Origin of the sequence: Shewanella sp. SM71, assembly GCF_025653905.1 — a bacterium.
Taxonomy (GTDB): domain Bacteria; phylum Pseudomonadota; class Gammaproteobacteria; order Enterobacterales; family Shewanellaceae; genus Shewanella; species Shewanella oncorhynchi.
The window spans coordinates 1-173,032 of sequence record NZ_JAKKRW010000010.1; the positions used below are offsets into that span (position 1 = coordinate 1).

The 173,032-nt window shown below is 47.1% G+C and carries 145 protein-coding genes, 1 rRNA gene and 6 pseudogenes; 72 read left to right on the forward strand and 80 right to left on the reverse strand.

Translation table 11 applies throughout. From position 1 onward, the window contains the following. The 3 genes and pseudogenes from L5L97_RS11300 to L5L97_RS11310 all read right to left on the reverse strand — a co-directional run. Positions 1-345: ribosomal RNA gene (locus L5L97_RS11300) — 16S ribosomal RNA — on the reverse strand; the annotation flags it as partial. Between the two features lie 751 nt (positions 346-1,096). After that, a pseudogene (gene secA / locus L5L97_RS11305) lies at positions 1,097-3,753 on the reverse strand (preprotein translocase subunit SecA). A 60-nt stretch (positions 3,754-3,813) separates the two neighbouring features. Beyond that, positions 3,814-4,713 carry a M23 family metallopeptidase gene (locus L5L97_RS11310; RefSeq protein WP_105251201.1) on the reverse strand — a complete coding sequence of 300 codons (900 nt, stop codon included), beginning with the start codon at positions 4,711-4,713 and terminating at the stop codon, positions 3,814-3,816. Positions 4,714-4,740: 27 nt separating this feature from the next. On the opposite strand from L5L97_RS11310, the gene L5L97_RS11315 reads away from it, so the two are divergent. Further along, positions 4,741-5,187, forward strand: coding sequence for a DUF721 domain-containing protein (locus L5L97_RS11315; protein WP_106648311.1), 447 nt, complete (start codon positions 4,741-4,743; stop codon positions 5,185-5,187). A gap of 12 nt (positions 5,188-5,199) precedes the next feature. On the opposite strand, the gene lpxC is transcribed toward L5L97_RS11315, so the two are convergent. From lpxC to mraZ, 15 genes are all read right to left on the reverse strand, one after another. Beyond that, on the reverse strand, positions 5,200-6,120 hold the full coding sequence (gene lpxC, locus L5L97_RS11320) for a UDP-3-O-acyl-N-acetylglucosamine deacetylase (RefSeq protein ID WP_198572582.1): 921 nt from the start codon (positions 6,118-6,120) through the stop codon (positions 5,200-5,202). Positions 6,121-6,302: 182 nt separating this feature from the next. After that, positions 6,303-7,490 carry a cell division protein FtsZ gene (gene ftsZ, locus L5L97_RS11325; RefSeq protein ID WP_106648312.1) on the reverse strand — a complete coding sequence of 396 codons (1,188 nt, stop codon included), beginning with the start codon at positions 7,488-7,490 and terminating at the stop codon, positions 6,303-6,305. A gap of 33 nt (positions 7,491-7,523) precedes the next feature. Next, on the reverse strand, positions 7,524-8,759 hold the full coding sequence (ftsA, locus tag L5L97_RS11330) for a cell division protein FtsA (RefSeq protein ID WP_006079897.1): 1,236 nt from the start codon (positions 8,757-8,759) through the stop codon (positions 7,524-7,526). Continuing rightward, complete coding sequence (locus L5L97_RS11335; protein ID WP_168826587.1) at positions 8,740-9,489, reverse strand: cell division protein FtsQ/DivIB; 750 nt, start codon at positions 9,487-9,489, stop codon at positions 8,740-8,742. Before L5L97_RS11335 ends, ftsA begins: the two co-directional genes overlap by 20 nt. A 151-nt stretch (positions 9,490-9,640) precedes the next feature. Further along, positions 9,641-11,107, reverse strand: a complete 1,467-nt coding sequence (gene murC, locus L5L97_RS11340; RefSeq protein WP_173247341.1) for a UDP-N-acetylmuramate--L-alanine ligase — start codon at positions 11,105-11,107, stop codon at positions 9,641-9,643. Positions 11,108-11,109: 2 nt separating this feature from the next. After that, positions 11,110-12,198 carry an undecaprenyldiphospho-muramoylpentapeptide beta-N-acetylglucosaminyltransferase gene (murG, locus tag L5L97_RS11345; RefSeq protein ID WP_263182142.1) on the reverse strand — a complete coding sequence of 363 codons (1,089 nt, stop codon included), beginning with the start codon at positions 12,196-12,198 and terminating at the stop codon, positions 11,110-11,112. Further along, positions 12,198-13,409 (reverse strand): cell division protein FtsW, encoded by a 1,212-nt coding sequence (gene ftsW / locus L5L97_RS11350; protein ID WP_113941076.1) that lies wholly within the window; start codon positions 13,407-13,409, stop codon positions 12,198-12,200. The genes murG and ftsW overlap by 1 nt, the downstream gene beginning before the upstream one ends. After that, entirely contained in the window at positions 13,399-14,718 is a 1,320-nt protein-coding gene (gene murD, locus L5L97_RS11355; protein ID WP_131525724.1) for a UDP-N-acetylmuramoyl-L-alanine--D-glutamate ligase, read from the reverse strand. The genes ftsW and murD overlap by 11 nt, the downstream gene beginning before the upstream one ends. A 6-nt stretch (positions 14,719-14,724) precedes the next feature. After that, positions 14,725-15,807, reverse strand: coding sequence for a phospho-N-acetylmuramoyl-pentapeptide-transferase (mraY, locus tag L5L97_RS11360; RefSeq protein WP_006079891.1), 1,083 nt, complete (start codon positions 15,805-15,807; stop codon positions 14,725-14,727). Beyond that, entirely contained in the window at positions 15,808-17,190 is a 1,383-nt protein-coding gene (locus L5L97_RS11365) for a UDP-N-acetylmuramoyl-tripeptide--D-alanyl-D-alanine ligase (RefSeq protein WP_263182011.1), read from the reverse strand. A 156-nt stretch (positions 17,191-17,346) separates the two neighbouring features. Then, on the reverse strand, positions 17,347-18,849 hold the full coding sequence (murE, locus tag L5L97_RS11370; RefSeq protein ID WP_263182013.1) for a UDP-N-acetylmuramoyl-L-alanyl-D-glutamate--2,6-diaminopimelate ligase: 1,503 nt from the start codon (positions 18,847-18,849) through the stop codon (positions 17,347-17,349). Beyond that, positions 18,846-20,600 carry a penicillin-binding transpeptidase domain-containing protein gene (locus tag L5L97_RS11375; protein WP_105251191.1) on the reverse strand — a complete coding sequence of 585 codons (1,755 nt, stop codon included), beginning with the start codon at positions 20,598-20,600 and terminating at the stop codon, positions 18,846-18,848. Before L5L97_RS11375 ends, murE begins: the two co-directional genes overlap by 4 nt. Before the next feature lie 13 nt (positions 20,601-20,613). Continuing rightward, positions 20,614-20,928 (reverse strand): cell division protein FtsL, encoded by a 315-nt coding sequence (gene ftsL, locus L5L97_RS11380; protein WP_105251190.1) that lies wholly within the window; start codon positions 20,926-20,928, stop codon positions 20,614-20,616. Between the two features lie 10 nt (positions 20,929-20,938). Beyond that, a complete protein-coding gene (rsmH, locus tag L5L97_RS11385) occupies positions 20,939-21,880 on the reverse strand; it encodes a 16S rRNA (cytosine(1402)-N(4))-methyltransferase RsmH (RefSeq protein WP_263182015.1) in 942 nt (313 codons plus the stop codon). Positions 21,881-21,911: 31 nt separating this feature from the next. After that, the gene (mraZ, locus tag L5L97_RS11390; protein ID WP_105251188.1) at positions 21,912-22,370 is read right to left on the reverse strand and encodes a division/cell wall cluster transcriptional repressor MraZ; all 459 of its coding nucleotides are present in this window, start codon (positions 22,368-22,370) and stop codon (positions 21,912-21,914) included. A 664-nt stretch (positions 22,371-23,034) separates the two neighbouring features. Here mraZ and L5L97_RS11395 point away from each other — a divergent pair. Further along, entirely contained in the window at positions 23,035-23,370 is a 336-nt protein-coding gene (locus tag L5L97_RS11395) for a hypothetical protein (protein ID WP_263182016.1), read from the forward strand. Between the two features lie 171 nt (positions 23,371-23,541). On the opposite strand, the gene glpK is transcribed toward L5L97_RS11395, so the two are convergent. From glpK to leuA, 6 genes are all read right to left on the reverse strand, one after another. Beyond that, complete coding sequence (glpK, locus tag L5L97_RS11400) at positions 23,542-25,026, reverse strand: glycerol kinase GlpK (protein WP_263182018.1); 1,485 nt, start codon at positions 25,024-25,026, stop codon at positions 23,542-23,544. 191 nt (positions 25,027-25,217) lie between these two features. Next, on the reverse strand, positions 25,218-26,567 hold the full coding sequence (locus L5L97_RS11405; RefSeq protein WP_263182019.1) for an outer membrane protein transport protein: 1,350 nt from the start codon (positions 26,565-26,567) through the stop codon (positions 25,218-25,220). A 526-nt stretch (positions 26,568-27,093) separates the two neighbouring features. Further along, positions 27,094-27,699 carry a 3-isopropylmalate dehydratase small subunit gene (gene leuD, locus L5L97_RS11410; protein WP_105251184.1) on the reverse strand — a complete coding sequence of 202 codons (606 nt, stop codon included), beginning with the start codon at positions 27,697-27,699 and terminating at the stop codon, positions 27,094-27,096. Between the two features lie 27 nt (positions 27,700-27,726). After that, positions 27,727-29,127 carry a 3-isopropylmalate dehydratase large subunit gene (leuC, locus tag L5L97_RS11415; protein ID WP_263182144.1) on the reverse strand — a complete coding sequence of 467 codons (1,401 nt, stop codon included), beginning with the start codon at positions 29,125-29,127 and terminating at the stop codon, positions 27,727-27,729. Between the two features lie 23 nt (positions 29,128-29,150). Next, on the reverse strand, positions 29,151-30,245 hold the full coding sequence (leuB, locus tag L5L97_RS11420; protein ID WP_263182020.1) for a 3-isopropylmalate dehydrogenase: 1,095 nt from the start codon (positions 30,243-30,245) through the stop codon (positions 29,151-29,153). 70 nt (positions 30,246-30,315) lie between these two features. Then, entirely contained in the window at positions 30,316-31,884 is a 1,569-nt protein-coding gene (gene leuA, locus L5L97_RS11425) for a 2-isopropylmalate synthase (protein WP_263182022.1), read from the reverse strand. 509 nt (positions 31,885-32,393) lie between these two features. Here leuA and L5L97_RS11430 point away from each other — a divergent pair. After that, on the forward strand, positions 32,394-34,175 hold the full coding sequence (locus L5L97_RS11430; RefSeq protein ID WP_263182024.1) for a diguanylate cyclase domain-containing protein: 1,782 nt from the start codon (positions 32,394-32,396) through the stop codon (positions 34,173-34,175). Here L5L97_RS11430 and recQ read toward each other — a convergent pair. Then, positions 34,157-35,980, reverse strand: coding sequence for a DNA helicase RecQ (recQ, locus tag L5L97_RS11435; RefSeq protein WP_263182025.1), 1,824 nt, complete (start codon positions 35,978-35,980; stop codon positions 34,157-34,159). The genes L5L97_RS11430 and recQ overlap by 19 nt on opposite strands. Before the next feature lie 327 nt (positions 35,981-36,307). On the opposite strand from recQ, the gene L5L97_RS11440 reads away from it, so the two are divergent. Both L5L97_RS11440 and rarD read left to right on the forward strand, forming a co-directional pair. After that, positions 36,308-36,772, forward strand: coding sequence for a thioesterase family protein (locus L5L97_RS11440; RefSeq protein ID WP_219255934.1), 465 nt, complete (start codon positions 36,308-36,310; stop codon positions 36,770-36,772). 205 nt (positions 36,773-36,977) lie between these two features. After that, complete coding sequence (gene rarD, locus L5L97_RS11445; RefSeq protein WP_113941091.1) at positions 36,978-37,862, forward strand: EamA family transporter RarD; 885 nt, start codon at positions 36,978-36,980, stop codon at positions 37,860-37,862. Positions 37,863-37,911: 49 nt separating this feature from the next. Here rarD and L5L97_RS11450 read toward each other — a convergent pair whose 3' ends face one another. The 5 genes from L5L97_RS11450 to radC (L5L97_RS11470) all read right to left on the reverse strand — a co-directional run bounded on the left by L5L97_RS11450 (position 37,912) and on the right by radC (L5L97_RS11470) (position 41,407). After that, complete coding sequence (locus tag L5L97_RS11450; protein ID WP_263182027.1) at positions 37,912-38,430, reverse strand: PH domain-containing protein; 519 nt, start codon at positions 38,428-38,430, stop codon at positions 37,912-37,914. Between the two features lie 119 nt (positions 38,431-38,549). Next, a complete protein-coding gene (gene argA, locus L5L97_RS11455; RefSeq protein ID WP_263182029.1) occupies positions 38,550-39,869 on the reverse strand; it encodes an amino-acid N-acetyltransferase in 1,320 nt (439 codons plus the stop codon). 322 nt (positions 39,870-40,191) lie between these two features. After that, positions 40,192-40,365 carry a 50S ribosomal protein L33 gene (rpmG, locus tag L5L97_RS11460; protein WP_006079871.1) on the reverse strand — a complete coding sequence of 58 codons (174 nt, stop codon included), beginning with the start codon at positions 40,363-40,365 and terminating at the stop codon, positions 40,192-40,194. Positions 40,366-40,371: 6 nt separating this feature from the next. Then, positions 40,372-40,608 (reverse strand): 50S ribosomal protein L28, encoded by a 237-nt coding sequence (gene rpmB / locus L5L97_RS11465; protein ID WP_006079870.1) that lies wholly within the window; start codon positions 40,606-40,608, stop codon positions 40,372-40,374. Between the two features lie 121 nt (positions 40,609-40,729). Then, complete coding sequence (gene radC / locus L5L97_RS11470) at positions 40,730-41,407, reverse strand: RadC family protein (RefSeq protein WP_113941095.1); 678 nt, start codon at positions 41,405-41,407, stop codon at positions 40,730-40,732. A 122-nt stretch (positions 41,408-41,529) separates the two neighbouring features. Here radC (L5L97_RS11470) and coaBC point away from each other — a divergent pair, with 122 nt between their 5' ends. From coaBC to folE, 4 genes are all read left to right on the forward strand, one after another. Next, entirely contained in the window at positions 41,530-42,750 is a 1,221-nt protein-coding gene (gene coaBC, locus L5L97_RS11475) for a bifunctional phosphopantothenoylcysteine decarboxylase/phosphopantothenate--cysteine ligase CoaBC (protein ID WP_263182146.1), read from the forward strand. Beyond that, positions 42,747-43,205, forward strand: coding sequence for a dUTP diphosphatase (gene dut / locus L5L97_RS11480; protein WP_105251173.1), 459 nt, complete (start codon positions 42,747-42,749; stop codon positions 43,203-43,205). The genes coaBC and dut overlap by 4 nt, the downstream gene beginning before the upstream one ends. Positions 43,206-43,239: 34 nt before the next feature. Continuing rightward, complete coding sequence (slmA, locus tag L5L97_RS11485; protein ID WP_113941097.1) at positions 43,240-43,833, forward strand: nucleoid occlusion factor SlmA; 594 nt, start codon at positions 43,240-43,242, stop codon at positions 43,831-43,833. 371 nt (positions 43,834-44,204) lie between these two features. Then, on the forward strand, positions 44,205-44,855 hold the full coding sequence (gene folE / locus L5L97_RS11490; protein ID WP_006079864.1) for a GTP cyclohydrolase I FolE: 651 nt from the start codon (positions 44,205-44,207) through the stop codon (positions 44,853-44,855). 226 nt (positions 44,856-45,081) lie between these two features. On the opposite strand, the gene pyrE is transcribed toward folE, so the two are convergent. After that, positions 45,082-45,723, reverse strand: coding sequence for an orotate phosphoribosyltransferase (gene pyrE, locus L5L97_RS11495; RefSeq protein WP_263182031.1), 642 nt, complete (start codon positions 45,721-45,723; stop codon positions 45,082-45,084). Between the two features lie 163 nt (positions 45,724-45,886). Continuing rightward, complete coding sequence (rph, locus tag L5L97_RS11500; protein WP_006079862.1) at positions 45,887-46,600, reverse strand: ribonuclease PH; 714 nt, start codon at positions 46,598-46,600, stop codon at positions 45,887-45,889. A gap of 211 nt (positions 46,601-46,811) precedes the next feature. Here rph and L5L97_RS11505 point away from each other — a divergent pair, with 211 nt between their 5' ends. Together L5L97_RS11505 and L5L97_RS11510 are read left to right on the forward strand one after the other, a co-directional pair. Further along, on the forward strand, positions 46,812-47,675 hold the full coding sequence (locus tag L5L97_RS11505; RefSeq protein WP_105251170.1) for a YicC/YloC family endoribonuclease: 864 nt from the start codon (positions 46,812-46,814) through the stop codon (positions 47,673-47,675). Between the two features lie 212 nt (positions 47,676-47,887). Next, positions 47,888-49,102: a tyrosine-type recombinase/integrase gene (locus L5L97_RS11510; protein WP_263182033.1), complete on the forward strand. Its 1,215-nt coding sequence runs from the start codon at positions 47,888-47,890 to the stop codon at positions 49,100-49,102. A gap of 150 nt (positions 49,103-49,252) precedes the next feature. Here the strand turns inward: L5L97_RS11510 and L5L97_RS11515 are convergent, their stop codons facing one another. The 13 genes from L5L97_RS11515 to L5L97_RS11575 form a co-directional block, all read right to left on the reverse strand. After that, positions 49,253-50,038, reverse strand: coding sequence for a retron system putative HNH endonuclease (locus L5L97_RS11515; RefSeq protein ID WP_263182035.1), 786 nt, complete (start codon positions 50,036-50,038; stop codon positions 49,253-49,255). Then, positions 50,022-51,335: an AAA family ATPase gene (locus tag L5L97_RS11520; RefSeq protein WP_263182036.1), complete on the reverse strand. Its 1,314-nt coding sequence runs from the start codon at positions 51,333-51,335 to the stop codon at positions 50,022-50,024. The genes L5L97_RS11515 and L5L97_RS11520 overlap by 17 nt, the downstream gene beginning before the upstream one ends. Before the next feature lie 470 nt (positions 51,336-51,805). Then, the gene (locus L5L97_RS11525; RefSeq protein WP_263182037.1) at positions 51,806-53,341 is read right to left on the reverse strand and encodes a serine/threonine-protein kinase; all 1,536 of its coding nucleotides are present in this window, start codon (positions 53,339-53,341) and stop codon (positions 51,806-51,808) included. Beyond that, a complete protein-coding gene (locus L5L97_RS11530; protein WP_208139755.1) occupies positions 53,341-53,916 on the reverse strand; it encodes a hypothetical protein in 576 nt (191 codons plus the stop codon). The genes L5L97_RS11525 and L5L97_RS11530 overlap by 1 nt, the downstream gene beginning before the upstream one ends. Continuing rightward, positions 53,909-55,594 (reverse strand): helicase HerA domain-containing protein, encoded by a 1,686-nt coding sequence (locus L5L97_RS11535; protein WP_263182039.1) that lies wholly within the window; start codon positions 55,592-55,594, stop codon positions 53,909-53,911. Before L5L97_RS11535 ends, L5L97_RS11530 begins: the two co-directional genes overlap by 8 nt. 2 nt (positions 55,595-55,596) lie before the next feature. Further along, on the reverse strand, positions 55,597-56,730 hold the full coding sequence (locus tag L5L97_RS11540; RefSeq protein ID WP_263182041.1) for a hypothetical protein: 1,134 nt from the start codon (positions 56,728-56,730) through the stop codon (positions 55,597-55,599). Then, positions 56,727-57,557, reverse strand: a complete 831-nt coding sequence (locus L5L97_RS11545; protein ID WP_263182043.1) for a hypothetical protein — start codon at positions 57,555-57,557, stop codon at positions 56,727-56,729. Before L5L97_RS11545 ends, L5L97_RS11540 begins: the two co-directional genes overlap by 4 nt. Beyond that, positions 57,557-61,876: a hypothetical protein gene (locus L5L97_RS11550; protein WP_263182044.1), complete on the reverse strand. Its 4,320-nt coding sequence runs from the start codon at positions 61,874-61,876 to the stop codon at positions 57,557-57,559. Before L5L97_RS11550 ends, L5L97_RS11545 begins: the two co-directional genes overlap by 1 nt. Beyond that, on the reverse strand, positions 61,876-63,213 hold the full coding sequence (locus L5L97_RS11555; protein ID WP_263182045.1) for a hypothetical protein: 1,338 nt from the start codon (positions 63,211-63,213) through the stop codon (positions 61,876-61,878). Before L5L97_RS11555 ends, L5L97_RS11550 begins: the two co-directional genes overlap by 1 nt. Next, positions 63,213-64,775 carry a hypothetical protein gene (locus tag L5L97_RS11560; RefSeq protein ID WP_263182046.1) on the reverse strand — a complete coding sequence of 521 codons (1,563 nt, stop codon included), beginning with the start codon at positions 64,773-64,775 and terminating at the stop codon, positions 63,213-63,215. The genes L5L97_RS11555 and L5L97_RS11560 overlap by 1 nt, the downstream gene beginning before the upstream one ends. Beyond that, positions 64,775-66,898 (reverse strand): class I SAM-dependent DNA methyltransferase, encoded by a 2,124-nt coding sequence (locus L5L97_RS11565; RefSeq protein WP_263182047.1) that lies wholly within the window; start codon positions 66,896-66,898, stop codon positions 64,775-64,777. Before L5L97_RS11565 ends, L5L97_RS11560 begins: the two co-directional genes overlap by 1 nt. Positions 66,899-66,989: 91 nt before the next feature. Further along, positions 66,990-67,403 (reverse strand): hypothetical protein, encoded by a 414-nt coding sequence (locus L5L97_RS11570; protein ID WP_263182049.1) that lies wholly within the window; start codon positions 67,401-67,403, stop codon positions 66,990-66,992. Then, the gene (locus L5L97_RS11575) at positions 67,393-68,898 is read right to left on the reverse strand and encodes a hypothetical protein (protein ID WP_263182051.1); all 1,506 of its coding nucleotides are present in this window, start codon (positions 68,896-68,898) and stop codon (positions 67,393-67,395) included. The genes L5L97_RS11570 and L5L97_RS11575 overlap by 11 nt, the downstream gene beginning before the upstream one ends. A 211-nt stretch (positions 68,899-69,109) precedes the next feature. Between L5L97_RS11575 and L5L97_RS11580 the strand changes: the two genes are divergently transcribed. After that, the gene (locus tag L5L97_RS11580; protein WP_263182053.1) at positions 69,110-70,768 is read left to right on the forward strand and encodes a TIGR04141 family sporadically distributed protein; all 1,659 of its coding nucleotides are present in this window, start codon (positions 69,110-69,112) and stop codon (positions 70,766-70,768) included. Positions 70,769-71,030: 262 nt separating this feature from the next. Here the strand turns inward: L5L97_RS11580 and L5L97_RS11585 are convergent, their stop codons facing one another. Next, a complete protein-coding gene (locus L5L97_RS11585; protein ID WP_263182054.1) occupies positions 71,031-71,225 on the reverse strand; it encodes a helix-turn-helix transcriptional regulator in 195 nt (64 codons plus the stop codon). Between the two features lie 481 nt (positions 71,226-71,706). Between L5L97_RS11585 and radC (L5L97_RS11590) the strand changes: the two genes are divergently transcribed. The 6 genes from radC (L5L97_RS11590) (at position 71,707) to L5L97_RS11615 (ending at position 75,220) form a co-directional block, all read left to right on the forward strand. Beyond that, complete coding sequence (gene radC, locus L5L97_RS11590) at positions 71,707-72,198, forward strand: RadC family protein (protein WP_372834797.1); 492 nt, start codon at positions 71,707-71,709, stop codon at positions 72,196-72,198. Between the two features lie 47 nt (positions 72,199-72,245). Further along, the gene (locus tag L5L97_RS11595; RefSeq protein WP_263182056.1) at positions 72,246-72,608 is read left to right on the forward strand and encodes a hypothetical protein; all 363 of its coding nucleotides are present in this window, start codon (positions 72,246-72,248) and stop codon (positions 72,606-72,608) included. A gap of 121 nt (positions 72,609-72,729) precedes the next feature. Continuing rightward, positions 72,730-73,128, forward strand: coding sequence for a type IV toxin-antitoxin system YeeU family antitoxin (locus tag L5L97_RS11600; RefSeq protein ID WP_263182058.1), 399 nt, complete (start codon positions 72,730-72,732; stop codon positions 73,126-73,128). A 127-nt stretch (positions 73,129-73,255) separates the two neighbouring features. Next, positions 73,256-73,669 (forward strand): DUF2787 domain-containing protein, encoded by a 414-nt coding sequence (locus L5L97_RS11605; RefSeq protein ID WP_263182060.1) that lies wholly within the window; start codon positions 73,256-73,258, stop codon positions 73,667-73,669. A gap of 122 nt (positions 73,670-73,791) precedes the next feature. Continuing rightward, on the forward strand, positions 73,792-74,352 hold the full coding sequence (locus L5L97_RS11610) for a tyrosine-type recombinase/integrase (protein ID WP_263182062.1): 561 nt from the start codon (positions 73,792-73,794) through the stop codon (positions 74,350-74,352). Between the two features lie 145 nt (positions 74,353-74,497). After that, the gene (locus L5L97_RS11615) at positions 74,498-75,220 is read left to right on the forward strand and encodes a lecithin retinol acyltransferase family protein (protein ID WP_263182064.1); all 723 of its coding nucleotides are present in this window, start codon (positions 74,498-74,500) and stop codon (positions 75,218-75,220) included. 146 nt (positions 75,221-75,366) lie between these two features. Here the strand turns inward: L5L97_RS11615 and L5L97_RS11620 are convergent, their stop codons facing one another. Continuing rightward, positions 75,367-76,035, reverse strand: a complete 669-nt coding sequence (locus tag L5L97_RS11620; protein WP_263182065.1) for an inovirus Gp2 family protein — start codon at positions 76,033-76,035, stop codon at positions 75,367-75,369. 640 nt (positions 76,036-76,675) lie between these two features. Here L5L97_RS11620 and L5L97_RS11625 point away from each other — a divergent pair. The 6 genes and pseudogenes from L5L97_RS11625 to L5L97_RS11650 all read left to right on the forward strand — a co-directional run. Next, a complete protein-coding gene (locus L5L97_RS11625; RefSeq protein ID WP_263182067.1) occupies positions 76,676-77,608 on the forward strand; it encodes a hypothetical protein in 933 nt (310 codons plus the stop codon). A gap of 428 nt (positions 77,609-78,036) precedes the next feature. After that, on the forward strand, positions 78,037-78,732 hold the full coding sequence (locus L5L97_RS11630) for a hypothetical protein (RefSeq protein ID WP_263182068.1): 696 nt from the start codon (positions 78,037-78,039) through the stop codon (positions 78,730-78,732). Between the two features lie 85 nt (positions 78,733-78,817). Next, a complete protein-coding gene (locus tag L5L97_RS11635) occupies positions 78,818-79,057 on the forward strand; it encodes a hypothetical protein (RefSeq protein ID WP_263182070.1) in 240 nt (79 codons plus the stop codon). 308 nt (positions 79,058-79,365) lie between these two features. After that, a pseudogene (locus tag L5L97_RS11640) lies at positions 79,366-79,734 on the forward strand (IS982 family transposase); the annotation flags it as partial. Positions 79,735-79,775: 41 nt separating this feature from the next. Further along, a pseudogene (locus tag L5L97_RS11645) lies at positions 79,776-80,732 on the forward strand (IS1595 family transposase). Then, positions 80,713-81,206: pseudogene (locus L5L97_RS11650) on the forward strand (IS982 family transposase); the annotation flags it as partial. The pseudogenes L5L97_RS11645 and L5L97_RS11650, both read left to right, overlap by 20 nt. A 53-nt stretch (positions 81,207-81,259) precedes the next feature. Here the strand turns inward: L5L97_RS11650 and L5L97_RS11655 are convergent. The 12 genes from L5L97_RS11655 to L5L97_RS11710 all read right to left on the reverse strand — a co-directional run bounded on the left by L5L97_RS11655 (position 81,260) and on the right by L5L97_RS11710 (position 99,523). Continuing rightward, positions 81,260-82,804 carry a formylglycine-generating enzyme family protein gene (locus L5L97_RS11655; RefSeq protein WP_263182071.1) on the reverse strand — a complete coding sequence of 515 codons (1,545 nt, stop codon included), beginning with the start codon at positions 82,802-82,804 and terminating at the stop codon, positions 81,260-81,262. Continuing rightward, positions 82,794-84,008: an ABC transporter permease gene (locus L5L97_RS11660; protein WP_263182073.1), complete on the reverse strand. Its 1,215-nt coding sequence runs from the start codon at positions 84,006-84,008 to the stop codon at positions 82,794-82,796. Before L5L97_RS11660 ends, L5L97_RS11655 begins: the two co-directional genes overlap by 11 nt. After that, entirely contained in the window at positions 83,995-84,705 is a 711-nt protein-coding gene (locus L5L97_RS11665; protein ID WP_263147705.1) for an ABC transporter ATP-binding protein, read from the reverse strand. Before L5L97_RS11665 ends, L5L97_RS11660 begins: the two co-directional genes overlap by 14 nt. Then, on the reverse strand, positions 84,705-86,675 hold the full coding sequence (locus tag L5L97_RS11670) for a vWA domain-containing protein (protein WP_263182149.1): 1,971 nt from the start codon (positions 86,673-86,675) through the stop codon (positions 84,705-84,707). The genes L5L97_RS11665 and L5L97_RS11670 overlap by 1 nt, the downstream gene beginning before the upstream one ends. Beyond that, a complete protein-coding gene (locus L5L97_RS11675; protein WP_263182074.1) occupies positions 86,675-87,385 on the reverse strand; it encodes a hypothetical protein in 711 nt (236 codons plus the stop codon). Before L5L97_RS11675 ends, L5L97_RS11670 begins: the two co-directional genes overlap by 1 nt. Positions 87,386-87,747: 362 nt before the next feature. Continuing rightward, entirely contained in the window at positions 87,748-90,450 is a 2,703-nt protein-coding gene (locus L5L97_RS11680) for a putative virulence factor (RefSeq protein ID WP_263182076.1), read from the reverse strand. Then, positions 90,450-93,515, reverse strand: a complete 3,066-nt coding sequence (locus L5L97_RS11685) for a virulence factor SrfB (protein WP_263182077.1) — start codon at positions 93,513-93,515, stop codon at positions 90,450-90,452. Before L5L97_RS11685 ends, L5L97_RS11680 begins: the two co-directional genes overlap by 1 nt. Before the next feature lie 18 nt (positions 93,516-93,533). Continuing rightward, positions 93,534-95,024, reverse strand: coding sequence for an SrfA family protein (locus L5L97_RS11690; RefSeq protein ID WP_263182079.1), 1,491 nt, complete (start codon positions 95,022-95,024; stop codon positions 93,534-93,536). Between the two features lie 64 nt (positions 95,025-95,088). Further along, complete coding sequence (locus L5L97_RS11695) at positions 95,089-96,228, reverse strand: hypothetical protein (protein WP_263182081.1); 1,140 nt, start codon at positions 96,226-96,228, stop codon at positions 95,089-95,091. Positions 96,229-96,316: 88 nt separating this feature from the next. After that, a complete protein-coding gene (locus tag L5L97_RS11700; protein ID WP_263182082.1) occupies positions 96,317-96,808 on the reverse strand; it encodes a hypothetical protein in 492 nt (163 codons plus the stop codon). A gap of 77 nt (positions 96,809-96,885) precedes the next feature. Beyond that, entirely contained in the window at positions 96,886-97,608 is a 723-nt protein-coding gene (locus L5L97_RS11705; RefSeq protein WP_263182083.1) for a hypothetical protein, read from the reverse strand. 988 nt (positions 97,609-98,596) lie between these two features. Further along, a complete protein-coding gene (locus tag L5L97_RS11710) occupies positions 98,597-99,523 on the reverse strand; it encodes a hypothetical protein (protein ID WP_263182085.1) in 927 nt (308 codons plus the stop codon). A 381-nt stretch (positions 99,524-99,904) separates the two neighbouring features. On the opposite strand from L5L97_RS11710, the gene L5L97_RS11715 reads away from it, so the two are divergent. Then, positions 99,905-100,543, forward strand: a complete 639-nt coding sequence (locus L5L97_RS11715; RefSeq protein ID WP_263182086.1) for an ERCC4 domain-containing protein — start codon at positions 99,905-99,907, stop codon at positions 100,541-100,543. A 34-nt stretch (positions 100,544-100,577) separates the two neighbouring features. Here the strand turns inward: L5L97_RS11715 and yjjG are convergent, their stop codons facing one another. Beyond that, the gene (yjjG, locus tag L5L97_RS11720; protein ID WP_263182087.1) at positions 100,578-101,258 is read right to left on the reverse strand and encodes a pyrimidine 5'-nucleotidase; all 681 of its coding nucleotides are present in this window, start codon (positions 101,256-101,258) and stop codon (positions 100,578-100,580) included. 295 nt (positions 101,259-101,553) lie between these two features. Between yjjG and L5L97_RS11725 the strand changes: the two genes are divergently transcribed. From L5L97_RS11725 to L5L97_RS11745, 5 genes and pseudogenes are all read left to right on the forward strand, one after another. Continuing rightward, positions 101,554-102,450 (forward strand): LysR family transcriptional regulator, encoded by an 897-nt coding sequence (locus tag L5L97_RS11725; protein WP_263182088.1) that lies wholly within the window; start codon positions 101,554-101,556, stop codon positions 102,448-102,450. A 293-nt stretch (positions 102,451-102,743) separates the two neighbouring features. Next, complete coding sequence (locus L5L97_RS11730) at positions 102,744-103,010, forward strand: helix-turn-helix domain-containing protein (protein ID WP_168826547.1); 267 nt, start codon at positions 102,744-102,746, stop codon at positions 103,008-103,010. After that, positions 103,010-104,317, forward strand: coding sequence for a type II toxin-antitoxin system HipA family toxin (locus tag L5L97_RS11735; protein WP_173497399.1), 1,308 nt, complete (start codon positions 103,010-103,012; stop codon positions 104,315-104,317). The genes L5L97_RS11730 and L5L97_RS11735 overlap by 1 nt, the downstream gene beginning before the upstream one ends. 11 nt (positions 104,318-104,328) lie before the next feature. Continuing rightward, positions 104,329-104,562: pseudogene (locus L5L97_RS11740) on the forward strand (LysR substrate-binding domain-containing protein); the annotation flags it as partial. A 165-nt stretch (positions 104,563-104,727) separates the two neighbouring features. Beyond that, positions 104,728-105,087: a hypothetical protein gene (locus L5L97_RS11745; RefSeq protein ID WP_263182089.1), complete on the forward strand. Its 360-nt coding sequence runs from the start codon at positions 104,728-104,730 to the stop codon at positions 105,085-105,087. Here the strand turns inward: L5L97_RS11745 and L5L97_RS11750 are convergent. The 4 genes from L5L97_RS11750 to L5L97_RS11765 all read right to left on the reverse strand — a co-directional run bounded on the left by L5L97_RS11750 (position 105,070) and on the right by L5L97_RS11765 (position 112,360). Then, positions 105,070-107,397 (reverse strand): restriction endonuclease-like protein, encoded by a 2,328-nt coding sequence (locus L5L97_RS11750; RefSeq protein WP_263168700.1) that lies wholly within the window; start codon positions 107,395-107,397, stop codon positions 105,070-105,072. The two genes, L5L97_RS11745 and L5L97_RS11750, sit on opposite strands and share 18 nt — an antisense overlap. Positions 107,398-107,430: 33 nt before the next feature. Then, entirely contained in the window at positions 107,431-109,359 is a 1,929-nt protein-coding gene (locus tag L5L97_RS11755) for an McrB family protein (protein ID WP_263182090.1), read from the reverse strand. Beyond that, entirely contained in the window at positions 109,356-110,573 is a 1,218-nt protein-coding gene (locus tag L5L97_RS11760) for a DNA cytosine methyltransferase (protein ID WP_263182091.1), read from the reverse strand. The genes L5L97_RS11755 and L5L97_RS11760 overlap by 4 nt, the downstream gene beginning before the upstream one ends. A 665-nt stretch (positions 110,574-111,238) precedes the next feature. Next, the gene (locus tag L5L97_RS11765; RefSeq protein ID WP_263182093.1) at positions 111,239-112,360 is read right to left on the reverse strand and encodes a Fic family protein; all 1,122 of its coding nucleotides are present in this window, start codon (positions 112,358-112,360) and stop codon (positions 111,239-111,241) included. A 427-nt stretch (positions 112,361-112,787) separates the two neighbouring features. On the opposite strand from L5L97_RS11765, the gene L5L97_RS11770 reads away from it, so the two are divergent. Beyond that, positions 112,788-113,621 (forward strand): sulfotransferase, encoded by an 834-nt coding sequence (locus L5L97_RS11770; protein ID WP_263182095.1) that lies wholly within the window; start codon positions 112,788-112,790, stop codon positions 113,619-113,621. Between the two features lie 48 nt (positions 113,622-113,669). Here the strand turns inward: L5L97_RS11770 and L5L97_RS11775 are convergent, their stop codons facing one another. The 3 genes from L5L97_RS11775 to L5L97_RS11785 all read right to left on the reverse strand — a co-directional run bounded on the left by L5L97_RS11775 (position 113,670) and on the right by L5L97_RS11785 (position 117,508). Then, the gene (locus L5L97_RS11775; protein WP_263182096.1) at positions 113,670-114,734 is read right to left on the reverse strand and encodes a phosphotransferase enzyme family protein; all 1,065 of its coding nucleotides are present in this window, start codon (positions 114,732-114,734) and stop codon (positions 113,670-113,672) included. Continuing rightward, a complete protein-coding gene (locus L5L97_RS11780) occupies positions 114,727-115,599 on the reverse strand; it encodes an NTP transferase domain-containing protein (RefSeq protein ID WP_263182098.1) in 873 nt (290 codons plus the stop codon). Before L5L97_RS11780 ends, L5L97_RS11775 begins: the two co-directional genes overlap by 8 nt. 166 nt (positions 115,600-115,765) lie before the next feature. Beyond that, entirely contained in the window at positions 115,766-117,508 is a 1,743-nt protein-coding gene (locus tag L5L97_RS11785) for a hypothetical protein (protein WP_263182099.1), read from the reverse strand. Between the two features lie 251 nt (positions 117,509-117,759). Between L5L97_RS11785 and gmk the strand changes: the two genes are divergently transcribed. The 30 genes from gmk (at position 117,760) to L5L97_RS11935 (ending at position 149,272) form a co-directional block, all read left to right on the forward strand. Then, positions 117,760-118,383 (forward strand): guanylate kinase, encoded by a 624-nt coding sequence (gmk, locus tag L5L97_RS11790; protein ID WP_105251162.1) that lies wholly within the window; start codon positions 117,760-117,762, stop codon positions 118,381-118,383. Between the two features lie 58 nt (positions 118,384-118,441). Next, positions 118,442-118,720 (forward strand): DNA-directed RNA polymerase subunit omega, encoded by a 279-nt coding sequence (gene rpoZ, locus L5L97_RS11795; protein WP_007651394.1) that lies wholly within the window; start codon positions 118,442-118,444, stop codon positions 118,718-118,720. Positions 118,721-118,762: 42 nt separating this feature from the next. Continuing rightward, positions 118,763-120,868 (forward strand): bifunctional GTP diphosphokinase/guanosine-3',5'-bis pyrophosphate 3'-pyrophosphohydrolase, encoded by a 2,106-nt coding sequence (gene spoT, locus L5L97_RS11800; RefSeq protein ID WP_105251161.1) that lies wholly within the window; start codon positions 118,763-118,765, stop codon positions 120,866-120,868. Positions 120,869-120,893: 25 nt separating this feature from the next. Beyond that, complete coding sequence (locus tag L5L97_RS11805; RefSeq protein ID WP_263164401.1) at positions 120,894-121,277, forward strand: RidA family protein; 384 nt, start codon at positions 120,894-120,896, stop codon at positions 121,275-121,277. Positions 121,278-121,784: 507 nt separating this feature from the next. Next, a complete protein-coding gene (locus tag L5L97_RS11810; protein WP_212600293.1) occupies positions 121,785-123,449 on the forward strand; it encodes an AMP-binding protein in 1,665 nt (554 codons plus the stop codon). Positions 123,450-123,630: 181 nt separating this feature from the next. Beyond that, a complete protein-coding gene (locus L5L97_RS11815) occupies positions 123,631-124,575 on the forward strand; it encodes a calcium/sodium antiporter (RefSeq protein ID WP_105251158.1) in 945 nt (314 codons plus the stop codon). 248 nt (positions 124,576-124,823) lie between these two features. Then, positions 124,824-125,528 carry a hypothetical protein gene (locus tag L5L97_RS11820; protein WP_263164399.1) on the forward strand — a complete coding sequence of 235 codons (705 nt, stop codon included), beginning with the start codon at positions 124,824-124,826 and terminating at the stop codon, positions 125,526-125,528. A gap of 118 nt (positions 125,529-125,646) precedes the next feature. Continuing rightward, positions 125,647-126,726 carry a sensor histidine kinase gene (locus tag L5L97_RS11825; protein WP_263164398.1) on the forward strand — a complete coding sequence of 360 codons (1,080 nt, stop codon included), beginning with the start codon at positions 125,647-125,649 and terminating at the stop codon, positions 126,724-126,726. Beyond that, positions 126,726-127,322: a DNA-binding response regulator gene (locus L5L97_RS11830; protein ID WP_113941110.1), complete on the forward strand. Its 597-nt coding sequence runs from the start codon at positions 126,726-126,728 to the stop codon at positions 127,320-127,322. The genes L5L97_RS11825 and L5L97_RS11830 overlap by 1 nt, the downstream gene beginning before the upstream one ends. Before the next feature lie 191 nt (positions 127,323-127,513). Beyond that, entirely contained in the window at positions 127,514-129,589 is a 2,076-nt protein-coding gene (gene recG / locus L5L97_RS11835; protein ID WP_263182101.1) for an ATP-dependent DNA helicase RecG, read from the forward strand. Between the two features lie 203 nt (positions 129,590-129,792). Continuing rightward, a complete protein-coding gene (locus tag L5L97_RS11840) occupies positions 129,793-130,689 on the forward strand; it encodes a DUF3014 domain-containing protein (RefSeq protein WP_219255063.1) in 897 nt (298 codons plus the stop codon). 337 nt (positions 130,690-131,026) lie between these two features. Next, positions 131,027-131,764 (forward strand): beta-ketoacyl synthase chain length factor, encoded by a 738-nt coding sequence (locus tag L5L97_RS11845; protein ID WP_113941113.1) that lies wholly within the window; start codon positions 131,027-131,029, stop codon positions 131,762-131,764. Next, entirely contained in the window at positions 131,757-132,632 is an 876-nt protein-coding gene (locus tag L5L97_RS11850; protein ID WP_173242769.1) for a lysophospholipid acyltransferase family protein, read from the forward strand. The genes L5L97_RS11845 and L5L97_RS11850 overlap by 8 nt, the downstream gene beginning before the upstream one ends. After that, positions 132,616-132,870 carry a phosphopantetheine-binding protein gene (locus tag L5L97_RS11855; protein ID WP_113941114.1) on the forward strand — a complete coding sequence of 85 codons (255 nt, stop codon included), beginning with the start codon at positions 132,616-132,618 and terminating at the stop codon, positions 132,868-132,870. The genes L5L97_RS11850 and L5L97_RS11855 overlap by 17 nt, the downstream gene beginning before the upstream one ends. Positions 132,871-132,879: 9 nt before the next feature. Beyond that, complete coding sequence (locus L5L97_RS11860) at positions 132,880-133,128, forward strand: acyl carrier protein (RefSeq protein WP_011787696.1); 249 nt, start codon at positions 132,880-132,882, stop codon at positions 133,126-133,128. Continuing rightward, entirely contained in the window at positions 133,128-133,676 is a 549-nt protein-coding gene (locus L5L97_RS11865) for a hypothetical protein (RefSeq protein ID WP_263140735.1), read from the forward strand. Before L5L97_RS11860 ends, L5L97_RS11865 begins: the two co-directional genes overlap by 1 nt. Then, positions 133,673-135,037, forward strand: a complete 1,365-nt coding sequence (locus tag L5L97_RS11870) for an AMP-binding protein (RefSeq protein WP_113941116.1) — start codon at positions 133,673-133,675, stop codon at positions 135,035-135,037. Before L5L97_RS11865 ends, L5L97_RS11870 begins: the two co-directional genes overlap by 4 nt. Then, the gene (locus L5L97_RS11875; RefSeq protein ID WP_263182103.1) at positions 135,030-135,416 is read left to right on the forward strand and encodes a thioester dehydrase; all 387 of its coding nucleotides are present in this window, start codon (positions 135,030-135,032) and stop codon (positions 135,414-135,416) included. The genes L5L97_RS11870 and L5L97_RS11875 overlap by 8 nt, the downstream gene beginning before the upstream one ends. Beyond that, on the forward strand, positions 135,410-137,287 hold the full coding sequence (locus L5L97_RS11880) for a glycosyltransferase family 2 protein (RefSeq protein ID WP_263182104.1): 1,878 nt from the start codon (positions 135,410-135,412) through the stop codon (positions 137,285-137,287). Before L5L97_RS11875 ends, L5L97_RS11880 begins: the two co-directional genes overlap by 7 nt. Beyond that, positions 137,284-138,858 (forward strand): histidine ammonia-lyase, encoded by a 1,575-nt coding sequence (gene hutH, locus L5L97_RS11885; RefSeq protein WP_263182105.1) that lies wholly within the window; start codon positions 137,284-137,286, stop codon positions 138,856-138,858. The genes L5L97_RS11880 and hutH overlap by 4 nt, the downstream gene beginning before the upstream one ends. Further along, positions 138,855-139,286: an acyl-CoA thioesterase gene (locus L5L97_RS11890; RefSeq protein ID WP_263182106.1), complete on the forward strand. Its 432-nt coding sequence runs from the start codon at positions 138,855-138,857 to the stop codon at positions 139,284-139,286. Before hutH ends, L5L97_RS11890 begins: the two co-directional genes overlap by 4 nt. Continuing rightward, complete coding sequence (locus L5L97_RS11895) at positions 139,286-140,089, forward strand: outer membrane lipoprotein carrier protein LolA (RefSeq protein ID WP_263182107.1); 804 nt, start codon at positions 139,286-139,288, stop codon at positions 140,087-140,089. The genes L5L97_RS11890 and L5L97_RS11895 overlap by 1 nt, the downstream gene beginning before the upstream one ends. A gap of 2 nt (positions 140,090-140,091) precedes the next feature. After that, on the forward strand, positions 140,092-142,533 hold the full coding sequence (locus tag L5L97_RS11900; protein WP_263182108.1) for an MMPL family transporter: 2,442 nt from the start codon (positions 140,092-140,094) through the stop codon (positions 142,531-142,533). A gap of 23 nt (positions 142,534-142,556) precedes the next feature. After that, a complete protein-coding gene (locus tag L5L97_RS11905) occupies positions 142,557-143,846 on the forward strand; it encodes an NAD(P)/FAD-dependent oxidoreductase (RefSeq protein ID WP_219251355.1) in 1,290 nt (429 codons plus the stop codon). A 4-nt stretch (positions 143,847-143,850) separates the two neighbouring features. Beyond that, the gene (locus tag L5L97_RS11910) at positions 143,851-144,615 is read left to right on the forward strand and encodes a DUF3261 domain-containing protein (protein WP_263182109.1); all 765 of its coding nucleotides are present in this window, start codon (positions 143,851-143,853) and stop codon (positions 144,613-144,615) included. Between the two features lie 46 nt (positions 144,616-144,661). Next, the gene (locus L5L97_RS11915) at positions 144,662-145,861 is read left to right on the forward strand and encodes a beta-ketoacyl-[acyl-carrier-protein] synthase family protein (RefSeq protein WP_263182110.1); all 1,200 of its coding nucleotides are present in this window, start codon (positions 144,662-144,664) and stop codon (positions 145,859-145,861) included. A gap of 4 nt (positions 145,862-145,865) precedes the next feature. After that, positions 145,866-146,399: a hotdog family protein gene (locus tag L5L97_RS11920; RefSeq protein WP_263182111.1), complete on the forward strand. Its 534-nt coding sequence runs from the start codon at positions 145,866-145,868 to the stop codon at positions 146,397-146,399. Positions 146,400-146,511: 112 nt separating this feature from the next. Then, positions 146,512-147,237 carry a 3-ketoacyl-ACP reductase FabG2 gene (locus L5L97_RS11925; RefSeq protein WP_263182113.1) on the forward strand — a complete coding sequence of 242 codons (726 nt, stop codon included), beginning with the start codon at positions 146,512-146,514 and terminating at the stop codon, positions 147,235-147,237. Beyond that, complete coding sequence (locus L5L97_RS11930) at positions 147,238-148,497, forward strand: beta-ketoacyl-ACP synthase (protein WP_263182115.1); 1,260 nt, start codon at positions 147,238-147,240, stop codon at positions 148,495-148,497. It begins immediately after the preceding gene. A gap of 31 nt (positions 148,498-148,528) precedes the next feature. Beyond that, positions 148,529-149,272, forward strand: a complete 744-nt coding sequence (locus L5L97_RS11935; protein ID WP_263182117.1) for a hypothetical protein — start codon at positions 148,529-148,531, stop codon at positions 149,270-149,272. A gap of 331 nt (positions 149,273-149,603) precedes the next feature. Here the strand turns inward: L5L97_RS11935 and L5L97_RS11940 are convergent, their stop codons facing one another. Then, complete coding sequence (locus L5L97_RS11940) at positions 149,604-150,266, reverse strand: hypothetical protein (protein ID WP_263182119.1); 663 nt, start codon at positions 150,264-150,266, stop codon at positions 149,604-149,606. A gap of 399 nt (positions 150,267-150,665) precedes the next feature. On the opposite strand from L5L97_RS11940, the gene L5L97_RS11945 reads away from it, so the two are divergent. Beyond that, positions 150,666-151,142 carry a GNAT family N-acetyltransferase gene (locus L5L97_RS11945; RefSeq protein WP_263182121.1) on the forward strand — a complete coding sequence of 159 codons (477 nt, stop codon included), beginning with the start codon at positions 150,666-150,668 and terminating at the stop codon, positions 151,140-151,142. 52 nt (positions 151,143-151,194) lie between these two features. On the opposite strand, the gene L5L97_RS11950 is transcribed toward L5L97_RS11945, so the two are convergent. Then, entirely contained in the window at positions 151,195-152,382 is a 1,188-nt protein-coding gene (locus L5L97_RS11950) for a benzoate/H(+) symporter BenE family transporter (RefSeq protein WP_263182123.1), read from the reverse strand. A gap of 126 nt (positions 152,383-152,508) precedes the next feature. On the opposite strand from L5L97_RS11950, the gene L5L97_RS11955 reads away from it, so the two are divergent. From L5L97_RS11955 to L5L97_RS11965, 3 genes are all read left to right on the forward strand, one after another. After that, positions 152,509-153,084 (forward strand): helix-turn-helix domain-containing protein, encoded by a 576-nt coding sequence (locus tag L5L97_RS11955; protein ID WP_263182125.1) that lies wholly within the window; start codon positions 152,509-152,511, stop codon positions 153,082-153,084. 145 nt (positions 153,085-153,229) lie between these two features. Then, entirely contained in the window at positions 153,230-153,553 is a 324-nt protein-coding gene (locus L5L97_RS11960; RefSeq protein WP_105251132.1) for a rhodanese-like domain-containing protein, read from the forward strand. Between the two features lie 75 nt (positions 153,554-153,628). Further along, the gene (locus tag L5L97_RS11965; RefSeq protein ID WP_263182127.1) at positions 153,629-153,814 is read left to right on the forward strand and encodes a hypothetical protein; all 186 of its coding nucleotides are present in this window, start codon (positions 153,629-153,631) and stop codon (positions 153,812-153,814) included. 167 nt (positions 153,815-153,981) lie between these two features. On the opposite strand, the gene azoR is transcribed toward L5L97_RS11965, so the two are convergent. The 6 genes from azoR to L5L97_RS11995 form a co-directional block, all read right to left on the reverse strand. After that, entirely contained in the window at positions 153,982-154,578 is a 597-nt protein-coding gene (azoR, locus tag L5L97_RS11970) for an FMN-dependent NADH-azoreductase (RefSeq protein WP_113941326.1), read from the reverse strand. 181 nt (positions 154,579-154,759) lie between these two features. Beyond that, the gene (locus L5L97_RS11975) at positions 154,760-155,197 is read right to left on the reverse strand and encodes a thioesterase domain-containing protein (RefSeq protein WP_263182129.1); all 438 of its coding nucleotides are present in this window, start codon (positions 155,195-155,197) and stop codon (positions 154,760-154,762) included. Positions 155,198-155,289: 92 nt separating this feature from the next. Continuing rightward, positions 155,290-155,727, reverse strand: coding sequence for a D-aminoacyl-tRNA deacylase (gene dtd / locus L5L97_RS11980; protein WP_113941328.1), 438 nt, complete (start codon positions 155,725-155,727; stop codon positions 155,290-155,292). Positions 155,728-155,743: 16 nt separating this feature from the next. Continuing rightward, a complete protein-coding gene (locus L5L97_RS11985; protein WP_263182131.1) occupies positions 155,744-156,349 on the reverse strand; it encodes a hypothetical protein in 606 nt (201 codons plus the stop codon). Then, the gene (locus tag L5L97_RS11990; RefSeq protein ID WP_263182133.1) at positions 156,346-157,299 is read right to left on the reverse strand and encodes an alpha/beta fold hydrolase; all 954 of its coding nucleotides are present in this window, start codon (positions 157,297-157,299) and stop codon (positions 156,346-156,348) included. Before L5L97_RS11990 ends, L5L97_RS11985 begins: the two co-directional genes overlap by 4 nt. Before the next feature lie 35 nt (positions 157,300-157,334). Beyond that, positions 157,335-158,306: a virulence factor BrkB family protein gene (locus L5L97_RS11995; RefSeq protein ID WP_263182134.1), complete on the reverse strand. Its 972-nt coding sequence runs from the start codon at positions 158,304-158,306 to the stop codon at positions 157,335-157,337. 81 nt (positions 158,307-158,387) lie between these two features. Between L5L97_RS11995 and L5L97_RS12000 the strand changes: the two genes are divergently transcribed. From L5L97_RS12000 to L5L97_RS12025, 6 genes are all read left to right on the forward strand, one after another. After that, a complete protein-coding gene (locus L5L97_RS12000; RefSeq protein WP_006079786.1) occupies positions 158,388-158,609 on the forward strand; it encodes a hypothetical protein in 222 nt (73 codons plus the stop codon). A gap of 28 nt (positions 158,610-158,637) precedes the next feature. After that, on the forward strand, positions 158,638-159,291 hold the full coding sequence (locus L5L97_RS12005; protein WP_105251124.1) for a DUF2959 domain-containing protein: 654 nt from the start codon (positions 158,638-158,640) through the stop codon (positions 159,289-159,291). 266 nt (positions 159,292-159,557) lie between these two features. Continuing rightward, positions 159,558-160,772, forward strand: coding sequence for a 4Fe-4S binding protein (locus L5L97_RS12010; RefSeq protein WP_105251123.1), 1,215 nt, complete (start codon positions 159,558-159,560; stop codon positions 160,770-160,772). 282 nt (positions 160,773-161,054) lie between these two features. After that, entirely contained in the window at positions 161,055-161,471 is a 417-nt protein-coding gene (locus L5L97_RS12015; RefSeq protein ID WP_105251122.1) for a hypothetical protein, read from the forward strand. 261 nt (positions 161,472-161,732) lie between these two features. After that, on the forward strand, positions 161,733-163,649 hold the full coding sequence (locus L5L97_RS12020; protein ID WP_263182135.1) for an LTA synthase family protein: 1,917 nt from the start codon (positions 161,733-161,735) through the stop codon (positions 163,647-163,649). A gap of 195 nt (positions 163,650-163,844) precedes the next feature. Beyond that, complete coding sequence (locus L5L97_RS12025) at positions 163,845-164,870, forward strand: GGDEF domain-containing protein (protein ID WP_263182136.1); 1,026 nt, start codon at positions 163,845-163,847, stop codon at positions 164,868-164,870. A gap of 112 nt (positions 164,871-164,982) precedes the next feature. Here L5L97_RS12025 and typA read toward each other — a convergent pair whose 3' ends face one another. Continuing rightward, positions 164,983-166,794: a translational GTPase TypA gene (typA, locus tag L5L97_RS12030; RefSeq protein ID WP_105251119.1), complete on the reverse strand. Its 1,812-nt coding sequence runs from the start codon at positions 166,792-166,794 to the stop codon at positions 164,983-164,985. Between the two features lie 1,010 nt (positions 166,795-167,804). Between typA and glnA the strand changes: the two genes are divergently transcribed. Beyond that, positions 167,805-169,214, forward strand: coding sequence for a glutamate--ammonia ligase (gene glnA, locus L5L97_RS12035; protein WP_113941334.1), 1,410 nt, complete (start codon positions 167,805-167,807; stop codon positions 169,212-169,214). 326 nt (positions 169,215-169,540) lie between these two features. Here the strand turns inward: glnA and L5L97_RS12040 are convergent, their stop codons facing one another. The 4 genes and pseudogenes from L5L97_RS12040 to L5L97_RS12055 form a co-directional block, all read right to left on the reverse strand. Beyond that, positions 169,541-170,413, reverse strand: coding sequence for a hypothetical protein (locus L5L97_RS12040; protein ID WP_263182138.1), 873 nt, complete (start codon positions 170,411-170,413; stop codon positions 169,541-169,543). A 182-nt stretch (positions 170,414-170,595) separates the two neighbouring features. Next, positions 170,596-171,468, reverse strand: coding sequence for a hypothetical protein (locus L5L97_RS12045; RefSeq protein WP_263182139.1), 873 nt, complete (start codon positions 171,466-171,468; stop codon positions 170,596-170,598). Between the two features lie 168 nt (positions 171,469-171,636). After that, positions 171,637-172,506, reverse strand: coding sequence for a hypothetical protein (locus L5L97_RS12050; RefSeq protein ID WP_263140800.1), 870 nt, complete (start codon positions 172,504-172,506; stop codon positions 171,637-171,639). A gap of 240 nt (positions 172,507-172,746) precedes the next feature. After that, positions 172,747-173,032 (reverse strand): annotated as a pseudogene (locus L5L97_RS12055) (hypothetical protein); the annotation flags it as partial.

The following is a 173,032-nucleotide window of genomic DNA, read 5'->3' on the forward strand; positions in this document are numbered from 1 at the left end:
GTAGGAGTCTGGGCCGTGTCTCAGTCCCAGTGTGGCTGATCATCCTCTCAGAACAGCTAGGGATCGTCGCCTTGGTGAGCCATTACCTCACCAACTAGCTAATCCCACCTAGGTTCATCCAATCGCGGAAGGCCCGAAGGTCCCCTCCTTTCCCCCGTAGGGCGTATGCGGTATTAGCAGTCGTTTCCAACTGTTATCCCCCTCGACTGGGCAGATCCCTAGGCATTACTCACCCGTCCGCCGCTCGCCRCCTCAGGAGTAAACTCCCTTGYGCTGCCGCTCGACTTGCATGTGTTAGGCCTGCCGCCAGCGTTCAATCTGAGCCATGATCAAACTCTTCAATTAAAGTTTTTTTGCTTCCGTCTTGCGACTTCAGCGGCTCAATGAATTCTGATTTTTGTTCCCACTTAAAAGCAGAAACAAACTGTACATATTGCTATGAACACTCATTGTTACATTGATTTAAATTTTTGACTGCCAACCCAAAGGTTAAGCAGTTTCGATTAACTCAACACCTGTGAGTGTCCACACAGATTTGCTTGATAAATTGTTAAAGAGCGTTGACCACACACTGAGTTTTCAGCGGGTCAGGGCTGCGTATTCTACGCATTCCCGTTAGTGCGTCAAGTAGTTTTTTCAACTTTCTCAACACTCATCGTTTAGCTCGCTAACCGATGAACTGCTTGGCTTTCTTTGCTTAACTTGCGTTACGCTGTCTGCCGTGTCAGTGGATGCGCATTATAGGGAGATTGAGAAAGTCCGCAAGGGCTTTTTTGAGAAAAATGGATCTTTTTTTAATACTTTCAGTTAGTCACACAATACCCCCACTTTATCCTCAGACTTATCCACAAAATGGGTTTTAACGGTTAAATTTGCTACAGCGGCGGGTTAACTTTAGTGGCTATAGATAAGAGTGAAATGATGTTCAATGGGGAATAACGACGATTAGCTATATAAAGAAGAGTAAGAATGTAATCCGGATGACACGAGAGTAAGCGCTAGGCTTATTAAAGAGGAAATAAAAAGGCAACTTAAATAAGTTGCCTTTAGTGTACGTTTTATTCTACTTATTCAGTAGGCTTAATCTGTCAGCAGATTAACTTAACTTGCCGTGACATTGTTTGTACTTACGACCAGAGCCACAAGGACAAGGATCGTTGCGACCCACTTTGTCACCATCACGGATCATAGGTGCTTGCGCAGTGACAGCTTCATGCTCATCATCACCGCCAACAAGCGACTCTGCCGCTGCGTGTTGATAGTCGCGCTGGATCTTGGCATCTTCTTCACGACGACGCGCTTCCATTTCTTCCACATCTGACTGAGCTTGCACTTGTACTTTCGACAGCACACTGATGACGTCGTGTTTCAAGGTGTTCAGCAGTTGTTGGAATAACTCAAACGACTCACGCTTATATTCTTGCTTTGGATTCTTCTGCGCGTAACCACGTAAGTGGATACCTTGACGCAGATGGTCCATCGCCGCTAAGTGTTCTTTCCACAGACCATCGAGCGTTTGCAGCATAACGGCTTTCTCGAACTGGCGTAGCACTTGTGCGCCAACCATTTCTTCTTTTGCCTTATACGCATCGCCCCAAGCAGTGATAATACGCTCACGTAGACTCTCTTCATGCAGATCGTCTTCTTTATCTAACCATTCTTGGATAGGTAATTTGAGCATAAATTCTTGGTGTAGACGTTGCTCTAAACCCGGGATATCCCACAACTCTTCTACTGATTGCGGCGGAATATATTGATCGATTACCGCGCCAATTACATCGTCTTGGATGTTTTGGATAGTATCTTCAATACTTTCCGCATCCATCAACTCATTGCGCTGGGCGTAAACCACTTGGCGTTGATCGTTAGCGACGTCATCAAATTCGAGTAATTGCTTACGGATATCGAAGTTACGGGCTTCAACTTTACGTTGAGCGTTTTCAATTGCGCGAGACACCCATGGATGCTCGATCGCTTCGCCTTCTTCCATACCCAGCTTTTTCATCATGCCAGAGACACGATCCGAGGCGAAGATACGCATTAAGCTATCTTCCATCGACAGGTAGAAGCGTGATGAACCCGCGTCACCTTGACGACCCGCACGACCACGTAACTGGTTATCGATACGGCGTGATTCGTGACGTTCTGTGCCTAGGATATGTAAACCACCCGCAGCAACGACTTCATCATGACGAATTTGCCAATCGGCTTTGATCTTAGCTTTTTGCTCTGCTGTTGGATTATCGAGTTCATCGATTTCCATGTTCCAGTTGCCGCCAAGCACGATATCGGTACCACGACCTGCCATGTTCGTCGCAATAGTCACAGAGCCAGTACGGCCAGCTTGCGCGACGATTTCAGCTTCTCGTTCGTGGAATTTAGCATTTAAAACTTCGTGCGGGATCTTTTCCTGCACCATTAAGCGCGCTAACAGTTCAGACTGTTCGATTGATACTGTACCCACCAATACTGGCTGACCACGTTCACGGCAATCTTTAATGTCTTTAATGATCGCTTGATATTTTTCATCGGCGGTCAAATAAACTAAATCCATTCAAACGCTTCAGTGTCAGCTGTACCTGTCATACCTGCCAGCTTCTCGTATTGACGGAAGTAGTTCTGGAAAGTGATCGAAGCTAATGTTTGGTTTTCGTTTTGAATGTGTACGCCTTCTTTGGCTTCGACAGCTTGATGTAAGCCTTCTGACCAACGACGACCTGGCATAGTACGACCCGTGTGTTCATCGACTATGATGACTTCGTTGTCTTGTACTATGTAATCCACATCACGTTCAAACAGCGTGTGCGCACGAAGCGCCGCGTTGACGTGGTGTAACAGGGAAATATTAGCTGCAGAATAGAGTGAGTCGCCTTCGGCTAACATGCCGCGCTCGATCAACAGGTTTTCTACTTTTTCTTGACCACGTTCGGTAAAATGCACTTGTTTGGCTTTTTCATCGATGCTGTAGTCGCCCTCACCCACAAACTCTTCCGTATCTTCTTTATCTTGACGGATAAGATTAGGGATCAGGGTGTTGATCTTGATGTATAGCTCAGAGCTATCTTCGGCAGCGCCAGAAATGATCAGCGGCGTACGCGCTTCGTCGATTAAGATTGAATCCACTTCATCGATTAGGGCGTAATGCAACGGACGTTGAACCCGTTCTTGCGGTGAAAACGCCATGTTATCGCGCAGATAATCGAAACCAAACTCGTTGTTGGTCCCGTAAGTGATATCGGCGTTATACGCAGATTTCTTCTCATGTTGGCCAATGCCTGCGACGTTGATTCCTACGGTTAAACCAAGGAACTCAAACAGTGGGCGGTTATTCTCGGCATCACGACGTGCCAAGTAATCGTTCACTGTAATCACGTGGACGCCTTTGCCTGTCAATGCGTTTAAGTAGGCGGGTAAGGTTGCCGTTAAGGTTTTACCTTCACCCGTACGCATTTCAGCAATACGGTTGCTGTCGAGTACCATACCGCCGAGTAACTGTACGTCGAAATGACGCATATCAAATACACGCTTAGACGCTTCACGCACTGTAGCAAAGGCTTCAGCCATGATGCTATCTAATGAAGCTCCAGCAGCTAAACGCTCACGGAACTCTGCGGTTTTCGCCTTTAATGCTTCATCGGTTAATTTTTCATAATCAGCTTCTAATGCGTTAATGCTAATAACGATCTTTTGAAGCCCTTTAAGGGTGCGGTCGTTGCGACTACCAAATACTTTTGTCAGTAATTTACCAAACATCTGAATCACTTATTCTCTGTAGGCCAAGTCCATGATGGAAACTAGAAGCCAATGTTTCAATTAACTTGCTTTGCGGTAGACAAACTTTTGTGGATCTATCTGCTGTCCGCCGCGCAACACTTCATAATGCACATGAGCCCCAGTTGAGCGCCCAGTGCTTCCCATACTGGCGATAGCATCGCCTTTTGCGACCACATCACCTACAGTCACTGACAAAGCTTTATTATGGCCATAACGCGTATGCAAACCGTTACCATGGTCGATTTCAACCAATTCGCCATAACCGAACATATTTCCAGCAAAAGTCACCACGCCTGCAGCAGTCGCAACAACTTTAGCTCCTTCTCGACCGGTAAAATCAATCCCCTTATGCACAGACCTGCGACCGTTGAAAGGGTCATTACGTAATCCGTAGGGCGACGATAACCAACCTTTATCGAGCGGGATACCTGATATATAACGTTCATCATCTATATGGTGGTTAGATGACACTGTTTCAAGTAGTGAAAGCTGAACATTATTATTGTCAATTCGTGATGCCAACTTATCCATATCGTCGATAAGCTGTCCGAGCTCGATGTTAGTGCCTAGTTCGCTCAAACCACCCACACCAACCTCGGATGAAAAATCAAAATCTTCATCCAACTTATTCTGCTGAGCGACCTGTTGACCTAAAGCTTCGAGACGGGTGATCTTGGCTTGCATACGTGCAACATGAGTCACAAGCATAGCCAGTTGAGACTCAGTAGCACTTTTAAGCTCTAAGACTTGTTTCTTTTGCTGTTCGCGCACGAGACGATCGTTATCGACACTGGCTTGCTGATCTTGAAATCGAGCGGAGTTGTGTTGATAAATACCGGACCCAGTGGCCAACAATAGTATTGGAAGTAGCAACCAGCGTTTACTGGGCTGCCAGCGTGTGACGCCATTCCGACCTTGAATAAATACTGTTACACTCATAGCCTAATTCAGCCATCTTATTATCATATGAAAAAGCCCCCTCAAGATCTCAGCCAATTACTGCATCAATCGGGAAAATTACCCGACCTTGCTGAGAAAGCGGAACTACTTATGTATCTGGATCAGCATGTGAAGCAGATTATTGCAGGTCCTGTTGCGGAGCAACTAAAAGTCGCTAATTTCCGCCAGGGTGTTCTTGTGGTTGAAACCACTTCGGCAGCCTGGGCTGCGCGAATTAATTTCCAAAAGCCGAAGCTATTAACCCAGCTTCAAGCAGAAACGCTCCCAATCCTTACCGCAATTGAAGTTAAAGTCAACCCGAGATTAGCAATGTATGACGCAAAGCCTAAACAGGGACATAAAGAATTAAGCCCAGCAGCAGCGGAGCACATTGCAGCATTAGCGGAAAATATTGGCGGTTCACTGGGTGAAAAACTAAAACGGCTGGCCTCATTGGCCAGCCGTAATAAATAATCTTACCGCTTTTTAAGCAAATACAGCGCCACCTGGTACGGTAAAGCTGACGGGGACATCGGCTTCTTTTTCGAAGCTGACCAACTCCCACGCATCTTGTTGCGCGAGTAAAGCACGCACCAATTGGTTGTTCAACGCATGACCAGTTTTATACGCAGTGAACTCACCTAAAATAGCGTGCCCAGCTACATATAAATCACCAAACGCATCTAGAATTTTGTGCTTAACAAATTCGTCCTCATAACGCAGGCCGTCGGGATTAAGGACGCGATATTCATCAAGTACAACAGCGTTTTCCATGCTGCCGCCCAACGCTAGGTTGTTGGCTCGCAAATATTCGATATCACGCATAAACCCAAAAGTACGGGCGCGGCTGATATCTTTCACGAAAGCAGAAGTTGAAAAGTCCATCACCACATGCTGTTGGCTACGAGCGATTTCTGGGTGCGCAAAATCAATTTTAAAATTGACTCTAAAACCTTTAAACGGTTTTAACTCGGCCCATTTATCGCCATCTTCAACGCGCACAGTGCGCTTAATCTTTAAATACTTCTTAGGCGCGGCCTGCTCTTTAATACCAGCAGACTGCAACAAGAAGACGAATGGGCTTGCACTGCCATCCATAATAGGAATTTCAGGCGCGTCCACTTCGATTACAGCGTTATCTATGCCTAAACCCGCAAGTGCTGCAAATAAATGCTCAATGGTCGAGATACGAATACCTTCGTCATTGACAAGTGCCGTACACATAGTGGTTTCACGAACTTGCTCCGCCTTCGCTGGAATGGCGACGGCAGGACTCAAATCGGTGCGCACGAGTACGATCCCTGAATTAACGGGCGCGGGCATAATGCTCAAAGTGACCTTGTTGCCAGAATGCAATCCGACACCAGTTGTTTTCACCATTTTCTGAACAGTTCGTTGAAATATCATTCAGTTACCCGTTTATATGCCAATTATAAAGCCTAATATTTGTACACTCAGCGTCGGCAAATCGAGCCGCACTGGTTCAACATAATAACATAACTTTATTATGTCACACAAATGCAGCTATGTTGTGGTATTGCCCAAAACGAACAACACCTCACATATTACGCTGGACTCAAACGCTCTCGCTAGTCGGCTTGCTTACGCAAAAATGCTGGAATATCAAGATAATCCAATTCATGCTTTGTCGATGGTGCAGGCGTAGGAGCTGGCTGCGGAGCCGCTGGCAACACGTTGCCTTTTGGCGCTGCATAGTTCACATGTGCAGCTTCTTCGACATAAGCTTCGACTTTTGGTTCAACAACTACAGGCTCTGGACGAGGTGCAGGTTTAGAAACCAATTGGATATCTGGACGCTTTTCAGCACCAATACCAGTCGCAACAACCGTTACACGCAACTCATCACTCATTTCTGGGTCGATGACAGCACCAACCACGACAGTTGCGTTGTCAGAGGCGTAAGCCTTAACGTGGTTACCAACCGTTTCGAATTCTTCGATACTCATGTCCATACCCGCAGTAATGTTAACTAACACACCACGCGCACCGGCTAAGTCGATGTCTTCTAATAATGGGCTGGCAACAGCAGCTTCGGCCGCTTCTTCAGCACGGTCTTCACCACGAGCAACGCCAGTACCCATCATGGCATTACCCATTTCAGACATCACAGTCTTCACGTCGGCGAAGTCGACGTTAATCAGACCAGGACGAGTGATAAGCTCGGCAATACCTTGTACCGCCCCAAGTAACACGTTATTCGCTGCGGCGAACGCATCGAGTAAAGAAGTACCACGGCCCAATACTTTTAATAATTTTTCGTTCGGGATCGTGATTAACGAATCCACGTGCTTAGCCAGCTCAGCAATACCTTGCTCAGCGTAAGCCATACGTTTTTTCCCTTCGAATGGGAAAGGCTTAGTCACAACCGCAACGGTCAGAATACCTTCTTCACGTGCGATTTGAGCCACAACAGGTGCAGCACCTGTACCTGTACCACCGCCCATACCGGCAGCGATAAAGATCATGTCAGAACCTTTGATTGCCGCGCGAATGTTTTCGCGGTCTTCTTCAGCAGCAGCACGACCCACATCTGGGTTTGCCCCTGCTCCAAGACCTTTAGTGACATCGCGTCCTAATTGAATTGTTGAGCCAGCGCCTGATTTTCTCAGGGCCTGAGCGTCTGTATTGGTAACGATAAACTCAACACCTTCAATGTTGTGTTTGACCATATGTTCGACAGCGTTACCGCCGCCGCCGCCAACGCCGATGACTTTAATCACCGCGTCGTCTGAGTGAGTATCCATGATCTCAAACATTGTCTGATCTCCGTGTTGCCTGCGTTATGAAAATTAAAATTCGCCCTTAAACCAGCTTTGGACCCGATTCCAAGCGCTAGTTACCCCTTGGCGCTCAGGACGTTCGAACTGACGTTCGATCACCCGTCGTGCGCCGTAATGAAGCAGTCCGACTCCTGTGGAGTAAATAGACTGGTCCACGTATTCATATAAACCTTTGATCGGTAGCGGTGACGCTACGCGAACTGGCATGCCAAAAGTCGCTTCCGCAATATCGACCACACCTTGAATCGACGCTGTGCCACCTGTGAGCACAATACCTGCGGCGATTTGATCTTCTAACCCACTGTCTTTCAACTCTTTAAGCACAAGCTCAAACAGCTCTTGGTATCTTGGTTCTACCACTTCGGCGAGCGTGTGACGTGACATGCTACGCGATGGACGACCACCTACCGATGGCACTTCAATACTGTCTTCGCGGCTCACCATAGAACTGCGCGCACAGGCGAACTGCACTTTAATTTGTTCAGCATGTGACGATGGCGTGCGGAAAATCTTCGCAATGTCGTTCGTCACTTGGTTACCAGCAACCGGTACAACCGCACAATGACGCAAGGCGCCATTGGTATATACCGCGATATCCGTGGTGCCACCGCCGATATCGACGATACACACACCTAAATCTTTCTCATCGAAGGTCAACACAGCATCGGCTGAAGCAATCCCAGAGAACACTAAGTCGTCGACCTTAAGGCCACAACGCTCAACGCTCTTAGTAATATTCTTCGCCATATCATTGGCGCAGGTCACTATGTGTACCTTGGCCTCCATACGCATACCGGACATACCGATTGGGCTGCGAATACCGTCTTGAACGTCGATTGCATATTCCTGCGGCAGCACGTGTAAAATGCGACGTTCGGTCGGGATCTTCACCGAGCGAGCCGTATGGATCACGTTATCAACATCTTCCTGTGTCACTTCTTCATCGTTGATCGATACCATGCCGTTTTCATTTTGGCAGGCGATGTGTTTACCCGAAATACTCAAGTAAACCGATGACACTTGGCAATCCGCCATTAATTCCGCTTGATCGAGCGCACGTTGCACACTGCGAACTATCGAATCTAAATCGTTCACGCCACCTTTATCCATACCCCTTGAGGGATGGTTACCAAGGCCGACTATGCTAATTTCGCCATCGGGCAGAACTTCGCCTATGATCACTGCGACCTTAGAGGTTCCTATGTCCAATCCGACGATAAGGTTTCTATCTTGGTTTTTGATCATTAATTATCGGCTCTCTTGTTTGTGCATCGCCCCAGCCTACGGCCAACCCTGTGTCGTAGCGCAAATCTACTCTGGCAACGGATTTCTCTTGTTTCGCCAAAACCGGATAAACAGTAATAAATCGTTGTATCCGTGCAATTTTATCTTCTCGACCCAAATCTAAAACGATACCGTTTCCAAGGGTCGCGTGCCACGCATGTCGTGGCGTTAAATTCAAACTGGCTAAGGTAAAGCCATTAATCTTTAGTAGGGAGTTGATCTGTGCATAGACTGTCAACACCTCAAGGCCCATATCATTTGGTCCAGATAATTGCGGTAAATGCTCAAGCTCTGGGTGCGATGGCGCTTCGAATACTTCTCCATGCACGTTCAACCACAAGTCACCATTCCAATGGGCTGCGGGTTGTTGCTCTTGCAAATACACCCTGAGTTTCGCTGGCCACTCGCGCCTTACCGATGCGCGATACACCCAAGGTAAAGCTTCTAACGCCTGCTGCACTAAGGTAATGTCAGCACTAAAAAAACTGCGCTGCATTAAATGCTGTAGTGCTACTTGTATATCTTTATCTGTGGTGTAAACCCGCTCACCTTTGATGGCAACGGCCTCAATCGGCAAGTTGCTGGCATCATTCAAAAATTTATGTAACTGATAGCCACCAAATACAAAACTGGCTACGATGAAGAATAAAAAGCCAGCCCCGCTCCATTGATACCAATTAAACCGTGACATTCTTGCCCGCCAGTGCCGCCTCTTATCACTCCAAGACACGCTTCATCCCACCTTTAACGACACCCATTAAAAACCACAGAAAACCGGCCATTATATAGACCAAAATCCTTTGGTCAAAATTTCCTTTTTCTCGCAGATCAAGCGCTAAAGATCAGCTTGCTTGCGCAGGTAACTCCACCACAGCAAACCCTAATCCAGACGACGCTAACTGTCGCGACAGGGCGCCAATATTACCCGCACCTTGGGTGAGTAATAAATCCCCGTCCTGCAATACATCGGGCAACACTTCTGCAAGCAGATCTGGGCTTGCGATAAAGATCGGATCTAGCTGACCACGCAAGCGAATTGAACGACATAATGCGCGACCATCCGCACCTGTGATCGGCGCTTCCCCCGCACTGTAAATATCGAGTAACAATAAGCAATCCACTTGCGATAACACTTCCACAAAATCCTCATACAAATCACGGGTACGAGTGTATCTGTGCGGCTGATACGCCATGACCAAACGCCTATCAGGCCATCCTGCACGCGCAGCTTTAATGGTCGCCGCAACTTCGCTGGGATGATGACCATAATCATCCACTAACATGACTTCGCCCTTCGGCGTGGCGAATTTGCCTAAATGCTGGAAACGACGCCCTATACCTTGGAACTCCACTAAAGCCTGAGTAATCGCGTTATCGTCGATTTCATCTTCAGTCGCCACCGCAATGGCCGCTAACGCATTGAGCACATTATGTTGGCCCGGTAAATTCAACACCAGATCGAGATCTTCTTTAGCTTTACGTCTGACAGTAAAACGGCACTGATGACCTTGCTGGCTAAAATTAAGTGCTTGCACGTCCGCATCGTCACTGAAACCATAGGTCACGTGTTTACGGCCAATACGCGGCAGAATCTCACGCACGACGGCATCATCAATGCACACCACAGCGACACCGTAGAACGGCAAGTTGTGTAGAAAATCCACAAAAGTCGATTTCAGTTTTTCAAAATCACCGCCATAAGTATCCATATGATCAGCTTCGATGTTGGTCACCACACTGACCATAGGCTGCAAATGCAAAAAGCTCGCATCACTCTCATCGGCTTCGGCAATCAAATAACGGCTGGTGCCTAATCTGGCATTGGTACCGGCACTGTTAAGCAAGCCACCAATCACAAAGGTTGGGTCCCGCCCAGCTTGACCATAAACGCTGGCGATAAGACTCGTTGTCGTGGTTTTACCATGGGTGCCCGCAATCGCCACACCATGTCGATAACGCATCAACTCGGCTAACATCTCAGCACGACGCACAATAGGAATACGTAATTCTTTAGCGGCAAGGATTTCTGGATTTTCCAGATTAATCGCGGTTGATACGACGACCACATCCACTTGCTGCACGTTTTCAGCGGCATGACCAATTTGGATCTTGGCACCGAGTAAACACAATCTGTCGGTCACGGCATTTTGCGCAATATCCGAACCACTCACCTGATAGCCTTCGTTCACTAACACTTCGGCGATCCCGCCCATGCCCGCGCCGCCAATGCCGACGAAGTGAATACGCTTAATACGGCGCATTTCTGGGATCATACTTCTCAGTTGTGCGTATCTTTCTGTCTTAGTCATGCTTATCCTTTCTCAGCAAGGCTGATGCACACTGCGGCAACTTGTTCAGTCGCATCCAGTACCGCAACGTCTCTCGCTCTTTGGCCCATACGGGCTAATTCTGTTCTGTCATTGGCGAGCAACTGTAATTTGTTCGCCAGTTTATTCACGTCCAAGATGGCCTGTGGCAATAGGAAAGCTGCGCCAACCTCAACCAATACTTGAGCGTTACGGGTTTGATGATCATCCACTGCATGGGGATAAGGTACCAGAATACTCGGTAGCCCCACCGCCGCTAACTCAGACACAGTCAAGGCGCCAGCTCGGCACAATACCACATCAGCCCAGCGATAGGCGGCTTCCATATCGTCGATAAACTCAGCGATATTCACGCCACCATCTTGTCCTTGTTGCTGATATGCCGCCTTCACGCCCGTAAGATTATCTTTTCCCACTTGATGCCAAACCGTCACTGACTGCTGCTGACTCAGTATCGCGACAGCTTCAGGCATCAGATCGTTAAAGACTTTGGCGCCAAGGCTACCGCCGACAACTAATACTTTTAAGGCTTCATCAGCCTCTGGCTTTGGTTCTGCACCTAAGGCAATCAGTTCTTGGCGAATCGGATTACCAACAACCTTGGCCTTCACTGTGGTAAAGGTATTTTTAAAGGCACATAACACTTGCGTCGCAATCCGCGACAACAACTTGTTCGTCATCCCTGGGATGGCATTTTGCTCATGTAGTACCAATGGAATACCGGCTAATCTTGCCGCCACACCACCTGGGCCACTGGCGAATCCGCCCATGCCAAGGACCACATCGGGTTTAAACTCAGCAATCACGGCCTTAGCCTGCAATATTGAGCGCACCACTTTAAAGGGCGCCGCGAGTTTTCGGATCAAACCATTACCGCGCACACCTTTGATATCAATGAAATCAATATCAAATCCATACTGGGGCACTAAACGCGCCTCCATACGATCGGCCGTGCCTAACCAACGCACTTGCCAACCCTGTTGAGCTAAATACTTAGCCACCGCCAGTGCCGGGAACACATGTCCTCCCGTACCACCCGCCATGACTAAAATACGTTTTCCTGTTGGAGTCATCACTTCAATCTCCCTTGCACGGCCTGAACTAATGTCATACGCCGCTCGTAATCAATGCGCAGCAACATCATCGCTGCCGCAGTCATGACCCATAAACTACTACCACCGTAACTGATAAAAGGTAATGTCAGCCCTTTGGTTGGCAACATGCCGATACTCGCGCCGACATTCACCACAGTCTGGAAACAAATCCAAATACCGATGGCATAACCTAAATAACCTTCAAATGGCTTATCCATGGCTAAACACAAATTACCTAAACGAATCGATCTCAGCGCCACAAATAGCAGTACAGATAACACGGCAATAATGCCGATAAAGCCCAATTCTTCCCCGATCACGGCAAAGATAAAGTCTGTGTGCGCTTCGGGTAAATATTCTAATTTTTGAATACTATTACCTAGCCCTTGGCCAAACCAATCGCCGCGACCATAGGCCATCAAAGATTGAGTCAACTGGTAACCGCTACCGAAGGGATCTTGCCAAGGATCCATAAAGGAGGTCACTCGGCGGATACGATACGGTTCCAATAGCACTAGGGCCACAAACGCCAATACGCCCGCAAAAATCAAGGCAAAGAAATCGAGTAAACGCGCACCGGCTAAAAACAATAAACCAACCGTTCCAACAAATAGCACCACCACAGTACCTAAGTCGGGCTGCATCAAAATCAGCACAGCATAAATCGCAAATACTGCAATCGGCTTATAGAAGCCTTTAGCATTCTCGCGCACTTCCTGATGACGCCTCACTAAGTAACCCGCCATATAGATGGCGAAGGCAAATTTAGCGACTTCCGCCACCTGGATGCGAATAGGGCCTATGGATAACCAACGCGTCGCACCGTTTACCGTAGTACCAACTACCAATACAGCTAACAACATCAAACCCACAATCAACAACAACATGGGGCTCCAGCGCTGCCAAGTCTGCATCTCTACTCTTAGCACAAATGCCGCAATGAATAAGCAACCCACTAAATAACCCACATGGCGAGTCATAAAATAAAATGGGTTCCCCGTGAGCGTTTGCGCTTCAGGCATAGAGGCTGACATCACCATTACAAAGCCGAAGCTAATCAAAGACAACACAGCCGCGAGCAAAGCACGGTCGTACAATTGCACGCCCGGGACTTCGGTATCACGTTGCCAATTGGGTATTGCTAAACGCAAACGCCCAAATAGGCTAAGTTGTCTTGCATCACTCGCCATTAAGTTGTCCCACGAGGTTTCTAAAATCATCACCTCGAGCCATGAAGTTACTGTACATATCTAAACTGGCGCAGGCTGGCGATAATAAAACGATATCACCAGAGGTTGCCAATTCAGCGGCTTTCGCTACCGCAGCAGCCATAGTGTCGACTCTTATCGAGCCGTCTTTCAATGCAGCAATCTTTTTACCATCGCGGCCTAAGGTGATGAGGTGTGTAACTTTAGCTAAAGCCACAGCTAAAGGCTTAAAATCAGCCCCTTTACCGTCACCGCCAGCAATCAAAATAATATCGCCTAAGTGGTCACTCAAGCCATCGAGCGCGGCGACTGTAGCACCGACGTTTGTCGCTTTAGAGTCATTGACATAGGTCACGCCATTCTTAACACCAACCACTTCACAGCGATGGGATAAGCCAGTAAAAGTACGCGCCACTTTTGCCATAACGTGCTTATCGACACCCACGACATCCACAAGCGCCATCGCCGCAAGTAGGTTGGCATGGTTATGGCTGCCAATCAGCGACACTTCAGTGATCGGCATTATTTCGCTGCTGCCGTGATAAATCTTGCTGTCGCTGATGCCCCATTCGTCCGCTTCTGGCGCCGCTAAACCAAAACTGTTTTGGTTCATTGGTTCTGGCGGTACGGTCAGTTTATCGTCACGATTAAAAAGTACGGCACGGGTTTGTTTGTATAAACGTAATTTAGCCTCGCGGTAGGCATCAATGTCGCTGTATCTGTCCATGTGGTCTTCGCTGATATTCAAACAGGTCGCCACCACACACTTAAGACTGTGAGTGGTTTCCAATTGAAAGCTCGACAACTCAAGCACAAATAAGTCCGCATTTTCATGCAGTAAATCCAGCGCAGGCACACCGATATTACCTCCGACGGCAACAGCAATACCCGCTTCCCTTGCCATCTCGCCCACCAGCGTAGTGACGGTCGATTTTCCGTTAGAGCCAGTAATGCCAATCACACAAGGTTTACGGTCAGCAATCTCACGGGCAAATAGCTCCACATCGCCAATCACCTCAATGCCCATATCCACAGCGGCACGCACCTCTGGGGTATAAGTGGCAATGCCTGGACTGATAATGATCTGCGTCGCTTGCACAAGATAACGGCAATCGAATCCGCCAGAAATCAGCTTCACATCAGGAAAAGACGTCGCTAACGTTTCGGCGCCCGGAGGCTGCCGACGACTGTCCATCACCAATGGCGTAATGCCCTTTCCACACAAATAGCGCACCACGGACAAGCCCGTGGCCCCCAAACCTAACACTATGTGTGAATACTGATTTTGCATAACCAATTACCTTAACTTCAACGTGGCTAAGCCAAGTAAGACGAGGAATATCGAGATAATCCAAAAACGCACTATCACTCGAGGTTCAGGCCAACCTTTTAACTCATAGTGATGGTGGATAGGCGCCATGCGGAAAATACGCTGGCCGCGTAACTTGTACGAACCCACCTGCAGAATGACTGACAGGGTTTCCATCACGAACACGCCGCCCATAATCACTAACAAAATTTCTTGGCGAACAAGCACTGCGATCGTGCCCAGTGCAGCACCTAATGACAGTGAACCCACATCGCCCATGAAGACTTGCGCAGGGTAAGTGTTGAACCACAAAAAGCCCAGACCCGCACCGACAATGGCGGTACAGACAATCACAAGCTCACCAGAACCGGGTAAATGCGGAATATGTAAGTAGTTCGCAAACTGAGCGTGACCCGACAAATAAGCGATCAACGCAAACGCCGCCGCGACCATTACCGTCGGCATAATCGCCAAACCATCGAGGCCATCGGTTAAGTTCACCGCATTACTCGAACCCACTATCGTGAAGTATGCCAATACGATAAATACGGCGCCGAGTTGCGGCATCACGTCTTTAAAGAAAGGCACCACTAATTGGGTTTCACCTGGATTGGCCGCCGTGGCATACAGGAAAAAAGCAATGAGCAGCGCAGCCAAAGACTGCAGAATGTACTTCCAGCGCGCGATCAAACCTTTAGTGTCTTTACGCACCACTTTGCGGTAATCGTCGATAAAGCCGATCAAACCGAAACTGCCGAGCACAAACAACATCACCCACACATAGCGGCTACCGAGATCGCCCCACAGCAACACACTGATGAAGATAGCGGCCAATATCAGCAAGCCACCCATAGTCGGCGTGCCACGCTTACTAAAATGTGATTCTGGACCATCGTTACGCACAACCTGACCAATTTGCAGTAACTGCAAACGTTCAATCAGTTTAGGGCCAAACCATAAGCTAAAAACCAATGCGGTCAATAAGCCTAAAATGGCTCGAAATGTCACATAGGAAAACACGTTAAACCCGGTATGAAAACGGGTTAAATACTCGGCCAGATATACCAGCATTTACACTAACTCCCCACGCCCGAAGGCTACTGTTAGGCCATCCACGACCCGCTCCATGGCGGCGCTACGTGAACCTTTAACGAGAACCGTTACCTGTCCCGGCAACTGGTTTATATGCTTTATAAGTTTTTCTACTAACGTCGCCACACTGTCATAGTGCTCCGCACCGAAAGCTTGGCTCGTGTGCTGACTTAAAGTTCCAGTACAAAACAAGGCATCAATCCCCTGTTGCTTGGCCTGTTGCCCTAGTTCAGCGTGTAAAAGGGGCGCATTGTCGCCTAATTCTCCTAAATCTCCCAGTACCAGACAGCGATTTTCAGAAATTTCCTTTAACCAAGCGATTGCCGCCCCAACGGACACAGGATTCGCGTTATAGCTATCGTCGATTAGACGAACGCGCCCCAATTGACTCGGCTGCATACGTCCTTTCACTGGCGTTAATTGGCTCAAGCCTTCAGATATTTCAGTCAAACTCAATCCCAAAGCAATACAAACACTTGCAGCGGCGAGTGCATTACTCACCTGATGACGACCCGCCAACGGCAATACCACTTGGCAAGATTCACCTAAATAATTGAGCATAAAACGATAGCAACCATCCGCATTAGTCTTATGGCCTGTCGCTATCACGTCGATATGACGTTTAGCGGCACCATCTTGCTGGGAGAAGCTCAGTTGCTTATAAGGTCTTGCCTTAACGCTCATAAAATCAGCGAAGGCATCATCGGCATTGATGATGGCAGTGCCATCGGCCTGCAGATGATTAAAAATTTCTGACTTCGCCTGTGCGACACCCGCTTGCGATCCAAATCCTTCTAAATGGGCGCTGCCGACGTTATTCACCAGCGCGACGTTTGGACGCACGAGTCCCGAGGTGTAATCGATTTCACCTTTATGGTTAGCGCCGAGCTCGAATATCCCAAACTCATCCTCTGGCGTTAAACGCAGCAAAGTGAGCGGCACACCAATCTCATTATTAAAATTGCCAGCGGTATAGAGGATTTGATGCTTAGCCGACAGAATGGTCGCAATCATTTCCTTCACGCTGGTTTTGCCGTTTGAGCCAGTCAAAGCAACACAAATCGGATTGATCTGGTCACGAACATAAGCACCAATCGCACCCATAGCCTTTTGACAATCAGCCACAATGATCTGCGGGATATCAAAAGCTAACTCACGCTCAACCATTAACGCCGCGGCGCCGTTCGCAATAGCTGTAGCTGCGAAATCATGGCCGTCAAAGCGCTCACCCTTTAAGGCAACAAACAGGGTTGCAGCGCCGATTTTGCGGCTATCACTGCTTAAATCTTGGATGGTGACGTCGTCACCAACTCGATACACGCCTAAGTGTTGACTTAGGGCCTCGAGAGAAAGTGGGATCATCTTGATTGCTCCAATGACCGATGTGCCAATACACATCCATCATAGTGTTGACTTAGAGTCTCGAGTGAAAGAGGGATCATCTTGATTGCTCCAATGACCGGTGTGCCAATACACATCCATCATAATGTTGACTTAGGGTCCCGAGAGAAAGAGGGATCATCTTGATTGCTCCGATAACTGGCGTGCCAGGGCGCGTTCATCATAGTCATGACGCACACCTGCCGCCTCTTGGTAAGTTTCGTGGCCCTTGCCCGCCAGCAAGATCACATCGCCAGGTTTAGCCAATGCCACAACCTCTTTAATTGCTGTGATACGGTCAACCTGAGTCAATGCCTGCTCTGGTGTTGCAAGCCCTTGGATAATATCGGTAATAATTTGCGCGGGGTCTTCACTGCGCGCATTGTCGCTGGTCACCATAATGCGGTCGGCAAACTGTTCAGCAGCTTGGCCCATCAAAGGACGCTTGCCCTTATCACGGTCGCCGCCACAACCAAACACGCACCATAAATCACCAGCACAATGGCGACGTAGCGCGTTTAACGCTTGTTCGATCGCATCGGGTGTATGGGCATAATCGACCACTAAGGTGATGTTATCCGCAGTAGTGAAACGCTCCATACGACCTGCAACGGGCGTTAAATATTGCACCTGCTCGGCTAACGCTTTCATATCAAAACCTTGCAGATACAAGGCCGATAACGCCGCGAGTAAATTAGAGAGATTAAAGGCACCAAGAAGTGGCGAGTGGATTTGAGTCTCGCCCTCGGGCCACACTAAGGTTGCACTGACACCTTGATCGTCAAACTTGGCATTTTTGGTATAAAAAGCCGCACCTTGATGACCTTCAATACTAAAACCCCAAATCTGCGCAGGCGCAGGCTTAAGCTCAGTCAACCAAGACGCGCCAACTGCATCATCGAGATTCAATAAACCGTGACCTAAAGTGCTGAAACGAAATAGGCTTTGTTTAGCGGCGGCATAGCTTTCCATATCGCCGTGGTAATCGAGGTGATCGCGCGTCAGATTAGTGAACACGGCAACATCAAATGGTACTGCGTCGACGCGGCCTTGCACTAAGCCGTGGCTCGACACTTCCATGGCGCAGACGTTCGCGCCTTGGGCTTCAAACTCATGCAACTGACGCATTAAGGTAATCGCATCGGCTGTGGTGTTACCACTATCAACAAGCTCGCCCCAGAGACCATTGCCAAGGGTGCCCATGACGGCGGCTTTGCGCCCCAATGAAGTCACCAGTTGTGCAATGAGTTGACTCGTAGAGGTTTTACCGTTAGTTCCAGTAATACCGATAACCCCAAGGGATGGCATAACGGCAGACTTGTGCGCTAAGGGATAACGCTGGGCGGCAATTGCCGATACCTGACGACTTAACTGAAAGAAATAAATCTGCACACCGTGCTCGGCATTATCGCCCAGCAACACTTTGCCATGTTGGTCAGCATCATCCGTGTGAACTATTACGCCTGCGGCACCTAAATCTAAGGCTTTTTCAATAAACTGTCTGCCATCGACCTTATGTCCTGGCAGCGCCAAAAACACATCGCCGCTACGTATTGCGCGGCTATCTAAGGTCAGATCATTGAAGGACTGCGCGCCAGCATAATGTAGCCAAGGCGCTAGCAAATCCCGTAATAACATCATTCTGCTCTCCCAGCGGCGATTCCCGCCAATTGCACTTGTTCTTTATCGGTAATGGGTTCAACGTTTAACATTTGCAGTGCGCCAGACATGACTTTGGCAAATGCAGGCCCCGCCACTGAACCACCATAATAGAGATCGCCCTTAGGCTCATTCACTACCACCACTATCGCTAATCTAGGATTATTCGCAGGCGCAACACCCGCAAATAAAGCAACATAATCATCACCATAACCACCAGCAACTGCCTTACGACTTGTGCCAGACTTACCTGCAACTGGATAACCGTCGATGTGCGCTAAGGTGCCAGTGCCGCCTTTTTCCGTTACACCGACCAGCATTTGCATTACATCGTGGGCCACATTTTCAGAAATGACTCGCTCACCGACAGGTGGCTTTTTCAGTTTCATTATCGAGACAGGGAACAAAGTACCGCCATTGCCTAAGGTGGCGTACATGCGCGCAAGTTGAAGTGTTGTTGCCGTTAAGCCGTAACCAAACGACAAGGTGGCACGTTCAAAGTCTGACCAACGGTGGCGATCTTGAATCAAGCCAGCGCTTTCACCCGTGAGGTTAATTCCCGAAAAGCTGCCAAGTCCCATGGATTGATAAGTACCGAGCAGTTGCTGCACCGGAATAGACAAAGCCAATTTACTGATGCCGACGTTACTGGATTTAGCCAAAATACGCGCCAAACTCATATCGCCGTAGTTCGCGGGGTCACGTACTTGGCGACCACCTAAACGCATCCAACCCGGTGAAGTGGCAATAATATCGGTCGATTTAACTGTGCCAGCTTCAAGCGCTGCGGCTACCACAAATGGCTTAATGGTCGAACCCGGCTCAAAGGTATCTGTCATAGCACGGTTACGCATTCTGAAGGTTTGCAGATTGTCGCGCGCATTGGGGTTATACGAAGGCGTATTCACCATAGCCAAGACTTCACCCGTGTGAATGTCGAGGACGACAATCGAACCCGAAGTCGCTTGGTTCATCTCAGTGGTGCGTTTTAGTTCGCGATAGGCTAATTGTTGGATCCTATGATCGATACTCAGCACGAGATCATTTGGACTCTCGCCTTCCTGCACTATATCGAGACGCTCGACGACATGACCATCGCGTGACTTACGCACTTTTTGTTTGGAAGGCGTACCTGTTAACCAACTATTATAAGCATTTTCAACACCTTCAATCCCAACATCATCTATGTTAGTGATGCCGATTAATTGAGCTGTGATTTCACCACCAGGATAATAGCGGCGAGATTCGGACTTTAGAAATACACCGGGTAATTTAAGCTGAGTAATATAGTCCGCAACCGCAGGGGTAATTTGGCGTTTCAAGTAGGTGAAGCGTTTGGTGGGGTTACTGCGCACTCGCTCTAACAAATCTTCGAGGGGCTCATGCAACACATCTGCTAAGGCTTGCCAGCGGCGCATATCGGCAAAACCATTACTATCATTGACTTGTTTTGGATCGGCCCAGACGGCTCGTACAGGTACGCTCACGGCCAACATGTCGCCATTACGGTCGGTGATCAAGCCACGCTGCACTTCACGACTAGTGGTCCGCAATGTTCGCATGTCACTTTCGTGACGTAATTTGTCAGGCTCGATAATTTGAATGTAAGCTGCGCGTCCCACTAGGCTGCAAAACAACGCACACACAAACCCGACCACTACGTATAAACGCCAGTGGATCAATTGAGGTTTTTGCGGTTTGCTTACCCGTTTGATTTTCGCTTGCCTAGTCATATCTTCCCTATACTCACGGCACCTTTACCACAACTTCTTCGCTGGGTAACGGACGACTCATGTTGAGTTCCTTAGAGGCAATACGCGTAATACGACTGTGCTCAGTCTGCGATTGCTCTTCTAATAATAAATTGCGCCACTCAATATCTAATCTATCTCGCTCCTGCAGTAACTGGTCCCACTGGGTTGTCAGTTGACGGCTAACATGGCTGCCATAAACCACGGCAACCGCATTACTCAGCACAAGCAAGGCTAATAACAAGATCCATTTATGCAGCCATAAATCATGTAAAACGATCCGTGGCAGATTAATCGAGGGCTTACTCACAGTGCGCCCCTTAGTAATCTAAACGCTCGGCAATGCGTAACACTGAGCTGCGAGCTCTGGCATTGCGTTCGATTTCTTCGTCGGATGGCATAATCACCTTGCCCACGGCACGTAACTTACGCGACTTGTTAATTTGATCTTCAGTCACCGGAAAACCGTGCGGTACACTTTCGCCTTGGCTATGACGACGAATAAAACGCTTCACGATACGATCTTCTAAAGAATGAAAACTGATGACCGACAAACGTCCTTGGGGAGCGAGCACATTGACGGCTCCTTCAAGTGCCTGATCAATTTGATCTAATTCACTATTAATATAAATGCGGATCGCTTGAAACACCCGAGTCGCAGGGTGCTTATTACGTTCTTTATTTTTAGTGATACGCGCAATTAAATCGGCTAAATCTTTGGTACGTAAAAACGGCGTTTTCTCACGATCGGCAGCAATACAACGGGCAATATGGCGGGCGTTTTTCTCTTCGCCATAGGTTTTAAATACCCAAGCCATATCTTCAATTTCGGCACGAGCCAACCATTGCGCAGCCGTTTGGCCTTGACTGTTATCCATACGCATATCGAGTGGACCATCGCGCAAAAAACTAAAACCGCGTTCAGCATCGTCTAGCTGGGGTGAAGACACACCTAAATCGAGTAATACGCCATCAATTTTGCCCACAAGCCCAAGCTCTTCGACATAATCGGCTAATTGACCAAAGCCACCATGCACGATTTGAAAGCGTGGATCGTCAGCAAATTGTTTGGCCGCTTCAATCGCTTGAGGATCACGATCGATGGCGATCAATCGACCATGTTCACCGAGTTGTTGTAATACTTGTCTTGAATGACCACCGCGGCCGAACGTGCCATCGATATAGATGCCATCGTCTTTGATGTTTAAACCGCCAACCGTTTCTGCTAGCAGTACGGATAAATGGGCAAATTCTTGACTCATTACTCTCTTCTTATTTAGTTATCACGACTCGTTAAAGTGAAAAATCCGCGAGGCGCTCATTATTAACGAGATCCTCACTTCGAATCGTTTCCTGACATTCATCAATTTGCTGCAGCCAAGATTGCTCATCCCACAGCTCAAATTTATTCAATTGCCCCACCAGCATGATGCGCTTATCTAAATTGGCATATTGCCTTAACGGTGGCGGCAGTAATATGCGCCCATTACTGTCGAGCTCCACTTCGTGGGCGTAGCCGAGTAACAGGCGTTTTAAAGATCTCTGGGTTTTATCGGTATCTGAAAGCTTCAACAACTTAGCTTCGATCAATTCCCATTCGTGAATGGGATACAAGAGTAAACAGGCGGATTGGATATCGACGGTAATCACGATGCGGCCTTGGTGCTCAAGCTGCAAAGGTTCGCGGTATCGCACTGGAATAGCGATCCGTCCCTTTGTATCTAAGTTGATAGCACTGGCTCCACGAAACACGCTAATTCATCCTATCCTTTGATTTTTGATCCACAAATATCCACTATTTCCCACAACTGCTAAGTTTAGGGACAGTCGACAAGCATTGTCAAGGGATGGGATCCTTTTATAAATCCAGTCGGCAAGCGGGTTAGCCGCATGTTGAGCACTTAACCTCGCGACAAACTTTTGACAAGAAAAACCATTAGAGATTGACTAAACAGAGGAAACAACAGGAATAAATAGCGCCGATATATTCAGCAACCTTTTGCTTTCAGGTGCTTGCGATGAAAAAAATGGGGAATTATTTCTGTATTTGTGGGATTTTACGGGTCGAAAAATAACGTCAAACTCAAAAACGCAACAAAACAAACTTACGTCCATCCTTATTCGACAGTCAAAAAAGAGTTGAAATCAGCATAAAAATCTAAATTTTTATTCCAAATAAAGACGTTCATCTTTTTACTAATGGCTGAATATTAATGTCGCGATTGCGAGAAAGATCAAAAATCCCACGTAAAATCCACCAAAAGAACCACTTTCTCCCTATACATTCACCTTAATACCCGCACTAGCTACCTAATGGCTCGCCTTATTCGCCTTAACAAGTTAAACGGCGTATAGTCTAAATATTGACCTACTTCAGCCGATATCATATTAAGAGGTGTAATAACAAGGAGGCGTTATGAGTGGATTGGATAGCATTTATGCCATGCTGGCACAGCCAGTAAAAGCCGTGTTTCACCCTAAACGGGTTGTTGACCAAGTCAGCAGCGCAAGCGCAAATGCCCCCGATAGCCATGAAACACCGCAGTCGCAGTTACCTCCAGCGTTAGAAAGCCGTAATACTAAAATCAGGGAAAGACGCAAAGAATCAGATAACAATAAAAATAAGAAACGCCGTGCATCGGATGAAACCGAAACGCTAAAACTAAAAGAAGGTGTCGTACTTGAAGTGACCGATGATTCCGCAGAAATCAAGAAGCCACCGAGCCAACATATCATTGATGTAGAAGTATAAATCCGTACTGATATAAAACGGAAAAGGCGCAATCCCATTGGATTAGCGCCTTTTTATTAGCCTCTTTTTAGCAGCACTATCGAGCATGCCTGAAATCAGGCCAGATTTCGAATCATGCGATACCTCAAATTAAGTTTTATCTCAAACCAATGCCGCCTCAAAGCGTATTGTTTAAGTTCGAGTTCTGGCCACCGCGTCCTGCCAACCTGCGTATAGCTGTACTCGAGTCTGGGCATCGATATTAGGGATAAAATGCTTATCAATGCAGGCTTTGTGCTCAAGCTCTATCACACTCTCCCAAAAGCCCACTGCCAACCCAGCTAAAAATGCCGCACCCAAAGCGGTTGTCTCACAAACGCTTGGTCTTAACACTTCGACATCGGTAATGTCGGCTTGAAATTGCATCAAAAAATCATTAGCGACCGCGCCGCCATCCACCTTTAAACGCTTAAGGCTAACGCCACTGTCTTTGATCATGGCATCGAGTAAATCTTTACTCTGATAAGCGATGGATTCTAACGCCGCCCGAATAATATGATTACGATTCGCCCCGCGTGTCAGACCAAATAGCGCACCACGGGCATTGGGATCCCAATAGGGCGCACCGAGTCCCACAAAAGCGGGCACCAGATACACGCCATTAGTATCGGCGACCTTAGAGGCAAAGTACTCAGTATCACTGGCATCACGAATAAGCCCCAGTTCATCTCGCAGCAATTGAATGGTCGCTCCGCCCATAAAGACTGAACCTTCAAGGGCATAGTTCACTTCACCCTTAGGCCCCACGGCAACTGTAGTCAATAAGCCATGGTTTGAGCGCACCGCTTTTGTCCCTGTATTCATCAACAAAAAACAACCAGTACCGTAGGTATTCTTCGCCATGCCGGGCTCGACACATAACTGACCAAAAAGCGCAGCCTGTTGATCGCCCGCCATTCCTGCAACTTGGATTTCACTGCCTTCGCCAGCAATCCGTGTTGTACCATACACGCTGCAGGAAGGTTTAACTTCTGGCAACATAGACGCCGGAATATCTAAGGCTTCGAGTAACTTATTATCCCAAGTCAGGCTATGGATATTGAATAGTAGAGTGCGGGCAGCATTGGTGGGATCGGTGACATGCACCTTGCCCTCGGTTAACTTCCACACGAGCCAAGTATCGATAGTGCCGAACAACAACTCACCACGCTCGGCTTGCTCACGGGCATTGGGCACATTATCTAGAATCCATTTGATCTTAGTGCCTGAAAAATAAGGGTCGAGTAATAAACCGGTATTCTCACGCACATATTCTTCTAACCCTTGAGCTTTGAGTTGCTCACAAATCTCAGCGCTGCGACGGCACTGCCACACTATCGCGTTATAAATAGGTTTACCTGTGGCCTTCTCCCATATAACAGTGGTTTCCCTCTGATTGGTAATGCCAATGGCGGCCACTTCATCGCTGTGAATACCCGCACGCGCCAATACTTCAATTAACACTGAACTTTGGCTTGCCCAAATCTCCATGGGATCATGCTCGACCCAACCCGGATTAGGGTACAACTGGGTAAATTCCCGCTGGGACACGCTGACAATGTTTGCGTCGTGATCGAACACTATCGCCCTTGAGCTGGTCGTGCCTTGATCTAAGGCCACCACGTATTTTTTCTGCACGCTACTATCCTATCTGAACTCTCCGCGCCTTTTTATGCTGGCGAGAATTAACATGATCCACCGACTTATGCAGTGAATATATTCGGAATTTACCGCCGTGACCAGCAAGCAAGCCGTCAAACAAGATCACTCCACCATGCTATAACCATAAAAAAGCCCTGAAGATTCAGGGCTTTTTTAACATACTGAACTTACATCTTGTAGCTCATTTGGATACCCGCAAGCCATACATCGCCGCTTGCTTCGCCGTTAAAGTTAACAGTCGCGAGGTTCAATAGGTTTTGCTGTTCATTGATTGGCGCATCGCCAGTCGCTTTAATATAAGTCACAGCAAAATCAACGTTCAGGTTCTTAGTTGCCTGATAACCTGCGCCCACAGAGAACCACAGACGGTCAGAGTCTGGAATTGTGGTTGTGCGCCACTCGTCATTTGCCGCCGTTTTATCTAAAGCAACACCGGCACGCACTAACCAATCGTTATTCACTTGATAAGTCGTCCCTAGCGCGAAGCGCCAGTTATCTTCGAAGTGCTCTTCTTTAACTAAATCAGACTCCAAGCCGCCTTTAGGCTTAACTTCACCAGGGAAATAAGCCACTAGTTGATCGAATACGCTCCAATCGGTCCAGTTCACACTCGCATGCATGGCCCAGTTATCGGTCAATTGGTGATGGGAAGCTATCTCTGCAAAAGCGGGCAATTCAAGCGGTAAATAACCTTCAATGGACACATCTTGGCCGCCAGTGTACAAGACGCCAGAAGCATGACCATCCAAATCCAGTTGCACGCCGCTGTGATAAGCAAAACCCAAACGGTGAGCCGGATTGATCTGCCAGCTTGCACCTAACTGCCAGCCATAACCCACATCATCACCCTTCATGCTTTTCAGCTCAGTGCCACCTGGAGGTAACACAGCCTGCACAGGAGCCGGCAGAGCAGGTTTGATACCATCGACCCAACCTGGTAATGAGGCACCGATTTCGCCTTCACCATAAACGATCCGTACACCAGCACCAACGCTGACAGCATCATTAATGCGATAAGCGATGTTTGGATTAAATTCAACGGTCGTAACCGAAGTCTTGTTACCAAAAATAGCCGCTGCGTGGGTAGCGGGTAATTCAGTGGCTAGACCATAATTAGAGTTTACCGCTAGGCCCCAAGTCCATTGATCATTTAGCTGATTTGAATAATAAAAATTTGGCACAAGTGCGTCATCGGCCACATCTAGTGCATCGCCACCTTTCATAACAACAGGATTTGGAGCAATTAACGGTGAGCTAAGGCTCACATCACCAGTCACATCGACGTTTGGCATAACGTAAATGCCACCCGCGGACAACTGGCGTCCTTCTAAATAAGTGAGCATTGCAGGATTTCGACCTTGAGCCGAAGCGTTATCCGCCATCGCGGCTTCACCCGCAAAGGCGCGACCTAAACCTGTAGCAGAGTATTCCGCAAGTTGAAAACCCGCGGCATGGAGTTGAGTCGTTGAACTTAACAAGGCTGCAGTGACAGCCAAAGTCAGAAGACGTTTTTGCATTGTTATTCTCTAATCATATTATTGTTATCTGTACTACTTAGATGAGTACTGCGGCGTTCAGGCAAAATAGAGCAAACGCTCCATATTGAATGCGCAGCAGTTTACTTATGCAGAAGATGTTTGCAACCGAAGGAGATAAAACAGACAGAAACTCTAAAGAAATGCGACTTTAAAACAGATTTAGTGACATACATCACCATTCAAACAAAAGCCAACCTTTAAACACTCAAAAATCATTCACGACAGTCGTGAGATTTAAATTAAGAACCCAACAAATACCAATATTAAACAACAAGATAAAAAATTAAAACTTTGGAACACCTGTAAATCATTTAAACTCGACAAATTCAGCATAAATCACTGCGGAGAATAAAATTTTCTAGTACCCAAACAACAATGAAAATTTATTTCTTAAAATACAAACAATTAAATTAAGCGAATATTGAGATTCAAAACAAAAACGCCTAGGTATTAACCTAGGCGCTTAAATATAGACTCAACACGAGTACAAATGTGCGCTGAAAGTTTAGCGGCGCCAACCTTGGATTTGAGTTTCGTACTGACTGATTTGCGCAGCATGGGACAAGGTCAGCCCAATAGCATCTAACCCATTGAGTAACTTATGTCTCGCCGACTCTGCCAGCGTAAAACTAAACTCGGCACCTGACGGTGCAATCACTTTACAGCTGGTGAGATCAACCGTGATTTGCGCGCCTTCTTCTGCCGCCACTTCATCCATCAACTGACGCACCTGCGCGTGGGTTAACGCCACAGGCAATAGGCCGTTATTGATTGAGTTGCCGTAAAAAATGTCGGCAAAACTCGGTGCAATGATGGCGCGCAAACCGAAGTCTGCCAGCGCCCAAGGCGCATGTTCGCGGCTTGAACCACAACCAAAGTTTTCCTGCGACAAAAGAATTGAAGCGCCTTTATAACGAGGCTGGTTCAATGAAAACTCAGGATTAGGCACATCGCCCGCATCATCTAAATAACGCCAGTCATGAAATAAGTGCACGCCAAAACCATCGCGCGTCACCTTAGACAAAAACTGTTTCGGAATGATCTGATCCGTATCGATATTGGTGCTGTCGATCATGACCGCAAGCCCGGTATGGGTCGTAAAAGGTTGCATTAACTTCTCCTCTTGGGTTTACGGTAATTAGTAAGGTTTACGAATATCGACAAAATGCCCAGCCACCGCAGCGGCGGCGGCCATTGCTGGGCTCACTAAATGGGTGCGACTGCCACGGCCTTGGCGACCTTCGAAGTTACGATTACTGGTCGAAGCACAGCGATCACCCGCTTCTAATCTGTCATCGTTCATCGCTAAACACATGGAACAACCCGGTAAACGCCACTCAAACCCGGCTTTGATAAAGATTTTATCTAAGCCTTCGGCTTCGGCTTGGGCTTTCACTTGACCAGAACCAGGTACTACAATCGCGGTGACGCCACTCGCGACTTTACGGCCTTTAGCATGCACGGCGGCGCTGCGTAAATCTTCAATCCGCGAGTTAGTACATGAACCGATAAATACTTTGTTGATGTTGATATCTGTCATAGGCGTACCCGCACTCAGGCCAATGTATTCTAAGGCCTTTTCCATGCTGGCACGGGTGCTTGGGTTGGCTTCATCAATAGGATTTGGCACTTTTCCATCGATCGCTACGACTTGGCCGGGGTTTGTACCCCAAGTCAATTGTGGCGCAATATCGGCGGCATCTAACTCAACGACAGCATCAAACACGGCGCCGTCATCGGTTTTAATGGCTTTCCAGTAAGCGATAGCCTCTGCCCAATCTTCGCCCTTGGGTGCAAACTCGCGGCCTGCTAAATAGTCGAAAGTGGTTTGATCCGGCGCGACCATGCCCGCCTTAGCGCCCATCTCAATCGCCATATTGCACACTGTCATGCGGCCTTCCATCGACAGGGCTTCAATCGCCTCACCACAGAACTCCACCACATAACCCGTGCCGCCATCCATGCCGATTCTGCCAATAATAGCGAGTACGATATCTTTGGCGGTCACGCCATCGGTGACATGACCACGCACTTCAATCTTCATGGTCTTAGCTTTTAGCTGACGCAAAGTTTGCGTCGCTAAAACGTGCTCAACTTCAGATGTTCCAATGCCAAACGCCAATGCGCCAAAGGCGCCATGGGTCGCGGTATGGGAATCACCACAGACAATCACAGTGCCGGGTAAGGTAATCCCTAACTCTGGCCCCATTACATGCACAATCCCTTGATTAGGATGATGAATGTCGTATAAACGCACGCCAAAGTCTTTACAGTTTTGCGCTAGGGTTTCAACCTGTGTGCGCGCCATTGGGCTTAGGGCATCCAAGCTGGCGCTACGGGTCGAAGTGTTGTGATCCATAGTGGCAAAGGTTTTTTCCGGTGCACGCAGTTTGCGGCCCGCCACTTTTAAGCCACTAAATGCTTGGGGAGAAGTCACTTCATGGACTAAATGTCTGTCGACATAAATGATCGGCGCTTCACCTTCAGGAGTCGCTACAACGTGGGCATCCCATACTTTTTGATACAGCGTTTTTGCCACCGAGTTTTTTGGCACAGTCATCATTACACACCTTCCTTTATAGCATTGGCGATAAAGTCACCCATCTCGTCGGTTGATTTAGCTTGGCTACGCTTGTCTGTGCTCAATAGTTCACCGGTTAAATAGCCAGAATTTAACGCTTTGCTGACGGCACGCTCAATCGCACAGGCGGCTTCTTCTTGCTTTAGGCTGTGGCGCAGCATTAATGCCGCCGACAGAATTTGGGCGATAGGGTTTGCAATGCCTTTGCCCGCGATATCTGGCGCACTGCCACCCGCAGGTTCGAATAAACCAAAGCCAGTGCTGTTCATGCTCGCCGATGACAACAAGCCCATAGAGCCCGTTAACATCGCGATTTCGTCGGATAAAATGTCGCCGAACAGGTTAGAACATAACATCACATCGAACTCATCGGGGCGACGCAGCAGCTGCATGGTCGCGTTATCGATATAGATGTGTTCAAGCTCGACATCGGGGAAATCTACCGCCACTTCTTCAACCACTTGGCGCCATAACACTGAACAGGCGAGCACATTGGCTTTATCCACTGAGGTCACTTTTTTACGACGACCACGGGCGGCTTCGAAGGCGATGCGGGCGATACGGCTAATTTCGCGACGGCTATAACGCATGGTATCGAAGGCTTCTTCATTTTCGCCTTCGCCTTGACGACCCTTTGGCTTACCAAAATAAATGCCGCCAGTTAACTCGCGTACACATAAGACATCAAATCCACGGGCGGAAATATCGCTACGCAGCGGTGACATATGTTCTAAGCCATCATGCAATTTAGCTGGGCGCAGATTACAAAACAGTTCGAAGTGACCACGCAGTGGCAATAGCGCGCCGCGCTCAGGTTGTTCATTTGGCGGTAACTTTTCCCACTTAGGGCCACCGACTGAACCAAATAGGATCGCATCGGCCGCTTCACAGCCCTTTAGCGTGGCATCGGGTAAGGGACAACCGTGGTTATCAATGGCAATACCGCCAACATCGAATTCAGTGTATTCGATATTCAAATCGAAACGCGCTTCAACCTCACGCAACACTTTACGCGCCTCTGCCATCACTTCTGGGCCGATCCCATCCCCTGCTAATACTGCTATTTGATAACTCATACGCCAGCCAACTCCTTTAAATGTAAATGCTTTATGCTCGACCTTGCTATTCTCTGGATGCTTTTAGCGACTAGACGCCGCCTAGCTCTCGATTTTTTTGCATGCTTTGTTTGTAATCGGCAACCTTGTCTGCGCGGCACGTTAAGTTCATCACATGCACTAAAGCGCGTGCCGAGGCTTCAACCACATCGGTTGCCAAACCTACGCCGTGAAAGTTTTGCTCGTGGTAAACCGCGGTAATATCCACTTGGCCTAAGGCATTTTGACCTACGCCTTTAGCGCCTAGCTTGTAGCTGATGATATCGATTCGACGATCGGTTGCGCGAGCAATCGCGTTATAGGCAGCATCAACAGGACCATTACCCGTTGCGGCTTCGGTTTTAATTTCGCCGCCCACTTCGATACGCACAGTCGCCGTAGCAACGCCTTCAGTTGAGTCAGACTGCACCACTAATTGCTGCAATTGATAGTGATTGTCTTCTTCGGCCTGTGCTTCCATAAAGGCTAAGGCTTCTAAATCATAATCAAATACTTGTCCTTTTTTATCTGCCAATTTTAGAAACTCTTCATACAGAGTATCCATATTGTAATCGTGCTCGCTATAGCCCATTTCCTCCATGCGATGCTTGATCACATGGCGACCCGAGCGCGAGGTCATATTCAAGTTATTGCGATTCAAACCTATGCTTTCTGGCGTCATGATTTCATAGGTATTTTGTGCTTTTAACATGCCATCCTGATGGATGCCCGACGAATGGGTAAAGGCATTGGCACCGACAATAGCCTTGTTCGCCTGCACTGGCATATTGCATAACTGGCTGACTAAATTAGAAGTACGGTGAATTTCTTTGGCATTAATGCCCGTTTCTAATCCCAACATCCCCTTACGCGTCGCTAAAATCATCGCGATCTCTTCCAGTGAACAGTTACCCGCACGCTCACCTATGCCATTGATCGTACATTCAATTTGACGCGCACCGTGCTGCACTGCGGTAATCGAGTTAGCCACAGATAAACCTAAGTCATCGTGGCAATGCACTGAGATCACCGCTTGGTCAATATTCGGCACGCGGTTAAACAGGGTTTGGATAATAGTGCCAAACTCGCTTGGCACTGTGTAACCGACCGTATCGGGAATATTAATGGTGCGTGCGCCCGCACGAATGGCGGCCTCTACCATACGACATAGATTATCGATGGGCGTACGCCCCGCATCCTCACAGGAAAACTCCACGTCATCAGTAAAACGGCGGGCATACTTCACCGCGCCTACGGCCATCTCTAACACTTGATCGAAGGAGCGCTTCAACTTGCTCTCAACGTGAATCGTCGAGGTCGAGATAAAGGTATGGATACGGAATTGATCTGCAACTGACAAGGCCTGCGCCGCGGCATCTATATCCTTTTCCAATGCACGGGATAATGCACAAACGCGGCTATTTTTAATGGTACGCGCTATGGTCTGCACTGACTCAAAATCACCGGGTGAAGAAACCGGAAAACCCACTTCCATCACATCCACACCGAGACGTTCCAGCGCCATAGCGATCTGTAGTTTTTCTTTGACCGACAAACTTGCGGCTAACGCCTGCTCACCATCACGCAAGGTAGTATCAAATATTATGACTCTGTTAGACATCTCGCTTCTCCATGGAACGTCACCGTTCGTTAGTTAATTTTTGCCGTATTCAGATACAAAAAACCCCGCAACATCGGTGCGGGGTTTGTGAATGCTTTGCCTCTTTATCGAGCGTGCAACACTAAGACCTCCGCGTATAAACCGCGAGAGAGAGAAGGAGGAGGTCGAGTTTGCGGCTAATAATATTCATTTAATCTGTATATTTATTCTGTTTGAATCATTGAGGACGGTTAATATTTAACTTGCCTAGCCGATAGTGTCAACCCTAATTTTTTCATGTTCCACTCATTCAACCTGTCTTAAGGCTAATAACGGTGAGTTTCATCCCCAAATTAGTGATCGATTCCACAGAATTAACCAGCTGTTTGGATTCAGAAATCACTGGGATGTGTTAACTTATTCCCCTTAGAAAAAAATAGTTTTTTATGCAAAAAACGATTAAGAAAAGTTATAATCCCGCCTTAGTGATTAGGGATATTAGAACTTACACATTTTATATGGAGCACAAAATGGATTTTCGCGTCTTGGTACTGAGCCTGTTGTTATGGCTGTTTCCCTTTGGGGCCAGTGCTATAGACCAATTAGATGAACTCACTGAACTCGTCTACCAATATCCCAGTAAAGCACTCACTCAAATAACAGCGTTAGAAAAACAATTTGCGACCAGTGCAAGCTCAGATATCAATCGACTCAGATTAAGTGTGTTGAAATGCCAAAACCTACTACAAATAGGGGAAAATGAAGCCGCTATCAACGTCGCTCAATTAGGCGAAGCAAACGCTAAACAACTTAAGCTAGATCAAGTACGACCTTACTTTTTGATTTGCCAAGCCGATGCAAACCTTAGCTATAACAATATTCAAAATGCCCTACCTTTGCTTGATTCAGCCATTAACCTAGCGCGACGTTACCAGCAACCACAAGCCTTAGTCGATGCCTTACGCTTACGTGGCCAACTCGATACCAATACAGACAACTTCTCTTCCGCTATCGAAGATTTACGCCTCGCGATTGATATTTATCCGGATATTCATGCTCAAACCCAAAATTGGATTTGGCCACCACAGGCCTATGTGTATGCCGCGATGGGAAATTTACTTTATGCCACCCATGATTTCCCCCAAGCCATGTATTACACCAACTTAGGTATACAAAGTGCCGATGCAAAAGGGAAAGTTTTACACTTTATTTTACGCAATGCAGCTCGGATAGCGCTTGATAATCAAGAGTTTGATTACAGTGATAAACTCGAACAACAAGCTAAAGCGCTTTTACCTGAGCTAGGTTCACCACTTGAACTCGCCTACAGTTATGCCATTTTGGCCTCAATCGCGCTCGATAAAGGCCGCATCGATAATGCCGAAGAATATCTTTCTATCGCGATTAATACGTTTAAAAAACAAAATCAACAATTAGCGACAATGCGTTCAACTCGCCTACTCGCCCAAATTCGTTTTGCTCAGCATCAAGAAGATGCCGCTTTAATCCTCATGAATCACGCTATTGAGCAAGCTGAAAACCTAAAACAATACTCAGATCTCAAAGGGTTTTACGGGATCATGAGCGATCACTACTTAGAAGAAGGGGATTTTAAACAAGCCTATTCTTTCTTACTCAAACGTTATAGAGCGGCCGAGCTCACCAATCAAGCGATGAATAATGCTCGAATATTGCAGTTTAAGGCCCGTCTAAATCAACAAGATCTGCAGCAGGAGCCAAATAGCACTGCACCAGAAAAAGATTCAATCTTACAAGAGCTAAATGTCGATTGGGCCTATAGCACACTGTTCTTAATCGCAATGGCATTATTGGGTGGAGCTATTTGGTATTTGATTGATAAACAGAATAATCGTGCCCCACATATTGAAGGTAATGAACCTGCGGAAACGCTGCTCCAACAAGTCACATCAGCATTAAACAGTGCCAAACAAGGTAATTACCCACTGTCTTTATTATTGTTTAATGCGAGTCAGATCCGTCAAGTTGACATACCTCTCTTACAGGATGAGCTACAACACAGACTACGGGAGCAAGATAAGTTAATCCGATATTCAATGGATGAAATTGTCATTATCCTACCGCATACCTCGGCAACTGGCGCTAAAAGAGTCGTTAGTCAGTTAGTTGCTTGCATTCAGCCTTGGCAGGGTTCAAGTAAGGTCAATATTGGTATAGCGGCGATGCAACAGTTTGATACCTTAGAGTCTTTAATTAAGCGGGCCAGTATCAATCAATTGGGCAAGGTTAAAATCAATGAGAATACTTCAAACCATTATTCTCCCGCTAAATAAGCCGTAATTTCATCGAGAAAAGCGTCACCGAAACGACTCAGTTTACGCTCGCCAACCCCGTTGACGGCGAGCATTTCCCCCGCGCTCGTTGGCATCATGGCAGCCATTTCTGCGAGGGTAGCGTCGTTAAAGACTAAATACGGCGGCACATCCTGCTGCTCGGCTATGGTTCTTCGCAGTAACTTGAGTCGTGCGAACAGCTTACGATCGTAGTTCAACGGTGCTTTAGACTGACTCGCCTTACGTTTTGTGGTCGTTAACTGAATACGCGGTTCGGCGAGCATTAACGCTACGTCACCTTTGAGCACAGGTCGTGCCGATGGGTTTAAGGTAATAGATGAGCCGCGGGTCACATCTTGACTCGCCAGTCCCAAATGAATGAGTTGACGGATCACACTCAACCAATATTCATGGCTCTTGTCTTTACCAATCCCCCAAGTCGTGAGTTTGTCATGCCCTCGATCGACTATCGGTGCGCCTTTCGAACCGCGCAACACTTCAATTAAATGATTGATACCAAAACGCTGGCCTAAACGGAAAATACATGACAACACCTTCTGCGCATCTTCGGTGCCGTTATAACGCTTAGGCGGGTCGAGGCAAATGTCGCAGTTACCACAGGGCTCTAATGCACTCTCATCGAAGTAATGCAGCAACACTTGGCGGCGACAGGTCTGCGCCTCGGCAAAGGCAGCCATAGTATTAAGTTTGTGGAATTCGACCTGTTGCTGCGGCCCAGGTTCAGACTGTTCAATCAAATGTCTGACCCGACCAATATCGGCGGGATCGAACAACATAAAAGCTTCTGCATCGAGCCCATCACGTCCTGCTCGGCCCGTTTCCTGATAATAGGCTTCGATACTTTTCGGGATATCGTAATGCACTACAAAGCGCACATTCGACTTATTAATCCCCATACCAAAAGCCACAGTGGCAACCACAATATCAATTTGATCTTTAAGAAAACTGTCCTGTACTGCTCCACGGTCTTCCTGCGTCATTCCTGCATGATAGGCCTTGGCATTAAAACCTTGCAGGCATAAACGGTCAGCCACTTCATCGACACGGCGGCGACTGCTGCAATAAATAATGCCGTTAGTACCATTCTGCTGCGTTAAAAAATGCCGTAACTGATTAGCTGCATTAAGCTTTTCGGCGACTGTATAGCGAATATTGGGCCGATCGAAACTTGAAAGTAAACGGAACGGGTCAATACCGAGCCGCTCACAAATACTCTGTCGAGTCGCCTGATCTGCTGTTGCGGTCAGCGCCATCATGGGCACATAGGGGAAGAGTTGCTTTAACTGGCCGAGCGCCGCATATTCAGGGCGAAAATCATGACCCCACTGACTGATACAATGCGCCTCATCGATGGCAAACATCGCTAGCTGCAACGACTGCATTCGCTCAATAAAATCTGCGCTTAATAAGCGCTCTGGTGACACATAAAGCAGTTTTAACTCACCGTGGCGCAGCTGCCTTAATACTTCGGCGCTCTGCTCTCGCGGCAAAGAAGAATTCAGATAAGCCGCTGCAACACCGGTTTGCAATAAGCTATCGACTTGATCTTTCATCAAAGAAATCAATGGGGAGACGACAATAGTGATACCATTCATCATCAAGGCGGGTAACTGATAACACAGACTCTTACCGCCGCCCGTTGGCATGATCACTAAGCAATCTTGCCCGCCGCAGACACGTTCTATCACCTCCCGCTGACCGTCCCTAAAGTCACGGTAACCAAACACCTGCGCGAGGCGTTGCGAGAGCGGATCATCATGCGTGTCGAGTACGAGCTTTTCCATGGATCTTCTATGTCAAAAGTGAGGGGGCCTATTCTATACCCAAACTAGTTCAAAATGCAGGATTCAACGGTAATTTAAAGTGCTTTAGACGAGGCAATTCACCACAATTGCAGCTATTTTAACCCTAGTGGGCTAAGCCAAAAATAACGAACGCGGGGTAAAATACTTTAAAAACTGCCGAAACGGTGTCGTCATTTTAGCGACGGAGTTGCATTAGCCGTGAGCTTCACTGTAGATTAATTGCTCTAAGCCGCACTTTGTTTATCTCAGTGTTGATAACAAATCCAATTACGCCTAATGCAGTCACTCAGTGACAAGGACCCAAAAATGACCAGCCCAATCCAAGCCGAAGCTTTGAGAAGAGTCGCAGCAGTATTTGATCAACATGTCCCTTTCCATAATCTACTCGGACTCGATATCAAGCGTTATGACATTGATGGCGTCGAAGTCGTGATCAACATGAAGCCTGAGCTGATTGGCAATATCCACCAGCAAATCCTCCACGGCGGTGTCACAGCTACAGTACTGGATGTGGTCGGCGGACTTACCGCATTTGCAGGACTGGTCGCAAGCCGTGAAGATTGGACGATTGAAGAATTACAACAACGCCTCCAAACTTTAGGGACGATTGATATGCGCGTCGATTATCTGCGGCCGGGACGCGGCCTCACCTTTACGGGGACGGGCAGCGTCATTCGTGCGGGTAATCGAGTTTCAGTATGCCGCATGGAACTACATAATGAGCAAGGCACGCATATCGCTTTTGGAACAGGGACTTATATGGTGGGTTAGGTGGTTAAATTTAGATGTGTATTACTACCTTAGGGCTCAAGATTGACTAAGGTAAACGTCCTGATTAACAGGATGGTTACTCACTTTAATCGCCCATTCAATTTTTTGTGGAGATATTCTGTAACGAAAAGAACGCGGCGAATCCCTTGAGTCAGCGGTCAGACACACCTACAATCGCCACCTTGTTGTTCTTCGAAGATGTCTCATGCCAGATCTTGAATACCGCAAAGGGATCCTACTTGCCGTCAGTGCTTACTGTATGTGGGGTTTTGCGCCTTTATATTTCAAATTACTCAACCATGTTTCCGCCACCGAAATTTTGCTCCATCGAGTGATTTGGTCATTCGTGTTTATGCTGATCATTATGCAGTTTATCGGCGGTTTTTCTCGCTTACGCTTACTGTTTAAACAGCCTAAACAGTTGATGGTTCTCACCATTACTTCCATATTAATCGCGGGAAACTGGCTACTATTTATCTGGGCGGTAAATAACGATCACATGCTCGATGCCAGCCTAGGTTACTTCATCAATCCTTTACTCAACGTCTTACTCGGTATGTTATTTCTAGGCGAAAGATTGCGTAAACTGCAATGGTTTGCGGTTTCACTCGCCAGCGCTGGCGTATTGATCCAGTTAATCTCTTTTGGCTCAATTCCCATCGTCTCACTGGCACTCGCGGGCACCTTTGGTTTCTATGCGCTACTGCGAAAAAAGGTCAATGTGGATGCTAAAGCCGGATTATTGGTCGAAACCGCAGTGTTATTACCGGTAGCGCTGATTTATCTCGTCGCAACCTTAGACACAGCCACAGCGAGCATGCTGACTAATGATTGGCAATTGAATCTGATGTTAATGGCGGCTGGGATAGTGACTACCATTCCTTTGCTGTGTTTTGCAGGGGCAGCGGTACGTATTCCATTGTCTATGCTCGGCTTTTTCCAATATATTGGCCCGAGTATTATGTTCATCCTCGCGGTGAGTCTGTTCAATGAGCCCTTCGATGCCGAAAAAGGCGTGACCTTCGGCTTTATCTGGAGTGCGCTGCTCGTCTTTACCTTAGATATGGCCTATAAACGCAAAACGGCGTAAGCATTATCACGCCGATAAACACAGTGGCAGAAGTGATGACATATAATGATTACTTCTGTAACTGTGCTAAAAACTCACTCCCTTGCGGTACTGTAAGTAATAAACTGTAGCCTTTAGTCGTTGGCACTAACACTAACTGCGATTTATCTGTTATCGCCAAAAATGCCCTGCCTTTTCCCTGCAACTTAAACCAGCCTAATTGAAACCCTGGCATGCCTATGCCGTTCGTTTTAAAGCTCGGCGTTAAATCTGCCTCTTGTTGCAAATCGACTATGCGTGCCTCGGCAGGCAATAAATCCACGCGAGATAACTGCACTTTATAGAAGGGAACATCCACAGTGAGCTCTGTATCGGTTAACACTAATTCGGCGCTATTCGATTGATAGAAGACCCAAGAAAATCCGCCCATCACCACCAGCAATATACCTAAACTCGCCGACTTCGCTATCTTAGGCATATTTTTTAGCCATAACATCAGCAAGATACCCGCTAAACCGAGCAATAAGACGATAAAACTGAAGATAGAGGTTTGGGTTAAAGGGGCGAGTTCAAAAAATTGAGGACTCATTGGCAGTATCTCCCGTGCAGTGAAGTCTTAATCTGCCAATAAAGACATATTATGTCAATAAAAATGCCAGCGCTAATATGAGTACTAGGCTGGCATTGATTGGATTGATTTAGAACGGCTTAAAGATCGAGCGCGAGAATTTTTGAGCGGCGTTGATAGTTATACAACTGCTTTTTCTTCTGCGGCAGTGCTTCAACATCTTCAATCACAAAACCATGCTCTAAGAACCAGTGAATGCTCCGAGTTGTCAATGCAAACAAGCGTGAATAACCACGGTTTCTAGCCTGATTGATAATGTTCTTCAGCAGTAAGCTCCCTCTGTCGGCATCGCGATAATCGGGATGCACCACTAAACAAGCAAACTCACCCGCATTGTCCTCTTCAAAAGGATAGAGCGCAGCGCAACCAATCACTAAACCATCACGTTCAATCAACATGAACTGTTCGATTTCAATCTCAAGCTGCTCACGACTACGACGCACCAGAATGCCTTGTTCCTCCAATGGACGGATAAGGTTCAACACACCGCCAATATCGGCGATTGACGCACAGCGTAAACGCTCGGCACTCTCAGTCACGATTTGCGTGCCTATCCCTTCGCGAGAAAACAGTTCCTGCAGCAAAGCGCCATCTTCGAGGTAGCTGACTAAGTGACAACGCGGCACGCCATTACGGCAAGCATCGATACTGGCTTTCAAAAAAGCCATAGTGCCTACGCAGGCAGAACCTTGCTCGGCCAGCTTGCTCATGATGTTTTGCGCATCGTTTGGCATCAATTCGGCAATCACGTCGCCATTGCGATCGAGAATACCGTTCTGTGAGCTAAAACCGATCATCTTGTCGGCTTTGAGCTTGATCGCCACTTGGGTCGCGATTTCCTCGGCGGTTAAATTAAAGCTTTCACCGGTCACAGAAGCCGCAATCGGCCCCATCAACACTATGCAGTGATTATCTAACTGACGTTTTAAGCCTTGCACATCGATACGACGCACCTTGCCACTCAAACAAAAATCGATGCCGTTATCCACGCCTAACGGTTGAGCAATCACAAAGTTGCCGCTCACTAAGTTAATTTGCGCGCCTTGCATCGGCGTATTGCTTAAGCTCATGGATAAACGCGCTGTGATATCAAATTGCAGTGCACCCGCAACTTGCTTGATCACTTTGAGCGAGTCTTCATCCGTGATACGCACACCTTCGTGGTAGGCAGGTTCAATACCGTTGACGGCTAATGCAGCATCAATCTGCGGCCTAGCGCCATATACCAACACCACTTTGATCCCTAAACTGTGCAGCAGGGCGACATCATTTAAGATGGCGCGGAATTGATTTTGAGCCAAAGCTTCACCGCCAAGCATGACCACAAAAGTTTTACCTCTGTGAGCATTAACATAGGGGGCAGAATGACGAAATCCATCAACCAGTTCAGTGGTACGCACGCGTTATTTACACCTCATTTTTGAGCTGGCAGCGTCACTATGACACACCAGGAATGAATCGCTAACTTTCGCGTATGGTATTGCATTTTAATTCACATATAAAGAATTTATTCTCACTAAAGTGCAGATTTGATGATTTAAAGTGCTTAGAACCGCACTATTTTATATTTTCAGTAAGTGTTCACACTTTTTTAACTTCACAGGGGATGATTCAGCGGCTTAAGTTTGCGAGGCAATTATCTCAACTTGATGACTAGCCACTAAAAAAATGCAAAAAAAAGCCCCTTAAATAAGGGGCTTTTCTCGAAACACTAACCAAGGATTACTTGATTTTTGCTTCTTTGTAGATAACGTGCTGACGAATAACTGGATCAAATTTTTTGATTTCCATTTTTTCAGGCATGTTACGCTTGTTTTTTTCAGTTGTGTAGAAGTGACCAGTCTTAGCTGTAGAAACTAATTTGATCTTCTCACGATTACCTTTAGCTTTAGCCATGATCTATTATACCTTCTCGCCACGGGCACGAAGTTCAGCAACAACAACTTCGATACCTTTTTTGTCGATCAGACGGATACCTTTAGTAGATACACGTAACTGTACGAAACGCTTTTCTTCTTCTAACCAAAAACGGTGGTTTTGTAGGTTAGGTAAAAAACGACGACGGGTCGCGTTTTTTGCATGCGAACGGTTGTTACCAACCATCGGCTTCTTGCCAGTAACTTGGCATACTCTTGACATGTCAATCTTCTCCAAAAACAATTTTAACGCTCGAGCATTAATGTGCCTCGTATGGCCGTCGCCCGAGGCACAAAGAGGGCGCATTTTATACACGATCACAGAGTGAAGATCAAGTGTTAGATTAATTAATCCAGCCTCGTTCTGCAAAAGAAACTATCTCTCGATCACCTACAACCATATGGTCCAACAAGGATACGTCTATGGTTGCTAACGCATTTTTTAATCGCTCAGTTATTCGTCGGTCAGCCTGACTGGGCTCGGCAATACCAGACGGATGATTATGACAAACTATAACTGCTGCGGCCTTTTTCTCCAGCACTAAGCTCACCACTTCACGTGGATACACTGATGCTGAGTCTATTGTGCCGCGGAATAATTCGACAAATTGAATCACTCTATGCTGGCTATCCAGCAGTAAAACTGCGAACACTTCATAGGAGCGATCGGCCAATTGTCGCATTAAATAGTCCCGAGTTAAATCGGGATTTGTCAAAACCTGACCTCTTTGCAGATTTTCCTGCGCTACACGCCGCGCTAATTCGGCCGCAGCTTGAAGCTGGGCGTATTTTACAGGTCCTACGCCCGGAAGTCGACACACCTGATTTCTTGGGGCACAGAGCAGGTTTCTGAGGCCGCCAAACTCGCAAATAAGCGACCTAGCAAGGTCAACCGCGTTTAATCCGGCTAAACCGTTACGCAGCAATACTGCCAGTAATTCAGCATCGGAGAGATGCGCAGCTCCTTTTTGTAACAGTTTATCTCTGGGACCTTCGCCCTCAGGCCAATCTTTAATCCCCATGTGACCTCCCTGTCATCTCACATATTTTCACTTTACTGAGTATGGACGAGATTTTTTGAACTGGGATAGTCACTAAAATTCACCGCTTTGTGATATTGTTGCCAGCATTATTTCTATCTCGGATGATGTCTGTGAGTCTGACAAATAAAAACGTCCTGCTGGGCATTGGCGGCGGTATTGCGGCCTATAAAAGTGCTGATTTAGTACGTCGCTTGAAAGAGCGTGGTTTTGATGTGCGCGTGGTGATGAGCCAAAGTGCGATGGAATTTATCACGCCTCTGACGCTGCAAGCGTTGTCTGGACATCCAGTGGCATCTAGCTTACTCGACCCCGCAGCAGAAGCTGCCATGGGTCATATAGAACTCGCTCGTTGGGCAGATCTCGTCATCATCGCCCCTGCAACCGCAAACCTATTGGCGCGGATTAATGCAGGCATGGCCGATGAGCTAATCACCACCACGTGTCTTGCCACTGAGGCGCCAATTGCCCTGTGCCCCGCAATGAATCAGCAGATGTACCGCAATCTGGCTACGCAAGCGAATTTAACTAGCCTCGCATCACGTGGTTTTACACTTTGGGGACCCGCCAGTGGCAGTCAGGCCTGTGGTGAAGTGGGTCCAGGACGCATGCTCGAACCGCTAGAAATTGCCGAGCTAGCCAGTGATTTTTTTGCAACAAAAGAAGTCTCTGCGCTGCCTCTTGCAGGCCAGTCGGTGCTGATCACCGCCGGACCAACCCGTGAAGCAATTGATCCCGTCAGATACATTTCAAATCACAGTTCTGGAAAAATGGGCTTTGCACTGGCTAAAGCCGCGGCAGATATGGGTGCAGCAGTCACCTTAGTCTCAGGCCCCGTAAATCTCAGCACCCCAGAAGGCGTGACACGTATTGATGTTGAATCGGCGCAAAATATGCTCGATGCTGTTATGGATAACGTTGATAAAAAAGATATTTTTATTGGCTGCGCCGCCGTTGCAGACTACCGCATTAGCGATATTGCTACCTGTAAGATCAAAAAATCGACCGAAGAAATGCAACTTGCGCTGGTGAGGAATCCTGATATCTTAGCCACGGTTGCGAGCTTACCTAACCGTCCTTTTGTGGTGGGATTTGCCGCCGAAACCCATGATGTAGAAGCCTATGCGCGCGATAAGCTCAAACGTAAAAACTTGAACATGATCGCCGCAAACGACGTTTCCATTGCTGGCCTAGGCTTTAATGCCGATGCTAATGCCCTGCGTGTTTTCTGGCCGCACGGCAGTCAAGATTTGCCTGCTACTGACAAACTCACGTTGGCACGGCAATTACTTTCGTTGATAGTGAAAGAAAAAACAAATACATGAAAACACCGATTGAATTAAAAATTCTCGACTCCCGTATCGGCTCAGAATTTCCTTTGCCCGCTTACGCCACCGCAGGCAGTGCAGGCATGGATCTTCGCGCCATGATAGACACGGCTTTAACCATAGCACCGGGTGAAACAGTGCTCATTCCCACGGGGATTGCTATTCATGTGGCCGACCCAGGACTTGCTGCGGTGATTTTACCGCGCTCAGGCCTTGGCCATAAACACGGTATCGTACTGGGGAATCTAGTCGGACTCATAGATTCAGATTACCAAGGCCCCTTAATGGTATCTTGTTGGAATCGTGGTGACAGTCCATTCACCTTAGAAATGGGCGATCGTCTCGCGCAACTGGTGTTTGTTCCTGTGGTACAAGCACAATTCAAACTCGTTGATGAGTTCGACAGCTCAGACCGTGGTGAAGGCGGATTTGGCCATTCAGGCACTAAATAATCCCCTAAGTCGTTATTGAGCCAAGGATACTGCAATGGCTGTAAGCCCAAAAATTAATCGTCGTGAACACATTCTGCAATGTCTAGCGCAGATGCTAGAAACCAACCCAGGACAAAGGATCACCACAGCGAAACTGGCCTCAGAAGTCGGTGTATCGGAAGCCGCCCTGTATCGCCACTTCCCGAGTAAAGCGCGGATGTTCGAAGGCCTAATCGAATTTATCGAAGAGTCGTTATTGTCGCGCATCAATTTAATCATGGATGACGAAAAAGACACCATGAAGCGCTGCCAGTTGGTACTGCAACTGCTGCTGATCTTTGCCGAGCGTAACCCAGGAATTTCCCGCGTTCTCAACGGTGATGCTCTACTCGGTGAAAATGAACGCCTGCGAAGTCGTATTGGTAACTTATTTGCCAAAATTGAAACCCAGTTAAAGCAAATTTTACGGGAAAAAACCCTACGAGAAGGTAAAGGCTTCAACTTAGACGAAGCCATATTAGCCAATTTACTGTTAGCCTTTGCCGAAGGCCGCATCGCCCAATTTGTACGAAGTGAATTCAAACTCAAACCGACGACACACTTCGATGAACAGTGGCGTTTTATCCAGCACCAACTTTTACAAAGCTAATGATTTTTCAATATAAAGGACGGTAACTATCGTCCTTTATGTTGAGTATTTCAGTTCTTGCAAGAATGCTCAGTTTCCTAAAAACCAACCTAAAACTTTAGAATTAAATCAAACTTGCCGACACTGCTAGGCTAAACTCGATTGGCAGTGGCAGATTTAAAGCCGATATCCGATAAGGACTATCGGCTTTTTCATGTGGCCTATGCGCGTTTTTCGGTATGAATTGTCTGCAATTCGCGCTATCCTCCTCCCCCTATTCTTGCCCTAGCGAGAATAGCAATAATTTGTATCTGATGCTGAACAGCCCAAGTACCACGCGATGATCAGCATAGGTTTTCTGTTATAGCCGCTACGACGTAGTGGAGGATAAGATGGCATTAAGTGAAGCAGCAGTAAAAGTACAAGCCGCGTTATTAGAACGTGGACTTGAAACCCCAATGCTCCCAAGCGTTTACAGCAGTGAAGAACGTAAAGACAAGATTGAACATCATATGAAAGAAATCCTGACATTAATGTCATTGGATCTGTCAGATGATAGCCTTGCCGATACGCCGCGCCGCATTGCTAAAATGTACGTCGATGAAATCTTCTCCGGCTTAGATTATGCGAACTTCCCTAAGATCACGGTTATCGACAATAAGATGGGCTTCGATGAAATGGTGCGAGTGCAAGACATTAGCCTTACCAGCACCTGCGAACATCATTTAGTGACTATCGATGGCACTGCTACCATAGCTTATCTGCCACGCAAAAAAATCATTGGTTTATCAAAGATTAACCGTATAGTACGTTTCTTCGCTCAACGTCCACAAGTGCAAGAGCGTTTGACTCAGCAAGTGTTAGTCGCGCTGCAAACCTTGCTCGAAACCAAAGACGTTGCCGTTAAAATGGATGCCGTGCATTACTGTGTAAAATCCCGTGGCGTGATGGACTCCACCAGTTCGACCACTACCACAGCGCTGGGCGGCATTTTCAAATCTAACCCCGCGACCCGCGCCGAGTTTTTGCACCAGTCTAAATAAATGTATTGAAACTTAACGCTATTTAAAACGTGTCGAAATCAATAGCAATCAATACAACTCAATAAAAAAACGCTGCGATTCCTTCTAAAGAATCGCAGCGTTTTTTGTTTTTATACCCACTCAATCAAACCCTTCTCAACCTAGCTAAGATCAATGCTGGCTGATTAACTAATTTCACCAAGCCAGCAATAGCCGCTTGCTCAATACAAGCTGCCAAACACTAGACTTAAATCCCGTATTGCTCGCGGTACTGGCTCACGGCGGCAAGTTGCACTTCCATCCCTGGTTTTTCAGACAAATAACTGATTAGGTCGGCGAGTTTAATAATTGCTACTATTCCGCAGCCAAAATCACGCTCAACTTCTTGGATGGCCGATAACTCGCCCTTGCCTTTCTCTTGCCTGTCTAAAGCAATCAACACACCCGCTAATTGTGCCTTATGGGCTTCGATGATTTCCATCGACTCACGAATCGCAGTACCCGCAGTGATCACGTCATCGACGAGCATCACGCGGCCTTTCAGCTTGCTACCGACTAAGCTGCCACCTTCACCGTGATCTTTTTTCTCTTTGCGATTAAAGCAGTAAGGAATGTCAATATCGTGATGCTCACACAGGGCAACGGCCGTAGTCGTAGCAATCGGAATACCTTTGTAAGCAGGGCCAAACAGCAAGTCGTAATCAATACCAGAATCCACTAACGCAGCGGCATAAAAACGACCTAAACGCGCTAAGTCACGGCCAGTATTGAACAAACCCGCATTGAAGAAATAAGGACTGATACGGCCCGATTTAAGGGTAAATTCGCCAAATCGCAACACCTGACGTTCTAAGGCAAATTCAATAAACTCACGTTGATAAGCTTTCACAATATCTCCTTACGACTTTGTATTTTACTGGTTTTTTATTATGGGGAATTTTTATTCGGTACAGGGCTTGCTTTACACTAGCATCTTGCTGCAGATAAAAAGCTGCAGTTAATAAAAAGCCCCGCACTCTATAACATGACGGGGCTTTTTCATCACCACAATATTAGTTCAGTGCGGCTTTCTGCACATCGACGATTTCACGAATACTGTTCTTCGCCAATGCCAACAGTTCGAGTAATTCTTCGTGGCTGAATGGCTCGCCTTCGGCGGTGCCTTGAATTTCGATGATCTTGCCCGTTTCCGTCATCACCACGTTCATGTCCGTTTCGGCGGCGCTGTCTTCGATATATTCTAGATCGCTTATTGCTTCACCCTTGTAAATACCGACGCTGACAGCAGCGATAAGGAATTTAAGCGGGTTAGATTTAATGATGCCTTTACCACGCGCCCAGTTCAGCGCATCCACTAAGGCCACACAAGCGCCAGTGATAGAAGCAGTGCGCGTGCCACCGTCAGCTTGGATCACATCACAATCGATCACGATAGTGTTTTCGCCTAGGGCTTTCATATCCACACAGGCGCGTAGAGCACGGCCGATAAGACGTTGAATTTCTTGCGTACGACCAGATTGTTTACCGCGAGCAGCTTCACGATCCATACGGCTATGGGTCGAACGTGGCAACATGCCGTATTCCGCCGTTACCCAGCCTTGACCCTGACCTTTAAGGAAACGTGGCACACCTTCAGTAAAACTGGCGGTACAAAGCACTTTCGTTTCGCCAAATTCCACTAACACAGAACCTTCGGCATGGGCCGTAAACTGGCGAGTGATAGTGATGGGACGAGTTTGTGCTGGCGTTCTGTTACTTGGACGCATGCGAGATTCCTGTATTCTGAGTCATTGACCGATTTTGGCTGCATATTATAAGGGCTTGAGCCTTAGGATGCCATGCTTAGGGTGATTCTCTGGCAAACTCATCACACTCAAACGCCTAATCCCGGTCGCTATTGGCGGTATGCCTTTAATCCTAAAGCCATTGACTCTATAATCGCCTCTCATTATGACGATTACACCATTAGGACAACCCATGATCCAAAGCATGACAGCCTACGCTCGCATCGAGCACAAAGCACAATGGGGCACTGCCTCCTGGGAAATTCGCTCAGTCAATCAACGTTATCTCGAAACTTACCTACGTTTACCAGAGCAATTCCGCAGTTTCGAACCCGTACTGCGCGACCGCCTACGTAAACGCTTAAGCCGCGGCAAAGTTGAAGTCAATCTGCGCTACGAACTGGCAGATAACAGCAATAACGAGCTGCAGTTGAATCAAGCGCTAGCAAAACAACTATTAGGCGCCGCCACTTGGCTCAAGCAAGAAGCGGGACAAGGCGATGTCAATCTGACCGACATCCTACGCTGGCCGGGCGTGCTAGCAAGCGGTGAACAAGATATGGATGCCATCGGTGCCGATCTGATGACAGCCTTCGACTCAGCCATAGATCAATTCATCGAAGCCCGTGGCCGTGAAGGTGAAGCCATCAAAGACATGCTGCTAAGCCGCTTAGACGGAGTCAGCGAGCAAATCGCCATCGTACGCGAGCACATGCCAACGGTAATGCTGTATCAACGCGAAAAGCTCACCAACCGCCTTGCAGAAATCAAAGGTGAACTCGACCCAGCCCGCATCGAGCAAGAAATGGTGCTTCTGGCTCAGAAACAAGATGTCGCCGAAGAAATGGACAGACTCGAAGCCCATGTAGCCGAAGCTCGCCGTATCCTCAAAAAAGGCGGCAGCGAAGGTCGCCGTTTAGATTTTATGATGCAAGAATTCAACCGCGAATCGAACACGCTCGCCTCTAAATCCATCAGCACTGAAATCACTTCAGCCGCAGTTGAACTTAAAGTGCTAATCGAGCAAATGCGCGAGCAGATCCAGAATGTTGAATAGCATCCAGAGACGTTTAAATATTAATGTAAATAATTGATTAAAAATAATTTATGCAAAACAATCGTCCATTAAAGTCCAATATCACCCACCACTTACCAGCGCAAAACGGTGGGCGAACTGGTGGGCACTGAGGGCTTTACAGAATGATGTAGTGGTGGGTAAAATGACGGATAGTCAACTTTACCCACCACAGCTGAAATGGAGGTCACAATATGGGCTCGCTTACCGTAAAGGAAATTGAGGCAAAGCTGAGGCAATCTGCAGTTGGTCGACATGCTGACGGTGATGGTCTCTACTTGGTGATCCCAAAGTCCGGGGCTCCATACTGGATGCTGAGATACACCTATGCGGGCAAACGCAAGGAAATGACTCTCGCCAAGTATGGCGACCTCAAACTTGCAGATGCACGCCTGCAAGCAGCAGAGCAGATGAAACAGGTTAGATTAGGCTGCAACCCGATACAGGTAAGGCAGCAAGCAGCACGCACTCAAGTCGTTACAGTGCAGAACCTGTTTGATGATTGGTATCCAGGATTAGAAAAACGCCTTAAACACCCCGAGATCCCGCTCAGGGTATTCTCCAAAGACGTCGCGCCACAAATAGGAAAGCTTCCTCTCAACCATGTAACTCCCCTAGATATCCAGGATATTCTGAGAAAGATCGCCGATAGCAATCGCCCTACCATTGCCAACGACGCGCTGATGTACTGCAAACAACTTTTTAATCACGGCATCAAACTTGGCTTAATTGCCTTTAATCCGGCCAGCGCCTTTTCTGTTACCGATGCTGGTGGCATTGAAAAAGCCAAAGACAGAGCCCTTACTCTCGAAGAACTTAAGCAATTTTTCTCGGTGGCGGCACAAAACCCGGCCTATTTTGGCCGGGATAACTATCTCGCATGCGCACTGCTGGTTACGTTAGGAGTGAGAAAATCTGAACTAGTCTGCGCTAGTTGGTCTGAGTTTGACTTAGTGAAGTGTGAGTGGAGCTTGCCTGCTTCGCGCAGCAAATCCGGAGTTGGTATCACTATCCCACTACCACCTATTGTCATGGGCTGGCTTAAAGAGCTAGAAGTGAGAGCATGCGGCTCAGACTACGTCTTCCCTAATCGCCGCCAGGGCAAAAAAGAGCACATGGGTACCGACACCCTTAACAGGGCCATTTCCAAACTATTTGGCAGAGACTCAGGCAAAAAAAAGCAGCCAGCGAATCTGATGGGAGACATGCCCCACTTCACAGTGCACGATCTCAGACGAACATGTCGCAGCTTGCTCGCGAGGCAGGGCACTCCCGGTGACGTCGCAGAGCGATGCCTGAATCACAAGCTCAAAGGGGTAGAAGGCATCTATAACCGGCATGACTATCTTGAAGAGAGGCGTGAAGCTATGACCAAGCTTTCACACACCCTTGCCAAGAAAATCAATTAACCGTGCCATTCATTCTTGAGTCAAATACAGCAGAAGCACAGAGAGTCCTATTCAGGCACTCTGTGCTCACTTAATCCAACAATGCTTGAATCGCCATCAACGACCAGCCACACGGCCAGAAGGCCTAATCAGCTGTGTTCCAGGGACAACTTAGCCATCGTAGTGGACGGAGGCTAGGTAGGACTCAGCATGGCTACCTAACAACAAGCGACGAGTAGTAAAATACGCGGGCCATTTGCTACCAAACCAACGCTCTGACAATTTTTCAAAGCACTGTTTATCATCTTTTATCTTTGCAATTTTAATGGCTTGGTTGTAAGCATTTAGAACCTCTAAACGCTGAGCCGTTAGTCTTGAACAGTTGAGATTCAGTACTCGAATAGTGTTTTCCACCAGTTCCTGAACCGTGGCAAAACAATTATCAGCAATGATCACTTCGGCACATGTATCTGGATTTGCCTTAAGCTCACCTGTTCGTTTATCAAAAGCAAACAAGCATGGAGAGGAGGGCATGGTTAGTGGGTTGAGCAAATAGCCTTCCGGTGCCTCGTTGAGCTCGCCTTTCAAGTGACCCTTATGCGCATCACAACTCAAGTTGTCAGGGAGTGGATGAATCGCCTTATCCGCGTCACTACCGCCAACGCAGACTGCAAAGACGTTTTGCCAATCCAATCCCCAGTTATGCGCGATCAGATCACTCCGATCAGATTTGTCATGGAAGTGTTCTACTCGCTGCTTATGCTCAGGCTGATCAATAACCTTACTTTCACAGTAGCCACACAGACCCCCTTGATCGTGCAGCATCAAACCACGTACATCCTTGTAATCTCGACTTTGGTTATGGCCACGAAAATCAGGGTCCCAACTCGCTAATGGATTCTCTGCAGCAAAATTGCTCAGCGGATTAGGCTGCAGAGATTTACTGATCTTCTTCAAGGCTACGCTCCCACAACTTGTTCTCGACGTAGAGATCTGCCGCGGTTAAAGCAGGCTCTTCGAGGCCAAAGTGCTCATCCAAGCGAGCTCTCATTTGCAAGGCTAAAGGATCATGCCAATTGTCGGCGTAAACCATATCCAAATAATTAGCCAGCAGTGCTGCCATTGGGTCAGACTTTGGTCTTGGGTCAACCAAAAATATGCTTCGTAAAACGCGAGCAGACTCTGCGCCTTGAGTGCCTTGGGGGGCATTACAAACTTGCTCTCCAGTGATAATTCGGATGCTGTCATCATGCACCGTACTGATAACCTGTGGGCTATGGGTGGTGACAACGAATTGAATATTTGGAAACGCCTGTCGCAGCGCGACCAGCACCTGCTGTTGCCAAGCTGGATGTAGGAACATATCAACTTCGTCAATCAGCACCAGACCTGACGTTTTTTCGGCGGCCTGTGCTCCTAGTTGCGGGTTGAGCTTGGTACAACGCCAAGCTAAATCGGCCACCAGCGACACCATGGCTCGCACCCCATCACTGAGCAGACTTACTGGTAAAACCCCCTGCTCGGGATGGAACATGACCAGCTCTTCATGGGAAAAACTGAAATGGAAGTTTTGCCAACCCGATGAGGGCCTCAATACTTTTTCAATGGCCAACTGTATCCCCTCAATTTGCTCTTTGAGGGAGTACCCCTGATAGACATCCGACATTTGCTGCTGCTGCAACTCTGCCAGGGTGGCTTTGCTAAACCACTGTTGCAGCTGTTTGTAGTTTGACGCTGTGGACAGGCAATCTTCATAGCCCATGCTGCGGCTAGCACTGAGCACGGACTTGCGCTCCATATTCCGATGCTCTTGCCACAAGCGCCCAGTACCGTAGTAAGCAACAACCGGCAGGGTGACTGCCTCAAGATTACGGACCTTCAACATCAATTCATCACCAAATGACACCAGGTCGCTGGCCTCTTTGATTGTGGTTTTGTTCTTAAGACCGGTCAGCGCGCGTTTAGTCTCACATGCTGGCTCACGAAAAGTGGCTGCGATTTCTACCGGGAACATTTGTTCACTGTCCACCGCTTGTTCCATACGCTGGTAGCGTGCATCGGACTTGGCAATGCTCCGCCCTGTACCTAAATCAAAGGCTGTGACGAATGGGCTAACGGCCACTGCGATGGCATCAAGTATGGTCGATTTACCTGCACCATTTGGCGCAACCAGTACGGTCAGCTGTGAATGAAGTGTCACCGTTAGCGTGGCAAAACGACGGAAGTTTTTTAGCGTGATCTGTTCAATGTTCATAGGTTGCCTTTGGCATTAGTGGCGCGTGAAAGCAAGTATGCAAAATGATAATTAGCGCTTGTCACGCATAAATTATGCACTTTTATCAGTGGGTTGTGAATATAATTCGAACACTCTGGCATTCTTTCCAGCTGCACAGTTAAATCCCCACCATTCTCAGTGCGCTTTGCATCCAGGATGTCTTGAATGCCGGATCATTAGTGAACAGCTTATAAAGCTCCAGCTCGTCTTTCCTTCATTCCAGCATGACTTCTTTCATAATCTTCTCAAAAACCAGCTCCCGGCTGTATGGAGCTGAGTTGGCCTGATACTTCGATTCAAAATCTGGGTGTTCCTTCACGCTATCAAGGATATTCAAAAACTTAACTGGCAGCTCTTCCGGTGTCGAGTGTAGTGGTAAATGATTTCAGTGTTCTACATTTATAGATACCTTAAAGGCCTCGAATAAAAGTCTTTACATATCAAAATAGTCACCAAACACCAAGGCGCTCATACTGCTGTCGTTTCTGATTAAGCTTTTCATCCGACTTAACTAACCTCAGCAAAGCTCTCAAATACCCTGCAGACGTATTGTAGTCTCGAAGCTGTTCACACACTTGGAGTAGACGAGTTAGTATTTTCTTTTGCATTGGATAGACCTTATTCAGTTTTTCCAATTCAACTTTAGCTTCTTCGTATTTTGCATTTAACCCAAGTAATGACGCATAGCACAAAGACACATCAAAATTATTGGGTTCATTCACTCGTGCTACATCAAGCAGCTCCTTAGCTAAATCGATGTTTCGCCATTTCAACATTGCTTTTATGGCAACGATACGTGCAGAAGCCACATCACTGTTGCAAGCATCTGCATCCATAAACAGCGCGTGATTGTCGTTAATCAATCGCTCCAGATCATTCCAACGCTCTGCACGATAAAGGGCGTGACATTGCAGAAATAATGCATAGTAATTTCTACTGCGTTGATACTCTAAGTGAGCTGTCTTTGCAGCTGCTTTATAGTCTGTATCTTCAAGCGCCTGCGTGACCTCACTCGACCAGTCTTTCCTAGGCGTATTTACCGCTTTAATCGTATTTTTAGGAGCTGTGTAGACGGCTTGTCTTCGCTTTGAAGCTTGGAAATCAGATTTCAAAGCTTGAATCGAACCATAACGATCTTGCGGGTACTTACTCAAGCATCTCAGAATCACAGCTTCTAGTTCAGGGCATACGCCAGAGTTAATCTCACTCGGTTTTGCAAAAGGCGCATGGCTTCTTACTTCTATCTGCGTGTCATGAGGCAAGCGGCCAGTCATCAACTGGTACAAGAGTACCCCTAAACTATAAATATCCCCATAGAGCAGCTCTTGTGTCGTTCCTTTACGAGAACCACAATCACAAAACTCCGGTGCAGAATAAAGTACCGTTCCGCCATTTTCACGTGTTCGAACATAGAACTCTAAAGGCAATGCAGAGCTGCCAAAGTCAGTTAACTTAACAAGGTCATTCTGCCCGACAAGTATATTGTGCGGTTTAATGTCACCATGTGAGATTGGCGGAATTAGTTTGGAGAGATACCCAACGGCGTCAAGCACCTGCTCAAAAATATTAAAGTAGTATTTCGGCGAGTTAACCGCTACACACTCATATTCGTTGCCAGGGAAAGCTTTTTCTGGGCGATTTAAGTGGAACTCGCGATTCTCTAGCTTTTGAGCTAACGTTTCGCTTGGAAAGTACTCCATCTCAATGACATATAAGTGTTTCTCTGACGGAATCCGCCCCATTTCGTACACTTGAATCACATTTGGATGAGGTTCCAATCCTATTAACTCTTTACCTTCAGCTAATACACGATCGGGTTGCGAGTTTTGTTTTGGAATCTTTATCGCTACCGTTTGACCATCAGCTAATCGCTCTGCTCGATACACCCACCCGTGTGTACCGTCCCCTAAGCACTCGAGTAAATAGTATTTATCACCAAGCTGTTTGTTCGCTTTGGGCAAAAATAGTCCAGCTACTTGATTCATTATGCCTCCCAAAAGCTAACAGATTGCAGAAACAGTTTTTGACTTACGGTTTCTTCGAAAAAAAAGCGATTAACCAAAAGATGAGCGCCATCAATACCTGGAATAAATACACCTTTGCTGTTTGTTGCCCCATATTTAGCCAATTGGTTTAACTCCCGTATGTCTGGAGCCGAGACAACGGCTTTACTCCAAAAAGAGAGAACAAGCAGTGAAGGCTTTTGGTTCCAGCGATGATAAGCCTCCAACAGGTTCATAAGTTTGGATATCAGCTTTGCTTTATCTGATTTCGACCCATCGTAACGTTCAAACTCAACCACAACGTCTGGAGTTTGGGTCGCATATGAGAACCATACAGAGTCTGAACGAATATCATTTCCCGCACCTGACGGTGCGGGTGCCTCTACAACGGCCATAAAACCAAGCTGGTGCCCTAGCGTATTCCAAACACTGCACCCCAAGCTATGAACTAATACATCCTCATCTTTCACCCCCCAGCCAGTAAGCATGGGGAAGGTTTTATCGATAAAGGCGTTTTGGCTCAGTTCCTGCTTGATCCGTGGTACCGTATCAACCATCAAAGCGCTCCCAGACACTGAGCACATCCGGGGATTCACCACCATGTATGAGTGCTTTGGTCCCAACTTTAACTAACAGAGGAGCAGGTATTGAACGACCACAAACCAATGCCTCACCCGTTGAAAGACTAGACAGTTCATCTAAATCAGCTTTACTCACCATATCAGAAGCCTTAGCTATAAAACGCTGGTCATCCGGGTTTTTTAATCGCATGGTAATTAGCGTATTACACTGAGATGTTACATCGGCATCGAGTTTCGATGGACGTTGACTCACAATCCCAAAACCCACGCCAAATTTACGCCCCTCACCGGCAATCTTTTTAATAATGCGGTGACTAACTGCATTGCCACCAGCAGGAGCAAAGCTATGTCCTTCCTCGTAAACCAAAAAACATGGACGGGTCTTATCCGTTTTACTTGACGCCGCACTAAGGATCTCACTGGATAGCAGGCCACAAACCACCTGTTTAGCCGTATCACTTAGCCCCTGCAAATCCACCACGACCAACCGACCTTCACGGTTAGAGGCGCGACCAACCATTTGATAAATATCAGTCGGCTCCTTCATCGCGGCTGAATAAAAGCTCTTTGCTTCATTTAGCACACGACTGAGCTTCATGGAGGCGACGGCAGCGCTTCGTCCATTGAGCGCTTTCGCCTCTGCTTCGGACAAATCATCCCAATCACGGAGTTCTTCGATGCCGTCACCTAAAAAGTAACGCAAGCGGTTAATATCACGCGGAGTACTTTTATCAACGTTACGCCAATAACGAATCGCCACATCTAGCACACGTTGTTGTGGCTCTGTAAGCCCTGGCAGAATTTCGGAAATGTCATCCATTTCAAAATTGTCAAACTGCAATGCCAACGGATGATTCTTACCAGCGTACTTGTGATTAAATGCATCATCTTGAGGCGTATATACCTGAATACCTGCACCAGCAGCTTGCAGCTTCTCGAACATCGCTTTAATTTCAGGAAGAGCTATTTGATCGCGATTGTCTTCAACTGACTCAAAGCCATCACTAAACTGCAGCTCCCCTTTTGATAGTGCTCGGCCATATTCACCATGAGGGTCAAATACCACAACGGTACCATTATTAAAGGCGACCAAGCGCTCAATAATTCGTCCAACTGTGTACGATTTACCCGAGCCAGTCATCGCCAGAATGGCCATGTGTTCCGTCACCAACTTGTTGACATTAAGGTAAACAGGTACCGTATTTTCACCTCGTTCATAGCCAACCAAGTTACCCAAGTGAAGGCTACTGTCCTCCTTAAATTCGTAAAACTTACTTAAGAATTTAAAATCTACGGTTTCAACTTTTGCTCCGGGATCCAACGGACGACGAGGAATCTTAATTTGGTTAGTTGCCGGATCTCGGTATCCAACGAGCTCAATCGTCGCATACATGTTCTCACCGGTCATATAGGCACCGGGAAGTAACTCTAATTCGGTAACACTATCTCCAAACCCAGAGTTAAACAGCATGTTAGAACGATGAATTTTGTTTACTCTCCCCAATACAGCGACATCTGATTCATCTTTTCGCTCTTGGTGCATAATTCGAACAAACTCGCCTCTTCGAACAGAAAAAGAGTTTTCTACCACCATAGTGAGTTTGTTTGCATCGCCGGTATTACCAACCAACTTACCTAGTACACTGTGTTTCATTTTTATTCCTCGTCCAAGCCAGATAACCAGGTATCTTCTACATCGTTATTCTTGATTGAATCGCTCAACCCCTGACGATAATACGCTGCAAACTGGTCAAGCATTTTCAATTGCTGCATTGCTAAAAGTTGGGGCAAAGGCTTTAACTTGCTTTGACCTTGAATATCTAAAGACATCAATTTCCAAGCGACCGCATCAAGCTTTTTAGTATCCCAATCTAGGGCTTCACCAGCCAACTGAACCATTTGGATTTGACCGCTTTGTCCACCTCGGTAATGAAAGCCAATCACACCAGCATCAACCGCATCTGCAGGCTCCATTCTTGGCCGATTCTCGGTCATTCTAAATGCCATCGTTCGGGTGAACGCCCCCAAAATGCCATGAATAAATCGCTTATCGCCAATACCGACGAGACGTGATTCTAAATTATTGAGTTTATAGAGGTTTCGCTCATCAAGTTCATCAGTAGCCAACAAGTGCTTGCGACCATTTTCCGTTCGCAAGTCTTGCTTTGCTATGCTTACGATGGCGCTAAATCTTTCTGCGACAATGCTCGCCAAGACTGGTCCGTGAGGATTCCAAGGAAAGAGCTGTTCTCTATAGTTCGACCAAAATTGCGAAATGACCCCCTTAGTTTGTTGGAACTCCTCAACGTGCTTGGCATTTCGGTCCAATGGAGCCATTGCCCTATCAAGGAAAAGTGGGGTATCCATTAAAATCAGTTGGCTTGGATTTCCTTGTCGCAGCAATCTGTCAACAAGCTCATAGGCCTGACGAATTTCCACCAAATCTAGACGCTTTCGTTGAGCTTCAAAATCAATATCATCCAATTCTGATACTGAATCATTGCTGCCGGTACCAACTTGATTTTGTTCAATACACATATCGACGCGAACAGCGCCTGAAGCGTATATATAGCCCCCTAATGCATTCTTAATACAAGAATGTGTGGCAATACCAGATACAGTTAAATCAATGACCTTGGGTCGCTCTACACGTTTGACGAGCCCTGCATCTTTAAACAACGGCGCAACCGCAAGAACATCCCTAATTTGCTGCAACAATCGCCCGGCACTTCCAGGTAAGCGTATTTGTGATTCAACCGCCAGAGACTGCGCTAGGTTTTGTTTTCTCATCGTGTTGCATCCTTAAGCTGATCGGCATAAAGCCAGTAAGCACTGGCTTTGAGTATTTGTATTCCTTCAGTGGTTAGCCCACACTCATTTGCATATCCGGCTGACAGTAAACGAGAAAACCCAGCATCTAATTCATCAGAGTTAAACTGAAAAATGGGAAATACTTGTTTAGCTAGGTAGGCACTCAGTTCACTCGCAGAGATTACCTGCCACGCGTAAATACAGGCCATGATTGAGTAATCGGTCGCCACTAACTGAGTTGGTTCATTGTAGGCATCAGACTCATTAGCATCTGGTGTTCCCGCTAATCGGTCAAAGAACGCAAACCATTCCCGCACTAACTCAGCTTCATCGATTAATGAGATTGACCACAAAGGCAAACAAGTAACCGCAAACACGCCAGAGGCAGCATGATGTTTCAGGTAGCAAGTATTCACCGCAGAAGAGCCCCAAAGATGTCCCTGTGAACGCTCACTAACACCTTGTCTACCTGCGATCTGCTGGGTTATCTCTGATTCTAATAACCGCACCAACGGCGCATCAACAGAAGACACCGACTCACTGAAACCAATCTGCCAATCGATATCCTCATCTATCAGACCCGAGTTATAAGGTGGCAGAAGCATTAATGTACGGCCGGATAGCTGTGCCCACTCTCGCCACTTTTTCTTGTCCACGATTTCCAACTGCTGAAAATCCTTACCCAACATCAATACACAACCTTGATGAGGTAATAACGTTTCAGTTACTGGCTCAGCATCAACCAGAGAACCTAAAAACCGACCTCTACGATGACTTGACAGTGAAAGCGCCAAATAGAAAAACATTACGCCCCTCCAAAGGTAATCTGGAGTTTAATGATCCCTTTTTCCACTAACTCAGTTTGCTCCTGAGAGGAGAGATTAGGCTCTGATTTTCTGAGCATCAGCGAAGAGATCTCCAGCCAGCGCTCAACTGAAATAGAGGTTCCTCGCAGGGCATCTTCCGCGAGTTTGTACCAATCGCGATGACGACACTCAAGCTCAATAGCCAAATCCGACAACGATAAATGGGCAAACTCTTCATCTTTAATCGTCGAAAGCGCAGGCTTACCTAACGCCATAAGGAGCGGCGTCACTTCGGGTCTTAAAGTATGGTTGGCCTTCTCAATGATCTCATTTCGATAGCTTTTTACCGCAGACTCTACACTGTTCACTTTACCCATTAGCACACCGAGCTGTGCGGTTATGGGCCTCATTAACTTAACTGGTACATCTTTAATTGCTGAGAACTGCCCCGTTCTAGCGTCGGTTGAGAACTTCTCTCTAAAGAGATCAACTTGCTCGTCAAGATCCAGTAATGCATCTTCGATATCGCGTAATGACTCTTGATACTCGAGGATTTTTTTCGGGTGATTAGCTTCAGGGTAGTCGACCGGCAACATGTCACCAAGCTGATGCTTGAGGGTCGAAAGCTTATTGTCCAGTTTGCTAAAATCAGCCTTTGTATCAGCAAACATTTTAAGCAAACTGCGATAAGCCTGTACGATATAACCGCTGATATCCTCAAAGCTTCGATGACTACCACTGCGGATATCAACACCCACTTCTCTGGCAAGATCATCCAGTCGACTGGAAGCCTTGTCCAATTGCAACGTACGTAAATAGAAGTTAAGCGTCTCGGTTGAACCCTGATATTCGATTCGCTGTGTTTCGGTAACTTGAGACTGCTTGATTGCCCCTTGTAAAATGTTGCTAATCGTCCCCAAAGAGAGGGTAAACAGCTTAACGGGGAAAGGCGCTTTAGCTGCAGGTTCATCACTAATAATAGAAACGACGTTCGCACATGCCACATCAATACGCTTCGCGGCGGTTTGTACAAACTGAGCAAACTGATAAGCCTGTTCAATACGCGAATACAGCGAGCGAGAGTCATCTTCTAATCGAATACGCTGTTCGAATCTCAAATCCGCACTTGCTTCACGGGTATCTCGCACGGCACGAATATGGTTAAGCACTTGATAGCGCAGACGAAGCAATTCGGGGAACTCATCAACAACCGCAGATAACTCTGATTTAAGGTTTGTTTCCTTATTGGTGATCTGAGCCACTAGCTTAGTCGCCGCTTCCAAATGGTTATGTGCCTTAGTGGTTTCGGTCCCATGCTTGCCTTGCATTCCGGCAAACAAACCAGGGATTTTATCCTCCCCAAACACTTCTCTTAACGCTTCCACTCGCCCTTGATAGCTATCGGCACCTTTACCATCAAACCAAGCGGTAGCAAAACCTAGCTCGCCGTCTTCAATATCAGCGCGAGTAACCGGTAACCATTTTTCATTCTTGGCTTGGCGATCTTCTATTCTTGCTAGGTTCAATTGGCTGCAAAGCCACACCCAATCAATGAATACCGCTTTAGCTGACAAGCCCTGACTGGCTGGAGACCACAAGTACCCCCAATACCATTTCTCTTGCGCAGCATCCAACGTCCAAGTTTTCGCTTTTTTCGGGTTGGCAATTTCCGCCAAAAATGCAGGCACGCGAGCTTGAGCTTGAGCTGGATGTTCAATATCACTAAACAGTCCAGCATGCTCGTTTGGTTGATAACCACTTTGTAAAACTTTGCCGCTCAGAGACAAACGGCTGAAGACAGCGCGTATATCTGCCGCATCAATACCATGTTCAGGCAAAATATCATTCAAGCTATTCACCTTGTTGTCCTGAACTAGGAGCAAATGCCAAGCCTTGAAGAGCTTGTCACGATCATCATCATTAATACGACCTGAAGGCTTAAGAGGCCAGGCAATCAGGCCTCGCTCATTGAGCCACTGTCGCCATTCATGAATGCGACTATAGGTATAATCGCGAATATTGTTTAGACGGTTCTTAAACTTAGAGGTAAACACCTGCTCATTGAGTTCAAACCCCTCTTGCAGACGCAGGTCAACACCAATTCGCTCAATCACATCAATTTCACTGGTGTTGAGGTAATAAAGTAAGATGTTCTCTTTCAAATCATCATGAACACTGCCTTTGGCATAATCGTCCATCACCCCAATAGAGCCAGTAAACGCAACAACAGGTACACGGCCAATTGCCGCATACTGGCTCGTTATTTCGTTGTTTAAGCGATTAAGTTCATCTTTGCTGTCTACCCATGCAAAGGCAGCTTTTGCTTGAGGGTGAAGCTTAAGCCCTTCACAGTACTGAAGGCCCGAACTGGCGCCTCGCCCACCACCTGCTTTTGTAAACTGAATAGCCAAATCTTGCTTATTAACAAAGGCTTCTTGGTTATAACTCCAATCCCTATCCAGTAAGCGAAATAGCCCGAGCAAGCGAGTGCGACGTCTTAGTAGCGGTGAGCGTTCCCATTCAGCCTTGAGCGTTGACATTGCTTTTTCGTGACCATCGGCATAGCCCACTTCACGAAAAATCATTGAATTCTGCTGTTGAGAGCTATAGCGCATGTCTAAACGCAGCAGCATCGCCACGCTTGGTCCAATGTGGGTTTTGTCTTCATCATCAAGCTGTTGTACATCGCCAAAAAAGCGCTTCCACAAAGCATCTGCAGCAAATTCGGCAGCAGGATGACTATAGAGAAGACTGATCAAGTGACGGAATTCTTGAATATCTAATGGCAACAAAAAGGTGTTTTCATCCCCCGTTTCGTTGATAGCGAATGTACGTAAATTCTGGCGCAGTGCTTGAAGATTGAGGCCTTGATCAACGCTTGGGTAAAACCACTCGTCACGCTCTCGACGGAATTTTCCATCTTGCAATGCTTGACGGCAATCTAGCATCGACCACTCAACTTTGCGGTACAAGCTGACGATTGGCTCGTCATACTCATTTTTTAGTGGCAGTAAAGCCAAGAGGTGTTGATGCTCAGCATCTAACGCCTTAGGAAGTTGAGAATACAGCAAGTTTCGAGCTTGTTTAAGAAGTGCCTTATCCTCAGTCTGGATACCGTCAATCGCATTGTGATCCAACACATGATCGGAGATCCGCCCTGAGTTTTGCAGCACTTGATCAAACAGCTCACCAACATTGCTAAACGTTTGACCACTGCCCGCGTGCTTATCTAACTCAACATCAATATTGGCCATCACAACGTTGAACCAACCAAAGTTAGCACCACTCATGGCATAAGCAGCTTCAACTAAACCTGTCGGGTATTGATGACGTAACTTGTTGCTCTCTTGGAGCTTGGCAACGTAGTCAGACACATCCGCAAACGCATTATTCTCCAGCTCGACCAGCTCAAAACGGCGCGCGGTAGATTGAATTTCTCGCAGCTGTTGTCCAAGTAACGGAGAACAAAGAGCCACGTAACGCAGCCATGGCAACTTACGGCGTGGGTCTTCCTCTTTGATCGCTTTACCAATCAAACGGATGGCTTCACCATCCAGCTGACACGCATCATCCCTATCGAGACCATAGGTAGCGGCTTCTGCGACCGTCTCCAGCTCATCAAGTACAATTAAAATGTACTGAATACCGAACGTTTGAAGGTACTGATACGCCGAATCAACTAATTGCGTAACCGTGATAGTCTCGCCGTTTTCATCTTGCGCTTGGTCGTAATACAGCACTTCATCAGAAAAGGCGCGATCTAGCATTAAGCGACTTGCGAGCTCCGACGCTTCAAAACCAAACGGCTCAAGACGTTGTAAGGCTTGCTTAGCAATGCTCGATTGAATAGAGCCATCAAACTGCTTCGTCGCCAACGGAATCAACGCTTGATATAAGCCGTAGGCAAACCAGTTATCGGTATTTTGGAACTTAGACACAATTTGCGAGTAACGGATATACAAACCCAGGTACTCGTCTCGCTTGCTCTCCTCATCAAAGAGTTCCGCATTTTCTAGATCACCACTGCTGTTACGCACATACCAGCCTTTGGAACAATCGTTGATCTGCGCTATCAGCTCATAACCTAAACGTGATTTACCACGGCCCCACTCACCTTCAACCGCAAATACATGGGCAAATTTATCGTCGTCATGGTCGATGGTTTTAATAAAGGTGCGATAACGATTAAAGAACTTACTTTGTCCGACCAAAGGATCTTTTGACGGATAATCAGATACACCTGTCGCCGCCCAATTATGCTGTTCAGTCAGCTCATCCCATACAGCCTGGGACGAAGTGTTAGCACTGTTTGTTGTCATTAGAATACATCCTTCAAAACTTGGGCTGAGATATCACTTGTACTGATTAGATGAGTCTGACTGAGGAGTGACTCTTGCTCTTGTCGCCAACGCAATGCTTGCGTGCGAATGGCCTCTCGCAGCCGTTTACCATAAAGAGCAAAGGCTCGCTGCCCTTTCATGCGGTAACAGGCATCGGCAAACTGTGGGTTGATTTGGTAGTAATCCAACTCACCGCTGATACCATCGCGGTGTTGCCATACCTGGCGTTTTATCAATAGCTCAATCACATCGCCAAGTTGCTGATCGAGCTCTTGAATGCTGACGGCAGCAGGGAATAACGCCATAGACAGCTCGGCAAGTATCCGAATAACGAACTGCGCTAAACTGCCACACAGCACCTCATCACCCTCTTTGTTTAACACCAACACCTGCACCAAGCTGGGTTTATAGCCACTTTGCCCTGCGGGTAGCTCAAGCAATAAACCGCCTACCCCTTCGCTGGACCATATATCCTGTTCATAGGTAATTGCCGCTAGCAATTGCGCCCATGGTGAGCCTAGCACCCAATCTAGCGCTAAATCACTGCGCTTTTTAAGCGCATCGAGGGGCAAGCTATCAAAACCTTGTTGATCAAAAGACTGTTGGTCATAGCTAACTGATTGGTTGCTTTCAGATGCATTAGAAGAAGAGGGAGAAACCAACAAATACCGGTTGTATTTCGCATTGGCTTTTGGAGTCGGTAACAAACGCCCTTTAACCCAGTCAATATCAGGGCGTTGGCCTTGTAGTGCAGTTGACGCAATCACCGGTAAGGCTTGCCCGCGCCATAAGCACAATTGATAAGCGGTGGTTAATACGCGCGTTAAAATAGGTACCGCACTGATACTGTCTGCTTGGGTACCCAATAGCTCACGTTCAATGGTGCTATAGGGTGTCGCGCTCAAAGAGGCTTTCGCAAGAGACGCCTCGACCCATTCGCTGGCAGCGCCAAGCTGGTGGATGCGCTCAACCAATTGCAACGGGTCGCTCAGTTCAGACGCCTCCTGACAGCGCGCTGCCATCAGGTTTAACCAGGGCTGACGGAATCGGCTGTCACAAGCAAACACTGCAGCCACTAGCTGTGAACTTGAACCAAGCTCGGTCACACCATCAAGTAGGCGCTGACTGACTACCCAATGTTTGCCATCATCACAGGGGTAAGCCAAGCCAGAGAGCAGCTCGCGAACGGCTTTATCTTGAATAATGGCGCAGCCACTTTCCAACAAACGCTCTAACGGCCTGACCACGCTAGCCAATAAAAAGTTTTCGCTTTGCAGTAATTCGTCACTCAAGACGTGTGATGATGGCTGTTCCATTAGGCCTCCGCCATCGTATCGTCAGCGTCAAGCGCTTGTTTGGCTTGTTCTAACAGGTCATAGAGCTGATCGATATCGTCAAACAGTGGATCACCTTCACCATCAATACCCTCAGCTGTCATACGTTCAAGTAACGCTCGATCCAGTGAGTCATCGCCAGCTTCTAAAGCTTGCTGAGCGGAAACCATTTCAGCTTCGCTGATATTGCCCTCGATGAGCTCTTCAACTAGCATTTTAGCTACAAATATTAGCAATTTAGACAATTGAACCGCTTTGATATAGTGCCTAGCACTAACCGCCACAGCACTTTCAATATCCTCACTAAATCGAGGGATTAATAAGTTACCAACTGATGGGAAATCAAGCGCATCTCGCGTGCCACCAATCGAAAGCCGTTGAACTTGAAGTTTCAGAAATTCAGAGTTTAGGGCTGCACAAACATAGGCACTATCAACACCCTGTTTTACATTAAACCTTACTGAGTGTTGGTTAATATTCATAGGTAGATCTTGCTCCGTCACCAAAGACGCTGTGCCGGGATAGCCAGTAATTGACAAGACGATATCATCGACTTGGCATTCACTTCGACTAAGCTGATCATTTGTATCTGCATCTATGAAGACAGCATCTGAAAGGTCTAAAGCTAAAGGCTTAACATTCTGAACACGTACAAATAGCACTCCTGACTCTAGATAATCAGCTCCTTTAGGGGTAGCGCCACCAGCAATTTTTCGATTACCCAATAATGCCGATATCGGTTCCAGCTTAACGCCTTCACTACTTGCACGTTTCAGCAATGAAAGAACAACTGGGTCATAATGACTCGGATTAATTCTGTACGGCTCTAAATCTGCAATCGACGTCCGATAAAACTTTGAAGCTGCAGGCTTTTCTTTTACCAAAGAGGCAAATTGTTGCTTGATTTGAAGCTGTAACCCCTTAGCCCATGCCCGCAAACGCTCTGCTTGACGGACTTTTTCACCGATGTATTTTTGAGCTAACTCTGATGGACACAAAACAACTACTTTCGGCAAATCCTCCAAATTAAGATGCTTTTGTACAGAACCAACTCCAAACCTCAACATCGCTGACTGGCCATATTTTGATTGAAGATAACTCAGTAAGTATGCACTTCTATAGTCTTCACCAGTTGAAATTCTCGCAGACGACCCATTAATGTTTCCAAAATCAATATTCTTTGGGACACGACCAACCACTCCAACTGATCCGGCAATCCCAAGAACCAAATCCCCAGGATAGACTCTAGATTTGATGTGGTCACTTTCAAAGTCAGCTGAAAGCTTTGGAGCAGAAGATACATTTGCTTCGCCACCTGAAATATCTGCAGGTCTAAACATTGGAATGATTGATCCAGTGTTGTTAAGTTCTCCTGTAACACCACGAATACTGTTATTTATTGGCTTACAAACCACATTGCCTAATGTTGATAAGTTCAACTGTGAACTTTCCAAGCGATGCATTGCCTCGACAAAATGAGGTGCGTAAGCATCCGCATTTATTCGATCAAAGATATCCTGAGGTGATATTTTCTGTGTATACATCACTCACCTCGCTTATAAGCGGCGACGATTGGGTCTAAGTCATTACTTACACCTGCGGCATAGTCTTCAATGTTGTTCTTCACCAGGTAACCTAAGGTCTCTGCAACGGCCATAAACACATCGGTTTGTGGCTCTGGCAAAAACTGCTCTGGGTGCTTTTCACTGGCTGGGCGTTTTTGTAGATATAGAATCGACGTTTTTGCACCTGTACCAGAAAGCTTAAAAGTATCAGATGGCAGTGACACCACGGCTTTTACAATGGCTTTGCCACCGCTAAATTCACCAGTTTTTTCATCTTTTTTGCCCATGATGTATTCACGTACATAGCGGTCGCCCGAGTTACACAAAATACCGTCAGGCAAAACAATCATTAAACGGCCACCTGGCTTAAGTAGCTGTAAACAGCGATCGATAAACAGCACGGCTGGGTCAATTGAACCGCCTTTAACCGGCTGCCATTCGCCATTTTTGTTTGGCTTACTGCCCAAAGCTAAGCCAGATACCGTCGGGAACAACTCATACTTAGGTTTCTTACCCGTAGAAACATTACGCAAGTCTGTGCGGAAGCCTGCCCATACTGGCGAGCCATCTTCGTTTAACTCAAGAGGGCCTGTATCTTCCCACTTCATCTTGGTGTAGTCGTAATACGCGTTATAGGAATCGACAATCTCTTCAGCAGGGCGGAATCCACCCAGCACTTGTTCCATATCCGCTTCGTACGCTTTTTTAGAGTCTTTACCACGCTTGTCAGACTTAAAGTTAGGGGTACCAAATGGCGGGTTGGTACAGATCAAATCAAAACTATTGGGCTTTAGCGACGGCGTGGTTAATGAGTTATCGGTATAGAAGATCTTTGCTTTCGGTGCGCCTTGCAGCGCCATATTGACACGCGCCAGCATCACCATACGCGGCGCCGCATCGGCGCCCACAAAACCGTTTTCTAACAGGTGGTTAAATTGCTGTTCGCGCTCTTGGTCTGATAGACCCGCCACTGTATGCAAGAAGTTTTTCACGCGGCTTAGCGCAACAGAACCAAAGCCGTATGAACCACATGTAGGGTCACAGAAACGGAACTGGCCAGAAGTGATTTGCGCGACGGCATGGGTATCGTTTTCGATGTCATGGAACACCATATCCAGCATCGCGTCTTTCACTGGCTTTGGTGTGAGGTAAATGCCCAAACCACCTTTGGATTCGAAGTTCGCTCTCAGGAAAACATCGAATACACGGCCCAGAAAGTCAGCCGAAACATCAGCCAGTGTACCTTGGCGAGTCTCACCTGTTTTCTCATCCGTGAACAGGCCCAGGTCTTGAATCGCTTTTAACAGGGTTTCGTAGTTACGTGGCTTTTCTAGACGTAGGTGAGTTTTTACATCAAAAATTGGGTTTGCTTCACCCGCATCATTAACGACGACATAGTCTGGGTGCAGTTTGAAATGGTCAAATGCAGCCTGGATCAGCTCAACCGCAGCATCGCCATGTTCTTTTACGTATTGATAGGTGAAGATTTCAGGTAACTGATAAAATTGACTATTATACTCAAAGCCAAGGTCATTATCTTTTTTGTGATGAACGCGGAATGACTCAAGGAAAAGAATCTTTGCCACTTCTTCGATAATATCGTTTTTGTCAGAAACCTTATCTTTGACGGTTTGGTAAACCTGCTCATGAAAAGCATCGAGATCTTGCATTAGGTTACGATACACCTTGGCAGACCATGCCAAGTTCTGCTCGCCGCTTAAGCGTTCGTAATCACGAATAAGCTCAATACTTGGAATTTCAGGTACCGCTTGGCTAAAGCCTTTAAACTCGTAGCTACGCTGATTGTTCGCGTCTGCCAAACAAATGAACGCTGGCCACTGGCTCTCATCGCCCAGCATGTCGTTTTCACCTAGCAGTTCAAACACCAATGCATCTAATGCTTCTGGCTCTGAGTATTGCCAGTTGCCCTCAGCAAGGATCAGCAACAAGATTTTCGGTGTTTGGTTACCTTCAACAACACCCCATATAAGCTCTGCTCGATAAAAGTATTGCGTTGCTTCTAAAGGTAACGATTCACTAAATTGACGAAACTGATTGCGAGCAGGCGTATAAATTGGGGCTAGTTCTGTAGCATTACTCATAATTCTTTTCCTAATACATGCCTATTTTCATAAAGGCTTTTCTATTGAGCCAAGCTCAAGATTTGAACTGATTTCCAGCAAGATAGGCTCATTAAGCAAGCTTAATTAACGGCCCCATCATGGCTAATTTGGGATGTTCTTGCACCGCGCTTTTCAGCATGCCCTCTGTGGCGACGATATGGCTCGGTAACTTACTAAGGGCCAACTTGACTGGCAGCGGACGATTAAACTCGATAACTAAGTCCAGCAAAATATCGCCCAAACTCTGGCTACTGTTAGCTACCTTATTCCTTTGTTTCGCTTGAATAAGGAAAGCACCTGTATTGGGCTCTTTCTGTACTGTTTTTTGGCAGCTGAGCCATAAAGACAATTGGCATTTCTGCCAGCCTAGCTCTTGCCAAATATGGCTTTGATTTGACCAGATATCGTCAAGCGGCTGTGGTTGGCCCACTAGCCCATCGAGGGTGTGTTGAAGCGCGTGACGTAATTCTAAATCAGTTAACATGGTTCACCTCATCTAACGTTGGATGAACACTGTAATAGACCTGTGCCATCTGCCCTTTTATCTGTTCCATCTCTGTCAGTGCTTGGTTTTGCTTTTTCAAAATAGTGTCCAACTCACGGTGCCAGCGGGTCGCTAATTCATTGGTCAGCGGCGGAAACGTCACCCTGGCGAGATCAGATAGGTTAATAAATGCTTGCACACTGCCACTAACTAATTGAGCCAACTGCCACTTGAATAAAGGAGTTTCCAACAGCAAGGCATATGCGCCTGCATACTGGTGAAAAGACAACGTCGCCAAATGCTCACTTGACAATGTTTTTTTGGAAAGTTTTTCATTTAACCACAACACCTTACTATCTATTGCAAATGTTGAGAGCAACACATCATTTTGTTGTACCAAGCGTTTTTTTACACGAACGAGTTTGCTCGCTTCCTCGTCCTTGGCGTCGTTCTGGGTGAGGTTATCAGACAAACGAAAGTTTGATTTTATGTCTTTTATTCGTAGTAACTGATACTGCTCTGGCGGTGTTTGCTCAGCCTTCGGTTCAATAATCGCGAGTTGCGAAAGATACTGACCACCATTGGCAAGCAGTTGGTGGCTTACTTTACTGTGTTCTGAATAACCAAAATCTAAGCGTTCGCCAAGGTCCTCAGCTTTGAACCAAGCTGTTTTTATTTCACTCTCGTTCCATGAGATGAACGCATTGTCTAAGAATCCCGATAACCACTTAGAGACTTGCTCACGCAAGTCTCTAAGTGACATTTGGGTAAAATAGAGTCTTTCCAAACAAGAAAAATAGTATTCGGCAAGACTGCGAAACTCACTGGGTGTTGGCGCAAGAGGCATGTTTTTCAACTGTGACAACCCCACGCGAACCATCTCTTCTTTTCGAATTCTGTTTTCTAAGTAGTCAACATGTAGCGGTTGTTGTAAGCAGTAGGTCAGCCAGAGCGCATCGTAACGGTTTAAGCCACGAACGATAGCCATATTCGCATCAATCGGATGCTGTCGATCAAATTCAGACACATAAGCTGCGGATGCACTACCCACGCGGCGAATCACCACATCAGAGGGTTTTACACAGGACTCGAATGAAAGGAGCGGTGTAAGATATTGACCATGTTCAGGGTTCAACCTCATATCGGCGACATGCCTCATTCGGTAATAGCGCTCTCCAGACAAAGTGTCTTCTATGTCTTTTGCTAAAGCCCTTGCTTCTTCATCAACCACCTTTGGTAAGTAGTTGAGTGTTATAGGATCTCGCCGACTAGTATCTAACAGAGATACATTGGCCATGTACCATTCTGATTCTGGGCTTTCGCTAAAGCGCCACCCATCAACAAACTTCACTTTATAGTCCGTCAAATGTGGCCATTTCTTTTGCTTTGCAAGCATGGGAAGGATTGCCGCTGTTGACAGGTGATAATCAGCCCGCCAATCCACCGCCTCCACAAACTCTTCACTCGATATCTTTTTGATAGTTACAGCTCGCATCTTGCCCCCGCTGCCCATTTCTATTCTTCATAATCTAGTCCATAACATTTCAAAAATCAACAAATGAATTTTGCGAGTCCAAAGCGATTACAATAAAATAAATTAAAAGTAACGTTGACAATCTCAAAACACCTGCTCATTATACACACAGAACAAAGCACGTTGCGAGTTCAAAGCGAAATAATAAAAACCAATCTGAGAGGTAACATCTATGCCGACAACACCACTATCGATTTATCTATTGAAGAAAGGGATCAATACCGACACTTCAGTCCTCAAGCTCAACAATGCGAACAGCCATAAGGTTCAGCTCGAGGGGACAACAAGTGTAATGCACGTTCAAACACCTACCTCCAACCCACCCTCTTTTGCGAAATTGTTTACTGAAAGTAATCAATTAACTGAAGTTGACTTTGGGACAAATCAATCCACTGGCGCAGTATTGGAGTTACATCATGCAGGACAAACCTTCTTTGTCACCTTTGGAAAGGGCCACACCATGCTTGAAATGGCCTTTATGGTTCCCGACTTTGGGCTTAAAACTGCATTAAACGTAGTTGAGCCTAAAAATATCCGGGGCGTCGATACAGCTTCAAACAAAACCAAGCCTCTTAACGCTCGCGTTCAGAGTGGATTGAGTGCCGAGGTCTCTGATTTCCCAATCGACATCGATGAAGACCTGTTGTCTGCTATTGAGGGGCTAAGCAATGATGCTGGCTTCGGTTCAAGAGTAAGTGGTCGAAGAAAAGCCTTGAAAGTGAACTTCAAGGGTAAGCTCGATAAGCTCCCCATGCTGCTCCTTAAAGCCTACCAGAAATACAACAAACCATTACCGAGCGAGTTCAAGTGGGTGGAAAACATTCGAGAAGTCACTGACTCAACAACAATTTCAAGCTTGGATGGTGAGCTTGTGACGCTTCTCAGAAACTACCAGGCGAATGGACCATCGCAAAACGATAACGTCTATATGATCGCGCCAGATGTGTATGACTCTGACACCGTAGTTGGCTTTAGTTACGGTGCCAAAAGCATGCAACGCTCAGATATTTTGAGCCTGAAGCGGTACTTAGATAAAGTCGTGAAGGAGGAAGGTGCGCTAGAAATGAAACACCTCAAGACTGGTTACAAGGTGTTTGCCAAAGATGAAGAGCATATCACCCAACATACTTGGTCTGGTTACGAATGCCTGTACTGTGAACTTGAGAAGGACGGTAAACACTATGAGCTACGCGCTGGAGCATGGTACGAAATCAACGTTGATTTCGTTAAAGAGATCAATGCGGTAATGGAAAAAATCGCCATTTACCATGTGACGCTTCCAGCTTACAACCACGATTCTGAAGGCGCATACAACCTAGATGTTACTCACGACAATACCAATATTAAGTGCTTGGATACCAAGAATATCTATCTTGGTGGCGGACAGAGCCGATTCGAGTTCTGTGACTTGGTCAACAAACACAACGGCCATGATAACAAGACTGACCTAATTCATGTAAAGCACTACACCTCTTCCGCAACTTTGAGTCACCTTTTTAGCCAAGGTGTAGTGTCAGCTGAAATATTCCGCAAGAGTGAAGAAGCCCGTCAAAAGCTATATTCAAGCCACCCTGGTGTTATGCCTTTAACAGACCCGGCTATCGCACCAAACGCTGGCGACTATCGAATCGTATACGCCATCTACGATATTGATGCCTTACCGACCAAGCTTCCTTTCTTTTCCAAGGTCAACTTGAAGAACGCTTACAATAGACTGAGGCTGCTAGGCTATGAAGTCGCACTCGCGCACATTGAGGTACACCCTGATAAGACAGCTCAAGTCAAAGGAAAACCCTCTAAAAATGGCTCAAAGTTACCGAGCGCAGCTTAATTCTTAAGGCTTGGACTGGCTTAGCTGATAGATGTTAACAATTAGCCAATATTGACTAAATAGCTGTTCCTAAATGTGGGGCACTGAACTCAACTACCACGAAGCTGCTTAGTGTCAAGCAGTTGTACCGCAAGTTCCATGAGACTTGGGCGTAAGGCAATATGCTGCAACGCCATGTCAAGCCGGTTCTCGCAATCTGGAGCACAATTCGGTTCACTTATTTAGAACAACTCAAATCAGCTTAGCCGCCCTTTGTATTGTCTCAATCCAACATCAAGTAATCCCGCTCCCCTATCCGTGCAGCAATCCAGGCTTGCACTTCTTCCTCCACCCAAGCCACCAGCCGGGGACCAAGTTTCACCGATTTAGGAAAAGCTCCTTCTGCGATGTATTTGTAGATTGTTGAACGGGCAAGGCCTGTGCAGTCGATAACTTCTTTTAGTCTGATTAATCTCATTTTTTGAATCCTCTGGTTTAGTTCAAACCATGAGGAGTGGCGGTTATCTTTAACTGTGAAATTTGGCAGTCTCCAACCTTTTTCACATCTATATCACTGAGATGCAGTAACCCATTTACTGTCACATCCGGCTACCAGAAGCGATTGCGACCAGTGGCCAATCTATCTATTTAAACTAAGGAGGCTTTATGCCTATCGCATTTATCGCCGGCTTTATGCTTGGCGTTGGAATTTACCGCAGCTTAAAGGAGAAGGATTATGTTTAGCCTGCTCATTAATAAGCCCGTAGCAGAGTTATTTATTCTCGGCGTGATTGCTGGTTACGACTGGGCGAAAAACAAAGGTATGTAGCCTAGGTTAGTCATGTCCTCACCAAGCCAAGGTGACCACAAACACCTTGGCTTTTATGTCTGTTTCGAACATTTTTTAGCTATATATCACTCCAGTGCATAAGCCCATTAACGCTTTCAAGGAGCCTGATATGTCAACAAAACCTATGCCCATCAGAACGACTATTCGACCAGTAACGCTATGGCCGCCCTCGGATGACGTCATCCTCGCCTCTGCCGCCAATATCATTGCCGAACGTTATGTAAAGAAGAACGCCTATACCAACCCTCAGGCCACTAAGGATTTTTTAACTTACAAACTGGTCGGTTATGAGCGGGAGGTGTTTGCGGTGATGCTGCTCGATAATCAGCATCAATTACTTGAATTTAAAGAGTTGTTCTTTGGCACCTTAGATGCCGCCAGCGTCTATCCCCGAGAAGTGGTTAAAGCTGTGTTGGCCGTTAATGCGGCGGCGGTCATCTTTGCCCACAACCATCCATCCGGCGAGTCTGAACCTTCGGCTGCAGATAAAAACATCACTAAACGGTTAACCGACGCACTGGGACTTATTGATGTGCGAGTGCTTGACCATATTGTGGTTGGCCGTACGCCAGTGTCCTTTGCTGAGCGAGGCTTACTCTAGCCCCGCATTCAAGCTGCTTTTTATCACTCCCAATTAAGGAGTCCAACATGATTGAATTTACCGACAGCTTTTCGCAGGCCTGCGTTGCTGAGGCCTGCGCCGCTTTTCCTGAACTACGTAACCGTTTGGCGGTTGAACTGATTTTGCCGATGTTTGTACGCCCACTTAATGCCATGGGCCAAGTGATTGGTAAGCCGTTAGTTGCGCCCCATAGTCAATTATACAAAACCGTGCTGTTTGTCTTCCCTAGCGACGTTATCGAACACCTACCCAAGGAGATTACTTTTTGCCGCTATGTTTGCCCTTGTGACACTTATGGTGTGCCTATGGGTGAATGGCAACGGGTGATCAACGGCGTGTACTTTAACCATGGCAGCAATGAGCAGCCCAATTGGAGTGTACATACCTAATTTTGCAAACCATTACCTAAACGTCATCCACTCCATTAACCACTTGTATTTACCACTGCTTTAGCTCGCCAGCTAACAAGCAACCCACTCCCTAAAGTTCTTTTCAACCATTGAGGTCAATATGACAACTCTTAAACTTTTCGATATTGAGCACGCCTGGGGTCTACCTCGTAAGGTGTCTCCTCGCTTTGGTGCGAGGCTGATTTTACGTGGTCTGCATTTGGATTTCCTCAATGACCGAGCTAGCTTTGTCGGTGAGTTTCCACCTGAAGTACGCGAACGCTTCAATCACGCTTTCCCGAAATTGGTTAAACAACTTGAGCGATTAGTCGTCACCGGTGAGATAGATGCAAGAGAGCAGCACTGCGTCACCATTGAGTACGATGACTTTACCTGTGAGGCCGATACATTAGGCAGCCATGGTTATTTGTATATTGCTGTCTATCAAACCGCTGACAAACCACTACCCGCATTAACACACAGCCCTTCGATAACCTTGTCACACCAAAGCGCATCCTAAATACCTCATCACGCTCCATCAGACTCGTTTCACGCAATTTTTACCCCACCAGCAAACACAGCAAGAGCCTAGGAGTTTTAGCTCCTAGGCTCTTGCGTGTGCGCGTAAATCAAAGAAGGAATATCCCATGAAGTTAATCATTAACCGTAACCAACTGCCATTAATGCCTAATCGTTTTTACCAAGTCATTGAAAAGGAACTGGCTGACGTCGATCCAAAAGATGCCAATGCGATCACGCTCAATTTTAGAGATCCAGATTACAGCGCCGAAGATGGTGGCTTTCATCCCGTCGAAGTACGACTAGAGAAACAGCAGGAACATTGGCGTTTAGTGTACGTCACTGATTTTGCCTATCGCGGTCATCCCTTCCCTGAACTCGTTAAAGACATCGATATCTGCTTTAACAGCAAGCAGGTTTATAGCCTGTTTAGCGGTTGGATTGGGGAGCGGGAATGCAGATCATTAATCGATTTATTTACCCAAAACTTTGCCGCTTATTTCGATATGGGCGTTTACAAGGTGAAGGTCAGTTTGGATTAACCCACTTAACCAAATGAAGTTCCCAGAATCCTAAAACGGGAACACTCAACCCCTTGCCCAATAAGGCTCTGCGCAATGCAAGTGCCCAAAAACACGCTATAGCAAAAAAGAGGAACATGACCATGCCTGAAGTTCAAGCCGTTAAAGATCAAGACACCGTTAAGCTTATCAGCTACCTACTGGAAAGACAGTTTAGCCAGCAACTGGCCGATGTGTGGAATATCGGCCTTAATCTCGCCCTGCGGATCTCTGACTTACTCTCGATTAAGTTTAGTGATATCCAGGTCGATAGACTCATCATTAAGGAATCTAAAACCGGCAAAATTGCCAATATCAAACTCAACTCAAAAACGCTAGAACGGATACAGCGTATTGCGCGCGAACATCCTAACCATATCTACCTATTTCAGTCCTACCGTAATCAAAGAGCGAAGCACATCAAACCCGCGCCTTTGTCACGCCGCTATATTTGCCGCGCACTAGCGATGATTGGTGAAGAGCTCAAAATCGCTTTAGGCACCCACTCAATGCGTAAGACGCGAGGCTATCTGCTGTATCAACAAACCAAAGATATTGGTCGAGTAATGAAGATGCTCAGGCATAGCGCCGAAGAAACCACCCTTCGGTATATCGGTATTGAGCAAGACGATATCGATAAAGACTTTGTCGAGTTAGAAATCTAACCCGCGCTTATCAGTAATGGATAGCGTCTCATTTTAAATCCTCACACAGCCAACTGACTATCAACGCGAACACGTACAGCCTTACCAAGGCTGCATGGCGAAATAGCACGTCGCAATGATAGAACCTTGGCTAAGGAAAATATTCATGCAAGTACTAAAACCTGGTGATCACCTCGTCACCAATATCGATTTTCTTGGCTTAACCGAACACCATGGCCTGTATGTTGGCCATGGCAATGTCATTCACTTATCTAAACAGGGCATCATCGAAGAAATCGATCTGCAGCAATTTGCTGGTGGCCATAGTGTCAGAGTGAAAAAGTCCAGCCTGTTTCCCCATCAAGCTATTGAGCTTGCACGCAGTCAACTGGGTCACAGCCCATACGGCGTTGCCACCAACAATTGCGAGCAATTCGTCAATGAATGCTTAGAAGGGAGCAGCACCTCCAATCAAGTCAGTAATCTCACTCACGTTGCCCTGCAAGGCTCTGCCAGAGCAGGCTTACTGGGAAGTACTGCTTCAAAGCTGGCCACGGGAACCGTCGCAAACGTCGTGTTAGCCTCTACCGCAGTAAAAATGACTGGCGAATACCTAGGGCTACCCGACAACCTCAACACGCTGCTGGGGACACCTGGAGATCTTGTTGCTAAGCCTTCAGAATGCCTACTAAAAGGCACTGCGCAAACCCTCAGTGACAGTTACGATTGCTTAAGCCAAGGAGAAATAACTGATGCTGGGATCAAGCATGTCACCGGCAGTGTAGAAACTGGCTTATACACGGTTTTGACAGCTGCTGAGGTGGGGGTTAATGGCGTGAAGGCCGGTGCTGAACTGATATCCGATGCATGGCATTGGCTAAGGACATAAGTATTGGAGTCATCTTTTTAACAACGAAGCGGCCCTCAAGCCGCTATCGTTGACATACTGAAGGACCTATAAAGATCGAGTCCCACAGCTAAGCACCTTTATTTTTTAGCTTAAACCTTAAGATGCTAATCACTCTGTCACCACGTTTAAATACGGCTACAACCGAATGAACGTGTTCTATCACCATAATGCTTCGTCTCTAGCTTTGCAAAATAGCTCAAGCGGAAGAAAGCACTTGCAAAGGTTTGGGGATAATTCGGTGCGTTACGATTGATGTAATAAACTGGCGTATCCTCTGGAAAATGGACTAAATGCCGCGTACTGAAATCATCGAGCCCTAAAGCACTGGCCCAGGCTTCAACAATCTTAGTACTCAGGTTTTGCCCACTTCGATTGTAATTACCGAGATGGTTATAAGCATCGTTATTGAGGAAGATAGCGCTATGGTAATGGTCTGTATCGGCATCAGCTCGCTCCCTTGCCCAAATATAACGCAGAGTACAAGGATGCACCCGTTTACACTCACGGCCCTTGATAAGCCTGTCATGCTGGATTTTAGCATTCAGAGATTTAAAGAATTTGCTGATCACCGTTGAATCATAAACTATAGGTGAGTCGCGAAAATTGAGCTGTGGTAGATGCAAATCAAACCGCACCATAAAGGTACGAGGGTGCTCATTCAGAGCACCCTGTAAGGTCTGTAGAATGGCGCTTAAGTATTCAGCGCTTAGGGGCCTAGGATAAACATTGAGGCCTTGGTATTGGCCATTATTGATGACAGTAAGGTTAGTGTTTGAGGTGTGACGTGAGTACATGTTGATATCCCATATTGGTTAAGTTACATAACGTATGGGGTCTGTGTAATTTATAACTCAAAAGCACCAAAGGGCTTGATATAACTTGCAAAGGTTAGCTCGCCTTTGATGGCAGCTAACCCTGTGTGTTCATGGGTAAGGTAGTGTTAGACATACTGGTTGAGTGAATACTATAGAGTATTAGTCATAACTACAGAGTTATAGTATTAACAAACAGACAATCACAATAACTGAAATCCCCGTCAATCATTGAGTAGTTGATCGGGCGAGCAAGGGCGGTTAGAGCGCACCTTACTCGATAGTTAAATTATTTCTACATTTTCTATTAAGCCAACGCAGAGCAATATCCCCTGTTAAACACACTAGTAACTGGCAATTAGCAAGCATAGTTCCCCATCTAAAATCGGTTCCGACATGCCGTCTATAGCTTTGACCATATTAAGCAATTATTTAGGTAATAACCTCATAAGAATGCTTGATTATCGTTCTTAGCCTTACTAAACGTAAGTATCTCAATAAATATACCATCAAAAACTCTACATGAATCCACTAAAAATATTTATAAAATAAACTAAAAATACTTGTTAAAAACACCAAAAATACTACCATGTAGTTATAAAAAACAAAGTAGAAAATGCTAATGAAAATCAATATTGATAACATATTTCTTACCGCTTCCTCTCAAAGAGAACTGTGGTATTACTTCATTCAACTAAATTTTAAACTGGGAACCCAATACCAATGTACAGCACCCATCGACTTTGTTCATTTTTATGAATACTTGAGAAGTACACATCAAATTACTCCACAAGAACTGGCAAAGCTTAAGGAGACGTTTGAGAAAGAAGGGCAACTGCAACCAGATGAATTTAAATGGCTTGATAAAAAAGAAGAAAGATTTTGGAACTGGGCATGGAGTTTCCTAAAAGTATACTCTCAACCTAATAGTTATCCCTCAGAACAAGGGCTCCACGCCTTTACAGGCTACCCATATGGATATCACATGGATAATTTTAAATCAAATTATCCCATAATTAGAATCGATTACCGTGCTTTCGATAAAGATGTAACAGACTTAACCAAAAGGATTGAGCAAATTAAACTGGCATTTAAGTCAGGAGAAGCAGACCTACAAAGCCAAAGAGAAATCATCCAACTAATTCACAACCTTTGGAAACCGATTTTTAATAATAAAATAATTACAAAGTGGTTAGAAATAAAGGACCAAATCCAAGTTGATTGGGTGTGGGACTACCTACAAGCCCTCGAAAACCCTCCTCACAAAAATACACTATGGCTCCCTAGTACTGACGCTGAAAAATACTCAGCAATTGTATCATTTTTTGACTTGATTGAAGAAGATGACACTAAACAGCTGATCACTATGAAAATTAAAAAGGCGTGGAGTCAAAAGAAATTCAGGGACAAATCTGAAGGTAAAAAAGCATATAGCATAAGTATGAGTACAAAAACAAAGACTAGACTAAACCAACTTGCAGACCATTATGATCTTAAAATTACTGATATAATTGATAAACTTATTCAGGATGCACATAAGACAATTAACAACTGATAGGCGCCATACTAGTGGTGGGTATGTCGGTGGGTATCAATGCGAATTACCACAGAACAAAACATGCTAGTCATTGTTAAATAATGACTTTATTGTAAATAAAAATATTCAGATCCAAAACGTGGAATGATGTTTTTTCGCGTTTGTGCCTGTTAAAAATATCCTATAAAACCAAGCGCTTGCTTGGTTTTATGTTTTTATAGGTTTGAGTTTGTTTGCTATTGTAACCACTTGAGTCCCGTAGGAGCAAAGCTTCAAACCTCCAGTTGAGGTTCATCCCCACACTGGTTAAGAACAGACTCTGGCAGTCCGTATGTGAGGGTTCAGGAATGACGCCAACAATTTATTAAATAACCTGAACTCGATGTATGGACTCCACCAACCTACAGTCGTAAGTTGGTGTCGACCAAAACAAAAGGAGTCCATACATGAGTAAGCCTACAATAATATCTCTCGACCTTGTAAAAAAAGTCATTCAAGTTTGTAAAGTGAATCCATATGGTGAGTTGTTATTCAATAAAGCCATGTCACCACAAAAAACGAAAGACCTTCTTGCCAACTCTCCTCCTTGTGTCGTTGCTATGGAAGGCTGTGCTAGCTTTCACTACTGGGCTCGAGTCGCACAATCATTTGGACATGAAGTCAGAGGGATGGCACCTAAAAAAGTAAAACCCTATATCAGCAATCAAAAAACAGACGCTAATGATGCTATCGGCATTGCCATCGCATCAACACAGTTAGGAATGACTTTCTGCCAGGTTAAAGACCTATCACAACAGAATATTCAAGCGATTCAAATCAGCAGAAAATGGTTCGACCGAACAATCACATCACTGGGTAACCACATACGAGCGTTGTGTTTTGAATATGGCGCTATCATCACGTTAGGTAAAAAGTCATTAAGGCAAGCCATCACTCATTTTATTTCGCCAGAATCAACAGACTTACCTGAGCAAATCAAACCATTGCTCATGATTTTATGGCAACAATATCAAACAACAGAAGAGCACTACAAAGCGGTAACGCTACAGTTAAAGCAGTTGGTCACTCAATCAGAACCTTGTAAACGCTTGATGAAACTCGAAGGCGTTAGTCATATTGGTGCAGCTGGCTTGCTTAGGTGACGGTCAAGGTTTTAAGAATGGCCGGCATGCGGCTGTCTTCGTTGGTGTTACCCCTAAATAACACAGCAGTGGAGGTAAGGTTGTTATGATTGGAATAGATAAGCATGGTGGCGATAAATACCTGCGTTCAATCCTCTATCAAGGCGCACTCTCTGTTATATCAAGGCTGCCAGCAGAGGGAAAAATCTATAAACAGCAATGGCTTATCAATTTAGTCAGGCGAGTGGGTATAAAACGTGCTTGTGTCGCGTTAATCAATAAAACCGTTCGCACCGCATGGGCATTGCTCAATTACAGAACCGAATATAACAATCAGACCATATAGAATATTGTTTTAGAAAAAGTTCAGCAAAATGCATTAACAAATAGGTAAGACCAACCTTCTGAAAACCTGTTTATCCCGACAGTGTTAATAACGCTACAATCTCGATAAGGACAGAGGGTGCGAATAGATCATTGGTTAGAAGATAGCTTCTTCAATAAAAAACCGTATATACGTGCGTATCTAATCTTTTTGTCGAAACTTTTGCTAAACAGGTGGAGTCCATATACGGGATAAGAAATGTTGAACTAATAGCCCTCCAAGTGATCGGATCTTTCGACCAAGAGAAACCCCATCACACCGGAGGGACTATGCATAAGTTAGTGGAAGTATTTTGCGATGTCGATGATTTTTGCGCTGTTTTCATTCCAGAATGGGAAAAAACGCTGTTAACCGATGGCACATGCAAGCGTCAACGCGCTGGCCGTATGACAATGAGCGAAGTGATGACCATCATCATACTTTTCCAGATGTCTCATCATCGTGATTTCAAGAACTTCTACATCGGCTATTTAGCTCATTTCTACAAATCCGCTTTTCCCAATTTACTCAGCTATACCCGCTTTCTTGAGGTGATGCCCACTGCTTTAGTGCCGCTTTGCAGTTACTTTGCCAGCCTCAAGAGTGACCCCACTGGCATCGAATTTGTCGATTCAACCAACATCAAAGTGTGTCATAACAAGGGCTATCCACTTAGTGCCACCAGTGTCAATATGTAGTAATGAAAACTTCATCGTATTTATTAAAAGCTGGCGTCGATTACCCTACAAATTGGGACGAATTTGTTGATTGGTTTCATGATGAACAATCTTGCACTAGCTACCTTTAGGCACTTCGTTGGCCAAACGGATTCATTTGCCCAAGCTGTTCGAGCCATCAATCACCTTATCAGTTAAGTAATGGCAAGTTAAAATGTCATGCTTGCCGTTCTCAATGTTCAGTAACATCAAGTACACTTTTTGACAAAACAAGAACCCCCATGAAAAGTTGGTTTGCAGCTGTTTGGTTTATTACAAATCAAAAGAATGGGGTCAGCGCTCTTGGAGTCCAAAGGCTATTAGGTCTTGGGAGTTATCAAACAGCTTGGTCTTTAATGCACAAGTTAAGATATGCCATGGTTGATCCTGAAAGAGATAAACTGTCCGGCATCGTAGAAGTTGACGAAACATTAATAGGTGGTGTCATTCCAAAATCATCTATTAAAAATCAACAGGGTAAGCGTAAAGCTGTAGTTTTGGAGGCTGTTGAGCTGCTATCACCCTCTGGATTTGGGCGAATACGTTTAAGGCAAGTAGAAAGTGCAACTAAAGAACATATCCATCAATTCATTCAAGATGTAATAGAACCTGATAGCACAATTTGTAGTGATGGTTCTCAAGTATACAAACAAATAGACAAAAAAGGATATAAGCATAATCGGATAGTGCATTTAGGTTCATCTGTACCTGCACATGAAACAATGGCTGGGGTACATCGAGTCTCATCATTATGTAAAAGATGGCTTTTAGGTACGTATCAAGATGCGGTAAAGGCTAAGCAACTTGATTATTATTTAGATGAGTTTACATTTCGCTTCAACAGAAGAAAGTCAGATTCTCGGGGATTATTATTCTACAGGTTGCTTGAGCAAGCAGTGCGCTCTAAGCCGATAACGTACCAATCAATTAAGAATCGATAACCACAATATAGGCAAAGGTACCATGGGCTGGTTCTATGGATTTAAACTGCATTTAATTGTGAACCATCAAGGCGGAATAGTGGCGGCCAAAATTACCCCAGCGAATGTGCATGACACAAAACAAGTGAATGAGATGGTGCACAGTGCCATGGATAAACTCTATGCAGACAAGGGGTATATCAGTAAAGCGCTGTCCAGTGAATAGCTGGAGAAAGGCGTGACGTTGGTGACGAACGTGCGTAAGAATATGAAAGCGCAGGTGATGTCGTTATGGGATAGAGCGATGCTGTCGAGACGTTTCATCATAGAAACCATCAACGACCAGTTAAAAAACATCTCTCAAATAGAGCATTCGTGCATGGTTTTATGCTCAATATGATTGTTGGACTCATCGCCTATCAATTGAAAGACAATAAGCCACAACTGAACCTCACTAACAGGGAGTTTAATGCTATTGCAGTTATGGCTCGTTAAACCGATCTCAGGTTAAATAGGTTAATAAGCAGTCATTTTTTATTTCAATTTAATTATTGCAATTTCTTACAACTTTCCAACCAAATAACAGCATCAATTTTTCCATTTTGCAGATAGCGCTGTTGGTTTGCCCAATGCGTCGCAAGAAATGGTTTAAGCCCATTCAGTTTTTTGTTAATTGTCAGCATTTGATCAAATGCTGAAATTTGCTCTTTAATGGGTCCTTCACCATATAGGGATGCAGACTCGACTAAACCACTGGCATAATAACCCGATAGCTGACTGAGTCGCTCTTTTTGCTCATCCAACTTAATCTTGCGAACCACGCAGTTTTTATCCGCCTTATCGCTACAAAGCTGCTCATAATTGCTGTTAAGAAAATCCAAAAACTTGCCATCATCTTTTAATTTGGTGCAAAGAAAAGCGCCCAAGTTAAGGCTGGCGCGGATCGACTGGGCACGCTCTTCCTGTTGTTTTTGGTTGCTAGCTCTAAGCTGACCTTCCAGATTTTTCAATTTCTGTTTGAGGACCTCATCATCGACCCCAAAAGCCAACGTGCTCAACTCACTGACTGCATCCTTCTTGTCGCTGGCACCCCCTACAAATTTGTTTGATCCCAGTTGCTGCCAACCGCTCTCGATACTCTTAACTCGCTGGGTCGATGTCATGATAGGGGAAACCAACACCAGCCGTATCCCAGTGCTCTTGCTAGTGAAATGGCGAGCTTCATCGTAGTAACTCACCTCTTTGCGGGCCGCACTGCGTAAAGTAGCCTGCTCAGTGAGATAGTTACCACCGCGCACCACATAACCACCGGCCTGACCATGCTGGCGATCGAGCTTGTTGAGATAGAAGGGTTCAAACATAATCTCGTCCACGTTACCCAGCATGTCATGCAAGCCGAGCGGATTAGGAGCCAGCAGCCCCGCCAGTTGCAAACGACCATTGGCTGACTGGGCACCAGCAAACCATTCATGCTCTTTGAGATCGTTCATAGGATAACGAACATCACGAAAATCTGCGCTGTTGACCTTAAGCCCGCCACGTGCGGCAAATTCCCACTCGATTTCAGTCGGCAGGCGCACAAAACCCGCTTTACCATCTTCTTTAGGGATCTTATCAGCGGCATGTTGTCGCAACCAGAGATTGTATTTATCGGTGGCCGCGACTGCATCAAACCAGCTGATGGCGCTCACCGGCAAACTCAGCTTTTTCGAGGGTGTGGGACAGATCTCAGAGGTAAGGGCCTGATATTGCAGCTGGGTGAGCTCATATTTAGCCATCAAATAATAGCGACCCAGCTCCTTAGCTGACTGAGTGAAACTACCTGCAATGAAAGCAGGATGAGTGTGCTCGACAAAGCCCCATTCACCACCGTCTTGACCTACCTGGATTGGTAAGTCTTCCAGCGGGCCGCTGACCGGCACCTGCACTCTCCGAAAGGCCATGGCTCCTTCGCACGGCATTGGCAGGATCACGTCCTCTACATCGGCTTTTGGATTGTAATGTTGAGCAGCCCATGGCTCGGCAAATGTAACGCCACTGGACAGGGCACATCCCATAATGATGAGCTGGGATAAAGTATTTTTAGAGTTCACGCAAACTCTCCGCAGGTTGAATGGTAATAGCCCGTCGAGCGCCAATAATGGCCACTAGAATGGCCACCGTTAGAGCTAGGATTAGGGCCAGTAAGCAGTGTAATGGGGTAATCTGGCAGATCATCTGTTCAGTACTCTGGCTGCTGGCCAGTGTCCGATTAAACAGTGTACTGCCGCTCAGATAGAGCAAAATGCCCCCACCATAGGCAAGCAACGTCAGGATCACCCCCTGAAAGATAATATAGAGGCCCACCGCCGGGCTGGTAAATCCCAGCAAGCGCAATACCGCAATGTGCTTACGCTTGCGATCCACGTTAGCGAGGAAGGCGCCGATCAAAGATGCGACACAGCCGATAAGCGCGGTGCCAGCAATGACGTTGAAGATGAGGCTAAGTACCCGGTTGATACTCTTTATGTTCTCGATATCGGCCAACCGGCTAACTGTCTCGATACGCTGCTGCTTGAGCCAGAGATCGAGAGCCGCCACTTGGTCAATGCTGTTGGCATAAATACGAGCACGGGCGAATATCGGCGGTTTATCCGTTAACGGCTGACCTGTGCTAATGCCCAACATAGGGATACGATAACCATCACGAAAAGACTCCAACGCCAGCAGCAAGGACTCATGCACGAACAGAGCGGGACGGTTGAAATAAGTCGGCGCCAATATCGCTCCTACAGTTAAGGTGCACTCCCCCAACTCTCGCCTATCATCGAGCTGGCGCATGACGCGCAAGCGGATAGTTTCGCCAACACTGACCGCCAAACGGCGCGCAGCCTCGGCACTGAGGATTACCTCACCCTCGCTCCCAAGTTGCAATGTTCCCAACAGAGGGTCACCCCTATCGGTCGGAATTACCTCTGCATTTTCAATGAAATGGCTCATATCTTTCAGCAAATCGGCTTGGGTATTGAGGGATCGGGTTTGGCCGATGGCAAAGCCTACCTCCGCTTTTTGCCGCAAAGCAGCGATCCATTCTACTGAATAGTGGCCACTGCTCACTATGCGGATCTCCAGATTGCGTGGATCTCGCACGAGATCCTGCTGCAACTGGCTCACCACCCCATAACGCAGACCAAACATCAGCAGCAGTGGTGCTATCACGGCGATCAGCGAGGAAATGATACAAAACGATACCGAACGATCATGCCAAAGATCCTGCATGGCCAAGCGCAGTAGTAGCCCGCGTTTATGAGAACGCAAAATGGGTCTCTCCCTGCGTTAAATTAGCCTTGAGACAGGGCAAGCCAAACGTCTTGACCAACCCCCAATCATGAGAGGCCACCAGCGCCGCTATGCCCCACTCTTGTACCAACTCGATGAAGAGTGCAAAGAGCAACCTAGCAGTGTGGGGATCAAGCGACGCGGTGGGTTCATCAGCCAGTAGTAGCTTGGGGCGGTGCGCCACCGCCCGCACAAAAGCTACCCGCTGCCGCTCCCCGATAGAAAGCTGGGCTGGTTTCTTGTGCAGCAATCCCTCCAACTTGAGAGTCTGGACAGCCCGTGTGAGTAAATGCTCATCTTCCGCAATACCCAATAGTTGGCAGGGCAAGCGGATATTGTCTCTCACCGTCAGAAAGGGCAGCAGGCCGCCACTTTGCAACATGAAGCCAATTCTGGTGGCGCGGATGTCGGCTAATGCCGCTTGATCGTTAGCCGCCAACAAGTGGGCAATATCGACGGCAGCTGGAGCGGCGTCAATGAAGTCCATCTCAAAACGGCCCACTCGACTGGGGCTCAGTAACAGCCCAATCACCTCAAGCAAGGTGCTCTTGCCGCAGCCACTTTCGCCCGTCACGGCCACCACTTGTCCCAGAGGCAAGGTTAGTGCGGGCAAACAGACCCGATGGGCCTGTTCACCGCTGCCCCGCACTATGCTCATATCTTCGATACATAGCATCAGGGCATCATTTCCAGGGGAATCGGATAGACGTGATCACGGGGATCACTATCCTTGGCCAGCGCAACCCAGCGATCAACATCGGCGTTGTAACGCTGGTAATGGCGCTGCTTGGTCGCAAGGGTGCGGATAAACTTCTCCTGTGCCAACCCATCCCAACTCTTCCAGGTCTCCTCATCCAGATTGAGCACATCGCTGCGATAAGGCAGATCGGCAAGGTATTCCCCCATCACACCCAGATCCGTGATACTGGTGTTATCCAACTGCTTGAGCTGGTTAGGATCAGCGCCCATGGTTGCCGCCACCGAGCGCAATCGCTCGAACATCTTAGCCGGTGAGATCATACCTTCATTAGCCGCATCCAAAATCTGTTTCACCACATCGCTAAGGTCACTAAGCTGGCCCTTGGTGAGCAGCACCCTGACCTCGGTGGTCGGGATATTCTGCTTGATCAGATCCCGGTCGCTGATCCAGGCCTCAAACACCAAGGGAGCCTGAGTTCCACTCTTCTTGCCGAGGTAAGAGAGTTGCATAGCATGGCCTATCAGCGCAGTATCTTGCAGCAATTTTTGCGCTGGGGTGAGCGTGTCCTGCTCTTTAGCGTTACTGGCGCTGCCTACGGCCGGCTCACCAAAATAGGATGCTTTCACCTGATCGGTAATGGCAGTAGCCAGCGCATCAACCTTGTTACCAAACTCGTTAACATCACCCGCATTAACAGGATAGTAAAGCGAGGTATTGGTGCCACTGTAAGTTGATAACTCTTGATATTGACTTGCTGCCTTGGCGTGATCTTTCTTACCCGCCGCAGTTTTCAGGTGCAGGGTATATATTGCCACCCCAGGGTTGGCGGCTTCCAACCGGATTTGCTTGGCATCCAATCCAGTGGTAGACAGCTTGTTATCCCCTTCGATAGCCCCTGCATCGGTGATCAGCACCACATAACGGGCCCCAAAGCGGCTCCAGTCTATCTGGTCTATCGCCTGCATCACCCCCGCATACGCATCTTCATTGAATAGCTTGCTAGAAACGTTAGCCTGCTTGAGGTCAGCCACTTTTTTCAAGAAGTCGGCACCGTCTTTAATTTCATTGGGGTCGGCATACATGCGGGTTGTATACTCCAGACCCGGTACCTCCTTGGTGCTGGAGCGAAAGGAGATCATGCCAAACTTCACCTGCTGCCCCAGATTTTCCTTGTTGATCCGCTCATAAACCTTGCGCACGGCCTCGCGGGTACGCTCGATATAGGGTCCCATCGATATAGTGGAATCAACCACGAATACTACAGCGGCATTGAACTCCTTGAGCTGGCTCACCTTGGCACTGGATTCTACCGTGGCTGCATCAGCCTTGCTGACCGAGGCCACATTGAGCAAGCGGGTGTAAAAGCCATCCTCGGTCATGACCTCTTCACCACTGAGGATGGGCAGCAGATAAAACTGTTGCTGCAGATCGACAAAGTATTCGGGCTCTTGTGCCAGTATTCCGCCAGCGTTGCCCTGCTTCTTCAAAGCAGCACGTAGCGGTGCCACCTTGGCGACAGGATCCGCCGCTTCCAGGATCTGGTTGAGTTGATCTCGCTCCTTGAAAAAGAGCAGGCGATCTCGGTTGGCAGGGTTGGTGAAGGCCAAGGTCAGCTGCATCTTCCAATCAACGGTACAAGACTTGGGCAGCCAACCAATACTATGACCATAGCTGTCGGGGCCGACCTTAATCCAGCCCGCCCCCTTAGCATTGACCTGCTCATAGACATAAAAACTACTAAAGGCCGGTTGTAGCACACCTGACGCTTGACCAGCCTCGGCCACCAGTTCGCAACCTGGAGTGGTCAATACTCGTTGATAGAGGCTCTTTTTTCCTTCCTGTAACAACGGGCGATGCCCAGATGTCATCTCGGTCGCCGCTACGCTTGCACCACCCGACAACAGTAGGAGTGCTGCCAAGCAGCGCAATAATCTGGTTGCAACCATCACTTACTTAACTCCTCATAGCGCTGTTTTGCCTCGGCATTGTCAGGCTCAACCTGAAGTACAGTGTCATACCAGTAAGCGGCAGTGGCGTTGTCAGCCTCATTGAAACAATCATTAGGCTGGTGGAACTTGGGATCATATTCACGGGCATAGGTCAAGGCCGCCTTGCTATCTCCCCCCTGCGCACGATTGGCATAAAGACGTTGCGCCACACCACATTTCTTGGCTGACTTGGCGCTTTGGATCACCGCCAATAAGGTATCGGTTGGCGGCTGCTGTGCAATGCAGGCCTGCACAAACTCCAATTCGCTCTGGGTCGCCAAGTTATCGGCACTGCAACCATCCTCCGTCGCCTCGCCGTTGGTCTCGTTAACCATCGGCTCTGCGGCCACCGGTTCGACAACCTTTTCAGCAATAGGATCGGTCACTGGTGTAGCGGTGGATGGTGCATCTGCCGAGCGGCTAAACCAGAAGATCAGGGCGCCAATCATCAGCAATAGCACGACCCCACCAAGGATCAACGGAGTTTTCGATTTGGGCACAGCCGCAGTGGCCGCCAGTAAGGCCGTAGCCACCGGCACGGGCTCTGGTTCAGCACGCAAGGCCGGCAGCTCAATCTCAACTGGCACCTCAACTGGTGCTAGACCTGGTACCGGAGGAGCATTAACCACGGGCGAGTTAATGACACTGCTGCCACCATATTCACCCACCTCTCCTCGGGCGTTGGAAGAGAGCACCGCCTCGCGTGCCACTTGCAAGGTGGTATGGCGAATTTCACCAGAAGCCAGCTTGACGTGGATCTGAATTGGACTGGCGTTGACCAGCAAGGGATCCACTACCGCAGCACCCACTCTAAAACCACTGCCGCTTTGTAGCGGATAACCACCGCTGATGCCGAACCAGCGGGGAGCAGGGCTCCACTCGCCCCCCTCTTGCAAATAGTTCTGCTGATTATTGAGCAGGGCAAATTCGAGACCCTCCACCAGCTCGGAGACACCCCGCAGCCGGATTAGTAGTTGGGCTTCACCCGGCACAGCGGGGTCGGTAGCAATTATTTTGGCTAGCATGGTGCTTACTCTTGTTTTAATTGATGGATGATCTGGCCCAGACGCTGATTCTGATCGTGAGAAATATCCCGTGTGGCACTATGGCCTGCGTTATCTTGGGTGATCAGCACCAGGGAAGAGAGCCAATCCCCCAAATACGCCATGGCAGGATTGAGCGGTGTAGCAGGCAGGCAAGGCAACTCGTTCTGGCCTATTTCTGCGCCACGGGCAAACAGCTTGCCCTTAGCGCCCGTAAAGCTGTTTGGCACCTTCTCTGGTGGCATGGCCAAAAAACCAAACCAGGCCACGAAATCGCGCAAGGTAAACTGAGCCTTCATCACTTGCCGTGCCAACAGTTGTTCTCGCCGCACCCCCGCCTGCTCCTGCCCAGCCAGGGTTCGCTTCAACGTCCCCTCCAGATCCAGACGGTTAGCCGCCGTAACCAACTCTTCGGTGAGCAAGTCGATCAATTCGGTCTCGATGCCGAGCTGAGCCAGCAGGGTTTTCTGGGTAGGCAGATCACGCAGATGAGCGACCCATGCCTTGAATGCCTCACGGGCGAAACCATCATCTTGGCCTACCCGCTCTTCAGCCTTGGCAGTTGTGTTCGCCACGGCGACATCAGCCTGACCGAAAGAATTGCCCGCAAATGGGCTGCTTTCAAAAGGACTCGCACCAAAGGGCATCTGCCCAAATGGGCTGGCAGGGCTACTGCCATAGGGCGAGATAGCGGTTGCTTCTACCCCCTCATCCTTGGGAACATCCTCACGAATACTGAGGTAGATATTGTTCAGCTCCGCGGAGGGTAGATCCAGTTGGCTAATCAGCTCGCCGAGGGAGTTAAAACGGGCGCCAAGCCCAGTCCAGAGCTGCTTGCCTATCTCCCGCTTTTTCGCCAGTTGACCGTCACCATCTTGCTCATACCAACGCCCCAGCAGTTGCTCCGCCAGTTCTTTGCGCTTGGCGTCCAGCTGCTGCTGAAGTCGATCAAGCTTGAATTCAAGATGTGCTACTCCCCTCAGCTCTTGTCCAAGCCTGGCCATACCGCCATCGTTGAGCGACAGCATGGCCACCCACGCAGCTTCAGGATCAGCCAAATGTTGCACCACACCTTTTCCTGCCACAAAAGAGGTCGCCATCTGTTGCAAGACCTCAGCGTATTGAGGTACAACAGCCACTTCTCGCCCACCGTCCATGCTCAAGAAAGGGACCGGCATGCCGGGTTTGCGTACCAAGAAACAGTTGTTAAATGCGCGCCCAGGTGCCCACTCCTGGATCCACTCATATTGGCCAAAACGTTCCAGCAGGGTTTGCTGCATCAGGCCATCCCACCCTTCCTTGAGCTGAGCTGGTGTCAGATTCAGCCCACTGTTGATCCGCATATCAAACATGGTCAACGCCCAAAACAGACCCGGTTTACGACTCTGCCGCTCACAGGCACTCTTGCCCTGGGTCTTTTCTACCCAGCGCGTCAGCACAGGACCCACACTGGTAACGTCACTCTGCTTGGCAGCGCTGGCACAAACCACCAAGGCATTCATCTCCTGATTGTCGGTATAACGCTCGAACAGATACGCGACCTTGCCACGCAGCAACAACTGAGAAATCGGACTTCCGCCTGCGCTAGCGGCCTCCTCCAGTTTGCTAATCGCGAGACGACCCCGGTAGCCGGGGAAATCGAGCAGATCCACCTGCTCCACCAAGCTATCCGCTGACCCCTCGACCATGGGAAAGATCAACTCGGTGGTAAGGGCGGCCAGCTGGGCCTGGGCAATCGAGGCAGACGTGTACCGACCGTCAGTCCCCAAGAAACAGATCTCGACGGTCCTGTCCTCGGCGGATCCCAACAAGCCGAGGCTGTCTACATTCATGATGCTCACACTGCCGTTACCTTGATTCAACAGGCAATCAAGGGGAGCGTAGACGGTCTTGGCGTGGCCCAGTCTGGCAAGGCTGGTCGCTAGGTTGCGATAGATCTCGGTCAGCTCGATTTGCTCGCCCCACAACAGGGAGAACAACTCGGCCCGCTCAGCGGGCGTCAGGGTCGGTGCCAACTGCAATACCCGCGGCCAATAGCCATGCTCGAGCTTTTCCACTGATTTTCTAAAGCTGCCGTTCAGATAGTCCCACAGGGCCACCACATCATCACGGCTGACACCGTTGTTGGCCACTGCATTGATGGGGCGATCCTCAAACGGCCGCAGCCGCGCCTCGATGCGCGCTTCATCGAGCTGATAGCTCAGAAGTTCGTGGTTGAAATCGTTAAACCAGGTGTTGGCCAGGATCTTGGCTAAGTCTATCTCGCTAAACAGCTGCAAGGGTACCGGGTAATTCGCCGGAGCAGTGGTCTGGGCACGGGTAAACCGCGTGACCAGACCCGTGGCCTCTTTGCCGCCGCCCACCGGGTTAACCTCCTTGATGAAGTCAACCGGACGCTCGCCATAGCGCCCCTCCAGTGCACCATTACTGCCAGCGGCCAAGGCTGAGATCAGATAGGATTTACCCGCTTGGGAAATGCCGAAAAAACCCACCGTCATGGGTGTACCAGCCACCCGCTTGAGGCTGCTAGCCAAATTGCTGGCCCGGTGCAGACTGAGGTTGAGCTTATCCGCCTCGTTGTCGAGACGATGGGAGTCATGGCGCACTGCATCGACCCAGGCAAGCGCATCTAGGGCGCTGCGTTCGATGGTTGCCCAGCCTTGATTTAGGATCTCCTGTTGAGGCTTCATTATTGTTTTACACTCCCGCTATCTAGCCAGTGTCTGCTATCGATGAGTCCGGCATCTGGCATGGTGTTGAGCTCCAGCTCGATATCCCGCTTATTGAACGTTTTGTCGGTGTTGCTGCTCACTTCACTGACCATCAGCTTGTCACTAATAAGCCCCAATGCCCTAGCCCGGTTATCTTTGCCAATGGCCAGCTTTACCTCGAGATAAGGTGAACTGCCATCTGGGGCCTTGGCCTGGGTATATTTGGCCCGCCCTTCATCACTGAAACGCAATGTATAGAGGGAAGATGCCGTCCAGCGTTCCGTATCGAGCTGGCGATACCCTAGTCGCAAATCACCGCGCATGATCCAAGCTGGAGTATCCGCCTCGGAACTACCGCTGCTAGGCAGTTGGATCTGACCCTCATGCGACTGAATGTCACGGTAGGTCACATCATGATCTCGGATGATATTTTGCAGGTCGATGATCCCCATATGGCGGATGGTGGAGTAAGGCCTGAGTGCCGCCGTGCGGAAATGGAAGTTTGGAATACTGTGATTTGCACATAATAAGGTGATCATGGCTCCCACCGAGGCGGTACTCTTCGGATCCTCGATTTGGCCATTCTTATGGAACGGATACCAAGTACCAGTATGGTAACCATGTAGCGGCAAAATGCGTCCCGGCGGCAATGGTAGACACATCCGAATAAAAGCCTGAATGCCCGGCAGTAAAGAGGGACGCCCGGTTAACAGCAACATGTCGCAATGGTAGTTAGCCATCACCTCACACAGTGCGGTCAACACCTTGCAGATGTTGAAACGACCAGACAGCAACGACTGATGCAATTGTGCCAAATTGAAAGTAATAGGCACCTCGCACAATTTGAAATCACCGCCACCGCCCGCTTTTTGTACCTCGCGCCGCACAAACGCATCAACCACCTCACTGATGTTATTGTCTGGCAGCAAGTCGCCATAACGCAGGCTCTCGCTCACTTTCGCACCAGAGCCCTGCGGATCATACTGCTCATAGCGACCCAGCAGATTAAGAGCAATCGGGACAAATACCTGCAAGTTGAGTTGCTGACGCAGCACGGCTTCTGCCGCACTCACGTTGTTGGCACCACAAAGCTGAGACAATAAGGTGTCCACTGACGCAACACTGGTCTGTTTAAGCGCAGCCTCCAACGCAGGCAGCACCAACAACTGGATCACATCGAGTAGTATATCGTCCCCCGCAATTTTGAAACTGTCGCGAAAGCGCTGCTGCGGAACGATATGGGCATTCACACCGGCCCCATGTTGCCCGCTACGATCGAGGGCATAATCGGTGATCACCAGATCCGTGGTGCCGCCCCCAATATCAATGGAAGCGAGGGTAATACTCTCACGGTTCTTTCTGTCAGGGCGGCCCAGCGCGGCAAAAAACTCCTCCGGATGACCGGCAAAGTTCTGGTTGATCTCGGTATAGAGGTAGACCAGTTGGGCACAGGAGGCCTCGTCCCATTCCACCCGGACACGGGGCAACGGCACCTGAATTTTATCCTGCACACTCCCCTCATCCAGCCTACGATAAGGGTCTTGTTCTCCTTGGTGCCAACGCAGCGCCTTCCACACCAGCCCTACGGCTTGGTGCATGCGTTCATCAAGAATGCAGCGTTCTGCCATCGGCATGCCGGGCGGCACGGTGAGGATAATATTGCGCAACTGGCGTGGGATGCCGGCGTGACCTTGGCGAGTCCGCTGGGCCGGGCTGTTGATCTGGGTCAGTGTTTGGGTCAGTACCTCTGCGAGCAAAAAGGTCATCAGGGCACTGCGTGAGTAGCGCGGCGTAAACACCGGTATGCGATCCATCTCATCCTCTATAGTGTGTAGCGCTTCTCCTTTTTCATTGATAAGGTTGGCAAAAGGGGCAGCAGTTGCCAGCGGATGAGCGTCGTGCTGCTGGTATGCCGTATTGAAGCGCCAACCCTGACCATAGAACTTCTCATCCCACAGGTAGCGCTTCGGACTGGACAGGCCAGTAGATCCTTCACTACCACGACGGCGGCTGGCCAAGCGGCCAGCTTCGTTGCCGATTCGGGCGATGGTCGGCCATTGAAACGCATCATGGCGGCCACTGCGTACCGAGAAGTGATCCTTGCCAAAGAAGGCCTGTGAAAATTCGATGCGACTTTCGAAGGGCTGGCTGTAAACCTGTTCGGGGGAATTCAGATCCCGCAGCTGCAGTACATAGTTGTGCATCAGGCCGGAACCGGACTGACCGTGATCTTCAATCAGAATGCCGCAAGTGCGAGAGTTACCCACGTCAAGCACCAGATCTACCGGGATAGGCTTGATGGCATTGGTCTCGCCGTTAGCGATGATGCGAAATTGTGGGATCTCGACCAGTGGCGGCTCCTTGCTTTGCTGATCAGCGCTTGGTTTAGCAAGCAAAGAAAGCAGATTGAGATAATGTGCAATCGGGTATTGCAGCTGTATCTCGATCTCCCGCTCCTCTCTATCACGCCCCTTGCTTGCATCATTAAAGACCTCAAGCAGCCACTCTTTTAGCCAAGGCTGGGTCAGATACCAACCAAGGGCATAGGTCGAGGTGGCGACCTGAAACGTGGCACCCGCACTGACATCTTCCTGATTTGGTCCCAGATCGGCCGCACCGTGCAACTTGGCCATAATCCGAGTATCAAAAACCAGAGTCAAACGATGGCTATGACCATCCAAATCCGGCTCTTGCAGTTTCAGCAGTCGAAAACGTGCCCAGTTGATCGGCCCTTCATTATAAAAGTGGGGAGGATTAAACCGGAACAGCGGCAGCGGCAGCCAGATCCCGTCCAGCAACTCGAGGCTGCTCTTGAGTGCAATATCGTACTTAGCGTGCGCTCTTTCGATAGCGTCGGGTCCTGGCTGGAAGAAATGGAAATCCTTTTCTTCGTTGTACAGCAAACGAGTGAGCACGCCACTGGCCGGCTCTACAAATTCGCCAGCCTGTTTGCGATCCAGCGTCAGACCGAAATCCATAAACTGGATCCCTGAATCACCCACAAGGGTGACCTGACGATCAAATGGTTTTATTTCTGGCAACATGATTGTCTCTTCCTATCCTTAGGGATTTATCTGGCGCATTTTGATGGGGAACTGCTGCTCACCATTATTGCGGCCAACGCAGTCGGTACCATTATCCGTACCCGGCTGGCATTCAATTTTTGGGATCATATAGCTAGATCCATCACTGCACTCAGCCGGCCCCTCATTGTTAATACTTAATTGGCCATCTGCAATCACTCCGTTTGCGCCCCCCTGACATACAACTCCATTGGATTGACGCAGGCTGACTCGGCCTTTACCATCTTTGAAACTGTATTGCAGTTGCAAGGGCTTACCAGTCTGGGTGTCCTGAATGCCACCGTTGACTTTCCAATCTCCGTCTAAAAACTGAGCGGGTCCATTGGCAATGGTCGGCGGTATCGCCAGCGTCTTATCTTGAGGCGCCGGCTCTTGCGAGGAACTTTTACTCGTAACTTCGCCAGCGGAGAGCTGACTCGCAGACAGCACGAGCTCAGCGGCTGGATCGACTGGCATCGGTGTCTGCGGGGAATTTGCTGGCGCTGATGCCTCACTGCCAGCCAAGGCGGCAGGTGGTGGCGTGTGCGGATCACCTGACGTCAAAATGGTGCTAGCCGCAGATTTATCCTGCTCGGATGCCAGGCCAAGCAAAACTGTTGCCACATCAGCACTTCCTGCGGAAGCGTTATCCACTGGTAGCACGTGCCCTGATGGGGGAACAGCCACTGCACTATGCCCTACACTATTCCCAAGCATCGGCAAGTCCATCGATGTTATGCTTGGTACTGAAATGTTGGGAGCACAGGCTCGCAGACCAAGCAGCAACAGCGCTAACAGCACCAGCAGCAACAACGGCCAGAGCAACCAACGCCAGCGCCAGCGACACCACCAACCCTCGTTATGGATCGTTGGTGTTAGCGGCTGGGTATATACGGGAATCGTCTGCGCAAAGCCTTTGGCTTGTGCAACCTCAAGCGCAGAGACTTTGGGGCTAAAAGCTGCTTCTGGTATGGCCGAGTTCGAACTTACTGGCCTTAGCCAGTGCATAGGGTCTCGCTGTTCACCGTTATCGTGTACAAAACCCCAAAAAGTGATAACTAATACTCCATCCACCAGATACACAAAATCCTGATCAGGAAAATTGACCACCTGCCTAAGTAAGCAGGCAAAGACTCGTTTGTCACCACCATTGTGCTTGTCATCAGTGGTAAGCAGCCGTTCACTAAGTGCCAGCACCGCCAACTTGAAGGATTCAAACTGCGAATAAGCTGCTGCACGCTCAGACTCAGTGGCACTGTTCCAATGGATCACCTCTCCCGCAAAGCTGCTGTACCAGTCGGTTCTATCTCCCCCCTGATCGTTTTGCGGGATCGCCAAATGGCGCGCAAGATCGAGGCCCGTATCTTGGCGGCGAACAGTCTCCCGTAACTGGGATGCCATGCGGTAGACAGGGAATCCGGTCTCACCAAGCGCCTTAAACGCGGAATTTTGACCACTACGCAGTAATGGACCCTGAATGGAACCCTGCATTTTAAATCCTCAAAAAGTCTAATTATGCTATTGCGGGATCTTACCTGCGTAGATGCAGGCTAAGTCAGCTTTTACCCTTAGTTGAGTGCCACTTAAGACCCCATCCGAACGTTTTATCGACACTCTCTCGATCGTCGAAATACTGGTTTATCCGTTCAACTTTAATAGCGCCATCAACATTGATTAACCGGGCGATAACGCCAACGGCTCTATTATCACTCCCTTCGGTTAAACGCGTCGTAATGGATGGCTGATCAGGAATGTGGATGGTGATGGTGGCTTGAGTACTTTGCCAATGAGAAGCACCGCTGTAAATGAAGGCATAAATAAGCACTTCATCGATCTGTTGCCAGTGAGTACCGTTAATAGATAACCATTCCCCATGACTGTTGGCACCACTGCGATCATCCCCCTCCAACGCTACATAAGGTTCATTATCATAATCACCAAACAAACGACTAAGCGCCTCAACCCCAGTTTTACTCTGATTTTTCAGTCGTACAAAAGCAGCTAAATCTAAATCAATCGTGCTGTCAGCGCTAGGATTGTTCCAATTAAGATTAACCTGAATGCGGCCAAAATCATGCTGTTTTGCCAGGCTGATACTGGGCTGATCTTTAGACAGATTGGTCCGAGACGCACTGCCAGATGGGAGACCCAATCTGAATAATGTGGGCCAGCAACACTGCAACAGGATCACGAGTACCAGTATCAATAATATCGCAACCAAACAGCCAAGCTGCCTGCCAATAATCCAGCGCCCCTTGCTCAGCTTCGGTGCAAGCTCTTCTTGTCGCATTGGCTCAGCGGTCTGCGGCGGGATCCCCCAGTGAACCAAAACCGGCTCGCCATTGATGCCGTAGCACGCCAATCCTGGTGTCTGCTTGAGTAAGATATCTAGCCGCTCTGCAAGCACTGTCTCACCACGGCGAGCCAACTCCTCTGCCAACTGACGGATAGCCTCTTGCCGAAGCCTACACTTCTCATGCAGCATGGCTTGTTCGGTAGCTGGAAGTGCATTCAGCGGTATGGGTTGCCCTTCAAGCTCACTCCACCACTCCAGATTACCATCATGATTACAACGTGCCGTCGCAAACAGGCTGGTAATGAGGGGAGGAAAATGACAATAGAGCACAGCGAGGCTCTGCTCATAATTTTCGAGCGTTTGTTTGTCAATAGGTGGACACGATATTACTCGCTGCATAAAGAGACTTCACATCCAAAAGACGTCTTGAGAGTACTTGCTAGCAAACACTCGTCAGCCAAGCCAGACCTGATCAAGTAATCTAGATCTAGTAACCCAGACTCTTATTCAGTTCTTTAACCTTAACTTCGAGGATAGCGGCCTCTTTTCTTCTAGCGGCAACTTGAGCAGCATTATCATTTGAGAAGGGAGTGAACCGCTGTTCAGCTTCCGCCAACTCGGTGATCTGCTGCTGTAGACTGGTTTGTATGCCACCTTTAAGTTTCAGCTGGGCAACCAATTGGCTTAATGACATTTTTAGCGCTTGCTGATCAGCCTGCTCTTGCGCCAGCGTTATATTTGATCGCTGCTTACGGCTTTCCATGTCGGCCAAAATCTGGTGCGACAGCGTATTAAGCTCCTGATTTTGTTTTAGCTGTTGCTCTTGGTTGTCGATCTTTTGGCGATATCCACCAGAAGAATCACAACTCATTTTGGTAAGTAGACTCGCGCTACGGTTGGCTGGATCGCAATCCGCAGGGGTAGTGGCACAACCACTTAATACCAGCAAACTACTCAGATAGACGGCTCTCAATTTCATGACGTTTTCCTGTCAATATCCCGGTAAGCTCGGGATATTCTCGATTCCCTTAACGATGATGATACGATATTTAACAATCAACCAACAGTAATGGCGCTACGCTGATCATAGAGGCCATTAACCTCTTGTTCTAATAGTGAAATCTGTTTATTCAGTTCAAGCACTTTGGTATTGACCATTGCCAATTCTGTCTCAGCTACCTCACTTTGCTCGCTTTTAGCGACTTGTTGATACTCGGTCGCCTTCTTGCGCATATTAGTCAACTCTTTCTTGAGTTGAGCTAGATCTGCATCGACTTTACCAAGCTGGCGCTGTGCTAACGCCTTGTCAAAACTGGCTTTGTCTTTATCTTGAGCAATTTGAGTCAACGTTTTACTATTATCCGCAATGACCTGCTTGGCAATATTAGTGCGCGCCACCACAACTTCGGTATCTTTTTGAATGTCGCGGTCCATTGCCTGCAAACGTTCTGTGGTATTGGCATATTCGGCGCGACGACTATCCAAATAGTAGTTAGCCCCCATCGCCACACCACAGGCTGCTATACCCGCCTTTATAGAGCACTGAGTTTTTTCTTCTGACTTCAAAAACATACAAGCTGCAATCCCAATACCTGCGGCCGCAGCACACGCCTGGAATCCAGAGGCACTAAAAAATTCAGCCTCTTGGCCATTGGTAAGTCTTGAATCTGTTGCTGGCAGGTTCCCCGTCATCGAGCTCCCTGTGCTGGCACAACCAGAAATGATAAGGCTGCTGGAAACCATCAAACAAATAGCTGTACGTTTAAATATGAATTTCATGTTAAAAAACCTCTGAACTGTAAAAAACCTAGTAGATGCCTCTCACCAACAGCACTAACTCCATTTAGCACCAGACTCTACAGGCGCTCGATACTGCAGCCAAGTGCTTTCCAAACATCTCGATTCTGTTAGATAAACGAAAAAAATGATAATAATCAATTTTATATATTAATACAATGAAACAGATCACGTTAACAATGTTAAGTAATATAACTTGGTCTTTATGATACGTAATGTCCGGAGGTTGTCTTGTACTGACTCGATGCTCATTCACCCAACTCATCAGAGCATTAAGCAGAGGTGGCTTCAATATGCCGCTGAAATTTAACCATCCCAAGTTGACTGGGATTACCCATATTGAAGAGACGATGTTAACGTCATCACGTCAATTTCAAGGAACCATTTTAACCTCTAGTCACGCTACCCACAGTAGCTCTAGGATATAAAGCTCATCCGTGATACTTCTTAAAGTTCTTCGCCTGATCCAGCACGCTCTTGTAGACCTCATCGTTGGCTACTGGTGGGAAGCCGTAGCCGTGTAGCAGTAGGATAAGTCACCTTCAACTTGGCATTTATGTCGTCGCAGTTGCTCCAGTCAGGATACAGAGCGTTGTTATCGACCGTCACTTTCATGTCTTGGACTAGTTCAATCTTCTTGGTCTGCAGTGCAAACTCGACGGCACGGTTAAAGCATTCAAGCTGCAGGGGCGGCATGCCAGATCAGAAATCACTCTTATCGCTGGTTTGGAACATCTAGCCAAGTAGATATAGGTGATTGCACACCTCGATCAGCTACTGCTGAGCATCTTCTTGTCTCCATAACGTACAAAATCATGCAAATCTAAAAAAGACAGATTAGCAACTAAGCAAAATCGGTATTGCCATAAGCAGCTAGGACCAGCATCAAGATAATGTTGCCAAAGTGTCATCGCCATCTCCAAAAATTTCACATGTGAAAACCATTGTGTTTATAGACAAGCTATCACATTCACGACAACACTTGACTGAGTGACGCTAAGCGTTTGAGTAGCGCTTTACGCTTCAAGTTTTTTTGAATAAAAAACTGAAAAGGTAGAATAAAATCATTCTCCAAAAATTTAATTTGATAGGCATAGAATAACGTCTGTAGCGACAATGTCGCTTGATCATAGCCACTGGCACATCCGCGGGAGGCTTCCTCAAAAGCCCTTTTCCAATAATTTTCACGCTCATTGTAGACAGCTTCAAGATACTCATTTCGTATCTGCGCCTCTTGCGCAAGACGCTCAGTTTTGGCTGCACGTTCCTCTTGCTTAACCTCCATTTCAGCTACAGACCAAAATGGTTGCAACAATAAGCCAGTTACCCAATAGGAAAAATTAACTTGAGGTTTCAGCTCTTTTAACTGATCTATCGCCTGTATGCGTGATAATTGCCCCTCAGCAAATAAGCGACAAAGTAACGCGTCCTTATCGACATCCGACAGCCTAGCCACTTGCTGCTGCGCTGTTAACGCTGTGGTTTGAGGGGCATGTGCAGGCATTGACCGCAGCAAAAGATGTAACGCACGTATCGATGACAAAGGAATGTCAAAAAGGTCGGTAAATGCCAATTGCGCCGCTGTTAAGTGGTGAAAGTCAAAGGTTATAAGCGGCAAGGGCTCTAATGCCATATCATCGTAGGCTCGACTCAACCAATGGAAATACAGGACGCGATAATCCCCCGCCAATAACTCTGCCCTTAGCGCCGCCAGATGAAACATAAATGATTCCGCATCTTCATCATCACGGTAGTTATCATCTTCCTCAAGGGAGAATATCAGTAATTGACACTTTTCATCTTCAACAAAGGACGCGTAACCATCAGCAATAATTGCCGTGAAGGCATCGGAGATAGTACCTGCGGGCAATTTAAGATACGCATTTACTTGCCCCAATCGGCGTAATAAAAGCCAATATCAAAAAAATCCATCATTAAGGCTTCCGGATCGGCCTTTAAATCACCGTAATGATATTGAACACAAAAGGAGTGGCTGGTGATCTCTGCTCGGCTAGAAATATTCCTTAATCTATTCCGCTGAGGGACCGATAAGCTACTGTTAACACATTCGAATCGATAATACTGATATTCACTCATAGCTAACTCACATTGATTTTCTAGCGCTGTCTTAATGCTGCTGGCCAAACGAACAGATATAGGTAGAACTAAATTTTAACTCGGCGACTCAGAAAGCTGAAGACAACTTTGGTACTTGTGACTCAACCTGACTACACTCATAAACAATCCTGAATATGTCACTCGGTTGAGGTCACTAAAATTGGCAGCGGCTAAAATCCCTCTCTTTTATGACGATAGAGAACATGCAGAAACCATCATCTATGAGCTATCACTGCACGAAGATCTCTCACTCATCAAAAAACGCCTAAAATTGGGTGATTATCAACTCAATGATTGGATTATTGAACGCAAGACCTTGCCCGATCTCGTGCAATCTCTATGTGATGGGCGCTTATTCGCTCAAGTTGCTAGGCTAGCCACGAGTGCAAGCTATACGGCGCTACTCATCGAAGGCTGTACTCAAGATATTTCAGGCTACCAGATCCGTAGAGAGCCACTCATTGGAGCGCTATGTTCCATTTCAATCAATTTCCATATCCCAATACTCCGTAGTTTATCGCAAACTGAAACGGCCAAAATACTGTATTTTTGCGCCACTCAGTTAAATCGCAGAGAAAATGAATTAACCCTCACGGGACGTAAGCCCAAACGCAAGAAAAATCAGCAATTGTTTATCTTGCAAAGCCTGCCCGAAGTCGGCCCCAGGCTTGCCAGCAGACTGCTCTGCCACTTCAAAAATATCGAGGCCGTGTTCACAGCCCCCGAAGAGGCATTAATCCGAATCGAAGGCATAGGTAAGGAAAAAGCCCGAAAGATCCGTGAAGCGCTGACTCGCTAAGTGACTTCACAGCATAAGCTGAGTGCCTGCTGACTCACCTGAACAACAAACTATACAGCTCTTGGTGCGAGCTCACTTGATAGTGCGGGGCGATACCGGCGGGTACATCGTGGCCGTGGACGTTATACCAACAAGTATGAATACCTGCATTGATGCCGCCTTGGATATCTGAATGCGGGTTATCGCCGACCATGAGCACAGTCTCGCGCTCAGGATGGTCCATGAGTTCGAAGGCGTGCTCGAAGATGCCCACATCAGGTTTGGCTATGCCGACTTTTTCTGAAATCACTAAAATATCAAAATGATGCTGTAATCCTGTACGCTCTAATCGCACGGTTTGTAGCTCAGTGAAACCGTTAGTGATGATACCTAATTTGGCTTTGCCTTGGAGCGCGGCTAATAACTCGCGAGCACCGGGTAGCGGCGAACAAATTTCGGCCATTGCTGATAAAAAGGCACTATTGAGCGTCATGGCCGTGACAGATAATTTGGCAGCCCAAGGTTCGAAACGTATGGTTTGCAACTCGGCGGCAGTTATCTTGCCATCTTGATAATCAACCCAAAGTGGTTTGTTAACTAACTGATACTCGTCAAAATCGGCTTGGGTAAAATCGACCCCAAACTCACTAAACATCAACTTAAGCCCTTTTAAAGCATCGAAATAAAATAGGGTTTCATCGGCATCAAACAAAATCCATTGGTAAGGCAAGGACATAGGAACTCTCTTTCTGACAAAATAGCTAAGACCCATCCCATGCCGTTCAGTGGCATCGAGAATGGTACATCGGCGATTGCGGCAACACTGTGGCTAACTGCCTAGCAGTAATCAAGATAAGCGATAAACATGAGCGATGAGCGCGAAAATAACTAGGCTTCACAGTCGACACCCGCAATCAGCAAGTGCATTAGTCTACCTTGCATCAAGGGCGATGATAACCACGATAATAAAAACTGACTGTTGAGGTATCATCAACAATAATGGCAGGGGAACGCGATAATCTAAGGACACCATGGAACACTTTTCAGCACTACCTATCTTTGTCACTGTAGTGGAATGCGGTAGCTTTTCGCTGGCAAGTCCAAAGCTTGGGCTGAGTAAATCGGCGGTGAGTAAACGCATTACCCTATTAGAACAAAGTCTGGGTATTCAACTTTTGCACCGTACCACTCGCAGCTTAAGTCTTACCGAAGCGGGCGCCAGCTATTTTGACTATGTTCGTCCTGCCGTTAAACTCGCAGAGGAAGGGTTGGATGCCATTTCTGAGCTACAACAAGCGCCTCAGGGCAATTTGCGCATCGCCGTCCCTATGGTATTTGGCCGCTTGCATATCGCCCCTTTGATCCCCGAGTTTCTGCGCCGCTATCCGAAAATACAGCTGCAAATGCAGATGGATGATAAGACAACCGATTTAATTGCTGGCGGATTTGATCTGGCAATTCGCATCGGTGATCTACCAGATTCAAGCCTTATTGCCCGTAAAATCGTCCCTTGTTTAAGTGTCATTTGCGCCTCACCCGAGTATCTTGCTCGCCACGCTGCGCCACAAACGCCGCAGCAACTCAGCCAACATAACTGTTTGTTCTACTCATATTTTCGTGATGGTGTTGAATGGACCTTCTTAAGCCCGCAGGGCCCAACTCGTATCCAGCCGAACGGTAACTATCAAGTCAACAATAGTGATGCCATCCACCAAGCCACACTCGATGGTCTAGGCATAGCCAATCTGCCCCGTTTTATGGTCGACGCCGACTTACAAGCGTGCCGCCTACAAGCCTTGCTCACAGATCATCCCCTCCCCGAACATGGCATTTATGCGGTTTATCCACAGCGGAAATATCTGCCGACTAAGGTGAGTGTATTGATAGCGTTTTTGATGGAGAAGCTGGCGAGTGGCAAGTTAGGGTAAATTTTCACTTGTCAGTAATGAGGAAGGACAACTCTCTTTCACCCCCTATGAAAAATAAACAATAGACCAGAGACCATCAGACTGACTCTCTCGAGCGGCTGAAAGCGGATCATTTGAACAATCCGATTTATGTTTTTAATCAAGACTACACTTGCATTTTTAGCCACTATTTATACGCTACAACGTATATAAACAAATTATACGCTGTAACGTCTTAAACATTGACTATACGCTATAGCGTGTTAAGTTATGTTTATACTTTAAAGCGTATTGGGAAATAATGGGAATTTAAGATGAAGATCACCACAACCAAACAGCTTAGCGCTTATATACAAGATGTTCGCCAATCACAGGGACTCTCCCAGGCTAAAATTGGTGAGAAAATTGGCTTACGCCAAGGCACTATTTCCAACTTCGAACAGAATCCCGACAGCACTAAACTTGATACATTTTTCAAACTCTTATCAGCCCTCGAACTCGAAATAGAACTCAAACCTCGCAACGCGAGTGACAGTGATACAGGCCCATCTAACAATAAACAATGGGCTCAGGAGTGGTAATGGCAGCACTTGACGTTTATATGAATGGCTTTCTAGTCGGTACTTTCTCTAAAGAAGAGACAGGAGCCCATCGATTTCAATACAATAGCGACTGGCTGACTATTCCAGGAAATCGCCCCATATCGTTGTCTATGCCTCTACGCCAACGCCACTATCAGGGCAATGAAGTTTATAACTTCTTTGATAACTTACTGCCTGACTCACCGGAAATTCGCCAGCGTATCCTCGCACGCTATCAAGCTAGTTCAACCCAACCATTCGATTTACTGACGAAAGTCGGCCAAGATAGTGTCGGAGCCTTGCAACTGGTACCACAAGGTATTGAACCCGAAGACATTAAAAAAATTGAATGTGAACCACTTGATGACGCAGCCCTAGTACGGGTCTTAGCAGGTTACCAATCCAAGATCCCATTAGGCATGCTCGAAGAATATGACGATTTTCGGATCTCAGTTGCTGGAGCACAGGAAAAAACCGCCCTGCTGAAATATGATGGTCTGTGGTGTTTACCCCATGGTTCAACGCCAACCAGTCACATAATCAAACTCCCTATCGGCCAGATAGTCACCCATTCCCACACCTTAGATCTATCGGACAGTGTCGAAAACGAGTACCTGTGCATGTCTATTGCTCGAGAATATGGTTTACCAGTTCCCGATTGCGAAATCCTTAAGGTTGGGAATATCAAGGCGCTCGCTGTCGAACGCTTCGATCGCCGCTACGCAGCGGACAATAGTTGGCTGATGCGCCTACCACAGGAAGATTTTTGCCAAACCCTCAATATCCCCTCAGCGAGGAAATACGAGAACCAAGACGGACCAGGCATTAGCGAGATAATGTACGTATTGATGGGATCGCTTGCCCCAGAAAGAGATCGGCGCATCTTCATGAAAGCACAAGTGTTATTTTGGTTACTGGCGGCGACAGACGGCCACGCTAAAAACTTTTCGCTATTTATCAGGCCCGAAGGAAAATACGAGCTTACCCCACTCTACGACATCATCTCCGTTTATCCAGTGCTGGGTGGTACAGGACTTAACATCCGCGATGCGAAACTGGCCATGGGACTGACAGCCACTAAAGGGAAAAAATACCAGATTGAACAAATCTTTCCCCGCCATTTTCTCGCTACGGCAAATCGAGTCGGCTTTAGTCAACAAGCCATGAACGAGCTTCTTGAGGAGTTTGTTGAAAAAACGCCTATGGTTATCCAACGGATACAAGCGCAACTGCCAGATGATTTCCCCCCACATATCCAGCACAGCATCCTGAACGGGTTAGATCATAGGGTAAGGCGACTGCTATAACAGCGCTCAAAAGTGATGCCATCCACCAAGCCACACTCGATGGTGTAGGCATAGCCAACCTGCCCCGTTTCATGATCGACGCCGACTTACAAGCAGGCCGCCTACAAGCTTTGCTCACAGATCATCCCCTCCCCGAACATGGCATTTATGCGGTTTATCCACAGCGAAAACATTTGCCGACTAAGGTGAGTGTATTGATAGCGTTTTTGATGGAGTTGTTAGTAAAGAGATTGGGCAATGATTAGATAGGGTTAACGATAAAAACAGCTTTAAAAAAGGGTTATAACGAATACAACCACAAAGCTAAAAAAAACTAACTTAAAACGGACTTAAGCCAAATAAAACAGCACATTAAATAGCCTGCCAAACTATAATAATAGTCAGTCTAGCTGACTATTTAAGGCAGAAATATGAGCGCTTATCATCAAACATTTGGCTATGAATTTGATCTTGGTTTCGACCTAAGCTTATACCCATTTCTCATTGATAAAAGCTACCAAAATGACATGTGCCCCAGCTTTTATTTCAAACAAAAAAGCGACTACTTTATTCTTTGGGTAGACTATGCCGACCCCATTTGTCGCGAAGAAGATTATCCCCGCTACACCATCATTTCGGCCGTAAATGACGGCGACAATCTACACCCAGAAATCCGTACCGCTTCTCAGCCAACACTGCAGCTTGAATTCGAACAACCCAGTGAACTGATTGATTATCTAGAGCAGATAAAACTGCAACTGAATGCCAATGTATTACCAATTCAAGTCTAGGTCGGTATAGAGCTGATAAGCTTCTTTCACATCATCCCAGTGGCTAATTTGTTGCAAATACTCTGCTTTAGTAAGCTTAAATTGAAAGTTTTCAGAATACGGTTTTACGATTGGCGTTGTTAACACTTCAGGCTCACCAACAAAATCAAACACCCAATAATGGTGATTGTCATTACTGAGCTTTCCAGTTAACTGCCGATCAATATCATGCCTTGGTAGTAACTTTACATTCGCAACACGATATAGAAATTTACCCAATTGATTTGGGTCTGATGGATTAACACGTACTGTCAGTAACAGGTAGCGAACTTCACGCACAATATTGCGATGAACATTCTGCCGATTAGTCGCCAAAAGCTGAGTATGGTAGCCCAACAATTTACCTGTATTTGCCTGCGTTAAATAGCTAGCATCACGTCCAATCTCATTTATCGGCGCCACCATTGTCAACCCATAGTGACGAACCAAATTGCCGCCATATGGCGCTATCCGTGCTGAGTCCTCAACAAAGTAATAATCATTTGATCGAGGATCCGGGTAACTTGCTTTGACACCTAACTTATTCGTTAAGTAGCTTAGCAACCATTGATTGTGCGAATTTGATGATTCCGCAGATGGTAATAAAGCAAATGCACCAATACCAATCTCTTTAATAGCCTCATCGTAAGGATTTTGCTGAGTAGTTTGGTCGAAAAAACCAGGATACAAAGCAAATGCTCCCATTACAGGACGGCTTTTTAGCGGCCTTTCATTCGCCATTGTTTGCTGATGAATAATCGCGTCACGATAACGGTGCATTTGATTAATAGCATCTTCAGGGACACCATCTTGCTGAGTCAAAGGTTTGGTATCGATACGATATTTAGCATCGAAAAGGATAAAAAATGACTCATTGTTAGACAGTGTCACCCGTAACACGATATCGGGTCGCTGATTTGCCAACCAAGTACGATTCACTTCACCTTTTGGTGTGAATGATGGCTCATGGGCTAACTCAATTGTCATACCATCGCTTTGGCGAAAATAGACAAATGCGGCCGCCATTTCATCATCACGAAACTGCCGCTCAAACTGAACTTGCTTTAAACGACTCAGTTTATGCTCTTTTTCAACAAAGCCTAATGCCTCAATAATCGATTTTACCTCTAAAAAACACCACACCTCATAAATATCAGCAACTGACTTAATCGATAACAGTGCATCTCCATTTGTTTGATTCAGATAATGTTTAAGTTGCTGCCAAACTTTATACACTTTCGAATATCCAGCTCCTTGCTGTAGCACCTTCGATTCGGAGCTTTGTCCTTCAAACTGTCCGACTTCTTGCCACAACTGATGTTTTGAAAATTTACCGATTTGATCTTGCCAATCCTGCAAACTTTGACAAAAAGATACTGATGCTTTGGCGTCAAATTTAGCCAATGCTTGAATAAATTGTGATAGGTTAATTTTAGTTCGCTTTAACACCATTTTGATAAAGCGGTTTTCAGGTGTATCAACATTTAAACGCTGATGACTAATACGCATACGAGTCGATAAGCGTTTGGACTCAATTAACTCCTTAGCATGCTCTTGTTGTTTAGCGTTCAGTTTTTTGTTTATACGGTCTAATTTTTGCTGCACCGTAAACGACTGTAAGCGATTGTGAGGTGCATATAAAATCCGCTTTAAACCTTGTTCAAACTCATCCTTTAAGCGTTCAAATTGAGCTAACCAAAACAACTCAAACTTCTCGGGCTGCTTTATCGATTGTCCCTGTGATTGAGTTGTTTTACTGCTAATGGCATAGCGCCACAGAGGATAAACCGTATCAATTTGCTGGTTCATCAAACCTAAATCTTGGCTCTGAACCATTTTGGTCGCCAATACTGTAAATTCCACTGGCACGGATTTACGCACACTGCTAACTGTGTAGTTAATCTTAAAAACGCATCTACCTACATCATTACCAAAATTGATCATGGCCTGTAATACGCCACTTCTTGGGCTGACAGTAAAGCTTTCTTCGATTAAACGATATTTATGGCTAACCAATGCAGAGTCAGGCTCAACATGATCCGAAAACGCCACTTCAAACCAATACTGGCGGTTTTCAAAAAAGAACGGTCGACGAAGCTCATCACCGGTATCAATCAGCACAGGCTTACCATCAACCAAAACAGCAATTTCTTCGTCAACTGGTTGTGCAAGTCCTCGTTGAGCATAAGTATGAGCTAACTTTTTTCTTGGGACACCTAACTCTTCACAAGAAACGTAAAGCTCAAAATCACAGTGCTTAAAACAGATAGTTTCACGGTTATTTTTAGCCATTATTTATTACCACCTAAAAATAAACTGCGCGATTTAAGGCCAAAAAGAAGTAAAGCCACGAGCTAACAACTGATTCATCCTGGCTAACTTTGCACGCGAACGACATGGTATTGAAATCACATCGTCAGGAAAACCACGTTTCTCGCGAAGTAAATCCGGTCGTTCTTGATCCCAGATAACAGCCAATTGCGATTCCAATACAGAACTTAACTGTTCTAAAATATTTTGTCCCGCACTCCCCATTAACTTGTCATCATCCCCTTCGATGCGCGGCAACACTTTACACATTAAGAAGTCATCGAATACAGCGGCTAACTCAATATCATCTTTAGGGGCAAAACTGATTACCGCTAAACACAGCTCATTAAAAGCACGATACGCCAACTCAAAAGGCGTATTTTTTAGCACGCTATTCATGGTATTGAAGAATGCTTTAGTTTTAACGGCATCACTATCAGCGGCTACTGTCTCAAATTGCTCAAATTTAGCGTGACTAAATAATGGATAACTCAAGGCTTTAGGCTTTAGAGTTTCATCAAAAAATTCCTCAACGGCGTTGGGGAAGAACTCACCAAAATCGAAGCTTAAGGCACGATCAATCACCTTACGAGAAAAACCATGAGTGGTTTCATCCATGTTAACCGTACCGGCTACAATTAGGTTAAATGGTATTGCAATACCATGATTTATAAAATATTTCCACAGATCATCATGATCTTTTAATCCTAGATCTTGTTGTAACTTAGTTAGTGCAGGTTCTTTAAGTTGCTCAAATACATCCTTCTTCAACAAGGGGTCGCAACTATATTCACCGTCTTTCCATTCCCGAGTTTCAATGACAGATAAATAATCTGCGAAATATTGTTCCACCGGAGCAAGGTTCATTTCATCCAGGCACAGCCAAAATGGACTAATCTGAGAAAAAGGTTTCTGTGACCAGCTATCTGCATCAACATTCTCAACGATATTCAACCACGCCTTAACCATAAACTTTAAGACGTTAGTCACCACATATTCAGCGCCATCACTATTTAAACGTGAAATATAGCCCAATAAATCGCTAGGCTCATGCCAGTCTGGTCGCACTGATACTAACTCAAAATTAGTTTTACCATCGCCACTATACTGCGCTTGTTTTCGTACAAAACGGCTTTTACCTGTCCCCGAAATACCAGCAAGGAGAAGGAATGGCTTGGACAAAAATGAATCTGTTTGAGAGTTCGAAACTAGAAACTCTGCAAGTTTCTTACAGGCCGCACTATACATTGCATTACCCGATGCATCGGCATCTGCCCACTCCTGTATTTCTTTAAATTTCTGTAGAGAGTCAAGCACCTCGCTAGATTTAAGTTCATAAAGCGAGTTATTTTTCATTCCTATTTCTAGTAAAAATTTATTACACAGATTTACAGCTGTACCGGAATAGGAGTTTACAGTTCTCTCAGATAAACCGTTATTTCGCATCCAATTTTGGAACATTAATTTAGTATTTTCAGTTTTTCCTACAGTATTAGAAATCGAGTTATCTACAAAGAAATTACTCCATGAACTTAAAGCCTTTTGAATATCATTCTTCGTAAAAAATGTATTAACCTCTGGTTCTACGTAGTCAAAGCCAGATAAGAATGCAATAACCTTAGATATTAATTTTGTCAATGCTTTAGTTTGACTTCTTCCTGCGGATGATATTGTCTTTAGTTCATCTGAGTCGGCTGATTTAAAAATTTCACGGTATGATTTCTCTTCATATTTAAATAATTCATCTTTTCTAGTTGGAACTTGATACCACCGTTCCAGAACTAAATCATAATTATTTAAAATAAAAAACAAGAACGCCTTAATGCTCTCTGGAGATATGCTGAACGCTTCATTTTTTGTGTTTGTATAAGTTAGAACAAGCGTTTTTTCAGCAACAATTTTTTGTTCTTTATCGTTTTTATCACAATACTCTTGAAAATTCATAATATATCCTTTTTAATTTTATCAGCAAGGATGGCAATTAAAGGAACTACAACCGAATTACCAAACTGCTTATATGCTGGCGTCCTTGATTTTGGAAGAATGAATTCTTCAGGAAAACCCTGTAATCTGGCACACTCTCGCTTAGTTAACATTCGTGGGTTTTTATCAAATTGTGGTATTAAACACTCTTTACCATCTTTCCCATATCTTGCAACAATAGTGTTAGAAGGTTTATTTAAATCGGCAGTATGTGCAGTGAAGCCTGTACCTCTTTCTAAGTTACGCTTAGTTCTATTTATATGACCTAGCCAAAGCTTATCTGATATTGTGTACATATCCTCAACCCTATCTTCTAAAATTTTCTTTAGAGGTAAAGGTTCACCATGTATGTCAGGAAAATCAAATTTACAATCGATGTCATTTCGGATTGCTACCATATAGCATCTTACTCTACGCTGTGGAACTATAGAGCTAGAGTCAATTACCCTATATGAAAAAGTATATCCACTAGCTATTAGTGTTTCTTTAATCGTCTTAAAAGTTTTACCTTCATCGTGTCGCTCTAGATTACGAACATTTTCAAGAAATACTACTTTAGGTTTTTTTGAGTCAATGACACGCATTACGTCAAAAAATAGTGTTCCTTGAGTATCACATAAAAAGCCATGTTTTTTTCCTACCGCATTTCTAGCTGATACTCCAGCATGAGAAAACGGTTGGCATGGGAAACCGGCCAATAACACATCATGATCAGGGATAGAACTCTCATCTATTTTGGTTATATCCCCAAAAGGAAACTCGCCATGGTTCTCTTTGTATGTATTTTGTGCTCCCTTGTCATATTCAGACGAAAAGACACATGCCCCCCCTGCCTGCTGAAAACCTAGCCTTACGCCACCAATGCCAGCAAATAGATCAATAAAACGAAACACAACTTCTTTTGCAGGTTTGAGCTTCAAGTCACCGAAAATCGCCTCATAGAAAGATTCTCGATTCACATATAAATCATTAGCTTGCAGTGCTGAAATAACCGATAATTTCAGTTTATTCGAATTAGTAACTGATTGGTTACAGTAAAAATCGCTATTGGTAGCTATGGCATGTAACCACTGATCAACAACAGCTTCAATCGTTGAACCATCTGGCACATGTGGTTCCGCTATTAGCCTGATCAATTCTGCTGCTTGTTGATGTATATTCGTTTTACTTTTCATTATTCACTACTAAAAATTCTTGATGAATGACTTTGGGACGCAGCTTTGTCTTTATCTTCGTACTCTGCAACTCAACCAATTTATGTTTGCTCAATGTGTTCAATGCCCGTTACACATAACTCACAGTCAGCCTTGTTAATCCCCTACATTCAGTAATCGATTGTAGCTACTGCACTATCACTTTTGATAGGTATCTGTTTTCAATTGAAAGCATATTCGCCACTGACTGCAACAAACCAAATATTCATTTGCGAATCAAAAACCTCTTAACCATGCATGCCGAGCAGCGATCTAGAAGCAAGCTTGCAACCCACAGGATGGGAGCCATGACGAGCCGAATACCAAAAAATGAGATATGCCTGTGGGCAGGCATCTTATCAGCCCGAGATTATTGAGCAAACAAAACTAACTTAATTCTGATCCCTATTTCCCACTCGGCAATAAGTACCTTGTACTTCGGCCGCCGACGTCGGCTTTGGGCCAGTATCTATCTCAAATGTCTATTAAGCGATTGGTTCTACTGGCTAACAGATATGCGCGAAGGCTAACAGGATTAGGCACTCGCATGGAAGTGACCATCCGTGACAGGACGTCACGGTTGAGCATCCAGGGATGGACTTGCTGCGAGTCACTGGAATGCAAGTGCTTGATAATATGCCTAACCCTTATCGTTTCAAACTGAGTGGCAATAAGTATCTGGTACTTCGGCCGCCGGCGTCGGCTTTAACTAAAAACCGCTGTTCGACCATTTGCGCAAGATGACGGGTGGCAGTGGCGCGACTCACCTTCGCGACTTTTTGATACTGGCTACTATTAATCCCTAGTTCAAAATCGCCGTCTAACATCCGATTGAGTACTTTGGCTTGCTCTTGACTCAATAAAGATTGGTCGACACTTTGCCAATACTGAGTTTTCGACAGCGTTCTGCTCACATCTGCCATCGCATTGAGTAAGCAATCATTGAGGGTTTCAAAAAACCAGACTAACCAAGGAGTAATATCTACATCGCCCCTTTGAGTGGACTCTAAAATATCATAGTAGGTTTGGCGACGGGCAAGAATACTGACCGACATAGCGTAAAAACGAATCGAGCGTTTTTCCGCTTGTGCCAAGGCCAAATCGGTCAATAGGCGAGTGATGCGCCCATTGCCATCATCAAGCGGATGCAGCGTCACAAACCAAAGGTGAGTTATCGCCGCGCGGATAAGCGGATCTAAAACCTGCGCTTGCCGTGATGCATTAAACCATTCGATAAACTGTGACAGTTCAGCATCCAAGGCTGCTCTAGAAGGTGCCTCAAAATGCACTGTTGGTTTATCAATCCGGCCAGAGACAACCTGCATAGGTGTATCGCCACGCAGCGCTCCGCCAATAACAGGGTTAAACAGCGTATAACCCTGGGGAAATAACTGTTTATGCCAACCTAATATCCGCTCAAGGGTTAATTCAGTCTCTAAATTTTTTAAGGCATCGAGCATAATGTCAGCCAAACCATCGGTTTGCGCTGTTGTCGGATACGGTTTATCTTCAGTCACGCCGAGTTTTTTAGCTAAGGATGAGCGCACCGAAGCCGCATTGAGCTTTTCACCTTCAATGGCACTGGAATGGATAATGTTAGCGAGTAAGGTGTCGAGTGCAGCGTCTGAAGTTAATAGGCTATCGTCGTGACTTAGCATTTGCTTGCCAAGCAACTGGCCCTGATTGAAATAGACCTGACGCAGCAAGGCATCAATGCTGCTGGTGTTCCAATGAAACTTAGGCCAATCGGCTTGCTGCCAAATCCACATATCTACCCCATGAGTCGAATAACAAGCCTATTCTACTCACATAATGAGGCGATTAACAAACCTATTTGCCTCACATTATGAGTCGAATAGCGTTAATAATCGCCTCATCAATACCAACATGGCTATGCAATGCAGAGAAATGAGCCTTGTTGGTAATCCGGGAGCTCGTTTCTAAGCCTTGCGGTCATCCACTTGTATTATTGTGCAGCTACAGTGCAGCTATCATACAATTTAGTGCCGCCTTTACTGTGGCGCATTGCCGTTGCGCGTGACTTTTATGTATAGCCACCGACAAATATGTATAGCCACGGACAAAGCCTTCGCGCTGAGATATACTGCCGCCGCTGATTTGACACGCCAATGTGACACGCCGAGGTGATAACTTACGGCTTTACCGCACCACTGACACACATTCTGAGCCTAACCTATGCCTGATAACGCCAACAATTCACCAACCTCTACTCACGTACAATGTACTGCTAATGCACAGCGTATCGGCAATGTTCAACCTACTGGTAATTCACCGATTGTTACGCCAGATGCAATGCATCCAGTCCAGTCGAATGCGCTCAGTGACGAACAGGTAAAGGTAAAAAAGCAGAAGGTCTTTATCATAGGTTTGCCACGCACGGGCACCACGAGTGTGAGTGTGGCGCTGTTGGATCAAGGGCTAAAAGTGGCACACATGGCCTTTACTAAGCAGGCGTTTATGCTGGCCGATGCAGTGTCTGACACGCCTTGTTTCAGCGATTATCAACAGTTGGATTTATTATTTCCCGAAGCTGTGTTTGTCTATCTCGACCGCGATATCAATACTTGGTTGCCTTCGATGCAGATGTTACTTGGGAAAATGGCGCCCCATTTGGATGAAAAAACGGGCCGCTTCCATCCAATATTAAAGCGCAGTTTTAGGCATACTTTCGCCATAGATAAAGTGGCGGAACCTGCCAGCAGTGAGCACTTAATTGCTTGTTATCAAAAGCATCAGCAAGAAGTGTTCGCTTACTTTAATGGGCGGGAAGACTTTATTTCAATCGATGTTAGCCATGCAGGAAGCTTAAGTCAGTTACTGCAATTTTTGGGAATGGAAGCAAACGCGGAGAATAGCGATGTCGCATTAAGTTTAAGCGAGCCACTGAGTTTCCCTAAACTTAACGTTGGCCGCAACGTAGCAAGTTGGGGCGAATATAAACACCCCAACAAGGTCAACACCAATAGCGCAGGCCCACAAAGCCGTAAGTTTTTCGACTACACGCTTTAACATTGACTCAGTACACAGATACCAATGCACAGATATCCAAGCGCTGAATTAGAAGTTAGCTTTAAGCACAGTCTCTTGGTCGAGCAAGCTTTGGTACAAGGTAAACTGGTTGGCGGCGCGGTCTAGATTATGGCCTTCACGGTGGATATGGAAATACACATCACCGTTAAGATAATCCGTTAAAAAACGCACGCCTATCATCAAACAAATCACCCGCGCACCGAGCCATAGACTGCGTTTTTCATCTTCCGTTAAGACGTCACCCAACTCGCTCAAGTAGCCACGGCAAATCGCGGCGAAGATGTCTTGGCGCACTTGGACTTTATCCAAGGCCGTAGAGTCTTCCTCCTCTGGCGAGCAGAAAGTGCGTACCATGTCGCCGAAGTCATACATAAGATGACCTTTCATACAGGTATCTAAATCGATAATCGCCATGCTGGACATATCACGTTTATCAAAAAGCATGTTATTGATTTTAGTGTCGTTATGACAAATTCGTAGCGGCAGCTTTGGCGATATTTCTGCAAGTTCATCCAGCAAAGCCTGCTGAGATAACGCGTAATCAACCCAATGACGGCAGAGCGCTAAGCGATGTTGACTATCGAGTTCAGCGGCCTGCTTTAGTAAGGCCATGCGTCCCGGTAAATGGTGAAACTGAGGGATCACATCTTCAAGCTCTGTCGCATCAAAATCACTCAAGGCAGAGGCAAAATGACCAAAGGCCTTGGCCGCCATTTCCGCTTCTTGTTCCGACTTAACCACTTCAATGCTGAGACTATGAGGCAAGTAACTGATCGCGCGCCAAAATCCTTGCTCGCCTAAATCGATAGCCAGCTCACCCTCTTGGGTTAAACATGGGCTAACGACTTTAAGGCCGTATTGTTGCTGCAATGACTTAGTGCATAAATGATGGCTAATTTTATCGGCATTGCAGACCAAAGCGTTGGGTGTTTTAAATACCTCAGTGTTAATTCGCTGCAATACCAATTCGCCCGCAGGCCAACGCACTAAAAGGGTGTCATTGATGTGGCCATTACCGAGGGCAGAAATTTTCGCCTCGGCAGATTCAATACCAAAATGAGGCAACACTGACTGCCTGATGAGTTTAATCACTCAATAACTCCGTTAATTTTTGTTTTACCCAGACAGTGTCCTGCGGATAAGTCACACCAAGCCATGGCTCACAGGCAACATCGACATACACAGGCAAACCTTGCTCAATTCCCGCTTGTACTATGGCGGGTAAATAGCATTCAGACTTAGGTTGTTGACCCTGTTGCCCGATAAATTCGGTTAATTCACGTTTAATAACATCAAATATGTTTGGGGAGAAGCCCCAGCATGTCATAGAGACCAAGGACTGTGCCGGCAAATTAGCATGACCCTGCGGGCCATCACCCATTAAGTGGCCTGCTTGCTCGGCGATATTGAGCCATTCGGCGACCGATTTAAGCTGACCATTTTCAACCTGACACAAACCACGGTTAACGCCACCGTACTCCGACAACGTGAGTTCTATGGGATAGGCCACCATCATCCACTCAGTTGGCCTCGTGCTTAAGCCTTTGGCTAAGGAAGCAAAAGCACTATCACCATAAAAATCATCGGCATTGATAACGGCCATTGGCCCTTTAACGAGATGGCGCGCACTCCAGAGTGCATGGGCCGTGCCCCAAGGTTTAAGCCTGTGGCTAAGATCCGCCAACTGCGCCGCTTCGGGTAAATCCGTTAAGACTTGATAGCAAAAATGATATTCAAAATCGGCTGGCAAAAATCGTGTCAGGATCTCAGTTAATTCACTTTCTAACTCTGGGCGGATCACCAGCACAGCACGCTGAAAACCACTGCGAATGGCCGACATGATTGATAGCACCAACATGGGTTCACCCGCGGGGCCGAGTGCCGCCAATTGCTTATCGCCGCCAAAACGACTACCTAGCCCCGCAGCCATAATGACTAAGGTCAATTCTGTATTCATGCTGGATTGATATATTCAGTTCAAATTTAAAGGTGTTTCCCCAAACCGCAGCGACCTAAACAACCTAAAGTACGGTTTGAGAAAAAGAGGAGCAAAAGTGTAATCTACCCCTCTAATTGTGACTAGCATTTAAGCAGAATTTTTATCGACTTAGCTGCAGACTTTTTTAACGAGCAATATAATCGCCAAAGGTGCGATTTTGTTCCAATATCGCTTGGCTGCCCTTAAGACTGAACTTATAACCACACAGGCTAATATTACCTCGACGAGCGAGATCAATAATGATGGCCTGAGTATCGAGTGGTGAGAATCGCGCCTCTGAAGCGGAATCCGCTTTCAGATCCACAGTCACAGGGCGATAGTCAGTGCCATTGTTAAAGGATAAGACGCTGCAAGTTTTATCTCCCTTTGCCGTCGCTAAGGACCACAGGTTTTGTGCTTTACCTTTCTCACCGAGCCAACGCATGATCAAGATGTCATCCTCCAGCGCCACAGAAAAACCGTCCGGTAACGCGAGCGTCACCCGCTCACCCGCATAGGGCGCAATCGCGTTAACCGTGACAACTTCTGCACCATCACCCGTTTCTGCATCACCATTTGGCCAAAGTCCCCACACCAAGGCAATCAAGAGCACCACGCCACAGCCAATTCCTACTGGGCGCCAATAACGGCGTTCCACTTTCGGCAGTTTAATCTTAGGCAACACCAAGAAACGCTTTAGTGGCGCCAAAAACTCAAATAAACCGCGAAATAGCTCAGTCATCGAACCAGAATCTTTTGCTTCGGCGCGGCGCTGACGCACTTCTTCGGCATGATCTCTATCGTTAAAGCTGTCAGGCTCGTCATCTTCTTCGGCGGTAAAACGCCAACCGGGTTCAGCACTACGCTCGGCAGGATCTAATTGCGCCGCAGTAAAGTCGACATGTTTCAAATCAACATTGTCCACATCGACATCGACCAACTCAATGTGGGTCTGTTCAACGCGGCTAGTATTAGCAGGACGGAAATCTGCATGGCTGTCTGGTATCACAAAATCGGCAGGATTCTGCGTCATTCGAGTTAACGCATCAAAGCGCAGCTCATCTTGACGCAACGCCTCTCGCTCTGCCTCCGCCGCGCTAACACTCGGCTCAACCCTCGGCGATGTTAAAACAGATTCAACATGGGTCGATAAATCGACCTCTGGCTCAGACACAGTCTCAGCGCTAATGGTTTGGGCATGAAGCTGCTCAACATGCGGCTCATGCCTTTCAGCTTGAGGTTGTGCTTGAATATGAGAGGTAGATTTTGCCGATTGTCTTACGGCAACGTCTTGAGCAACAATAGATTTAGGGTCAATGATGTTAGGATCTATGGCAGTTTTAGATGCCATGGCTTTAGGGTCTATAGTGTTAGGATCTACGATTTTAGGATCTATGGTTTTAGGTGCGATGGTTTTAGGTGCGATGGTTTTAGGTGCGATGGTTTTAGGAACGATAGTCGGTTCCACACGGCGCCTAGGCATTGCCTGTGATGTTGGTGCATCCAGCTCAGGACCGAAATAACCGTAGCGATAATCCACTATCGTTGGTGCAGGAAAGCGCCAGCCCCAAAATGTCAGTCCCGCGGCTAACACTAAACTCAATCCAATTAAGGCAATATGCACACCGGCCGCTAACAGGCCGATAAAAATTATTAACGGCAATAGAAATACGCCAATCAAGCCTTTTGACTTATCGGCATCGGCCAAACGACGCAAACTGGTGAGCCCTAATAAAGGTAGACCCAACAATGCCAGCAAATACATCAGAAAATTAGCCCCAAAAGCAGCGGCGGCAAATACAATACAGACGTAAACGCCAACACTGATTGCGACAAAACGGGGACGAGAATCACGCCCGTGAAGGCAGAAAAGAGATTTTAACAGCACGACCCTTCCTTTATTGTTGTAAAAACGAGATACAAAAAGACACTCATTGCCTTATTCGCACGAGCGTAACCAATTTACCCGCAATTGTCAGTGCCTACGACCCAAGTCGGATAAAAATGCACATAATATCGAAGTAAATCTAAAATAGGCTTAAATTGCCAGCCAACAAGCCCTAGTATTTCTATGGTCAAAATCGGTATAATACTCGGCTTTCTGGGCCTTCTTGCGTTAACCCATTGGATATTTAGCTCATGACCGCACGCGGAAATTTATTTATTGTGTCGGCGCCAAGTGGCGCAGGTAAATCCTCGTTGATTTCAGCCTTGCTTAAAGACAAGCCAGCCGACATGCAGGTTTCGGTATCTCATACCACCCGCGCACCACGCCCAGGTGAAGTTGATGGTCAACACTATCACTTCGTTAATGTTGAGCAATTCAAAGCCTTAATTGCTGAAAATGCTTTTTTTGAATGGGCAGAAGTGTTTGGCAATTACTATGGTACCTCGCGCCATGTGATCGAGCATACGCTCACCCAAGGTATCGATGTTTTCCTCGATATCGACTGGCAAGGTGCCGAACAAGTTAAAGCCGTGATGCCAGAAGCCGTTGGTGTGTTTATTCTACCACCCTCTAAAGCCGAGCTAGAACGCCGCCTCACTGGTCGCGGACAAGACAGTAGCGATGTTATCGCCAGCCGTATGGCACAAGCCGTATCGGAAATGTCCCACTATAAAGAATATGATTTTATTATCGTCAACGACGATTTTGACACTGCCTTAGCCGATTTGCGTGCCATCATTCGCAGTCAGCGCTTAACAGGTGCTAGTCAGATCCACGCGCAAAATGATATGCTTCACGATCTGTTGGCAGGATAGCTGTCATAGTGTACAATTTTGCGTCATTTTTTCCCTAGATAAACTGGAGTTTCAACACATGGCTCGCGTAACTGTAGAAGACGCCGTAGAACAAATCGGCAACCGTTTTGATATGATCTTGGTTGCGGCGCGTCGTGCTCGCCAAATCGCCGTGCAGGGTAAAGACCCTATGGTTGAAGAGATGAACGACAAACCCACGGTTATCGCCCTGCGTGAAATCGAACTAGGTTTAGTTAACGCTCACACCTTAGATGCAGATGAGCGTCAAACGGTGCGTGAACGTGAAGCAGCTGAAATTGCAGCGGTTGCAGCCATTGCTGAAGGTCGTTCATTATAGTTTTTGAGTAAAAACCTATTTAGGTAAAAGGAGAGCTGCCACTTGTATCTGTTTGAAGGTCTAAAGGAGTCTGCTTCCGGTTACTTAGAACCTGAACAGGTAGAATTGCTCAAGCAGGCGTACCAGATTGCGCGCGATGCCCACGAAGGGCAAATGCGCACGAGTGGCGAACCTTATATTACTCATCCGGTTGCGGTTGCCCGCATCCTTGCTGACATGCGTCTTGATCATGAGACGCTGATGGCAGCACTGCTCCACGACACTATCGAAGATACCCATGTCACCAAAGACGATTTAGCCGAACTATTCGGTGTCGCGGTGGCCGAACTCGTCGAAGGCGTGTCAAAACTCGATAAGCTTAAATTTCGCGACAAGAAAGAAGCTCAGGCTGAAAACTTCCGTAAAATGATGATGGCGATGACGCAGGATATCCGCGTTATCCTCATCAAGCTTGCCGATAGAACCCACAACATGCGTACTTTAGGCGCACTGCGTCCCGACAAACGTCGCCGTATCGCCCGCGAAACCTTAGAAATCTACGCGCCCATCGCTAACCGTCTCGGTATCCATAACATCAAGACCGAGTTAGAAGACTTAGGTTTCCAAGCTTATTATCCCATGCGATATCGGGTGCTTAAAGAAGTCGTTAAAGCCGCCCGTGGGAATCGCAAAGAATTGATCCAAGGCATTGAAGCCGCTGTGTATACGCGCTTAAACGATGCGGGTATTCCAGGGAAAGTCAAAGGTCGCGAGAAAAACCTCTACTCCATCTATAACAAGATGCAGAGTAAAGAACTGCAATTCCAAGAAGTGATGGATATCTACGCCTTTAGGGTGATAGTCGATTCCATCGACACTTGTTATCGCGTACTCGGTGCCATGCATGGACTTTATAAGCCTCGTCCCGGTCGTTTCAAAGATTATATCGCTATCCCTAAAGCCAACGGTTATCAGTCACTCCATACCTCTTTATTTGGTCCACATGGCGTGCCCGTTGAGATCCAAATTCGTACCGAAGATATGGATCAGATGGCCGACAAAGGGGTAGCTGCACACTGGGCCTACAAAGGCGGGGCGCAAACAGGCCAAGGCACGACGACTCAAGTGCGTGCCCGTAAGTGGATGCAAAGCTTGTTGGAATTACAACAAAGCGCCAGCACCTCATTCGAATTCGTTGAAAACGTGAAGACTGAACTCTTCCCTGAAGAGATTTATGTGTTCACCCCTGAAGGTCGCATTCTGGAATTGCCCGTGAATGCAACCGCGGTAGACTTTGCCTACGAAGTGCATACGGACGTGGGTAATACTTGCGTCGGAGCCCGCGTTAACCGCCAAGCGTATCCGCTTAGCCAACCGTTAATTTCAGGCCAAACCGTTGAAATCATTACCGCCAAAGGCGCGCGTCCGAATGCCGCTTGGTTAAACTTTGTGGTGACTGGCAAGGCTCGCGCTAAAATCCGCCAAGTGCTGAAAAGCCTTAAAGGTGATGATGCGATTGCACTCGGTCGCCGCCTGCTCAACCATGCGCTAGGCAAAACTAAACTCGATAGCATTGCGCCTGAGCAGATTGAAAAAGTGATCCGCGATACTAAACATACCACGCTCGATTCGCTGCTCGCCGACATCGGCCTTGGCAATGCCATGAGTATTGTTATCGCCCAGCGTTTGATTGGCGATAATCTTGAGAATCAAGAGAGTCGCGACGGCCACATGATGCCAATTCGTGGCGCCGAAGGCATGCTCGTTACCTTTGCTAACTGTTGCCGCCCCATCCCAGGTGATGCCGTGATAGCCCACGTGAGCCAAGGTAAGGGCTTAGTGGTACACATGGAAAACTGCGCCAATATTCGTGGTTATCAAGGCGAGCCAGACAAATATATTCCCGTACAATGGGATAATGTTGAAGGCGTTGATTACCAAGCCAATCTGCGGGTGGAAATTGTTAACCACCAAGGTGCACTGGCGAAGATCACCTCGATCATTGCCGCCGAAGGTTCAAACATTCACAACCTCAGCACTGAAGAACGCGATGGTCGCGTGTATTTGATCAACCTGCGGATTTCGGTGAAAGACAGGATCCATTTAGCCAACGTGATGCGCCGAATTAGGGTACTACCCGAAGTACTGCGCACATCCCGTAATCGTTAATTAACTCAACACTAGAGAGAGCGTCATGGCAGAAAAAATCATCATAGCGACCGAAAACGCCCCAGCGGCCATAGGCACGTATTCACAAGCGGTTAAAATCGGCAGCACAGTGTATTTATCTGGCCAGATCCCGCTCGTGCCAAGCACAATGCAAATTGTCAGCGATGATTTTGAAGCACAAGTCGTGCAAGTATTTGAAAACCTAACGGCGGTTTGTACTGCTGCGGGTGGTTCAATCAACGATATCGTTAAGCTCAACATCTTCCTGATTGATTTAAGCCACTTCGCTAAAGTAAATGAAATCATGAGCCGTTACTTCAGCCAGCCATACCCAGCCCGTGCTGCTATCGGCGTGAAGCAATTGCCGAAGGATTCTCAAGTTGAAATGGACGGTGTGATGGAGCTGTAAGCGCTAGCATTTCACCTTCTATAAACAAAAAGGCGCTACGGCGCCTTTTTGTTGCCAACACAATCCAACACTCCGCTCGCCACTCTCTTCATCTTGCTTTCATACCAATCACATTAAATATCTAATCAGTTCAGAGCCTCACAGGCATTTCAATCCAAGGCGCATTGACGCAGAAATGGTTATTCCCTTTTAAGTCAATGCAACACCGGAGTGGGATGCCTGTGTGGCTCCCGAAGGGCGGCTGATGTTCACTACATGGCAACGCGCTTTATACTGCGTTTAAGGCTTTCGACAGAGCACCACTATGCCTTCAAGCCTTCGCCTTGTCTAAAGCGCGTTGAACTCCCGCTGAATGAACAGATATTTAATACGATTGGTATAACACTCAACTTGTAGGCTTTGCGCTCCATTCTCATATTTTACAATCTTGTAAACTATTTGCGCGAGCTCACAAAACTCGCCATACTGGGTACAGCCAAAAGAACAATAAATAACAGGGAATTGCCAATGGATACAGCGATTAAGACGCCAATTGAAATGCTGGCGCACTGGGCTAATACTCAGGGGGACCAAGTCTATTTACGCCAACCGATCAAGGGTCAATTCCTTGATTTTACTTGGGCTGAAGTTCAAGAAAAAGTTCAACAACTTGCCGGAGCCTTACATCACTTAGGCTTAGAGCGTGGTGATAAAATTGCCGTTCTCTCTAAAAACTGTGCCGAATGGTTTATCACCGACCTCGCGTTGATGCACGGCGGCTATGTCAGCGTACCTATTTACCCTACCGCCAACACAGATACTATTCGCTATGTGCTGCAACACAGTGGCGCAAAAGCCATTTTTCTCGGCAAACTTGACCATTGGGCTGACCAAGAGGCTGGTGTCGGCGGCGAGCTACTACGCCTTGCCATGCCTTATGATACGATGCCAGCACAATATCAATGGGAACAATTACTTAAGCTAGGCTACCCCTTAGTTAACGCCCCACTTCCTACTCCAGATCAAGTGATGACACTCATCTATACCTCTGGCTCGACTGGCCAACCTAAGGGCGCGATTCAAACCTTCGCCAGCTATGGCTGGACTTGCCAAGCGGTCGTCCGTGACCTGCGCACCGATGGCGACGATAGACTTTTATCCTATTTACCCTTAGCCCACATCACAGAGCGCGTTGCGATTGAAGGCTCATCCTTCTACTCAGGTAGTGTGGTGGCTTTCGTTGAAAGTCTCGACTCCTTCGTTGTCGATGTTCAACGGGCAAAACCAACGGTATTCTTCTCGGTACCACGGTTATGGAGCCTGTTTCAGAAAAACATTATCGACAAAATTGGGGTCAGTAAACTTAATCTATTGCTGAAAATCCCACTGCTTAGCAGCTTTGTGAAATACAAAATCCATAAGGGTTTAGGCTTGAACCATTGTCGTCTACTCGGCTCTGGCTCGGCACCTATTCCGCCATCACTGATCCACTGGTATCACAGTATTGGTCTTAATATCTGCGAAGCTTGGGGTATGACAGAAAACTGTGCCTATTCGATCATCAACTATCCTTTTGATGCGCGTAAAATTGGTACTGTTGGCCGCCCAGTTGAGGATTGCCAGATCCGCCAAGGCGAGGATGGTGAGCTACTGCTCAAGAGCCCGGGATTAATGACAGCTTATTATCTGCAGCCTGAAGCTACTGCAGCGGCATTCGATGCTGATGGTTTCTTCCACACAGGCGATTTGTGCTCCATCGATGCCGATGGTTGTGTCACTATTACTGGCCGAGTGAAAGACAACTTTAAAACCGCCAAGGGCAAATATGTAGCGCCCGTGCCTATCGAACGTAAATTGGCGCAGGATCCCCATGTTGAACTGATTTGTGTGATTGGCTCTGGTCTGCCACATCCAGTCGCACTAGTGCAGTTATCCGAAGGGGCCAATCTACAAGCCCGTGAAGAAGTCCGCACCTCACTCAAAGCGACACTCGATAGCGTTAATCCGCACTTAGAGTCACACGAACATGTCGATGCGATTGTCGTGGTCAGTGATCCTTGGACGATTGAGAATGATGCGCTCACGCCTACCCTCAAAATCAAACGCCATGTGCTTGAAAAAGCCTTTAGCGAACGAGTTGACGGCATTCGTGGCGCCCAAGTCCGCTGGGAAGATGAATTAACTCAAAAATAACTAGGCCAAACAATCAGTTGGCGAGTATGGTCATCAGCTAAAACTAAGCACGCCTAGGGTGTGCTTTTTTATGACATATTCTGTCAAAATCCGATAAAACCACGTATCATGTGCGCCAGTCGGCCAAGGGGCAATTCCCTTGTACTTTTCCATTCAATATTAGGTTTAACAGAGTCTAACGATGCTAATTACACTATCGATTATTGGCGGTTTTATTATTTTAACCTTAGGCGCTGAAGCCCTAGTTCGTGGCGCGAGTTCAATCGCTCTACGTTTAGGTATTACGCCACTTATCATAGGCTTAACTATTGTTGCCTTTGGTACTAGTGCACCAGAACTGGCTGTGAGTGTAAAATCTGCTCTAGCAGGAAACAGCGGTATCGCCTTAGGTAACGTTATTGGCTCTAACATTGCTAACATAGGTTTGATTTTAGCCATCACGGCACTTATCCGCCCTATTCAAGTGCAATCTCAAGTCGTAAAGCGTGATATCCCTTTGATGATATTGGCTTCTATGTTGTTCTGGGCACTCTTGTTAGATGGCGAGCTCAGCCTAATTGACGGTGTGATATTACTGTCACTACTGTTCGGTTATTTAGCCTTTAGTTACATCAGCTCGAAAAATGGTAATGAAGAGGAAGAGATTGAAGCAGGTCCAAATAATCCGCTACTTTCAGCCCTATTTATCTTAGTCGGTATTGGTATGTTAGTCGGTGGCGGTATTTTGTTTGTCAACGGCGCGGTAGATTTAGCCAAGACCTTCGGTATCAGTGAAGTCATTATCGGCCTAACGATCGTGGCGATTGGTACCAGTATGCCAGAGTTAGTAACTTCTGTTCTCGCAGCACTGAAAGGTCAGAGTGACATAGCCATAGGTAACGTTGTCGGTTCTAACATATTCAATATTTTGGGTATTTTAGGTATTACTGCAATAGTACAGCCGGTATCATCACTTGGCTTCCAACCCTTTGATTTCATCGTGATGTTGGCATTTGCCATCATGATTTTACCTTTCGCTTGGACAGGATTTCGTATTGGCCGCCGCGAAGGTTCAGTATTACTACTGTGCTACTTAGGTTACTTGGGCTACCTAATAAACCAAGCAAGCACTCAAGCTGTGGTTTAACACTTAGCTGATCATTTGCGATAAAAAAACACCGGGGCCTCTCCGGTGTTTTGCTCTCTAGGTATTGTCCACTTTATTCATCACGCACTTTCTTTAAAGCACACCTCATAAAAAATATAAGCACACAACTCAACTGATGACATTTGTCATGCCAAAGCCATGACCTTTGTGTCTGCACTTCTTCTATCGAATTTCTGATAATGAGCCCGTACCCAAACATTGGGAAACTCACTCAATAAGGAAATACCATGAAAACATTACTCCTCGCCTCCAGCTTTTTGCTTATCAGTACTCACTCGTTTGCAGCAACGCCATCAAACACTAACATCACCAATGTAGACGCGGCCTCGAATGCGATGAATCTAACGCAATTACAACAACTGAGCGGTAGCACTCAAGATTATGATAAAGCCTATGCGAACTATCGCTTAGCCATCAGTGCCAATGTAATGGGGCAGAAAACACTCGCTAGCAGCGCACTGAGTGCAGCGCAAACCACATTAGAAGCACTCGAAACCAGCCAAGCGAATGCAGAATCCCTCGCGCTATTATCGTCGGTTTATGGCATGCAAATCGCCTTAGACAATAGCAAAGGTGCAACGCTCGGCATGAAATCCGCCAAGGCGATTGCCAGTGCCGAACAATTAGAACCACAAAATCCACGGGTAGCGCTTGTTAAAGCCATCGCCGCCTATAACACGCCAGCCATATTTGGCGGCAGCATGCAAAATGCTAAGACCTTAGCCACTACAGCCATAGAAAGATTCGCCCAGCCTTGCGACAACATTTGCTGGGGTGAAGCCGAAGCCTACACGTGGCGCGGGCTCGCTAAACAGGAATTAGGCGATAGCCAAGGCGCGATTGAAGATTGGCAACAAGCGATCAAAGTACAAGCAGATTATGGTTGGGCAAAATTTTTGCTTCAACAAAATCAGCAATTAAGTGCAAAATAGACAAAGTTGTTAACGGGGATCTATGGCGCTGACGATAGCGCCAATCCCTAAAAAGAATAAATTAAAACAGATGCCATCGGTGGGCATTCAACAACCAACTCAGTGACACAGAGGCATCATGATAAGCACTCCCCTTCAGCTCGAACGAAAACTTGCTTGGGTGTATTTGATAAACTTAGTGTTTTATCTGATCCCACTTGCCATAAATCCCTATCCAAGCTGGAAAATCGCCCTCAGTTTTGCCGTGTTAATCCCTTTTATTGCCAGTTATTTTTGGACCTATAAGTGCAATAGCCGTAGCGCCTATCTGCCCATTCTCATTATGGTGGTCATAGCAATAGCGATCACACCAATCAACCCAGGCTCTATCTCGCTATTTACCTTTGCCGCCTTCTTCATTGGCTTTTTTTATCCTCTCCGGACCTGTCTGTTGGCTATTGCAGCCCTCATCGGCCTGTTGTTTGCCCTCAATGAGATTTACCACTTTAACAGTTACTACTTTCCGCTTTACGGCTCGGGATTAGTGCTCGGCGTGGGCATGTTTGGTGTCGCCGAACGCAGACGTTATCGGCATAAATTGAAAGAACAGCAAAGTGCCCAAGAAATTACCACCTTGGCCACTATGCTTGAGCGTGAACGTATCGCGCGGGATCTACACGACATTATGGGGCATAGCCTTTCTTCCATCGCCCTTAAGGCCGAGCTAGCCGAAAAGCTTATCGCAAAACAAGAATATGAACTCGCATCAACCCAATTGATTGAGCTAGGACAAATTGCGAGGGAAAGTTTAAGCCAGATCCGCCACACAGTGTCAGACTACAAACACAAGGGTCTAGAGAGTTGCGTGACGCAGCTTTGTAAATCCTTAAGGGATAAAGGCTTAAGTGTCGAGCTCAGTGGTGAGCTACCCAAGCTAGGTGCAACCACAGAAAGCCAACTGAGTTTGATCCTCACCGAACTCATTAATAATATTCTTCGCCATAGCGGTGCAAGTGAATGCTCTATCCACTTTTCTAAGCAATCAGACCGCCTGCTGCTAGAAGTCAAAGACAATGCCGCGGCCAAACCTTTTATAGAAGGTAATGGCCTCACTGGTATACGCGAGCGTCTCGACAGTTTAGGCGGCAGCTTGAGCTATAATCTCGAACAGGGATATACCTTTACCGTCAGTTTACCTTTGCAGGGAGCAACACATTAATGAAGATTTTATTGGCGGAAGATCAAGCTATGGTGCGAGGAGCACTCGCCGCACTCCTTACGCTTGCAGGGGGTTTTAGTATCACCCAAGCGAGTGACGGTGACGAAGCTCTAAGCTTACTCAAACAGCAAAGCTTTGATCTCTTGCTAACGGATATCGAAATGCCCGGCCGCACAGGCTTAGAGCTGGCCACATGGTTAAAGGAGCAACATAGCCAAACCAAGATAGTGGTCATTACCACCTTCGGCCGTGCGGGCTATATTAAACGTGCCATCGAAGCGGGTGTGGGCGGCTTTCTGCTTAAAGATGCGCCCTCGGAAACCTTAGTCAACGCGATTCAACAAGTAATGGCGGGAAAACGAGTGATCGATCCTGAACTTGCCATGATGGCGATTGGCGATGTCGACCCGCTCAACGACAAAGAACGCCGCGCTCTTCGCCTCGCTAGCGAAGGCAAATCCACCTCCGACATCGCCGAAACTCTTTTTATCGCCGAAGGGACTGTTCGCAACTACCTCTCTGAAGCCATAGCCAAACTCAATGCCAGTAATCGAATCGATGCAGCCCGCATTGCCAAGCAAAAAGGCTGGTTGTAATAACACTCACAGTTAACCACGCTTTCAGCCTAACGATATCTTATCAACAATTTTGCGGCCTTAAGGTCGCAGAAAGATATTAGCTATGCTTCCAAACAAAATTTGATAACACCCTAATTCCCCTTGAGATTGCCTTACGCTTATTCTCTGTTAATATATGTATAAATTCACAGTGATTGAGTGCTAACGACTTGCAGCAATTGGATCTTGTTCCGATCACCGACCTCAAAGGCGTCGCCAAAAAGGTCGCGGAGAAACTCGCAAAGCTCGGCATCACAACAGTACAAGATCTGCTGTTTCACTTACCCCTGCGCTACGAAGATAGAACCCAAATCTATCCCATTGCCGCCCTCAGCCTAGGCGGTTATGGCACTATAGAAGCTGAAATCCAATCGACACAAATCATCCAAGGCCGCAAGCGCATGCTGGTCTGCAATGTGCGCGACGATACGGGCAGCTTAAGTCTGCGCTTCTTTAACTTTTCCGTTGCTCAGCGTAATGCCATGCAAAATGGTTTGATGATCCGCGCCTATGGTGAAGTGCGCCGTGGTAGTCATCAAGCTGAGATAGTGCATCCAGAATATAAAGTCGTCTATCCCGGTGAAGATGTTCATCTGAGTGATACCCTAACGCCGATTTATCCCACGACTGAGGGCTTAAAACAGGCGAGTTGGCTAAAGCTGACCGAGCAAGCCTTGGTATTGCTAGAAGAGGGTGGCTTAACTGAACTTCTGCCACCACAATTGCAACCTAATAACATCAGCCTTAAACAAGCGCTACAGACGCTACATCGCCCTCCTGCGGGGATCTCTCAGTTCGATTTAGAGCTAGGTCAACACCCAGCCCAGCAACGACTCGTGCAGGAAGAATTACTCGCCCACAATCTCAGCATGTTACGCCTAAGGCAGCGCAGTAATTTAGATGCCGCTGTCACCATGCAGGCCACGGGGCAGTTGCTCAATCCCTTCCTCGCGGCTTTGCCCTTTAAGCCGACTGGCGCCCAGCAAAGAGTCGTGGCTGATATAGGCAAAGATTTAGAAAAACCGCACCCTATGATGCGCTTAGTGCAAGGGGATGTTGGCTCTGGCAAAACCTTAGTCGCGGCGATGGCGGCATTACAAGCGATTGAAAACGGTTATCAAGTTGCCATGATGGCACCGACCGAGTTATTGGCCGAGCAACATGCAACTAACTTTGCCGCTTGGTTTGAGCCACTCGGACTTAAGGTAGGTTGGCTGGCGGGAAAACTTAAAGGCAAGGCCAGAACCCAATCCCTTGCGGATATTGAATCTGGCGCAGCCCAGATGGTGATTGGGACCCATGCCATCTTCCAGCAGCATGTGGTCTTTAGCAAACTCGCGTTAATTATTATCGATGAGCAACACAGATTCGGCGTACACCAACGCTTAGGCCTGCGGAAAAAGGGCGTGAACCAAGGTTTCCACCCGCATCAATTGATCATGACAGCCACACCCATTCCCCGCACGCTGGCGATGACGGCCTATGCAGATCTCGACACGTCCATTATCGATGAACTGCCGCCGGGGCGAACTCCAGTAACCACAGTGGCGATTGCTGATTCACGCCGTAACGAAGTGCTTGAACGGGTCCGCAACGCTGTCATCAGCGACCAACGTCAGGCCTATTGGGTGTGTACTCTGATTGAAGAATCCGAAGTGCTCGAATGCCAAGCCGCCGAAGACACAGCCGAAGAACTGCGCCTCGCCCTGCCCGAGCTCAATATTGGCCTAGTGCATGGCAGATTAAAGAGCGCCGAGAAACAGCAAATCATGGCCGACTTTAAGGCAGGCATTATTCATCTACTGGTAGCGACAACCGTGATTGAAGTGGGCGTCGACGTGCCCAATGCCAGCCTGATGATCATTGAAAACCCTGAACGTTTAGGTCTAGCACAACTACATCAACTGCGCGGACGAGTCGGTCGAGGCGCCATCGCAAGCCATTGTGTGTTACTCTACAAGGCGCCGTTGAGCCATACCGCCACCCAAAGACTGAGCGTACTCAGACAAAGCAATGATGGTTTCATCATAGCGCAGAAAGATTTAGAAATTCGTGGCCCGGGTGAAGTGCTTGGCACTAAGCAAACGGGACTGGCTGAGCTCAAAATTGCCGATCTGGTGCGCGATCAAGCTTTGATCCCACACATTCAGAAATTAGCGAGCCATGTAATGGCGCAAGCTCCCGAAAAGGTCGATGCAATTATTTTACGTTGGCTCGGGCACAGGCAGCACTATGTGCAGGCTTAAGCCGTAAATATTAAAGGGTAAAGAACGAGGCGTAACATCTGCCTTTACTCGAAATAAATTGTTTATGTTCAGCTAAGCGCTATAGACAAGCGCATGGAAACTTGCAAAATGAACCTGCGGCCTTCAAATAGCCCGCTCTTGCACTTTAATGTTAGCTGCATGTATTCACCAAGTTACCTTGACACTCAAGCGAAGGATGTAAAATGCAAGTTAATCAAGATGATAGAATAACACCTCAAGAGACTTCTTCTAGCAGCAATCGCTTTGCGCTTTTTGCGATAGTGCTCGTCGTGCTACTTTCTGCCGGAGGATATTATTACTACAGCGGTGATTCTGACTCACCTAAACTCATCCCTAACGCCCCTATTGTATTGCCAGAAACACCGCCATCTGAACCTATGACGCTCGAAAGTGCGCCAGAGCCAGAAACCACTGAGACGACACCTGCCGTTACAGAAACGAACACCAATAGCACTGAAACCACTGCAGTGGCAGAGCCTGAAGTTGTCGTAGAACCTGTGCCTGTGCTGGCTGAAAGTGATGCATTTGTGCAACAAAAAGCCCTCGCCATGATCAATAACAATGTGCTGAGTTCTTCGTTAGTACAGCAAGATCTCGTCCGTCAATTTGTGGTATTCGTGGATAACCTAGCTCAGGGTGAATTAACCCGTAAAGTAAGCCCACTTAAAGGACCAGAGAAGCTGTTCTCAGTCTCAGAAATCACCAACAAAGTGTATTTAAATCCTGAGGGTTTCCACAGATACGACGCCTATGTTGACTCGATTGCCAAAATGGACGAACAGAGCTTAATCACAACTTACAAGCAACTGACACCGCTCCTAGAGGAAGCCTTTACCGAACTCGGCTACAGCAACGCCAAATTTAACGACAGAATGCTGCAAGCGATTAAAATGTTACTCGCAGCACCTATTATTGAAGATCCGATTGAGCTGAATTCAATTAGCGTTAACTATCAATTCGTTGACCCTAACTTAGAGGCACTACCCAGTGCCCAAAAACTGTTGATCCGTATGGGTCCAGAAAATACTCGCAAGTTGAAAGTAGCGCTGCGTAAAATCGAGAATCAATTGTCGCAATAGGTTATCAAGCTCATGCCAAAAGGCGCTCAGTGCGCCTTTTTTCATTTTAACCTGTAAGTTAAAGCGTCTGCGAAATCAGATAGCCACTGCGATGTTTGTTACTCAATGTCGAATAAGCGCTGCAAATCACAGCACTTGATCCCATTCCGTTAACCCGCACAATGCAAATGGCTTCATAAAAAGAAAGGGCATAGTGTAGAATGACCACGCTGTAGAGGGCATTTCGAGCGTCATTCTTCTAACGCGTATACTCCTCACTATGGTATGGCAATCCATTAATGTTCTAACTTAGTTAGGGATAACTAAGACAGCTTAAATTTAGTGTCGAGGCAAAGTAGTGCAACTAACATTCAGCATTCTCTCTTGGGGCGCTTGGGCCCCCCAATATCAGCACCATCAAAGTTGGCAAACTTGGTGCGAGAGTTCGGCTGAGCTCAATCTCGATACGCCACCACAGTCGGATACCACAGCTCCCGCACTCAAACAAATTCCCGCCATGCAGCGCCGCCGTTTTAGTCGCTTGACTAAGATGATGTTAGAGGTGAGTTTTCAGTGCGAAATGCCTGCAAATTGTCGCTCTATTTTTGCCTCGCGCCATGGAGAGTTACAGCGCACCATTGGCCTGCTCGAAGACATTATCGCCAAACAGCCCTTATCGCCCTTAGGTTTTAGTCAGTCGGTGCACAACACCGCCAGCGGCATTTTTGGCATAGTGGCGGCCAATACCGCGCCTTCAACCTCAGTTGCGGCGGGCACAGAAACCCTGTCCCAAGCTATGGTCGAAGCCTTCGCCCAATTACATCAATCGCCAGAACCATTGTTATTAGTCTTCGGTGATGATCCAGTGCCACCTGTGTACGATGAGTTTACCCAAGAATTTGAATTACCTTTGGCCCTAGGCCTACAGCTCGCGCCCTTCGATACACCCGCTTCGGCCAAGCTCACGGTGAGCCGCATTTCTAAGGCAACAGCTTTAAATCCGCTGACCTATGGTGCATTTATCCACGCCCTAGCAACGGCGCAAAATATTTCAGGCTGCTTATCCCAATGGCATTGGAGACTTGAGCATGTTTGATGCAGCCCACAGCCATGACGCCGCTAAGGGCCATGAAGATTCAATGCTCAATGCCGCTTATACCTTGCCGGAAACTCGCCGCGAAGGGCTGAATTATGTGCCACGTTGGCTAGGCGGTGTAAGTTGTTATATCGCCTTTGGCTTAGGCGGCTTATTAAGCTCCTTGACCATTCTGCCACTACTGCGTTTTTGGCCAGGCACACCAGAGGCGCGGATTATTCGGGTACAAAAGGCCGTGCATTTAATGTTCAAAGGCTTTGTCGCCATGCTCACTTGGGCAGGTGTGATTAAGGTCAGCAGCCACGATGCCCAAAAATTACATGATGCCAGAGGCGTTATCGTCATTGCCAACCACCCCAGTTTAGTCGATGTGGTGGTATTGATAAGTCTCATGCCCAATGCGGGCTGCATAGTCAAACAAGCTTTGTGGCGTAATCCATTTTTGCGTGGTGTGGTGTCCTGCGCGGGTTATATTCCCAATCGCGGCGCCGAACTCATGCTAGAGGATTGCCGCGAAGTGCTCGCAAGAGGCACCAATTTAATTATCTTCCCCGAGGGCACGCGTACGGTGGTCGGTGCGACCATTAACCACTTTGCCCGCGGCGCTGCCAATATAGCCTTAAGGGCCGAAGCGGATATTTTACCTGTGGTGCTACGTACCAATGTGCGTGGTTTGACAAAGGAGCAACCTTGGTATGAAATCCCAAGGCAAACCATGGGAATGGCCGTTGAAATCGGCACAATCGTTTCTTACCAGAAGTACCAAGCGGCTTTAGGTGAGCATGCAAAAATGGCCCGGCAGCTGACGCGGGATCTTGAACATTACTATAAACAACAACTCGAAAATAATTATGAACTTAAACAATGAAATAAAGCAGTTAATCATCGACTGTCTCGATCTAGAAGACGTCAGCATTGATGATATCCAAACCGATGCACCGCTATTTGGCGAAGGTTTAGGCTTAGATTCTATCGACGCCCTCGAGCTCGGCTTAGCCATCAAGAAAAAATTTGATGTCAAAATCGAAGCCAATTCGGATGCCACTAAGGCCCATTTCCACAGTGTTGCCAGCTTAGCTCGCTTTATCGAATCACAGCGTCCATAGGAGAGGAATATGCAAAATCGTGAACAAATCCTCGCTATGCTGACCACTATTTTAGTGGACGAATTCGAAATTGATGCCGAGGCGATTACGCCTGAGGCCAACCTGTATGAAGAGCTCGATCTCGACAGTATTGATGCAGTCGACTTAGTGATAAAACTGCAGCAACTGACAGGTAAAAAGATCCAACCCGATGAATTTAAATCAGTTCGCACAATCAACGATGTGATTAATGCTATCGAAGGTTTAGTTAAAACCTAATGCGAGCCTTGCTACAGGTCTTAACCGCCCTAACTTTGCTGGCCTACCCCGTTGCCGTGTATTTAGGGCTCAGTTACTTGCCTGCTGGCACCATAGCGCTCGTGCTGTGTTTATTGCTGATAATGCGGCTAATGCTACAAAAGCAAAGGGTTAAGACATTAGTTTTACCACTATTGGTGGGGATTGTGCTCACGGCAGGCAGTTATCTTGCCAAGCGCAGTGATTGGCTGCTGTATTACCCAGTAGTGATAAATCTCACTATGCTGGCGCTGTTCAGTTATTCACTGCACACTGGCCCTAGCATGATCGAACGTTTAGCCCGTTTGAAAGAACCCGATTTACCGGATGAAGCCACTGGGTATCTTAAAAAAGTCACGCTACTTTGGTGCGGCTTATTTATCTTCAATGGCACTATGGCGGCTTACACCGCTGGCTTTACTAGCTTAGCAACCTGGACCTTGTATAACGGTTTGATTGCATACGTACTCATGGGACTGCTCCTCGGTGGGGAATGGTTATATCGCAGCTTTTGGTTGAAGAAAACATGACACAGCTACTCAAAAACTGGTTAACCCAAGGGCCCTTTGCCCAACAACTGATCAGCTTTAATCACCACGACATAGTCACAGGTGCATTATTTACCAATCAGGTGGCGTATTTTTATGAGCAACTGCTGGCCGCGCCAGAGAAAAAATGGCTGCTCGCGAGTGATACCAGCGATCTGTTTGCTGTCGGTTTATGTGCGGCGCTGTTAGCAGGCAAGGAAATTATCTTACCAGCCAACACCCAAACGGGCACGCTGAGCGAATTAACCCACCAGTTTGAAGGCATATTGTCGGACAAGCCATTGTGTGAAAGTCAGGCCTTTATTCTACTGAGAAAAGAGCTGAGCCTACCGAGCAAGCCTTGGCCGGCGAGCGAGGCTATCGGCGAACTTGTGCTATTTACCTCCGGCAGCAGTGGCGAACCTAAGGCGATCCGTAAAACACTTCAGCAATTAGACGTTGAAGTCTCAGTGCTCGAACATACCTTTGCCGAACATTTACCCCATTGCAGTGTGGTTTCAACGGTTTCCCACCAGCATATCTATGGCCTGTTATTCAAGATTTTGTGGCCACTCGCCGCCAGTCGGCCATTTTTAAGCGAGCAGATTGAATACCCAGAAACCTTAAGCTATTACACCGCCTTACTGCCAAACCTGTGTTTGATCAGTAGCCCTGCCCAGTTATCGCGTTTACCTAAGGCCTTAGAGCACGAGCGGCAGCTGCGCTCACCCAGCTTAGTGTTTAGCTCCGGCGGGCCCTTAAGTTTTGCAGCGGCTCAGGGGATCAGCCAATGCTATGGCCATCTGCCCATCGAAATTTTTGGTAGCACAGAAACGGGCGGCATCGCCTATCGCCGTCAGCATGAGGCCGATGAACCTTGGCAAGTGTTTGACAGAATATCGATAGATCAAGATCCTAGCGACGGAGCCTTGCTACTTAAATCACCCTATTTAGCCGACGATGAATGGTTGCGCTGCGAAGATAAAATCGAACCGACCGAAAATGGCCAGTTTAGACTCAAGGGCCGACTCGATCGCATCGTTAAGATTGAAGAAAAACGCCTGTCACTGGCGCAAATGGAAACGCTGTTAGGCAGTCACGCCTATGTTGAGCAAGCCGCACTTGTCGTATTGCCGCAGTTTAAATCCCAACTGGGCGCGGTCGTGACCCTCTCCGCACTTGGCCGCAGCGTGCATCAAGAGCAGGGAAAACTCAGTATCAACAATGCGTTAAAAGCACATTTACTGACACAATTTGAGCGAGTCACCCTGCCACGCCGCTGGCGTTATCCCGATATTTTGCCGCTTAACACTCAGGGTAAGCGTGTCACTGCCCAGTTAGTCGAGTTATTTGATCATGATTAAATCGAGTTTACCGCCGATCCTGCATTCCAATATCTGCATGGATAATATTGAATTACGTCTGTTAGTAGCGGCCGACCTTGAATCTTTTAAGGGACATTTTCCCGAGCAAGCCGTACTGCCAGGCGTGACACAATTAGATTGGGCGGTGCGTTTAGGCTGCCAATATTTCGGCTATTGCGAAGCAGTAGCCAACTTAGAAGTGCTTAAGTTTCAGCAACTCATACTGCCGGGACAAGAAGTCACCTTAAGCATTAGCAATAATGCGGCTAAGGGGAAACTCACCTTCGCCTATAGCGATGGTGAAAACCGCTACGCGTCAGGTCGTATCGCCTTCGATATCTCGCCAGTTAACAGCAGCGATGGGGCGAGCCAGTGCTAACACCTCCCAGCGACTTAGTTGAGTCGGCGCCCATCAAGCTCGCCTTAGTGATCCCCAATTACAATCACAGTGCCGCAATTGCCCAGACCTTGGCCGAACTCGCCCAATTTAATCTGCCCTGTTATTTGATTGATGATGGCAGCAATGACGAAACCCGTTATCTACTGCAATCCTTAGCCCAAACCTATCCTTGGGTGACTTTGCTGCTGCATCCTTACAACCGTGGTAAAGGCGCTGCTGTGATGACGGGCCTACGCCGAGCCTACCGCGATGGCTTTAGTCATGCACTGCAGGTCGATGCCGATGGTCAACACAATCTAGCCGATATTCCAGCTATGGTAGCAAGGGCGCAGGCTAAACCCGATGCACTGATTTCAGGCAAACCCGAGTACGATGAATCCGTGCCTAAGGGCAGGCTCTATGGCCGTTATATCACCCATTTTTGGGTGTGGGTCGAAACATTAAGCTTTGATATTAAAGATTCTATGTGTGGCTTTCGCGTTTATCCCCTCGCCGCCACCGAGCGATTACTGTGCCAGCAAGCATTAACGGAGCGAATGGATTTTGATATTGAAATCCTCGTCAAACTCTACTGGCAAGGGGTGGAAATTTTATTCCAGCCGACTAAGGTGATTTATCCCGAAGATGGTGTTAGTCACTTTCAAGGTGTGGCCGACAATGTGCGCATCACTAAACTGCATACCAAGTTGTTTTTCGGCATGCTCAAACGCCTGCCTTGGCTATTAAAGCGTAAATCACAGCAACAAGCCGCGCAAAACTCCCATTGCTCGTCAGCAACACTATCGACTTCAGCAACATCATCAACTTCAGCCACCCATTGGTCGGGCATGAAGGAGCGCGGCAGTTACTGGGGCATCAAACTGTTAGCCGAGAGCTATCGTATTGGCGGCCATTGGTTGTGCCGCGCCATTATGTATCCTGTGATTTGTTATTTCTTTCTCACGGGCAAAGTCACCCGTAACGCCTCGTTAGACTTCCTGCGCCGCGTACAAGTACTTGAGCCGCAACATCCTAAGCTCAATCAGCCCATAGGCTGGCGCGATAGCCTGAATCACTTTTTAGCCTTTGGCAATGCCGCACTCGATAGAATCGATGCCTGGTGCGATCGCATCCAATTGAGCCAAGTGGATTTCCCCGATCGCCAAGTGCTGGCCGACCAACTCGAAAGCGGTAAAGGCGCCGTGTTATTGGTGTCTCACCTTGGCAATTTAGAACTTTGCCGCGCCATTTCAATCCACCAGCGCAAAGTCAAAGTGAATGTCATGGTGTTAACGAGCCATGCGGAAAATTTCAATAAGGTACTCAAACAGTTAAATCCAGATAGCACGCTTAATCTTATTCAAGTGACCGAGCTTAACCCCGCGACGTCTATGCTGTTGCAGCAAAAAATAGAAGCCGGTGAACTGGTGGTGATCGCGGGCGATAGAACCTCGCCGAATACCCAAGGTCGCGTCATGTACGCGCCGTTTATGGGTCAAGATGCCGCGTTTCCCCAAGGGCCGTTTATTTTGGCTGGCTTACTCGATTGCCCCGTGTTTTTAATGTTTTGCCTACGGGAACAGGGCCGTTATCGGGTGCATTTAGAGCACTTCGCCGAAACACTTAAAGGCCCAAGGGCGAGCAGAATGGACAGATTACAGCAGGCAGTAAATCGCTACAGCGAACGCTTAGAATACTTTGCCAGACGCGAGCCTTTGCAATGGTTTAACTTCTTCGATTTTTGGCGTAAAGACAGCGAATTAGAACGCGCATCAACCAATTCAGTACAAGCCGATGCTGTAACAGCAGAGTCAACATCACCGCAGATCCCAGAGCAGGATCATAAGACAGACAGGACTAGTCATTCATGAGCCACACCCAAGCCGCCGACTCAAAGAATCAATCAGACTTAAAGACTGTTGAGTTCGGCCGTCAATTTCTTACCTTAGAACAAGTGGTTGCCGTCGCCAAGGGCGCACCAGTCAAGCTCTGTGATGATGCGGATTATCAAGAATATATTCAAAAAGGTGCGCGCTTTATCGATAGCCTGCTGCACGAAGAAGGCGTGGTTTATGGTGTAACAACTGGTTATGGCGACTCTTGCACAGTCAATGTGAGCTTAGATCTGGTCCACGAATTGCCACTGCATTTAACCCGCTTCCACGGCTGCGGTTTAGGCGAGACCTTAAGCATAATGCAGGCCCGCGCTGTGATGGCTTGCCGTTTAAACTCCTTAGCCATTGGCAAATCTGGCGTGACCTATGAGCTATTAAAGCGCATCGAAACTTTGCTCAATCTCAACATAGTCCCTGTAATCCCAGAAGAAGGTTCGGTCGGCGCCAGCGGTGATTTAACGCCGCTGTCGTATTTGGCCGCCGTGCTAGTCGGCGAGCGCGAAGTGATTTACCAAGGTGAGCGCCAAGCGACTCAAGATGTCTACGCTAAGCTCAACATCACCCCGCACGTACTGCGGCCAAAAGAAGGCTTAGCCCTGATGAACGGCACGGCTGTAATGACGGCCTTGGCCTGTTTAGCCTTCGATCGCGCCCAATATCTTGCCCGCTTAAGTAGTCGCATTACCGCTATGGCTTCGTTAACGTTAAAAGGCAACTCGAACCATTTTGATGAAATCTTATTTGCCGCTAAACCGCATCCGGGACAAAACCAAATCGCCACTTGGATACGGGAAGATTTAAATCACCACGAACATCCGCGCAATTCGGACAGGCTGCAGGACAGATATTCCATCCGCTGCGCACCGCACATTATCGGCGTGTTGCAGGATGCGCTGCCGTTTATGCGTCAGTTTATCGAAACCGAAGTCAACAGCGCCAACGACAACCCGATTGTCGACGGCGAAGGCGAGCATATTCTCCACGGTGGCCATTTTTACGGCGGCCATATCGCCTTTGCGATGGATTCACTGAAAAATACTGTGGCTAACTTGGCCGATCTTATCGATCGCCAAATGGCGCTAGTGATGGACCCTAAGTTTAATAATGGCTTACCCGCTAACTTATCCGGCTCAACCGGCCCGCGCCGCGCGATTAATCATGGCTTTAAAGCGGTGCAAATTGGGGTATCGGCGTGGACAGCTGAAGCACTCAAGCACACTATGCCGGCCAGCGTATTCTCACGCTCGACCGAATGCCACAACCAAGACAAGGTGAGCATGGGCACTATCGCCGCCCGCGACTGTATGCGCGTGCTGCAATTGACCGAACAAGTCGCGGCGGCAGCATTGCTCGCCATGACCCAAGGTATTGGTTTACGTATCGCCCAAAATGAACTGGACGAAGCCTCGCTCACCCCATCATTGGCGAAAACCCTCGCCCAAGTGCGCGCCGATTTTGAGACCTTAATCGAAGACCGACCGCTTGAAGCCGTGCTGCGCCAAACCATAGCTAAAATCCAAGCAGGCGAATGGGAAGTGTGCCGATGAAATCATTGCTCACTATCGATATGGAAATGCAAATCCCCTTCCACGATGTGGATTCCATGGGGATCACTTGGCATGGCAATTACCTGCGTTATTTCGAGATTGCTCGCTGCAAACTGCTCGATGAGTTGGGCTACAACTACCGACAAATGCAAGCATCTAACTATGCGTGGCCGATTATCGATTTACAGATTAAGTACGTCAAAGCCAGCACCTTCGAGCAAAAAATCACAGTGCGCGCCGAGTTAGTCGAGTGGGAAAACCGCTTAAAGATCAATTATCAAATCCGCGATGTCGAAAGTGGTGCGCGCATCACTAAGGGTTATACCATTCAGGCGGCGGTCGATATGAGCACCCAAGAATTGTGCTTTGTCACCCCAGAGGTGTTCCGTGACAAAATCGCCACCCTGCTCGCTAAGGTTGAAGACTAATGAACTCAGTACTCGCGAAGAGCTCTGCGCTGACAAAGAATCCTGTGCTGGCGAATAATCCTGTGCTGGCAAAGTGTGCATTACTCCTCTGCCTTGCTTGCGGCTTGGCTTGTGCTTTGATAACCCTGCCACTCAAAGCAGAAACCTTAGCTGAGCCCGGTGTTTATCAAGCGCTCTTTAGCCAAAATGCGGATACCGCGCAGCTTGTCGCCCTGAGCCAAAAGCTTAACTTGGGCGAAACGGTGCGAGGCCAGTTTGTGCAATCTCGGCAGTTAAAGGTGCTCAAAAAGCCGTTAATCAGCCAAGGGCAGTTTATCTTCGATCAGACCCAAGGGCTGATCTGGCAACAGATAAAGCCCTTCGAATCCCTGCTGATTTTAAAAGATAAGCAGCTTATTCAGCGCGATAGCCAAGGTCGAGTCCAAGTCAGCAAGGCCGATGCCTCGGCGAGCGCAGCCGCTATGGGGGATTTATTGCCCAGCCTAGTGCGCGCTATGCTCGGCGGTGATATTTCCGGTTTAAGCGAAAACTTCGAGCTGCACTTCCTCATCGCAGAAGGCTTGAGCACAGACGGTCAATGGCAATTAGGCCTAACGCCCAAAGATCCCTTAATGAAAAAAGCCATCGCCAATATGGTGTTAGAAGGTAGCGATGTGTTGCAATCCTTAGTGCTGCTGAGCGCCGCGCCGAATGTGACACCACAGGATATGACCCGCATCGACTTTAGTGCGCTTTCACAAGGTAAACTCAGCGAAGCCGAATTAGCGCAGTATGCTGTGGCGATAGAGGCGAATAAACCTTAACCATGGCCGCCAATTTCACCGCGCGCGCCAATCAAGCGCTAATACAATCATCCCCTAAATGGCGCCTCGCCATTTGGTTGCTATTGATGCTGTCAGCCAGTCTATGGACGTTGCAACTCTGGCAAAACGGCGCAAGGGTGCAGAGCGATATTCTTGCTATGCTGCCCCATTTACAGCAGGACAAACTCACAGAGCGCGCCCTTAACCAAGTTGAAGCGACGCTCGCCGATCAAGTCTATATTGCGCTCGTCGCCAAGGATGAAACCACGGCAATCTCTGCGGCTAAGCTGTTGATGCAAAAGCTTGAAACTGACCTTGTTGCTACTGGAAAAAATGCTGCACTCACAGATATTCGCAGCGCCGATATGCAGCTCGGTGAAGCGTTGGGGCAATACTATTTCCCCCACAGATTTAAATTACTGACAGCGCCACAAGCTGAGGCGTTAGCAACGAAAGACATTGGAAATCTGATTGAAGCGGCCACAGCGCAGCTTTACAACGCCTTTAGTTACGCCAATAGCAACTTGCTTGCCCAAGATCCGCTGCTGTTATTCCCCGCCAATTTACTCGCCCTCGCGCCGAGTTCAAAAGTCAGAGCCAGCCAAGGTATTCTGCTGGCTAATCAAGGCGATAATGTCGCTGCGGTTGTTATGGCAAAGGGCCAAGAAAGTGCCTTTAATCCCAATGCGCAATTGGCGCAGATGACGGCATTAACCCTAGGATTGGATGCGGTTAAACAAAGCTATCCCGATATTACCCTGCTTAAGGCTGGTGCCCTGTTTCACGCGATTGCGGCGACCCAAACGGCTAAGAGTGAAATCTCGATTCTCGGTCTTGCATCCTTACTTGGGGTCATAGCTTTAGTCTGGCTGGCGTTTCGCTCTGTGATGCCACTACTGTTGGCAATCGTTACCATTTCCAGCGGACTGTTGCTGGCCGTGACTTTTACCTTAAGCGTATTTGGCGAGCTTCATTTACTCACCTTAGTGTTTGGCACTAGCTTGATTGGCATTGCCATCGACTACAGCTTTCATTTTTACTGCGAGCGCTTAAGCGATAGCGAACGCAGCGCTCAGGCTACTGTGGCGTATATTTTCCCAACGGTGACACTTGCCTTTATCACCAGCGCCTTGGCTTATGTCGGCATAGGGTTAGCGCCGTTTCCCGGCATGCAGCAAGTCGCCATCTTCTGCGCCGCGGGGCTGCTCGGGGCCTATCTCACCCTCATTCTCGCCTACCCGCTGCTCGCGGGCAGTCGCTTGCCTGAAGGCTCCCGCCCATTAGCACTCGCGGGGACTTACCTTGCTAATCTAACTAAGTTATCCAACAGATTGACCACGCCTTTAGGCATGGGCATGTTTACTTTAGTGATAGTAGTGTGGTGTCTGGTTGGCGTAACCAAGTTAACCGTCGATGACGATATTCGCCATTTGCAGCAAAGCCCCGCAAGCGTGACTGAACCTGAAAATAAGCTCAGGCAGCTACTCAGCGGCGGCACAGATAATCAATTCTTACTGGTACGCGCCGCGAGTGAAGAAGCGTTGCTGCAGCAGCTTGAGCGAGTGTCGCCACAGCTCGATGCCGCTATTACGAACCAAGAGTTAGGCAACTACGTCAGCCTCAGCCAATATCTGCCCAGCCATCAAAGGCAAGACACGGCTTATAGCTTGCAGGGTGAAATCTATCAAACTCAGATAGATACTGTGCTCACAAGCCTTGGGTTGGATGAGAACTTAAAGCCAGAGCTGCAAGCAAGCTACTTAGCAGCTAAAGAGCAATATATCGCCCCAGCAGATTTCTTTAAGCTAGAGGCAGGCAAGCAACTCGCACCGCTGTGGCTAGCACCAAATGGCAACGCCACCGACTATGAAGCGCTAAATGATGGCGGCGCGAGCGCTGAGCATGGTGCCATTGTCTTGCTTGGCGGCATTCAGCAGATCGACGCGCTCAAGGCGCGCTTTGCTAATGTTCAAAGCGTACAACTTATCGATAAAGTCGCGGATATCTCCGCGGTCATGGGCCATTACCGACTGTTAACCCTAAAGCTGTTAGCGCTCGCACTCAGTATCGCACTCTTGTTGTTTAGCCTGAATTTTGGCATTAAAAAAGCCGCGGTTGTGGTTGCAGTGCCAGCCCTTGCTGCCTTGCTAACGCTTGCAACCTTAGGCTTAACAGGCTCGCCACTGAGTCTGTTCCATGCACTCGCGCTCATTTTAGTTTTCGGGATTGGGATAGACTACAGCTTGTTCTTTGCCTCTGCTCAAAACCACGGCAAGGCAGTGATGATGGCGGTATTTATGTCCGCCTGCTCGACCCTATTAGCCTTTGGTTTACTCGCCTTTAGCCAGACCCAAGCGATTCATTATTTTGGTTTAACCCTGTCGCTAGGTATAGGTTTAACCTTTTTACTTTCGCCACTGATTTTAACGACTAAAAAGTCTTGATAACGACAAGGAACGTACTTTACATGCCTACACCCGCTCACGATTTATCGGCTATGCCAAATTCACTTGCCGTCGATGTGGCTATTATCGGCGCAGGACCTTCAGGCGCCATCGCCGCCAGCTTGCTACACCAACAAGGTAAGCGCGTGCTGGTGTTAGAAAAACAACATTTCCCCCGTTTTTCCATCGGTGAAAGTTTACTGCCCTGCTGCATGCAATTCATCGAAGAAGCCGGCATGTTAGACGCACTCAATGCCGCCGGATTCCAGCATAAAAATGGCGCCGCCTTTCGTCGCAATGGCACTTACACTACCTTCGACTTTACCGATAAATTTACCCCTGGGCCTGGCACCACATTCCAAGTGCAGCGCGCCAGTTTTGATAAACTGTTAGCCGATACCGCCCAAAGCCAAGGGGTCGAAATCCGCTACGGCGAAACCGTCGAGGCGATAGATTTAACCGAGAATCCATGCTTAATGGTGCGCAATGAACAGGGCGAGCTTTATCAAATCAGCGCCCAATATGTGCTTGATGCCAGTGGTTTTGGCCGTGTGTTACCCCGCTTGCTCGACTTAGAAAGTCCGTCTTGCCTACCACCGCGTAGCGCCATCTTTACCCATGTGGAAGACAACATCAGCGATCCTAACTTTGATCGAAATAAAATTTTAATCAGCGTCCACCCAGAGCATAAAGACATTTGGTATTGGCTCATTCCCTTTAGCAATGGCCGTTGCTCACTCGGCGTGGTTGCCGAACCGCAATTACTTGCGCGTTTACAAGGTTCGCTTGAGCAACAATTGATGAACATAGTCAATGAAGAACCAGGACTAAAAGCCCTACTGGCAAACGCTAAGGTGGTGCAAGAATGCGCCACACTCAAGGGTTATTCAGCCAATGTGTCACGGCTTGCGACCGACAAGTTCGCCCTACTGGGTAATGCCGGCGAGTTCCTTGATCCGGTATTTTCCTCCGGCGTCACTATCGCCATGCAATCGGCATCGATGGCAGCAAAATGTGTGACTAAACAACTCAATGGTGAAACGGTTGACTGGCAAGCCGATTACTCAGCGCCTTTAATGCAGGGGGTGAATACCTTCCGCACCTATGTGCAAGCTTGGTATGATGGCCGCTTTCAGGATGTGATCTTCTATGAAGAACCGAATCCACGCATCAAGCAAATGATTTGCTCGATTCTGGCGGGCTACGCTTGGGACCTCAATAATCCCTTCGTTAAAGACTCGGAGCGCCGCCTGAACATGGTGGTCGAATTGTGCCAAAACCAAGTTGCCATTCCTGAATTTGCAGAGGCGTAACCGCATGTCGCTTAACTTTGACGCGAAATGGCGAGTGTTCCCCGCGCTACTGATCATCAGTCTAGGGCTGACGGGATGTAGCGAACTGCTGTTCAGGCAAACCTGTGTCGGCCTCGCTAAAGACATGCGTTATTGCTTGGCGCCACTGCCCCATGATTTTGCCCCCGCAGCCGATAAGCCTCTGACTAAGCCGACGGCCAAACCTGCCGACATTAGCAGCCCGCAAACCGAGAGCAAAACGGGCGTATCCTCACCCCAATCCTTTAGCCAAAAGGTCAGCATTAAAGTGGGTGATAAATCCCACGAGCTGCTCACTCAATTAGAGTTAGAGAATGAGCGCATGACGCTCGTTGGCTTAGCGCCACTCGGACAGGCTTTGTTTACCTTAGTTTATGATGGTAATACACTCAGCAGTGAACAAAGCATGCTGCTAGGGGACAGTTTTAAAGCTGAGTATTTAATGGCGATGATGCAACTGATCTATTGGCCTGAGCAGAGTATTCGCGCCCATTTAGAAGGTGGTCATTTAGTCACAAGCCTTTGCGATACGGTTGGGGGAAATCAGGGCGATACGCTTATAGGCACCCGAGAGAATACAATCCTCTGTCGCCAGATCTATAGTCAAGACACCTTGATCAGTAAAAGCGGCCAGCAAACCCATGTGGTGCAAATCCGTTATCAACAAAATATCGGCGATGCTCTTTGGCAAGCCCACATTAGCTTAACTATGCCACAAGCTAAGTTTGAGCTAGAAATCGAACCTATTTAATCTGTTAGCATCCGCACTTAACTGTGCCATGGTAAAAAGACACACAATGATGAACAGAGTAGCTATTACACAGATTGGATTGTGTACCCCGCTAGGGCAAGATCCCCAGCAGGTTTTAGACCGCCTGATCGCCGGTGATACCAGTGCGATGCTGCGCAGTGACACTCTCCTGTTCGAGCACCCAACCTTAGTTGCCCCCGTGACGGCAGCACTACCAACCATTCCCGAAAAACTCATTCAGTTCGATTGCCGTAACAACCAATTACTGCTGTGCGCCGCACTGCAAATTGCGACCACAGTTGAACAAGCGAAACGGGATTTTGGTCATGCCCGTATTGGTGTAGTGCTAGGCACCAGCACGTCAGGGATTTCAAAAGGTGAAGCCGCGCTGAGCTACCGCAATCAACACGGATACTTTCCGGCGGATTATCATTATTTCCAGCAAGAGCTCGGCAGCACCAGCGACTTTTTACGCCAATATTTTGAGCTAGATGGTCCTTGCTACACGATTTCAACCGCCTGCTCATCCAGCGCTAAAGTGTTTGCCAGTGCCAAACGCCTATTACAGGCTAACCTCTGCGATATGGTGATTGTCGGCGGTGTCGACAGTTTATGCCAACTCACAGTCAATGGTTTTCACGCCTTAGAATCTGTCTCGAAAGGCCACTGCAATCCTTTTAGTATCAACCGTGATGGCATCAATATCGGCGAAGGCGCGGCGCTTTTTGTCCTGACGTTGGGCGAGTCAGAGGTCATGCTAGCGGGTATTGGAGAGTCGAGCGATGCACACCATATGTCGGCGCCACACCCCGAAGGCACAGGCGCCATCGCTGCCATGCACGCGGCGTTGCAAGATGCACACATTGCAGCAAAAGACATTGGTTACATTAACTTGCACGGTACAGCCACGCCTAAAAATGATGCGATGGAAAGCCGCGCCGTAGTTGAAGTGTTTGGCGTGAACACGCCCCCTTGTAGCTCGACCAAGCCCTTAGTCGGCCATACCTTAGGTGCCGCTGGCGCCATTGAAGCCGCCTTCTGTTATTTATTACTTTCAGCACATAATCACCGCCAAGCCCTGCCGCCCCATCAATGGGACGGACAAGTCGATCCACAGGATCCGTCCATTGCCTTGGTCGAGCGCCATCAAGTCGCTGCTAAGGGCGCGCTTAATTATGTGATGAGCAATTCCTTCGCCTTTGGCGGCAGTAATGCCAGCCTGATTTTCTGCCGTAACGAGGCCTAGTACCATGCAGTTACTTAAGATCAATAAACCCTTTGCCGAACAGGATATTACCGATTTTATTCCCCATAGGGCACCGATGATTTTGCTCGATAAAATCATTGGCTATCGACGCGATAACCTAGAGACCGAAGTCACTATCACGGCGCAAAGCCCTTATTTCGATGATAAACATCGAGCCGTACCCAATTATGTGGGTATCGAATATATGGCCCAAAGTATTGCCGCCCTTGCTGGGGTTGAGGCAAAGCTTCGCAATGATAAAATCCGCGTCGGGTTTCTATTGGGTTCGCGCAAATTAACCTTGTATGCAAAGCAATATGAGCTCGGGCGCACCTATCGCACCCAAGTCAGCCGCCTCTATCAAGAGGGATCGGGATTAGCGGTATTCGATTGCCAAATTTATCTGCTGCCCGAAGCCGGCTCTAACCTAGAAAAGAGCTTAGTGGCCCAAGCCAATGTGAATGTGTTCCAACCTCAGGACACACAAGCCTACCTTGCAGGCAATCAAGACGCGGCAAATAGAAGCCTTGGGCACTAAAGCAATGATGTAGATAAAAAAGCCTTAAAGCGCCTTAACAAGCGACCTTTTTACCATAAATACATGAAACCCCATACCGACACATAACGATAAAATGGGGTGGAGAAAACAGATGAATAACAGAGTATTAGTTACCGGTTCGAGCCGCGGTATTGGTAAAGCCATCGCCCTAAAACTCGCCGCTGCGGGTTTCGATATCGCCCTGCATTACCACAGTAACCAAGCAGCTGCAGATGACACTGCCGCGCAAATCCGCGCGCTTGGGGTGAATGTGAGCCTGCTGAAATTTGATGTCGCCGACCGCGCAACCGTCAGAGGTGCCATTGAAACCGACATCGAGGCCAATGGTGCCTATTATGGCGTGATCCTCAATGCTGGCATCAACCGCGATACCGCCTTTCCTGCTATGACAGAAAGTGAGTGGGACAGCGTCATCCACACTAACTTAGACGGCTTTTATAATGTTATCCATCCCTGTGTGATGCCTATGGTACAAGGTAGAAAGGGCGGGCGCATCATCACCTTAGCCTCAGTTTCTGGCATTGCGGGCAACCGTGGCCAAGTCAATTACAGCGCCTCAAAAGCGGGTATTATCGGCGCGACTAAGGCATTGTCATTAGAGCTGGCAAAACGCAAAATCACCGTCAACTGTATCGCCCCCGGCTTGATTGAAACCGACATGGTGGCCGATATTCCTAAGGATATGGTCGAGCAATTAGTGCCGATGCGCCGCATGGGTAAACCGAGTGAAATCGCCGCCTTAGCCGCATTTTTAATGTCTGACGATGCCGCCTATATCACTCGCCAAGTGATATCGGTCAATGGGGGCATGATCTAAATGAGCGAACCGACAAATCAAACCCGCTTAGGGAAACGAGTGGTCGTCACTGGCATTGGCGGCATTACCGCCATGGGCCATGATTGGGAGGCGATAGCAGCGAGCCTTAAGGCGCAGAAAAACTGCGTCGTCACTATGGGCGAATGGGATAAATACGATGGTCTCAATACCCGCTTAGCCGCGCCCATTACCGACTTTGAAGTGCCAAGCCATTATTCGCGCAAGAAAATTCGTTCTATGGGTCGGGTTTCCATCATGGCGACCCGCGCCAGTGAACTTGCATTAATCGATGCGGGATTGTTAGACGATCCTATCGTGTCCTCGGGTGAAATGGGTATCGCCTATGGCTCGTCCACTGGCAGTACCGATGCCATCATCGCCTTTGGCGATATGTTGAAAACCGGTGATATGTCGGGCGTCACCGCCACGAGTTATATCCGCATGATGGCACACACCACAGCGGTGAATGTGGGGGTATTTTTCGGCTTAAAAGGCCGAATTCACACCACTAGCAGCGCCTGTACCTCGGGGAGCCAAGGCATAGGTTACGCCTATGAAGCCATCAAATACGGTCAGCAAACCTTAATGTTGGCGGGCGGCGGTGAAGAACTCTGCCCCACCGAGGCCGTAGTATTCGATACCCTGTTTGCCACCAGCACTAAAAACAGCACACCCGAACTCACGCCACGCCCCTTCGATACGAGCCGTGATGGCCTCGTGATTGGCGAAGGTGCTTGTACGCTGGTGCTCGAAGAGCTAGAACACGCCAAGGCGCGCGGTGCCAAGATTTACGCTGAGTTAATCGGTTTTGGCACGAATTCAGATGGCCAACACGTCACCCAACCAAACGCGCAGACCATGGAAATCGCCATCAGGTTGGCGCTCAAAGATGCCCAGCTTGAGCCTAGCGCCATAGGTTATGTGAACGCCCACGGCACGGCAACGGATCGCGGTGACATCGCCGAAAGCCACGCGACCCATGCAGTTTTTGGTGCGGGTATGCCGATTTCATCCCTTAAAAGCTACACGGGCCACACCTTAGGCGCATGCGGTGCACTAGAAGCTTGGGTGAGTATTGAGATGATGAATGCGGGCTGGTTTGCGCCGACACTCAATCTTGAAAGTATCGACCCACAATGCGCCGATTTGGACTATATCCGTAACGAACTGCGCCAAATCGATACAGATTATGTGATGAGTAATAATTTCGCCTTTGGCGGCATTAATACCTCGCTGATTTTTAAACGCTGGGCCCAATAACAATATATAAAAACCACATAAGGACATCACCATGAAACCACTCTTTGCAGGTATGCTGCTTAGCATCAGTTTATTAAGCTCGCCTTTATTGGCTCAGGAATATACGGTTGAAACCTATCAAGAAATCTTTAAGGGTGATAACCAATTCAAGCAAAAAGAAGCCATTGAATCACTCACCATCGCTGGTTTATCCGATCCTGCCATTTTTGATGCACTCGAAGCCAAGCTACTGGCATCTTTGCCCCAAGCCACTGAAAAAAATGCCATTGACTACAGTGCTTGGTTAGTCAAAGGCTTAGCTTATTCAGGCAATGATAAGTACAGCGAAACCATCAACAAGATTGTTAATGGTGATTATCCTAAAAAACTCAAAAAATACGCAGGTCAAGCTTTAGAAAACATAACGATATATAAAAAATGGAATGCGATTCTTGCGGATAAAAGCCAATATACTGCCGATCAAAATCAGCAAAATAATGCCTTTGCCAATGCCCTACGCAGCGATGATTTAGAATTAATGCGTCTCGCGGCTAAACGCATCATAGATGACCGCCAGTACGATGATTTTATCCTAGCCGTACTCAGTAACGAATTGAAAACACCACGCTTAATGGCCGATGACAAACTCGCCATCGATACCTATGCCAACATGGCAAAAGCGCTAGCTAGTTCGGGGAATACCGCTTACCGCGATGTGATTGAAAATATGGCAACCACGAGCTCAAACAAAAAACTCAAAAACTACGCCGAGAGTTATTTGAAGAAATACTACTAAACCTACCCGTTTTACGCTTAATCGAGTAAATCATGGCCGAGCTTATCCTCGGCCATTTTTATATTTGCTTCGACAGTTTTGCGTTTGGAGAAAAAAGTAACAGTGGGTGGATTAGAGGACAGTTTAGAGAGCTCATTCCATCGCATTGATATAAAAAGTGTTAAAAAATAGTACTGAGCGATATGTCACTTCACCGGTTTGGATCTTAGTGTTTGCAGCTATCCCACTCATACAGGCTGACCATTTAAGCATAATTTTTCGTCAGATTAGAATAAAAATATTTCACATATCCCTCATCAAATATCAATGTTTATTAAGAGCCTATAACGATCTAATCCGCCGCACCGCTATTTGGCGTCGGATGCATTTGCTTGCTAGCAGTGCCTTTAACTTGACTAACAGTTAACAGTGCCACCAAGAAAATTAGCGCGAGAATATCTACCCCAATATATTGAGTAGGTGAGATCCCTGTGAACTTAAAAAAAGAAAATCCAGGGGAAAATGATGCAGAAAAACCAAACTGAACATCATTAGTCCAGTCGATGTAAAGATAGATAGCACCTAGCCCTGAATAAGCCGTTTTAACCGAACCAATAGCCAAGCTAGGAACTTGAATCAATTGGTTTAGAACAGAAATCCAATATTTGTCATACATTTCATTTATTGCGGTATAACCAGCGACTGCGTTCAATGCGATCGCGATAATTGCTATTGAAGAATTTAACATGGTCGCTGAACCATCAATAACTAACAGTATGAGCATGAACAGTACTACTACAGCAGCACTCAGTTGGAAATAGCCGATAATTTTTACTCTATTTTCTACAATCGAAAATGCCTGTTGCTCTTGCTGCTGTGAATACTCATCTATCTTGTCTTTCCTAATATCTAGCTCTGCAATTAACGCCTGATAGTTCGGCGAATCTGATGATATGTGTGACCTTACGTCGAGCAGCTCCTCGACAGAATATGTAGAATAATCAATGGCATTCATAACTTTCCTTGTACTACTAACATTTTAATATTTATGTGCTGTTTACTGGACATAAATCGCTTGAGCAGTATTTTACCTGTACGTCTCGTTAAACCTAAACAAAAATACACTAGGATTTGACCTTCTAGGACAAACTTCTTTAAACATGACAGTAAGTTATCAACGCTATCGCATCAAGTTCGATACTTTGTTGGACAAAAAACGCAGAAGAAAACAGTGCTTTTTACTGCAAAAATTTGACGATAGGTATCGAGCAAAATAAGGCAATCTAAAACTCCTCAGAGATGACTTAGCTAATGGCTTAAGATTTGCTTATCTACCACGGCGCATTGGCAAACAGATAACAAAGCGATGACGCCATTATGGATAAGCCAAAATAATAGGAGCACCCGATCTGCTATGAAATCCACCATAAGAGCCATGAAAATAACCTTAGATGACCTTAAAGGGCCTGAGATTGCGGCTTTACTGCAGGAACACCTCAACGATATGCGGGCAACCTCTCCGCCTGAAAGCGTTCACGCATTAGATCTTGATGGCCTGCGTCAGCCCAATATTCGCTTTTGGACCCTGTGGGATGGCAACAATTTAGCGGGCTGCGGTGCACTAAAATGGTTAGATGCCGAGCATGCGGAGATCAAATCCATGCGCACCGCCGCGCCCTATAAGCAGCAAGGTATAGCGTCTAAGATATTGCAGCACTTGATTAACGATGCCAAAAGCGCTGGCGTCAAACGCCTGAGTCTAGAGACAGGTTCGATGGACTTCTTCAACCCCGCTCGCCTGCTGTACTGCAAATTTGGTTTTGAAATCTGTGGCCCCTTCGAAGGCTACCAACTCGACCCCAATAGCGTGTTTATGACGAAGAGAATCTAAAACACATGCGCCTTAGTCTTTGAAATTCAATCTCTAAGGCGCTTTGCTGCAGTTAAGTATTAGATCGCTTAACTACTGATGCAGTTCTGTGCCCGTTCCACCAATGGATAATAAATCCAAGTAACAACCCCCAAAATGCACTGCCGATGCCCAGCACACTAAAACCCGATGCAGTGACCAAGAAAGTGATCACTGCCACTTCGCGATCTTCGGTTTTAGCTAATGCGGCGGTCAGGCTATTGGCGATAGTGCCGAGCAGGGCTAATCCGGCGATGGCCAGTACTAATTCCTTCGGGAAAGCGGAAAACAGACCAACCACAGTGGCACCGAGTAACCCAGTGATAAAGTAAAATACCCCGCCCCACACCGCCGCCCAGTAACGAGTCGCGGGATTCGGATCTGCTTCTTTACCCATACAAATCGCCGCTGTGATGGCGGATAAGTTAAAGGCAAAACCGCCAAAGGGCGCGAGAATGACCCCTATTAACCCTGTGCTCGTGATCAAAGGTGAAATGGGTGGCCTGTAACCATTACCGTGCAGCGCAGCAACGCCCGGCATATTTTGCGAGGCCATAGTCACCACAAACAGCGGTAATGCTACGCCAATCACACTCGCCAACGAAAACTCAGGTGTCGTCCACACCGGCATCGCCAGTTGCAACTGAACCGCATCTAGCTTGAGCAAATCTAATTGAAAACTCATGCCTATGCCCACCAACAAGGTCAGCAAGATGATGTAACGCGGCGCAAAAGGCTTAACGATGACAAACACCAACAGCATGATCAATATCAGACTCAGCTGGGTTTGCATCGCCTGAAATAGCCCTAGCCCAAATTGCAATAAGATCCCCGCCAACATGGCGGAAGCCACCGACTGCGGCATGACACGGATAAGCTTATCCATCCAGCCCGCAACACCGCAAAGGGTGATTAGAATTGAACTCACCAGAAAAGCGCCTATGGCTTGGTTTACGCTCAACCCCGCTAAGCTCGTCACCATTAGCGCTGCGCCCGGTGTAGACCAAGCCGTTAGAATAGGATTCTTGTAGTAAAGCGATAACCCTATGCTGGTCACGCCCATGCCCACACCTAAAGCCCACAGCCATGAACTGATCTGTGCCGGTGTCGCCCCCACAGCCTCCGCTGCTTGAAAGATGATCACAGCCGAGCTGCTATAACCCACTAATACCGCAATAAATCCCGCTGATATTTTTGATAAACTCCCTGCATCTCGCCACATATCCACTCCCTTTCTCTGCAATTGATGTCACCATTACTTTGTGCGCTATAGCGTACGAGATGGACAAGATAGCATCTGTGCGTTATAACGTACAAACTAAATTTTTATAAAAATGATGGGGCCATTGTGCAAACGATAAACAGCTATCTCGCCACCACGCTTAAAGCACTTCGCAACCAAAAGGGATGGAGTTTAGATAAAGCCGCCCAAGAGACGGGCGTGAGTAAGGCCATGATAGGACAAATCGAGCGCGGTGAATCAAGCCCAACCATTGCGACGCTGTGGAAAATAGCCAGTGGATTCAATATCTCGCTGTCGACCTTTCTCGAACCCACACCCCAGAGCCAAGGCGCAGTATTCCGTAAGCCCGACGAGTTACGCCAACAACCCGCCACCGACGGCATGCTAGTCGCCTCACTCTTCCCTTTTGAAGACCGCTTCGGTTTCGAGATGTTTGAGCTCACGCTGCTGCCAAACTATGAGCGCCTTTCTGAGCCCTATGAAACGGGTGTCACTGAGCATGTCATTGTCTTGAGCGGTACTATGGAAGTGTTAGTCGATGGCCAGTGGCAAACGCTCAAGCAAGGTGAAGCGGTGCGATTTGCGGCCGACAAACCCCATGGCTATCGAAATCTCAACGAGCAAGCCGTGGTCTTCCACGACATCATTCACTATCAACGAGGCAATGAATTTAGCTTGTAGCAGCTTATCTAACGCCAGTAATGCAGAGTTCGAGTACCAACAACGCCAAAGACCAAACCATTACTACCGATAATCTGCAGCGCTTGCACTCGCCCATTCATTAGAATAAACTTATTTAAAATTTTCTAATGGTAGGAGCAATGCTATGTTTCAATCTTTACTGGCTAAGTTATCCGGCAGCCACTCAGGCGAAAAATGTTGGCAATTGATTGAGCAAGGCGCACGGGTGATTGATGTGCGTTCACCAGAGGAATTTGCCTCAGGTCATTTGCCCCAAGCCATTAATGTGCCATTGCCAACGCTCGACCAATGGTTACACCAAGTCGACAATAAACAGCATCCCTTCGTGCTCTATTGTGGCGCGGGTATTCGAGCGCAAAAAGGCTGCGACATTCTCAAGGCCAATGGCTTTAGCTGCGTGGTAAATGGCGGTTCGCTTAAAGATTTAGTCTGCTGCCAGCCGAGCTAATTTAAGCCTTGGTTGTGCGGCGCTAATCAGGCCAGTCTGTACATTGTGATGACTTAAATATCTACGAGGTGGTGTATGCATAAAACAAATCATGCCAAAGCGTTACAGTTTGAAGCCACACAGGGTAACACTGCTGAAAAGCCGCTTGAAACTGAGCGCCATACACGCTTTAGCATCAGTCGTAATCGCGACCAAGCCAGCACTAAGGTGCGTTATGTTGAGACTAGCACCCTCGCCAAAGGCTGCAGCCTTTGCGAATAAACAGCTTAGCGTGCCACTTAAACCTAGCCGCTCGAGTCTAGTTGCTCAAACCTAGCCACTTAAGCAAAGCGTGCTTAGCTGAAATGGACATACAAAAATGCCAGCCTATTAAGGGCTGGCATTATTTATTCAGCTAAATCAAATGACTCAGCTAATCAATGGGACAATTAAGCTTTCAGCTGATCGATACTGTGTTTCGCTTCGCCCATGCCTTTGTCGTGTGCTTCAGGACCCATGTTCAGCGCTTCGGCGTAAACCACTTCAACATTGGTGATACCCATAAAGCCTAAAACCGTTTTCAAGTAAGGTACAACGTGATCCGTTGGGCCATCTTTGTGAGCGCCGCCACGGGTCGTCACTAACACAGCGCGTTTACCTTCCACTAATCCTTTTGGACCTGTTTCAGTGTAAGTAAAAGTCACACCGGCACGGGCGACAAAATCGATCCAGTTTTTAAGTTGAACCGGAATCGTAAAGTTGTACATAGGTGCAGCGATAACAATCGTATCGTTCGCTTTTAATTCAGCGACTAAGGTATCTGATAAGGCGAGCATTTCTTGCTGACGTGCCGATAATTCTGCACCACCGCGTAACCCAGAAGCGATTTCACCGTCTACCATAGGCAGTACGTCTTTACCGCCTAAATCACGTACTGTAATAGCGGCGCCTTGGTTTTCCCAGTGGCTCGCTAAGTGGTCAATTAACACGGCAGATTGTGAATAACCGCCAAGAATGCTTGATTTTAAAATTAAGACTTTAGACATAATCTGCTCCGAAAATAGGTAAATGACTCAGAGTCAGATGGAATATCTCAACTCTATGACGCTAGTGTATTAGCCCATAAAAAAGAAATAAAGCGGATAAAATCTGAGATTAGCTTCGATTTTTTAGAAAGGTTATACATCACCTTCGACGTACAGATACACTAAGTTGCTTTCGACGCATTCATACTTTCGACGTACTAACATACAGGCCTTCAAAAACCGCACACAATGAATCCATACAATACAATTGCACTTCCAGCTTCACCTTAACTCTGCGCCCCCTTTGTAACGGGCTGAGATCCACATCTGGCCATTGTACTTTTACCACAGGCTCACAAGTCACAGGAGCAAGATAACGAATATGGGCATCGGCGAGCACAATATCACCCGCCACGCCCACTAACTGCTGATTTAGCCACACGGCACCCCAGCCTGTTAAGGTCATCAAGGTATAAATGCTGCCCGCAAACATGGTCTGATGCAGATTAATATTGGGCATCATCGGCGCTGTGACTCGAAATTCTCCCTCGCTGTAATCGAGTGGCACTATCTGCATAAACTCGCTAACGGGGATCGTACTGTGCCAAGTCTGGCGTAATTTAATGAGTAATTGATCCATGTGCATTCCCTTAATACTCCCTTGGTACAAGCGACATTGATTATGCCTAGCACCCCATCACCTAGACCCCTAGATAAACATCACGATAGAAGCTACACCTGCAGATTAAAGGTCACTGGGCCATCATTGACTAAGGACACTTGCATATCGGCGCCGAACTGTCCGGTTTCTGTATGAACGCCCTTAGCGCGGCAAAATGCGACAAACTCTTCATACAAGCCTAAGGCTTGATCCGGCGTACCCGCCCCTGAAAAACTCGGCCTCAAGCCTCGGCCTGTATCAGCGGCCAAGGTAAATTGTGACACGACTAATAAAGACCCACCGACTTGTTCTAGATTGAGATTCATCTTGCCATTTTCATCAGAAAAAACGCGATAACTCATGACTTTAGTCGCCAACTTTTCCATCTTCTCGCGGGTATCTTCTTGCTCGACACCGAGCAGAACCAACAATCCTTTATTGATTTCACCTAGGGTTTGGTTATCAACCACTACACTGGCGCGACTCACTCTTTGAATTAACGCAATCACAACTTTTCCTTTTAGATTAAGGCTTAACGGGAACCATTTGCGGCATTAGCGGGAGCGGGCGGATATATTGCTCTACGCCATCAGGCAAAGATTGTACGACTTGCGCCAAGCCGCCATTCGTCCACAGCATAAAACGACGTAACTCTTCTATTTCAATACGGTCGGCAAAGGTCACTGTACCTTGCACTTGGATCACTGCGCCTTGGTCCAACAACACAAACTTGGCAAAATTAAGCTTCTGATTCAAGGTGCCAATCACGGCAGGCAACTCTTGGCTGGCCTGCAATTGCGGGTGCACAGCATAGAAGCGATTCATTAAAATACGGTCAATGCCCGCCGAATTGATACTCGGCTCAAGCAAGAATTGGTTATTGCCAAACTGCACCGCGACTTTCGTCGGCGCAACTTGGGTGGCGAGATAATTTGAGTTAATCAACGCTTGATACAAGCGCTCAGCGGCAGCTTCATTGGTTAGTCCACCCAGTTCAACTACTTTGGGCGCGACGGGTGCACTCACGTTCTCCTGAGCCACCACTGGGTCAATCGCGCTGGTTTGCGGGGGCGCCGTAGCGGCACAGGCGGTTAATCCGAGTAAACTGGCACTGATGAGCAATGTTTTCATTGTATTTCCCTTTGATGTATCCACGACCACATAGCATGGATTTCTGCTGTAACCGCCAAAAACAAAGACTCACTATTGAGCATATGTCCGCCATCGACAACAGATTGAATTGTAATAGCATGCTCCAACCCAGCCACAAAATCGCGCAATAGCGCCGCTGGGCAAATCGCATCCTGCATTCCTTGCAATAACACACTACGCGCCTTCACTCTGGGCGTCACGCGCTGTAACACATTCATGGCATTGAAGTAATTATGTCGAGCAAAGTGTAACTCGATATTGGCTAATGCTAATACGGATTCGGGTAACAGCCTTGGTAGCACTAACCTCGCCCCCGCAAGCTGCAACTCCCACTGTACCCAACGCCGCGCAAAATGGTATCGCACATTTTCATCGGCCGATGCCAAACCTAGATGATATGAATCCAGTAATTCAGTCAGCGATAACTGAACCGGAAAAATGTCATTGAAGAGTCGATAAGCAGCAGGTTGCAATTTTGCAGCGCCGTCAGCGCCATAGAGCCAGTCGAGACCTTCTTTGGATGGAATAAATAACGCCCACAGTACCTGTGCAATCACCCGCTCTGGGAATAATCCGCTGTAAATTAAGCCTAATGTGGCCCCAAAAGAGCCACCTGCTAAACACCAACGCTCAATACCCAATGCGAGGCGAATCGCCTCAATATCGCTAATCAAACCAGTGAGATGGTTGTTGACTAAATCGCCAAAGGGTAAAGATTGTCCAGAACCGCGTTGATCTAAAAGCAAAATCCAATATTGATCGCCATTAAATAAAGCTAAATCACCGATATCACAACCCGCTCCTGGACCGCCGTGCAAATACAGCAGCGGGATACCTTGTGGATTACCGTATTGCGCCAGATGCAATTGCTGACCATTGCCAACGTTAAACCAGTCGCGACGGATAAAAGATGGGAAGGATTCAGGCATTCAGTGTCATCGCCATTAATAATCCTCTAATGGGGTCATTCAGATTTAGCCACCGCCTTGAGTGCCGTCACCTCAGCCGAAGTTAACACCGCAGCGGAATTATCTTGAGAGGCATTTTCTAGGGGCTTAGCATTCAGAGCGGTTTCGTCATCATCTGAGCTCGACTCATAATCTAAATACTCAGGCATAGCGGCGGTAATTTCCGCGCCGAGTAATACTATCATCCACGATAAATACACCCAGACAAAGATAATGGGGATCACGGCTAAAGCACCATAAATCGCTTCATAACTCGGAAACTGAGTGACATACAAAGCAAAGGCTTTTTTGCCTAACTCAAACAAGATTGCGGCAACAATCGCCCCTAATAGTGCATGTAGAAACTTCACTTTTTGATTAGGCACCACCATATACAACAACAAAAATGCCGCCACAGAGAAAAGCATAGGTAAACGCTCAAGAAACACGGGCACCACACCCGACAACTGACCGTCAAAGACCTTCAATGACACCACGTAGGAAGTGGCGACCAAACTGGCCCCCACCAAAACTGGGCCCAAAGTGATGACCATCCAATACATAGAAAATGCCACCACCACTGAACGCTTCTCTTTAGTACGCCAAATGTTATTGAGCGATTTATCAATGGCGGAAATCAGCAAAATGGCAACCACGACCAAGGCCGCAATCCCAACAGCCGTCCCCTTAGACGCGTTGGCCACAAACTCATTGATATACACTTGCACTGTGTCGCCAGCGGCGGGTAAAAAATTCTGATAAACGAAACCTTCTATCTGTCCACGTATCCCCTTAAATACCGGAAAAGCTGACAGCATAGACATAGTCACCGCCACCATAGGCACGAGTGACAACAGTGTGACATAGGCTAAATGTCCGGCGCGGATATTGATTTGATCTTCAACTAAACGCCGTCTCAAATGCAGCAGGAATTGCCAGATCCCGAGGAATAAGGCGCGAATTTGTGCCAGTTCTATCTTCTTAGTCACGGGTTTCTCTTGATTCTGTTGGTATAGACTCGTTATCTTCGTACAATAAACACTTAATTTACAAGTCTAAGGAGTGAATTGATGTCTCAACAAGGATCTGCAGGTAACGTTATTTCCGCTATTGCTAGCCTATTTTTTCCTGGGCTAGGCCAATTATTGCAAGGCAGAATAATGGCCGCACTGTTATTTTTCATTATCACAGTGGTGGGTTATGCCCTCTGGTGGCTGATTGTGCCCGCGGTAATAGGTGCTATCTTTCATCTGTGGAGCATTATCGATGCGGCGCGATTTAAAGCCGATTAATTAATTTCATTCAGCGACGGAACACCCAATGAAAAGACTGATAGCTTCAGGGCTGATTGCCACAAGTCTCCTGCTTAGTGGTTGCCAGAGTGCCTACTACGGCGCAATGGAAAAGGTCGGTTACCATAAACGCGATATTATGGTCGACAGAGTTAAAGATGCGAAAAAATCCCAACAGGATGCTCAAAAAGAGTTCAGCTCTGCCCTAGAAGAAATGCAAGCACTGCTCAATTACAGTGATGGCAACTTAGAAAAAGCCTATAGCAGAGCCAAAGATGAATACGAATCGGCTCAAAGTGCCGCCGACAACGTCAGCAACCGCATCAATAAAGTCGAAGATGTAGCCGAAGCACTGTTCGATGAGTGGCAAAATGAAATTAGCGAGATCAGTAAAGCTAATCTACGCCGCAACAGTGAAGCTAAACTCAAAGAAACGCGCCGCGCCTATGAACAATTGATCAAAAGTATGCGCCGTGCCGAGTCAAAAATGCCGCCGATACTCACCGCCATGAAAGATAATATGCTGTATCTCAAGCATAACTTGAACGCCCAAGCCATTGGTGCGATTAAAAGCGAATTTGCGAGTCTGCAAACCGATATTTCGGCCCTGATTAAAGAGATGAACACCTCGATTAACGAATCGAGCAAATTTATCGAAGCACTCGAAAAATCAAAAAATTAATCCAAATGCCCCACTGAATTCCTAAGCCCTAGCAAGCTAAATTGCTGGGGCTTTTTATTCTTTGTGTGACCTCGCCCTATGTCCCTGCAAGCCATACTTTATTTGTGCAAGACTAAAACACTTAGCTTTGTGAGCTATGGCGCGCTTTAATTGATTGATAGCGCGAATCTTAGATCTGACGCACAATTTCACTTATTACTCAAAAACTTATCCTCAGTTCACCACTCAGAGCCTGTACTTGTAACTTATTAGCTGTATTCATCACTATGACTTTTATCGAATCACTCACGCTGATGTTGGCACTCATGTATCTCGCCTCCCTCAGCTATTGGAGCGGCCAGAAATGGGGCGCGGTCGCCACACTGTTGCTCAGTATCGGTGCGGTGGCAATGAGTCTTTATTGGCCACTGGCTCTCGGGCTTCTTATTGCACTACCACTGATGCTACTTGGGCATAAATTTGCGCCTGATGCACTCAAGGGTGAAATTAAAATCAATACCCTTCGTGAAGGGACTCAACATGTCTTAGCGCTATCGCTCTTGCTGGTTGCCATACAATACACAATCAATACCGTACTGCTTAAGCAAGGAATCACACCTTGGCTAATGCGCCCAGACGTAGTCGATGCCTTTTTACCGATTGCGGGTGGCATTGAGCTTAAGGCCATTATCAGCCTCAATTTGTGGGATCAAACCCATCCTGCGGCAGCAGTCATGCTAGCGGCGGTATTACTCACAGGTTTACTCTGCAAGCGGGCATTTTGCGGTTGGGCTTGCCCATTAGGTTTGGCAGGGGAATACCTGTATTCCTTTAGAAAACGCTTTATTAAATCAGAGCTTACACCACCCGCTTGGCTAGATTGGCCACTGCGAATGTTGAAATATCTATTACTCCTAGCACTTTGCTACATAGTCATTGGTATGCCAGCACAATCCATCCCCCATTATCTTGAAGGTAATTATCATAAGATTGCCGACTTGAAGATGGCATTGTTCTTCCTAACACCCAGCCTAATCACGCTACTGGTATTTGCGCTGATCCTCGCTTTAGCGGCATGGCGTCGTCAGGGATTCTGCCGTTACTTGTGTCCCTATGGCGCTATGCTTGGGATCTTAAGCTTTGCAAGCCCATTAAAAATTCGCCGCAATACCCAGCACTGTCTTATCGAAGCGAAAGGAATGAAATGTGACAAGTGCACCCGCGCTTGCCCAGCAAACATTATAGTGCACACTAAAACCACGGTTCGCAGTGACGAGTGCCAAGCCTGCATGCGCTGTGTCGCAGCTTGCCCTAAATCCGCCGCCCTCGGCCTTGGACTGAAATCCGGCCACAGACTCGGTCATAAGGGATTGCTCGCATTAGTGCTTATCGCATTATTTATCCTACCGCTGGGCGCTTACTTAGCAGGTTTCTGGCATAGCCAAACACCAGACAACATCCGCATGGAATTGATCCAAGTGATTAATAGAATTGGGCACTAGAACACGCGACATCACTAGAACACCTAAAATGACACATATGACGGGATCCAATTGCGATGGAATAAAACACTAACGAAATTGAAGAACAGCAGCAGATAAGACTAGAAAACCTCAAAATGGAAACCTTTAGGTACAACTAAAGGTTGACCCACTTAGTAGGAATAATCTGAAAGGATTAAAATAAAATCATATAGAACAGATGCTTAATTGACACAAAATCTAATTACTGGTCTAATTCGCGCGCATTTAATAAAGGAATGTATTAACCAAAGGAATTATTGTGTGAAAAAATCATTATTGATCGCTCTTACTGCTCTACCATTATTTGCTTATGCTGGCCCATTCGATTCAATCGTTAAATCAGCAACTCAATCTGTCACTGACACAGTGAATGATACGGCAACCAATGCGTTAGACAGCGCAACGAATGAAGCGATTAAAAATACATTCGGCATTAAAGAAGGCTCAACCAAGCAAACAATCACAGAAAAATTAGGTGCGCCTGCTAGCACTTATAATGAAGCGGATCTAGAAGTTTGGGCCTATGATCTTAGTGCGTTAAATGCAGCTTCTCCAATGCTGGCAGAAACCACTAAGACTTTGCTGAAAGATAATGAAGTCGCTCAGAAAAATGTGACTATCAGCTTCAAAGGTGAAAGTGTCAATGCGGTAAAATTGGCAGATAAAGCTAAGTCATAAGCTTGACTACTCACTCGATAGGGCTCTAAGTCCTATCGAGTATCCCGACGTCCTCGGCCGCACCACAACGATGATAAGCGTCAGCAATAAAGCCACTGCCAAGTAATGCTATCCAGAAAAGACCTCACGTGCCGTCCAGTGACACACTCAGCTAACGCAATCCAGTAACCTCTCATCAGCAACCCCTGCTAAGCAATACCAACAAGCTTTGCCTGATTTTGAACTCGTGACGACTGCTGTGCTATTATGCGCCATTTCTCAATGTCTGATGATCAAATTAATCGTATGAAGTTAAGTCAATTTCGCAGTGTGTTGTTTCTTTATGTCTCAATGTTATTCATTCTCGCCTGTTTCCGCTTAGCCAATTACATTGCGTATCACGATTATTTTGCGGGAAGTATCGATGTCATGACGATACTGTTCACTTCAGTTAGATTTGATCTAATGACAGCAAGCTATGTGCTGCTATTGCCGACCTTACTCATATTAACCCCAGCAAAGGGCCGAATTGCCTCAATGATAAAAGGAACTGGACTGCAACTAGGTCTAGTTATGCTGATGCTATCGACCATCGCACTGATGGGTGATTTCATCTATTTTGGGGTAGTAAACAGACACACATTTAATGATCTGCCTCTACTCATGACAGAGACATCATTTATTATTCCGTTTCTAGTCAAAGATCATCTTGCTCTGACCATATTTAGCTTAGTATTAGTTATTTCAGCCATCCTTTTTTGGCTAAAAAAATGGCGTACCCTTTTCTATGTCGCCAAACCGCATAAATCATTTCTAGCTCAATGTGGTACATTTTTACTCGCATTACCCTTATTGATCCTGTGCATGCGCGGATTGGACTTACACGGTAAGCCATTAGGAATTATCGATGCCTATGATAGTCAAAATGAGCAGCAAGCTAATTTGATATTAAATGGCATTTACACGGGGGCCAAAGGAACAGCACAGAGCTACCAACGCACAGATTACAAATATTTCAACGCAGAACAGCTTGCAGCCCATCTGAACAAAACTGAAGATGAAGCGTATCAATATCCATTTCTCAGTCAATTCCCTGAAAATAGCCCCAATGGCCGTAATTTAGTCATTATTTTAGTTGAAGCATTGAGCTACGCCTATGTCGATGGCTTATCCGGATCAGATTATAAAGTCACACCATTTTTAGATGAATTATCTAAAAAAGCAGAAGTATATGACAATTTTTACGCCGTCGGTCAGCGCAGTAATTTAGGGGTTCAAGCCAGCTTATTCGGCCTACCGCCCCTAGAAAGTGTAGGCTATATTGGTGGTGGTCTCGAATTATCACGACTCACAAAAATCGGTAATATCGCCCAATCACACGGCTACCAAACCCAAATGCTGCAAAGCTCAAAACGCGATTCCATTCGCCTAGATTCCATCGCTAACTATGCGGGTTTTCAGCAATATTTAGGTCGCAGTGATATCCCCATTACCCGCACAGATTATCCCGATCCCGATGGCGCTCAATTTGGTTGGGACTATGAAATGCTAATGAAAACACTCGAACTGGCCAATAAAAGTGACAAACCTTTTATCAGTTTTTCATTTACAGGCACCACCCACATGCCATACGTAGAAACACCGAAGCACTTACAGGTTTATCCGTATGGCCAAGATACATTTACAGATTTTTTGAACACTGTTAGATATACAGATGAAGCTCTTAAAGCATTTTTTACAGAAGCTTCAAAGCAGGACTGGTACGAAAATACGACTTTCATGATTTTAGCAGATCATACCTTGTTCAATACGAAAACGCCGGGCTTAGAAAGTGCATTCCATATTCCGTTATGGATTTACCGTCCAGGGCAAAACATAACCCCTAAACGGCATAAAATACTTGCAAGCCAACTAGATATTTTACCTACAGCTTTTGATTTACTCGGTTTTAATAACGAGTTCGCATCTGTTGGACGATCACTTTACAGAGACCGAAAACCCTACAGCATAGTCGTAAAAGGGGACTTACTAGGCGCATTTACTAACTCAGGTTCGTTTTTAATTGCGGGAGATAAAATCATATCAGAGAGTGATAGTGCAGATTTTACTCAAAATGATGCTCCTAAATATGCAGAACAACTAAAACTTGAATTCCAACTATCCCAACAGGCTGTGTTAAATAATACTTGGGCTAAATGATACATTAAGTGAATACAAAACAATTTTGTCTCACAGACCATACTGCAGATAATGGCTTACATCACTCTCTGCAGTATTTTTAATATATACGTCATAAAATTGATTACAATCAGGCAACAGCTAGACTTTATCGCAGATAATATTCCTATACGGATATTAGGAAAATGGTTTTATGTTCCCCAACGGAGCTAACCTATGCGACCCAACCGACAGCAATTGATCCATTCGTTATTTGACGAATATATTGAGATGTATGCCTCCCGTGATGACAGGCTAACTCGTCGCTTTAGTGAGAACTTTAGCGGCTATGCAGGGAGCAGCGACCAGCTTGTCACCAGCAGGGAAGAATGGGTGCGGATCACTCGGCAGGACTTTGCACAAGTGCCTGAGCGGATCCATATCGAAATGTTAGATCTCTCCTTACAAGATCTTGCCGATAACCTCGTGGTGGTGACTGCCTTTTTCCATATCCACTTACCCATCCCTAATCCTATGTTTTCCCGCGAAACGGCACGGCTAGTATTGATATTTCGTTTAGAACACAAAGACTGGATGATTGCCCACAGTGGCATATCCATCCCCTACGGCTTAGCCCACAAAGGGGAGATTTACCCTATAGCCCGATTAGAAGAGCGTAATGTCGAACTTGAATCCATGATTAAGGCACGAACCTGTGAGCTGGCAGAAGCCAATAGGCAACTCGAAATACTCAGCAATACCGATGGTTTAACCAATATCGGCAACCGCCGCCTATTTGACATGATGTTACAAACGGAGTGGAGCCGAGGACAAAGGAGCAATTCCTCACTGGCCCTCATCATGCTCGATATTGACCACTTTAAACAATTTAACGATCACTATGGCCACCTCGCCGGAGACGATTGCCTTAAACAATTAGCGAGTACACTGTCCCAGTCCGGTCGCAGAGCGGGCGAATTAGTCGCTCGCTACGGGGGCGAAGAATTTGTCATTCTATTACCGAATGTCGACAAACAAACGGTACTCGATACAGCGCAGCATATACATCAGCTGATCCAAGCCATTGCCATTCCGCATGCAAATACCGACCTTGGGATTGTGACAGTGAGCGCAGGCGTCGCCTATCTGCAACCCTCTAACAAACAAAATGCTTTAGAACTCGTTCGCCAAGCGGACGCCGCCCTCTACCGCGCAAAATCCGCTGGCCGCAATTGCATACGGGTGATAGATGAGGACTACTAATACCCATTACTCAATTTATCCCAACAAAAAGCCCTGCACAGTTTCCTATGCAGGGCTTTTTAAACCGATTGACTCACCTTAAGGGCGTGTCACCTGAATTAACAGACTGGCATTAACCGCGGTTAAAGCGCTTACGATCGTTTTCAGTCAAGTGTCTCTTACGAACACGAATGTTCTTAGGCGTTACTTCAACTAATTCATCATCATCGATGAACTCAAGCGCTTGCTCAAGTGTCATTGTGATTGGAGTAGTCAACACTTGGGCTTCGTCAGTACCAGAAGCACGCATGTTGGTCAGCTGCTTACCTTTCAAACAGTTAACAGTCAGATCGTTTGAGCGAGCGTGAATACCAACCACTTGGCCTTCGTATACTTCAGCGGCATGGCCGATAAAGAGACGACCGCGATCTTGCAGACCGAACAGTGCGAAGGTCAATGCCTTACCCGTTGCGTTAGAAATCAATACGCCGTTAGCGCGTTGACCGATATCGCCACCTTTGTGCGGACCGTAATGGTCGAATGAGTGATAAATTAGACCAGTACCAGAAGTCGCTGTCATAAACTCAGTTTGGAAACCGATTAAACCACGGCTTGGGATGATGAAGTCGATACGTACACGACCTTTACCATCAAGCTGCATGTCTTTCATTTCAGCTTTACGGGTACCTAATTTCTCGATTACTGTGCCTTGATCTTCTTCTTCAACGTCAACAGTCAAGGTTTCAAATGGTTCACACAGTTCACCGTCGATAGTTTTCAGAATAACTTCTGGACGTGATACGGCTAACTCGTAACCTTCACGACGCATGTTTTCAATCAAGATTGATAAATGCAATTCACCACGGCCAGATACACGGAAGCGATCTGGACTTTCTGTTTCTTCAACACGCAGTGCTACGTTGTGGACTAATTCTGTTTGCAGACGCTCCAGAATGTTACGTGAAGTCACATACTTACCTTCTTTACCTGCAAAAGGTGAAGTATTAACTTGGAAAGTCATGGTCAGAGTAGGTTCATCAACAGTCAAAGGTGGCATAGCTTCTACTGCACCAACGGCACAGATAGTGTCAGAAATTTTCAGCTCGCCTAAACCAGTGATAGCAACGATGTCGCCAGCGTTAGCAATTTCAACTTCAGTACGGTCTAGACCCATGTAACCTAATACTTGGCCCATTTTACCGTTACGAGTTTTGCCATCAGCGCCAATAATAGTCACTTGTTGGTTCGTTTTAACGCTACCACGCTTGATGCGGCCGATACCGATAACACCCACGTATGAGTTGTAGTCGATTTGCGAAATTTGCATCTGGAACGCGCCTTCGGCGTCAGCATCTGGGAAAGATACTTTTTCAACGATAGTTTGGAACAGCGGCGTCATATCATCGCTCGCTACATCCGGATCTAAAGTTGCAAAACCGTTTAACGCAGAAGCGTAAACGATTGGGAAATCTAGCTGCTCGTCAGTTGCACCTAAGTTATCGAACAGGTCGAATACTTGGTCAATAACCCAATCTGGGCGTGCACCTGGACGGTCAATTTTGTTGATAACAACGATTGGCTTTAGGCCTTGAGCAAACGCTTTCTTCGTTACGAAGCGAGTTTGTGGCATTGGACCATCAACGGCATCAACCAGCAATAATACTGAGTCAACCATAGACAGAACACGCTCAACCTCACCACCGAAATCGGCGTGGCCTGGGGTATCAACGATGTTAATACGGTAGTCGTTCCACTTGATGGCAGTATTCTTTGCCAGAATCGTGATCCCACGTTCCTTTTCAAGATCGTTGGAGTCCATCACCCGCTCAGTGGCTTCTCCTCGGGTTGCAAGGGTGCCTGACTGTGACAGCAACTTGTCTACCAGGGTCGTTTTGCCATGGTCAACGTGTGCAATAATGGCGATGTTACGTAAATTCTCTAGCACGGATAAACCTCTTACCATCAAACAAAAATAGGGATATTTCAGTAATTCGTTATGGCGATCGAGCTCGATCCGCCACAATAAAAAGCGTGCCATTCTACTCCAGAGCGGCCTTGGCGCACAGGATTATTTTTGAACACTTATAAAACAATCCGCCAATCCTTGGGTAATTTCCGCCAATCATCCACTGAATGAAATCCTCTGTAGCCAGAGTTAACGCTCTGTTTAATTGCCATATTCATAGGAAAAATCCGAGTTAAGCAGCTGAATTTGCTATTTTTCGTATTCAATGTTAGCACTGCTAATGTCGATTTAAGCATCAGCAAAATCGACTTAGATACAGAGAAATTACCACGTGAACACACTGCAATAAATTCTGCGGCACACTTAATCTAACGTTCATGTTGGCGTTTACATCCGATGACATTAAGACTCACTTCATTGTCACGGGATACCTTTTTACGCATCACTGATTTCACTTGGTCTGTGAACAGCAAAGACATTTCGCACATGAGAACGAACTCTTTCCTAATAATATGATAATAAACCACTATTGGATTGATAATGCGTGGCATAGTTGGACAGACTAGCGTGGTTTTATGACAATTATGCGGCGGTTATGCGGTGGTAAATAGTCCCGTTCTGTGCTGCAAGTATGTGCGAGCTTCAGTGAGGCAGTACTTACTTATACTGTGAAAGCCAAAGCGTCATTGCCATCTCAGTGCCATATAAGCGGTGCATGTTATCGCTGTGCATCCCAGCTTAAGGTTTGCATGAATCAATTCAGTGCGCACCAAAATGGAGTAATGCACCAAAATGCCACAGACAAAAGCACCATTATGGTGCACACGCGAATCCAATTAAGTGCAACAAAGATTTTAAACCATGTTAATCAGTAAGTTAAATTATTGGCATGGATATCGCTTTATAGCTCGTAAGTTTGGCTCAAGATAAATCTCTTGAGTTAAAAGATTATAGAAGGGGCATCCCTTTACCCTACCGGAGGCTTGAGAATGTCAGTTGAATCAGTTTTAAAGCAACTTGAAGAATTAGAAGTTAAGTTCGTTGATTTACGTTTTACCGACACTAAAGGTAAAGAGCAGCACGTATCTATTCCTTCTCATCAGGTAGATGCTGATTTCTTCGAAGACGGCAAAATGTTTGACGGTTCTTCTATCGCAGGTTGGAAGGGCATTAACGAATCAGACATGGTACTGATGCCAGATCCAACGACATTTGTACTGGATCCTTTCACCGAAGAAACCACAGCGCTGATCCGTTGTGACATTCTTGAACCCGGTACTATGACAGGTTACGACCGTGACCCACGCTCAATTGCTAAAAAAGCAGAAGCTTACCTGATCTCTACTGGTATCGCTGATACTGTATTGATTGGACCAGAACCAGAATTCTTCCTATTTGACGATGTCCGTTTCGGTACTGACATGTCAGGTTGTTTCGTTAAGATCGACGCTAAAGAAGCGGCTTGGAACTCAGGCACTAGCTACGAAGGCGGCAACACAGGTCACCGTCCATTTGTTAAAGGCGGTTACTTCCCAGTTGCACCGGTTGACTCATCACAAGACCTACGTAGCGCTATGTGTTTAGTGCTCGAAGAAATGGGCCAAGTGGTTGAAGCGCATCACCACGAAGTGGCGACTGCAGGTCAAAACGAAATCGCCACTCGCTTCAACACCTTGACTAAGAAAGCGGATGAAATCCAAATTCTGAAGTACGTAGTGCACAACATGGCACACGCTTATGGCAAGACTGCGACTTTCATGCCTAAACCCATCGTTGGTGACAACGGTAGCGGCATGCACGTTCACCAATCTCTGGCGAAAGACGGTGTTAACTTGTTCGCTGGCGACAAATACGCAGGTTTAAGTGAAACGGCTCTGTACTACATAGGTGGTATCATCAAGCACGCTCGCGCGCTGAACGCTTTCACTAACCCAAGCACGAACTCTTACAAGCGTTTAGTGCCACACTTTGAAGCACCTGTTATGTTGGCCTACTCTGCCCGTAACCGCTCTGCATCAATCCGTATTCCAGTGGTACCAAGCCCTAAAGGCCGTCGTATCGAAGCACGTTTCCCTGATCCACATGCAAACCCATACTTAGGTTTCGCAGCGCTACTAATGGCGGGTCTTGACGGTATCCAAAACAAGATCCACCCAGGTGAAGCGATGGACAAAGATCTGTACGATCTGCCTCCAGAAGAAGCGGCTGAAATCCCACAAGTGGCAACGTCATTAGAAAACGCCCTTGAAAATCTGCAAGCTGACCATGAGTTCCTGACTAAAGGCGGCGTGTTCAGTGAAGATTTCATCCAATCTTATATCGTACTGAAAACAGCAGAAGCTGAGCGCGTAGCACGTACAACTCACCCACTTGAGTTTGAAATGTACTACAGCCTGTAATGGCTATCGCTATATAACCGGCTCGCTTTATGTAATTGATACAGAAAATATAAAAGCCTCGATAGCAACGCTATCGGGGCTTTTTGTATTTTGAAGGTATATACAACTTTTATTCTGATTCAATCATCGCGTTGTTCTCTAAATAGGCATCATCGCCAACCACTCTTTTATCATTCAGAGAAGGCACGCCAGACACCGCGGCAACAGCAACAATAGAGATAGATGGTTAAAAACCGATCTAAACTAAACATGGATGCAGCAGAAAAACCACCTATATAGTCGGAAGTTAACTACCGCGCCATTATTGTTAAGTGTCCACGCTTTATTCAACTAGGCTGGTTATTGTCAGGGGCAAAATCTACCAGTTGGGCAGGTTCGCCTGACTCAAATGACGCAAATGGTACACCATCTAACACGCGCTCATTTTTAAATACACGGATTTCAGAATCAGGTAACTGCGTCATCAGCAATGACAAGATAATGTGTATCTTATCCAATGGGCAATGAAGACGGATACTTGCACGTACCCCCATTGTTCGTACATCCGATTGGCAGGCAATAAATGGACGATTCCGCGTTACCTTAATCAAATGACGATGCCCATTTTTTATAGGACTCTCGTAAGTAGTCTCTACATTTTTAAAACCAGTAAAGAAAAATGCCCCCAGAGCCATTCCGCCTGCACCAATCAGCGCTGCTGGGCCTAAAAAGGCCACCCCGACAATACAAACCACAACCCCAAACCAAGCCAGCCCCCGCACTACCGCGTAAGCTGCATCCGGAATCGCGTCATGATAGGTGGTAACTAAACCCTCGGAGGTGAGCCGATAATGGTACTGTTTGTCTGCAAACCAGAGGTAACGAGCAGATAAGCACATAATTGAAGCCATGATAATTAACCCTATACCCAAGCTAGTATCGCCAGATAGCAAATAGCACCCTATAAGTGCTAAGCAACCACACGGGATCAGGAAGGTTAACCAAAATAGACCATAGACAGTCGCCACCCGAATATCCCACTCATAAAGCGTGGGCGCCTCACGCACCCGCTGCTGACGTAGCATATTGAGCCGGCTTTGCTCCTCTTGGGGTAATTGCAGGTACTCAGTGCGCGGCAGGTCTTCATACCGACTGTCGTCCAACAGTTTTGTCTCTTGCTCTGTCGACGCCAACTGCAGCGGCGCTGCTCTCTTATTCATATAGCTATTCCTTTGCTGTGCCCACGGACTGCACGGTCATCGTTAACCTATCCACACAGCTCGTACTTAATGTCTTCTCACTCTTGACGATCTTGCCGCTATAAGGCCTGTTAGCATCTTGGTGGCAAAGCTGCCACTGATGACACCGAATCTCACGCCAATAACAGGCGCGAAAGAAAGCGTTAGACGGCATGGGTATTCTCAGGGGCGAAATCTGACAGTTGGGCAGGTTCGCCTGACTCAAATGACGCAAATGGTACGCCATCTAACACGCGCTCATTTTTAAATACACGGATTTCAGAATCAGGTAACTGCGTCATCAGTAATGATAAGATGGTGTGCATCTTATCCAATGGGCAATGAAGACGAATGCTTGCGCGTAAGCCCATTGTTCGTACATCCGATTGGCAGGCAATAAATGGACGATTCCGCGTTACCTTAATCAAATGACGATGCCCATTCTTTATAGAACTCTCGTAAGTTGTCTCTATATTTTTAAAACCGGTGAAGAAAAATGCCATCACGGCAAAACCACCCGCGCCGACCAAGGCGGCCGGGCCTAACAACGCCACGCCGACAATACAAACCACCACTCCAAACCAAGCCAGCCCCCGCACTACCGCGTAGGCTGCATCCGGAATCGCATCATGATAAGTGGTGACCAGCCCCTCTGTGGTGAGCCGATAGTGGTACTGTTTGTCGGCCAACCAGAGATAGCGCATAAATGGCCCAAAAATCATCACTATGATGAGAAAATAATACCATTGTTCAAATCCATACCAGCGTGTCACCAACCCAACTAGAGCCGTAATCCCGCACGGAATAAGGACCATGATCCACCCCATGCCATACACAGTCGCCACCTGAATATCCCACTCATAAAGCGTGGGCGCCTCCCGCACCCGCTGCTGACGCAACTGATAGAGCCGGTCTTGCTCCTCTTTGGGTAATTGCAGGAACTCACTGCGCGGCAGGTCTTCATACCGGCTGTCGTCCAATGGGGGGGGCGCTTGTTCTGTTGACGCCGACGGCTGCACCGTTGCTTTCTTATTCATTTAGTTATCCCTTTGCTGTGCCCACCGACTGCACGGTCATCGTTAACCTACCCACACAGCTCGTACTTAATGTCTTCTCACCCTTGACGACCTCGCCGCTAAAGGTCTGTTAGCCTGCATCCAGATAATGGTCGTAATTAGCGCCAGTAACAGGCGCGAGAAAAAACGTTAACTGGGCAGGGGATTCTCAGGGGCAAAATCTGACAATTGGACTGGTTCGCCGTCACGGGTGCCAACTTTAGAGAGGCCAACTATTCGTTCATTTTTCAATAAAAAGAGTTCCGACCCCGGTAATTGCTTCATCAGTAGCGACAACACTTTATGCATATCTTCGGGATGACAATAACAGTCGAGATTTGAATAATATCCGAAATAAAACCTGTCTGTATCACACGATATATATGGCCTCTTGTGGGTCACTTTTATCATATGGGGGTGTCCACGCTTGATAGCACTTATTGAGGTGGTTTCTACATTTTTAAAACCAGTAAAGAAAAATGCCCCCAGAGCCATTCCACCTGCACCAACCAGCGCTGCCGGGCCTAAAAAGGCCACCCCGACAATACAAACCACTACCCCAAACCAAGCCAGCCCCCGCACTACCGCGTAGGCGGCATCCGGAATCGCATCATGATAGGTGGTAACTAAACCCTCGGTGGTGAGTCGATAATGGTACTGTTTGTCGGCCAACCAGAGGTAGCGGATAAATGGCGCAAAAATCAATGCCATGAAAAAAAAACCATACCATTGGTCAGACTCATACCAGTGTGCCACCAAGCCAATCAGCACCATTATACCGCAGGGAATAATGACAACGAGCCACCCCATGGCATACACGGTCGCTACCTTAATATCCCACTCATAGAGGGTGGGCGCCTCACGCACCCGCTGCTGACGTAGCTTATTGAGCCGGTCTTGCTCCTCTTGGGGTAATTGCAGGAACTCACTGCGTGGCAAATCTTCATACCGGCTGTCGTTCAACGGTTGTGTGTCATGCTCTGTCGACGCCGACTGCTGCGGCGCTGATCTCTTATTCATATAGCTATTCCTTTGCTGTGCCCACGGTACTGCATGGTCATCGTTAACCTACCCACACGGCTCGTACTTAATGTCTTCTCGCTCTTGACGACCTCGCCGCTAAAGGTCTGTTAGCCTATATCCAGATAATGGCCGTAATTGGCGTCACCCTAGCACAAACAGACCTGTCAGCATCTTGGTGGTAAAACTGCCACTGATGGACACCGAATCTCGCGCCAATAACAGGCGCGAGAAAAAACGTTAACTGGGCAGGGTATTGTCAGGGGTAAAATCTGATAGTTGGGCTAGTTTGCCGTCACGGGTGCCAACTTTAGAGAGGCCAACTATTCGTTCATTTTTCAATAAAAAGAGTTCCGACCCCGGTAATTGCTTCATCAGTAGCGACAACACTTTATGCATATCTTCGGGATGGCAATAACAGTCGAGATTTGAATAATATCCGAAATAAAACCTGTCTGTATCACACGATATATATGGCCTCTTGTGGGTCACTTTTATCATATGGGGGTGTCCACGCTTGATAGCA

Bases quoted from the DNA above. Each gene is read 5' to 3' on its own strand.
- L5L97_RS11565 (WP_263182047.1), bottom strand. From the start codon at position 66,898: ATGAGTAATGCTACAGAACTAGCCCCAATTTATACGCCTGCTCGCAAT.
- L5L97_RS11570 (WP_263182049.1), bottom strand. From the start codon at position 67,403: ATGTTAACTGATTTAGAATTACGTCACGCGCTTCAACACACCCTCGAT.
- L5L97_RS11855 (WP_113941114.1), top strand. From the start codon at position 132,616: ATGAACTTAAACAATGAAATAAAGCAGTTAATCATCGACTGTCTCGAT.
- L5L97_RS11730 (WP_168826547.1), top strand. From the start codon at position 102,744: ATGAAGATCACCACAACCAAACAGCTTAGCGCTTATATACAAGATGTT.
- L5L97_RS11365 (WP_263182011.1), bottom strand. From the start codon at position 17,190: ATGATCCCACTTTCTCTCGAGGCCCTAAGTCAACACTTAGGCGTGTAT.
- L5L97_RS12020 (WP_263182135.1), top strand. From the start codon at position 161,733: ATGTCTGATGATCAAATTAATCGTATGAAGTTAAGTCAATTTCGCAGT.
- L5L97_RS11840 (WP_219255063.1), top strand. From the start codon at position 129,793: ATGCAAGTTAATCAAGATGATAGAATAACACCTCAAGAGACTTCTTCT.
- L5L97_RS11440 (WP_219255934.1), top strand. From the start codon at position 36,308: ATGACCAGCCCAATCCAAGCCGAAGCTTTGAGAAGAGTCGCAGCAGTA.
- L5L97_RS11680 (WP_263182076.1), bottom strand. From the start codon at position 90,450: ATGAAGCCTCAACAGGAGATCCTAAATCAAGGCTGGGCAACCATCGAA.
- L5L97_RS11315 (WP_106648311.1), top strand. From the start codon at position 4,741: ATGAAAAAGCCCCCTCAAGATCTCAGCCAATTACTGCATCAATCGGGA.
- L5L97_RS11635 (WP_263182070.1), top strand. From the start codon at position 78,818: ATGATTGGAATAGATAAGCATGGTGGCGATAAATACCTGCGTTCAATC.
- L5L97_RS11620 (WP_263182065.1), bottom strand. From the start codon at position 76,035: ATGTACTCACGTCACACCTCAAACACTAACCTTACTGTCATCAATAAT.
- L5L97_RS11915 (WP_263182110.1), top strand. From the start codon at position 144,662: ATGATGAACAGAGTAGCTATTACACAGATTGGATTGTGTACCCCGCTA.
- L5L97_RS12045 (WP_263182139.1), bottom strand. From the start codon at position 171,468: ATGAATAAGAAAGCAACGGTGCAGCCGTCGGCGTCAACAGAACAAGCG.
- L5L97_RS12000 (WP_006079786.1), top strand. From the start codon at position 158,388: ATGTCTCAACAAGGATCTGCAGGTAACGTTATTTCCGCTATTGCTAGC.
- L5L97_RS11940 (WP_263182119.1), bottom strand. From the start codon at position 150,266: ATGAATGCCATTGATTATTCTACATATTCTGTCGAGGAGCTGCTCGAC.
- L5L97_RS11920 (WP_263182111.1), top strand. From the start codon at position 145,866: ATGCAGTTACTTAAGATCAATAAACCCTTTGCCGAACAGGATATTACC.
- L5L97_RS11935 (WP_263182117.1), top strand. From the start codon at position 148,529: ATGAAACCACTCTTTGCAGGTATGCTGCTTAGCATCAGTTTATTAAGC.
- L5L97_RS11585 (WP_263182054.1), bottom strand. From the start codon at position 71,225: ATGAGATTAATCAGACTAAAAGAAGTTATCGACTGCACAGGCCTTGCC.
- L5L97_RS11690 (WP_263182079.1), bottom strand. From the start codon at position 95,024: ATGCAGGGTTCCATTCAGGGTCCATTACTGCGTAGTGGTCAAAATTCC.
- murC (WP_173247341.1), bottom strand. From the start codon at position 11,107: ATGACTAAGACAGAAAGATACGCACAACTGAGAAGTATGATCCCAGAA.
- murG (WP_263182142.1), bottom strand. From the start codon at position 12,198: ATGACTCCAACAGGAAAACGTATTTTAGTCATGGCGGGTGGTACGGGA.
- lpxC (WP_198572582.1), bottom strand. From the start codon at position 6,120: ATGATATTTCAACGAACTGTTCAGAAAATGGTGAAAACAACTGGTGTC.
- hutH (WP_263182105.1), top strand. From the start codon at position 137,284: ATGAGCCACACCCAAGCCGCCGACTCAAAGAATCAATCAGACTTAAAG.
- L5L97_RS11810 (WP_212600293.1), top strand. From the start codon at position 121,785: ATGGATACAGCGATTAAGACGCCAATTGAAATGCTGGCGCACTGGGCT.
- L5L97_RS11895 (WP_263182107.1), top strand. From the start codon at position 139,286: ATGAACTCAGTACTCGCGAAGAGCTCTGCGCTGACAAAGAATCCTGTG.
- L5L97_RS11430 (WP_263182024.1), top strand. From the start codon at position 32,394: ATGGATTTTCGCGTCTTGGTACTGAGCCTGTTGTTATGGCTGTTTCCC.
- rpoZ (WP_007651394.1), top strand. From the start codon at position 118,442: ATGGCTCGCGTAACTGTAGAAGACGCCGTAGAACAAATCGGCAACCGT.
- L5L97_RS11905 (WP_219251355.1), top strand. From the start codon at position 142,557: ATGCCTACACCCGCTCACGATTTATCGGCTATGCCAAATTCACTTGCC.
- L5L97_RS11685 (WP_263182077.1), bottom strand. From the start codon at position 93,515: ATGTTGCCAGAAATAAAACCATTTGATCGTCAGGTCACCCTTGTGGGT.
- folE (WP_006079864.1), top strand. From the start codon at position 44,205: ATGGCATTAAGTGAAGCAGCAGTAAAAGTACAAGCCGCGTTATTAGAA.
- L5L97_RS11670 (WP_263182149.1), bottom strand. From the start codon at position 86,675: ATGGTTGCAACCAGATTATTGCGCTGCTTGGCAGCACTCCTACTGTTG.
- L5L97_RS11960 (WP_105251132.1), top strand. From the start codon at position 153,230: ATGTTTCAATCTTTACTGGCTAAGTTATCCGGCAGCCACTCAGGCGAA.
- L5L97_RS11815 (WP_105251158.1), top strand. From the start codon at position 123,631: ATGCTAATTACACTATCGATTATTGGCGGTTTTATTATTTTAACCTTA.
- L5L97_RS11930 (WP_263182115.1), top strand. From the start codon at position 147,238: ATGAGCGAACCGACAAATCAAACCCGCTTAGGGAAACGAGTGGTCGTC.
- L5L97_RS11610 (WP_263182062.1), top strand. From the start codon at position 73,792: ATGCCTGAAGTTCAAGCCGTTAAAGATCAAGACACCGTTAAGCTTATC.
- L5L97_RS11850 (WP_173242769.1), top strand. From the start codon at position 131,757: ATGTTTGATGCAGCCCACAGCCATGACGCCGCTAAGGGCCATGAAGAT.
- L5L97_RS11525 (WP_263182037.1), bottom strand. From the start codon at position 53,341: ATGAATCAAGTAGCTGGACTATTTTTGCCCAAAGCGAACAAACAGCTT.
- rarD (WP_113941091.1), top strand. From the start codon at position 36,978: ATGCCAGATCTTGAATACCGCAAAGGGATCCTACTTGCCGTCAGTGCT.
- L5L97_RS11830 (WP_113941110.1), top strand. From the start codon at position 126,726: ATGAAGATTTTATTGGCGGAAGATCAAGCTATGGTGCGAGGAGCACTC.
- leuD (WP_105251184.1), bottom strand. From the start codon at position 27,699: ATGCAACCTTTTACGACCCATACCGGGCTTGCGGTCATGATCGACAGC.
- L5L97_RS11770 (WP_263182095.1), top strand. From the start codon at position 112,788: ATGCCTGATAACGCCAACAATTCACCAACCTCTACTCACGTACAATGT.
- gmk (WP_105251162.1), top strand. From the start codon at position 117,760: ATGACCGCACGCGGAAATTTATTTATTGTGTCGGCGCCAAGTGGCGCA.
- azoR (WP_113941326.1), bottom strand. From the start codon at position 154,578: ATGTCTAAAGTCTTAATTTTAAAATCAAGCATTCTTGGCGGTTATTCA.
- L5L97_RS11870 (WP_113941116.1), top strand. From the start codon at position 133,673: ATGACACAGCTACTCAAAAACTGGTTAACCCAAGGGCCCTTTGCCCAA.
- L5L97_RS11820 (WP_263164399.1), top strand. From the start codon at position 124,824: ATGAAAACATTACTCCTCGCCTCCAGCTTTTTGCTTATCAGTACTCAC.
- L5L97_RS11975 (WP_263182129.1), bottom strand. From the start codon at position 155,197: ATGGATCAATTACTCATTAAATTACGCCAGACTTGGCACAGTACGATC.
- L5L97_RS12040 (WP_263182138.1), bottom strand. From the start codon at position 170,413: ATGAATAAGAGAGCAGCGCCGCTGCAGTTGGCGTCGACAGAGCAAGAG.
- L5L97_RS11755 (WP_263182090.1), bottom strand. From the start codon at position 109,359: ATGAATTTTCAAGAGTATTGTGATAAAAACGATAAAGAACAAAAAATT.
- L5L97_RS12050 (WP_263140800.1), bottom strand. From the start codon at position 172,506: ATGAATAAGAGATCAGCGCCGCAGCAGTCGGCGTCGACAGAGCATGAC.
- L5L97_RS11405 (WP_263182019.1), bottom strand. From the start codon at position 26,567: ATGCAAAAACGTCTTCTGACTTTGGCTGTCACTGCAGCCTTGTTAAGT.
- L5L97_RS11600 (WP_263182058.1), top strand. From the start codon at position 72,730: ATGACAACTCTTAAACTTTTCGATATTGAGCACGCCTGGGGTCTACCT.
- L5L97_RS11535 (WP_263182039.1), bottom strand. From the start codon at position 55,594: ATGAAACACAGTGTACTAGGTAAGTTGGTTGGTAATACCGGCGATGCA.
- L5L97_RS11375 (WP_105251191.1), bottom strand. From the start codon at position 20,600: ATGACTAGGCAAGCGAAAATCAAACGGGTAAGCAAACCGCAAAAACCT.
- L5L97_RS11745 (WP_263182089.1), top strand. From the start codon at position 104,728: ATGAGCGCTTATCATCAAACATTTGGCTATGAATTTGATCTTGGTTTC.
- ftsZ (WP_106648312.1), bottom strand. From the start codon at position 7,490: ATGTTTGAGATCATGGATACTCACTCAGACGACGCGGTGATTAAAGTC.
- L5L97_RS11555 (WP_263182045.1), bottom strand. From the start codon at position 63,213: ATGGAACAGCCATCATCACACGTCTTGAGTGACGAATTACTGCAAAGC.
- rsmH (WP_263182015.1), bottom strand. From the start codon at position 21,880: ATGAGTCAAGAATTTGCCCATTTATCCGTACTGCTAGCAGAAACGGTT.
- L5L97_RS11725 (WP_263182088.1), top strand. From the start codon at position 101,554: ATGGAACACTTTTCAGCACTACCTATCTTTGTCACTGTAGTGGAATGC.
- rph (WP_006079862.1), bottom strand. From the start codon at position 46,600: ATGCGTCCAAGTAACAGAACGCCAGCACAAACTCGTCCCATCACTATC.
- L5L97_RS12010 (WP_105251123.1), top strand. From the start codon at position 159,558: ATGACTTTTATCGAATCACTCACGCTGATGTTGGCACTCATGTATCTC.
- L5L97_RS11665 (WP_263147705.1), bottom strand. From the start codon at position 84,705: ATGCTATGTATCGAAGATATGAGCATAGTGCGGGGCAGCGGTGAACAG.
- coaBC (WP_263182146.1), top strand. From the start codon at position 41,530: ATGATGTCTGTGAGTCTGACAAATAAAAACGTCCTGCTGGGCATTGGC.
- L5L97_RS11925 (WP_263182113.1), top strand. From the start codon at position 146,512: ATGAATAACAGAGTATTAGTTACCGGTTCGAGCCGCGGTATTGGTAAA.
- radC (WP_113941095.1), bottom strand. From the start codon at position 41,407: ATGGGGATTAAAGATTGGCCTGAGGGCGAAGGTCCCAGAGATAAACTG.
- L5L97_RS11890 (WP_263182106.1), top strand. From the start codon at position 138,855: ATGAAATCATTGCTCACTATCGATATGGAAATGCAAATCCCCTTCCAC.
- L5L97_RS11510 (WP_263182033.1), top strand. From the start codon at position 47,888: ATGGGCTCGCTTACCGTAAAGGAAATTGAGGCAAAGCTGAGGCAATCT.
- L5L97_RS11865 (WP_263140735.1), top strand. From the start codon at position 133,128: ATGCGAGCCTTGCTACAGGTCTTAACCGCCCTAACTTTGCTGGCCTAC.
- L5L97_RS11615 (WP_263182064.1), top strand. From the start codon at position 74,498: ATGCAAGTACTAAAACCTGGTGATCACCTCGTCACCAATATCGATTTT.
- leuB (WP_263182020.1), bottom strand. From the start codon at position 30,245: ATGAGTTATCAAATAGCAGTATTAGCAGGGGATGGGATCGGCCCAGAA.
- yjjG (WP_263182087.1), bottom strand. From the start codon at position 101,258: ATGTCCTTGCCTTACCAATGGATTTTGTTTGATGCCGATGAAACCCTA.
- L5L97_RS11560 (WP_263182046.1), bottom strand. From the start codon at position 64,775: ATGTATACACAGAAAATATCACCTCAGGATATCTTTGATCGAATAAAT.
- mraY (WP_006079891.1), bottom strand. From the start codon at position 15,807: ATGCTGGTATATCTGGCCGAGTATTTAACCCGTTTTCATACCGGGTTT.
- L5L97_RS11605 (WP_263182060.1), top strand. From the start codon at position 73,256: ATGAAGTTAATCATTAACCGTAACCAACTGCCATTAATGCCTAATCGT.
- L5L97_RS11705 (WP_263182083.1), bottom strand. From the start codon at position 97,608: ATGAAATTCATATTTAAACGTACAGCTATTTGTTTGATGGTTTCCAGC.
- rpmB (WP_006079870.1), bottom strand. From the start codon at position 40,608: ATGTCAAGAGTATGCCAAGTTACTGGCAAGAAGCCGATGGTTGGTAAC.
- L5L97_RS12025 (WP_263182136.1), top strand. From the start codon at position 163,845: ATGCGACCCAACCGACAGCAATTGATCCATTCGTTATTTGACGAATAT.
- slmA (WP_113941097.1), top strand. From the start codon at position 43,240: ATGGCTGTAAGCCCAAAAATTAATCGTCGTGAACACATTCTGCAATGT.
- L5L97_RS11545 (WP_263182043.1), bottom strand. From the start codon at position 57,557: ATGTTTTTCTATTTGGCGCTTTCACTGTCAAGTCATCGTAGAGGTCGG.
- L5L97_RS11990 (WP_263182133.1), bottom strand. From the start codon at position 157,299: ATGCCTGAATCCTTCCCATCTTTTATCCGTCGCGACTGGTTTAACGTT.
- murE (WP_263182013.1), bottom strand. From the start codon at position 18,849: ATGATGTTATTACGGGATTTGCTAGCGCCTTGGCTACATTATGCTGGC.
- L5L97_RS11825 (WP_263164398.1), top strand. From the start codon at position 125,647: ATGATAAGCACTCCCCTTCAGCTCGAACGAAAACTTGCTTGGGTGTAT.
- L5L97_RS11985 (WP_263182131.1), bottom strand. From the start codon at position 156,349: ATGAAAACATTGCTCATCAGTGCCAGTTTACTCGGATTAACCGCCTGT.
- L5L97_RS11505 (WP_105251170.1), top strand. From the start codon at position 46,812: ATGATCCAAAGCATGACAGCCTACGCTCGCATCGAGCACAAAGCACAA.
- L5L97_RS11780 (WP_263182098.1), bottom strand. From the start codon at position 115,599: ATGAATACAGAATTGACCTTAGTCATTATGGCTGCGGGGCTAGGTAGT.
- L5L97_RS11950 (WP_263182123.1), bottom strand. From the start codon at position 152,382: ATGTGGCGAGATGCAGGGAGTTTATCAAAAATATCAGCGGGATTTATT.
- L5L97_RS11805 (WP_263164401.1), top strand. From the start codon at position 120,894: ATGGCAGAAAAAATCATCATAGCGACCGAAAACGCCCCAGCGGCCATA.
- radC (WP_372834797.1), top strand. From the start codon at position 71,707: ATGTCAACAAAACCTATGCCCATCAGAACGACTATTCGACCAGTAACG.
- L5L97_RS11735 (WP_173497399.1), top strand. From the start codon at position 103,010: ATGGCAGCACTTGACGTTTATATGAATGGCTTTCTAGTCGGTACTTTC.
- L5L97_RS11580 (WP_263182053.1), top strand. From the start codon at position 69,110: ATGCCGACAACACCACTATCGATTTATCTATTGAAGAAAGGGATCAAT.
- L5L97_RS11595 (WP_263182056.1), top strand. From the start codon at position 72,246: ATGATTGAATTTACCGACAGCTTTTCGCAGGCCTGCGTTGCTGAGGCC.
- L5L97_RS11520 (WP_263182036.1), bottom strand. From the start codon at position 51,335: ATGAACATTGAACAGATCACGCTAAAAAACTTCCGTCGTTTTGCCACG.
- L5L97_RS11860 (WP_011787696.1), top strand. From the start codon at position 132,880: ATGCAAAATCGTGAACAAATCCTCGCTATGCTGACCACTATTTTAGTG.
- L5L97_RS11310 (WP_105251201.1), bottom strand. From the start codon at position 4,713: ATGAGTGTAACAGTATTTATTCAAGGTCGGAATGGCGTCACACGCTGG.
- glnA (WP_113941334.1), top strand. From the start codon at position 167,805: ATGTCAGTTGAATCAGTTTTAAAGCAACTTGAAGAATTAGAAGTTAAG.
- ftsW (WP_113941076.1), bottom strand. From the start codon at position 13,409: ATGGCGAGTGATGCAAGACAACTTAGCCTATTTGGGCGTTTGCGTTTA.
- L5L97_RS11450 (WP_263182027.1), bottom strand. From the start codon at position 38,430: ATGAGTCCTCAATTTTTTGAACTCGCCCCTTTAACCCAAACCTCTATC.
- murD (WP_131525724.1), bottom strand. From the start codon at position 14,718: ATGCAAAATCAGTATTCACACATAGTGTTAGGTTTGGGGGCCACGGGC.
- L5L97_RS11875 (WP_263182103.1), top strand. From the start codon at position 135,030: ATGATTAAATCGAGTTTACCGCCGATCCTGCATTCCAATATCTGCATG.
- L5L97_RS11765 (WP_263182093.1), bottom strand. From the start codon at position 112,360: ATGTGGATTTGGCAGCAAGCCGATTGGCCTAAGTTTCATTGGAACACC.
- L5L97_RS11945 (WP_263182121.1), top strand. From the start codon at position 150,666: ATGAAATCCACCATAAGAGCCATGAAAATAACCTTAGATGACCTTAAA.
- L5L97_RS11750 (WP_263168700.1), bottom strand. From the start codon at position 107,397: ATGGCTAAAAATAACCGTGAAACTATCTGTTTTAAGCACTGTGATTTT.
- L5L97_RS11965 (WP_263182127.1), top strand. From the start codon at position 153,629: ATGCATAAAACAAATCATGCCAAAGCGTTACAGTTTGAAGCCACACAG.
- L5L97_RS11335 (WP_168826587.1), bottom strand. From the start codon at position 9,489: ATGTCACGGTTTAATTGGTATCAATGGAGCGGGGCTGGCTTTTTATTC.
- L5L97_RS11575 (WP_263182051.1), bottom strand. From the start codon at position 68,898: ATGCGAGCTGTAACTATCAAAAAGATATCGAGTGAAGAGTTTGTGGAG.
- L5L97_RS11540 (WP_263182041.1), bottom strand. From the start codon at position 56,730: ATGAGAAAACAAAACCTAGCGCAGTCTCTGGCGGTTGAATCACAAATA.
- L5L97_RS11760 (WP_263182091.1), bottom strand. From the start codon at position 110,573: ATGAAAAGTAAAACGAATATACATCAACAAGCAGCAGAATTGATCAGG.
- L5L97_RS11700 (WP_263182082.1), bottom strand. From the start codon at position 96,808: ATGAAATTGAGAGCCGTCTATCTGAGTAGTTTGCTGGTATTAAGTGGT.
- leuA (WP_263182022.1), bottom strand. From the start codon at position 31,884: ATGTCTAACAGAGTCATAATATTTGATACTACCTTGCGTGATGGTGAG.
- L5L97_RS11530 (WP_208139755.1), bottom strand. From the start codon at position 53,916: ATGGTTGATACGGTACCACGGATCAAGCAGGAACTGAGCCAAAACGCC.
- rpmG (WP_006079871.1), bottom strand. From the start codon at position 40,365: ATGGCTAAAGCTAAAGGTAATCGTGAGAAGATCAAATTAGTTTCTACA.
- recQ (WP_263182025.1), bottom strand. From the start codon at position 35,980: ATGGAAAAGCTCGTACTCGACACGCATGATGATCCGCTCTCGCAACGC.
- dut (WP_105251173.1), top strand. From the start codon at position 42,747: ATGAAAACACCGATTGAATTAAAAATTCTCGACTCCCGTATCGGCTCA.
- ftsA (WP_006079897.1), bottom strand. From the start codon at position 8,759: ATGATCAAAAACCAAGATAGAAACCTTATCGTCGGATTGGACATAGGA.
- L5L97_RS11900 (WP_263182108.1), top strand. From the start codon at position 140,092: ATGGCCGCCAATTTCACCGCGCGCGCCAATCAAGCGCTAATACAATCA.
- L5L97_RS11395 (WP_263182016.1), top strand. From the start codon at position 23,035: ATGAGTGGATTGGATAGCATTTATGCCATGCTGGCACAGCCAGTAAAA.
- L5L97_RS11910 (WP_263182109.1), top strand. From the start codon at position 143,851: ATGTCGCTTAACTTTGACGCGAAATGGCGAGTGTTCCCCGCGCTACTG.
- L5L97_RS12005 (WP_105251124.1), top strand. From the start codon at position 158,638: ATGAAAAGACTGATAGCTTCAGGGCTGATTGCCACAAGTCTCCTGCTT.
- L5L97_RS11550 (WP_263182044.1), bottom strand. From the start codon at position 61,876: ATGACAACAAACAGTGCTAACACTTCGTCCCAGGCTGTATGGGATGAG.
- L5L97_RS11625 (WP_263182067.1), top strand. From the start codon at position 76,676: ATGAAAATCAATATTGATAACATATTTCTTACCGCTTCCTCTCAAAGA.
- L5L97_RS11695 (WP_263182081.1), bottom strand. From the start codon at position 96,228: ATGCAGCGAGTAATATCGTGTCCACCTATTGACAAACAAACGCTCGAA.
- L5L97_RS11630 (WP_263182068.1), top strand. From the start codon at position 78,037: ATGAGTAAGCCTACAATAATATCTCTCGACCTTGTAAAAAAAGTCATT.